This window comes from Rhizobium sp. BK399, from assembly GCF_014194695.1.
Taxonomy (GTDB): Bacteria; Pseudomonadota; Alphaproteobacteria; order Rhizobiales; family Rhizobiaceae; genus Rhizobium.
This window is the reverse complement of sequence record NZ_JACIAH010000008.1, coordinates 1-230,686: the sequence shown is the minus strand read 5'-3', so window position 1 is coordinate 230,686 and position 230,686 is coordinate 1. Positions and strand designations below refer to the sequence as shown.

Annotated in this window: 205 protein-coding genes, 1 tRNA gene, 14 pseudogenes and 1 riboswitch; of the genes and pseudogenes, 100 read left to right on the top strand and 120 right to left on the bottom strand. The window is 58.4% G+C overall.

Annotated features, from left to right (window positions below; translation table 11 throughout):
* Positions 1 to 138 precede the first annotated feature (138 nt).
* The gene (locus FHT97_RS18740) at positions 139 to 2,049 is read right to left on the bottom strand and encodes a caspase family protein (protein ID WP_183863890.1); all 1,911 of its coding nucleotides are present in this window, start codon (positions 2,047 to 2,049) and stop codon (positions 139 to 141) included.
* 882 nt (positions 2,050 to 2,931) lie between these two features.
* Here FHT97_RS18740 and FHT97_RS31435 point away from each other — a divergent pair.
* The 3 genes from FHT97_RS31435 (at position 2,932) to FHT97_RS18730 (ending at position 7,186) form a co-directional block, all read left to right on the top strand.
* The gene (locus FHT97_RS31435; protein WP_259130200.1) at positions 2,932 to 3,057 is read left to right on the top strand and encodes a hypothetical protein; all 126 of its coding nucleotides are present in this window, start codon (positions 2,932 to 2,934) and stop codon (positions 3,055 to 3,057) included.
* 263 nt (positions 3,058 to 3,320) lie between these two features.
* Positions 3,321 to 5,939: a hypothetical protein gene (locus FHT97_RS18735; RefSeq protein WP_246712674.1), complete on the top strand. Its 2,619-nt coding sequence runs from the start codon at positions 3,321 to 3,323 to the stop codon at positions 5,937 to 5,939.
* A 221-nt stretch (positions 5,940 to 6,160) separates the two neighbouring features.
* Positions 6,161 to 7,186 (top strand): hydroxyacid dehydrogenase, encoded by a 1,026-nt coding sequence (locus FHT97_RS18730; RefSeq protein ID WP_183863888.1) that lies wholly within the window; start codon positions 6,161 to 6,163, stop codon positions 7,184 to 7,186.
* A 157-nt stretch (positions 7,187 to 7,343) separates the two neighbouring features.
* Here FHT97_RS18730 and FHT97_RS18725 read toward each other — a convergent pair whose 3' ends face one another.
* The 5 genes from FHT97_RS18725 to FHT97_RS18705 form a co-directional block, all read right to left on the bottom strand.
* A complete protein-coding gene (locus FHT97_RS18725) occupies positions 7,344 to 7,481 on the bottom strand; it encodes a hypothetical protein (RefSeq protein WP_183757084.1) in 138 nt (45 codons plus the stop codon).
* A 24-nt stretch (positions 7,482 to 7,505) separates the two neighbouring features.
* Positions 7,506 to 8,507, bottom strand: coding sequence for an ABC transporter permease (locus tag FHT97_RS18720; RefSeq protein WP_183863887.1), 1,002 nt, complete (start codon positions 8,505 to 8,507; stop codon positions 7,506 to 7,508).
* A 12-nt stretch (positions 8,508 to 8,519) separates the two neighbouring features.
* Entirely contained in the window at positions 8,520 to 9,461 is a 942-nt protein-coding gene (locus FHT97_RS18715) for an ABC transporter permease (protein ID WP_246712683.1), read from the bottom strand.
* Between the two features lie 61 nt (positions 9,462 to 9,522).
* On the bottom strand, positions 9,523 to 11,016 hold the full coding sequence (locus FHT97_RS18710) for a sugar ABC transporter ATP-binding protein (protein ID WP_183863885.1): 1,494 nt from the start codon (positions 11,014 to 11,016) through the stop codon (positions 9,523 to 9,525).
* A gap of 98 nt (positions 11,017 to 11,114) precedes the next feature.
* Positions 11,115 to 12,098 carry an ABC transporter substrate-binding protein gene (locus FHT97_RS18705; protein WP_183757080.1) on the bottom strand — a complete coding sequence of 328 codons (984 nt, stop codon included), beginning with the start codon at positions 12,096 to 12,098 and terminating at the stop codon, positions 11,115 to 11,117.
* Between the two features lie 166 nt (positions 12,099 to 12,264).
* On the opposite strand from FHT97_RS18705, the gene FHT97_RS18700 reads away from it, so the two are divergent.
* Positions 12,265 to 13,368 carry a LacI family DNA-binding transcriptional regulator gene (locus FHT97_RS18700; RefSeq protein WP_183757079.1) on the top strand — a complete coding sequence of 368 codons (1,104 nt, stop codon included), beginning with the start codon at positions 12,265 to 12,267 and terminating at the stop codon, positions 13,366 to 13,368.
* A 185-nt stretch (positions 13,369 to 13,553) separates the two neighbouring features.
* Here the strand turns inward: FHT97_RS18700 and FHT97_RS18695 are convergent, their stop codons facing one another.
* Positions 13,554 to 13,796 (bottom strand): hypothetical protein, encoded by a 243-nt coding sequence (locus tag FHT97_RS18695; RefSeq protein WP_183757078.1) that lies wholly within the window; start codon positions 13,794 to 13,796, stop codon positions 13,554 to 13,556.
* A gap of 224 nt (positions 13,797 to 14,020) precedes the next feature.
* Here FHT97_RS18695 and FHT97_RS18690 point away from each other — a divergent pair, with 224 nt between their 5' ends.
* Both FHT97_RS18690 and FHT97_RS18685 read left to right on the top strand, forming a co-directional pair.
* Positions 14,021 to 14,314: a hypothetical protein gene (locus tag FHT97_RS18690; protein WP_183863884.1), complete on the top strand. Its 294-nt coding sequence runs from the start codon at positions 14,021 to 14,023 to the stop codon at positions 14,312 to 14,314.
* Positions 14,315 to 14,536: 222 nt separating this feature from the next.
* Positions 14,537 to 15,262, top strand: coding sequence for an SDR family oxidoreductase (locus FHT97_RS18685; RefSeq protein WP_183757076.1), 726 nt, complete (start codon positions 14,537 to 14,539; stop codon positions 15,260 to 15,262).
* A 17-nt stretch (positions 15,263 to 15,279) separates the two neighbouring features.
* Here FHT97_RS18685 and lhgO read toward each other — a convergent pair whose 3' ends face one another.
* From lhgO to FHT97_RS18660, 5 genes are all read right to left on the bottom strand, one after another.
* Positions 15,280 to 16,509, bottom strand: a complete 1,230-nt coding sequence (gene lhgO, locus FHT97_RS18680; protein ID WP_183757075.1) for an L-2-hydroxyglutarate oxidase — start codon at positions 16,507 to 16,509, stop codon at positions 15,280 to 15,282.
* Positions 16,510 to 17,000: 491 nt separating this feature from the next.
* Positions 17,001 to 17,525, bottom strand: a complete 525-nt coding sequence (locus tag FHT97_RS30870) for a (Fe-S)-binding protein (RefSeq protein ID WP_246712673.1) — start codon at positions 17,523 to 17,525, stop codon at positions 17,001 to 17,003.
* A 422-nt stretch (positions 17,526 to 17,947) separates the two neighbouring features.
* Positions 17,948 to 18,589 carry a ThuA domain-containing protein gene (locus tag FHT97_RS18670; RefSeq protein ID WP_183863883.1) on the bottom strand — a complete coding sequence of 214 codons (642 nt, stop codon included), beginning with the start codon at positions 18,587 to 18,589 and terminating at the stop codon, positions 17,948 to 17,950.
* Positions 18,590 to 18,605: 16 nt separating this feature from the next.
* The gene (locus FHT97_RS18665; RefSeq protein WP_183863882.1) at positions 18,606 to 19,706 is read right to left on the bottom strand and encodes a Gfo/Idh/MocA family oxidoreductase; all 1,101 of its coding nucleotides are present in this window, start codon (positions 19,704 to 19,706) and stop codon (positions 18,606 to 18,608) included.
* Between the two features lie 33 nt (positions 19,707 to 19,739).
* A complete protein-coding gene (locus FHT97_RS18660; RefSeq protein WP_183863881.1) occupies positions 19,740 to 20,939 on the bottom strand; it encodes an ROK family transcriptional regulator in 1,200 nt (399 codons plus the stop codon).
* Positions 20,940 to 21,181: 242 nt separating this feature from the next.
* Here FHT97_RS18660 and FHT97_RS18655 point away from each other — a divergent pair, with 242 nt between their 5' ends.
* The 3 genes from FHT97_RS18655 (at position 21,182) to FHT97_RS18645 (ending at position 24,312) form a co-directional block, all read left to right on the top strand.
* Positions 21,182 to 22,465: an extracellular solute-binding protein gene (locus FHT97_RS18655; protein ID WP_246712682.1), complete on the top strand. Its 1,284-nt coding sequence runs from the start codon at positions 21,182 to 21,184 to the stop codon at positions 22,463 to 22,465.
* 67 nt (positions 22,466 to 22,532) lie between these two features.
* Positions 22,533 to 23,471 carry a sugar ABC transporter permease gene (locus FHT97_RS18650; protein ID WP_183757070.1) on the top strand — a complete coding sequence of 313 codons (939 nt, stop codon included), beginning with the start codon at positions 22,533 to 22,535 and terminating at the stop codon, positions 23,469 to 23,471.
* Positions 23,464 to 24,312 (top strand): carbohydrate ABC transporter permease, encoded by an 849-nt coding sequence (locus FHT97_RS18645; protein ID WP_183757069.1) that lies wholly within the window; start codon positions 23,464 to 23,466, stop codon positions 24,310 to 24,312. The genes FHT97_RS18650 and FHT97_RS18645 overlap by 8 nt, the downstream gene beginning before the upstream one ends.
* A 29-nt stretch (positions 24,313 to 24,341) precedes the next feature.
* Here the strand turns inward: FHT97_RS18645 and thiD are convergent, their stop codons facing one another.
* Genes thiD through thiM form a run of 3 tightly spaced genes read right to left on the bottom strand, consistent with a single transcriptional unit; the run spans position 24,342 to position 26,594 of the window.
* Positions 24,342 to 25,157 carry a bifunctional hydroxymethylpyrimidine kinase/phosphomethylpyrimidine kinase gene (thiD, locus tag FHT97_RS18640; protein ID WP_183757068.1) on the bottom strand — a complete coding sequence of 272 codons (816 nt, stop codon included), beginning with the start codon at positions 25,155 to 25,157 and terminating at the stop codon, positions 24,342 to 24,344.
* Positions 25,158 to 25,161: 4 nt separating this feature from the next.
* Positions 25,162 to 25,794, bottom strand: coding sequence for a thiamine phosphate synthase (thiE, locus tag FHT97_RS18635; protein WP_183863879.1), 633 nt, complete (start codon positions 25,792 to 25,794; stop codon positions 25,162 to 25,164).
* Positions 25,791 to 26,594: a hydroxyethylthiazole kinase gene (gene thiM, locus FHT97_RS18630; protein WP_183757066.1), complete on the bottom strand. Its 804-nt coding sequence runs from the start codon at positions 26,592 to 26,594 to the stop codon at positions 25,791 to 25,793. The genes thiE and thiM overlap by 4 nt, the downstream gene beginning before the upstream one ends.
* A 50-nt stretch (positions 26,595 to 26,644) precedes the next feature.
* A riboswitch (TPP riboswitch) is annotated at positions 26,645 to 26,740 on the bottom strand.
* 346 nt (positions 26,741 to 27,086) lie between these two features.
* Here thiM and FHT97_RS18625 point away from each other — a divergent pair.
* Entirely contained in the window at positions 27,087 to 27,638 is a 552-nt protein-coding gene (locus FHT97_RS18625; RefSeq protein WP_183757065.1) for a hypothetical protein, read from the top strand.
* 960 nt (positions 27,639 to 28,598) lie between these two features.
* On the opposite strand, the gene FHT97_RS18620 is transcribed toward FHT97_RS18625, so the two are convergent.
* Complete coding sequence (locus tag FHT97_RS18620; RefSeq protein WP_183757064.1) at positions 28,599 to 29,483, bottom strand: MBL fold metallo-hydrolase; 885 nt, start codon at positions 29,481 to 29,483, stop codon at positions 28,599 to 28,601.
* A 378-nt stretch (positions 29,484 to 29,861) separates the two neighbouring features.
* Between FHT97_RS18620 and pmtA the strand changes: the two are divergent.
* From pmtA to panD, 8 genes and pseudogenes are all read left to right on the top strand, one after another.
* Positions 29,862 to 30,480, top strand: a pseudogene (gene pmtA, locus FHT97_RS18615) (phospholipid N-methyltransferase PmtA).
* 115 nt (positions 30,481 to 30,595) lie between these two features.
* Positions 30,596 to 31,219, top strand: a complete 624-nt coding sequence (locus FHT97_RS18610) for a GntR family transcriptional regulator (RefSeq protein ID WP_183757161.1) — start codon at positions 30,596 to 30,598, stop codon at positions 31,217 to 31,219.
* Positions 31,220 to 31,418: 199 nt separating this feature from the next.
* Complete coding sequence (gene bioB / locus FHT97_RS18605) at positions 31,419 to 32,393, top strand: biotin synthase BioB (RefSeq protein WP_183757063.1); 975 nt, start codon at positions 31,419 to 31,421, stop codon at positions 32,391 to 32,393.
* Positions 32,390 to 33,535, top strand: coding sequence for an 8-amino-7-oxononanoate synthase (locus tag FHT97_RS18600; RefSeq protein ID WP_183757062.1), 1,146 nt, complete (start codon positions 32,390 to 32,392; stop codon positions 33,533 to 33,535). The genes bioB and FHT97_RS18600 overlap by 4 nt, the downstream gene beginning before the upstream one ends.
* Entirely contained in the window at positions 33,532 to 34,170 is a 639-nt protein-coding gene (gene bioD / locus FHT97_RS18595; RefSeq protein WP_183757061.1) for a dethiobiotin synthase, read from the top strand. Before FHT97_RS18600 ends, bioD begins: the two co-directional genes overlap by 4 nt.
* Positions 34,167 to 35,435 (top strand): adenosylmethionine--8-amino-7-oxononanoate transaminase, encoded by a 1,269-nt coding sequence (locus FHT97_RS18590; protein ID WP_183757060.1) that lies wholly within the window; start codon positions 34,167 to 34,169, stop codon positions 35,433 to 35,435. Before bioD ends, FHT97_RS18590 begins: the two co-directional genes overlap by 4 nt.
* Complete coding sequence (locus FHT97_RS18585; protein ID WP_246712672.1) at positions 35,432 to 36,421, top strand: beta-ketoacyl-ACP synthase III; 990 nt, start codon at positions 35,432 to 35,434, stop codon at positions 36,419 to 36,421. The genes FHT97_RS18590 and FHT97_RS18585 overlap by 4 nt, the downstream gene beginning before the upstream one ends.
* 118 nt (positions 36,422 to 36,539) lie before the next feature.
* Positions 36,540 to 36,992, top strand: a complete 453-nt coding sequence (panD, locus tag FHT97_RS18580; RefSeq protein ID WP_183757059.1) for an aspartate 1-decarboxylase — start codon at positions 36,540 to 36,542, stop codon at positions 36,990 to 36,992.
* Positions 36,993 to 37,225: 233 nt separating this feature from the next.
* Here the strand turns inward: panD and FHT97_RS18575 are convergent, their stop codons facing one another.
* The gene (locus FHT97_RS18575) at positions 37,226 to 39,280 is read right to left on the bottom strand and encodes a 3-hydroxyacyl-CoA dehydrogenase NAD-binding domain-containing protein (protein ID WP_183757058.1); all 2,055 of its coding nucleotides are present in this window, start codon (positions 39,278 to 39,280) and stop codon (positions 37,226 to 37,228) included.
* Between the two features lie 112 nt (positions 39,281 to 39,392).
* Positions 39,393 to 41,051: a phenylacetic acid degradation protein PaaN gene (paaN, locus tag FHT97_RS18570; RefSeq protein WP_183757057.1), complete on the bottom strand. Its 1,659-nt coding sequence runs from the start codon at positions 41,049 to 41,051 to the stop codon at positions 39,393 to 39,395.
* 101 nt (positions 41,052 to 41,152) lie between these two features.
* Between paaN and paaG the strand changes: the two genes are divergently transcribed.
* The 4 genes from paaG (at position 41,153) to FHT97_RS18550 (ending at position 44,437) form a co-directional block, all read left to right on the top strand.
* A complete protein-coding gene (gene paaG, locus FHT97_RS18565) occupies positions 41,153 to 41,947 on the top strand; it encodes a 2-(1,2-epoxy-1,2-dihydrophenyl)acetyl-CoA isomerase PaaG (protein WP_183757056.1) in 795 nt (264 codons plus the stop codon).
* Positions 41,944 to 42,393 (top strand): hydroxyphenylacetyl-CoA thioesterase PaaI, encoded by a 450-nt coding sequence (gene paaI / locus FHT97_RS18560; protein ID WP_183757055.1) that lies wholly within the window; start codon positions 41,944 to 41,946, stop codon positions 42,391 to 42,393. Before paaG ends, paaI begins: the two co-directional genes overlap by 4 nt.
* A gap of 33 nt (positions 42,394 to 42,426) precedes the next feature.
* The gene (paaK, locus tag FHT97_RS18555; RefSeq protein WP_183757054.1) at positions 42,427 to 43,737 is read left to right on the top strand and encodes a phenylacetate--CoA ligase PaaK; all 1,311 of its coding nucleotides are present in this window, start codon (positions 42,427 to 42,429) and stop codon (positions 43,735 to 43,737) included.
* 103 nt (positions 43,738 to 43,840) lie between these two features.
* Entirely contained in the window at positions 43,841 to 44,437 is a 597-nt protein-coding gene (locus FHT97_RS18550) for a TetR/AcrR family transcriptional regulator (protein ID WP_183757053.1), read from the top strand.
* A 6-nt stretch (positions 44,438 to 44,443) separates the two neighbouring features.
* Here FHT97_RS18550 and FHT97_RS18545 read toward each other — a convergent pair whose 3' ends face one another.
* The 11 genes from FHT97_RS18545 to FHT97_RS18495 all read right to left on the bottom strand — a co-directional run bounded on the left by FHT97_RS18545 (position 44,444) and on the right by FHT97_RS18495 (position 54,195).
* Positions 44,444 to 45,058 (bottom strand): transferase hexapeptide repeat family protein, encoded by a 615-nt coding sequence (locus tag FHT97_RS18545; RefSeq protein ID WP_183757052.1) that lies wholly within the window; start codon positions 45,056 to 45,058, stop codon positions 44,444 to 44,446.
* 5 nt (positions 45,059 to 45,063) lie between these two features.
* Entirely contained in the window at positions 45,064 to 47,121 is a 2,058-nt protein-coding gene (paaZ, locus tag FHT97_RS18540; protein ID WP_183757051.1) for a phenylacetic acid degradation bifunctional protein PaaZ, read from the bottom strand.
* A gap of 17 nt (positions 47,122 to 47,138) precedes the next feature.
* On the bottom strand, positions 47,139 to 47,894 hold the full coding sequence (locus FHT97_RS18535) for a Phenylacetic acid catabolic protein (RefSeq protein ID WP_183757050.1): 756 nt from the start codon (positions 47,892 to 47,894) through the stop codon (positions 47,139 to 47,141).
* Positions 47,895 to 47,921: 27 nt separating this feature from the next.
* Positions 47,922 to 48,998, bottom strand: coding sequence for a 1,2-phenylacetyl-CoA epoxidase subunit PaaE (gene paaE, locus FHT97_RS18530; protein ID WP_183757049.1), 1,077 nt, complete (start codon positions 48,996 to 48,998; stop codon positions 47,922 to 47,924).
* Between the two features lie 24 nt (positions 48,999 to 49,022).
* Complete coding sequence (gene paaD / locus FHT97_RS18525; protein WP_183757048.1) at positions 49,023 to 49,547, bottom strand: 1,2-phenylacetyl-CoA epoxidase subunit PaaD; 525 nt, start codon at positions 49,545 to 49,547, stop codon at positions 49,023 to 49,025.
* A gap of 15 nt (positions 49,548 to 49,562) precedes the next feature.
* Positions 49,563 to 50,342: a 1,2-phenylacetyl-CoA epoxidase subunit PaaC gene (gene paaC, locus FHT97_RS18520; RefSeq protein ID WP_183757047.1), complete on the bottom strand. Its 780-nt coding sequence runs from the start codon at positions 50,340 to 50,342 to the stop codon at positions 49,563 to 49,565.
* Positions 50,342 to 50,626, bottom strand: coding sequence for a 1,2-phenylacetyl-CoA epoxidase subunit PaaB (gene paaB / locus FHT97_RS18515; RefSeq protein ID WP_016557520.1), 285 nt, complete (start codon positions 50,624 to 50,626; stop codon positions 50,342 to 50,344). Before paaB ends, paaC begins: the two co-directional genes overlap by 1 nt.
* A 99-nt stretch (positions 50,627 to 50,725) precedes the next feature.
* Entirely contained in the window at positions 50,726 to 51,730 is a 1,005-nt protein-coding gene (paaA, locus tag FHT97_RS18510; RefSeq protein ID WP_183757046.1) for a 1,2-phenylacetyl-CoA epoxidase subunit PaaA, read from the bottom strand.
* Between the two features lie 25 nt (positions 51,731 to 51,755).
* Positions 51,756 to 52,961, bottom strand: coding sequence for a 3-oxoadipyl-CoA thiolase (gene pcaF / locus FHT97_RS18505; protein WP_183757045.1), 1,206 nt, complete (start codon positions 52,959 to 52,961; stop codon positions 51,756 to 51,758).
* 597 nt (positions 52,962 to 53,558) lie between these two features.
* Positions 53,559 to 53,780 carry a hypothetical protein gene (locus FHT97_RS18500; RefSeq protein WP_183757044.1) on the bottom strand — a complete coding sequence of 74 codons (222 nt, stop codon included), beginning with the start codon at positions 53,778 to 53,780 and terminating at the stop codon, positions 53,559 to 53,561.
* A 145-nt stretch (positions 53,781 to 53,925) separates the two neighbouring features.
* The gene (locus tag FHT97_RS18495; RefSeq protein ID WP_183757043.1) at positions 53,926 to 54,195 is read right to left on the bottom strand and encodes a hypothetical protein; all 270 of its coding nucleotides are present in this window, start codon (positions 54,193 to 54,195) and stop codon (positions 53,926 to 53,928) included.
* Between the two features lie 320 nt (positions 54,196 to 54,515).
* On the opposite strand from FHT97_RS18495, the gene FHT97_RS18490 reads away from it, so the two are divergent.
* Entirely contained in the window at positions 54,516 to 55,712 is a 1,197-nt protein-coding gene (locus FHT97_RS18490) for an extracellular solute-binding protein (protein ID WP_183757042.1), read from the top strand.
* Between the two features lie 461 nt (positions 55,713 to 56,173).
* On the opposite strand, the gene FHT97_RS18485 is transcribed toward FHT97_RS18490, so the two are convergent.
* Positions 56,174 to 56,389 carry a DUF982 domain-containing protein gene (locus FHT97_RS18485; RefSeq protein ID WP_259186226.1) on the bottom strand — a complete coding sequence of 72 codons (216 nt, stop codon included), beginning with the start codon at positions 56,387 to 56,389 and terminating at the stop codon, positions 56,174 to 56,176.
* A gap of 884 nt (positions 56,390 to 57,273) precedes the next feature.
* Between FHT97_RS18485 and FHT97_RS18480 the strand changes: the two genes are divergently transcribed.
* On the top strand, positions 57,274 to 57,729 hold the full coding sequence (locus FHT97_RS18480) for an AraC family transcriptional regulator (protein ID WP_183863878.1): 456 nt from the start codon (positions 57,274 to 57,276) through the stop codon (positions 57,727 to 57,729).
* 174 nt (positions 57,730 to 57,903) lie between these two features.
* Here FHT97_RS18480 and FHT97_RS18475 read toward each other — a convergent pair whose 3' ends face one another.
* Positions 57,904 to 58,905, bottom strand: a complete 1,002-nt coding sequence (locus FHT97_RS18475; RefSeq protein ID WP_183863877.1) for a catalase family peroxidase — start codon at positions 58,903 to 58,905, stop codon at positions 57,904 to 57,906.
* A gap of 224 nt (positions 58,906 to 59,129) precedes the next feature.
* Between FHT97_RS18475 and FHT97_RS18470 the strand changes: the two genes are divergently transcribed.
* Positions 59,130 to 59,384 carry a hexameric tyrosine-coordinated heme protein gene (locus FHT97_RS18470; RefSeq protein WP_183863876.1) on the top strand — a complete coding sequence of 85 codons (255 nt, stop codon included), beginning with the start codon at positions 59,130 to 59,132 and terminating at the stop codon, positions 59,382 to 59,384.
* A 58-nt stretch (positions 59,385 to 59,442) separates the two neighbouring features.
* Here FHT97_RS18470 and FHT97_RS18465 read toward each other — a convergent pair whose 3' ends face one another.
* From FHT97_RS18465 to FHT97_RS18435, 7 genes are all read right to left on the bottom strand, one after another.
* Positions 59,443 to 60,342, bottom strand: coding sequence for an AraC family transcriptional regulator (locus FHT97_RS18465; protein WP_183863875.1), 900 nt, complete (start codon positions 60,340 to 60,342; stop codon positions 59,443 to 59,445).
* A 9-nt stretch (positions 60,343 to 60,351) separates the two neighbouring features.
* Positions 60,352 to 61,248 (bottom strand): AraC family transcriptional regulator, encoded by an 897-nt coding sequence (locus tag FHT97_RS18460; RefSeq protein WP_183863874.1) that lies wholly within the window; start codon positions 61,246 to 61,248, stop codon positions 60,352 to 60,354.
* 51 nt (positions 61,249 to 61,299) lie between these two features.
* The gene (locus FHT97_RS18455; RefSeq protein WP_183863873.1) at positions 61,300 to 62,250 is read right to left on the bottom strand and encodes a catalase family peroxidase; all 951 of its coding nucleotides are present in this window, start codon (positions 62,248 to 62,250) and stop codon (positions 61,300 to 61,302) included.
* Positions 62,251 to 62,413: 163 nt separating this feature from the next.
* Entirely contained in the window at positions 62,414 to 63,673 is a 1,260-nt protein-coding gene (locus FHT97_RS18450; protein ID WP_183863872.1) for a condensation domain-containing protein, read from the bottom strand.
* A 46-nt stretch (positions 63,674 to 63,719) separates the two neighbouring features.
* Entirely contained in the window at positions 63,720 to 64,934 is a 1,215-nt protein-coding gene (gene hemA, locus FHT97_RS18445) for a 5-aminolevulinate synthase (RefSeq protein ID WP_183863871.1), read from the bottom strand.
* Positions 64,935 to 65,315: 381 nt separating this feature from the next.
* Positions 65,316 to 65,450, bottom strand: a complete 135-nt coding sequence (locus FHT97_RS31430; RefSeq protein WP_281412064.1) for a hypothetical protein — start codon at positions 65,448 to 65,450, stop codon at positions 65,316 to 65,318.
* Positions 65,451 to 65,663: 213 nt separating this feature from the next.
* Positions 65,664 to 66,479, bottom strand: coding sequence for an AraC family transcriptional regulator (locus FHT97_RS18435; RefSeq protein WP_246712671.1), 816 nt, complete (start codon positions 66,477 to 66,479; stop codon positions 65,664 to 65,666).
* Between the two features lie 720 nt (positions 66,480 to 67,199).
* On the opposite strand from FHT97_RS18435, the gene FHT97_RS18430 reads away from it, so the two are divergent.
* The 5 genes and pseudogenes from FHT97_RS18430 to FHT97_RS18405 all read left to right on the top strand — a co-directional run bounded on the left by FHT97_RS18430 (position 67,200) and on the right by FHT97_RS18405 (position 70,995).
* Complete coding sequence (locus tag FHT97_RS18430) at positions 67,200 to 67,550, top strand: hypothetical protein (RefSeq protein ID WP_183863868.1); 351 nt, start codon at positions 67,200 to 67,202, stop codon at positions 67,548 to 67,550.
* Between the two features lie 125 nt (positions 67,551 to 67,675).
* Positions 67,676 to 68,887, top strand: coding sequence for an NO-inducible flavohemoprotein (hmpA, locus tag FHT97_RS18425; protein ID WP_183863867.1), 1,212 nt, complete (start codon positions 67,676 to 67,678; stop codon positions 68,885 to 68,887).
* Between the two features lie 95 nt (positions 68,888 to 68,982).
* Positions 68,983 to 69,441 (top strand): Rrf2 family transcriptional regulator, encoded by a 459-nt coding sequence (locus FHT97_RS18420; RefSeq protein ID WP_183863866.1) that lies wholly within the window; start codon positions 68,983 to 68,985, stop codon positions 69,439 to 69,441.
* Between the two features lie 252 nt (positions 69,442 to 69,693).
* A pseudogene (locus tag FHT97_RS18415) lies at positions 69,694 to 69,869 on the top strand (DUF5131 family protein); the annotation flags it as partial.
* Between the two features lie 640 nt (positions 69,870 to 70,509).
* Entirely contained in the window at positions 70,510 to 70,995 is a 486-nt protein-coding gene (locus FHT97_RS18405; RefSeq protein WP_183863865.1) for a hypothetical protein, read from the top strand.
* Between the two features lie 669 nt (positions 70,996 to 71,664).
* Here the strand turns inward: FHT97_RS18405 and FHT97_RS18400 are convergent.
* From FHT97_RS18400 to FHT97_RS18340, 13 genes are all read right to left on the bottom strand, one after another.
* Positions 71,665 to 72,174, bottom strand: coding sequence for a VOC family protein (locus FHT97_RS18400; RefSeq protein WP_183863864.1), 510 nt, complete (start codon positions 72,172 to 72,174; stop codon positions 71,665 to 71,667).
* 93 nt (positions 72,175 to 72,267) lie between these two features.
* Positions 72,268 to 74,775, bottom strand: a complete 2,508-nt coding sequence (locus tag FHT97_RS18395; protein ID WP_210296736.1) for an ATP-binding cassette domain-containing protein — start codon at positions 74,773 to 74,775, stop codon at positions 72,268 to 72,270.
* Between the two features lie 73 nt (positions 74,776 to 74,848).
* Positions 74,849 to 75,916, bottom strand: a complete 1,068-nt coding sequence (locus tag FHT97_RS18390) for a substrate-binding domain-containing protein (RefSeq protein ID WP_183863863.1) — start codon at positions 75,914 to 75,916, stop codon at positions 74,849 to 74,851.
* Positions 75,913 to 76,938, bottom strand: coding sequence for an ABC transporter permease (locus FHT97_RS18385; RefSeq protein ID WP_183759145.1), 1,026 nt, complete (start codon positions 76,936 to 76,938; stop codon positions 75,913 to 75,915). Before FHT97_RS18385 ends, FHT97_RS18390 begins: the two co-directional genes overlap by 4 nt.
* A gap of 347 nt (positions 76,939 to 77,285) precedes the next feature.
* A complete protein-coding gene (locus FHT97_RS18380) occupies positions 77,286 to 77,579 on the bottom strand; it encodes a YciI family protein (protein ID WP_183759144.1) in 294 nt (97 codons plus the stop codon).
* 152 nt (positions 77,580 to 77,731) lie between these two features.
* Positions 77,732 to 78,796, bottom strand: coding sequence for a maleylacetate reductase (locus FHT97_RS18375; RefSeq protein WP_183759143.1), 1,065 nt, complete (start codon positions 78,794 to 78,796; stop codon positions 77,732 to 77,734).
* A gap of 2 nt (positions 78,797 to 78,798) precedes the next feature.
* Positions 78,799 to 79,680, bottom strand: coding sequence for an intradiol ring-cleavage dioxygenase (locus FHT97_RS18370; protein ID WP_183863862.1), 882 nt, complete (start codon positions 79,678 to 79,680; stop codon positions 78,799 to 78,801).
* Positions 79,681 to 79,698: 18 nt separating this feature from the next.
* On the bottom strand, positions 79,699 to 80,757 hold the full coding sequence (locus FHT97_RS18365; RefSeq protein ID WP_183759141.1) for an SDR family oxidoreductase: 1,059 nt from the start codon (positions 80,755 to 80,757) through the stop codon (positions 79,699 to 79,701).
* A 3-nt stretch (positions 80,758 to 80,760) separates the two neighbouring features.
* Positions 80,761 to 81,744: a zinc-binding dehydrogenase gene (locus FHT97_RS18360; RefSeq protein ID WP_183863861.1), complete on the bottom strand. Its 984-nt coding sequence runs from the start codon at positions 81,742 to 81,744 to the stop codon at positions 80,761 to 80,763.
* A gap of 10 nt (positions 81,745 to 81,754) precedes the next feature.
* On the bottom strand, positions 81,755 to 82,768 hold the full coding sequence (locus FHT97_RS18355; protein WP_183863860.1) for a Gfo/Idh/MocA family oxidoreductase: 1,014 nt from the start codon (positions 82,766 to 82,768) through the stop codon (positions 81,755 to 81,757).
* Positions 82,765 to 83,049, bottom strand: coding sequence for a YciI family protein (locus tag FHT97_RS18350; RefSeq protein WP_183759138.1), 285 nt, complete (start codon positions 83,047 to 83,049; stop codon positions 82,765 to 82,767). The genes FHT97_RS18355 and FHT97_RS18350 overlap by 4 nt, the downstream gene beginning before the upstream one ends.
* Positions 83,050 to 83,100: 51 nt before the next feature.
* Positions 83,101 to 84,174, bottom strand: coding sequence for a 2,3-butanediol dehydrogenase (locus tag FHT97_RS18345; RefSeq protein ID WP_183759137.1), 1,074 nt, complete (start codon positions 84,172 to 84,174; stop codon positions 83,101 to 83,103).
* Positions 84,175 to 84,242: 68 nt separating this feature from the next.
* A complete protein-coding gene (locus FHT97_RS18340; protein ID WP_259130119.1) occupies positions 84,243 to 85,031 on the bottom strand; it encodes a glucose 1-dehydrogenase in 789 nt (262 codons plus the stop codon).
* A gap of 453 nt (positions 85,032 to 85,484) precedes the next feature.
* Here FHT97_RS18340 and FHT97_RS18335 point away from each other — a divergent pair, with 453 nt between their 5' ends.
* A complete protein-coding gene (locus FHT97_RS18335; RefSeq protein WP_183759135.1) occupies positions 85,485 to 86,390 on the top strand; it encodes an NAD(P)-dependent oxidoreductase in 906 nt (301 codons plus the stop codon).
* A 79-nt stretch (positions 86,391 to 86,469) separates the two neighbouring features.
* A complete protein-coding gene (locus FHT97_RS30865) occupies positions 86,470 to 88,188 on the top strand; it encodes an extracellular solute-binding protein (protein ID WP_183863858.1) in 1,719 nt (572 codons plus the stop codon).
* A 57-nt stretch (positions 88,189 to 88,245) separates the two neighbouring features.
* Here the strand turns inward: FHT97_RS30865 and FHT97_RS18325 are convergent, their stop codons facing one another.
* From FHT97_RS18325 to putA, 7 genes are all read right to left on the bottom strand, one after another.
* Positions 88,246 to 89,307, bottom strand: coding sequence for a 2-dehydropantoate 2-reductase N-terminal domain-containing protein (locus FHT97_RS18325; RefSeq protein ID WP_183863857.1), 1,062 nt, complete (start codon positions 89,305 to 89,307; stop codon positions 88,246 to 88,248).
* A 1,214-nt stretch (positions 89,308 to 90,521) separates the two neighbouring features.
* Positions 90,522 to 91,382 (bottom strand): cyclic nucleotide-binding domain-containing protein, encoded by an 861-nt coding sequence (locus FHT97_RS31590; protein ID WP_348649625.1) that lies wholly within the window; start codon positions 91,380 to 91,382, stop codon positions 90,522 to 90,524.
* Positions 91,379 to 92,044, bottom strand: a complete 666-nt coding sequence (locus FHT97_RS31585; RefSeq protein WP_348649624.1) for a mechanosensitive ion channel family protein — start codon at positions 92,042 to 92,044, stop codon at positions 91,379 to 91,381. Before FHT97_RS31585 ends, FHT97_RS31590 begins: the two co-directional genes overlap by 4 nt.
* Positions 92,045 to 93,183: 1,139 nt before the next feature.
* Positions 93,184 to 94,914 carry a ubiquinone-dependent pyruvate dehydrogenase gene (poxB, locus tag FHT97_RS18315; protein ID WP_183863856.1) on the bottom strand — a complete coding sequence of 577 codons (1,731 nt, stop codon included), beginning with the start codon at positions 94,912 to 94,914 and terminating at the stop codon, positions 93,184 to 93,186.
* Between the two features lie 186 nt (positions 94,915 to 95,100).
* Complete coding sequence (locus FHT97_RS18310) at positions 95,101 to 95,880, bottom strand: sulfite exporter TauE/SafE family protein (RefSeq protein ID WP_183863855.1); 780 nt, start codon at positions 95,878 to 95,880, stop codon at positions 95,101 to 95,103.
* Entirely contained in the window at positions 95,877 to 96,029 is a 153-nt protein-coding gene (locus tag FHT97_RS18305; protein WP_246712670.1) for a DUF1127 domain-containing protein, read from the bottom strand. Before FHT97_RS18305 ends, FHT97_RS18310 begins: the two co-directional genes overlap by 4 nt.
* 608 nt (positions 96,030 to 96,637) lie before the next feature.
* The gene (putA, locus tag FHT97_RS18300) at positions 96,638 to 100,345 is read right to left on the bottom strand and encodes a trifunctional transcriptional regulator/proline dehydrogenase/L-glutamate gamma-semialdehyde dehydrogenase (RefSeq protein ID WP_210296735.1); all 3,708 of its coding nucleotides are present in this window, start codon (positions 100,343 to 100,345) and stop codon (positions 96,638 to 96,640) included.
* A gap of 120 nt (positions 100,346 to 100,465) precedes the next feature.
* Between putA and FHT97_RS18295 the strand changes: the two genes are divergently transcribed.
* On the top strand, positions 100,466 to 100,936 hold the full coding sequence (locus FHT97_RS18295; protein WP_183863854.1) for an Lrp/AsnC ligand binding domain-containing protein: 471 nt from the start codon (positions 100,466 to 100,468) through the stop codon (positions 100,934 to 100,936).
* 256 nt (positions 100,937 to 101,192) lie between these two features.
* Here FHT97_RS18295 and FHT97_RS18290 read toward each other — a convergent pair whose 3' ends face one another.
* Positions 101,193 to 101,534: a hypothetical protein gene (locus FHT97_RS18290; RefSeq protein WP_183863853.1), complete on the bottom strand. Its 342-nt coding sequence runs from the start codon at positions 101,532 to 101,534 to the stop codon at positions 101,193 to 101,195.
* Positions 101,535 to 102,437: 903 nt separating this feature from the next.
* Here FHT97_RS18290 and FHT97_RS31580 point away from each other — a divergent pair.
* A pseudogene (locus FHT97_RS31580) lies at positions 102,438 to 103,088 on the top strand (TOBE domain-containing protein); the annotation flags it as partial.
* A gap of 47 nt (positions 103,089 to 103,135) precedes the next feature.
* On the opposite strand, the gene FHT97_RS18280 reads toward FHT97_RS31580, so the two are convergent.
* The 4 genes from FHT97_RS18280 to FHT97_RS18265 all read right to left on the bottom strand — a co-directional run bounded on the left by FHT97_RS18280 (position 103,136) and on the right by FHT97_RS18265 (position 108,640).
* Positions 103,136 to 104,983, bottom strand: coding sequence for an ABC transporter ATP-binding protein (locus FHT97_RS18280; RefSeq protein WP_183863852.1), 1,848 nt, complete (start codon positions 104,981 to 104,983; stop codon positions 103,136 to 103,138).
* Positions 104,980 to 105,822, bottom strand: a complete 843-nt coding sequence (locus FHT97_RS18275) for an ABC transporter permease (RefSeq protein ID WP_183863851.1) — start codon at positions 105,820 to 105,822, stop codon at positions 104,980 to 104,982. Before FHT97_RS18275 ends, FHT97_RS18280 begins: the two co-directional genes overlap by 4 nt.
* Positions 105,819 to 106,784: an ABC transporter permease gene (locus FHT97_RS18270; RefSeq protein ID WP_183757518.1), complete on the bottom strand. Its 966-nt coding sequence runs from the start codon at positions 106,782 to 106,784 to the stop codon at positions 105,819 to 105,821. The genes FHT97_RS18275 and FHT97_RS18270 overlap by 4 nt, the downstream gene beginning before the upstream one ends.
* A 257-nt stretch (positions 106,785 to 107,041) precedes the next feature.
* Entirely contained in the window at positions 107,042 to 108,640 is a 1,599-nt protein-coding gene (locus FHT97_RS18265) for an ABC transporter substrate-binding protein (protein ID WP_183757519.1), read from the bottom strand.
* 224 nt (positions 108,641 to 108,864) lie between these two features.
* Here FHT97_RS18265 and FHT97_RS18260 point away from each other — a divergent pair, with 224 nt between their 5' ends.
* Positions 108,865 to 112,542: an adenylate/guanylate cyclase domain-containing protein gene (locus FHT97_RS18260; RefSeq protein WP_183757520.1), complete on the top strand. Its 3,678-nt coding sequence runs from the start codon at positions 108,865 to 108,867 to the stop codon at positions 112,540 to 112,542.
* Between the two features lie 28 nt (positions 112,543 to 112,570).
* On the opposite strand, the gene FHT97_RS18255 is transcribed toward FHT97_RS18260, so the two are convergent.
* The 5 genes from FHT97_RS18255 to FHT97_RS18235 form a co-directional block, all read right to left on the bottom strand.
* Positions 112,571 to 112,954, bottom strand: coding sequence for a hypothetical protein (locus FHT97_RS18255; RefSeq protein WP_259186233.1), 384 nt, complete (start codon positions 112,952 to 112,954; stop codon positions 112,571 to 112,573).
* 563 nt (positions 112,955 to 113,517) lie between these two features.
* Positions 113,518 to 113,835 carry a DUF6665 family protein gene (locus FHT97_RS18250; RefSeq protein ID WP_183757521.1) on the bottom strand — a complete coding sequence of 106 codons (318 nt, stop codon included), beginning with the start codon at positions 113,833 to 113,835 and terminating at the stop codon, positions 113,518 to 113,520.
* A 327-nt stretch (positions 113,836 to 114,162) separates the two neighbouring features.
* Positions 114,163 to 114,447: a DUF1236 domain-containing protein gene (locus FHT97_RS18245; protein ID WP_183757522.1), complete on the bottom strand. Its 285-nt coding sequence runs from the start codon at positions 114,445 to 114,447 to the stop codon at positions 114,163 to 114,165.
* Between the two features lie 83 nt (positions 114,448 to 114,530).
* On the bottom strand, positions 114,531 to 115,841 hold the full coding sequence (locus FHT97_RS18240) for a hemolysin family protein (RefSeq protein ID WP_183757631.1): 1,311 nt from the start codon (positions 115,839 to 115,841) through the stop codon (positions 114,531 to 114,533).
* A 252-nt stretch (positions 115,842 to 116,093) separates the two neighbouring features.
* On the bottom strand, positions 116,094 to 116,672 hold the full coding sequence (locus tag FHT97_RS18235; RefSeq protein ID WP_183757523.1) for a DedA family protein: 579 nt from the start codon (positions 116,670 to 116,672) through the stop codon (positions 116,094 to 116,096).
* A gap of 169 nt (positions 116,673 to 116,841) precedes the next feature.
* On the opposite strand from FHT97_RS18235, the gene FHT97_RS18230 reads away from it, so the two are divergent.
* The 4 genes from FHT97_RS18230 to FHT97_RS18215 all read left to right on the top strand — a co-directional run bounded on the left by FHT97_RS18230 (position 116,842) and on the right by FHT97_RS18215 (position 120,857).
* A complete protein-coding gene (locus FHT97_RS18230; protein ID WP_183757524.1) occupies positions 116,842 to 117,627 on the top strand; it encodes a pyrroline-5-carboxylate reductase in 786 nt (261 codons plus the stop codon).
* A 279-nt stretch (positions 117,628 to 117,906) separates the two neighbouring features.
* Positions 117,907 to 118,422, top strand: coding sequence for a dimethylsulfonioproprionate lyase family protein (locus FHT97_RS18225; protein WP_246712669.1), 516 nt, complete (start codon positions 117,907 to 117,909; stop codon positions 118,420 to 118,422).
* A 114-nt stretch (positions 118,423 to 118,536) separates the two neighbouring features.
* Entirely contained in the window at positions 118,537 to 120,321 is a 1,785-nt protein-coding gene (locus FHT97_RS18220) for a PAS domain S-box protein (RefSeq protein ID WP_183757526.1), read from the top strand.
* 248 nt (positions 120,322 to 120,569) lie between these two features.
* Positions 120,570 to 120,857: a hypothetical protein gene (locus FHT97_RS18215; RefSeq protein WP_183757527.1), complete on the top strand. Its 288-nt coding sequence runs from the start codon at positions 120,570 to 120,572 to the stop codon at positions 120,855 to 120,857.
* Between the two features lie 455 nt (positions 120,858 to 121,312).
* Here FHT97_RS18215 and FHT97_RS18210 read toward each other — a convergent pair whose 3' ends face one another.
* Positions 121,313 to 122,053 (bottom strand): L,D-transpeptidase, encoded by a 741-nt coding sequence (locus FHT97_RS18210; protein WP_183757528.1) that lies wholly within the window; start codon positions 122,051 to 122,053, stop codon positions 121,313 to 121,315.
* A gap of 361 nt (positions 122,054 to 122,414) precedes the next feature.
* Here FHT97_RS18210 and FHT97_RS18205 point away from each other — a divergent pair, with 361 nt between their 5' ends.
* Positions 122,415 to 122,663, top strand: coding sequence for a PilZ domain-containing protein (locus FHT97_RS18205; protein ID WP_183757529.1), 249 nt, complete (start codon positions 122,415 to 122,417; stop codon positions 122,661 to 122,663).
* Positions 122,664 to 122,861: 198 nt separating this feature from the next.
* On the opposite strand, the gene FHT97_RS18200 is transcribed toward FHT97_RS18205, so the two are convergent.
* Together FHT97_RS18200 and FHT97_RS18195 are read right to left on the bottom strand one after the other, a co-directional pair.
* On the bottom strand, positions 122,862 to 123,194 hold the full coding sequence (locus FHT97_RS18200) for a GYD domain-containing protein (RefSeq protein ID WP_183757530.1): 333 nt from the start codon (positions 123,192 to 123,194) through the stop codon (positions 122,862 to 122,864).
* A gap of 218 nt (positions 123,195 to 123,412) precedes the next feature.
* Positions 123,413 to 123,697 carry an acylphosphatase gene (locus tag FHT97_RS18195; protein ID WP_183757531.1) on the bottom strand — a complete coding sequence of 95 codons (285 nt, stop codon included), beginning with the start codon at positions 123,695 to 123,697 and terminating at the stop codon, positions 123,413 to 123,415.
* A 588-nt stretch (positions 123,698 to 124,285) separates the two neighbouring features.
* On the opposite strand from FHT97_RS18195, the gene FHT97_RS18190 reads away from it, so the two are divergent.
* Positions 124,286 to 124,957 carry a hypothetical protein gene (locus FHT97_RS18190; RefSeq protein WP_183757532.1) on the top strand — a complete coding sequence of 224 codons (672 nt, stop codon included), beginning with the start codon at positions 124,286 to 124,288 and terminating at the stop codon, positions 124,955 to 124,957.
* On the opposite strand, the gene FHT97_RS18185 is transcribed toward FHT97_RS18190, so the two are convergent.
* The 3 genes from FHT97_RS18185 to FHT97_RS18175 are packed head-to-tail and all read right to left on the bottom strand — an operon-like array spanning position 124,958 to position 128,032.
* Positions 124,958 to 125,752, bottom strand: a complete 795-nt coding sequence (locus FHT97_RS18185; RefSeq protein WP_183757533.1) for an aldolase/citrate lyase family protein — start codon at positions 125,750 to 125,752, stop codon at positions 124,958 to 124,960.
* A gap of 19 nt (positions 125,753 to 125,771) precedes the next feature.
* Complete coding sequence (locus tag FHT97_RS18180; RefSeq protein ID WP_183863850.1) at positions 125,772 to 126,635, bottom strand: TIM barrel protein; 864 nt, start codon at positions 126,633 to 126,635, stop codon at positions 125,772 to 125,774.
* Positions 126,636 to 126,661: 26 nt separating this feature from the next.
* Complete coding sequence (locus FHT97_RS18175) at positions 126,662 to 128,032, bottom strand: amidase (RefSeq protein WP_183757535.1); 1,371 nt, start codon at positions 128,030 to 128,032, stop codon at positions 126,662 to 126,664.
* Between the two features lie 221 nt (positions 128,033 to 128,253).
* Between FHT97_RS18175 and FHT97_RS18170 the strand changes: the two genes are divergently transcribed.
* Positions 128,254 to 128,559 (top strand): hypothetical protein, encoded by a 306-nt coding sequence (locus tag FHT97_RS18170; RefSeq protein ID WP_183757536.1) that lies wholly within the window; start codon positions 128,254 to 128,256, stop codon positions 128,557 to 128,559.
* 70 nt (positions 128,560 to 128,629) lie between these two features.
* Entirely contained in the window at positions 128,630 to 129,067 is a 438-nt protein-coding gene (locus tag FHT97_RS18165; RefSeq protein ID WP_183757537.1) for a DUF1810 domain-containing protein, read from the top strand.
* Here the strand turns inward: FHT97_RS18165 and FHT97_RS18160 are convergent.
* Complete coding sequence (locus tag FHT97_RS18160; protein WP_183757538.1) at positions 129,064 to 129,252, bottom strand: hypothetical protein; 189 nt, start codon at positions 129,250 to 129,252, stop codon at positions 129,064 to 129,066. The two genes, FHT97_RS18165 and FHT97_RS18160, sit on opposite strands and share 4 nt — an antisense overlap.
* Before the next feature lie 64 nt (positions 129,253 to 129,316).
* Positions 129,317 to 129,940 carry a TetR/AcrR family transcriptional regulator gene (locus tag FHT97_RS18155; RefSeq protein WP_183757539.1) on the bottom strand — a complete coding sequence of 208 codons (624 nt, stop codon included), beginning with the start codon at positions 129,938 to 129,940 and terminating at the stop codon, positions 129,317 to 129,319.
* A 140-nt stretch (positions 129,941 to 130,080) separates the two neighbouring features.
* On the opposite strand from FHT97_RS18155, the gene FHT97_RS18150 reads away from it, so the two are divergent.
* Positions 130,081 to 130,287: a hypothetical protein gene (locus tag FHT97_RS18150; RefSeq protein ID WP_183757540.1), complete on the top strand. Its 207-nt coding sequence runs from the start codon at positions 130,081 to 130,083 to the stop codon at positions 130,285 to 130,287.
* A 77-nt stretch (positions 130,288 to 130,364) separates the two neighbouring features.
* On the opposite strand, the gene FHT97_RS18145 is transcribed toward FHT97_RS18150, so the two are convergent.
* Positions 130,365 to 131,237: a sigma-70 family RNA polymerase sigma factor gene (locus FHT97_RS18145; RefSeq protein ID WP_183757541.1), complete on the bottom strand. Its 873-nt coding sequence runs from the start codon at positions 131,235 to 131,237 to the stop codon at positions 130,365 to 130,367.
* Between the two features lie 108 nt (positions 131,238 to 131,345).
* On the opposite strand from FHT97_RS18145, the gene FHT97_RS18140 reads away from it, so the two are divergent.
* Complete coding sequence (locus tag FHT97_RS18140) at positions 131,346 to 131,804, top strand: carboxymuconolactone decarboxylase family protein (protein WP_183757542.1); 459 nt, start codon at positions 131,346 to 131,348, stop codon at positions 131,802 to 131,804.
* Between the two features lie 61 nt (positions 131,805 to 131,865).
* Here FHT97_RS18140 and rhaI read toward each other — a convergent pair whose 3' ends face one another.
* Positions 131,866 to 133,158, bottom strand: coding sequence for an L-rhamnose catabolism isomerase (gene rhaI / locus FHT97_RS18135; RefSeq protein ID WP_183757543.1), 1,293 nt, complete (start codon positions 133,156 to 133,158; stop codon positions 131,866 to 131,868).
* A gap of 81 nt (positions 133,159 to 133,239) precedes the next feature.
* Between rhaI and FHT97_RS18130 the strand changes: the two genes are divergently transcribed.
* Complete coding sequence (locus tag FHT97_RS18130; RefSeq protein ID WP_183757633.1) at positions 133,240 to 133,398, top strand: YqaE/Pmp3 family membrane protein; 159 nt, start codon at positions 133,240 to 133,242, stop codon at positions 133,396 to 133,398.
* A gap of 3 nt (positions 133,399 to 133,401) precedes the next feature.
* On the opposite strand, the gene FHT97_RS18125 is transcribed toward FHT97_RS18130, so the two are convergent.
* Positions 133,402 to 135,498, bottom strand: a complete 2,097-nt coding sequence (locus tag FHT97_RS18125; protein WP_183757544.1) for a bifunctional rhamnulose-1-phosphate aldolase/short-chain dehydrogenase — start codon at positions 135,496 to 135,498, stop codon at positions 133,402 to 133,404.
* Positions 135,499 to 135,697: 199 nt separating this feature from the next.
* On the opposite strand from FHT97_RS18125, the gene FHT97_RS18120 reads away from it, so the two are divergent.
* The 9 genes from FHT97_RS18120 to FHT97_RS18080 all read left to right on the top strand — a co-directional run bounded on the left by FHT97_RS18120 (position 135,698) and on the right by FHT97_RS18080 (position 144,246).
* Positions 135,698 to 136,507 (top strand): DeoR/GlpR family DNA-binding transcription regulator, encoded by an 810-nt coding sequence (locus tag FHT97_RS18120; RefSeq protein ID WP_183757545.1) that lies wholly within the window; start codon positions 135,698 to 135,700, stop codon positions 136,505 to 136,507.
* Positions 136,508 to 136,557: 50 nt separating this feature from the next.
* Positions 136,558 to 137,553 carry a rhamnose ABC transporter substrate-binding protein gene (gene rhaS / locus FHT97_RS18115; RefSeq protein WP_183757546.1) on the top strand — a complete coding sequence of 332 codons (996 nt, stop codon included), beginning with the start codon at positions 136,558 to 136,560 and terminating at the stop codon, positions 137,551 to 137,553.
* A gap of 72 nt (positions 137,554 to 137,625) precedes the next feature.
* Positions 137,626 to 139,161, top strand: a complete 1,536-nt coding sequence (locus FHT97_RS18110; protein WP_183757547.1) for a sugar ABC transporter ATP-binding protein — start codon at positions 137,626 to 137,628, stop codon at positions 139,159 to 139,161.
* A 10-nt stretch (positions 139,162 to 139,171) separates the two neighbouring features.
* A complete protein-coding gene (locus FHT97_RS18105; protein ID WP_183757548.1) occupies positions 139,172 to 140,173 on the top strand; it encodes an ABC transporter permease in 1,002 nt (333 codons plus the stop codon).
* On the top strand, positions 140,170 to 141,183 hold the full coding sequence (locus FHT97_RS18100; RefSeq protein WP_183757549.1) for an ABC transporter permease: 1,014 nt from the start codon (positions 140,170 to 140,172) through the stop codon (positions 141,181 to 141,183). The genes FHT97_RS18105 and FHT97_RS18100 overlap by 4 nt, the downstream gene beginning before the upstream one ends.
* Before the next feature lie 8 nt (positions 141,184 to 141,191).
* A complete protein-coding gene (gene rhaM, locus FHT97_RS18095; protein WP_183757550.1) occupies positions 141,192 to 141,512 on the top strand; it encodes an L-rhamnose mutarotase in 321 nt (106 codons plus the stop codon).
* Positions 141,509 to 142,888, top strand: coding sequence for an FGGY-family carbohydrate kinase (locus FHT97_RS18090; RefSeq protein WP_183757551.1), 1,380 nt, complete (start codon positions 141,509 to 141,511; stop codon positions 142,886 to 142,888). The genes rhaM and FHT97_RS18090 overlap by 4 nt, the downstream gene beginning before the upstream one ends.
* 79 nt (positions 142,889 to 142,967) lie before the next feature.
* Positions 142,968 to 143,732, top strand: coding sequence for a fumarylacetoacetate hydrolase family protein (locus FHT97_RS18085; RefSeq protein ID WP_183757552.1), 765 nt, complete (start codon positions 142,968 to 142,970; stop codon positions 143,730 to 143,732).
* Between the two features lie 322 nt (positions 143,733 to 144,054).
* Positions 144,055 to 144,246, top strand: a complete 192-nt coding sequence (locus FHT97_RS18080) for a hypothetical protein (protein WP_183757553.1) — start codon at positions 144,055 to 144,057, stop codon at positions 144,244 to 144,246.
* 95 nt (positions 144,247 to 144,341) lie between these two features.
* On the opposite strand, the gene FHT97_RS18075 is transcribed toward FHT97_RS18080, so the two are convergent.
* A complete protein-coding gene (locus FHT97_RS18075) occupies positions 144,342 to 144,890 on the bottom strand; it encodes a cupin domain-containing protein (protein WP_183863849.1) in 549 nt (182 codons plus the stop codon).
* Positions 144,891 to 145,033: 143 nt separating this feature from the next.
* Between FHT97_RS18075 and FHT97_RS18070 the strand changes: the two genes are divergently transcribed.
* On the top strand, positions 145,034 to 146,368 hold the full coding sequence (locus FHT97_RS18070) for an aspartate aminotransferase family protein (RefSeq protein WP_183757555.1): 1,335 nt from the start codon (positions 145,034 to 145,036) through the stop codon (positions 146,366 to 146,368).
* A 171-nt stretch (positions 146,369 to 146,539) separates the two neighbouring features.
* Here FHT97_RS18070 and FHT97_RS18065 read toward each other — a convergent pair whose 3' ends face one another.
* The gene (locus FHT97_RS18065) at positions 146,540 to 147,004 is read right to left on the bottom strand and encodes an Lrp/AsnC family transcriptional regulator (protein ID WP_183757556.1); all 465 of its coding nucleotides are present in this window, start codon (positions 147,002 to 147,004) and stop codon (positions 146,540 to 146,542) included.
* A 130-nt stretch (positions 147,005 to 147,134) separates the two neighbouring features.
* Between FHT97_RS18065 and alr the strand changes: the two genes are divergently transcribed.
* Positions 147,135 to 148,259 carry an alanine racemase gene (alr, locus tag FHT97_RS18060; protein WP_183757557.1) on the top strand — a complete coding sequence of 375 codons (1,125 nt, stop codon included), beginning with the start codon at positions 147,135 to 147,137 and terminating at the stop codon, positions 148,257 to 148,259.
* A 29-nt stretch (positions 148,260 to 148,288) separates the two neighbouring features.
* Complete coding sequence (locus FHT97_RS18055; protein ID WP_183863848.1) at positions 148,289 to 149,539, top strand: D-amino acid dehydrogenase; 1,251 nt, start codon at positions 148,289 to 148,291, stop codon at positions 149,537 to 149,539.
* Between the two features lie 501 nt (positions 149,540 to 150,040).
* On the opposite strand, the gene FHT97_RS18050 is transcribed toward FHT97_RS18055, so the two are convergent.
* The 3 genes from FHT97_RS18050 to FHT97_RS18040 all read right to left on the bottom strand — a co-directional run bounded on the left by FHT97_RS18050 (position 150,041) and on the right by FHT97_RS18040 (position 153,084).
* A complete protein-coding gene (locus FHT97_RS18050) occupies positions 150,041 to 150,424 on the bottom strand; it encodes a VOC family protein (RefSeq protein ID WP_183863847.1) in 384 nt (127 codons plus the stop codon).
* A gap of 305 nt (positions 150,425 to 150,729) precedes the next feature.
* Complete coding sequence (locus FHT97_RS18045) at positions 150,730 to 151,095, bottom strand: hypothetical protein (protein ID WP_183863912.1); 366 nt, start codon at positions 151,093 to 151,095, stop codon at positions 150,730 to 150,732.
* Positions 151,096 to 151,098: 3 nt separating this feature from the next.
* On the bottom strand, positions 151,099 to 153,084 hold the full coding sequence (locus FHT97_RS18040; RefSeq protein WP_183863846.1) for an SUMF1/EgtB/PvdO family nonheme iron enzyme: 1,986 nt from the start codon (positions 153,082 to 153,084) through the stop codon (positions 151,099 to 151,101).
* Between the two features lie 687 nt (positions 153,085 to 153,771).
* On the opposite strand from FHT97_RS18040, the gene FHT97_RS18035 reads away from it, so the two are divergent.
* From FHT97_RS18035 to FHT97_RS18025, 3 genes are read left to right on the top strand one after another with little or no spacing between them, the layout of a single operon-like run.
* Positions 153,772 to 154,218 carry a hypothetical protein gene (locus tag FHT97_RS18035; protein ID WP_183863845.1) on the top strand — a complete coding sequence of 149 codons (447 nt, stop codon included), beginning with the start codon at positions 153,772 to 153,774 and terminating at the stop codon, positions 154,216 to 154,218.
* A 10-nt stretch (positions 154,219 to 154,228) separates the two neighbouring features.
* Positions 154,229 to 155,512 carry a hypothetical protein gene (locus FHT97_RS18030; protein WP_183863844.1) on the top strand — a complete coding sequence of 428 codons (1,284 nt, stop codon included), beginning with the start codon at positions 154,229 to 154,231 and terminating at the stop codon, positions 155,510 to 155,512.
* A 2-nt stretch (positions 155,513 to 155,514) separates the two neighbouring features.
* Positions 155,515 to 156,984, top strand: a complete 1,470-nt coding sequence (locus FHT97_RS18025; protein WP_183863843.1) for a Dyp-type peroxidase — start codon at positions 155,515 to 155,517, stop codon at positions 156,982 to 156,984.
* A 38-nt stretch (positions 156,985 to 157,022) separates the two neighbouring features.
* On the opposite strand, the gene FHT97_RS18020 is transcribed toward FHT97_RS18025, so the two are convergent.
* From FHT97_RS18020 to FHT97_RS18010, 3 genes are read right to left on the bottom strand one after another with little or no spacing between them, the layout of a single operon-like run.
* On the bottom strand, positions 157,023 to 158,201 hold the full coding sequence (locus FHT97_RS18020) for a catalase family protein (protein ID WP_183757558.1): 1,179 nt from the start codon (positions 158,199 to 158,201) through the stop codon (positions 157,023 to 157,025).
* Positions 158,198 to 160,033 carry a GMC family oxidoreductase gene (locus tag FHT97_RS18015; RefSeq protein ID WP_183757559.1) on the bottom strand — a complete coding sequence of 612 codons (1,836 nt, stop codon included), beginning with the start codon at positions 160,031 to 160,033 and terminating at the stop codon, positions 158,198 to 158,200. The genes FHT97_RS18020 and FHT97_RS18015 overlap by 4 nt, the downstream gene beginning before the upstream one ends.
* A gap of 10 nt (positions 160,034 to 160,043) precedes the next feature.
* Positions 160,044 to 162,533 carry a hypothetical protein gene (locus FHT97_RS18010; RefSeq protein WP_183757560.1) on the bottom strand — a complete coding sequence of 830 codons (2,490 nt, stop codon included), beginning with the start codon at positions 162,531 to 162,533 and terminating at the stop codon, positions 160,044 to 160,046.
* Positions 162,534 to 162,796: 263 nt separating this feature from the next.
* On the opposite strand from FHT97_RS18010, the gene FHT97_RS18005 reads away from it, so the two are divergent.
* The 3 genes from FHT97_RS18005 to FHT97_RS17995 all read left to right on the top strand — a co-directional run bounded on the left by FHT97_RS18005 (position 162,797) and on the right by FHT97_RS17995 (position 164,685).
* Positions 162,797 to 163,483 carry a dihydrofolate reductase family protein gene (locus tag FHT97_RS18005; protein WP_183863842.1) on the top strand — a complete coding sequence of 229 codons (687 nt, stop codon included), beginning with the start codon at positions 162,797 to 162,799 and terminating at the stop codon, positions 163,481 to 163,483.
* Positions 163,484 to 163,604: 121 nt separating this feature from the next.
* Positions 163,605 to 163,760 (top strand): hypothetical protein, encoded by a 156-nt coding sequence (locus FHT97_RS18000; RefSeq protein WP_183757562.1) that lies wholly within the window; start codon positions 163,605 to 163,607, stop codon positions 163,758 to 163,760.
* A 91-nt stretch (positions 163,761 to 163,851) separates the two neighbouring features.
* A complete protein-coding gene (locus FHT97_RS17995; RefSeq protein ID WP_183863841.1) occupies positions 163,852 to 164,685 on the top strand; it encodes a class I SAM-dependent methyltransferase in 834 nt (277 codons plus the stop codon).
* A 283-nt stretch (positions 164,686 to 164,968) separates the two neighbouring features.
* Here FHT97_RS17995 and doeB read toward each other — a convergent pair whose 3' ends face one another.
* From doeB to FHT97_RS17945, 10 genes are all read right to left on the bottom strand, one after another.
* Positions 164,969 to 165,967 carry a N(2)-acetyl-L-2,4-diaminobutanoate deacetylase DoeB gene (doeB, locus tag FHT97_RS17990; RefSeq protein ID WP_183757564.1) on the bottom strand — a complete coding sequence of 333 codons (999 nt, stop codon included), beginning with the start codon at positions 165,965 to 165,967 and terminating at the stop codon, positions 164,969 to 164,971.
* Between the two features lie 6 nt (positions 165,968 to 165,973).
* A complete protein-coding gene (gene doeA / locus FHT97_RS17985) occupies positions 165,974 to 167,155 on the bottom strand; it encodes an ectoine hydrolase DoeA (protein WP_183863840.1) in 1,182 nt (393 codons plus the stop codon).
* Between the two features lie 32 nt (positions 167,156 to 167,187).
* A complete protein-coding gene (gene eutC, locus FHT97_RS17980; protein WP_183863839.1) occupies positions 167,188 to 168,180 on the bottom strand; it encodes an ectoine utilization protein EutC in 993 nt (330 codons plus the stop codon).
* Complete coding sequence (eutB, locus tag FHT97_RS17975) at positions 168,177 to 169,178, bottom strand: hydroxyectoine utilization dehydratase EutB (protein ID WP_183757567.1); 1,002 nt, start codon at positions 169,176 to 169,178, stop codon at positions 168,177 to 168,179. Before eutB ends, eutC begins: the two co-directional genes overlap by 4 nt.
* Positions 169,179 to 169,182: 4 nt before the next feature.
* A complete protein-coding gene (gene eutA, locus FHT97_RS17970; protein WP_183757568.1) occupies positions 169,183 to 169,962 on the bottom strand; it encodes an ectoine utilization protein EutA in 780 nt (259 codons plus the stop codon).
* Position 169,963: 1 nt separating this feature from the next.
* On the bottom strand, positions 169,964 to 170,623 hold the full coding sequence (ehuD, locus tag FHT97_RS17965) for an ectoine/hydroxyectoine ABC transporter permease subunit EhuD (RefSeq protein ID WP_183757569.1): 660 nt from the start codon (positions 170,621 to 170,623) through the stop codon (positions 169,964 to 169,966).
* Between the two features lie 2 nt (positions 170,624 to 170,625).
* Positions 170,626 to 171,285, bottom strand: a complete 660-nt coding sequence (gene ehuC / locus FHT97_RS17960; protein WP_183863838.1) for an ectoine/hydroxyectoine ABC transporter permease subunit EhuC — start codon at positions 171,283 to 171,285, stop codon at positions 170,626 to 170,628.
* A 66-nt stretch (positions 171,286 to 171,351) separates the two neighbouring features.
* The gene (gene ehuB / locus FHT97_RS17955; RefSeq protein ID WP_183757571.1) at positions 171,352 to 172,191 is read right to left on the bottom strand and encodes an ectoine/hydroxyectoine ABC transporter substrate-binding protein EhuB; all 840 of its coding nucleotides are present in this window, start codon (positions 172,189 to 172,191) and stop codon (positions 171,352 to 171,354) included.
* A 45-nt stretch (positions 172,192 to 172,236) separates the two neighbouring features.
* A complete protein-coding gene (gene ehuA, locus FHT97_RS17950) occupies positions 172,237 to 173,022 on the bottom strand; it encodes an ectoine/hydroxyectoine ABC transporter ATP-binding protein EhuA (RefSeq protein WP_183757572.1) in 786 nt (261 codons plus the stop codon).
* 121 nt (positions 173,023 to 173,143) lie between these two features.
* Positions 173,144 to 174,529: a PLP-dependent aminotransferase family protein gene (locus FHT97_RS17945; protein WP_183757573.1), complete on the bottom strand. Its 1,386-nt coding sequence runs from the start codon at positions 174,527 to 174,529 to the stop codon at positions 173,144 to 173,146.
* 100 nt (positions 174,530 to 174,629) lie between these two features.
* Between FHT97_RS17945 and FHT97_RS17940 the strand changes: the two genes are divergently transcribed.
* From FHT97_RS17940 to FHT97_RS17875, 14 genes and pseudogenes are all read left to right on the top strand, one after another.
* A complete protein-coding gene (locus FHT97_RS17940) occupies positions 174,630 to 175,127 on the top strand; it encodes an Lrp/AsnC family transcriptional regulator (protein WP_183863837.1) in 498 nt (165 codons plus the stop codon).
* 120 nt (positions 175,128 to 175,247) lie between these two features.
* Entirely contained in the window at positions 175,248 to 176,744 is a 1,497-nt protein-coding gene (locus tag FHT97_RS17935; protein ID WP_183863836.1) for an NAD-dependent succinate-semialdehyde dehydrogenase, read from the top strand.
* A 46-nt stretch (positions 176,745 to 176,790) separates the two neighbouring features.
* Positions 176,791 to 178,170: an aspartate aminotransferase family protein gene (locus FHT97_RS17930; protein WP_183863835.1), complete on the top strand. Its 1,380-nt coding sequence runs from the start codon at positions 176,791 to 176,793 to the stop codon at positions 178,168 to 178,170.
* Between the two features lie 9 nt (positions 178,171 to 178,179).
* The gene (locus FHT97_RS17925) at positions 178,180 to 179,277 is read left to right on the top strand and encodes an alcohol dehydrogenase family protein (RefSeq protein ID WP_183863834.1); all 1,098 of its coding nucleotides are present in this window, start codon (positions 178,180 to 178,182) and stop codon (positions 179,275 to 179,277) included.
* Between the two features lie 37 nt (positions 179,278 to 179,314).
* A pseudogene (locus FHT97_RS17920) lies at positions 179,315 to 179,870 on the top strand (STAS domain-containing protein); the annotation flags it as partial.
* Positions 179,871 to 180,051: 181 nt separating this feature from the next.
* Positions 180,052 to 180,275, top strand: a pseudogene (locus FHT97_RS17915) (hypothetical protein).
* Between the two features lie 183 nt (positions 180,276 to 180,458).
* Positions 180,459 to 180,965 (top strand): hypothetical protein, encoded by a 507-nt coding sequence (locus FHT97_RS17910; protein ID WP_183757578.1) that lies wholly within the window; start codon positions 180,459 to 180,461, stop codon positions 180,963 to 180,965.
* Positions 180,966 to 181,064: 99 nt separating this feature from the next.
* Positions 181,065 to 181,979: a DnaJ C-terminal domain-containing protein gene (locus FHT97_RS17905; RefSeq protein WP_183757579.1), complete on the top strand. Its 915-nt coding sequence runs from the start codon at positions 181,065 to 181,067 to the stop codon at positions 181,977 to 181,979.
* 2 nt (positions 181,980 to 181,981) lie between these two features.
* Positions 181,982 to 182,314 carry a chaperone modulator CbpM gene (locus FHT97_RS17900; protein WP_183757580.1) on the top strand — a complete coding sequence of 111 codons (333 nt, stop codon included), beginning with the start codon at positions 181,982 to 181,984 and terminating at the stop codon, positions 182,312 to 182,314.
* A gap of 855 nt (positions 182,315 to 183,169) precedes the next feature.
* A complete protein-coding gene (locus tag FHT97_RS17895; RefSeq protein WP_183757582.1) occupies positions 183,170 to 183,502 on the top strand; it encodes a metalloregulator ArsR/SmtB family transcription factor in 333 nt (110 codons plus the stop codon).
* The gene (locus FHT97_RS17890; RefSeq protein WP_183757583.1) at positions 183,495 to 183,974 is read left to right on the top strand and encodes an SRPBCC domain-containing protein; all 480 of its coding nucleotides are present in this window, start codon (positions 183,495 to 183,497) and stop codon (positions 183,972 to 183,974) included. Before FHT97_RS17895 ends, FHT97_RS17890 begins: the two co-directional genes overlap by 8 nt.
* A 15-nt stretch (positions 183,975 to 183,989) precedes the next feature.
* Positions 183,990 to 184,403 (top strand): GFA family protein, encoded by a 414-nt coding sequence (locus tag FHT97_RS17885; RefSeq protein ID WP_183863833.1) that lies wholly within the window; start codon positions 183,990 to 183,992, stop codon positions 184,401 to 184,403.
* A 326-nt stretch (positions 184,404 to 184,729) separates the two neighbouring features.
* A tRNA-Val gene (locus FHT97_RS17880) sits at positions 184,730 to 184,805 on the top strand.
* A 294-nt stretch (positions 184,806 to 185,099) separates the two neighbouring features.
* Entirely contained in the window at positions 185,100 to 185,327 is a 228-nt protein-coding gene (locus FHT97_RS17875) for a hypothetical protein (RefSeq protein WP_028828150.1), read from the top strand.
* Between the two features lie 513 nt (positions 185,328 to 185,840).
* Here FHT97_RS17875 and tkt read toward each other — a convergent pair.
* A complete protein-coding gene (tkt, locus tag FHT97_RS17870; protein ID WP_183863832.1) occupies positions 185,841 to 187,871 on the bottom strand; it encodes a transketolase in 2,031 nt (676 codons plus the stop codon).
* Positions 187,872 to 188,420: 549 nt separating this feature from the next.
* Here tkt and FHT97_RS17865 point away from each other — a divergent pair.
* Positions 188,421 to 188,621 (top strand): hypothetical protein, encoded by a 201-nt coding sequence (locus FHT97_RS17865; protein ID WP_183757589.1) that lies wholly within the window; start codon positions 188,421 to 188,423, stop codon positions 188,619 to 188,621.
* A gap of 307 nt (positions 188,622 to 188,928) precedes the next feature.
* Here FHT97_RS17865 and FHT97_RS17860 read toward each other — a convergent pair whose 3' ends face one another.
* Positions 188,929 to 189,783 carry an LssY C-terminal domain-containing protein gene (locus FHT97_RS17860; RefSeq protein WP_183757590.1) on the bottom strand — a complete coding sequence of 285 codons (855 nt, stop codon included), beginning with the start codon at positions 189,781 to 189,783 and terminating at the stop codon, positions 188,929 to 188,931.
* Between the two features lie 399 nt (positions 189,784 to 190,182).
* Between FHT97_RS17860 and FHT97_RS17855 the strand changes: the two genes are divergently transcribed.
* Complete coding sequence (locus FHT97_RS17855; RefSeq protein ID WP_183757591.1) at positions 190,183 to 190,410, top strand: hypothetical protein; 228 nt, start codon at positions 190,183 to 190,185, stop codon at positions 190,408 to 190,410.
* 99 nt (positions 190,411 to 190,509) lie between these two features.
* Here FHT97_RS17855 and FHT97_RS17850 read toward each other — a convergent pair whose 3' ends face one another.
* Entirely contained in the window at positions 190,510 to 191,577 is a 1,068-nt protein-coding gene (locus tag FHT97_RS17850) for a hypothetical protein (protein ID WP_246712668.1), read from the bottom strand.
* Positions 191,578 to 191,579: 2 nt separating this feature from the next.
* Here FHT97_RS17850 and FHT97_RS17845 point away from each other — a divergent pair, with 2 nt between their 5' ends.
* Together FHT97_RS17845 and folE are read left to right on the top strand one after the other, a co-directional pair.
* Positions 191,580 to 192,482 carry a sigma-70 family RNA polymerase sigma factor gene (locus FHT97_RS17845; protein ID WP_246712667.1) on the top strand — a complete coding sequence of 301 codons (903 nt, stop codon included), beginning with the start codon at positions 191,580 to 191,582 and terminating at the stop codon, positions 192,480 to 192,482.
* 94 nt (positions 192,483 to 192,576) lie between these two features.
* Positions 192,577 to 193,072 (top strand): annotated as a pseudogene (gene folE, locus FHT97_RS17840) (GTP cyclohydrolase I).
* Positions 193,073 to 193,890: 818 nt separating this feature from the next.
* Here folE and FHT97_RS17835 read toward each other — a convergent pair.
* From FHT97_RS17835 to FHT97_RS31425, 5 genes and pseudogenes are all read right to left on the bottom strand, one after another.
* Entirely contained in the window at positions 193,891 to 194,130 is a 240-nt protein-coding gene (locus FHT97_RS17835) for a hypothetical protein (protein ID WP_183757593.1), read from the bottom strand.
* 424 nt (positions 194,131 to 194,554) lie between these two features.
* A pseudogene (locus FHT97_RS17830) lies at positions 194,555 to 195,049 on the bottom strand (ATP-binding protein); the annotation flags it as partial.
* A 196-nt stretch (positions 195,050 to 195,245) separates the two neighbouring features.
* Positions 195,246 to 195,577: pseudogene (locus FHT97_RS17825) on the bottom strand (transposase); the annotation flags it as partial.
* 373 nt (positions 195,578 to 195,950) lie between these two features.
* Entirely contained in the window at positions 195,951 to 197,939 is a 1,989-nt protein-coding gene (locus FHT97_RS17820) for a peptidoglycan-binding domain-containing protein (RefSeq protein WP_183757594.1), read from the bottom strand.
* Between the two features lie 299 nt (positions 197,940 to 198,238).
* The gene (locus tag FHT97_RS31425; RefSeq protein WP_183757595.1) at positions 198,239 to 198,730 is read right to left on the bottom strand and encodes a hypothetical protein; all 492 of its coding nucleotides are present in this window, start codon (positions 198,728 to 198,730) and stop codon (positions 198,239 to 198,241) included.
* Between the two features lie 205 nt (positions 198,731 to 198,935).
* On the opposite strand from FHT97_RS31425, the gene FHT97_RS17810 reads away from it, so the two are divergent.
* The gene (locus FHT97_RS17810) at positions 198,936 to 200,588 is read left to right on the top strand and encodes a hypothetical protein (protein ID WP_183863831.1); all 1,653 of its coding nucleotides are present in this window, start codon (positions 198,936 to 198,938) and stop codon (positions 200,586 to 200,588) included.
* Between the two features lie 840 nt (positions 200,589 to 201,428).
* Here the strand turns inward: FHT97_RS17810 and FHT97_RS17805 are convergent.
* Complete coding sequence (locus FHT97_RS17805) at positions 201,429 to 201,644, bottom strand: hypothetical protein (protein WP_183757597.1); 216 nt, start codon at positions 201,642 to 201,644, stop codon at positions 201,429 to 201,431.
* Positions 201,645 to 201,935: 291 nt separating this feature from the next.
* On the opposite strand from FHT97_RS17805, the gene FHT97_RS17800 reads away from it, so the two are divergent.
* From FHT97_RS17800 to FHT97_RS17790, 3 genes and pseudogenes are all read left to right on the top strand, one after another.
* On the top strand, positions 201,936 to 203,117 hold the full coding sequence (locus FHT97_RS17800) for an alpha/beta hydrolase (protein WP_183863830.1): 1,182 nt from the start codon (positions 201,936 to 201,938) through the stop codon (positions 203,115 to 203,117).
* Between the two features lie 13 nt (positions 203,118 to 203,130).
* Positions 203,131 to 205,074, top strand: a complete 1,944-nt coding sequence (locus FHT97_RS17795; RefSeq protein WP_183757600.1) for a mechanosensitive ion channel family protein — start codon at positions 203,131 to 203,133, stop codon at positions 205,072 to 205,074.
* Positions 205,075 to 206,167: 1,093 nt separating this feature from the next.
* Positions 206,168 to 207,323: pseudogene (locus tag FHT97_RS17790) on the top strand (DUF3422 domain-containing protein).
* A 186-nt stretch (positions 207,324 to 207,509) separates the two neighbouring features.
* On the opposite strand, the gene FHT97_RS17785 reads toward FHT97_RS17790, so the two are convergent.
* The 3 genes from FHT97_RS17785 to FHT97_RS30850 are packed head-to-tail and all read right to left on the bottom strand — an operon-like array spanning position 207,510 to position 208,975.
* The gene (locus tag FHT97_RS17785; RefSeq protein ID WP_183757602.1) at positions 207,510 to 208,556 is read right to left on the bottom strand and encodes a GlxA family transcriptional regulator; all 1,047 of its coding nucleotides are present in this window, start codon (positions 208,554 to 208,556) and stop codon (positions 207,510 to 207,512) included.
* A 37-nt stretch (positions 208,557 to 208,593) separates the two neighbouring features.
* Positions 208,594 to 208,758, bottom strand: a complete 165-nt coding sequence (locus FHT97_RS17780; protein WP_183757603.1) for a hypothetical protein — start codon at positions 208,756 to 208,758, stop codon at positions 208,594 to 208,596.
* Entirely contained in the window at positions 208,742 to 208,975 is a 234-nt protein-coding gene (locus FHT97_RS30850) for a hypothetical protein (RefSeq protein WP_259130650.1), read from the bottom strand. Before FHT97_RS30850 ends, FHT97_RS17780 begins: the two co-directional genes overlap by 17 nt.
* A 256-nt stretch (positions 208,976 to 209,231) precedes the next feature.
* Between FHT97_RS30850 and FHT97_RS17775 the strand changes: the two genes are divergently transcribed.
* The 3 genes from FHT97_RS17775 to FHT97_RS17765 all read left to right on the top strand — a co-directional run bounded on the left by FHT97_RS17775 (position 209,232) and on the right by FHT97_RS17765 (position 210,788).
* Positions 209,232 to 209,933 carry a GntR family transcriptional regulator gene (locus FHT97_RS17775; RefSeq protein WP_183757605.1) on the top strand — a complete coding sequence of 234 codons (702 nt, stop codon included), beginning with the start codon at positions 209,232 to 209,234 and terminating at the stop codon, positions 209,931 to 209,933.
* Between the two features lie 147 nt (positions 209,934 to 210,080).
* Positions 210,081 to 210,464: a flavin reductase family protein gene (locus FHT97_RS17770; protein ID WP_246712666.1), complete on the top strand. Its 384-nt coding sequence runs from the start codon at positions 210,081 to 210,083 to the stop codon at positions 210,462 to 210,464.
* 81 nt (positions 210,465 to 210,545) lie between these two features.
* Positions 210,546 to 210,788 (top strand): hypothetical protein, encoded by a 243-nt coding sequence (locus FHT97_RS17765; protein WP_183757607.1) that lies wholly within the window; start codon positions 210,546 to 210,548, stop codon positions 210,786 to 210,788.
* Positions 210,789 to 211,050: 262 nt separating this feature from the next.
* On the opposite strand, the gene FHT97_RS17760 is transcribed toward FHT97_RS17765, so the two are convergent.
* From FHT97_RS17760 to FHT97_RS17725, 8 genes and pseudogenes are all read right to left on the bottom strand, one after another.
* Positions 211,051 to 211,344: a hypothetical protein gene (locus tag FHT97_RS17760; RefSeq protein WP_183757609.1), complete on the bottom strand. Its 294-nt coding sequence runs from the start codon at positions 211,342 to 211,344 to the stop codon at positions 211,051 to 211,053.
* Between the two features lie 368 nt (positions 211,345 to 211,712).
* Positions 211,713 to 212,303: a BA14K family protein gene (locus FHT97_RS17755; RefSeq protein WP_183757610.1), complete on the bottom strand. Its 591-nt coding sequence runs from the start codon at positions 212,301 to 212,303 to the stop codon at positions 211,713 to 211,715.
* Positions 212,304 to 212,369: 66 nt separating this feature from the next.
* Positions 212,370 to 212,768, bottom strand: a complete 399-nt coding sequence (locus tag FHT97_RS17750) for a DUF1236 domain-containing protein (protein ID WP_183757612.1) — start codon at positions 212,766 to 212,768, stop codon at positions 212,370 to 212,372.
* A gap of 445 nt (positions 212,769 to 213,213) precedes the next feature.
* The gene (locus FHT97_RS17745) at positions 213,214 to 213,576 is read right to left on the bottom strand and encodes a PfkB family carbohydrate kinase (RefSeq protein WP_246712665.1); all 363 of its coding nucleotides are present in this window, start codon (positions 213,574 to 213,576) and stop codon (positions 213,214 to 213,216) included.
* Between the two features lie 330 nt (positions 213,577 to 213,906).
* The gene (locus tag FHT97_RS31575; RefSeq protein WP_183863829.1) at positions 213,907 to 214,242 is read right to left on the bottom strand and encodes a hypothetical protein; all 336 of its coding nucleotides are present in this window, start codon (positions 214,240 to 214,242) and stop codon (positions 213,907 to 213,909) included.
* Positions 214,243 to 214,256: 14 nt separating this feature from the next.
* Complete coding sequence (locus FHT97_RS31570) at positions 214,257 to 214,718, bottom strand: hypothetical protein (RefSeq protein ID WP_183757617.1); 462 nt, start codon at positions 214,716 to 214,718, stop codon at positions 214,257 to 214,259.
* 200 nt (positions 214,719 to 214,918) lie between these two features.
* A pseudogene (locus FHT97_RS17730) lies at positions 214,919 to 215,377 on the bottom strand (flavin reductase).
* Between the two features lie 71 nt (positions 215,378 to 215,448).
* Positions 215,449 to 215,679, bottom strand: a complete 231-nt coding sequence (locus FHT97_RS17725) for a hypothetical protein (RefSeq protein WP_183757619.1) — start codon at positions 215,677 to 215,679, stop codon at positions 215,449 to 215,451.
* Between the two features lie 525 nt (positions 215,680 to 216,204).
* Here FHT97_RS17725 and FHT97_RS17720 point away from each other — a divergent pair.
* The 4 genes from FHT97_RS17720 (at position 216,205) to FHT97_RS17710 (ending at position 220,129) form a co-directional block, all read left to right on the top strand.
* Complete coding sequence (locus tag FHT97_RS17720; RefSeq protein WP_183863828.1) at positions 216,205 to 218,145, top strand: DNA/RNA non-specific endonuclease; 1,941 nt, start codon at positions 216,205 to 216,207, stop codon at positions 218,143 to 218,145.
* A gap of 199 nt (positions 218,146 to 218,344) precedes the next feature.
* On the top strand, positions 218,345 to 218,929 hold the full coding sequence (locus FHT97_RS30840) for a methyltransferase domain-containing protein (RefSeq protein WP_246712664.1): 585 nt from the start codon (positions 218,345 to 218,347) through the stop codon (positions 218,927 to 218,929).
* Positions 218,929 to 219,252, top strand: a complete 324-nt coding sequence (locus FHT97_RS30835; protein ID WP_246712663.1) for a hypothetical protein — start codon at positions 218,929 to 218,931, stop codon at positions 219,250 to 219,252. Before FHT97_RS30840 ends, FHT97_RS30835 begins: the two co-directional genes overlap by 1 nt.
* A gap of 553 nt (positions 219,253 to 219,805) precedes the next feature.
* Positions 219,806 to 220,129 carry an ATPase inhibitor subunit zeta gene (locus tag FHT97_RS17710; protein ID WP_246712662.1) on the top strand — a complete coding sequence of 108 codons (324 nt, stop codon included), beginning with the start codon at positions 219,806 to 219,808 and terminating at the stop codon, positions 220,127 to 220,129.
* Between the two features lie 92 nt (positions 220,130 to 220,221).
* On the opposite strand, the gene FHT97_RS17705 is transcribed toward FHT97_RS17710, so the two are convergent.
* Positions 220,222 to 220,704 (bottom strand): BA14K family protein, encoded by a 483-nt coding sequence (locus FHT97_RS17705; RefSeq protein ID WP_183757637.1) that lies wholly within the window; start codon positions 220,702 to 220,704, stop codon positions 220,222 to 220,224.
* A gap of 303 nt (positions 220,705 to 221,007) precedes the next feature.
* Between FHT97_RS17705 and FHT97_RS17700 the strand changes: the two genes are divergently transcribed.
* Together FHT97_RS17700 and FHT97_RS17695 are read left to right on the top strand one after the other, a co-directional pair.
* Complete coding sequence (locus tag FHT97_RS17700; protein WP_028758002.1) at positions 221,008 to 221,652, top strand: DUF47 domain-containing protein; 645 nt, start codon at positions 221,008 to 221,010, stop codon at positions 221,650 to 221,652.
* A complete protein-coding gene (locus FHT97_RS17695) occupies positions 221,652 to 222,656 on the top strand; it encodes an inorganic phosphate transporter (protein ID WP_183757622.1) in 1,005 nt (334 codons plus the stop codon). Before FHT97_RS17700 ends, FHT97_RS17695 begins: the two co-directional genes overlap by 1 nt.
* A 67-nt stretch (positions 222,657 to 222,723) precedes the next feature.
* Here the strand turns inward: FHT97_RS17695 and FHT97_RS17690 are convergent, their stop codons facing one another.
* Complete coding sequence (locus FHT97_RS17690; protein WP_183757624.1) at positions 222,724 to 224,373, bottom strand: glycoside hydrolase family 3 N-terminal domain-containing protein; 1,650 nt, start codon at positions 224,371 to 224,373, stop codon at positions 222,724 to 222,726.
* 298 nt (positions 224,374 to 224,671) lie between these two features.
* Positions 224,672 to 225,569, bottom strand: a pseudogene (locus FHT97_RS17685) (dihydrodipicolinate synthase family protein); the annotation flags it as partial.
* Between the two features lie 464 nt (positions 225,570 to 226,033).
* Here FHT97_RS17685 and FHT97_RS17680 point away from each other — a divergent pair.
* The 5 genes and pseudogenes from FHT97_RS17680 to FHT97_RS17665 form a co-directional block, all read left to right on the top strand.
* Entirely contained in the window at positions 226,034 to 226,597 is a 564-nt protein-coding gene (locus tag FHT97_RS17680) for a sugar O-acetyltransferase (protein WP_183757626.1), read from the top strand.
* A 353-nt stretch (positions 226,598 to 226,950) separates the two neighbouring features.
* Positions 226,951 to 227,211: pseudogene (locus FHT97_RS30830) on the top strand (hypothetical protein); the annotation flags it as partial.
* An 85-nt stretch (positions 227,212 to 227,296) separates the two neighbouring features.
* Entirely contained in the window at positions 227,297 to 228,097 is an 801-nt protein-coding gene (locus FHT97_RS17675) for a hypothetical protein (RefSeq protein WP_246712661.1), read from the top strand.
* 362 nt (positions 228,098 to 228,459) lie between these two features.
* Positions 228,460 to 229,501: pseudogene (locus FHT97_RS17670) on the top strand (IS21 family transposase); the annotation flags it as partial.
* Between the two features lie 1,090 nt (positions 229,502 to 230,591).
* Positions 230,592 to 230,686: pseudogene (locus tag FHT97_RS17665) on the top strand (IS5/IS1182 family transposase); the annotation flags it as partial.

Below are 230,686 nucleotides of genomic sequence, written 5' to 3'. Positions count from 1 at the left end.
TCCGTCGATACGACGACTGGATCTCCTTCCGTGGTGAGCAGTTCCTGTCCCGCCGCGTCACGACAGGCGACGCTCCCATTCGATCACACTGCTGCTTTCTCCTCCTGGCCTCTCATGCCGAAGAGTGGGGTCAAGGCGTCAGATCGCAAAAGGCGACTGGGCATCGAACACGGGGTTCTTCGGACCAATCATCCAGTGATTGGGAGATTGCGTTTCCGGCAGCTTCCTCAAGATCGCAGCATGGAAGGCCGCATAGTCGCGGCTGAAGCGGCCATGGTCCCACACGCTGATCAAAGCCGCGGTAAACGCACCATTCCCGGGGCCGTCGAGCGACACCTGATTATCTTGGCATCCGGACATCAGCCGGACACTGCACGAGATCGGTGTATCGGTGGCGCGCTTGACACTTTGCGCTTCCACGCTGGAGAGCGAACTTCCGAGCTTGCTGTAGAAGTCGCGGTTCTGCCGGAACGTCCGACTGGCGATGTTGATGGGCATCGCCCGTGCCAGCGGACTGCTGACAACAGCGACATCGGTAGTGGCGTCGGGAACGACTGCCCTGATGACGGTACCGCTGTGGCAGCTGTCCGAAACCACCAGAACCCGGACACCGGGCCTGAATTTTGACCAGAACTGATAAAGCTCATCGTCAATAAGCTGGCCATCAAACAGGCACCAGGTTTCGTCGACGCCATCCTCTTCGTCGCCATTGAAATCGGGAACCTGGCCACCGTGGCCCGAATAGCTGACGAAGAAGATATCACCCTCCTTCAGCTCCTGCGCCGCCTTCTTGAATACTTTGGTAACGTTTTCGCGTGTCGCATTTTCCGTGAGCAGGAGGGTCGCGTCGTATCCCAGGCCCATGGCAATCTCATGCATGTCCTGTGCATCGAATTCGCAGGCATTCAATGGGCCGGCCCATCCCGCATAATGAGCAGGATCGATGGCATTCAGACCGATGTGAAGCGCGATGCCGCGAGGACCGTCACTGGGCCTAGCACTCTGTGGAACCGCCCTTGACGGTCGCACTGCAGGACGGGCACTGCTGGTTTCAGTTGCCCTCGCAGCCCGCGCCTTATTAGCCCTGTAATCGACATCTCTGGTCCTCGGCTTTAGTTGCTCGATGACGGTCGCGAACTTTTTGGCAACTTTCCTATAGCCATCGTTTGTCGGATGGAGCTCGTCAAACCATTCATCTGCCGGCACCGTGTTGCGGCAATCGATATAGTGGAGCCTTGCTGACGTGGACTGCAGGAGACCAAGTCTCTCGTTGAAGCGATCGATCATCACCCGAGCGATTGCCCGCTGAAGCTCAGGATCGGTGATGCCCCTGGATGCCATGGGCTTGCCGATCCAGGGCCCATTCGCAGGCCTTGCGTAGTCATATCCATGACAGACAATATGAACGTTCGGAAACTTCTGGGCGACCTGCCTGACCAGTTTCGAGTATATCCCTATCGCTTCATCGAGGATGAGATTGAAGGAAGGACGCAGATGCGCGGCCGGCGATTTTGCCGGGTCGAAGTCGAATAGGTGTGCGGCCAGGTTTCCGCCAGCAACGACATCATTGCCGCCGCCACTGAACAGGAAGATCGAGGCTCCGGTATTGGCAATCGCGTCCAGATATTCGGCTTCGCGAAACATGTTTGACAGTGTGTCACCAGCGGCATCCAGACTGAAGACTGCGTAGTCCTGCATCAGGTCGTCTATGACGTCTTCCAGCTTGAAGGGATATTGGAACCAGCTGTCTCCTTCCGAGACAAGGATCGGCCCCCGGTAGCTTCCGCTTCCCACGCGGGCATTGAACGCGAAATGCCTGCGCAGGCGCGCGATGAAATTGGCACTGTTGAGCAGTGCCGCACTCCGCTCCGTGCCTTCTGCCGTTTGCGGCACGCTGACCGTGTCCGGGTTCACGGTCAGAACCGGGTTGAAGGGACCAGATCGGTCTTCATCAACCAGAAAATACCGGGCGAGTTCCTCGTCCGAAAGAGATGCGTCGGCAAGCCGGCGATTGAGTTCTTCAAGAGATATTTTTCCGTTGGAAGGCATGGACTTTCTCCTCTGGCAATGTCGCGGGCCTGGTCGCTCGGATCCGGCTTAGGATTCGCGAAGCAGGTTCGCTTCTCAGATCGGGTCGGGTTGGGAACCGGCCGCATGATGCATCCATCAAAAACTCGTCGAACCTGACTGGCCCCGCCATCGCCTCTGGATCGAGCCACGTGCTGGTCTCCGTTCAGGCCTTTGCAACGGACGTTCCGACGCCTCCTGCGAGCGGAAGAACGAAAAGGGCTATCGTTGCGGTCGGGCATCGACCGTGAACGGATGCCGACGCTGAGGCGGACGGCCCAGTCGTAAAAACACCTTTGCCGTTCCGATGTCGTCGCTCCCACCCAACCGGTGCGGGCATTTTACGCGAGCAGATGACACGTTGGCAGGCAGCGTGTCCGGCGGGGAGGGGCCGAACGATTGGCAAATGGACATAATTGCAAAGGTGCGCGCCATCTATCAGGACTCTCGGCTCTGTAGAAACGCGATCAAGGATGCTCACTATCACGCCCCCCAGGCAACGCGAGCGGACAAAAGTATGCGGCGCATCAACGCCATGACCACCACGACAGGTTAGCCAAGAAAAGCAACCTGAGACAGCCGATCCGGCTCAAGCGAAGATTATCAGAGAATTGGACTGCCAACCTGTCGAGCTATTGGCAATGATGAAATGCAGCCAAGCTCGCGTTGCATTCCCGCAATGATACACCGCAATGTAGAGGTGGCAAGCAGTATATTCAGCGTCCGCTAACATTCGGAAGGCACGACTGTTGAAGTAAATGATTCCAACGATTAGCCTACCATAGATGGTTGAATTTAGACAATATTGGGCCTAAGATACTACTATCGCGCACATTCCCGTAATACGAATGTGGAGGGACGCAAATGACAAAGAAGACTTTGTTTATTGTGGCTGCCTTTGCGCTGGCTCTGGCCATGACAGGCTCGATGGGCCTGCACCCGTCCATTGCGCTGGCCGGTCCATGCAATCCACAGCAACAACAATGCTAGGCTGAACCAACGTTTGCGAGGAAGTCGCAAGGGTGTACTCAAAATCCGCGTACTGGCCATCGACGGTTCCCGATTCATTATGGCAATTTGGTTTGCTTGTACCAGGGAGCCGTAGGGATTTTCCGTTCGTTGGCATCGCGGTAACCGGCCAGTTCGTCCTAGCCTTCGCAGCTGGGTGCGCTCTGATTTGTGCGTTTGCCTGGAAGCGATTTTCAGAACCCACCTACGACGTCAATGCAAGCGCGTTTCGCGACTTCAGGGATTTGACGATCTGGAACCTGAAGGACAGTTTCTCGCTGAGGCGGGCCTACGCGATATACTGCATATCCCTGATCTTCATTTATGCGACGCTTGCGTTCTTTGGGCGGGTGATCGTCCAGCTCTTTGACGCACTCAATGTTTCCGGTCTGCAGATTGGTATGGGGACCATCGAATTCGACTCCTGGAAGTGGCCCCTCTTTCTGGCGCTTGGTATCTCGGGTTTTGCTCCTCTGATCAATCCACTGGTTCCCGCCGAAAACTGGCTACGCCGGTTCTCCCATGAGGTGGTAGGCATTCCGACTCGTCTCAAGGAAAAGACAATCCGCATAAAGACGCTGATCGATGGTGCTCCATCCGATGACAGTCGTCGTAAGGCGTCAGCGCTTGCGCAGCGCGTTCTCGGTCCGAAACTCAACAGCTTTTTTGCGTTGGAGCGAAACCTCAAATACGTCGTCCATTGGTCATATGAAGAACACGTGGAATGGTCCGACCCCGAAATCCGAAGAAAGCTGAACGAGTATGAACGAAACGTCCGCGACGAGGCCGAGAATGCCCTGACGGATTTCCAGTATCTGACCGATCCGGCGAGGACGCCAGACCGGTCAACGGCAGACGAGGACCGGATCAAGGATCTCGAAAAGCGGTTATTGAACAACACCCGCCTGCTCGAAGATCTTCGGGATCGGTTCTCCTTGATCATGGCCATTTACTGCGAGTATGGCTCTCGCTTCGACAAGATGAAGCCCGGCCGCCTAAGAGACAGCATCATCGAGAAAGTGGTCGACAAACGCGAGATGGCGGCGACCGGATTGCCGCTCTACGGGTTCGTGATCGTCTTCGTCGGATACTTCCTCGTAATACGGGCGCAATGGCACCCGCTCATTTCCTCGGTTCCGCTCACTGATCAGGCGGTGGCCATGAGTGCGGCGCTCGAAACAGCAAAGGTCTTCCTGCTGGTGTGGCTGCCGTCGACTGTCGTCGCATCTTTTGTCAGCGTTGTTTACGGCACCGGCCTATCGGAATCTCCGCTCAACAAGAGCGTCGCGTGGGCGACGATCTCCGGTGCAATTGGCGCTTTCGCTGTGGCGGCCAGCGGAATGACTCTCGTTGCAATGCTCTATTCGGCGCTGCCGGCCAGCAACGTTTCCCAGATGTGGCAAAGCCTCTTCGGATCAGGGAGCTGGACGGGTGCACTTCTCTACTATCTTTTGCTTACGCCGGTTGCCATCATTGCCTTCTGCTTCATCAACTCGGTAAGGGCACCGGACAGACCGCCGCGCTTCTCCGTCATTCTTGGCCTTGCCTCGTGTGGCGCGCTCGTGACCCTCGTCTATCTGATCGTGTTCGCCAGTATCACTGTTTCGCAACCGTGCATGGTGGGGAGTCCGGCGCAACCCGCTTCAATATTGAAGGTCGTGTCTTTGTCGGGTCACGACCTGGAGACGTGCTTTGCCTATTACAGCACACTTGACCTCATCGTGATGCCACTTACAGTCTTCTTCTCTGTCCTTGGATTGGCGCCGCGCCGTCTGCGCAGGTCCAAGATCCTCGGCAAGGCGCAGGAAATCGCCGCGACAGGTGTCGCAGTGCTGCTTGCCTGCGCGATCTTTCTTGTTTCAAGCGCCTCATCGGCGCACACGCGGGAAATTGTCATCGGGTTCAGGACAGATATCCCCCCGTTCTCCTACCTTCCTCCGCCGGACGGTAACAACGAAAAAAGGCCATATCTCGGTTATCTTGCCGAGCTTTGCTACGAGATCTTTGACAACAGTGACTATCAGCTGATCCAGGTCCCCATCAATGGAAGGAACCGGTTCTCCGCCATGAGGCAACCACTGCCCGAGCTGGGAGACAGGAAAGTGGATGTCCTCTGCGACGCGGTCACGGTTCGTCTCGACGACCCCGAGCGGACGGGTGCAGGCGTCTTTTCACCCATCGTCTTCGTGTCGGGGGTGTCCTATCTCTGGCGCTCCGTTCGAAGGTTCCGCGACGTCGAGGTCGGCTATCTCGGCAACTCGACCGCCGAACGGGTTGCGAAGGAAGCGTGCACAGTGGACGCGTTGAGGCTGGGGTCCTCAGGCAAGACCCCGGATTGCTTCACGGGACAGCCGACGGAGTGCCGCGCTGAAATGACAGCTGTCAGAAGCCGGGACCCTGAGCCGACGAAATCGCTCAAGGAGATCGGTGCGGCCATCCCCGCCTATGTCCTTTGTCCCATGCAGGATCACGATCAGCTCATCGAGTGGTTCTGCAGCAATACAGACCGGGACAAGGTATATTTTGGCGACCGTGAAATCATCCTGGGAAAGCTGGCCGCCTGGAGAGCGGCAGGGCGAAGCTGCACGGATGTGCGAGACCCGTTCCAGTCCTTTACATACGAGCCGTATGCCTTGTTGATCGCCACGCAGGACATGGCTCTCTTCGCTTTCGTTCAGCATCGGATCTACGAGCTGTTTTCACATCGCGCCGGGGCGGAAGCCCTGTTTTACAAATGGTTTCCTCAACAGACCATGTCCGAGCCTCTGGCGTGGCTTTTCAATCTCAACAGCGTCATGGACCAGGAGCAGGTCATTAGTGGCAAAAAGGAGTTCCCGAACGTCAAACAACGCCACACTCCATGACCCGGAAAAAGCCGCCGCAGAAGTAGCGTAAGTAATTCCCTACCGCTGGTCTACCGTCGATGACATCAGCTGATTGCGTTCGCGTTCGTCGCGCGTCTAGCCATACCTGATCGCCTGGCGCTCATCGTATCATGTCGCCTGGCGCCGGTAAGGAACCAGGCGATCTTGGGTGTTTGTCAACTCGATGCGTGGTAACTACCTTGGAGGAAGAGGAGAACATCATGCCCCGCGACGTGATCTTGGTAGACCCATTGCCGCGAACACTCGACCTGATCATGGAGCCAGGCGTGCGACACCGCCTGGAACAGCTCGGCGAACTTGTCATCTCGGAGGACAAACCGATGTCCGCCGAACAGATCGACGATCTGCTTCCCGAGACCGTCCTTATCTTCGGACAGACGGATATGCACACGGCGCGCCTTAACCGTGCTCAAAGGCTCAAGGCAATTATAAATGTCGAGAGCAATTTCCTTCCAAACATCGACTACAAGACCTGCGTCGAGCGTGGCATCTGGGTTATCACACCTGCAGCTGCCTTCGCTTCGCCGGTTGCCGAGGCAGCATTGGGGCTGGGGCTTGACCTCGCGCGTGGGTTTACCGAGGCGGACAGGGACTTCCGTGCTGGACGCGAACAGTATGGCCTTGCCGGCAACGAAGGCACCTTCCGCTTTGCAGGGGCCCCCGTCGGCATCATCGGCTTCGGCGATCTCGGACGCCAGTTCAGAGAACTGATCCGCCCGTTCAAGAACCCTGTTCGCGTCTTTGACCCATGGCTTCCCGCAGAGGTTATTACGACCGCGGATTGCATGCCGAGCAGTCTCGAAGACCTGCTCTCCGCAAGCCAACTGGTTTTCGTATTTGCAAGCGTTACCAGCGAAAACCAATCCTTTCTCGGCGAGCCTGAATTCGCCATGATGAAGAAGGGAGCAGCCTTCCTCCTCATGAGCCGGGCAGCGGTTGTCGATTTCCCGGCAATGATTGCGGCGGCTGGATCCGGCCATATCCGGGTCGCCACCGATGTCTTCCCGCAAGAGCCGGTGGCATTGGACGATCCAGTGCGAAAGACACCCGGAATCCTGCTCTCCGCCCACAGGACCGGTGGAACGCGTGACGCACTCTATGCGCTGGGCTCGATGGCGGTCGCCGATGCCGAGTTGATCATGCGCGGCCTGCCGCCCCAGCTTTGCAGACGTGCCGACCTGGCAACGGTCAACCGGCTGCGGTCCAAGCCGGTTGATATCTCGTGACGTCGTTCGTCGCCCATTCTCAGGGCAGAAATTCGGCCTGATGAACGACGTCGGTCCCTCAACGGAGAGCGCTTCTGACGGAGCTGAACATTTCGAACGCCGAGGCACGCAGTGACCGAGGAAACATCGGCGCTACATCTGCGGAATCGTTCGGCCCTCAGGCTGGATAACGAACGATTTTGGGCGCAATCGGCACTGTCATTTCCGAAGACATCGGCATCAAGCTCGAATTTGTATCGTTCGACATGCTCGGCCGCTCGTAGAAGGTTTCGATCTCCAGGGAAAAGAACGACATACGCCACTCTCCATCTGTTCCAGGTCAGGTTTCGCTGACGGGTGCCTTTTCGCCGCGCCCCGTCAGCCTTGCCTGCAGCACCACGACCACGAGCAGAAACAGCCCACGGATCACCGATTGCCAGTAGGCAGACAAGGAGATCCAGCCCAGCCCATTTTCGAAATTGAGCACGTTGAATACCATGCCAAGCAACAGCGCACCTGCCAGTGTTGCACCCACGGAACCCGCCCCGCCAGTCAGGAGGGTGCCGCCGACAACGACCGAGGCGATTGCAAACAGTTCCCAGCCCACACCTTCTGTTGGCTGCCCCGCGCCAAATTGTGCCGCGAGGATCACACCGGCAAGACCGGCAAGCAAGCCTGAGCTGGCGTAGACAGCCAGAAGCGTCCGCTCCACCTTCAGCCCCATGAGTGCTGCGGTCACTTCTCCGTCGCCGATCGCCAGAACATGCCGTCCGGATGGCCGACGCTCGAGAAACAACCAGCCGACAACATAGGCGGCGACGGCAATCCAGGCGGGGATCGGAAAGCCAAGCAAGTCGTCCTGTCCGATCGTGGTGAAGCCAGTATCATAGGAAACCGCTACTGACTGGTTGTCGGCAAGAAGCAGCGCCGTTCCATAGGCGGCCAGCATCGCCGCAAGCGTCGCGATGAAGGGTTGAATCCGCATGCGGGTGATGACAAGCCCGTTCAGCAGTCCGACGGCAAGACCAGCGGCGACGCCGCCGGCAAGTCCAGCTATCCAATGATAAGGAGACAGGAGCGCCGAAACGACACTTGCCAGCGCTGCCACTCCCCCAACAGACAGATCGATGCCGCCGGTCATGATCACAAATGCCATCCCAAGGGCGATCAGCGCGAACATCGAATTGTATCTGAGGAATGTCAGTATGTTGAACGGTGAAAGGAAGTTTTCATAACGCAGCGCCCCGAAAACAATAAGGGTAAAAAGCGCAACGACAACCCCAAACCGCGCAAGGTCTCCGGATGACTTCGGCACCAATGGTCTGAAAATCGCAGATAGCATCAATTCATCTCCTCAGGACTTGTGGGCGCGCTGCTGAATGAACACGGCAATAATGATCAGCGCCGCCTTGACGATCAGGGCGGCCGCGTCAGGAACACCATTGGCGAGCAGCGTGTAGCGCACCAGCTGAATCACGAGGGCGCCAAGCAGGGTGCCAATGATATTGGCTCTTCCGCCCGTCAACAGCGAGCCACCGACTGCCACCGCGGCGATGGCATCGAGCTCCATACCCATGCCAACAAGGTTCGCGTCGCTCGCTGAATTGCGAGCCACGACGATCAACCCGGCGAGACCAGCCAGGCCTCCGCTTATGATGTATACGACAGTCTTGACGTGGCGGACGGGAATACCGGTCAGGCGCGCCGCCTTCTCGTTGCCTCCAACGGCGATGATCTGGCGACCAATGACCGTGAAACGGATCAGGCAGAAGGCAAGCGCAGCAACGACAAGCATCAGGGCGACCTGGGTCGGGATTCCGGCGACACGGCCCATCGCAATGAACTGAAAAGCTTCGTTCTTGAAGACCTGCAGATTTCCGTTGGTGATGACCTGCGCAATACCGCGGCCAGCAATGAAGAGCACAAGAGTCGCCACGATTGGCTGGATCGCGAACCGCGTGACCAGAAAGCCATTGAACCACCCAAGCGCCATCGCGATCAGGAGGGGGATGATGAAGGCAAGCGCGACAGCCAATTCCGAGCTTTCGATCCTAAACAACGTACCCATGAAGATCATGGGAGCCACGGCTCCCGATATCGCCATCAGTGACCCAACCGAAAGGTCGATCCCTCCTGTGGCAATGACAAGCGTCATGCCTGTCGCAACGATCACAATGGTCGCTACCTGCGTCAGATTCACGTTCAGGGTTTGCCAGGACAGGAAATTCGGGGTAACAACGATGTTGAATAGTATGAGGGCGAGGAAGGCAACGAATGTCCCATAGCGGCTAAGCATCACGAGGAGTGAGCCACGTGACTGCGACTGGGTTTTGACGGTCGTATCTGAAATCGTCATGTCAATTCACCTGGTGGGCCATAGCCGTCAAAAGGCTGGCCTCTGAAAGCTCTTGACGCGGGAGCTCTGCGACTGACATTCCGTCGCTAAGGACAGTGACGCGGTCTGCCGCTGCAAGCAGTTCCTCGAGTTCCGAGGAAATCATCAGGACACTCAACCCTTCATCCGCGAGGCCCCTAAGCAGCTTCAGTATCTCGGACTTGGCGCCGATATCGATGCCGCGCGTCGGTTCGTCGACGATCAGCACTTTAGGATCGGTGCAGAGCCATCGCGCCAGGAGGACCTTCTGTTGATTCCCACCGGAAAGCTCCTTGATCGGCTGGTCAGGAGACGCGCACTTCACGCCCAACGATTTGATGAAACGTTCGACGATAGCGTCCTGCCTCGCACGATCAACGATCCCTGACTTCTTCAACTTTGGAAGCAATGCGAGCGTCATGTTCTCACGGATGCTCATATCGGGAACAATGCCATCCACCTTGCGATCCTCGGAGACCAGTCCGATTCCATCGGCAATCGCGTCAGCAGGTTCGTCATAGTGTCGTTCGGAACCCTCAAAGCGGATTGAACCACGTTCCAGCCGGTCGACACCGAAAATAATCCGCGCCGTCTCGGTGCGACCGGAACCCAAAAGCCCTGCCAGCCCGGAAATCTCTCCTTTGCGCACCGAAAGGCTCACGTCGCGTACCCTCACACCCGAGCCGACGGCCGATAGGTCAAGCCGGACGGGCTTCTCCGGTCCTTCGGGGCCATCGCGACTGATCGCGGCGAAGGCTGCAAGCTCGCGTCCAAGCATGTGCCGGACCAGTTCCACCTTCGGCATCGCTTTCATGGTGCTGACGGCGACGGTCTGTCCGTCCCGCATGATCGTCACGCGATCACAAATCGCGTAGAGCTCATCCAGTCGATGGCCGATGAAGCAGACTGCGACGCCGTTACCCTGAAGTGTGCGGATCGTATCGAAAAGAACAGCGACCTCTCTCTCGTCGAGGGAGGACGTCGGCTCGTCCATGATCAGGAGCCTGGCATTTTGCGTAACCGCCCGTGCGATTGATACCATCTGGCGCGTTGCGGCGCTGAAGCTCGCAACAGGCCGATCGACATCGATATCAAGCTTGAAGGTTTTCAGAACCCGCCGGGCGCCTTCGCGCATGGCGTGGCGATCCAGAAATCCAAATCGACGCGGCTCGCGCGAGAGGTAGATGTTCTCAGCCACCGAACGCTGCGGTGCAAGATTGATCTCCTGGTAGATCGTGGCGATGCCTGCCGCCTGGCTTTCGGCGGGAGACGAAAACACTATGTCCTGGCCATTGAACCGGATCGAGCCATCGTCACGATGATAGGCACCTGTCAGGATTTTTATCAGCGTCGACTTGCCGGCGCCGTTCTGGCCAACCAGCGCCATTATTTCCCCTTCGGCAATCTCGAGTGAAGCCGAGCGCAAGGCCGCTACACCGGAAAACGACTTTGATATTCCCTGCATGGATAGAAGCATCGCCATACGCTCCACGACATCCTGACGCACATGCTTTGACAGAAAAACCGGCCGGTGCGGCAAAAGCCGAACCGGCCGGAAGCGATCAGACTGGGAGATCAATAGGCGCCGGCAAGCTCCGCCTTGGCGTTCGAGCTGTCGTAGAACTTATCATCATTGATGAGCTTCGGCTCAATCTTTTCGCCCTTGGCATATCGAGCCATCGTTTCGAATGCCTTGGGGCCAAAGCGCGGGTTGCACTCGACCACGGCACCGATCTTTCCGTCGACCACGAGGCCTACGGCTTCCTTGCCACCGTCGATCGAGAGAACGAGAATGTCCTTGCCGGGGACCTTGCCGGCTGCCTCGATCGCCGAGATTGCGCCGATCGCCATTTCGTCATTGTGGGCGTAAACGATGTCTGCATCCGGATGGGCCTGGAGGAGTGCCTCCGCAACCTGGCGGCCCTTGTCGCGAGCAAAGTCTCCTGATTGCGATGCGACGATCTCGAAACCACCGGCAGCCTTGATCGCCTCATCGAAGCCCTTCTTTCGGTCGTTTGCAGGAGACGCGCCGGTTGTTCCTTCGAGTTCGATAATCTTCGTCTTGCCATTTGCATTCTTGATGAGCCACTCGGCAACGCGCTGGCCTTCCTTGATGAAGTCGGAACCAATGAAGGTCAGATAGTCTTCGCCGGCCTTGGCAAGCTTAGGATCGACACTGCGGTCCAGCAATATGACCGGAATACCGGCTTTTTTCGCAGCCATGACTGCGGGGATGAGTGGCTTCTCTTCGCGTGGCGCGAGGAAGATCAGATCGACACCCTGAGCAATCATGGAGTTGACGTCCGCGACCTGCTTGGCAGCGGAGCCGGCAGCATCTGTATAGACCAGCTGATAGCCGAGCTTCTCGGCCGTTTCCTTCATACTGTTTGTCTGCGCAATTCGCCATGGATTGTTGGACTCGGTCTGCGCAAAGCCAACCTTGTATTTCTCTTTCTGCTTTAGTTTCGGAACATCCGCCATTGCGGTGGCGCCGGCAACGGCAATCGCTCCGAGGGCCGTGGCAGTAAGCATGAATGTACGACGTGAGAATGTAGCCATCTCAGTTTCTCCTCCCAAAATATTCCGGTATTCCTCCGACCGGCCGTGAGCAATAGACGCTTCACATGGGCGGATATTGTCGCTAATATTATTAGCAGTCAAGCGCCATTTTATGAGCACTTGCGAAATGCTGATTTGCGACGCAGCAAATCGCGGGAGGAAAAGTATGGGCAATCAGAATGGCGGCGACGTTGGTCGGCGCGGTGGTAAAACCCGGCCAACCATGACTGATATAGCCAAAATTGCAGGCGTGTCGCAATCGAGCGTGTCACTGGTTCTAAACGAGATGTCGGGATCGCGCATCTCTCCCGAAACACAGGCGAAGGTGAGAGATGCTGCTCATAAAATTGGTTATAAATTACCTGGTGTCCGAAATGAGGCTCCCGCCGAGACGATCGAGAAGGACACAATCGCTTTCATCGTCGACGAAATCTCAACCAGCCCGCATCCCGTCGTCAGCCTCGATGGCGCACGCGACTACGCCTTTGAGCAAGGCTTCCTCGTTTCCGCGCACGCAACCCGTTCCAATCCCGAACTCGAGGAGGCTGTGCTCCGGTCGGTTCTGCGCGACCCAAGCATCATCGGCGTGATCTACGCGACGATTTTCACGCGAAAGGTTCACGTGCCGGAAGGCCTCAGGAACACACCGACCGTCCTTTTAAACTGCTATGCGGAGCCGCGTCAGCAAATGGCAATCGTTCCGGGCGAGGTCGCCGGCGGCTTTTCCGCCACTGCGCACCTGACCGCGCTGGGACATCGACGGATCGGCTTCATCAATGGCGAGCCCTGGATGGATGCGGCAATCGACCGGCTCAAAGGCTACAAGCAGGCGCTTGCGACCGTCGACGTAGCCTTCGACGAGGCTCTGGTCCGCAATGGCGACTGGCTGCCCCTCAGAGGCTACGAGGCCGGCCTTGAACTTCTTTCGCTACCCAGCGCTCCGACCGCGATCCTCTGTGGCAACGATCTGATGGCAATCGGCGTGATGGAGGCTGCAGCGGAAAGGGGCCTGCGTGTTCCGGAGGATCTGTCGGTCATGGGTTATGACGATCAGGAGCTCGCTCGTTACACGCATCCTCCATTGTCGACGCTTGTTCTTCCTAACTACGAGATGGGCCAAAAAGCTGCAGAGGCGCTGATCGACATGGCCGTCCACGGCAAGAAGCTTCGCCCGATGACCATCAAGGTCGACGGTCCGCTGGTGGTCCGAAATTCCACTGGCAAACCCTCCAGTCAGGCAAGAGCAGTCGCAGGAGCAGAGGTGCGCTAGGGCTCTCGCCACGTCCATGCACAGCGAAGACGAACCGACATTGAAGCCGGTGGATCGGCGCCTATGGAGCTGAGAACCAGGAGAAGCAGGCAGCAACACTGGCGTCCGGACCGAATGGCTACCGGCGCGATAGGGACATTACGAGACCGTTGGCGCCACCCCAACAGCAATTGGGGCAAAGCTGCTCAGCGCCAATAGGTGTAGTCATCTCGAGCTGAAGCACGGCCTGCGAAAAACCCTAGCGTGAAGGCGATGGCGCCAATCCCCAACAGCAGGCTCGTCGCTGTTTGAGGATGTGCAGCCGCACCAGTTGCGAGCGCTGTCGTTTCCCGCCTTACAGCTTGGGTGGCCGTCTTCGCCGCCCTGCGAAGCCCTTCGGGAGGATCACTTGGAGATCCGGTAAAGCCTGCCTTGATGTCTTCTGCCATCTTGTCCTCCGTTCCATCAATCAACAAAGGAAACTGACGGGAAGGAAACGTGTTCCGAAAGAGGTAGCTTTCGCGCGGCAAACAATGGCTTGAGTGGTACGCGCGCTTCCCTGGCGCAATTGGCTTGGAACAAATTGGGGGCTTACGCGCGTTCCTCCCGGACAGGTCGTGGCAGCCAACCGGTTGAATACGACGCATGGATAGCAATAGTTGGGATGAACCACATGAGAAAGTCCATTTTTCCTGTAGTTGCAGCCGCCATCACGGTCAGCAGTTTCCTTGCGGCAACCGATCCTTCGCTCGCCCGGTCCCATCATCACCACCACAATACCGGAGCGGCCATAGCGGGGGGCATTGCCGCCGGAGTGATCGGTGGGCTTGTCGGTGGGTCCATCGCCAATAGCCAGGAACAGCGCTACGTCGATCCGCCGCCGCCTCGCTGTTGGCACGAAGATCGACGGGTGCAGAACCAGTACGACGGCGATTGGCATATCGAAAGCGTGCGTGTTTGCGAGTGATTTGCACTGGCAAGGTCTGGCGATGCGAAAGCTTCTTTTTACAAATGCGCTTCCCGAGAGCCAAGGTTCTTGCCAGGCTTCGTGCGCCCCGGCCAACTCCACGCAAACTGGTGATAGTGAATGGGATCGACCGTGAACATGCGTGTGCTCCAGATCGATTTTGGGAACGTTTCGAGCTAAGTCTTGTCACCGGCAATATCATCAGGGGTCTCGAGGGCGATAATGGACTGGACTGGAAAGCGGGTTCTTGTCACAGGCGCAGGCAAGGGAATTGGGCGGGCTACAGCCGTCATGTTAGCGCAGCGAGGCGCCTCGGTCGTCGCACTGACGCGCAACCCGGACGATCTGCAGTCACTGCAGCAGGAAATGAAATGCGAACCGATCTGTATGGATCTCGCCAATCTCGATCGGATCGGTGAGGAGGTCGCATCGGCCCTTCCCGTCGATATGCTGGTCAATTGCGCCGGCACCACGATCCTTCAGTCCTTCATTTCCAGCACTGTTGAGGACTTCACCCATGTCCTGAACGTCAACACGGTCGCTCCAATGGTCCTGGCGCAGGTCATAGTACGCGATTGGCTTTCTCGCGGACTTAAGGGTGCAATCGTGAACGTTTCGAGCGATGCGGCTCGTCGAGGCTTGGCAAACCATACGGCCTATTGCTCGTCGAAGGCGGCCCTTGATGCCATTACCCGTGTTATGGCTGTGGAACTCGGCAGCGCCGGCATTCGCGTCAACAGTGTCAATCCGACCGTAACTTTGACCCCGATGGGGGAGCTGGCATGGAGTGACCCTCTTAAGGCGGACCCGGTCAAAGCGCGTATTCCACTAGAACGGTTCCTTTCCCCGAATGAAGTCGCCGAAGCGATCCTCTTCCTGCTGAGCGACGAAGCATCAATGGTTACGGGCATATCTCTGCCCGTCGATGGCGGCCTTGCTGTTTCGTGAAGGGGGCGGCGCAGCAGTCACGCTTCGGCCTGCGCAGGGATGGCGTCTGAAGTCCCGTCATCACGATCAAGCAAACGATCAACGATCATTCGACCGATGGGAATGGCCGATGTCGCCGCAGGGGATGGGGCATTGCAGACATGCAGCATCCTGTCTGTCTGTTTGAACAGAAAGTCGTGCACGAGAGTGCCATCGGCCATGACCGCCTGTGCGCGAATGCCGGCCTGTGGGTTTTGAAGATCGCTGATCGTCAGCGACGGGCAGTATTTCTGACACTCAGTCAGATAGCGTGTACGCGAGGCGGAATTGGCAAATTCCAACACCGCCGAACGCCAGTTCTTCCTCGCCATTTTCCAGAAACCGGAGAACGTGGCCATGCTGTAAACGTCTCGAGGTGAGAAGCTGCCTTTAGCGTAGCCTTCGCGTGAGAATCCAAGCACTGCGTTGGGTCCCACGGTCATTCCACCATCAATCGTTCGCGTCAGATGTATTCCGAGAAAGGGCAAGTCAGGATCCGGGATCGGATAGATCAGGCGCTGCGTCACCTTCGCCTTGGATGCAGGCAACGAATAATATTCTCCTCGGAAAGGCACAATCCGATGATCGATTTTCATCCCGGCCATCAACGCGATCCGGTCTGACTGAAGGCCGGCGCACGCAACCAGTCTCCGGGCTTCGACGACCACCGCCGATGTTTGGACCCGTACGCCTTTCTCATGCTCAAGGATGGCCAGGACCTCTTTCCCACGGATGATTTCGCCGCCCCGATCCACGATTCTCTTGGCCATGGCGCGGCACACAAGCGCGTAGTCGACAATCCCCGTGGAATGAACGAGAAGGGCGCCCATGCCCGCAATATTCGGTTCATCGGCTCTCAACTGGCCAATTGTCAGCCTGGTAAAGTCAATTCCATTGCACTGCGCCCTGTCCTCGAGCGCCTCCATCCGGCGCATCTCTGCTTTGCTCGTAGCGACAAGCAATTTCCCGCAGGTTTCGAAGGGGATGCGGTTCTCGCGACAGAACTGCTTTGTTGCTTCCGCCCCTTCACGACAGAGCTTTGCCTTCAGGGTACCGGGAGCGTAGTAAATCCCAGCATGGATGACACCGCTATTGTGGCCCGTCTGATGCCTCGCGAGCTCTTCCTCTTTCTCGAGGACAATAACTTTGGCACCAGGAACTCTTTCCTGCAACGCCATCGCAACGGCCAGACCGACGATGCCGCCCCCAATGATGCAATGATCATACATTCCGGTCCCCCAATGGTCCGCCCTACGCCAACAGGCTAGCATCCACGCACGCCATCGTCTTGCGATCCTTATGGCGTATGTCGCAAAACGTCGTTCACCCATCTCTGCCAGAAAGACTAACCGCAGCCGCCAGGAGAAGCATCCGCGCCTGTCGTGGCGGCCACTGGAGATGCGCGCAGCCCGCAGTTCTGTCAGTTGCTGCCGGACGTTTTGAGCAATCCTTGCTCCAAGCAACAGGATCAAGTGCCATGAGTCCGTTCGAGGCAAGCGCTTCCGAAAACAACGAACGCGCAGTCAAACGGCCAACCGACCTGGCGCATCTCACGTCTACCTCGAACCGGCATCGATAGCGTCGGCAATCCATCGCATCGGCTGCTCGCTGCGAACAGATGCGAACCGCTCCGTTTGACAACGGCATGAGAAGCCGGAAACCATGGCGTCCTTCTGTCCTTCGTGCTGCCCCGCCCAGGACAAATCGAAAACCCGCGTGCTCAGGTGCTGATGCCGCTTCTGGTGGCCAAACAATCCAGCCATGCCGCAACATCCCGTTGCGGCGAGTTCGACAGGCGCATCGAGTGCGGCGAAGACCTTCTTCCATGCGTTCGCGCCGGGACGCCTATTTTCGCTGCAATGAAGGAAGAGTTTACGCGCAAGCCAGTCATTCTTTCCGTCATCGCGTTCGTGATCCGAGGCGCAATTGCAAATACCTTGCGGTACCGCTCGATGATCCATGAATACTCTTCCAGTCGCGACACCCCGTCAGCGAGAGGGCGCCGACGTTTCTGATAAAGCGTGCCGAGGAAGTGGGATTTCATCCGGGGTATATCGGTCTGGACTGGACATCCAGTGGCACAGCCCTTGCAGCCAAGACATCCGTCGAGTGCCGAGAGCATATCGCTCTCCAACTGTTCGTCTGCGTAATGTTGCCGATAGGCCCGGTGCCAGTGTCCCAGTGCGTCAGCGCGGCCCTTCGGGGAGTGATGAAGGTCTCGCGTCACCTTGAACGATGGGCACATGACATTGCTGCGTTGATAGCTCAGACATTGAGCATTGCCGTTGCATTTGAACGAAGGCTGAGCGGATCATTATCCGCGGCATTCACGGCGCGAAACGGCGTTGTCTCAATGCGACGAGCTTCCCGGGATTGAATCCGTTGTCCCGATTGAACGCCTGCTTGATACGGCGAAACGCATCATGCCGCAGCTCCGACAAACGCCACCAGGTATGCTCTGCGCACACCTTGCCGTGCTCCCAGAAAATTCCCCCACTCGGCCAATCGCCGATCTCCGCCTCGTCCGCTCGCTGTCCCTGCTTACCCGCAGCCGCTCAACTCCGTCGCCGACCGCTGAACGCTTCATCTGACACCGTCGAGGAATTCGTACGGTATCCTTATTAAATACCGGAGCGGCGATGGACCGCACCGGCATATCATGTTGCCTCAGCGTGCTGCCCAGTTCGCGCCGCGTCGGAAGATCGTCTTCATCTCGGGCACCAAGAACTCCTTGGCCTGATGACCGAGGGAGGAATAGAAAACCCGCCCCTTTCCATATCTCCGCTTCCATGCAACCGGCATTACAACGCCGTCGATCCAATAGGCATGGTCGCCGGTGAAACGCGTTGTCGCCAGCACCTCGTTCGACGGGTCGACATGCATGTAATATTGCTCGGACGTGTAGGGGAAGTCGCCGATGCCTTCCATGACCGGATCGTCAGGGCGGGTAACGTTGACCGTGTAGTCGATGATATTTCCAGGGTGGGCGACCCACTGGCCGCCGATGATGAACTGGTATTCAACGCAGTCCCGAAAGCTGTCACCGGCGCCACCATGGTATCCGGCAATGCCAACCCCACCTTCAATCGCCGCCGCCAGGTTTTTGATCTCTTCCTTCTCGATCTTCGACATCGTCACGATGGGCACCACGAGGCTGAGGTCGTGGACCGATGGGTCTGCAAAGGCTTCGGTCGTATGCTCGACGTAGACCTTGAAGCCGTCCTCCTCCAGCATGTCCTTGATGATTGCCGCGCATTCCTGGGGCTCATGGCCACTCCATCCGCCCCAGACGATCAGTGCTTCACGCATATTTTCCTCCTGATAATTACTTCGCCAAGCGGCCGTCGACGAGCGACTGTGCCAGCGGCGCGGGCCGTTCTGTTTGAGTGCTTATGTTGACCGTACGGCCGCTCGCGGAAGCAGTGTGGAACGCTTCCATGACCTCAAGGACATGCAGGGCGAGGTCGCCATTTGCGCGATGCGTACGGTTCGAGCGGATCGCGTGCGCCATGTCGGCAACGCCGATCGAGCGATAGTTTCCGTCGCCATAAGGCGCTGTTGGTTGCTGCAGCTCGAAGGTCCCACCCTTCCTCAGCACCTCCACGTCGCCACCGAAGTGGTTCGGGTCGGGGACGATCAGGGTTCCCTCGGTTCCGTAAAGCTCCAGCGGAACGTGCCTATGACCGGCGACGTCGAAACTCATGCCGATCTGGACAACAGCACCGTTCACGAAGGCCATGAGGCCCGCGACATGGGTAGGGACGTGCACGGGAATATGCTCACCATTTCGCGGCTCACTGGTAATGACCCGTTCTTTGCGCGGCGTGACGGCGAAGCCCGCCACCTGCGCAACCGGTCCAAAAAGATTGACAAGATCGGTGATGTAATAGGGTCCCATATCAAGCATCGGTCCCCCGCCCACTTCATAGTAGAAGGCAGGGTTGGGATGCCAGCGCTCGTGGCCGGGGCACATGAAGGTCGCAGTTCCCCCGACGGCCTGGCCAATCACGCCCTGATCGATCAGCGTGCGCGCGGTCTGATGGCCGCCGCCGAGGAACGTGTCGGGTGCGGCGCCAATGCGCAGACCCCTGGCTTTTGCCGCGTCAGCAAGCCGCTTGCCTTCCGCAAAATTGATGCCGAGCGGCTTTTCCGAATAGGCGTGCTTGCCGGCCTCAAGCGCCTGCAGGCCAACCGCAACATGCGCCTTCGGTATCGTCAGATTGACGATGATCTCGACCCTGGGGTCGGCAAGCAGCTCATCGATGCGTCGTGCCGGCACGTTGAATTCGTTGGCCCTTGCCACAGCCAGATCATGGTTCAGGTCTGCCACACCACGAACATCCAAGATGGGGAAGGACGCCATCGCTTTGAGGTAGGCGCCTGAGATGTTCCCGCACCCAATAATGCCGATACCGACTGGTTCCATTATTTCCTCCCGTTGAATGTCGTGATTTGTTGATCAGAGCGCCGGACCGGTAGTGTTCCACGGCGACTCGTAGAGTTCATACAGCGCTACCGCAGCTGCCCCCTGCGCCCAGAAGTCGTCGGTCGAATCGTCAAAGACAAGTTCAGCAACTCCCTTCAACGAGGGGGGAACCGCGAGTGAATAGGCGTTTTGCAAGCTGTCGAGAAACGGCTCGCCGAGCGCCAGGCTCGAACCGACAAGAATGACGCGGGGGGGCGCAAACAAAGTGACGATGTTGGCGATCGCCACGCCAACGGCTTCTCCAGCGCGGATGGCGGCACTGATCAAGGTGTTATCTTCGGCCTTGATAAGGGCTTGAGCATGCGTCATTCCGCGCCCAAGCCGGATCGCCTCGGCAAAGCGGCCACTGGCAGGTTGGTCACCCAGAATTTCGCTCTCTCCAGCCTGGCTGGATAGTCTCACGACGCCGCGCGGTCCCATCCCAAGGACCAGATCGCCGAGGTTGTGGCTAAGCCCGCCGGCGCCCCGGAACAACTGATTGTCGTGGAGCACCCCGAGACCGAGCGTCTGTTCCAGAGAAATAAGGACCATATCCTCTAGATCGCGCGCCTTTCCAAACCAGTGATGGGCAAGCGTGATGGCGTGTGCATCGCTCTCCACGATTGTTGGCGTGTTTAGGCGGGCTGTCATCTCGCCGGCAAAATCAACATTCGTGTCGCGGAATATCTGGCTGCTGCGAATATGACCGGTGCGATGCTCAATCACGCCGGGAAGGCCAAGGCAGACCGTATCGATATCTTCGAGCGAAAGCCCGGCATCGACCACGCAGCGCCGCACGCCATCTTCCACAAGATCGGCAATCACACCGATCGGCTGTCGATCGATCCGAATGGGAAGGGTGAGTTGCGACAACACGTCGCCACGAAAGTCGGCCACCACGAAAACGAGGCGGTTCGCGGCAATCTTGGCGCCGACCACTCTTGCGGCATCCGGGTTGAGCTCGAGCATCACCCGTGGCCGGCCGCGTGCCGCTTCATTGCGAATGTCGCCCTCGTGGCGAGGCAGGATGAGCCCGTCATCGAGGAGAGAGCCGGTGATCGCCGACACCGTCGTCGTCGACAGTTGCGTTCGCTCACTGATCTCGACACGCGATATCGGCCCGTGACGGCGGATCGTGTCCAGCACGTTCAAACGATTGATCGCGCGCATCAATTCGGGATCTGCGGTCTTCATGTGGGCGAGCCGGCTCTTCCATGTCCCGTAAAGCGCACGGGACTCATAATTTCAACGGTATGCGAATTAAATAACGCGTCGCCGCCCCCCGATGTCAAGGAAAAACTGTCATTTTTCTGCAGGGTAGTTGACATTCGCCAAAACCTCCCGATGATTTAATCCGCATAAGGGAAAAATTGAAGAGGACGATTTTTGCCCTTACTGGAGGAGAAATCATGTTTGACCATATGAAGGCGAAAGCCATGCTTCGCAGCCGTTTCATCTCTCGCTCTGCAGCGACCGGACTTACGCTCCTGATTGCTGCGGGAAGCGCGGCAGCAGACACGACAGTCAGGTGGCTGCATCTTGAACTCGATCCGAATTACGTCGCGATTTGGCGCAAGATCGCGGACAAATACCAGGCCGAACACCCCGGCGTGAAGATCGAAATGCAGTTCCTGGAAAACGAGGCCTTCAAGGCGAAGCTTCCGACGTTGTTGCAGTCGAGCGACGCGCCGGATTTCTTCTACAGCTGGGGCGGTGGCGTGCTGAAGCAGCAGCTGGCCACAGGGACGCTGATGGATCTCACAGAGGCGATGAACGCGAAAGACGGTGCCTGGGTAAAAACGTATAACCCGGCGGCAGTCAAGGGCCTGTCTTATGACGGAAAAATCGGTGCCGTGCCATTCAAGATGGGAACCGTCTCTTTCTTCTATAACAAGGCGCTCTTTGCCGAGGCCGGGGTCGATGCCGCCGGCATCAAGTCGTGGGACGACTATCTGGTTGCCGTAAAGAAGCTCAAGGATGCCGGCATCGTGCCGATTGCTGGCGGTGGTGGCGAGAAATGGCCGATCCATTTCTACTGGAGCTATCTGGTCATGCGTAATGGCGGCCAGAAGGCATTCGAGGCGGCGAAGGCTGGTGATGGCGAAGGTTTCAACGACCCGGCGATCGTCAGGGCCGGCGAACAGCTAGCCGAGCTCGGCAAGCTGGAGCCGTTCCAGCCGGGGTATCTCGGCGCCACCTGGCCGCAAACCCTCGGCGTCTTCGGCGACGGCAAGGCGGCGATGATCTTGGGCTTCGAAAATACGGCGGCGAACCAGCGCACCAATGCCGGTGACGGAAAGGGGCTCGATCCCGACAACATCGGTCGCTTCGCATTCCCAGCGGTTGCCGGCGGCGCTGGCGCCGTCACAGACACTCTCGGCGGCTTGAACGGCTGGGCGGTAACGAAAAAGGCGCCCCCTGAAACGCTCGATTTCCTCGCCTACCTGACGAATGCCGAAAATGAGCGCGAAATGGCAAAGGCCGGCATGCTCATCCCTGTCACCGTCGGTGCCGAGGATGGTGTCACGAACCCCTTGTTGCACCAGTCTGCAGAACAGCTGGCGCACTCGACCTGGCACCAGAACTTCTTCGATCAGGATCTTGGCCCCTCCGTTGGCCGTGTCGTGAACGACGTCTCCGTGGCCATCGTGTCAGGTCAGATGAGCCCTGCCGACGGATCACAGCAGATCCAGGAAGCCTTTGAGCAGGATCAGCTCTGATCACGACTGTCGCGGCGCGGAGAGATATCCGCGCCGCAATCAATCTGCATCAGAAGGATCTGCCGACATGACCACTATAAGCGCAACTGGCGTCATCCGTCAGCGCTCGGCTGTAAAATCATCGGCGCGCAGCAAGGATCCCAGCCTAGCGCGACGGCTGCCGGTCCTGCTCCTGTTTCTGCCTCCAGCCCTGTTGCTCTTTACGATATTCGTCATTCTCCCAATGGGCGAGGCAGCGTGGTACAGTCTCTACAAATGGGACGGCTACGGTTTGCCGACGCAGTTCGTTGGAATGCGGAACTTCGAGGTTCTGTTCAAAAACACTGCCTTCCTTACGGCTCTGAAAAACAATGCCCTGATCATCGTCGTTTCGATCCTGATCCAGATTCCGCTTGCCATCTGGCTGGCGATGATGCTGGCACACCGGATCGCCGGGGTGGTTCTTTTCCGTTTGATCTTCTTCCTGCCCTACGTCCTCGCCGAGGTTGCGGCCGGTCTCATCTGGCGCTTCGTCTATGACGGCGACTACGGATTGTTTGCCTCGGCGGCCCACCTCATCGGTGTCGAGACACCCTATGTCCTTGCGGACAAGGACCTGGCAATTTACGCAGTACTGGCCGTGGTCGTCTGGAAGTACTTCGGCTTCCACATGATGCTGTTCATCGCCGGACTGCAGTCGCTTGACAAGAGCGTGCTTGAGGCCGCCGAAATCGACGGCGCCAGCGGTTGGCAGCGGTTCCGCTATATCACGCTGCCACTGCTCGGCTCGACGGTCCGACTGTCCGTCTTCTTTGCCGTCGTTGGTTCACTACAGCTCTTCGACCTCATCATGCCGCTGACCGGCGGTGGGCCTTTCAACGCGACACAGACGATGGTCACCTTCCTGTTCAACTTTGGCGTCACGCGCATGCAGGTTGGCCTCGGGAGCGCCGTCGGTGTCGTCCTGTTCGTCATCTGCGTGACGCTCGCTTTCGGTTACAAACGGATATTTATGCGCAATGACTGACACGGCCTCAACCGCCCGGATTGCTACCGGCACGAAGATCTACCTCTACGTCTCGCTGACGCTCATTGCCGCGATCGTGCTGGTGCCGCTGTTGACGACAGCGCTTGGCGGCTTCAAGGATCTCGGCGATCTTCGCACCAACCCTTTCGGGTTGCCTGCCACATGGCATCCGGAGAACTACACCGACATTCTCTTCGGAGACCGCTACTGGCGGCAGATGATGAATTCTCTGATCATCGCGACGTTGACAGTTTGCCTGACCGTTTCAGTCTCTGCGATGGCCGCTTTCACCTTCGCACATGTGAAGTTTTTCGGTGCCGGCTTCTTGCTCAACTACTTCCTGATCGGCTTGATGTTTCCGGCAGCGACCGCAATCCTCCCTTTGTTTATACGAATCCGTGACCTGGGGCTGTTGAATTCCTACTGGGGCGTGGTCTTACCGCAGGTCTCTTTTGGGCTCGGCATGAGCATTCTCTTGTTCCGGAACTATTTTCGTAACCTTCCGGAAGAATTATTTCAGGCGGCTATCGTCGATGGCTGCGGATACATCCGCTTCTTCTGGCACATCTCTCTGCCCCTATCGCGGCCGATCATCGCGACCGTTAGTATCATCTCCTTCGTCGGTAGCTGGAACAGCTACATTCTGCCATTGATCATGCTGAATTCCGAGACGATGTATCCATGGCCCCTGGGGATCATGGTCTATCGCGGCGAGTTTGGCACTGCGTGGCAGCTTGTACTCGCCTTCATCACGCTGACGATCATGCCGACCATCGTCGTATTCTTCCTGGCCCAGAAGCATATCATTGCAGGGCTGACAGCGGGAGCGGTCAAATCCTGACGCCCCGCCACATGTCAATCGCCAGCGTCTCAACGGCTCTCAAGCAGAGGCCAGAACTGATGGAAATGCAGGACCGGACCATGCCCCGAGCCTACGCTTAACGATCCGGAATGCTCGATAGCACGCGCAAGGTAACCCTTTGCATTGGCAACCGCGTTGGGAAGCGTCGCACCCTTTGCGAGCTCTGCAGCCAGCGCGCTCGAGAGCGTGCAACCGGTGCCATGGGTATTCGCGGTCGCAATCCGGCTTGCTTCGAACCAATCCAGTCCCGCGTCCGACGCCAGGACATCCGGGCTTTCACCGCCAGAAAGATGACCGCCCTTGACGAGGACTGCTTGCGGGCCCATTGCCCTGAGGCGTCTTGCGTGATCCGCCATTTCCTCCCGTGACTGAGCCACGTCTTCACCAAGCAGTGCGGCAGCCTCTGGCAGGTTGGGCGTCAGCAGTGAGGCGAGCGGCAACAGGCGTCGCGTTATGACGTCAACAGCAGACAGGTCGAGGAGGGCGGCTCCACCCTTCGCCACCATGACCGGATCAAGAACGATCGGCACCTCCTCATGCTCCACAATCACATCGACTATGGCGGTGGCAATTTCCGCGTTGGCAATCATGCCAATCTTGATAGCGTCGACACGCACATCCGCGAACACAGCTCTGATCTGATCCGCAACGAATGCAGCGGGGACGAGATGTACGCCGGAGACACCCTGGGTGTTCTGCGCTGTCAGCGCGGTCAACACCGCCATCCCATAGACACCGCATGCAGAGAATGTCTTGAGATCGGCTTGGATTCCCGCGCCTCCCGAGGGATCTGAGCCGGCGATGGTGAGTATGTTGCGGATCATTGATTTACCTTATGCTTCTGATGTTCGAGGATATCCGACGGCTGGCGGCCTCAGGATCCGCAGATCCGCAGATTGCGGAGACGACAGCAATACACTTGGCTCCCGCCGCAAACACCTCACGCACATGGCCAGCCTTCAGTCCCCCAATCGCGACGGATGGAACGGGACAACACGTTATCAGGCAGGCAAGGCCATGAAAGCCAATTGGCTGCTTGTGGTCCGCCTTTGTCGGGGTCGCAAACACCGGGCCGATCCCGGCATAGTCGACAATTGTTGGATCTACCGCCTCTGCCAATGCCTGCGTTTCCACGGATAGTCCGAGGACCATGTCGGGCCCAATGCGGGCGCGTGCCAGGCGGACATCCATGTCGTCCTGACCGACATGGACGCCGTCTGCACCGACCGCGAGCGCAGCCTCGACGTCATCATTGACGATCAATCGCGCACCTGTGCCCGACAAGGCCATCTTCAGCGCGCGGCCCGTTTCGATGATTTGATCGGTGGCAGCTCGCTTGTCGCGCAACTGAACCACGGTCGCCCCGCCGGCAACTGCAGCAAGCGCTGTCGCCACGAGCCCGAAGGAAGCGCAAAGGTCTGGATCAAGGACAAGATAGAAAGAAAGATCGAGGTTCTTCATGCGCCCGCAACCTTTGCGCTGTGATCAAGACAAGGCCCATCAACCGTTGCCAGCGCGTCCAGGAACCGCCAGGAAAAAGAGCCCGGGCCCTGAGACCTGCTGGCCGCCAGTTCACCGGCAACAGCGAAAGTGGCAAGGGCCGCAACCGTCGCATCGAACGGCACGTCGGGTCGCGCAGCCGCAAATGCCCCGACAAGGCAGGTCAATGAGCAACCCAGTGCTGTCACCTGCGGCATCAATTCCGAGCCACCTTCGATGCGAACCGCGCGCTTCCCGTCAGTGATGAAGTCTACGGCGCCCGTTACCGCGACGATCGCACCGTGCCTGTCGGCAAGCAGCCGGGCAGAATACTCAGCGTGTTCGACGCCGTCCCCGCTGTCGACGCCCTTGCCTCGGTAAGCACCCCCGGCAAGAGCGATGATTTCGGAGGCATTGCCGCGGACGATGGTGGGACCGAGCTCGATGAGTCGGTCGGCAGCAGCACGGCGGAACGACGTTGCGTAATGGGCGACGGGGTCGAGAACCCATGGCTTGCCAGATTGCCTCGCGGCAATCGCAGCTGCCTCCATGCCACGCAGCCACCCGGATGATAGCGTACCTATGTTGATCGTTAGTGCCCCGGCAATCTTGGCAAACTCGGCGGTCTCCTCCTCTGCATGCACCATGGCAGGAGAGGCCCCGACTGCCAGAAGGACGTTGGCAGCAATGTTCATGGCAACGTAATTGGTGATGCAATGGACAAGTGGAACATGCTCTCGCAGCTCGTTCAGCAATGTCCCAGGTGGGATTTGAAACAGCATGGTTCGCCTTTCGATCGGGGAAGGAAGGCGCTGAGACCAATGCATTAAGCGAAGGATCCCGAGCGACTCCCTCCGCCGGCATTATCCGGTTCAGGTTCAAAGGGTACGTCTCAGCCAACCAGACGGTGGCGCCCCTGTCTCTCACGCCAAGCTTCTCGCAGAGAAGAGAGCGCCTGTCATCCCCTAAATGCACATGGCGAAACGAACACGAGAGACTGCCCGTAAACGGATGCGTCGGGCACTCCACCGCGGACTGTCTCAAAGTCTCACCGAAGCAGACATGCCAGCACCAAGCTCGCAGATATCGACCTGTCGGAGCTGCCACCGCGTGTTCGGCAACTGCGGGAAGGAAGAGTTGGTGTATATCGAGATCGCCCCTATGCAGTCTGCGCAACTGAATGCATTGACTTCTAACAGAACTGCATAGATTCAACGATTATTGAAAGACAGTCTTCTCATTCTGATGCCTCAACATGAGTGGAGATGCAATCAATGGCTAATTTCCTTGAAAAGTGGTCTACCAAGAAGGCAACCAAGCCGACTCCAGGTGCCAAAAACATCGTTGACGTATTTCGCGGACGAGTGGCTGAGCAGAAGGCCTATCTAGAGGAATACGAGCGCGACACATCTGGCTTTAGCAAGTGGCGTTCAACGTGGTTTCAGAAGGTACCGGGCGGGTTCGGCGTTACGGTCGGTCGAGACTCCGTCGATGCAGGCCACGGCCTGAGCTATGTCGTCGTCTCATCGACATCGGATGTAGCCGAGTTTCTCGATGACCTTGCCTATCACGCAGAGAACGACGTTGGCTTCCAGCAGGCGCTCGAACAGAACCGGCTTCGGCGGGTCGGGTTCCTGAATGCAGCCAAGTCGGCGGGTGCCAAGTCAATGGACAAACCGTCCAAGCCCGCTGCGACAGCAAGCTCTGCTACAACGAAGACAATCGTTTCCCGTGCGAAACCAGCCTCGAAGACGAAAGCAACAACCGCCCCGCAACCGGGCGCGGCAAGACGTGGACGCAAACCCAAATCTGACGCATCGGCCTAGACCACGAGCGTTGCAGGCCATACAAGTTGGCGGCGAATATCACCGCAAGGAAGCGGTTGCACGGGCTCGCACAGTGTGAGTTTCGTCAGTCGCCCTCATGATGCCTCCAGGGGCGAGCATGATACCATGGCATCGCGCACGCGCTGGATTCAATACTCCTCCAGGGAAGCGCGCTGTCCGGACGTGAAGGCGAAAGACACCAAGGCGTTAACGTCGAGTGGATCAATAGTTCCTTCCAGGAAGTGGCTTTGGGCTACTGTCGCAAAACGCCATGTTTCGGCGACCTCTCACCGTGCAAAAGACTCTCTGTTGTTCGAAGCTTTTCAAATCGAAAGACTGGCGACAAGAGGTGCGACTCGTGCACCTTTGCGCAGGGACACGGCCTGAAGCGATATACTCTTCTCGCCGAACGCGAGATCGACGCGCAGGACGCATTCCGTGAAGGTGGCCGTCCTTGTTGGGGATCACTAAATACGCCGAGTAACGCTATATAGCTCCATCTTCCGCCGGACCAGTCCGCACGATTCGACTTCAATGAGGTCCCGGCACATCTGACGCCCATGCTTCGGAATGGCATGCCTTTGTCTGGCGCCGGTTGTGACGATCCCTGAGTATCACTGCGCTCCGCACCCACAACTTTCGTTAGGAATATGGCGCATCCAAGGCTGCCCTTCGGCCCTGCCGTCAGATCGTCGAAGTGGGCGCAACCCACGTCCACGAGATCCAAATCACTGCAAAGGGTGCGTTTCTCCCAAGCGGCATCACTGTCACGTCCACGAATTTCGCAGCGTATTTTTTCGCCGAGGCGGGGTGTCCGCGACGTCCTCGACGGCTCTGTCTCAACTGTGAATGCCACCGCGCAACGGCGATCCGCCCTCAGTCTCGTTGAAGGGAACCATGCGTACCGCACGCGTCCATCAGCACGGCAGTCCGGAAGACATGCTGCCGCGTCTTTTGTTGCTATTTCATTTCCGGGACACCCGGCACCCACTTGAAGTGGTCGCCGTCGGCCTGGATGTGGCCGACACCTGGAAATGGTAAGTGTGGTGCAAAGACAAGCTGATCTGACTTCGCCAGCTTTTTCAAGGTCTCGATGCGGTTCTTCTCGGCGGCTTTTTGATCGTTGTCAAAGCCAACCGGCCATTCAGGCTTCACGAGCGAAATGATCGAGCTGTGCACCGTGTCACCGATGTCGAGCAGCGTTTCTTTGCCTGACGCGATTTCATAGCCCACATGCCCGGGCGTGTGACCCTTCAGTCCAACCGAGACGACTGCCGGCACGACCTTTGCACCTGGTTTGAACGTCTGCACGTGGCTATTGATGACCTTGATGATATCGGCGAGTTGTGTGTCCTTTTTGGCGAACGTCCATTCAGCCGAGGACATGCGGATCGTCGCCTTGGGGAAGGCAAGCTTCCCGTCTCTGACGAGACCGCCTATGTGATCAGGGTGCGAGTGCGTGATCAGGACGTCGGTGACGTCTTCCGACTTGATACCAGCCTGAGTGAGAGACTTCTCCAGTGCGCCACCCACCCCGGTGTCGACCAATATTACGCGCCCCGGCTCCTTAATGAGCAGCGCGTCGACGCTGAGGGTTACGGTGTCAGTTGGGACGCCTGCGGCCTTGAGGACGTCGCCAACTTCCCCAACTGTGTGGGAGACACCAAATATCTTGCCATCATTCGGCCGCACAAATTCAGCGTCGTGCAACGCCACGACCTCAAGAGCACCTATCCTGAAGGCTTTGAAGTCGGGTTGCTGAGGAGGCATCTGGGCGGAGGCGCCAGCAGCGACGGTAAGGGCTGCGAACGACGTCAAAGCGAATGAAGCTCTTGTCGAAGACATACCGAAGGTCCTTGTACTTGTGGCGGCAGATGTCTTGTACGTCTCATCACAGCTTTGGTCATCTCTCATTGTCGTGAACACAACATATCGGGACCGAGCAGCTTTGGTCGGCCGCAAGAAGAGTGTGGGACGACGGACGGCCTCGACCTGGCCGGCCGCCTCTAGTGGACGGCAATATTTCCTCCCATACGGGCGACGGTGGTCGCGCGGTCTCACTATCCTCGTGCGCTGGTCGAAGGCGAGGCGATTTTTTTGCCTTCTGCAGATTGGGTTGACGCGAGCATGACAAATTCGAACTGAAAACGCCGGTAAGAGACTTGCATTTGTCGATTTTGGAATATCTGTTCGCGATCACTAAAACACGAGCGGAGTCGAACAGTGAGCATACGGCAGCGGGTGAGTTTGAAGTTCAGGGATGAGATCGAGTTTTTGAGGGGATGGAAGCGCGACCGTACAGCGGTGGGCGCAACTACCCCAACCTCGGTTGCGACGGCCACGAAAATGGCGAGCATCATTTAGCCGGGCTCCGGACTTCCCGTACTGGAACTCGGACCGGGGACGGGGGTCACCACCAAGGCAATCCTGGAACGTGGTGTTCTCCCAAGGAATCTTATTTCGATCGAGTATTCGCAGGAATTCTGTCGCCATCTCCGCGAGCAGTTCCCTGCAGTCGACGTGCGATGTGGCGACGCCTTCGCCCTCGATCTTACGCTGGGAGCGCAGCGCAAAACCAAATTTGACTCTGTCATCTCAGCTATACCGCTTCTGCACTTGCCACCGGAGAAGCGGCGGGAACTCGTCCTCGACCTCCTCGAGCGCGTCCCGGCGGGCAGGCCGGTCGTCCAGATAACCTATGGCTTGCTGTCCCCCGTCGTCGCGCTGCCCGCGGGATACGAGGTCCGCCACCTCGCGTTCATGATGAGGAAACATTCCACCCGCGCAGCTTTGGATGTATGCGAAGAAGCAGGGGCAGAATAAATCGGGACCACCTCGCTAACGACGAACGACCTTCGGACCTTCACCGCTCGAGGCCGCACCACCAACTTCTCTTTTCAGTGGGTCAATAGTCAGGCACGCTCGACAGCGCGCCTGGCAGCTTTTATCTATAAATGATGACCGCTGCCACTGAGGACACAATTGCCAATCGCATTAGCCGCGTTCTCGCGGACCGCATCATTACAGGTGCACTTGAGCCTGGGAGCAAGCTGAGGCAGGACCACATCGCCGACGAGTTCGACACCAGTCACGTACCGGTGCGAGAAGCATTCCGCCGGCTCGAGGCCCAAGGGCTTGCCATTAGCGAGAGCCGCCGGGGCGTTCGCGTTGCAAGCTTTTCCCGGGCCGCCGTAGAGGAAGCCGCGCTGATGCGTTCGGTCCTCGAGGGACTGGCGTTGCGGCAAGCCGCGCCGAACTTGACGACATCCATCATGGACGAAGCAATGGCGGCGATGATTGCTGGTGATACCGCACGCGACGCGCGAACCTGGGACGAGGCAAATCGGCGCTTCCACCACCTGTTGCTGGCTCCAAGCAAAATGCCGCGATTGTTGGCAACAATCGATGATCTCCAGATGGTGGGTTCGCGCTACGCGTTTGCGACCTATGGCGCGGTATGGATCCCGCGGATCGACCTCGATCACCACTTGATCCTCGACCACCTTCGAAAAGGTGAAGTCAGTCAAGCCGTCGTCGTTCTTGAACGGCATGTGCAGCGGATAGGTCCCATTCAGCGCTGACTTGCGACGTGCGGGTTGTTAACCCCACCCTGGAACCATTGCTCTGGGCCTGGCCGGCTCAAGAACGCGCGCCTCAAATCCCGCTCAGGTTGATTTCGCACTGCCGAAATTCTTCGGCTGGTTTGTTGCACATAGTCGTCTCGTTTCATTTTATAGATAATTATGGATTCTATCTATCAATATCGAAGGGAGGCATCGCATGGAGCAGGCGGACGCGACGATCAGGGTAAAAATCGGTTACGACGAGGCTGGTGTTATCTATAATTTACCTTTCAACGATCTCGTTTTCCGCGCCCAGCAGATCCATCGCGAGACCTTTGATCCAAACGCAATTCAGATGAGCCGGCTTTTGTCCATCAAGACCGGTGGATGCGCCGAGGACTGCGGTTACTGCAGCCAATCAGCTCACTATCCGACGGGCCTCAAGGCCTCCAAGCTGATGGAGGTCGAGCGGGTCCTTGCTGCGGCACGTCAGGCTCGCGCCGGCGGAGCGACCCGTTATTGCATGGGTGCGGCGTGGCGCAGCCCGAAGGACCGAGACATGGACACGCTTGTGGCGATGGTCGAGGGCGTCAAGGCTCTTGGCATGGAGACCTGCATGACGCTCGGCATGCTCACTCCTGAGCAATCTGAGCGCCTAGCAGATGCCGGCCTGGACTATTACAACCATAACATCGACACCTCCGAACGTTTTTATCCCGAGGTCATCACCACCCGTACCTTTGAGGATCGGCTGGAGACCCTCGCCACCGTGCGAGATGCTGGTATCAAGGTCTGCGCAGGCGGTATTCTCGGAATGGGTGAAACCACTGCTGACCGGATTTCCATGCTTGTCACATTGGCCAACCTTCCGGAGCACCCGGAGAGTGTGCCAATCAACATGCTGATCCCAATCCCCGGCTCGAAGCTTGCCAATGCCGTAGCTGTCGATCCGATCGACTTCGTCCGCACCATCGCCCTTGCCCGCATCCTGATGCCGAAGTCCCATGTCCGCTTATCGGCAGGACGCACCGACATGAGCGATGAGATGCAGGCGCTCTGCTTCTTTGCCGGAGCCAATTCCATATTCGTCGGCGAGACACTTCTGACGGCAGACAATCCCGGTGAAGACAAGGACGCCATGCTGTTTCGGCGCCTAGGCCTGGAACCAATGCCACTGGAACATCGCCCTTGAGCGGGGTCGCGCTTGCCCGTTATGCGAAGACCATGGCCGGGTTGGAGCGCAAGTCGCGCATCCGTTCCGTAACCGTGGCATCGGGCATCGACTTTGCGTCGAACGACTATCTAGGGTTCGCCAATTCAGCTCGCCTGAAAGCGGCAATTAGGGCAGCGGTTGACCGGGGTGTTCCCGTGGGCGCCGGTGCCTCGCGGCTGCTCCGCGGTAATCACATCGAGCACGAGATGCTGGAAGCGGAAGCGGCACGGCTCTTCGGCGTGGAGAAGTCGCTATATTTCGCCAGCGGATATGCCGCGAATGCGGCGATCTTCTCCACCCTGCCTCTGCGCGACGACCTTGTCGTCTATGACGAACTGATCCACGCAAGTGCAATGGAGGGGATCTCAGCCAGCAAGGCAATCACCCGCGCCGTGCCCCACAACGATGCCTGTGCAGTCGAGCAGGCAATTCGGGAATGGCGGGACAAGGGAGGAAAGGGGGTTCCTTGGATCGGCGTTGAGAGTCTCTACTCGATGGATGGTGACAGGGCGCCGCTGCGTGAGTTGGCCGAACTTGCCCGGCGCCATGACGGTTTCCTTGTCGTCGATGAAGCGCATGCAACCGGTGTCTTCGGCCAAGAAGGTCGAGGCCTTGCCGCCAATCTCGGGGCGGGTAGTCATGTCCTGACGGTCCATACCTGCGGCAAGGCGCTGGGCGCTAGCGGGGCGCTCCTGGGGGGGCCGAAGATCCTCGTGGACTACCTTATCAATCGCGCCCGCAACTTCATCTACTCCACCGCGCCATCGCCGCTAATGGCAGCGGCGGTCCGTGAGGCGCTTCGTTTCCTGGCCGATGAGCCGGAGAGGCTGACCCGCCTGGAGAAACTCGTCGCCTTTGCCAGCGCACAACTGCAATCCCGACTAGCCAAGACGCCGAGCGGCTCGCAGATCATCCCGGTCTTGATTGGTGACAACGGACGCGCGGTCTCGATTGCCCGCCAGATGCAGGCCGAAGGATTTGATATTCGCGCAATCCGGCCACCGACGGTTCCCGAGGGTACGGCGCGGTTGCGGATCTCCATTACTCTGAATGTGGAGGAACAGCAGATTTCAGCAATGTTCGAACGGCTCTTCACGATCCTGAAGGAGAATGGGCAATGACGGCACACTTTGTCGTCTCCGGCACGGATACCGGCCTTGGCAAGACCGTATTTGCTGCTGCGCTCACAAATGCGTTGGGCGGTCATTACTGGAAGCCGGTGCAGTCAGGTCTCGATGGGGAAACGGATTCACAAACCGTGTCCCGATTGGGCGGCGTGCCTTCTGAACGCATCCTCCCTGAGGCCTACAAACTCTCGACACCTGCCTCGCCGCATCTTTCAGCCCGAATCGACGGAACTTCAATCGATCCGCGCAGGCTTGTCCCACCCGATGTCGATGGACCACTTGTGATCGAAGGGGCAGGGGGCCTCATGGTCCCGCTCTCTGAAAGTCTTGTGTTTGCCGATGTGTTTGCCGCTTGGCAGATTCCCGTCATCCTGTGCACGCGGACGACGCTTGGCACCATCAATCACACGCTGTTGTCCGTCGAAGCGATGCGCCATCGCGCGGTTCCGATCCTCGGCATCGCCTTTATCGGTAATGAAAACCTGGAAACCGAATCCATCATCAGCAAATTGAGCGGCACTCGGTCCCTCGGTCGATTGCCAATCCTGACGAGCTTGACAGCAACGGGTTTGAGGAGGGCGTTCCACGACAATTTTGATCTTTCCGCATTTGGAGAGGTCAGCCCATGACCCGATCGATTATCTGGCATCCGTTCACCCAGCATGCGCTGGAACCTCCGATGAAGCGCATCGTCTCCACGGAAGGAGCCTACCTCGTTGATGAGGATGGCAATCGAATTCTAGATGCCATCTCCTCATGGTGGGTGATCACCCACGGCCATCGACATCCGGCCATCATGCAGGCAATCCGCGCCGCGACCGAAGCGTATGATCAGATCATTTTTGCCGAGTATTCACATGAGCCAGCGCAACGTTTGGCGGAAGGATTGGTTGCTGTTGCGCCCCCCGGATTACGGCATGTCTTCTACTCCGACAGTGGTTCGACGTCTGTCGAAGTCGCCTTGAAGATGGCGCTCGGCTTTTACCACAACACGGGCGAAGCGCGCGATCGAATTGTCGTGATGGAACACGGCTACCACGGGGACACAATCGGCACCATGTCCGCCGGTGAACGCGGTGTCTTCAACGCTTCATACGCGCCGCTGCTCTTTGGAGTCGACCGAATACCGTTTCCGGAACCGGATCTCGAGCAGCGGGCGCTAGACGCCTTCGAGGCATTCTGCCGCACTGGCCGCATCGCGGCCATCTTGCTCGAGCCGCTGGTGCTGGGTGCGGGGGGCATGAAGACCTACACCCCCGAGGTCCTCAAGGCCCTCAGGGAAATCGCTCACCGCCACGGGTGTCTGGTCATCGCCGACGAAGTGATGACAGGTTGGGGCCGAACCGGAACAATGTTTGCGTGTCAGCAAGCGGATGTGTCACCCGATATTTTGTGCACCTCGAAAGGATTGACCGGAGGCGCCCTGCCACTGGCGGCAACGCTCTGCACATCCGATATATATGAGGCGCATCTGTCGACCGATCGGCGCAAGACATTCTTCCACTCGAGTTCCTATACCGCCAACCCCGTTGCCTGCGCCGCCGGTGTCGCAAATCTCGAGGTGTGGAAACACGAGGATGTAGGCTCCCGTATACAGAGATTGGGAAGTCTCCACCGTCAGCACTTGCCAAAGTTTGAGGATGACGACCGGTTCTCTGGGGTGAGACAGGCAGGTACCATCGTTGCGCTTGACCTGGATGTAACCGCCGCTGGCTATCTTGCAGAAGTCGGTCCGCGCATGCGGCGGCTCTTTCGCGAGCGTGGCTTTCTCATTCGTCCGCTTGGCAATGTCATCTACCTCATGCCGCCTTATTGCGTCAGCGCCCCAGAGCTCAGCCTCGTTTACGACGCGATCGACGAGGTTGCCACAATCATTCAGGGAGGATCGCGATGAGACCAGCAGCTTCCTCGCGTATGGCGGGTTTCGGGCATGCGGTACCCGGCCGGCGCGTCGACAGCACCGAAATCGAGGCAACGCTTGGGCTCGAACCGGGTTGGATCGAGCGCCGGACCGGTATTCGCAGCCGATATTGGGCAAGCGCTGGCGAGACGCTCAGTGCACTCGCAGCAGAAGCAGGCCGGATGGCACTCGAAAATTCAGGTGTCTCACCGGACGATGTCGCCTTGACCTTGCTAGCAACCTCGACGCCAGATCATCTGCTTCCGCCATCCGCGCCACTGCTCGCGTATCAGCTGGGGCTCACGAGATCCGGCGCGATCGATCTCGCCGGTGCCTGCTCGGGCTTTCTTTACGCGCTAACCCTGGCCGACGGATTCGTGCGCCTGCATGGTCGTTCGGTTCTGGTTGTGGCCGCCAATATTTTGTCCCGCCGCATCAATCCCAACGAGCGCGCCAGCGCCGTCCTGTTCGCCGATGCGGCCGGCGCGGTCGTCCTTTCACCTTCCGCCGAACCCGAAGCTGGACTGAGGGGGGTCGAACTCGCCTCCGATGGCAGTGGCTATGACCTGATCACCATTCCAGCGGGCGGGAGCAACCGCCCCTTTACGGGCAAAATAGCCGGAGAGGAGTTCCTGATGTCTATGAAGGACGGGAGAGAGGTTTTCTCGCGCGCCGTCGCAGTCATGACGCAATGCTCACGCGAGGCACTCGCGAGGGCCGGCCTGACGGCATCTGAGGTTGACCGGTTCGTTCCGCACCAGGCCAATGCCCGGATTTTCGATGCCGTTTGTAACGATCTTGGCATCGATCCATCGAAGACGGCGCGAACAATCGAGGCCTTCGGGAATTCGTCCGCCGCGACAATTCCCCTGTCACTGTCAATCGCCAATGCGACGAAACCATTTGTTCCCGGTGAATGCCTGCTTCTCGCCGCGGCCGGCGCGGGAATGATTGGCGGTGCCTGCGTATTGGTCACGTAGTCGATCAGGACAGGGCAAGGCCGCCCCATGCTAACCAGGTGATCATCATGACGCGCGTCGATCGACGTCATGCGCGACAGCAAGGCTGGCGCGGCGAGAGATAAAGAAAGGTTGGAATATGAGAAAAGTGGTCGCCGGCAAGCTGCACGGCATCTATGTGACAGAAGCGAACTTGAACTATCGTGGGTCGATCGCCCTCGATCCAGACCACTGCGAGGAGGCAGGTATCCTGCCGATGGAGTTTGTCGAGATCTGGAACAAAAACTCTGGAGCGCGAATATCCACATATGTCATTCTTGGCGAACGCGGCTCTCGATGCTGCATTTTGAATGGCGCGGCCGCTAGAACATGTCAGGCCGGCGACCAAATAATCATTTGCAATTCGATCTATCTTGGCGAGGCGGAGCTGACGTCCATCAAGCCGAAGATCCTAACCTTCGATGAAAACAACGTTGTCCGCGACAGGCTGAGTTACTCGGTGTCGCTGGATGAGAGGGGGCGCTATGCCTTCGATATTCGCGATGAGAATTCCAACCCTCTCCCAGTACCCACACTGGTGTCGGACCGGTAAGGCAAATGCCCACCCCAGCATCGCGCCTCGAACGCAGACCTCTTCAGGCCCGGTTAGGTCACCGCTCAGCGACATAACTTCTGCTCCGACCATCGCCACTCCGTTGATTTTTGAATTTGTCGAAGTGGCGCCGCCCGGTCTGGCGGCGTTCTCAAAGAGCGAGGCACGTTGACTCGTAGGACGCACCGGACCAAGAGCAGTTGACTGGTTGGCAGCTTTGGTCCAACGCGCAACTATGGTAAACCAAAGCGGCCAGAACCTGTGCTGTTGCGGAGCAGGCCGCATGGAGGCTCAGCAAGGCCTTCTTTGGCAAAACGTTCGAGTATCGCAACGATATCCCCAAGTCCCCGTGTCTCGGCGTAATGCATCAGACCGCCTCTGAAGCGTGGGAATCCATAACCGTGAATTTGAACGAGATCGATGTCTTCAGACCGCGCAGCAATCGTCTCGTCCAGGATTCTTGCGGCCTCGTTGATCATGGGCAATACGATGCAATCAACGATCTCGCCTTCGCTCCACTGTCGCTGCGGCGTGGCCAAGGCTTCGGCAGCGATTATGCCAGCAACTGCAACGGACGGCTTGGGCGTCCGATCGCCCTTGTCGTAGTCATACCAGCCACCACCGCTCTTCTGCCCGAAACGTCCCAAGGCATAGAGCCGATCGGCGACCGGTGCAAAGGGCGTCTCTCCCCTTACGCGGGCAGCCCGACGCTGAAACGCAGCGATGTCGAGACCACCAAGGTCCTGCGCCTCGAACGGCCCCATCGGCAGGCCAAAGGCACGCATGGCGGAATCGACGGTCTGCGGTTCTGCACCCGACAACAGCAGGCGTTCCGCCTGTGCACGTGTGACCTTGAGTATCCGGTTGCCGATGAAGCCATCACAGATGCCGGCACGGACCGGGATCTTGTTCATCATGCGGGCGAGTGCGAAGCCAGTCGCGAGCGTGACCGGGGCCGTATCCGGTGTTGGCACGATCTCCAGCAGCTTCATCACCTGAGCTGGACTGAAGAAGTGCAGGCCAAGAAAGCGCTCCGGATGCGCGATGTCGGCCGCGATCTGCCCCGGATCGAGATAGGAGGTGTTGGTGGCCAGCAAAGTATCGGGGCGGCAGACTGCCGACAGTCTGGCGAAGACATCGCGCTTGACGCCGAGATCCTCAAAGACTGCCTCGATTACGAGGTCGACGTCAGCGAGGGCACCGTAGTCGGTCGTGGCGGTCACTGCGGCAAGCCGCTCTTCCGCGACATCGGGGCTGATCTTGCCGCGCTTGACGGAGCTTTCGAAGATTGCGCGCAGATTGGAAAGCCCGCGGTCGAGCGCCTCGCTGTCACGCTCGACCAGTGTGACTGGCAATTGGGCATCACAAAGTGCCGCAGCGATCCCGGCTCCCATCGTTCCGCCGCCAATCACCGCAGCGGATCTGATCGATTGCGGGACTGTCGCGCGAAGCTCTGGCGGCCTTGGTGCTGCACGCTCCGCGAAGAAAACGTGACGCAAGGCTCGAGCCTGGGGCGAGCCGCGCAAGTCAAGGAATGTCTCACGTTCAAACTCCATTGCAGCCTCGAACTCGTATTCGCAGGCCTTGCGGATACAGTCGAGAGCCCGAAGGGGAGCCTGTTCCCGCTTGGCGCGCAACGCAACTGATTTCGCAGTTGTCTCCCAAAAGCTCGCCTCCACGGCAGGGACGTACCGTTCGCAAAGGGGAGGCGGGAGGGGTTGGGCGAGAGCCAGGCGGAGGAAGTCGATCGCGCCGCTTTCCAGGTCGTCTTCGACAACGGCATCGATCAACCCTTGCGCGCGAGCCCGCAGGGCCGTGACAGGTTGGCCAGACGTGACCATGTCAGCGGCGAGCGCCGCTCCGGCCAGACGCGGAAGGCGCACCGTGCCGCCAGCACCCGGGACGATCCCCAGCCGTACTTCTGGCAGACCGATGCTCGCCGATGGCGAGGCCACGCGAAAACGGCAGCCGAGTGCAATCTCGAAGCCTCCGCCGAGCGCACTGCCGTGGATTGCTGCGACCCACGGCTTGGCCGTCTTCTCGATACGCGTGACGAGGTCTGGAAGGTGAGGGGGGAGGGGCGGTTTGCCGAATTCGCTCACATCGGCCCCGGCAATGAATGTCCGTCCGGCGCAGATCAGCACCACCGCGTCAACCGAGGGGTCGCGGTCGAGCGCCTCAGCGGCGTTCCAAAGATCCTGTCGTACAGCCTGCGAAAGGGCATTGACCGGCGGGTTATCAACGGTCACGACGGCGATCTTGCCGATCTGTTTTATTGTCAGTGTCATTTGCTTGCATCCTCGTCTGCATCGCAAAGCTGTCTGGTTCCGTTCGTTCCTATGCCGTCATTGCGGGCAGGGAGGGAATAAGGCTTCGCGTTGTTGGCGTCTTGGTAACCGGTCAGACCGTCCTCGGTTGGCGCCACATCACTGTGCTAAACCGCTCTGCCACGAAGGCGGCGTCGGTGAGGCTGGCATTACCTGCCGGGTTTGCACCTGTGACGTGGAAGTCGCTGAAGGCAGCGCTCTGGTTCACGAAAATTCCTCCCGTCAAATTGATCGAGAGGTTGACGCCAGCGTTGCAAAACGCGTTTACGGCGTTCTCAATCCTGGTGTCATCCGTATCATAGAGCGCCGCCGTGATCGCACCCTTTCGACGGGCTAGGCTTGCCGCCCTCTCAATGCCTTCGGCCGCATCGGCTACCGCGACGACAAAGGCGATCGGACCGAAGCGTTCTTCCTCGTGTGCATCTGTCTTTTCGGCATCCACGCCAAGGATAAGAGGGGTTGCCGTGCGCGCATCCCCGGCATCGATCGGGGCAGAGTCGCGAATGAGCGTTCCAAGGCCGCGAGCTGTCTCGATCCGCGCCAGGGTTGCCGAATTGGCAATTGCGCCACAGACGCCGTTAGCACGCGCAGGATCGGCAAGAAGGTCATCGATCGCCGAGGCAATTCCCTTCGCGACGTCCTCAAAACCCTTATGGCCTTGGTTCGTCGCGATGCCACTCCGGGGGACATAGATGTTCTGCGGGGCGGTGCACATCTGGCCGCTATAGAGCGAAAGCGAAAAGGCAATATTCGCGCACATGCCGGCAAAGTCGTCAGTCGTTGCGACGACCACCGAATTGACACCGGTTTCTTCGGTGTAGACCTTCGCCTCTCCGGCATGCCGCCGCACCCACTCCCCAAAGCTGCTGGAGCCGGTGTAGTCGATGATGGAAACGGCTTCGCTCTGAACGAGGCCAGCGGTGATTTCTGCACCCGGAGCGTCCGGTGCGAGAAGCGCGATATTGCGGTCAAAACCTTCTTCCGCAAGCACCTGTCGAATAACCGAAATGGTGATCGCGAGAGGAAGAATTGCACCTGGATGCGGCTTGACGATGACCGTATTGCCGGTCGCGAGGCTGGCAAACAGGCCCGGATAGCTGTTCCAGGTCGGAAAGGTTTGGCAGCCGATCACCAGCGAGACACCTCTGGGAACGACCCGCCAGTGCTTTTGAAGAACGATCGGCTCGGCTTTGCCCTGCGGTTTCGACCACACGGCCTGCGCAGGCGTGCGGCTCATCTCCGCGTAGGCATAGGCGACGGCCTCAAGGCCGCGGTCTTGCGCGTGCGGTCCCCCAGCCTGGAATGCCATGGCAAAGGACTGCCCCGTCGTGTGCATGACAGCATTGGCGATCTCAAAGCTGCGGTGATTGAGACGTGCGAGTACTTCCAGGCAGACGCCGACACGGGTCTTGATCGGGGCAGTTGCCCATGCGGATGCTGCAGCCTGCGAGGCGGCAATCAGGCTGTTTGCATCGGCCGCCGGATAAGTGACGCCGAGCGACGGGCCGAATGGCGAAACTTCGGCCCCGACAATCCCACTTCCAGGATGACCGGGCAGGTCGAAGGGCCTGCCAAGCTGGGCGTTATAAGACGCCAGACCATCGTCCTTGGCTGTTTCGCCATAAATCTTGCCGCTTGGGATTTCAGGATAGGCCGACCAATAGCCGCGGTCCTGCGTGGCCTTGAGGGCCGCCACAAGGGTCGGCTGGTAGCGGTCAAAAAGGGCATCCATTATATGTTCCTCGCGTGGTGTGGATTTATAATTGACCGGCCGGTCGGTTTATGCAAGAGTTTTTTAATGAACCGCCCGATCCTGGCGGAACTGGAGGAAACATGTCCGAATCCGACACCGTCCTGTCGGCGCTTGCCGATGGCGTCCTTGCCTTGACGCTCAATCGCCCAGACAAACTCAATGCCTTTAACGAGGAGATGCATGTGGCGCTGCGCAACGGCTTCGAGCGCGCTCACAACGATGCGGCGGTGCGCGCCGTGCTCCTGACCGGGGCAGGACGTGGCTTTTGCGCCGGGCAGGATCTCGGTGACCGTGATCCGCGAAAGGGTGGGATAGCCCCGGACCTCGGACGTACCATTGAACTGTTCTACAACCCGCTGATCCGGCTGATCAGGACGCTCGACAAACCAGTCGTCTGTGCGGTGAATGGCGTCGCCGCCGGCGCCGGCGCCAATATCGCGCTTGCCTGCGACATCGCTCTGGCAGCACGATCAGCTCGCTTCATCCAGGCCTTCGCGAAGATCGGTCTGGTACCCGACTCCGGCGGCACCTGGAGCCTGCCACGCCTGCTTGGAGAGGCGCGCGCCAAGGCGCTCGCACTGACGGCTGAACCGCTCGATGCGGAAACGGCGGCGAGCTGGGGCCTGATCTGGAAAGTGGTCGACGATGCGGCACTTCTGGATGAAGCCCATGCGCTTGCCAGCAGACTGGCAGCCGGACCAACGAAGGGTCTCGGCATGACCAAGCGCGCCCTCCAGGCTGCTGCCACCAATTCGCTGGATCAGCAGCTTGAACTCGAACGCGATCTGCAGCGCGAGGCCGGCCGTAGCGCGGATTATGCCGAAGGCGTCGCCGCATTCCTGGAAAAGCGCAAGCCGGAGTTTAAGGGACGATGACGGACCGGGTAGTTCTGACGGCACAGGAGCTTGCCGATGCCTGCGCGGATGCGATGTGGCATGAGGACAATGCCACCCGGCATCTTGGCATGAGAAGAGACCGCGTTGCGCCGGGCCTTTCGGTGATCTCCATGATCATCAGACCCGAAATGACCAACGGACACGGAACGTGCCATGGTGGATATATCTTCACATTGGCCGATTCCGCCTTCGCCTTTGCCTGCAACACGTACAATCAGCGCGCCGTCGCGCAGCATTGCTCGGTCACCTTCATCGCACCCGCCTTTGTCGGCGACCGATTGACGGCGACCGCGCGCGAGGTCTCGCGACGCGGGCGCGGCGGGATCTACGATATCAACGTGACCAATCAGAATGGCGATCACATTGCTGAATTCCGCGGCCATTCGCGCACGGTCAAGGGCACTCTTTTGCCGGACGAGGCGTAAAGCCGCCGGCCGCTTATCTCGGAGGAGACAGACATGGAAGACCTATCACCACGCCCCGGCGACCTTGACGCGATCGAAAGGGCATCGCGCGACGAGATTGCCGCGCTCCAGCTTGACCGGATGAAATGGTCGCTGGTCCACGCCTATGACAACTCATCGTTCTACCGTGTCCGCTTCGATGAGGCAGGCATCCACCCCTCGGATCTGAAGTCGCTCGCCGATCTTGCGAAGTTCCCGTTCACGACCAAGAAGGACCTTCGCGACACCTATCCGTTCGGAATGTTTGCCGTGCCCAGGGAGAAGCTGGTGCGCATCCATGGTTCTTCGGGCACCACCGGCAAGCCGACGGTCGTCGGTTACACACAAAAGGATATCGACACCTGGGCAGACATGGTGGCGCGTTCGATCCGGGCTGCCGGCGGCCGCAGAGGCGACATGGTGCATGTTGCCTACGGCTACGGGCTCTTTACCGGTGGCCTTGGCGCCCACTACGGCGCCGAGCGGCTTGGCTGTACCGTCGTGCCGATGTCCGGTGGGATGACGGAGCGGCAGGTCATCCTGATGCAGGATTTCAAGCCCCGCATCATCATGGTCACGCCCTCATACATGCTTTCGATCCTGGACGAGTTTCGTCGGCAGGGGATCGATCCGCGCGAAAGTTCGCTGGCGGTGGGCATCTTCGGTGCCGAGCCCTGGACCAATGCGATGCGCCAGGAGATCGAACAGTCGTTCGACATGCATGCCGTCGATATCTACGGCCTCTCCGAGGTCATGGGACCGGGCGTTGCCAGTGAGTGCGTCGAGACCAAGGACGGCCTGCACATCTGGGAAGACCACTTCTATCCTGAAATTATCGACCCGGTGACGGGCGAGGTTCTTCCCGACGGAGAGATGGGCGAGCTCGTCTTCACGACCTTGACCAAGGAAGGTCTGCCAATCATCCGCTACCGCACACGCGACCTGACGCGGCTGCTGCCCGGCACGGCCCGTTCCATGCGGCGCATCGAAAAGATTACCGGCCGCTCCGACGACATGATGATCCTGCGCGGCGTCAACGTCTTCCCGACGCAGATCGAGGAGCAGATCCTCAAGTGTCAGGGCCTTGCCCCGCACTTCCAGATCGAACTCAATCGGGCCGGGCGGATGGACCAGATGACGGTTCATGTCGAGTGTACGCCTGACGCAGCCGACGAAATCGCCCGCGCCTCATCGGCAAAATCCCTTGCCCACTACATCAAGAGCATCGTTGGTGTTACCACAAAGATCGAGATTCGCGATCCGGGTGGAGTCGCCCGGTCCGAGGGCAAGGCGAAACGGGTCGTCGACAACAGACCCAAGGAATAAGGACAGACGCTTCCCGGCACGGAGACGTCGGGAAGCGTCATTAAGAGCTTACAGCGGCTTATCGCGTGGAGGGCGCGAGAGAAGGACAGGGACACAGGATCATATGGCACGCACGCGCGCGATCGACTTTGAAGAAAAACAACGCAGCCTTTTGAGCAGCGCCGCTGCCGTCTTTGCAGAGATGGGGATGGAGAAAGCGTCCATGGCCCACATTGCCTCGCGCAGCAACGTCTCCAAGGCTCTCCTCTATCACTATTATCCGAGCAAGGACGCGTTGATATTCGACATCATTCGCAACCATCTCGAGGAACTGGAAGCCGCCGTTGCCGCTGCAGACGAGCCGGGGGCGACACCCCAGCAGCGTCTACGGTTGCTGGTGCGGCAAGTGCTTGAAAACTACAGAGACGCCGACAACGAGCACAAGGTGCAGCTGAACGGCACGAGTGCGCTGTCGCAGGACCAGCTTGATGAGCTACGCGCGATCGAGCGTCGGATCGTCAAGCGCTTCTCCAACACCATCATTGAGATCAACCCGGATCTCAACGCCAGCAAACCTCTCTTGATGCCCGTTACGATGTCGCTCTTCGGCATGATGAACTGGGTCTACATGTGGTTTCGCCCGGGTGGCCCGGTCAGTCGTGACGAGTATGCCGATATCGCCACGACCTTGATCCTCGAGGGCGTAAAGGCTGTCCGATAGGGATACTCAATCCCCGAATTTCAGCCGCTCCAGGATCAAGGGATCATAGTCCGGGGCCCTGATGCGTCGACGCTCTGGCTCCGGCGCGCTAAGCGGCTGGGCTGGCTGAAGCTTTTCCCTGGCCTCAAGTGCGAGGCGTTGATAGACGCCCGTGCCCTGGCGTTTCCAGGCCATTTCCTTCTCGCTGAGTTCGCGAACGACCCGGGCAGGGGAGCCGACGGCAAGGCTGTTTGCGGGGATCTCGGCCCCCGCCTTGACGAAGGCCATGGCGGCAACGATCGAATTTTCCCCGACGATGGCCTCGTCCATGACGACCGCATTCATCCCCACCATTGCATTGCGACCAATCCGACAACCATGCAAAACGGCGCCATGGCCGATATGTCCCTCTTCGCCGATCACCACTTCGACATTGGGGAAGCTATGGACGACGCAGGTTTCCTGGACGTTCGACCCGCGTTCCATCACGATGCGTCCGAAGTCCCCGCGCAATACGGCGCAAGGCCCGACATAGCAGGCAGGACCTACAATGACGTCGCCGATCACCACAGCGGCCGGATGGACGAAGGCCTCCGGATGGATGACGGGCACGACACCATCATAGGAATAGACCTGCGCCATGTCAGTCAGTCCCTTCTTTTGGCGACCATCGTCAACACGTCATATTGAGCGACCGTCGCTGCATTCTGGTTGGTTACCCGGCAGTCCCAGCGCACTTCGCCGTGCTCGGCCCCGATGCGCGGATTGATCTCCTTGCAGGTCAACTGCACCTGCAAGGTATCACCGGGATTGACTGGCGTGAGGAAGCGCAGGTTGTCGACGCCATAATTGGCAAGAACCGGGCCCGGGGCTGGGTCGACAAAGAGGCCAGCGGCAAAGGAAACGATCAGATAGCCGTGGGCAACGCGCCCGTCGAAGAACGGATTGGCCTTGGCCGCATCCTCGTCCATATGGGCGTAAAACGTATCACCGGTGAAGTTGGCGAAATGCTCTATATCTTCAAGCGTCACCGTCCGTGTGCCGGTGACGAGCTGATCGCCGATCTGCAATTCCGCAAGCGACTTGCGGAACGGATGTTCCTGGTCCTTGCGCACCTCGGCATCCGGGACCCAGCGGCCGGTGACCGCCGACAGAAGCGTCGGCGAGCCCTGGACCGCAGTGCGCTGCATGTAGTGCTTGACCCCACGAATCCCGCCCAGCTCCTCGCCGCCGCCGGCCCGTCCAGGACCACCGTGCACAAGGCCTGGCAACGGCGAGCCATGGCCGGTCGAGCTCTTCGCGCTGACGCGATTTCCGATCAGTACGCGGCCGTGGAATGGAGCCATACCAAGGACCACCTCTTCGGCGAAGGCCGGATCGTTGGTGAAGACCGAGGAGACTAGGCTACCCTTGCCGCGGCGGGCAAGATCGACGGCCTCGTCAGCGCTGTCATAGGGCATGACCGTGCTGACCGGACCAAACGCTTCAACGTCATGAACAGCCCGGGCGTGCGAGGGATTGTCGCAATAAAGGAGCACCGGGTTGAGGAAGGCACCAGCTTCGACGTCACCCGAGACGATGCGGGGAATGTCCGGATCACCCGCAACGATCTCGGCGTCGGCCAGGAGATCGCGGATGCGCGCGCGGACCTCGTCGCGTTGGGCAAGGCTAGCAAGCGGTCCCATTCGAACGTTTTCATCGGCGGCATTGCCGAGCACCGTTTTGCCAAGGCGCTCGCCGAGGGCTGAGATCAGAGCGTCGCAATAGGGGCGGGGTGCGATGACGCGACGGATGGCCGTACACTTCTGACCTGCCTTTGCCGTCATCTCTCGGGAGACTTCCTTGACGAAAAGGTCGAACTCCTCAGTACCGGGGGCGGCATCGAGACCGAGAACAGAGGCATTGAGACTATCTGCCTCCATCGTGAAGCGCACCGAGTTGTCGATGATCGCCGGATGGGTTTTCAGCTTGCGGCCGGTCCAGGCCGAGCCGGTGAAGGTGACCACGTCCTGTCCATCGACATGGTCCAGGAGGTCGCCTACGGAACCGCAGACAAGCTGCACCGCGCCTTCGGGAAGCAGGCCCGTTGCAACCATGTGACGTACGACGAGTTCAGTCAGGTAAGCCGTCTGGCTCGCCGGTTTGACGATCGCCGGCATGCCGGCAAGCAGGGTCGGCGCCAGCTTCTCGAGCATGCCCCAGACCGGAAAGTTGAATGCATTGATATGTATGGCGACGCCCTGCAGCGGCGACAAAATATGCCGGGCGGCGAAAGTTCCGTCGCGCGACAGCGGTTCTACTTCTCCGTCAACGAGGACACGCGTGTTGGGCAGTTCGCGCCGGCCCTTTGAGGCATAGGACAGCAAGGTGCCAATGCCGCCATCGATATCGATCCAGCTGTCTGTCTTTGTCGCACCGGTTGCCGACGAGAGCGCGTAGAACTCCTCCTTGCGCTCCATCAATGCTTGGCCAAGTGCCTTCAACATAGCGGCACGCTCGTGGAAAGACATGCGACGCAGTGCGGGGCCTGCCTTTTCTCGGCCGTAACCCACGGATGAGGCAAAGTCGACGCCAGTGGAATCGATTGTAGCCACCGGCACCCCCGTCGAGGCATCAAGTAGCTTAGTGCCATCCTGCGTGCCAGGAACCCAGCGGCCATAGACATAGCTTTCGAGACGACGGGGCGGGTTTGCCAGAACATTCATTGTCTTGTCCTTCCGGGTCAGTTCAGATTGAGCGCGTTAAGCTGCTCGTCAACGGCCGCCTGCCATTGTGAAAGCAGCGCCTCGTTGGGGGTGTGGCGCAGGCCAAAGCGCGCCAACGTCTCGTAGCGCGCCGAGCCGGAGAGCCCGAAGCTTGCAGCAACACGCGGGCGCCAGTAGGAGATCGCTGCTCGCGCCGCTGTCGTCCCGTCTTCACTTTGGACAATTCGCTTCAGTCCCTCGACGCCGAGCTCGGTGTGATGTGCCTCGCGCGGTAAAATGGCACGGAACACTTCGGCAAGCGGCTGATAGGAAACATGGGTAAGCTCGCGCAGCTGGATGGCACTCGCACTGCCCATCAGCACGTTCATGACCACAGCGTCGACCCAGCCCTGCAAGGGATAGTGGAAGACCGAAAGGCGCATGTCACCGCTCTGCCGGGCGGCACCGATGTCGGTTGCGCGGGCTAGCCGGGCGTCCCAGGGATGATGAACCGCATAGCGGCCAGTGTCTGCGCCGAAACTCCCCATGATATCAAGGACCCGACCGGCATGGTCGGTTTTCTCAAGCACTATCTTGGCAGAGGCGATACGTTCCTTGATACCGGGCGCATCGTTGATCGTATCGGCAAACCCGGCAGCACCTGCAAGCTCGCTGTCAACGAAACTTGCCATCAGCCGCAAAAGCTCGCCGCGATAGCGTGGTGGGACGTTGTCAGGCGACGTCAGCGCGCCACCCTTGAGCAGGTATTCCTCGATCGGCATCGTATCGGACATCGGCTATTCCTCCTTCGCTGGCGCGCCTTATTGGTCGTAGCTGACCACGACACGGTCGCTCAGCGGATAACACTGACAGGTCAAGACGTAGCCCTGGCGCACTTCGTAATCCTCCAGCGCGTGGTTGACCTCCATCTCGGTCTCACCCTCGATGACCTTGGCCCGGCATGTGGAACACACACCTGCCTTGCAGGCGTAGGGGGCGTCCATACGGTTCTCCAACGCCGCTTCCAAAAGAGTTTGTCCCTGCTTCGGCATCTTGAAAACACGCGTTGCGCCGTCGAGCGTGACCGTTGCCTCACAGCTCGCGTCGCGGTCGTGAGAGGCTGTGCTTTCGGTTTTGCGGCGCGCCCGACCCGGCTGCGAGGATGCAAAGAGCTCGAACTTGATCTGCTCGTCGCGCATCCCGTGATCGCGAAGCGCGGCTGCGATCGTCAGCATCATCGGTTCGGGACCACAGATGAAGGCCGTGTTGACGGATTTGAGGTCAACCCAATGCCGGAAGAGCGCCGCACATTTGTCCGCATCGATCCGGCCGGTGAAGAGGTCGATATCCTGTGCCTCGCTTTCCAGAACATGCAGAATTGACAGGCGGCCAAGGTAGCTGTTCTTCAGGTCATCCAGTTCCTCGCGGAACATGATCGAACTGATCTGACGGTTCGCGTAGACGAGCGTGAAGCGCGATTTCGGTTCACGCGCCAACGTGGTTTTGATGATGGAAAGAACCGGTGTAATCCCGCTGCCGGCAGCAAATCCGAGGTAGTTCTTGGATATTTCGGGTTCGATCGCGGTGAAGAAGGCCCCCGTTGGCGGCATGGCTTCAAGCGTATCACCGATTTGCAGTTCCTCGTTCGCCCAGGTCGAAAAGCATCCGCCATCCACCCGCTTGATGCCGACCCGCAGTACACCCTCGTCGCGCCCGGCACAGATCGAATAGGATCGGCGCAACTCCTCGCCGTCAAACTTGCGACGGAACGTCAGGTACTGTCCCTGCGTGAAATCGAACGAGCTTCGGTCCTGGTCAAGCGGAGCGAGCGTGACAACCACGGCATCACGCGTCTCGCGCCTGACGTCGGTGACCTGAAGAGAATGGAAACGTGCCATGTTACGGACCTCACGAGGCAAAAGTCAGATGCACTTGAAATAATCGAATGGTTCCAGACAGTCGGTACAGCGATAGCTCGCCTTGCAGGGCGTCGAACCGAACTGGCTGATCTTTTCCGTCTTCGTCGACCCGCACCGCGGACAGGCGATCGTCAGATTGGAGCGGCCGGATAGGCGATCGGCGCGCAGGCGCAGGAGGCCATCTATCGCGGTACCATCAACGGGTGGCGTGATACCGTAGGCCTTGAGCTTTTCGCGACCATCGGCACTAATCCAGTCCGTCGTCCACGCCGGCGAAAGCTGACGCTCGAGCCGCAGCTTATCGATCCCCTTGTCGTGTAGAGCCCGCTCGATATCCAGGTTGATGATCGCGGTTGCCGGACAGCCCGAATAGGTCGGTGTTACTGTCACAACCAGCGTGTCGCCTTCAAAAGCGATGGCTCGGATAATGCCGAGATCGACAAGCGAGATCACCGGGATTTCCGGATCCGGAACCTCCCCAAGCCACTGCCAGACATCTGCGGTCGATGGCAAAGTCGCGGTCGTCATAACCGCCTCCCTCCGTTACCAGGTCGCGCCCGGATAAGCCCGCTGCAAAAACTGCAGGTCAGCGAGGATGAAGCCCATGTGTTCGGTATGAACACCGCGTTTGCCGCCCTTGTGCATGTAACCGTCCGTCGGCTTCTTCAGTGTCGCCTCTGACAGTGCCTCGCCAACCAGTTCGTCCCACGCAGCTTTCAGGCTCTCGGGTTCCGGCGCGATGCCCGCCTCGGCCAGCTCCACGTCGGACGTGTCGCCCATAAAAAGCTCGCCGGTATAGGCCCAGAGGTCGTCAAGTGCGCCCTGCATGCGGCGATGGCTTTCGGCAGTACCGTCGCCAAGGCGGATGATCAGGTCACGGCTGCGATCGAGGTGGTAGGCAACTTCCTTGGTGGCTTTTTCGGCAATGTCTGCAATGCGTTTGTCGGTCGAGCCGCAAAGTGCCTTCAGCATGAGGAAGTGCCAGGCGTCAAAGAGAAACTGACGCATCAGCGTCGTCCCAAAATCGCCGTTCGGACGCTCGACGAGCAGAACGTTGCGGAAGTCGCGAGCATCACGCAGATAAGCAAGATTGTCGGCGCTGCGACCACGACCTTCGATCTCTCCGGCAAGGCCGAGCCAAAGCTGCGTCTGACCGATCAGATCAAGCGCCGTATTGGAAAGCGCGATGTCCTCTTCAAGGGCCGGTGAATGCCCGCACCATTCTGAAACGCGATGACCGAGGATCAGTGAATTGTCGCCGAGACGGGTCAGGCACTCGAAAAGAGTCGCGTCACTGACTGATATATTGGAGATCGCGCTCATCACATGTGCCCCACTTCATCCGGAATGTCGAAGAAAGTCGGATGCCGATAGACCTTCGAATTCGACGGATCAAACAGCGGGCCCTTGTCGGACGGCGCGCTGGCCGTGATGTCGCTGGACCGAACGACCCAAATGCTCACACCTTCATTGCGACGAGTGTAAACGTCACGGGCGTTGTTGACGGCCATCTCGGCATCGGGCGCATGAAGGCTGCCAACATGCCGGTGATTCAAGCCGTGCTGGCCACGGATGAAAACTTCCCAAAGGGGCCATTCGCTGGACATGGTTGTTTCTCCCTGCTCGCATTTCCTCGGCCGAAGGCGCGAGATCGCGGATTTGTTACGATAGCAACTACTCAAAGAGCGCCTCGCGGCGTTCTGACATTATTCGGCGGCGACCTGCGCAGCGGCACGACGCGATTTCATCTTGTCGGCATGTGCAACGAGACCGTCACGGAACCAAGCGCCGTCGTTCCATGCCTTCTGCCGTGCGCCAAGGCGCTCGGCATTGCACGGACCGTTGCCAGCGATGACGGCGAAGAACTCGGTCCAGTCAGGTTCGCCGAAATCATAGCCACCCTTTTCCTCGTTCCACTTCAGATCCGGGTCCGGGACCGTGAGGCCGAGGTATTCTGCCTGCGGTACCGTCTGGTCGACGAACTTTTGGCGCAGCTCGTCGTTGGAGTTCTGCTTGATCTTCCAAGACATCGATTGTGCGGAATGCACCGATGCGTCATCGGAGGGGCCAAACATCATCAGCGATGGCCACCACCAGCGGTTCAAGGCGTCCTGGACCATTTCCTTCTGCGCGGGCGTTCCCTTGACCATCTTCATCAGGATGTCGAAGCCCTGGCGTTGATGGAAGCTTTCCTCCTTGCAGATGCGGACCATGGCACGGGCATAAGGCCCGTAGGAACAGCGCTGCAACGGCACCTGGTTCATGATCGCAGCACCATCGACCAGCCAGCCGATCGCGCCGATGTCTGCCCAGTTCAGCGTCGGGTAGTTGAAGATCGAGGAGTACTTTGCCTTGCCACTATGCAGCTGTTCATACATTTCGTCCCGGCTAATTCCGAGCGTTTCAGCGGCACAGTATAGGTAGAGCCCGTGTCCGGCCTCATCCTGCACCTTGGCGAGTAATATCGCCTTGCGCTCCAAGGTGGGCGCTCGGGTGATCCAATTGCCTTCCGGCAGCTGACCGACAATCTCGGAATGGGCGTGCTGGCTGATCTGACGCATCAACGTCTTGCGATAGCCTTCCGGCATCCATTCCTTTGGCTCGATCTTCTGGCCGGCGTCGACCCGTTCCTGGAAGGCGCGTTCGACGGGATCCATTTCGTCGAGCGTCTTGACGTGGGCGCTGTCGGTCTTGACCATCTGTGCGTACATCGTTTGTCTCCCTTGCCTTCGCGCGTCAGACGCGCTCGAGGATGATGGCGATGCCCTGGCCGACGCCGATGCACATCATGCAGAGCGCATAGCGGCCGCCACGGCGGTGCAATTGGTAGGTTGCGGTCGTTACCAATCGGGCCCCGCTCATCCCGAGTGGATGCCCCATTGCGATGGCACCACCATTCGGATTGACATGGGGCGCGTCATCGGGAAGGTCCAGATCGCGCAGCACGGCAAGCGCCTGCGCAGCAAATGCCTCGTTAAGTTCGATCACGTCCATCTGCCCGATAGCGAGTCCAGCACGTGCGAGGACTTTCCGGGCAGCTGGCGCCGGGCCCACTCCCATGATGCGCGGCTCAACGCCGGCTGCAGCCATCGCGACGATGCGTGCTTTCGGCGACAACCCCTGTGTTCTTGCAACTGCCTCGCTTGCGATAACGAGGGCCGCAGCGCCATCGTTGACGCCCGAAGCATTGCCCGCGGTGACACTGAGGTCCGCACCGTTGACGCCTTTGAGCCTTGAAAGTTGCTCGGCAGTCGTGCCCGGACGGGGATGCTCGTCGCGGTCAACAACAACTGCATCGCCCTTCTTCTGAGCTACCCGGACTGAGACCAGTTCGTCTGCAAACAGGCCAACCTTCTGCGCAGAGGCCCACCGCGCCTGGCTGCGGGCGGCAAAGGCGTCCTGATCGGCACGGCTGACGCCAAAATCTTCAGCTACATTGTCGGCCGTCTCTGGCATGGAATCGACGCCAAATCCCGCCTTCATTTTCGGATTGATGAAACGCCAGCCGATCGTGGTGTCGTAGACCGCGTTTGCCCGGGAGAAAGCACTGTCTGCCTTTGGCATCACGAAAGGCGCTCGGCTCATGCTCTCCACACCACCCGCGACAACGAAGTCGCAATCACCTGCGCGGATCGCCCGCGCTGCCATTCCGACGGCATCCATGCCGGAACCGCACAGCCGGTTGATCGTGGTTGCGGGGACGGTGACCGGCATTCCGGAAAGCAGCACTGCCATGCGGGCGACGTTGCGGTTGTCTTCACCCGCCTGATTAGCACAGCCGAGGATAAGATCATCGACCCTGCTCCAGTCCACACCCCTATTTCGTTCCATAAGGGCAGCGAGTGGCAAGGCTGCGAGATCGTCCGCGCGCACCGAAGAAAGTACGCCGCCATAGCGGCCGATGGGTGTGCGAACGGCATCGCAGATGAACGCTTCCGGCATGCGCAATTTCCTCGTGCTCCCGATCGGCTCTCGCATCAAATACATTAACCGACCGATCGGTCATGTATTTAGCACGCACTATGTCACAGATCAATGAAAATTTCCGATAAGTTGTGACGTTTAAATTCACCCCGAAATTCTAACACAAAACCAGCATGTTCGTGACCTTGGGAGCGCATCAATGCAAGCGCTGCCGGCGGCGAAGCGGGCAGGGCACCGAATCCACGAGGGAAGGCTCGCCAAGTTGCTGCTGCCTGTTCGCAAGCGTCATGGTTGGCTGCTGGCTCCGTGGGCGCCGGTACGGTGAAGGGACGACGGGAACCTTCGGATCCGACCCAGTAGCCGACGCACCTCGCACGCGCTCGGGTCAAGCACATGTGCGCCGACAGGAACGTCATGCGGCCGGCGCTTGCCTTCAGCAAAACCTCGGTCCGCTGCAGATAACGCAACCGCAGTCATCCCATTCGCAGTCTCCGCCGTCATCGGTGAGAGAGTGACACTCCTACTTTGCAGACGCAGGACACTTTTGTCTTGCCGTGGACGCCGCCGGTCGATTTTCAAACAAGATAAGGCGAGGGTGCTTTGGCATTGACCGCGTCAGGGCAATCGTTTCAGCAATCGAATCCTGTTTCCCGGCGCAAACGCGACGATCTTGTCCTGCTCCAGAGCATAGAGGATTGCCATGATTTCTTCCTGAGAAAACCCAGCTGCGTTCAAGGGAACAGCAATGTCGAACAGGTTGATTGTCATGTCTGGCTTCAGCTTTAGTGCGCGCAGCTTCTCGGTCACGGCAGCTTCTGTATCCTCAAATCGGCTCATAACGCGATCCAAGCAGGGACCCGACTGAAAATGCGCTTGTCCCGTTGTCCGCTCTCAAAGCCAGATCCGACGATCGCTACATCCACTATCACTGGTTTGATGGCGCTTCCACCCGATGGTTGAGCGGCCTCCGCATGTTCGCCGCTCATTGCTGGTTGAAACCGGGCGTAATACCGGGAGAGGCGTCGCCCGCCAATTTACCGTCGGTGTTCTCGCCAACAGCTTCTCTACGCCGATTTCTGAGATATTCGGCGATGCCGCCACCACATGCTCTGTAGAGATCTGCGGCCAAATAGCCGGCAGCTTCCGCTTTCGCCCGAATGATCTCGGCTTGCTGTTCCAGGGCGGGTTCCCCATCGAAATTCACATCGTCATTGTCTACGTTCTCTTCGAGCCAGTCTAGGATGTTCTTCATGGCGTTCTCCGCTGTTGCACGGCGGCGCATTCGGGCCGCGTCATGGTGCGATAACGTCCGACATCGGCGAGGGTTGCGGATTGTAGCCGGGTGCGCGCGCAGAAATCTCCTATGTCGGTTACTGCCGTTCGGCGGCCGGGTGAGATTCTCAGCCCCTGCAAGTCACTGGCCGAGATCGACGATCTTCTACCGATGCCATGGCCCTCTGGATCGGCGTCCTTACGCCTATGACGAACTAGGCGGCCTTTTAGCGATTTTTCTCCAACTCCATGACTGCTATAATTAAACAAGCTTTGGCCATCACGTTGAAGGGAGCGGCCATGGGAGGTGAGTGGACGAAACATTCCTTACTCCTAGCTTCGGCAACAGCGGGGTGGCTCGCATTTGCCGTAGCGACCGAAGCGACACCACTCGATGAGTTGGTTGCGGCCGCCAAGGCTGAAGGCCAGCTCAACGTCATCGGTTTGCCCCACGACTGGTGCGGGTACGGTGCCATCATCGACGGTTTCAAGACAAGGTTCGGGATACCGGTGATCGAGCTTTCGCCGGACATCGGATCCACCAAGGTGATCGACGAGATAAGAAACGCGCGGGCGGTGAGTGCTGCGCCTGCGCCTGACGTGATAGACGTTGGCCACCCTTTCGCTTCGTCAGCGAAAAAGGAGGGGTTGCTTCAGCCCTACAAAGTGAGGACCTGGGCGACCATCCCGGACGCCGCCAAGGATGCGGACGGATACTGGGCCGGCGCCTACTATGGAACGATCGCGATAGAGGTGAACACGGACATCATCAGGATATTGCCGACCAATTGGGCGGATCTTCAAAAGCCTGCATATAAGGGCGCGGTTGGTCTAGCCGGGGATCTTGGTTCCAATCAGGCAATCCAGAGCATTTTCGCCGCCGGCCTTTCGGCAGCGGGCGGCAACCATGAGACGGCCGCCGAATTGGGGCTGACGTTTTTCGCCACCCTCCATGAGAAAGGAAACTTCGTCTCGCTCGTCGGCAATCTCGCTACGCTTGTCGACGGACGAACGCCGATCCTCATCCGTTGGGACTATCTTGCTATTGCGGACCGCGAGAGACTGAAGGACAAGAGCAGGATCGAAATCATCAGGCCGAAGACCGGCGTGGTCGCGGGGGTTTATGCGCAGGCGATCAGCGCTTTCGCCGCACATCCGAATGCCGCCCGTCTGTGGCTCGAGTACCTGTACTCGGATGAAACCCAGCTCATGTTCGCCGACGGCCATTGCCATCCAATTCGTTCAGGGGAAATGGTCCGCAGTGGCAGGATGCCCAAATTGCCGATGCCTGAGGCACAATCCCGAGGTTCAGGCACCGAGGCCGATCCACTCTTTCCAACGGTTGAAGAGCAGGAACGGGCGAGGGATGTCATCATCGACCGTTGGGGCAGCGTCGTCGGGGTGACGATCGATTGCGACTCGAAGGGCACTGCTGCCGATATCCCTATGGTTTTCAATGATATCCCCGTCGGACAGTGCTCAATACCTAATCCATAACGACCGTGTATGGCACGGTTGGCCTGCTGATCAAGTTCATGGTGACCATGTCGCCCACCCAGCAGCCGCTGCTCAATCTCGCGCGAGCGCTTCCGTGACCGCCGGGTTCCATCCGAGACGGCACGGGCGACCAAGTGCTCGGATGCGAGAGTGCCGAGTGCTTGAGGCTTCCACGGCAGGACGTCTAGGAATGGGGCCTAGGAAAGGCGCCGGAGGTTCGAGAGCCGCTCGTCAACAAGGGACGACATCAGGACGTCGCCGGGAGATCCCACGCAAAAGTGTGGTGGACCAGGCAGGCATAAGATATAAAGAGCCCCACCTGAACGCGGAGCAGGTGGGGCACCCCCGCGACTGGGCCGAGGGAGGACGGGGAATTGCGGGCCGGTTCTTCCTGTCCCGAACAAGCCCTCCCGGCATTTGTTCCACGCAATGAGCCCCTTGGCTTGCCGGTCTGATTGGCCTCAGGGAAACTCGAAAGCGATGCCCGCATCCATCGCCGCGGCTAGAAAGGCATATTGAGCCGCCTCGTTTGTCACGGTGCCATTCCCAACGCCCTGAGATGCTTCCATCGCTTCGAGAAAGGAGGAACTATCTTGTATTGGCCAATCGGACGACAGCAGATGCAGCGCGTCCGTTGCCGAAGCGGGGTTCCCGGAACCATCTAATGACGAGCATATTATGTTTATTACAATTTATAATTGCAAAAGTGGCATAATCTATCTTATGGAACACTCTCTTGTAGGGGCTATTTAGTAATGCGACAGTTGGGCCAGTTAGAGATGCGACAGTCTCGCCTCTCGACGTTCTGGTCAATGCCAACGTTGGGAGCAAGGATGACGACCTCTAGTCCAAGTGCGGTCGCCAATGTCGGAGAACGTGAATTGCTGTTCCGCCCTGAGCTTCGACAGTGACTGCAAGACAGACAAGGAATTTGCCGCGACCTTCCCACAATTACCCGCCCAAAGCTCCCTCCCCGGAAGACCTAAGCCAATCCTGGCATCCCCTCCATTGCTTTTAATGTCCCAAATCTTCAACGGTTGACTGCCGCCTTCAAGATAACGTTTCTAGCAACGGGAAAATGGAACTCGATGAGGTGAGCTGGAGAAGGTGTTGTGACGCTCGAATACTGTAGGCGCATGGCTTCGATCTGCGGCTCCGAGGACGTTCCGGTAGTGTCGTCACGTGCCATAAAGAACCGAGCATTTGCTGCCCTGCGATTGGTGGTCGGCAATCCCAACGACGAGAAGACCGAGCCACTTGAATTGGACGACGCCTTCATCGCATCGGTAGCCCTCACTCCAAACTATATTCGGGAAAGGTGGGTGGATGGGCAAGCGATATCGCTGCAAGCGCCAACCAGCGCTCCCATGACATCGCTGACGGACCTTAGGCGAAACAATCAGGCACGGTTTCTAAGCCCTGTCGATTGCATCCAGTTCCACTATCCAATCAGGGCGTTGGAAGCCTTGGCCGAGCGTAATGCCCTATCGACAACATGTGAGATAAGCTCAGAGTCATTCCTACTTCATCCTGACCCCCAGAAATGCTGGGCTCTGCAATCTTGACCGCCTTTGACTGTCCCGAACAAGCCAGCCTGATATTCGTTGACCACGTATTAACGGCTGCGGCGATCCACATGCTGACAACGTATTGTGGCGTGAAGCAGAAGGCGGCCGTTCGACAAGGCGGGCTTGCGCCCTGGCAGCAGCGGCGCGTGAAGGAAATGCTCGAGGCTAATCTAAAAGGCGACATCTCATTGCAGGTGCTGGCGGACGCATGCCGCCTTTCCGTGCGGCATTTCACGCGCGCCTTCGCCCAGACCAATGGCGTCTCGCCATACAAATGGGTGGTCGCCCGCCGGTTGGAGCGCGCAAAGGACCTCTTGGAGAACAGTCGAATGTCAATCGAGGAAATCGCGCACATTACGAGCTTCGCCAACCAAAGCCATTTCACCCGGACGTTCACGCAGTCCGTCGGGGAAAGTCCCGCAGCGTGGCGACGAATTAAGAGAGGGTGATGAGTCAGGCTAAGAGCCAGAGCGGACGAGCGCCAGAAAGGCATCCTCGCGATGGATCGTCTCGTGCCCACAAAAAATTCTGGAAGATCAGAAAATAGCGCGTCCAATGTTCATCCTCGCTCGTTGAGCCGCCCCGGCATGACGGGACGGCTGAAAAGCGTAATCCTCGCCAGCCTACTGCCGCTCACCGAACGAGATCGGATAAGTGTGATTGCGGAAAGTGAGCATCGGATCGGCTGGATCGATACCGGGATGACTCGAGCCGGGCAGAAAAAGCGTCTGTTTGTCGACGATCGCCTTGTCTTCGGGCAGTCTGTCGAAGGTGAAGCTGCCCAGCTTGACCAGCTTACGGCTTTCCGGCCAGGCAATGGAGGGGTCCTCGATCCTATCCCCCGCTTCTGCGATCTGGGCGTACCAGTCGAATCGGACGGCTTTTTTGGCGATCCGCGCCACGATGTCGTCCTGCAGGTAGTTCGGTTTCATCGCCTTCAGCTCGGCAGGCGTGAGGTAATGCTCTCCGGCCTTCGGCACAAAGCGATAACGCACAAATACCGAATTTCCCCCGGCATTGGTGAACTTGAATGAATTGATGCCGAAAAATGTCGCCGTTGCGTAGGAAGCCGGAGAGGTAAGAGTTTCGACAAAGTGCTTCGACACCGGATGCTCCTGAAGGAAGGTCTCGAGCGGTGTGGGATGAGCGACCCCCGGGCCGCTTGCGGCGACGAGTCTCAGGAAATTGGCAAACTCGTCACTTGTCGCGACCACGAAGCCGTTATGCTGATCAGTGGCGAAGTCGAACTCGGTGCCGTCCTTCGCCGCAATCTTTATCGCGAGGCCCGTCGGAGCCGCGCCGTTCGCCGTGTCAGGAATGTCCGGAACCCCGGCAAACAGCGAGAACCGTGCGATGACTGGACGCGTGCCCCCGGTAAACAACGACGCCGTCGTCAGCGCACGCGCCTCGTTGTCGGGTGTGAACGAGCCTACGACCATGACGCCCTTTGTGTGCACTGCGCGCTGATGGTGCGCGCCAAACGTTCCATGCAGCGCGTTTACCAGGTCTTGCGGGGTCTCTTTCTGGTCGGTCGCGCTTGAAGGCGACGCCATGGCGGTCGCGCAAACGGCAGCCGTCGCCAGAAAGTACTTGATAATCGGAATGACGTTGGTGATCTTTGACATGGGTTGCTCCTTCGCGGCTGTCCTCAGCCCCAAGCACCATGCTCTCGATAAAACCGCGCGGATTTTCCGTGGATGCCGCGCTTTTCCAAAATCGGCCATCAAATAGCGGGACCGCTGCCGCCTGGAATGGCCGAATGCTGCAATCTATGTCGCCGCCATCCAATAATTTAGACCAGCAGGCCTCTAGTATGCTCGGATGGACAACAAGAAACCGGAGGCAAACCATGCAAGACTTTACTTCGTCGCTTGAAACCGAAACACCCCGGCAGGGGTTGGACCTGGCGGCAAGAATCTCTTGGGAGATAGTGAAGATGGTGCAACCTTCGAACCAAATCCGAGACCGTCTACTCGCGATCTACGAGGACGACGCGGAGAGCATCTTAACGGCATGCCAGATCGTCGCTGTAAACTTCCAGACGATTGCCGCGGCTAACGGATATTGGAGCAAAATGAATTCATTCGGCGATAAGCCTATGTGAACACCACTATGCTTGGCGTTTGGTGCTCGGACCGCAGACCGATCCGCCGCTTTATCCATCATTGCCTAGTCAGGCCTCGAGGGTCGATACCAGTCCTGCGATGGAAATCCCTCACAAAGTCTTCTGCATTTTCATAGCCGAGAAGGCCGGACGTCGTCTCGGTGTCGTAACCCTTGACGATCAGCCGTTTCGCCCGCTCGATCCTCAGGTCGCCGCGCCAGGCGTGGATGGACCGGCCAGCGGTCTCTTCGAAAGCAGATGCAAACTCCAGGGGCGACATGCCACATTCATCCGACAGGTCCTCAAGCCGTAAGTCACCGTCGAGATGTTCGGACAGCCTCTCCTGCGCCATGGAAAGCTCCAGAGATGAAAGGGACTTATATCGCGCCGCTTGCTGGCGCACGGCACAGGCGTGATAGCGCACGGCATGCGCCGTGGCAGCGACCGTCAGGTGGTCTACGAAAAGCTGGTTCGCGAGACCCGGAAACCGGAAAGCGGGGAGCATGGCGCGGACCAAATTGTACATCACGGGGTCCTGTACTCCGATGCCGGGATTGTGGTTGAAGCCATCCATGGGTGGGATGCCTTCCTTATCGGTTATGGCGGCCAATGCAGCCCGTGGAACATAGAAGCTAATGTGATTGAAGGCGCTGATGCTGTTAGCCATGGGCGATGTTCGGAGGTCGTAGAAGCTTGCCGTGCCGACCGGGAGAACCGCAGTCTTCACCTGTTTGCCGTCGAGAAACATGTCGTGCGCCGGAACCTCTCGCAGCTGCACAGTCATCAGGAAAGCGTCCTCGACCGGGATCGGTTCGCTCAACCCCGTGTTGGCCTTGTCGCAGCGGATTTCGGTGACTGCGATCCGCGCGTTCTTCAACGTCTTGGCCACGACGAACGGCGCGCGGGCCACTTTGAAAGTCTTTCGCAGGCGCTCGCCGTATGCCCCAGTCTCCTCCATATCAACCTCCTATGACAGCCTGCGCCATGCGCCGGGCGAGATGCCGACAACCCGGGAAAACGCGCGGGTGAAATGGCTCTGGTCGGCGAACCCGCATGCGAGCGCGATATCGGCGAGCGTCAGCGCGGACCATTGCAGGAGGTCTTTTGCGCGTTCACAACGGCGCATGACCAGCCAGTGATGCGGCGCCACCCCCACTGATTGCTTGAAAGCGCGCGCGAAATGCCGTGCCGACAGCCCACACTGAAAGGCGAGATCGCTCAAGGATATCTCGCCGGTAATGTTGGCCTCGATGATCTCCTTTGCACGCTTCTCGTTCTTCGCCGTGAGGCCTCCAGTGACGGCCTTGGTGATGGCATGAAGGCTTCCATAGCGGTGGGCGATATGGTTGGCGACGGCAAGCGTCGTGTGGTCGAGGAACAACTGGCTTGCATATTCCGGGTTGGCGAAGGCCGGCATCAGTGTGGCGCTCAAAGCTGCGATCACCGGATCGTCTGCGGGCTTGTCCGACCGCATCTGCAGTTCGCCGAATCTTTTGCCATGCTCCTCGGCAATCGTGTCCAGTGCGGACTTCGGCAGATAATACATCATGCAGTTCGACGTCTCGCCGATGAATGACATCGGGTCCTCGCGAAGATCGTAGAACGAGGTCTGGCCGCCGAAAAACGGAAGCCTTCCCGTTCCCTTCCCGTTGATCCAAAGCTCGTGCTCGATGCAGTCCTCAATTTGATACGCGACTAGGTAAGCGTCCTCGGTGGGGATCGAGGACGTCAAGCTGGGCTTCCTGCACTTGATATGCGTGACCGCGACCTCGGAGCGCTTCAGCGTCTTGGTCACGATCGCCGGAGCGTCGTTTAGGTGGAAATGGTCGCCGAGGCTTCGGCCATAAATTCCCTGACTGCGCATCCCAGACGTCCTCCCCGGGGCAGTTAAGTTGCTTTCGAAAGTCTGCTAAGCTCAACGCCGCTTCGCGAGCGATATCCTATAAGCTTTCAGGCGCGCCGCGAACATCTCGTCCGGCGGATAGCCTATGCCCTCCGCCAGTGTTCCCGGATCGAACACCGAAATGTCGCATGCATCGTCCTCTTCAATCCCCTCGATTGTGATCGTCCCTAGAAGCACGGCTTCGCGCTCGTCCTCGTCGGGCCAACGGACTGTGACGTCCATCGTCGGATCGCCGGGGCGATCGAGTAGCGCCATCACGTTGAACGCCAAGCCCCCATCGCGAATGCGGTCTCCCAGGTCTCGGTGCAGGAAATCCGGAGCCTGCTCCTTTGCTTCGTCCTCGGTCAGAGTCAGGTCGCCGACCAGCGGCACCACCTTGAACTTGACGAACCGCGACATCCCCGCCGCGTTGGTGACCGGGAACGAGTGGACGCCCCAGTACGTCGTACCAGCGAAGCTTGCCGGGAGCGGACGAGCCGCGACATACTTGGCCTGATTAAGCGTCTCAGGATTGGCCTCTGAGAAAGCCTTCACTTTGCTGGGGTCCGGCTTGCCATCGGCACCCGGGATGCGGGCCTTTAGGAAGGCCAACATCTGGTCGAGCGTGCGCGCGAAGTGTACTGGCGCGCTTTCGACGAGGATGTCTGAGGTTTGGCCCTCGGTCTCGATCCGGAAACTGAAGCCTCGTAGTACCAGATTGTTCGTGTCCGGCACTTTCGGATTGCCGCCGCCCATCGAGAACCGCGCAAGCACGCGACCAGGCTTGGTGAAGCTGACGGAGCGCGTGATTTCGGCGGCCCGGTCGGATGGTGCATAGTGTCCGCGAACACAGCGGCCCTTGGCGAAGCTCGCACGGACTTTCGGTGGGTTGCCTGCAACGGCCTTCAAAGCTTCGACGATCGAAGCTGGCGTTGCGGCCTCGGTGGCCAACTCGCCCGTTTTCTGTTCGGTGACTTCGGACATCCTCATCTCCCAATATACGAAGGATATCGCTCCGGCGTCGCGCGATGGTATGGCGAGGCCGAGGCGATGTTGGAAAGCATCGTAATAGTCCTCATCCGTTTTTCATGAACTCGGCGACGCCGTTTTGTCAAAAAAGGACAAAATCGATTCCGCTGCGTCATTTTCAGACAACGGCATGTCGGAGCATTTCTTCTACGGTCTCTAGCAAGTCCGGAATCGGCGTGAAGCTCGCATGCAGGAGATGGATTTGTCCGCGCACTGTGGCGGCACCGACCATCTGTTCGCCTTCGATGCCGACGAACACAGATGGTCCCCACAAAGCCTCGACCCGGACTTGGCCGTAGACATCCGCCAACGGCGCTTCGCCCAGATTCGACAGCATCATCTCGCAAGCGCAAGCCTGCAGCTCTATCGCCGCGAGCTCCGCCACCGACGGCGACAAATCCGCGATGCTCTGAAACGCGCCGAACGCCTCGACGATTGCCTCGCGGCTCTTCATGGGCGCGAGATCGTAGCGGATGGTCTTGGCTAAATCCCAAAGCCCGCTCTCCGACGCCGGCGCGTATGCCCCGATCGGGAAGACGATTGAGACGACACAGTCGTCGGCAATCCCGAGCGTAGAGCGCAGATTGACCGGGGACACGGCGCGCACCGCAGTGTCGCTCCACCTGCTCGAAAGCTTTCGTCCAGCCAAGATGATTGCCGAGAGAAGAGCGCCGTGAACGGTCGTCCCCCAGGTGCGAGCGGTCGTCCTGATCTTGGTGGAGAGGTCATGCGACAGACGTAAGCCCGACACTTTTGGTCGTCCCTGATGGCGATTGAGCATATGGGCTGACGAGGAAATCGACGGAGGATCAGCGTCGGCGACGTCCACATGCCATGCAGCGGCGATCTCCTCCTGGGCCGGAGGCAGGTGGAGCTTGGAGAGTTCACCCCCTCCTATCACCTCGAGCAGGTCGCGAAGCACGAACGCGATCGACATTCCGTCGGCCACAGCGTGGTGCGCTGTAAACACCAATGTGGTATGGCCGGCGGAATGAAACAACATAGCCCGTGTGAGCGGAGCAGCGATCTGCGGGAACGGCTCCATCAGTTCGTTGGAAACCGCATTCTGCCAATCATGGGGAGGCTCGGCCTCGATTACCTTCAACGGGATCTGATATCCTTCAAGCTGGTAAAAGCTTGGCATGCCGAACTCGTCGCGGTCGATTGTCGCCCGCAAAAGCGGATGTCGGAGCCGGACGGCCTCCAGAGCCTCTCGCCAGCATTGGACGGTCGTGCTTCCCGAGACATGCAAGGTCATGCAGAAATGCTTCGGGCTGTTCTGGTCGCTGAGCCAGAAATACTGCTCCACTGGGCCAAGCGGACGCAACAGCGTGGCATCCTGAGGCCCCGAGTGTGGATGGCTCACTTGCTGATACATGGTCTTTCCTTCTTTGTATGATCGCACGCTCAATAACGAGAGGAGATCAGGCGGCGGCGACGGAGAGCGCACACCGCGCCCAGAGCGACCCGAGCGCATCGACGAGATGGGCGATGTCGGCGTCGGTGTGTAGCGGCGTGGGCGTGATCCGCAGGCGCTCGCTTTTCCGAGGGACTGTCGGATAGTTGATCGGCTGCACGTAGACGCCGAAGTCGCGGACGAGGATGTCTGATACCCATTTGCATTTGGCGGCGTCGCCTACCATCACCGGGACAATGTGGCTGGGATTACCAAGATGCGGGATACCGTTGCGGTCGAGCAGGACGCGCAGCTTGCGGACGCGATCCTGGTGACGAGCTCGTTCGAACGGGCTGACCTTTAGATGCCGGACAGACGCGAGTGCTCCCGCCGCGACGGCCGGCGGTAACGCTGTGGTGAAGATGAACCCGGACGCAAACGAGCGGACGAAGTCGCAAAGCGCCGCCGACGCCGCGATATAGCCGCCCATCACGCCGTACGCCTTCGCGAGCGTCCCCTCGATTACGGTCAGACGGTCCAACAATCCCTCGCCTTCGGCGATGCCGCCGCCGTGCGGCCCGTACATCCCGACCGCGTGGACCTCGTCGAGATACGTCATCGCACCGTACTTGTCGGCGAGATCGCAAATTTCCCTCACAGGGGCTATGTCGCCGTCCATCGAGTAGACGGACTCGAACGCGATCATCTTGGGCGCGCGAGGGTCGGCCGTGCGCAATCTTGCCTCAAGGTCGGCGAGGTCGTTGTGTCGCCAGACAATGCGCTCGCATCCGGCATGGCGAATGCCTTCGATCATCGAGGCGTGGTTAGAGCCGTCGGAGAAGATGATCAGCCCTGGTATCTGCGACCCAAGCGTCAAAAGGGTTGCCCAATTGGACATATAGCCGGAATTGAACAGCAGCGCCGACTGCTTGCCGTGCAGGTCCGCGAGTTCGCGTTCGAGAAGGACGTGGCAATGATTGGTGCCGGAGATGTTGCGCGTGCCGCCCGCGCCTGCGCCGGATCCATCAATCGCCTCCTTCATGGCTGTGGCGACCGCCGGATGCTGTCCCATCCCGAGATAGTCGTTGGAGCACCAGACGGTCACATCCCGTGACCCTCCGGGCAAGTGCAAGGTCGCGCGCGGGAACGATCCGCTACTGCGCTCGAGGTCGGCAAAGACCCTGTATCTGCCCTCATGGCGGAGGCCTTGCAGCCGCTCGCTGAAAAACGCCTCAAAATCCATTCTCCGCTCCCTGGTTTCCATTTGATGAGAGGCTGACTTTAGGCGCGGCCCGAAGAGGTGGATGGAAGGGACCGGCCCTGCTTTGCCTAATCCGGCCATTGAAGGCGTACGGTCGAAGCGATCTTTGCCGCCCGCCCGAAGACCGGTGAGCGGCGCGATGTCCATGGCAAGATGGGTGAGGTTCTCAGTCGGTCGACCTTGTCGGAGCCCTCCGAATCCCAGATTGGACTCCGGCATTTGCGGAAATTCGACGTTGTGGGAACGGGTCGATCTGTCCATTGTGCCCCGGGCCTGTGAAGGTGTCCGGGGCATAGAAGACAATGTGCTGGCCCCAGTAGGGGCGTATGACCACGGCCACCGACACCGCAAGTCCAGCCGGTATTAGCATTTGATCGCCGAAAGGAAGACCGTTTCGCGGCGCCCGTCGGAGGCGACGGCCACCAAAATCGCCATGATCGGACCGTGGCCGATCAGGTCCGTCCGGCCGAAGGGATAGACGGCTGCCGTGAAGATCACCAGCAGCGCGATTGCCGACAGCCTCCGGACCAGGGGTGTCCAATGGAGCAAGAAGAGGGACGGTGGGTCCGCTGAGTTTTGTCATAATCTCCTCTTGCGACGGACCAGCGTTCGCGCCGTGGCAGTGAGGCTATCCCTCGAACCGGGGTAAGTTATTGCCGGATTTGGTCAAGCTGTGCTGAATCGGGCCACGGGACGGGCGGACATCCCAGATCACCGTGCGTTCGCACGCCGCCATGCGCCTGGGCTGTTTCCGGTGATTGCCGTGAACACGCGCGTGAAATGGCTCTGATCGGCAAAGCCACATGCGAAAGCCACCTGTGCCAAGTTGAATTCTTCGACAGCTAGCAGCCGCTTCGCGTGGCCTACGCGGCACTGCGTCAGCCATTGATGCGGCGAAAGACCTACCGACTGTCGGAATGCTCGGGAGAAATGTCGAGTCGAAACACCACACTCACCCGCAACCAGCGCGAGCGGTAATTGATCACCAAGGCTCGCGCCGATCATTTCCTTCGCCCGCTTCTCCTGCCAAGGCGCGAGTCCACCCCGAGTAGTTTCGCTCTTCGGCAGCATGCCGCCGTAACGCGTGGCGACATGAATTCCTATCGCCAACATTACGTGGTCCATAAAGAGCACGCTCGCTTCGTTTGGTCGCTCAAAAAACGGCAGCAGACCGGCCGACATATACCTCATCACGGGGTCGTCGCTCGCGACCGCAGGACTGTAACGAAGCTCGTCGATGCGTGGCGCTCCCGCTTCCTCGGAGATTGCGTTCAATGCCTCACGCGAGAAGTAATAGTGGACAGTGTGGAAGGCGTGGTTGAGGAGAAACGTCGGCTTTCGCTTGAGGTCGTAGATGATCGTCTCGCCCTGCCCGATAGCCGATGATTTAGCGGCTATGCCCCCCTCCCAATAGAGGTACTTGGGACAGTTAACGAGATAGTGCCCCACCATGAAGGCATCTTCTTCTTTTGGCGGATTAGATAGCTCGAAGCTTGGATTGTCGTACCGCAATTCAGTGACGGCCAAGGTGGACTTTCGAAGCCCTCTGCTCACATAAGACGCGGCCTGCGCACCAAGGCGCTGCCCAAATCCGTCTCCGTAGCCCCCACTCCCCGACATCCAGACACCATCGATCGCATGCTGAAGCCCGGATGATATGACAATCAACGTGGGATGCAACGCGGCAGAGGTATCATTCTGCTTGCTATCTCAGAGTGCGATTGCTGAAAATGCTCGCGACCGCTTAGCGCAGATGCCACGCTCGACTATTGGCGCTCAGCGCCCCTTCCCGACACAGCGGCACTATCAAGACTGCATCGAGAAATCTAATCAAGGTGCTGGTGTCAATGCACTAACCATTCAGCTTTATCTTCAAGCCGGCGTTCTGGGCGGCATCGTGAAGCGGAAGTAGCAGCGATCGGTGACGGAGACGCAAGTACACCGGTCGGTGAAATGGCTCAACCAGCGCCCCTTGATCAGACGATTTTAGAAAGAGAAGATTGCAACATCGGTGATCAGCGTGACCTTAGATTCGGATCGCGGGAGGATAGGCACCCTCCGACCCGCCGCAACCATCCTCAGGTATAGTTGTGCCCCGCGCGGGAAAAGCGCACAAACCATGCAGCAAGTGCATTTGGCTCTCCTCCCAGTAGCCACGCGTTTGCTGTTCCCCTCTGGAGGTTTAAACCTCACAATTAGGGCCCTGGTCTTCCGAGGCCCTCTTTTTTTCCACGCCGCCCGCTGTAGATGTCCAGCCCCGTCAACCTGACGAACCGCTGGTCAAACGCCCACATCGCCGATGTCGCGGACCTTTACGTTCTCGCCTTTCATAAGGCAGAGGCGGGAACGTTCATGTATGTCGAGAGCGGAGAGGAAGAACTCGGCAATGTCGTTCGGGCAATCGCCGACCGCCTCGCCCTCGGTGCCGCATCCCCGATTTCGCGAGACAGCGCGATCGAGACCTGGGGACGCGAGATGGCCGTCCTCACTCGCGGTTCGAACAGTCGAGTTCGGGGCCGCATAGCCAGGGAGCGCCTGGGCTGGCACCCTAAGCATCAATCAATCACGGATTGGATCAGGGCAGAAATGCCACGATAGCCGCTTGGTCCCCTCAACGTGCCGCTGCGACAGAACGGCACACGAACTAAAACATATATTGCAGATGTATCTTTAAGCTCGTAAATCTTCGCCACCGGCCAATCACAGCCAGAACGGAGATCAGCATGTCGGAACCATTGAGCGAGAAAACCAAATCGATCGTCAGAGCTACGGTCCCAGCGCTCGTAGCCCGCGGGACGACGATCACAGCAGCGATGTACAAGCGCCTGTTCGCGGACCCTGCTGTGAGGGAAATGTTCAATCAATCGAATCAAGGCGACGACGGCCGGCAGACAAAGGCCCTTGCCCACGCGATCCTCGCCTATGCACAGAACATCGACAACCTCGCCGCGCTCGGCCCCGCGGTCGAACGTATCGCGCAGAAGCATGTCGGTCTGCATATCTTACCCGAGCACTATCCTCACGTGGCGACCGCTCTGCTTGGTGCAATCAAGGAAATCCTGGGCGACGCCGCCTCAGACGACATCCTCGGCGCATGGAGCGAGGCATTTTGGTTTCTGGCCGACATCCTGATCGGCCGTGAGAAACAGATTTACGATTACCTCAAGGCCTCCGAAGGAGGATGGAACGGCTGGCGTCAGTTCAGGGTGGCGACGAAGCGCCCGGAAAGCGACGTCATCACCTCGTTTGTTCTGGAGCCTGTGGACGGCGGCCCAGTCGTCGGCCACAGGCCGGGACAGTACCTGACCTTCAAGATTTCCGTTCCCGGCTTACCACCGCAACGCCGCAACTACAGCATTTCGTCCGCTCCGAACGGTGAAACCTATCGCATTTCGGTCAAGCGCGAGGACAATGGGAAGGTCTCCAAACATCTCCACGACGTCGTCGAGGAAGGCGACCTGATCGAGGTCGCGCCACCAACCGGCGACTTCCATTTGCCCGAACGCCCCGAGCGTCCGGTCGTCCTGCTGAGCGGCGGGGTCGGCCTTACACCGATGGTCAGCATGCTTGAAACTATTGTCGACAGCGGCGTCGAACTTCCGGTCCACTACGTACACGGCGCACAGGACGGCCGCGTCCACGCGATGGGTGACCACGTTCGCAGGCTATCCGACGGCCGCCCCCATGTCAGAACGGCGATTTTCTATGGCGTACCACACGAAGCCGATGAACACGGCGTCCACTTCGACCACCACGGCTATATCACCGTCGACTGGCTTGCGGCGAACACGCCTTTTGCCGAGGCGGACTTTTACCTATGCGGGCCAAAGGCTTTCCTCGCAGCGTTTGTGAATGGCCTCGCGAAAGCAGGCGTGCCTCCGGAACGCATCCACTTTGAGTTCTTCGGGCCGGCCGAAGAACTTGCCGCCGCCTGAGATGTTGCGGGGAGGACATGAATGCCCTCCCCGCAATTGATACATTGAGGAGGCATCTTATAATAAGGGAACCTTCCAATCTCGAGTGTTCGAACATGCGGTTGACCGTCTATTCCGACTACGCATTGCGGTTGATGATGTATCTCTCCCTCAACAGGGAACGCCTCTCGACAATCTCGGAGATCGCCGACGCCTATGACATCTCGAAGGCTCACCTCATGAAGATCACACATGAGCTTGGTCTCAAGGGGTTCATCGAGACGGTGCGCGGTCGCCAAGGCGGCATGCGACTCGCGCGCGACGCTTCGACGATCGGTGTCGGCGAAATTGTCCGCGCGTCCGAGCCCGATTTCGCGATCGTTCCATGCATGGAAGAAGGTGCCGAACGCGTGTGCGCAATCCAGCCAGCTTGCGTACTCAAACGGGCGCTCGCCTCCGCAGCCGCTGCTTTTCTCGATATCCTCGATGAATACACGCTTGCAGACTTGACTAAACCATCGGCCCCACTGCGAAGCCTGCTAGCGTTACCCGAGGCGCGTTTAACGACGGCATGAGGCGTTGAGAGGTGAGCGATACTTTTCTCCTACATTGACCAAACCCGGTTGACCGTTCCGAAGCTACCGCTGCTACCTTATCGGCAAGAATGCGCCAACAGCGGTCATCACCGAAGGAAAAGCTCGGCCGACAGCGTGATCCCCGGCTGGCGGCAAACGTGCTGAGGCCACACAGCTCCGATTTCACCCTGTTTTACCAGTTTCTTTACCAAACGTGATACAATGCGGGTGAGATAAGGAGCTGGTGATGAAATCGAATGGACGGATGCAACCTGGAACCCGGTCGCGGGGTGCTCAATCATGAGCGCCGGGTGCACGAATTGCTACGCAATGCGGCGGCACGTCTTGAAGCAATGGGGCTGGAGAATCGGCCAAAGTGGACCGGTGCTCTCTATCTGGATGAGAACGCCCTACAAATCCCCTCGGCTTAGTCCAAACCCAGAAATGTCTTCGTAAACTCAAGGCGACAGCCGCGGCATACTGGTCCGGATAGGATCTCACTATGATGACTGGTTGGTCGATCCCACCTTCCCTCAGCCGTCGAAGAAGTTCAATTCCAGACATTCCTGGCATCCGGAGATCGCTGAGAATGCAGTCGCATGTGAGATAGCCCTTGCTGGACATGAAATCTTCGCCTGAACCATACAGTTAGCCGCATAACCCAGCCGACGCGAGCATATCCTCCAACGCGACGCGAAAATTCCGGTCGTCATCAATTATAGCGACGATCTTCGCGGGGAGCCAGGCAATCGTTGGCAACCTATGTTGAACCGGATGCAGAGAATTTGATCGCAGGGAAATGCTGAGATCGAGGCATTAGCGGGCCGCAGAAGGGTGTCCTTGGGCAAAGGCTTATCCCGTTCGCACAGGGAGACACCGCTGGCAGCGTTTCCACCATAAGGGCGTCCGCATTCAATGCGAACCAAGATACACCATAGGCTGCAAGTGAATCGGTGAGAGGCTGCGCCAGCAAACGATCTGATTCTTCAGTGTAAGTCTCCGCCAAGAGGCACAGTTCGTGTTGACAACTACGGCAACAATCGGTTGTGTCGTGTCATGGAGGCGTGAATGCGGGCGCACTTCGTCGGAATTTTTGGCCTTTTGACTCTACTTGGATCGATTGCCTACGGGTCTTTCGCCCACGCTGGCTCTTTGGATGAAGACGCCTTCAAGAAAATCCCGATTGGCAAGGCTACCAAGTTTTCGAATCTACCATCTTTTGAAGCAATTTGCCTGCTTCAGCCCTACCAAGATCGATTGTACTCAAAAGATGCGGTAGCCGTCAGGGCGAACAAATATCTCGCCGCGAACAACTATTCGTCAGACGAGGGCCACTTCGCATTTGTGCTCGTTGGGAAGGAGGAAATCGAGATTGCGTCGTTCAAACGTTCTCAGAAACTAGGTGTCTTGGCAAAGCACGAAGTTTCCACGGCAGTCGACGAGATGTTGCCGAAGGGTTTTGCTCCGCTCGACTGCGCAAGTGGTGAATCCGCAGTTTTCGTGACGGTTGGCCTTCGAGCGAGAACCTACGTGGTGCTTGGCGAGCTGCACTAGGCACTCAATCGGTGGCGCGTTCCGGTAATTTTTGATCCGATTGGGATATGCCGCAGATGCCCGCCCGCGATGTCGTCGGGCGACAGGCTCGGCGGGTGGATGTATCGGCGGGTGTTTCGCTGCTCGCCTGAGCGTCTCGGCGGCAACGTAGGCCGCTTCGGCTGCCGCCGCTAGATCGTAGCGGGCAGACATCGACCTTCGGCCCAAAAGGTGTGGATATTCGTGCGTAGATTTCCGACTGCGTTCAGAGGTCTTGTATCAAGCGAACTGCCTCGTTCCAAAATTCCGCCGCCACCCCTTAGTCTCCGCACTCTTTGGACTGTGCTAGCCTACCGCAAGCCTCCACAACGGATCTGTGCCAAACTTGCTTCACCTCAGTAGCTCGCGATTCTCCTTACGGTGCTCGCTCGTTTACGCGTCGTCAATGAGAGTCCCGTCTCTGGGCCGCCGAGGCTATCAAGCGCCGAGATCACCTGTGAAGTCGGCAGCATGACGAGCACGAATGGGGAATGGCGGCAGGACAATTCGCGTTGCCGCCGCCCCGCCCACGCTCGGAACCCTCAGCGACTATCCTCTGTCGGCGTAGGTGCCTCAATTGTCCTGTCTGTACGCAATAAACTTGTTAAGCGGCAAGTGCGCGCGGAAGCAGGGTTGCCCCGGGTCTGACAGTCAACTCAGCTTCGCCCGCCATAGACGCTCTGGGGTGTCAGTCTCATAGGCAAGCTTGTCGAAGCTCGCGACTTCCAAGATTAGTCCCCAGGGAGCGCGGAAGTAGATCCAGTTGAAACCTGCCAACGGCCCCGCCTCTACAAGATTTGGCCCGTCGAGCAGATCGATGCCTAGCTCCTTCAATCTATCGGCGGAGGCGTGCACGTCTTCGACTTCAAAGCACAAATGTACGCAGCCTACTTCCGACGACCTTTTGGGGGGCGATGCGGACTCGCCCTCGTATTCAAACAGTTCGACGCTGGTCCCATTGCCGCAGCGGAGGAAGACCAAGTCACGGATCTTGGAGTATTTGGCAGCCCCGAGCTTATTTTCCATGAAGTCTTGATCAACGTCGAACGGTCCTGTTCGGAATACTTCGATCGCCCCGAAAACGGCTTGGAAGAACCGTATTCCCTCCTCAATATCCGGCACGGTGATGCCTATGTGATGCATGCCGTAAACTTTCGTCAATGCCATTCCTCCGAGTCTCGAAGAGCGCAAACAGCTTCCGCTGCTATGGTGTGGGCGACGGCTAGGAACTCGTCGCGAGGAAGCCGCCTGAAGTCAGGTCGTGCGTCTCCGCGCAGTGGAGTAGATGAGCGCGGCGGCGACGATCAGAGCCCCTTGGAAAAGATACTGGTAGGTCTGCGTCAGGCTCAGGAAGGTCACGGCGCTGAGCACTTCGGTCAGCAGCACCGCGCCCATGACCGTTCCGACGAAGGTGCCTCGTCCACCAGCCAAGCTGGTTCCTCCGAGCACCACGGCCGTAATGCTCGAGAGCGTGTAGGCGACGCCTTGGCGTGGGTCGCCCACCCCGATCTGTGTCATCAGCATGACCGCTCCCAGGCAAGTCAGCATCGAGCAGGCGATGTAGCCCGCCACATAGGTCAGATCGACGCGAATACCCACACGGCGTGCCGATTCCTCGTTCGAACCTACTGCGCGCAGACGTCGTCCGGCTCTCGACCGTCTCAAGGCAACCTCTCCACCAAGAGTAACCGCTACCAGCACTAGGAAAGCCACAGGGAACGGCCCAACCTGCCAGTTGATCCAATCTGTGACCGTGGAGCTGATGTAGCCGTCGGGATTCTCGCGGAGCAGGAAGCTTAAACCTTGGATCGCGATATACATGGCAAGGGTGGCGGCGATCGGCGTGAAATTGGCGAACCGGATCAGAACCCCGTTTACGGCTCCGGTTAGGAAAGCTCCCACAGCCATCAGCGCAAATCCCAAAGCCATCGTGATTATGGAGACTTCCTCGGTCACAAAAAACGACGCGACCACGACAAGAAAGCCAGCCAGTGGTCCCACAGAGAGATCAATACCCCCCATGAGTAGAGCGATGGTCTGCCCGAGAGCAATGAAACCCAATGCGGTTGCCAGGAGAAGAATGTTGGAGATATTGTAGGCCGACAGGAAGTTGTCGTTCTGACTGTTAACGAAAAGTCCAAGCAGGATGGTAACGAGAACCAGGGGCACCATCGGTGCCATGTCGGATTCCAGGAAATGCTTTAGCCGCGTAAGGGATTTCGGCACTTTCGTGCCTTCCGTACCGATGTCGTGCCCCTCAGCCCTTACTGCTGCGGCAACGATCCGTTCTTCGGTAATCTCCTCGCCAACCAGAGTATCAACGACCTGGCCGCGCGACATTACTATTACCTTGTCGCATAGACCCTCGAGTTCCACTGCGTCAGATGAATTCACGATAACCGGCGTGCCTGCCTCCGACACGCTTCTAAGGATTCGATAAATTTCGAAACGGGCTCCGACGTCTACCCCCTGGGTCGGCTCGTCGGCGACAACAATACCCGGTTCAGACAACAGCGCTCGCGCCATGACGACCTTCTGCTGGTTCCCGCCAGACAGCGATTGGATAGACGCTTCGAGCCCAGGCGTCTTGACGGCAAGATCACCGAAGATTGATCTGACTTTTCGATGCTCCGCGCTGCTGCTTAGGATTCCGGCTGTGGCAAACTTCTCGAGAGCTGAGAAGGTCGCATTCTCCCGAACTGTCAGCCCGCTTGCCACGCCTTCGAGATGGCGGTCGGACGGCATAAAAGCAGCCTCGTCCAACAGCTCTTTCTGGGCAAGCTGCCGCCCGTGCAGACTAATCGTTCCTTGCGTGGGCTGCAGGCCCGCGAGCGCGCGCATCAACTCCGACTGACCATTGCCGGAGACACCAGCGACGCCCACTATCTGCCCGCGCGATACGCTGAAGCTCACATTGTTGAACCCCTCGCCACTCAAACCTTCGACATTGAACACTGACGAGCGATCGGCACCCTGTGATCTTGGAGGAAATGCGGCTTCAAGCGTGCGTCCGACGATCATGTTGACGAGTTCGCCATCTGCAATCTCGCTGACCTTCGCAGCTCCGCGAACACGTCCGTCCCGCATCACGGTAACTCGGTCTGCGATCTGACGAATTTCGGCCAGGCGATGAGTTATGTAAATGACCGAGGTGCCATTCTGGGCTGCTGTCCGGATGAGACCGAAGAGCATCTCCGTAGCCTCCTGATCAAGGGAAGCGGTCGGCTCGTCCAGGATCAGGAGTTTCGGGTTGACGGAAATCGCTTTCCCGATTTCGAGCAAGTGTTTCTGCGCTACGGTCAGGTGATCGGCGCGCATGTTGAGTGGCAATTTCAGCGCCACAGATTGCAAAGTCTGTTCGGCCAGGTCGCGAGTGGATCGATGCCGCAGGATTGAAGCGGGCAGAGCCACGCTCAAGTTTTCCAAAATTGAAAGATCGTTGAGAATGGCGGGATGCTGAAAACAAATGGCGATGCCAAGGGAAGCTGCGGCATCAGGTGTCATCTGGGGAACACGTTGCCCCTCGAAGATTATCTCCCCTTCGCTTGGTTGAAGGGTACCAGCGATAATATTCATCAAGGTCGATTTGCCTGCGCCGTTCTCTCCGAGAATGGCGTGGACCTCTCCCGGTCTGAAATCAACATTGACATCTCGTAGCGCGGGAATCCCGGCAAAATATTTCGAGATCCCAGTCAGTCGGATGGTCTCTTCGAAAGATGTCAGCGGGAGTGTTTCATATGCATTCATTTCTACTGCTGCCATGGTCAAACGATCCAATTCTGAAGGATGGACCTGCCTGAAGCTGCTGCCGCGAGCAGGTCCAAGAGTCGATTGGCTACTTGCCAACAGCCTTGGCCTGCTGCTCCGCGGGAAGCTCCGAAGACAGGTAGATGGCGCCAGGCAGGTCCTTCTTGCACTGGACAGGGTTCGGTTTACCGGAGACCGAGTCTTCGAACTCTGGTGCCTTGAACGTCTCGTCCTTCGGCGGCGTGCCGTCGGTTGCCAGAGCCACGGCCCACTGAACCGCCAACCTGACGTTGTCATTGCCCGTTGCGACCGTGAACAGCTTGAAATCCGGGTTGCTGTCCTTGTTCTCCTGCCAGAAGCAACCGAGTGAATTTCCATCAGAAGTAGCGAGAGCCGGAACTGATTTTCCCTGCTTTGCGAACAAGGGCAACGCACCGACCAGGGACGGCCCGAAGTCCGAGATGATCACGTCGATCTTCTTGTTTTTGGCAATCTCTGCCGTGAGAACCTTCTGCGTAAGTGCCGGATCCCAATTCGTGACTGCGAAGGGCTCCTGGTTGACGAAGACATATTCCTTGCCAAGAACCTTCTTGAGACCCTTCAGCTCGTCCAAGCCTTGGCTGTTTCCAGCCGGTCCGCTGAGAAATAGGAGGTTGCCGCCGTTGGGCAGCACCGACTTGATCCACTTGCCCCAATTCTCACCGTCGTTTTCGAACGACGCACCGACGAATTTGGAGTAGTTCTTCCCATCCTTTCCTCCGACCGCTACGCGGTAAGGAACGACAACTTTCCCGGATTTGAAGACACTGGTGAGGGCCGGCAAGACGGCAGGGCCCGCGTCACCGAATACGACAAGTGCATCCACGCCCTTCGCGGCCATGCTCTTGATGTCGGAGATGGCCTTCATTGTATCGCCCTGGCCATCGGCGTATTCGTACTTGGTAATGCTAGGGCACAGCTCCACGGTCTGCTTGCCGGAAGCGGTTGTCACCTGGCGCCAACTGTTGCCGCCATAACCGTCCAGTAGCGCCAATGTCGCCTTCTTCGGACCGCACCAGGATGGCATCTCCGCCATCGCCGATCCGGCCATCGCCAAACCACTGAGTGCGGTCGTCAATGTCAGTCCCAGTGATGTTGCAAGGGTCTTATAATTCATTTCGCGTCCTCCACTTTTGTTGTTGAAGTCGTTCCACCTTGGCTTATCGACCAGCGGATCGAGTAAACCGCGATACCGAAACCCAGAGCGAGCGCCTGGATGATTGTTTGAGCTGAGAACGGTACCCCGACCGTCAGTGCGAATTGGCTCAGATGGTTCAAGAAAAATGCAGCAATGACAGTTGAGATCGGGAAGCCTCGTCCGCCCAGGAGCGAGGTCCCCCCGAGTACCACCACAGCGACTGACGGCAGCAGCAAGCTGTCTCCCTGGAAAGCGGTGGGCTCGCGCGTGATCCCCGCAATGAGAGTCCCTGCCATGCAGTAGAGGAGCTGCGCGTAAACGTATGCCATCATCTGGTGAAGTCGTACGTTGAGACCTGCTGCTCTGCCGGCCAATGGATTGGCCCCGATGGCCTCAAACCTGCGGCCAGCTACGGTCTTCTTCAGCACGAATGTGACGAGGATCATCGCACCTAGGGCAAAGAACACCGAGTTCGGTAGACCGAGCGTCTCGCCGCCTGCGATTTCGGCCAGAAGCTCGGTGGTGATAGATGGAACTCCACCCGACACCGCGAAGACCGCACTGTAAAGGAGCGCATTGGTACCAATGGTCGCAATGATCGCGTTCAGCCTGAAGAGACTTACGAGCGCCCCGTTGAGGATGCCTGCAGCAACGCATATCCCCGCGGAAAGAAGCACGGCCTGGTAGAGAAGACCATCATCTTGTTGCGGATAGTGCGTGGCGATGACGACAGCCAGTGAAACGGACCCGGCAAGCGAGAGATCGAAGCCCCCCTGCTGCACCACAAGCAACTGCCCCAGGCCCACCATGGCGATGATCGCCGCAAAAGGGAGGCTTCCCGAAAGGGCGCCGATCGAAAGGCTGCTTGGTGCGAATAGAGCGCATAGTACGATAAGCACGAGCGTCGAGAAAACGACCGTCACGAAATTTCGCGTGAAGGGAATCCGCAAAGTGGTCTCCTTGGGACGGCCGATGTGGGCAATGGACGAAGCGTGGGGCATTTCAAGGTTCTCGCTCAGAAAGTCACAGTGCTCCCGGCGGGCCTCGCGGCGGTGAGCCGGGCCCGATCGGTCTGGTTAGCAAAAGAGAGGAGTAATCGAGATGGAACTCCGGGTTGCCTCGTCGCTCAGCGCGACATTGGCCTCCAACTGTCTCGACGAAAGAGCTTGTCCCGATCCCTAAAATTGCGGCTGGCACTGCTGTCCCGAGATTCCCGATACTCGATGAACATACCGCTGCAGATACTTCCGGCTTCCGCCAGCCAGTCAAGAATATGCTTCCAGGTGATAGCAGTTACCGCTTTCATTTTCTCTCCTCCTTAGAAAATCAGCAGTTTAATCCTGTTCCTTCAGCGTGCCGACGCAAGAGCTCCGATCGTGGGACGCCACTCGTAGATAACAACATCGCGATACACGCCGTGGACTACGAACGGGTCGGCCGAGCTGAAGCGACGCATTTCCTCAAGCGAACCTACGTCCGCTACAACCACGCCACCCTCGCCTATGCCTGAATCGTTCATGATCGGGCCGGACTGTAAGATCGAAAGCTGTCCAGAACGCAGATGCCGCTTGTGGTCCTCAAGGTAGATTTTCCGCACCGAGTCCTTGTTCGGATCCGATATCGCGACACGGACTGCGAGCATCCTCTACACCTCCCAATTATCCGCGATTCCTCACAATACCGCGCATATTCGATTTCGTAGTGTTGATGGTAGCTTGAGGGGCCGGGAAGAAAAGAACGGAATTATCCATTTCGGATGTTCCAGTATTGGCCGCCCATCGCCCCGCTATTCCACTACTCCGTCTTAGGTTCATCTCCACGAAAAGCGCGATCGAGCAGACGATGAAGGCCGCTCCGCTCAAGCTCTCTCGGATTCCAGTAAGCGTTGCTCAGCGCCTGCTCCACGGCCGCCTCGATACTACCTTCAGGCATGCCGAGGTCTCTCAACGACATCACCGCCCCCAATTCCTTGGCCATATCGTAGAGGAACTTTGCCGGGTCGGGCGCGGTGAGCGATCGCTTCAGCCGCTCCATCGCGACCGGCGTGGCTGGAGCGTTATAGGCTAGAGCGTGAGGAAGCATCGCGGTATGCAATTGGGCGTGCGGTAGATTGAACATCCCGCCGAGCGTGTGACAAAGCTTGTGGTGCAACGCCATGCCAACCGATCCCAAGCAAACACCGCAGAGCCAAGCGCCATACAGCGCTGAAGAGCGGCCTTCGATATCTTCCCGATTGGCGTGTATCCGAGGCATAGCTCGCACGATGGCTGAAATACCTTCCTCCGCCGCTAACGAGATGATCGGGTTCGCTTCCTTCGCGTAAAGAGCTTCAACAGCGTGGGCGACCGCATTGAACCCACTCGTCACTGAAAGCGGTACGGGTAATGTAAGCGTGAGGTTGACATCATAAACGATAACCTCGGGAAGGATTCGCGGGTCCGACTTGGTGACCTTCCGCCCTCCCTCGGTTTCGCCGAGAATAGGGGTTGCCTCCGAACCAGCATATGTGGTTGGCACCACGATCTGTGGCAGATCTGTGCGCAAAGCTATCGCCTTGCCCAGTCCCGTCGTCGATCCGCCGCCAACGGAAAGCAATGCATCGACATCATGTCGCTCGATGGACCTCATCGCGTCTGCCGTTACGTCGACAGGGGTGTGCATCTGCGCCTTAGAATAGCTGGCTACTACGCGTTGGCCCAAGCTCCCAGCGATTTCTGCTGCCTGATCGGCCTGCTCCGGTGTCGAAAGCACCAAGATACGCCGTACCTTCAGCCTGTCCGCTTCGTCAGGAAGCGCTGCTACAGTGCCTTGGCCAAAAATGACCCGCGCGGGATTTCCGGTGTAGACAAAGTTTTTCAACGTCAGCCCCTATCAGTAGGCTTGGCGAGGACGAAGTCGAAGTCCGAACACCAATGCGTTTCGCCTGCTTCGAGCTTCGTGAACGGCGCGACCAGAGTTTGCTTCACTCCGAATACCGTGTCCGATTCAAGGTATGGATCACCACCGACGAAGGTATGAGTGACCAGCTTCTGGAATCCATCCGCCCGGACCATGTAATGCATGTGCGCCGGGCGGTATGGATGGCGGCCGAGGCTTGCAAGCATCTGCCCTACCGGACCGTCGTCGGGAATCGGATAAGAAACGGGTCTGATACCGATGAAGCTGTAGCGGCCATCGGCGGCGGTGACGAAAACACCTCGGTTGTTCCATTTCGGCTGGAGTTCAGGCTGCTGAACGTCGTAGTAGCCATCCGCGTTGTCAGACCAGACGTCTATTCTCGCTCCCGACACGGGATTGCCGTCCAAATCGAGTACCCGCCCGATGAACAGGCAGCTTTCCCCCTTGCCGTCGAGACAGATCCGCTCACCCATTTCACGGACAGGGCAGCCCTCTACGTGGAAAGGCCCAAAAACGGTGTTTTCGGTGGCACCGATCGGACGCCTGTTGTTGATGGCATCGACCAGCATCGACATTCCCAGCGTGTCGGAGAGAAGGATGAATTCCTGTCGCTCTCGTGTGCACATCTGTCCAGTGCGGGTCAGAAAATCTATTCCGTATTCCCACTCCGCCTGCGTAAGGTTGACCTCGCGGGCAAAGGCGTGGAGATGCTTGACAAGGCACGACATGACCTCTCTGAGGCGAGGGCTGACGTCTTCCCCCATTCGGGCATTGACCGCTTCCACGGAATTCGTCTCCGTGAAGAAGCCAGTCGTTGGGTTCGTTTCACTGGTGTTTGCGACCATATCCAATGCTCCCGACATCTAAGGGATGATCCGGTCGGATCGCAGACGATCGAAGGCATCGGTAAACGATCGGGTAGTGTCCTGATATTCAAGAAACCCGAGTTCTCGACTACGGCCCATATCGTTGAACGTCTCGATTTGGCGTCCGAGATCCGCGTCCGTATGCCAAAAGGACGCGACGCGCCTTAGCGCGTTGGATTCAAGGGAGTATTTGGCCACGATCTCATCCCAAATGGGGCCCGCATCAGCCATCTGCACTTCAAGCGGCTTCGGGCTTCCGGGATAGGGCGCAGCCTCGATACCGAAATAGGCGGCGAGACGCGGCCAGAGCCATTTCCACCTGAATACCTCGCCATTCACCACGTTGAAGGCCAGATTTGCGGCAGCGCTGGTGGTCGCCGCCCAGTGCAGGTGCTTAGCCAGAATTCTCACGTCTGTAACGTCGGTTACCGCCTCCCACTGTTCGGGTGAACCCGGAAATACAAATGGTCGACCCGTCTCGCGGCAGATCGACGCGTACACGGCAAGCGTCGCCGCCATATTCATCGCGTTGCCGACCGCATACCCGATGAGTGTGTGTGGCCGATGAATCGACCAGGTAAACCCTTCCCGCTTCGACGCGGCGAAGACTTCGTCCTCTTGGACGTAGTAGAAGTTCTCTCCGGGCAGGCGAACCTGCTCCTCTCTGAAAGGCGTTTCCGGCTTGGTCTTCGCGTATGACTCGAATGGCCCGAGATAATGCTTTGTCCCGGTGGTCAGGGCGACGTGCTCGATACCTCTTCCCGCGAGGGCCTCAAGTACATTGCGTACTATCGCGCCGTTGATCCTGCAGTTCTCCGCTTCAGTCTCCTGACGGGACCATGCCGTGATGAACACATGGCTAGGACTAGCATCCGCTAGCGCGGATCGTACGGACGGCGGATCAATGAGGTCACAGCTTAGGGTCTGCACGCCAGTGACCCGGCTCTGCGACCGCGACAACCCCGATACGGTCCAGCCGCCGCTCGCGAGAAGATTTTCCGCAAGATTGCTTCCAGTGATCCCGGTCGCGCCGACGATGAGTGCTTGTCTTGTCATGTTCTACCCGTTCAACAATGTAATCTTGATGCTCTTCGTGGGATCCTGGCCGAACGAAAATGCTTCCACCGCGTCGGTAAGTGAGAAGTCGTGTGTCTGGATTGGCGACAGGTCGATCCCCGTGCGCTCAAGAAAACGAATAGCGGCGGGCCAGACACCCGGAGAACCGATGCACCCTCTCACCGTGAGGTTCTTCATCTGGATCTGACCAATCAAAACTGGAACCTTCCGTCCAATGTTGATGCCGACCATGGACATTCTCCCCTCTTCACGCGCGTAATCGAACGCGGCAGCGAGAGATGCATCATGGCCGGAGGCCTCGATCACCAAGTCGGCACCCTTCCCTCCGGTTAACTCGCGAATCTTCTCGGCTGCGCCGCCGTCGGACGGATCGATGGCGACGTCCACCCCTAGCCGTTGGGCAACTTCACGACGCGACGCCAATGGATCGACGACGATCACGCGCGCGCCCATCCCAATCGCTGCGGCGGCCGAGACGAGACCGATCGTGCCGCCACCGGAAACAACCACAGTCTCGCTTGCATTCGTCCCTCCAGACCTTAGGACGGCGTAGAAGCCGCAGGTGAAGGGCTCGATTAGCGCGGCCTTCTTGTTGTCGACCGCGTCGGGCAGCTTGTGAAGCCACTCCGGATTGACTGCGAAGTATTCTCGATCCGCACCGCTTATTGAGAAGCCGAAATGATGGAGTCGCTCGGGCGTGCGCACCACGCATTCCCCTACAACTCGGTCACCCTTTCTGAACCCCGTGACGTTCCGACCGACCTCGACGACTTCGCCGCTCCATTCGTGCCCTGGGGTCACCGGATAGGAAATCGGAATAATGTAGCGCCCGGCGAGAAGCTCGTAGTCGGAATGGCAGATACCGACCGCTTTGGTATGAACAAGAACCTCGTTGGGCGAAAGATCCGGCATGCCTACATCGGCGATGACGGGCTTTTCCGGAGCTTCGAAAACCAGAGCTTTCATCTCATCCTCCTCAAATTGGTTCCAACAACCCAGTGTTTGCGGAGCGAACGATCGCTTCGAGAAGAGCGATGTTGTTGATCAAATCCGTACCACTGATGGGATAGTCCGCATCGCCTCTGACGGCCGCGGCAAATGCTTTCAAATTGTCACGGACTGGTTCGGCTGGAGGCAACTCACGGACGGTGATCGGCTTGTTCTTCCATCCTTCGGTAACGACCCAGCCGTCGGGTGCCTCGACATGCGCCTTGTCGCGCACGTCGATCCAGCCCTCCGTGCCGAACACCGCGAAGCGGGAGATGAAGGGCGTTGCGAGCGTGGCGGATATGTAGGCCGTACCTCCTCCGGAGAAGCGAAGGTGAGCGCTCATCGTGTCTCCTTGCGGTATTGACGAGGCAAGGTTTTCGCATACGACGCGAACATCTTTGGCAGGACCCATAAGTTTCACCGCAAGGTCGGTAAGGTGGATCCCTGTCGCCGTCATACCTCCGGCCGGAGCCTGCTCGGCCTTGAGACGCCAGTTCGATGGATCGAGAGCGAGAAACTTGTCATGGCTGAAGTTCGCTTCGATTTGCAGCAAACGGCCGAGCTTTCCAGAGCTCGCCGCTTCGAGAATGGAGGCGATCGGTGTTTCGAAACGGCGCTCGTGCCCCATTCCGAGCACCAGCCCTGCCTCCCGGCAAAGTGCCACTGATGCTTCAGCCCCTGCCTTGGTCAAGTCGAGCGGCTTCTCGCAAAACACATGCTTACCAGCGCCGACGGCACGGGCGATCTGCTCGCGATGCAGCGAATGCGGCGTGGCAAGCACAACCGCTTCGACCGCCGGATCCTCGAGAGCGTCCGCCATGTCCGTAGAATACCGCAGCCCCATCTCGGCTGCGAAACCTGCCGCCTCGGGATTGGGATCGACGCCATGAACGAAATGCATTCCAGAGCCGCCTGCGTTGACCAGGGTCGCCATCTTCCGGCCCCACCAGCCAAGACCCACCAGTGCCGCAATCACGGGCTTCTCTTCACGAATGGTCATCGATTATCCACCCGCTTGCTGAATGGATGGATGTTGACGGTTTTCCAAACGCCAGCCTTGGTGAAGGGATCGGCCCTGTTGAATTCGACAATCTCTTCCTTGGAATCTGCTTCAAAAACGAAGAGAGAGCCGATCATAGTTTCATGGTCGTCGGCCAGAAGCGGCCCCGAGATCACCGTTTTGGTTTTGCCAGTCGAGAGATATGCCTTGTGAGCGTCGTAGTTCGCGAGCCGTTTGTCGACGGCTCCCTCATGGTCGAGGCAATGAACAACAAAATGCATTTCGTAAGTCCTTTCAAGTTCATGGCAGCCTCTCGCGAGGCTCTGGGCCGGTCAGGCCTTCATGTCGACTAGGATTTTCAGATGGGTGCCAGCGGGATCGAGAAGCGCTTCGAAGCCCTTCTCGACGACATCCTCAGCGGCGATCTGCGCGGTGACGATCTTCTCGACCGGGAAGACTCCGCCCCCAATCATCTGTGCGATGCGTGGCCAAATCTGCACGGGGTAGCACCACGTGGCCTCCACGGTGATGTCTTTGAGCGCCCACAGCATTGCGTCGATGGACGCGGGCCGAACATGGAGCCCTACCTGGACAACCGTGCCTTGGCGGCGAACGGCCTTGGCGCATAGGTTGAGCGAGGCCTCAGCACCCACACATTCAAGGGCAACATCGAGGCCGACGCCCTCTTCGGTGTGCTCGCGGAAGAGACGCTCGGTATCAGTTTCGCGTGGGTCAAATACGATCGCCTCAGGAACAAGCTTCTTTGCGAGTTCACGGCGATTTGGATTGAGCTCGGAGACGAAGATCTTGGTGGCTCCCGCCGCCTTGGTGGCAAGCAGAACCAGCGCGCCTATCGGCCCAACTCCGGACACAAGGACCGAGCTTCCGGACGTGACCCCACCACGGTCAACGCCATACACCGCCACCGCCGCTGGCTCGATCATCGCTGCCTGCACATCAGAAACGCTGTCTGGAACGGGAAACACGTTGTAGCCGTTGACGATAGCCCGCTCCCCCATCCCGCCCCAGTCCCACGACAGACCAACGCAGGCCATCTTTTCGCTGAGGTGGAAAAGTCCGCGCCGTCCGTAATAGTCGTCGCGCGGAGAAATCAGCGGCTGAATCGAGACGCGCGAGCCGGGCGCAACATGCTTCACGTTCTTGCCGACTTCGAGGACGCGTGCCGAGAACTCGTGGCCCAGGATCTGTGGCAGCGTTGCGCCGGAGTAGACGTGCGGCTTGGCCGGCGTCACAATCGGACCCGCAACGTACTCGTGAATATCAGTGCCGCATATGCCGCAGACCAATGGCTCCACCAGCACCATGTCGTCGCCGAGGGGCCCTTCCGGCGCCTTCACGTCTTCGACACGGATGTCTTTTTTCGAATAGTATCTTACAGCCTTCATTGCTCTGCCTTTCAGCTATTCCGCCCTGGACCTCCGGACGGTTTGATGCGTCAGACGCGTGCGCCGCGTCAGATAAGGACCATGCCACCATCGACCATGATGGTCTGCCCGGTAATGTAGTCGGATGCGTCCGAGGCCAGGAACGTCGTCACGCCCGCGATGTCTCTGGGCAGAGACACTCTTCCCAGCAGGATCGACTGTGAGAACTCGTTGATTGCCTGTTGAGGCTTATCCGTCAAACCGTGGTCCATGAACTCGCGGTCGAGCTGCTCCCAGAGCTCTGTCTTGACAACGCCCGGCCCAAAGCAGTTGACCGTTATTTTGTGCTCAGAGAGGGCGCGCGCCGCCGCTTGGGTAAGCGCCACGACGGCAAATTTGGAGGCGCAGTAGTGAGCGAACAGCGGATAGCCTTGTTTCCCGGCAATCGACGCCGTGTTGACGATCTTGCCGCCGCCACCTTGGGCGATCATCTGCATCGCAGCTTCCTGGATCCCGATCATCACACCGCGGCCATTGATCCGCATGATCCGATCGAAGTCCTCGTCCGTCACCTCGAGAAACGGGCAGGTCTGACTAATGCCAGCATTGTTGAACATGACATCAAGGCGACCGAAACGCTTGACTGTCTCCGCGATCAGGTCCTTAACACTCTGACGATCCGCAACATCGACACCGACAGCGAGCGCCTCATGGTTGCCGGCGGAAATCTTCGCAGCCGTCTGTCTTCCCGCGTCGACGTTTAAGTCCGCAACGACCACCCGGGCACCGTTGTCCGCGAGATCACCAGCTATCCCAGCTCCGATACCTCGCGCGGCACCCGTCACGATGATGACTTTGTTCTCGACCGATCCCGGCACGACTGCTCCTCCCTCAACATATTGTTCCCGTGCAAGACACGCCGATTGCGTGTCGTCGCACAGTTCGATCGCGGCGCACCGGAGGGAGGTTTGACTCATTTCCCACCATCCGACCGAGCGACGGAATCGTCAGTCAACGAAAGCCGCCGCGCAAACCAGCGGCCTGCACGCGTTCTCAATTATCTGACGGCTTTGTTCCTCCCACAGGAAACGCCGTGCGATCCTGAGCGAAGGCTAGATGATGGAGCCTCGCCTCGACAAATCTTAAATTATCCGAAACGGATATTTTCAGTGCAGCAATCACTCTCGAGCTGAAGCTACTATTTCTTAGGGAGGAGACGACGGCGCTTGCGCCGCATGGTGGCACGCATCAGCCCATTCATATGCGCTCCTTCTCAATAGCAGCATCGAAGTATCTGGTTGGCAAGCGCCCCCAGGGAAGGAAGGTTTTGCATGAGCGATACAATGAGAGTGGGCTGGGCTGGCATCGGCAAGATGGGCGCCCCAATGAGCAGGCGAGTGCTCGAGAACGGATATGCTCTCTCTGTGTACGAGCCGCTCCCGGAGAACCGTGCCTCGGTCGTAGCTCTCGGCGCTAACGTCGCCCACAGCCTTGAAGATCTGGTCGAGACATCGGATGTCGTGATGTTGACCATACCCAACGACGCTATCCTCCGAAACCTCATCCTTGCCCCCTCTGCACTTGCTGAGTTGCTAAGGCCGGGCCAGATCGTGGTGGAGATGAGTACCGTGTCGCCGGAGCTGTCAGCGGAAGTGGCCGACGCCTTATCGCGCGTTGATGTTGCCTACCTCCGTGCTCCGGTTTCTGGAAGCACGATGACCGCTTCATCAGGAACGCTTTCGGTGATGATCTCCGGCCCGGAGGACGCGTACCGAAAGGTGAAGCCCATTCTTGCCAGTTTCTCCATAAAGCAGTTCTACCTTGGAAATGGAGAGGAGGCACGATACCTGAAACTCGTCCTGAATGCCTTGGTGGGGGCAACCGCGGCCCTACTCGGCGAAGCCCTGACGCTTGGGCTAAAAGGCAACCTGTCCGTAGAGACAATGCTGAATGTTATTTGTGAAAGCGCGGTGGCGTCGCCGCTAATCGCCTACAAGCGGGATCTTCTTGTAAATCGGAACTTCGATCCAGCCTTTTCGGTCTCTCAAATGATGAAGGACTTCGACTTGATCCTGGGAGCAGCGAAGTCTGATCATGTCCCAATGTATCTGGCGTCGATGATCCGACAGCAGTACGAGGCCGCATTCGCAGACGGACTCGCGGAAAAGGACTTTTTCGTTCTTTTTGAGCAATACGAACGTCTTGCTGGCCTGAGCCGCGAAAGGAAAGCCCTTTGAGCGGAGGCACACATGCTGGCTGGTGAAAACGCAATCCGCGCGCTAGTCTGACCGCCACAACGACGGTTGGGAGGCCGACGTGAACGAATACGAGATGCTGCGCGTCATTGACTTCATCGAGAAGACGCGTCGACCGTTCCGGGAGGTTATAGAAGCTGCTGACGAGGACGCGATCTGGCTGATCGTCACCTTCCTCATCAAATCCCATATCCTCAGCCAGCCAGTATCGATTTCCACGCTCGGCCAAGAGTCGGGCCTCCCGTACGCGACTTCGATGAGGCTGATCAATCGTCTCATCGACAGCGGACACATCATAAAGGTCTCCAAGTCCTCCGGCCAGCGTTATGCCCTGCAGCCGAGCGAGCAACTTTTGCGATCATTTGAGAACTATGCTCGAAAAACGAAATCTCTCCTCGCACAGACCTTGGGCCTTCGCGCGGGCGAAGAAGAGGACGAATACTACTTCGGCGGCACACCGCTCGGATCGCAGATCATCCCGCCCATGCGGCTCGTCCAGAGACGCGCGGAGGCACAGATCGAACTCCGATTTCTGCTGAACGACGACAACTACTTTTCCGCCATGCGGAACATGTGGGCCGATTTCCGCAGTAACCTTGCGTCCCGCAAGAATTTCGACCTGCTGCCGCTACCGGAAGTCTATCGGCGGGCGAGAGAGAATGCCGCTAAGAAGCTCTCCGACTACGACGTAATCGCCATCAACATGCCGTGGCTTGGCGAATTCGCAGAGAGCGGTATCATTCGTCCAATCGACCAATACGTTCAGCGGACGGGCATCAACCCGTTGGATTTCCATCCCTCCATCTGGTCGTCGGCGACATGGGACGGAAGAGACTATGGCGTTCCTGGATACTGCACCGTCGAATTCCTTGCGGCGCGAAAGGACCTCTTTCTCGAAGCAGAGATCTCGTTTCCAAAGACGTTCGAGGATGTGATCAGAGCTGGGCGCAAATTTCACTCACCTGACGAAGGTATGTATGGGGCAGTCTGGGACGGTGCGCGCGGCATGCCCATCGCCTCTAGTTTCCTCTTCTTCCTGGGTGCATGCGGACAGCCAGCGATTTCGCTGCGCAAGACGCGCTCAGGCTACACCCTAGAAGGCCTCGACCCCGATGAACTAACATGTACCATCCTTTCGGATGCAGGCTTCGCTGCTCTCGAATACATGCGAAGGCTAATGGAGATCTCACCGCCAGCCATATTGGAGATGGCGTGGGACAAGACGCTCGACGTGTTCCTGCAAGGAAGAGCCAGCCTCGGATACTTCTGGACGATGCGAGCCGCTCGGTTCGAGTACGATGTCCAATCCACGGTAAAGCGGCGAGTTGAGTATCTGCCCCAGCCTTCGGGACCCGGCGGCACCCGTGCTTCCCCCATCGGCGGCTTTCTTTTCTGCATTCCAACCAATCTGCCAGAAGAACGCGTGGAATTGGCCGCCGACGCGATCGCCTGGATGGCTTCACGGGAGGCGATGAAAGCACACGTAAAGAACGGCTTTCCGGTCGCGCCGCGCTTCTCGGTTAGCGCCGATCCGGAAGCAGCCGCCAGCTCGCCGATCGTCCGGTTTGTGGATCAGCTCGCAAAGAAGAGTCTGCTACATACTTGGCAGCGCCCCAAAATTCCCCAGTACACAACTATCGAGAAGGTGCTAGGCACGGAAATCCATGACGCCTTGCTCGGCAACAAGACGCCGCGCGAGGCACTTGAAACGGCGGCGGCGGAAATCGAAATGAGCCTCAGAGTGGGACGGCACTCCGTCCAGGAACTTCGGTCGCGCTAAAAGCCCCCGATGCCGCCGCGGGAGGAGCAGCGCCCCGCGACGGCTGAGGTTACTCGTTCAGAGCCCGTCGGACGAATGCTGATAGCTCTCCATCAACAGGCCTGCGTTATGAGGCCGTGCTTCGATCCGTCCGGCCTCAATGTCCAAGGCCACCTCGACGACGCGCCTGTTGACAGGCGCTTTTCGTCCATCGCGTTCCAGAATATCCGCTACCAGTCCGTTGACTTCCTGGACTTCTGCCCGCCGACCCTTTCGCCAATCCTGCAGCGAGGTCGTCAGCGTATCGGCTTGGGAGAATGTCTTGAGCACCTCCTCGAAAATCTGATCTACGTAACGTTCAGGATGGTTGGTGGTAACTGCAGACATGCCGATGATAGGTATGATCTGCGCTCCATCGGCTAGTGCAGCCTGCATTGCCTCGTACCCCGCGGCGCGCATCACTTCCAACATTCCGGGATGCCGCGCAGCGTCCGCCAGTGGTAGATTGACGATGGCGGAAGGAATGAGCTCCGCTGCATTGACAACGAGCTTCATCCATTTCGCCGAGTGGATATCGTCCATTACCTCGACACGGCCAGAGTTTCGAAGCAGCTTCGCGACTTCCTCAACCCGGTCCCGGTTCTTGGGGTCTAGCGCGCCAAGAGCGAACCACGATGTATCATGATCGTTTTGTCGGTTTGTGATGCCGGGAATGAACATATTGGACGCGACCTCGATGACCGCTCCGACCGTTCGCTCTCGACCCACGACATCGGCGATGTCCTCGTGGGTCATGCCGTTTTGCAGTCCGACGATGAGGCCGTCGGGCGCAAGGCATGACTTTATCAACTGACACGCCCACTTCGTGTCATAGGCTTTGACGACGAGAAAGACTAGGTCGAACGGTTCTCTGATTTCCGCTACTTGGCAAAGATGTAACGCGGGAACCTGCACGTTGATCGTCCGCGAAGGCAGGTTAACCGTGATGCCGTCGCGTCGGATTGCCTCAACATGCTCGGGCCACTGCTCTATGAACGTGACATCAAGCCCGGCGCGAGCAAAGTCAGCCCCGATCGACGCGCCCTGAGCACCAGTCCCGAAGAAGGCAATTCTCGGCCCACGACTGCTATTCCAAACCATCCTGGTTCCTCCCAACATTGTCATGCAACTGCTGCTCGGAAGCTCGGCCTCGAAAGCAGCATGCCGTGAATGGTAAGGTCTATTTGGGGAACTTAAACACCATGATTATCCATAGTGGATGTATCCTGTCTGCCGGGACATTTGAACTGGCACTCAGGCATGGCCGCGGGTCAAAAGGCTGAAGGAGCCCAGCACGGCGGCTCCACCGATGAAGATAATCCTGCAAGAGTGAGGAACCGTGACATGCCAGATTGTGTTATAAGGCTTGGATGTCACATTCCCTCCGACATCCATCCCAACGGCAAGGTCCTGCCTCCACAGCAGCAGGACCTTGCTTTTGACAGCACAAGTGGGGGTGAGTAAGGAGCTTCCCGTCGGTGACTGTCCAAAGTGCTCTTGCTCACTTTATGCAAGAATTGTCATAGGAGACCAGATAGTCCTGGTCTGCAAAGCTCATTCCGGATTCATCGAAACAAAAGCCCTTCGGCGCGACGCGGATGAGATAGCGTTTTCCGCAGGTTGCTGGGACCACGATTGAGTAATTTCTGGGCTCCGTAGTCGGGGCCGGGTCAGTCCAGCTTCGGTGACGCTGTCGACGACGTGGCAGTTTGCGCAGGCTCTGAACAGCCTCGCGCCCCGCTGCAAAAGCTTGTGTGGCTAAAATTGCCAAGCAAGCCAGGGCGATTCCCGTAGTTCTACGAGCTGACCGGGCCCCTGCGTCGGTATTCGCAGTGCGTTTCGGCCCGAAATGATTTTTCATTGCGCCGTTACCTCGGTGTTTGCGTCACGGCAAAACGGGAAGCCTTCTCAGTGATGGTCCAAGATCAATCCGGACGCGCGTACTTGCACCTAACTGCTGAGTGGCCAACGGCCGCAGAAGCACCTCGAGCCAGCGGAGCATCTCAACGCGCCCACCTATCGTTACAAGCAGCCGGCCACGCATCACGTCATGTGTAGGGCGCGGGGTCTGGCTCGTCACGACGAGTTCCACGATGTCGCGATGCTTTGTTGTTCTCCGTGTGAAATATAGGCTGGTAACCGCAACGTCAGCAGCCCGAGTCCTATTATACGAACGACAGGGATCGGCGCGAGCGTTTGCGGGTGCGTCAGGGTCGCCGTGCCGAATCTCATCTCCCAGGATGGTTAGTTGGTATAGTACGCGTCCAGACTTGACGGAGCCCAGGATGTCGGGCCCCTCCTCCCCGGTCCGGCCTTTAGTGGTGCTCTGCGTGCGGAACCTCAAAAAGGTGGCGGATCCTTTCTGCAATTGAGGTCGGCTGTCCTTCGTCGGGATGCCGGTGACTTTCAATGAACTGCCTTTCGTTCTCGATCCTCTTAGCGAGCAGGAGACCGAGTTCTTCAGCGAGAGTCGGCCGATCACGCATCACACTTGCCAAGTCTTCCTTGCCAATCTGGTAAACCACGACGAATGTCAGCGCGCGAACTCGCGCGGGTTCTGCGGCTCCCAAAAGAACGCCACGCTCGCCAAACAAATCTCCCGGCGCCAGCCGCGTTTCGTCCGCCATTATTCCTTCGACTTCGCGTTCGACGGCCACGACGCCGTTGCGGACGATCATCAGCGACGACATCGATGCGTCCTGCTCGACGATGACCGCTCCTTCATTATACGTCAGGCGCTTCATGTTGCCTGCGAGGCTGTGCATTTTGTCTTCGGTTAGGGTGGAGAAGAGTGGAATTGCATTGAGCAGGCGCCAGGCCGTTGCCGGGTTCTGGAGCTGGTTGTTCGGTGCTTGAGCCGGATCCGCGCGATTGCCGGGCGGCGCTCCGAGTTGGATTCCTGCAGCCCGCAGGTGGCGGTAGATAAGGTCGTAGATTTCATTCTTCGCCGCGGCGGTCCGCGACATACCGGAAACCCGGAAGGAAAGCTCGACCTCCATTGCGGATGAATCCAGTCCAACAATGGCGACCGAAGGTGGCGGCGACTTCAAGATCGAATTCGCGCTAAGCAGGACGGAACGCATCGCGTCCTCGATCAGCGAAGGCCGTCGTGTCGGAACAACTCGCACGGTCACCGTCGCACCGTGAACCTCGTCTGAGCCCGTCAAATTGGTCAAGCGCGCCTTCGCCAGTGCGCTGTTGGGACGATGATGAGATCGTTTGAGTTGCTGAGGAGATGAGTTGCCCGCCAGTTCGTTTCGACCACGCGCCCCTGAACACCGTCCCCCAAGGAAATCCAGTCCCCTAGGATATAAGGTCGGCCGAGATTGAGTGCGATACCGGAAAAGACGTCATTCATGGTGCTTTGGAGGGCGAGCCCGAGAACAATGGCGAAGACGCCCGACGTGACGATGACGGTGCCGACTGGGAGACTGAATACGAAGGCAATGACGGCGAGGGCTGCGCCAAGATAAATGATCCCAACCAGCAGATCCTGGATAAGCCGCCCTTCCCTGGGCTTTTGCTCGACAATCAAAAAGAGCCGTACCGATGCGACGAGGACCGTTGCCCCGGCAAAGCACCATGTCGTCTTCGCGATCCCCAGAAAGGTTCGCCGGGCCAGATCCGTCGTAGCGATGTCGGCCGACCATGGCGTGACGCTGTCTGCCACAAGCGTAGCGGTCAAGACAGCAAAGAAGACAAAGTGCACAACGAACCTTAAGGCGGGCCGCCCCTGCACCAGAAATCTTGTGATAAACATCACGATGACGAGCATCGCGTACTGGCAGACCGGATCGTGCGCCAGTCGCTCGACTTGCCAGGAAACTTGCTCGACCATATTCTCAAATCCTTGATTTACAACTTGCGCCAGAAGGTGAATATCATCTCGTGACCGACCGGGACCGCTGCTCCTAAGTCTTCAACGAGAACGGCTCCATAGATCTGGAAACGCCTCGTGCGTGTGACAGCCAACCGATGCCGCGTTCGCCCTGTTGACTGCGTCCAAGGACTGAGCGAAGTTTGAGGACAGAAGAATGTCGGTCGATAGCGGATGGCAAAGCCCAGCAATCCTGCTGGCCTCGTTCACAGTGCGGCCCACCACCGTGAAATCGAGTCGGCGGGGCTACCGATGTTGCCATAGAACACTTCTCCAACATGCAGCCCCACAGAGACATCGGTTGTCGGCCGGTCCTCGGCTGAACGGCGGGCGTTGAGCGAGGGAATTGTCTTTCGAAGCGCAGCGTAACCTTGCAAAGCTGCCCCGCATGCCTCCGACGCAGTGGGAGCGTTAAAGATACTGAGTGTTCCATCCCCGATCATGGCGTGCCCTTCAGGTCTCGGAGAAGCCTAGGAGGGGCCAACTCCGCTGTCCATGATACCATGGTGTGAAAAACGCCTGAAGGTGAGGAGATCAGCAAGCAACGCCTAGGGTCACATTGTAAGCCTGGATTGTAGGCTCGAAATCATGTCGACAAGATCTCCTGAACGGCTGGGATCGAAAATCACTGTCATCGCCAGGATGATGGACACGATGCTTCCCACGACAACAGAAATAGAAGTTATGACGGACGGCTCCAGGTCGTCCGAAGCGGGTCTTCTCGACTGATGCTCGAGCTCATAGACGGGAACTCGGCGGGGAATATTCGAGTTTGCGGGTATTGCAAGGCGTGTGGATCTAGGAGCGCCCTTCAATGAGCCCGCGTCTCGCGTAGAGGATAGTTCTGAAATTTTAACCCGTTTACCGAAGGTAATTTAGCTTCCCCTCACCTAAGCCTCGCATAGGTGGCTCGCAACGCATCCTTAGGTATCAATTTAAGGGAACGACTTTTCAAACTGTGGGCACCGTGTGGTGTGGTCCTCGAATATTAGAGCGCCTCGCGCGCGATGCGCTAAACAATGATCGGCGGGCGAAGGGTTGCTTCCTAGCCGCCGATCATTGTTTTAGTCGAAGATGTTGAGATGAGTTCGGGCGCTTTCTCATCGACGGAGGAAATTCGATACGGTCAGATCAAGCAATTGATTGCCCTTGCCGTTCATTACGGCCTTCAAAGCCCAAAGGCTGAATCCCTTAACTTGTAGGGCCTCGATCTTTGGCGGCATCGACAGCTCTTCCGTATTGGTGACGACATCGAGAAGTGCCGGGCCGTCATGTGCAAGAACATCCGCGAGCGCCCCTTCCAAGTCAGCCGGGTCCTCCACTCGGCACGCGTGAACGCCGACGGCATTCGCCATCGCTGCAAAATCGGGATTATTAAGGCTGGTACCCGTCTCCAGGAGGCCGGACGCCTTCATCTCAAGTGCAACGAAGCCCAGTACGGAGTTGTTGAAGATGACGATCTTCACCGGAAGGTTCTGCTGAGCCAGCGTAAGAAAATCGCCCATCAGCATGGCGAAGCCTCCGTCGCCCGAGAGACTGATGACCTGCCTGTCTGGAAAGGCAGCCTGCGCGCCGATTGCTTGCGGCAATGCATTCGCCATCGACCCATGCACCAGGGAACCTATCATTCTGCGCCGCCCATTCATTTTCAGATAGCGTGCGGCCCATACTGTCGGGGTACCAACGTCGAATGTGAATACCGCGTCGTCGGAAGCGAGTTCGCTCACCAACTTGGCTAGATATTGCGGATGAATCGGCTTGCGGCCCGGCGTGCCGGTCGCGAGATCGTCAAGTCCTTCGCGAGCCTCTCTATAATTGGAGAGGCTTGTTGCCAGGTGGACCCCATCGGACTTCGGTTCGAGCTTTGGAAGTAGCGCTGACAGCGTCGCCTTTACATCGCCGACCAGGCCCATCTTCAACGGTGCCCGTCTCCCCAGATTTTCAGCCCGGAGATCAATTTGGATAATTTTGGCGCCACTCGGATAGAACTGCCGATATGGAAAATCCGTCCCGAGCATCAGCAATGTATCGCAGGCGAGCATCGCACCGTATCCGGAAGAAAAGCCGATGAGGCCCGTCATGCCGACGTCGTACGGATTGTCCCACTCGACATGCTCCTTGCCGCCGAGCGCGTGTACGACCGGAGCCTTTAGACGTTCGGCCAGCGCCACCACCTCATCGTGTGCGCCCTCGCATCCTCGCCCGCATAGGAGCGTGGTGCGCTGGCTCTCGGCCAGCACGCTTGCCAGGTTATCCAGATCGGCGTCCTGCGGAAGTATAACCGGCTCAGGAATCCGGATTCCCGCCGGATTGGAGATTGGAGCGGCGTATTCGGCAAGCGCGATGTCTCCCGGAATGACCACCACGGCGACGCCGCGTTTGGAAATCGCAGTCCGAACCGCGGTCTCGATTACGCCGGGAAGCTGGGCGGGATTGGAAACGAGTTCGCAGTAGTGGCTGCACTCCCTGAAAAGTTGATCGGGATGCGTCTCCTGGAAGTACCCCCGTCCGATTTCGACCGAAGGAATCTGAGCAGCGATCGCGAGGACCGGTACTCGGGAACGATGGGCGTCGAAGAGGCCGTTGATCAGATGAAGGTTTCCGGGACCGCAACTTCCCGCGCATACGGCAAGCTCTCCGGTTAGATGAGCTTCCGCTCCCGCGGCAAACGCCGCCGTCTCTTCGTGCCGCACATGGATCCAGTCAATGTCGCCGCGTCGCCGCATGGATTCAGTGATGCCATTCAGGCTATCTCCGACGACGCCGTAGATACGACGGACGCCGACGGAATGAAGCACTTCCGTGATGATGTCTGCTGCCTTTCGTGCCATTGCAGTCTCCTTTTCGTGCTGTGGTATTGACTGGTTTTCAACTGGCGATCGAATCAAGCGGGCAAGGCCGGCGGTCAGTCTGTTGGGGACTTAGGAGTTCCGTGGACATCGCCGCCAAATCGCCGATCGTATCCGCATCCGCCCTCTCATCATATGCCCGCAATGCCATTTATTGATCCGAGACATTCATACCAAGTACCCGGCAACACCGTCCCACAGAAGCCTCACAGCAGTCACAGCAAGCAGTGCGTAGCATGCGCGGAAGATTTGGCGTTGATCGAGACGTCCATGAAGTCGCCAGCCCATTCCGACACCACTGGGAACCGCGAGCAAGCATACGGCCATTAGCACCAGGTCAACACCTTCCGGCCGTACCAGCATCAACCACGGGACGGCTTTGGTGGCATTGCCGACCGTGAAGAAGAGGCTGGTCGTTCCCGCATAGACTTCCTTGGTCAAACCGAGCGGCAGCAGGTACATCGCAAGCGGCGGTCCGCCGGAATGAGCAACCATCGTGGTGATGCCCGACGCCAACCCGGCTGCAACAGCCTTGGGTGTCGATCGAGGCCGGATGGAAACGCCGCCTCCTCCCGCGAGCCACAGCCCAACGAAGATCAGTGTGACGACAGCCATGACGATTTCGATCGCATGATGGTCGAGAAAGCGGAAAAGCAGATATCCGCTCCCGATTCCGACAATAAGTCCGGGAAGCAACGGGGCGAGATCCTGCCGCGACCACGTGTTTGGCTTCCAATAGCGGAGCGCGTAGAGGTCCATGGCGACAAACAGGGGAGCGAGCAGGCCACCGGCGGTTACCGGATCCATCACGAGCGACAGCAGCGGGATCCCGACAATAGCGAATCCTCCTCCGAACGCCCCTTTCAGGAAGCAGATCAGGAAGACCCCTGAGAAAGCGACCAGAACGGTCAAAAAGGTCAGATCTGGAGCGATTGGCTGGGTGATCACGACCTCCTCCCTCGGCTGTAGGCATGCACCTGGCCGAAGGCTGCGGCCTTGATTTCAGAGCGCGCAAGACCGATGTCCTCCAGAGCATCGTCGTCAAGTTCGCGAAGTCTGAGCATGGCGGCCGAGCCGCCAAGATCAGTGAAGAACATGCGCGCCGCGGCTTGGGCGCCGTCCGGATCGAACATCCAGCCGTAGGCGAATGGGAACGACGCAGTCCGTGTTGTGCTCTGGCACGGTGAACCCCTCAGCGCAAGCCGGATTCAAAGGCTCTGTGAGCGAGCGGGCTCGTGGCCCACCCGTGGTACATGACGCACTCAATGCCGCGACAGCGAGGAAAGCGAACGCTGTGATTGGCTTGTGCAAGCGTTTCATGGAACCCTCCAAATAGAGCACCCTACAAAGCCTGACCGCCGAAATTTGCCGAACCGAAAGTCCCGACGTGACGCGCAAACCGTGTACTACTCGACAACACACAGGCGTTCGATAGATTCTCGAAACTGTTGATGAAATTTTTCGGTCAGCCAGATGGAGCCGTCGGCCGCGGGGTTTCAGCAATTCAACTGAGGTTTTCTCTGAGGTGCGGGCTTCCGGCAAACAGCAGCAAAGCCACCCTGGACTGCCGTTCTCGCTGGCTCTCAAGAGGATCTGTTTTTTGCTCCGCAACCGAAAGCAAATATTTGCCGATCGCGTGCGATGTCGTCGAGGCAATCATCTACGCGGATCGGCTAACTGATCAATTCTAGCTGCCTCGCCAGTATCACCCGATCGACATCAGGCTTGCGTTGCCCCCTGCCGCAGCGGTGTTGATGGAGGTCGACACCTCCTCGAGAAGCCAGTTCAGGCAGTAGGCATCCGCATCATGCCTGAGCTCCGCTGGCGTCGCAGATTGTGTCAATAGTAGTGGCCCTGGCATTGCTGCTATCTTCGACAGCATAGCGAGAACCCGCGCGTCCTCACCTTCGATGAGCGCTCCGGCCAATGGCTCGGAAATTGCTTTGGTTTCCTTCCAGTCAATGCGTGAGCCGACGCTGGCGGGAAGTCCTTTCAATGTTGGACGCAAGCCTTCATCGCAATCGATAACTGCGCTATTTCCGGTGGCGAGGACAACGGAAATCTGGCGGATGAGACCTGTGCTGGACCACGGCGCGCACAAGATCTTACCGCGAGGGTGAAGCGCATATAGATTACGCTCGCCCACCGGACCGGGAAGCTCCATTTCAAGTCCCAGAGCGGACTGGCTGCCAAGTTGCCGCGCGACTTCCGCATCTTCAGAAAGGCCCTGCTGTTCCAGCCATTTTGCAAAGTCCAGAAGCGAAGGATCGCTGTAGACCGAGCTGTGCTGTGGCGGAATGGGCGGAGATGAAACCAGGCGCCCGAGGTAGAGAGGCCCGCCTGCCTTGGGGCCGGTCCCGGATAGACCGCGACCGCCGAAAGGCTGCACGCCGACGACTGCGCCGATGACGTTGCGGTTAACATAAATATTGCCCGCTTTCACCTGCCTCGTCACATTTGCAATCGTTTCATCGAGGCGCGTATGAAGACCGAACGTAAGACCATAACCCGTCGCATTGATATCGTCTATCAGGCGTCCAAGGTCCTGGCGGCGCCATCGAATAACGTGAAGAACCGGACCAAACACCTCGCGTTTAAGCTGCGAAATGCTGCTGATTTCGATGATGGTTGGGGCGACAAATGTCCCCCTCTCGGTCGCTTCGGACAAATTCACACGTTCGACTTTGCAGCCTGCGCCGCTCATGGCCTCTACGTGCGCTTCGATTGTATCCTTGGCTTCGGCAGTAATGACCGGCCCTATGTCCGAGGCCAGGCGATTGGTATTGGCGATGGAGAGCTCCTTCAAAGCTCCTTTAAGCATCACCAATGTGCGGTCGGCAATGTCTTCCTGCAGGCACAGAACGCGCAGTGCCGAGCAGCGCTGCCCGGCGCTGTCGAATGCCGAGGCAATCACATCACCGACAACCTGTTCGGCAAGTGCCGAGGAGTCCACGATCATGGCATTCTGGCCGCCAGTCTCGGCGATAAATGGAATCGGCTTTCCGCCCTTGGATAGTCGCTTGGCGAGCTCGCCCTGGATAATTCGCGCAACCTCTGTGGAGCCTGTGAACATCACGGCAGCGGCTTCGGGAGCCGTCACCAGAGCCGCCCCTACCCTTCCATCACCCGGAACCAACTGGACGACGTCAGTCGGGATACCGGCTCCATGCAGAATTCTAACGGCTTCGGCCGCAATCAACGGCGTTTCTTCCGCAGGTTTGGCTAGAACCGGGTTGCCCGCGACAAGCGCAGCAGCAACCTGCCCGGTAAAGATCGCCAATGGAAAATTCCACGGGCTTATGCACACAACGGGACCAAGTGGTGCATGAGAAGGACCGAGGGTGCGGCGCGTCTGCTCGGCGTAGTAACGTAGGAAGTCGACCGCCTCCCGGACCTCAGCGACGGCATTCAGCAGCGACTTCCCAGCTTCGCGAATGATGAGACCCAACAAGGTCTCCATTTTCGCCTGCATAGCGTCAGCTGCCCGCTCGAGGAGCGCGGCCCGCTCGGCAGGCTGCACTGCAGCCCAGGACGGCGCGGCTTTGAGTGCGATTGCGGCCGCAGCTCCGGCTTCCTCGATCGTTGCCTCGCGCACGGTCCCCACAATGTCCTGCCCGTCGGACGGATTGACGACGTCGCGGGACGGCGCAGCCTCCCTTTCATGGGTTGGCGCTGCCTTCCAACGTAGCGTTGCGCTTGCCTTCAGGCTCTCGGTCAGTTCCGCAAGCGTCGTTTCGTTCGAGACATCGATACCAGCGGAATTGCGGCGCTGACCGTAGAGGTCGCCGGGCAGTGCGATCTTGTCGTGCTTCAGGCCAGGTACTTGCATTCCGGCGACAAGATCGACGGGATCCGCAACAAGCTCTTCAACGGAGACGCCCGGATCGGCGATCCGATTCACAAACGACGAGTTTGCCCCATTTTCGAGGAGCCGTCGCACGAGATAGGCGAGCAGTGTTTCATGTGTGCCAACCGGTGCGTAGATGCGGCAGGGACGGTTGAGGTTCTGGCGGCCGACGACCTCGTCGTAGAGCGGTTCCCCCATGCCATGAAGGCATTGGAATTCGTACTTCCCAACATGGAAGTCTGAACCGGCCATGTGATAGATTGTGGCAAGCGTCTGCGCATTGTGGGTTGCGAATTGCGGGAAGACAGCATCTGGTGCAGCCAAGAGCTTCTTTGCGCAGGCCACATAGGACACGTCAGTGTAAATCTTTCGAGTAAAGACGGGAAAGTCTTCAAGACCGTCGAGTTGAGCCCGCTTGATTTCGGCATCCCAATAGGCTCCCTTGACCAGGCGAACCATGATCCGGCGACCAGCGCGACGGGCAAGGTCAATGATAAAATCGAGCACGGACGGGCAGCGCTTGCCATAGGCCTGCACAACAAAACCCATGCCGTTCCATCCGGAAAGATCATCGTCGAGGCATAGTGTCTCAAGGATATCCAGCGACAACTCCAGCCGCTCCGCCTCCTCGGCATCGATATTGAGGCCTATATCATAGGACTTGGCAATCAGGGCAAGCGTCTTAACCTTCGGCAGCAGTTCACTGACGACCCTTTCGCTCTGGGCTCTTGAATAGCGCGGATGCAAAGCAGAGAGCTTGATCGAAATCCCAGGCCCTTCATAGATACCACGCCGATCGGACGCTTTGCCGATTGCGTGGATCGCGGCTTCATAGTCCTTGTAGTACCGTTCGGCGTCGGCGCCGGTCGTTGCCGCCTCCCCAAGCATGTCATAGGAGTACCTGAAGCCGCGCTGTTCGAGTGGCTTTGCTCGTTGCAGCGCCTCGTCGATGGTTTCGCCAGTGACAAACTGCTCACCCATCATTCGCATCGCCATGTCGACGCCACGCCTGATAACCGGCTCGCCGCATCGTGCGATCAGGCGCGTGAGCGCAGCCGAAAGGTTACGATCGTTGACCGTCGCTGTGAGCTTGCCGGTTACCACCAGCCCCCAGGTTGCGGCATTGACGAAGAGGGACCGGCCGCCGCCCAGATGCGACTTCCAATCACCCTCGGCGATCTTGTCGCGGATCAGGGCGTCACGGGTAGCCGTATCAGGAATCCGAAGCAAGGCTTCTGCCAGACACATCAGCGCCACGCCCTCCTGGCTCGAAAGCGAATATTCGTGCACGAGGCCCTCAACGCCAGTACCCTTATGTTTGGCACGGAGTGCTTCGATAAGTCGACGCGCAGTCGTCGCTGCACCCTGGCGAACTTTTTCCGGGAGTGCAGCAGCTTCCACGAGAGCCGGAACGCAAACGGTTTCTGGAATACGGTACGCCGCAGTGATTGCTCGTCGCAAATCGCTTTGTGGACGCACCGCCGGTGCAAAACCCTCAAACGGATTGGCGCCACCAGTTACTAAGCTGTTGAGGTTGCTTGGCACCGTCTCGCTGGTGATCGTCATGTCTTTGCTCCAGGTAGAATCTTGACCAACACATAACAGGTCGTGCGAAGGTAATTTCACTTGAAATTGCCACCTCTGACCTCTAACTGCCCAATTTAGAGGAACAGTCGAGGGAAAATCGTGAGTACAGTCACAAACGGCAGGGAAATTGACCAATTCGATCACAAGATCATCGAAGCTCTTATCGCAGATGGTCGAATGTCGATAACCGATCTTGCCAAAAAGGTGGGCCTCTCTAACACACCCTGCCAGGTCAGATTAAAGCGATTGATCGAAGATGGCTATATCCTCGGCTTTCGTGCGGTCGTCGACTTGAAGAAACTCGGGAAGAACCACGTCGCATTCACGGAGGTGAAACTCTCGGATACGCGCGAACACGCCCTGAAGGCATTCAACATTGCAGCGCGGAGGCTGCAGGAAGTGGAGGAGTGCCACATGATCGCAGGCGCATTCGACTATCTGCTGAAAATCCGCACCTCCGATATTGCCAACTATCGCCTCGTGCTCGGAGAAAAGATTTCGAGCCTCCCTTTCGTTGCCAGCACCTCGACCTTCGTCGCCATGGAGGCCGTCAAAGAAAGCGGGGCCTGAGAGAACGACCACTCTTTTGGCCGCACTATTTCCCATCCGCCAAAATCGCGCTGTCCGCGATATCACCTATTACAACTAACGTCGGCCGGCGCGCATTGTCACCTAGCTAGTTGCCGGCTCCATTCAGCCGCGATAGCAGCCAAGATCATTGACCGCTCGCAAATGCAACGGCTGCCGTTCTGCGTTTGGAAGCGCTCTTGCACGAATTGCCGCTTCACCTTGGACTTCAGGAAAGGATCTGCAGGATAGTCGTCAGTCAGTACTTAAGCTCAACCTCCTCAGTCCACCAATAGACATGCTGGACGGTGGCGCCCATCACCGTCTTCTTAGTAATTAAAACGGCTGTTCCCAATGCCGGCCCAGGCTTGAATAGTCCACCGCCCCAGGGCGATGGGAAATAATCATCGTCTGCCTTCCATTTCGACCCGGAGGGATTATCTTGGTAAGCCATTTGTATGGCGCCGGTACCGTGCTGCATCAGCCAGACCTCAACCCGTACCGGTTGATACCCGTCAACGTAACCCAACGGTCCCGTTGGCCACTCGACGAATCCAGTGGCAATATTAATTTTTAAGGGTGAATCGAAATTTGCTGGCATGAGATCGCCCTCCGATCTTCTTGCAACAACTTATTCTACTATGTCGTATCTTCCAAAATTCCACAATGGAGTATCAATCGACTTATGTGAGGTTATTTTTTCTTTACTCCGGTCGAATATTACCCTTTGACCAGCTGGGCAGCTTTCTCCATTTCTTGCGGTCAGCTGAAGTGGATAGGCAAGCGATTTTTCTCCTCTCGCCGCTCGCCGTGCAGAGAGGACCGGGTGTTTAGACCTAAGAATGTGCCTTAGTTATTCAGGCGCCGGGAGGCGGTATTTCAGCCCAATGTTCAATATCTTCGTCTCTCACCTTGATGCCAGCGCCACCGTACCAAAGCTCCATCGGCGCATGGTAGAACACAACGTTATAGTGGTACCCCCCCTCATCCTGTGAGCCGATTATAATCTGGCGACCATCTTAACGTTAGAACGGTCTGAAATCGTATTCCAGTTCAGTTCCATGAGCTTGCCTCCCATCAGGACGTGCGCGCCAGCGCAAAAAGATTCGGCGCTTGGGATGACCTGCTGTCAAATCAATTCTGGCACCGCTAAACCGTGGTTTCTGCCGGTCCCGAGAGCCATCACTCCCGACTCGATTGGGCCGGTGACCGTTCATTTCCTGGGATTATCAGGTGAAATCACGGTTGACATGGGCCGGACAGGTGGCACCGAACACGCGAGCGGCGCCGAATGCTGTGTCGCCAAAAACCAGAAAGATATGCCCACCAATGCAGTTCGACCGACCAGACCTATGTATAGGTCAGAAGACGCCGGGAACAGGATATGCTCGTGGCAAATTATAATGGGGTAACGATGTCCAGAGTGTCGAATTTGCGTCGCGCACGCGATCCGGATGGAGGCCACAACGGGGCATTTGCCTTGGCTGCGGGAGGGCTCGCAGCCGAGCCGGCCCAGCTCTCCGGTGGCCAGCGGTAACGCGTCGCCATGGGACGGGCAATCGCCCGGGACCCGAAAGTCTTCCTGTTCGACGAACTATTGTCCAATCTTGATGCAAACTTGCGCGTCAAGATGCGGGCCGAGATCAAGGCGCTTCACCAACGCTTGAAAACGACGATCGTCTACGCCGCGCATGACCAGATCGAAGCGATGACCATGGCTGACAAGATCGTCGTGGTCCAGGGCGGCAAGGTGGAGCAGATCGACAGCTCTCTGGAACTCTACGACAGGCCACGCAACGTATTTGTTGCAGGGTTTCTTGGTTGAGGGAACCATCTAGATCGGCGCCAGCCCTTGGCTCGTGCTTGCAGGCGGGGCCCGCATCCGGCTTTCACGTTGCGTGCCAATTCGGACAAGAGGCCGTTCACACTCGGCATACGTCCCGAGGACATCACGCTTGGCGACCGAAACGGGCATCGAAGCCACTATCAAGGTCGTGGAGCCGACCGGTTCGGAAACCCATGTCGCCGTTGAGCTCGACGGCAGGGAACTGACATGGGTCGTGGGCGATCGCGTTGAGTTACGCGCGAGCAAAAGGTCAGGCTCCCCTTGGAAACGGCAAAGGCTCACTTCTTCGACCGACAGACCCAACAGAGGGCTGGAAACCTGAAGGAGCGCGCACCGTTCGCCGCGCTCTCGCCCCCTCAGCGCGTCAATTTGATTGTTCCGCGGGGGATCGACTTGACAAGCCGGCGTGTATATGGGTGCTGCGGGTCGCCGATGACCTTCTCTGTCGGTCCCTCCTCGACGATCTCGCCGAGATAGAGCACATAAATTCGCTCGGCGATCTGTCGCAGCACAGCGAGATCGTGCGTGATGAAGAGGTATGATAGCGCGTGTTCGACTTGCAGGCGTCGGAAGAGATTAAGCACCTGGCCCTGGACAGACACATCGAGAGCAGAGACGGGTTCGTCGCAGACGAGAATTGCCGGCTCGACCGCAAGCGCACGGGCAATCGCAACGCGCTGGCGTTCGCCGCCGGACAGCGACCTCGGACGGCGGGAAGTGTATGAAGCGGACAAGCCGACCTCGGCAAGCAGCGACACGATCCGTTCGGGTGTCACCGGGTCTGTGGCCCCCACCGACGCCCCGAGTGCCTCTGCCAATGCCTGGCCGACGCTATGTCGGGGATTGAGCGTCGAATAGGCGTCCTGAAAAACCATCTGGATGGTCCGGCGTATTCTCGCAAGGTCCCCCTTGGTCAGGGCGCGATAATCGCCAGCCGAAATGCCGTCGATTACGATGTTGCCGGAGGTCGGGTTCTCGAGGCCAACGAGACAGCGCCCGATGGTCGTCTTGCCCGAACCGGATTCGCCAACCAGCCCCACACATTCCCCAGACCTGATGTGCAATGAAACCTCCCTCACTGCGCGGACCGGCCGTCCACGGGCTCCGGAGAAAGTCTTGCTGAGCGAGTCGACACGGACAAGGCAATCCGTGGTTTCTCCGCGACTCAACGCTTTCGGCTCCTCCGACAGTGCAGTCGCGCGCCGGGCATCGATCTCACTCTGGATCTCGTCCTGACGGAGACATGCGGTGGAGCGCAGAGCGCTGAGAGCACCGAGCGGCGGCTTGCTGGCGCGGCAAACCTCGCTTGCCCAATCACAGCGGTCTGCGAAACCGCAGCGGTCAATAACGTCGGCCGCGCGGGGCACGGAACCCCGCATGGCGACAAGGTTTTGCACACGAATATCAACCGGCGGTTCCGACAGGAGCAGCCCAAGGGTGTAGGGATGGAAAGGTCGACGCTCGACGGAAATGGCGTCGCCGACTTCCAGTACCGAGCCTGCATAGAGGACGTAGACGCGCTGGCAGGTCGCGAAGGCGAGCCGCAGATTGTGGGTGACAAGGATCAGGCCCATATGACGCTCTCGCTGGATATGGCCGAGGAGCTTCATGATATCGGCTTGACTGGTGACGTCGAGCGCCGTCGTGGCCTCATCGGCAATGAGCAGATCCGGGTCGCGCGCAAGCGCGGCAGCCATCGCGACACGCTGACACATGCCGCCCGACAACTCGAATGGCAGGCGGCGCGCCACATCGGGATCCGAAATCCCGACTTCCTCAAGGCGCCTTTGCACCTCGCCCCCCCTTGCCTGACGCGACGCGAACTCCGGCCGATCACGCAGCATCTCGTCAATGTGGTCACCGCAACGCATGAGCGGGTTCAGCATCGTGAAGGGATCCTGCATCAGCATCGAAACGCGATATCCGCGTAATTTGCGACGTTCGCGCTCGGGAAGCGGCATCACGGACATGCCGTCGAAGGTGATCGCACCGGTTGCGTTGAGGCCTGGCGGCAGAAGCCCGGCAATCGCGCGGGCCGTCACAGACTTTCCCGATCCAGACTCGCCAACGATTGCTATGCTCTCGCCGCGCTCCAACGCGATGCTCACTGATGTTGTGATTGCCGCCCTGCCGAACGAGATCGCAAGGCCCTCGACCTTGAGTAGCGGCCCACCTCCGCTAGCCTCGATCGACCCTGTCTTCATCTGGCGAACCGCTCGAGCAACCAGTCGCCGATGAGGTTTATGCTGATGGCGGTGACGATGATCATGCCAGCAGGCAAAAGCAGTGCAGCGGGATTTGAGAAGAGGATATTACGGTTCTCGAAGAGCATCCGGCCCCAGTCGGGGGCACCGGGTTCGATGCCGAGGCCGAGGAACGACAAGCCGGCGAGGTTCACCAGGGCAAAGGCGAAGTCAAGGATCACATACGCAAGGATGATCGGCGCCACATTCGGCAGAACGTGCACGAACAGGATGCGCGTCTTCGAAAGACCGAGTGTGCGCGCAGCTTCTATGTAAGGAAGGGGTCGCTGCTCGAGGACAGCACTGCGAACAATGCGGGTATCGGTAGCGGAAAATAGAACCACAAGAACGGCCACCGCGGTCCAGTAGCCGCCTCCCACGATACCGACGACAACGATCGCCAGAAGCGGTCCCGGCAACGCGAGCATGACGTCAACCCAGCGCATGATCGCTGTGTCGACCAGGCCGCCGAAATAGCCTGACACCAACCCAAGCACGGTCGCGATCGCAAAGGAGCCGGCGGCGACGATGACCGGACCGACCAGAGCTGTCCGCGCGCCGTAGATGACGCGCGAAAGCACATCGCGCCCGAACAGATCCGTCCCTGCGAGGTGCGCGAGCGATGGCGGTGTATCGCCAGTCCCGAGTCGCTGGAGAAACGGTGAATCGGGGACAATCTTATCTCCAAGGATGGCGCTGACCGCTACTGTCGCGAGAACGAGCATGGCAACGAGCACGCTAGCGGCAACGCGCGGCCGCAGCTCCTCTACACCTCCTTCGTCGGCGGCCGGGCTGCTCATGGCCGAACCCTCCCAAAGCGGATGCGTGGGTCTATCATTGCGTAAATCACGTCGACTCCAAGATTCACCAGCACGACAAAAGTGGAAAATAGCAGAACAGTCCCCTGGATCGTCGGAATGTCGCGCTTCTGGATGGCGTCAACTGTCAAGGCGCCGAGGCCCGGCAACGAAAAGGTGACTTCGACGTAAATCGCCCCTGCCACAATACCGACAATGATGATCCCCGCGGCCGTGACCAGCGAAATGAGGGAATTCCTGAGGACGTAGGCAAAAAGAATACGGTGCGGGGAAAGGCCACGTGACCGTGCAAAGGTGACGTAGTCCTGCCCCAGCTCCTCGATCATCGCTGCACGCGTGATCTTGATGACGATTGCCATGACAGATATCGCCAGCGCCAGCGAAGGAAGTGCCAGGTGCCAGGCCCGGTCGAAAAAACCATCACCTGATCCGAAGATGGGAAACCAGCGCAGCAAAACACCGAAGAGGTAGAGGAGGAAGATACCGGTGACGAAGGCTGGCGAGCTTATCCCGAAAACACCCAGCAACACGACCACCCGGTCCAGGCGCGTACCTTGGCGATAAGCCGCAACGGCGCCAAGCAAGATGCCCGGGCCGAGAACAAGGGCACTGCTCATCAAGGTCAGGAAGACGGTGACGCCTAGCCGATCCTTGATGGTCCGCGTCACCGCCCGATTGCCCTGAATGGAGACGCCAAGGTCCCCCCGGATGACTTGCGACAGCCACTTTCCGTACTGCATCGGCAGCGGGTCATCCAGGTGGTATCGGGCGCGGATCACAGCAATCGTCGCCGGGTCTGCCGCACGCGTGCCAAGCAGAGAGCGCACCGGATCGCCTGGGGCGATATGGACGAGTGCGAAGACACCGAATGAGATGATCAGAAGAAGCGGGATCGCTATTGCGAACCGGCGCGCGAGAAACATGACGAGGGTCGAAGCCGTCATTGTCGTGCCCCACGGGTCCGCCCCAAACAGGTGCAAATGCATGCATCCACTTGATGTCGGTCGTGTGGGTCAAGGCTGTGGCATTGCGGAACGACCTGCATTTCCACGAAGCAGGCGTCTGGCCTCCCCTGCAGGTCCCTCATCTGCCGCCGATCGATGATGCGCGCTAAAAAAAGGTCCATCCGCCGGTACCTTCCGTCTTCGGCCGGTGTCGATCGATGGGGAAACACCCCTCTGTCTTCTTCCGGACAGCAGCGTCACCATGCCGGGCCAAACCCTCTCATGGCCCAGGGAACATTATACCAGAAGGCGGTATAGCCGTTGAGCCTGTACTTATTGCTGAGAGCCATCGCAGAGTTGGGCCAAAATATCGGCACAAGGGGGACTTTGTCGTTGACGATCGTGAACAGTTTCTTCAGCGCCACCGTGCGTTCCGTGGGATCGGACTTCTCGGTCGCAGTCTTCAGGAGCGCATCAACCTCAGCATCCTTGAAGTTCGAACCGTTCAGTCCATCCTTCCTCGCGGTCGAACTCGAGAAGAAGAGGTAGGGATAACTGACGGCGTCGGGATAGTCAGGATAATAGGCCATGATCTGCATTCCGAGCTTCTCATGGCGAAAATACTGGGCGAGCCAGGTGTTGTTGTCGGTTTCCTCGATCCTTGCACGGATACCGATCTGCTTCAGGTTCTCGACCACGGACTGCAGGATATTGACCATGTATGGATCGGCACTCGATGCCGGGATGGAAACGTCAAAACCGTCCGGATGGCCGGATTTTGCCAGTTCAGCCTTCGCTAGCCCTAGGTCGAATGGGTACTGCGCCAAGGTAGCGTAAAAGGCGCGGACCTCCTCGGGCAACATCAGCCCTGACCACATCTGCGGCGGATTGAGAGCCGTTGCTGCCTCTCCCTTGCCTTTGAGCAGAGCCTTAACCAGGCCTTCCCGGTCGACAGCATGGGCCACGGCGCGGCGAACATGGATGTCGTCGAACGGTGGCGCCGATTGGTCCAGGATGAGTGCATAGACGCCAAGAGAAGGCGTCGTCTCGACGTTGCCGAGTGCATCCCACTGGTCCAGGTCAGAAATGGCGATATCGAAGGTACCTGCTATGTCACCGTTCTGCATGGCTAGCAGCCGGGCCTGCCGGTCTGGTATTGCCTGGAAGACGATGCGTTTAGCAAAGGGTGTCCCACCCCAGTAATCATCGCGGGCCTCAAGAACGACGCGATCGGACGGAACAAATTCGGCTAACCTGTAGGGGCCGGTCCCAAGTGGCAGCACCTCCGGCGTTCCGATGCCGTTGTCCGCAAGTTGCTCCTTCTTGAAGACGAAGCCCGCCATGTGTGCAGCGGTATAGACGAACTGTACGTCGGGACCCTTCAACTTGACAGTGACCTGGTCTTTTGCTGTCGCCTTGACGGCTGCCACCGAATTGTAGAAGGAGGCCAGCTGTGAACCGGAGTCCGGGTTCATGTGATATTCCATGGTGGCAACGACATCGTCGGCCGTTAAGGGAGATCCGTCGCCAAAGGTGACGCCACCACGCAGGTGATAATGCAGCGTCGTCGCATTCTCCTGGTTCCAGGTGTCAGCGGCAGCGAGCTCAAGGCTGAGATCGTCTCCGAACGTCAGCAGTCCCTCCTGGACGAGCGACATGATCGCCCCGACATACGTTGTCCAGGCATGTGGGATCAACAGCGTTTCCGCAACGCTGGGCAAGGCCCATGTAACCTCGCCGATCTGATCACCGGCACGTGCCGACGGTATGATCGAACGTGTTCCCGAAAGGGCGACCGCTGTGGTCAGAAGCACGCCGTTCACCATCGCACAACGTCGCGTCAAGCTGATGTCCATTTCGCTCCCCAGTCGCGCAAGGGTACATTAGGCACCATTAATGTACCTGTCTCGTTGCCGGGCCTCAAGAGGCACGTCAGGCACCGTGCAAACCAATTCGAAGCAGTGGACGAACAACGGATGGCGCCGGCCGATTCTGGTCGTCGCATTCGCAGCAATAGGCTATTGTTTTGTTCTGGAACGACGTGTGATGAAGGCAAGTCTGCCAGCAGAAGGGCGATATTATGCCATTGCCTCGGGTCGGACGAAAGCTCGCAGCAATTCTGGTTGCAGATGTCGTCGGCTATTCAGGCCTCGTCGAGGCGGACGAAAGCGGAACGCTCACCGCGTTGAAACATTTACGGCAATCCCTCATGGAGCCGTTGTTTTCCGAGCACCACGGCCGGATCGTCAAGGTCATGGGTGACGGACTGATCGCGGAATTCAACTCCGTCGTCGATGCCGTAGCTTGTGCTGTGACCATGCAGGAAAAGGTGGCCGACTGGCAAAGGCCGGTCAATTCCGAACGCCGGATCGTCTTACGCATCGGCATAAACCTCGGAGATGTCGTGGTCGAGGATGACGACCTGCTCGGCGATGGCATCAACGTCGCCGCTCGTCTCGAACAAATTTGCCCTGCCGGAAGCGTATTGATCACGGGCTCGGCCTACGAGCAACTCCCCGGCAAGATCGATGTCGATTTCGAATATGCCGGCGAGCAGCAACTGAAGAACATCAGCCGGCCTGTCAAGATCTACCGGATGGCAGCCCGAACGGCCGAGGTCAGGCCGCTGGCGCCCGGGCTGCACGAGCCGAGCACCGACATCCGAAAGACGGTCACGATCCTTTTTGCCGACATCGTGGATTCCTCCCGACTCGGGCTTGCGCTTGACCCGGAAGCGCTTCGCAACGTCCTCAAACGCTACTTTGGCGAGATCAGCGCTGTCGTGCAGCGCCATGGCGGAATCGTTGAAAAGTATATCGGGGACGCCATCATGGCCGTTTATGGCACGCCCACAGCCAACGAAGACGACGCTACGCGGGCCGTGCGGGCAGCGGCGGAAATGAGAGAAAGACTTGCCGATCTTAATCAGGAACTGGAGGCTGGGTGGGGAGTACGCCTTGTAAACCGGATAGGCATCAACACGGGTGAGGTTATCGCCAGCGCGGATTCGCGGGGGTTTCTCTCGGTCGCCGGCGAAGCCGTCAATACAGCAAAGCGGCTGGAGGAAGCAGCCCTGCCGAACGAGATCCTGATCGGCAAATCGACACACAGGCTGGTACGCGATGCGGTCGTCGTTTCACCAAGCGGCCCGCGCCTACTCAAGCACGGCGAGACCATCACAGCGCTTGTCGTTAGCGAAGTCCTCCATCACGCGCCGGGGCTTGCGCGCCGCTTCGATTCCCCTTTTGTCGGACGCGAACGCCAGCGCGTCCTGCTGGAAACCGTCTTCCAGAACGCGGTCGGCGACAGGACATGCCATATGGTCAGCGTCCTTGGTGATGCCGGGGTCGGAAAGTCACGGCTCGTACGGGAGTTCTCGCGTGGTCTTGCGGAAGACGTTACGGTCTTGCACGGCAACTGTCTGCCCTACGGCGAAGGCATCACCTATTGGCCATTGGCCGAGATCGTCCGGGAATTCACGCGGGCCGAGGGGCTGGATGGAGGTGAGCAACTCGCAGCTATGATCGAAGCGCAGCTTGCAGGGGACGAAAAGGCCAGCCTCATTGCCGAGCGCGTCGCTGGGGCGCTTGGCCTCGGCGGCGCGGTACAAGGGACCACCGAGGAGACCGCCTGGGCCGTGCGCAAGCTTCTGGAGGCACTCGCCCGATCCGGTCCGCTCGTCGTCGTGGTGGACGATGTTCATTGGGCGGAGCCAACATTCCTGGACCTGCTCGAGCACGTTGCCGACTTCTCCCGCGACGTCCCAATTCTCCTTGTCTGCATCGCGCGGCCGGAACTCTTCGACGCTCGACCCGGCTGGGGAGCGGGCAAGCGCAATGCAACCTCGATCTTTCTCGAGCGGCTGAGCGACGAGGAATGCCATACGCTCATATCCAATCTGCTCGGCGGCGCACCACTCCCGCCGGCTGTCGAATCGAGGATCTTCGGTGCCGCCGGTGGCAATGCACTCTTCGCTGAGGAGCTTGTCGCAATGCTGATTGACGAGAACCTACTGCGTCGCGCGTCCGATGGCTGGGTCACCGTGTCCGATCTCGCCGATCTGCCGGTTCCCTCGTCGATCAACGCTCTTCTCGCTGCCCGGCTCGAGCGGCTCCCATCCGTGGAGCGTTCGATCTTGAGGACCGCAGCGGTGGAGGGCGCAGTTTTCCACCAAGGAGCAGTCAGCGAACTGGCGAAACCCCTGTTAGATGCGCTCGAGGCCGGGCTGCTTGCGCTTGTGCGCCGGGATCTGATCCGGCCGGAGGCTCCGACCTTCCCTGGAGACAAGGCCTATCGCTTCAGGCATGCCCTCATCCGGGATGCCGCATATCGATCCTTGTCGAAAGGTTCGCGGGCCGAGTTGCACGAACACTTCGCCGCCTGGCTTGAACGAGCGACTGCAGACCGTCTTCGCGAATTCGAGGAATTTGTCGGCTATCACCTTGAACAGGCCTTTCAATACCGGACATCACTCGGACCACGCGATACCCGTACTGCCTCTCTTGCCGCCCGTGCAGGCGAACGGCTCGAGGCGGCCGGAAGACGGGCGCTTGTTCGCAGCGACCTTCCGGCGGCAATCAGCCTTCTCGAGCGTGTATCGCGGCTCATTCCAAGGGATGACCCACGCCGGATCGCGCTGCTTGCCGAATTGAGCGGTGCGCAGATCGAGAGCGGCCGACTGGACGATGCGGGCCGTATCCTCGACGAAGCCGAACAGCTTGCCGCCGCCTCCAGAGACCGGCGATTGGTTGCGCATGTCAGCATCCAGCGACAGTTCCTGCAACTCCTCCTCGCCCAGGAGGGCGGGGTAAAGCAAGCAGAAGAGGCCGCAATTGAGGCTGTCCCGATCTTCGAAAGTCTGGGAGACGACCTCGGTCTATGCCGTGCACACCGACTAAAGGCCTGGCTTCGTTTCAACGGCGCCCGGGGCGAGGCGGCAGCCGAAGCTTGGGAGCGCGCTGCAATTCACGCCAGGCATGCGGGCGATTGGCACGAATATCACGAAATCCTGACCTGGATTGCTTCATCGCTCTGGTTTGGCCCCACCCCTGCCGCCGAAGGAATTAGCCGCTGCGAGGCCATGCGTGTGGAAGTGACCGAAAGCCCAGTGTCCGAGGCCGCAATCCTGCGTCAACTCGCTTCCCTCAACGCAATCGCCGGCCGCTTTTCTGTTGCCCGCGACCAAATCGCAAAGAGCAATGCGGCGTACGCCGACTTCGGCCTCAGCCACACCCTTTATGTAGCATCCTCAGAACATGAAGCCGTCGTCGAACTGCTCGCCGGCAATCCTGCCGCTGCAGAAAGGAGCGCGCGCGCTTCCTACCACGCGCTTGAGGCGATGGGCGAGCGCGCCTTTCGTTCGACGATGGCGGCCTCGCTTGCAGCCGTTCTCCTGGAGCAAGGTCGTGACGATGAGGCAGAGGAGTTTACGGCCGTGAGTTCGGAGCTTGCTGCAATCGATGATCTGGTGACGCAGGTTCGCTGGCGGCGTGTGCGCGCACGTATTCTTGCCCGCAGGGCGAAAATCCAGGAGGCCGAAGCCCTTGCGCGCGCCGCAGTGGAGTTCGCCGAAAAGACGGACTTCGTCAACGACAGGGCCGTAGCACTTGTCGATTTGTCCTATGTCCTCGAGGCGTCCGGCCAACATAGCGACGCGTTCGCCGCGGCGTCAGTTGCGTTGCGTCTATACGAGCGCAAGGGAAACGTGGTTGCCGCAGCCAACACAAAGCGTCGACTGGCAGAGTTCGACAAGACGTGACAAATGGCGTACTACCGGCGAGATTGGCCTAGCCACGCTCCTTGCCGCTCGGGCGCCGCTGGACAGGACCGAAGACCGCGTCCATAGCCTCTCCGCGGGCTACCCGCTCAAGCTTTTCTTCGGCTCTGCCGATTGCCTCGGTGACCCTCTTCTGCAAAGTCCGCAGGACGTCGACCTGGGTCTTGTAGCGCTCAATGAATTCGCGCTCCTCCATGGTCATTGTATCCTCCATCTGCGTCTCGCTCGACCATTCCAGATCGGCGCTAATCCCGAAGTGTGACAACATCGAACCACCAATCATACTGGTAATGTCCATCATCATCGCGCAATGCGAGGAGCGAAATTCCGACCGCAGGACCGGGCGCAAAGCGTCCGTTTCTCCACCCAGCTTCGGGCGCGGTCCAGCGCCCACTCTGGAAGCCTGTCCAGGAACTCTGAGCGGAGCTCTGACTTGGTCCGGCCCAAACCTGCCCTGGGCCAATTCCGCCACCCTGTACGACCCAGGCTTCGACCCACCTGGGTTCGTAGTCCGGATCGATGTCGGTCATCGGACCCGTCGGCCATTCAATTCGACCTGTCTCGGAGTCAATATGCTGATTTGGATCCCAATTGGCTGGCATGACGTCTCCCCAATCGCTACCGGGCAATCCGCCCTTTAAACATGAACAAGAGAACAACTGCGCAGTAAGTATGTCCCAACTCGGTGACCAGGGCTAGGTTAAATCTCTCGCCAGAAACAGCATTATATTTCCTCCTGGATCATATCGCGCACAAGTGAACTCCGGCGAATTACTATACGCTAACAATAAGGTTACGCCGAACATTACTCCGACATACTGACGCTTTTGGACGCGCAACCCGACGTTCCGAATAAGACTCAGTCAACGGCTGAGAGCGTGTCTTGGCGTTGTTTCGTCACTCTCGACTTGATCCCCGTTCGACCGAACGGCACACGCTTAGCACCTACTTGTGGTGTCACCTGCGGGTGGCGCCAAGCCTCGCGAGGACCTCGCCGGGAATCTGGTAGCGATCGATGACATCTCCGTTGTTGCGAAGGCCGCAGATCTCCCGCTGGATGAACAGGGCCCATACTGCATCAGAAGCGTCATCCAGAAGCGTCATCCGATCAATTCGTTGAGGGCTTTCCGAAGACCATGCAGCCAAATTCGCCAACGCGGCCTCCGCCTTGCGGCCCTGTCGGCCGAGAGCATCCGCGCGCTCGGAGGCGAGCTCGTAATCAAGTGGGTTGACGAGCGAGTGGCTGGAGATCGATTGTGGCAGCCTGAGTGGCACATTGCCTCACTTCCCGAGCGGTTTGCTCGAAGCGCAACGGGTACCTGATCGACCAAGTCTAATGCTGGTGCGCCCACCAGGAAAGACAAATTGAGCAGACCTATCAATCGAGGACCTGAACCAAAGCAGCAATCAAGAGGAGCATTTTGGCTCCATCGACATCCGAGGACGCAGCGGCGCAGCTGCCGAGGAGCTCCTCAAGGGCTGGCGGTATCTCGGAATGTAACCGGATACAAACAGGGGCGTTGGCCCGCAATACTTACGTTGCGAAAGGCCAACGCAAACAACGTTCAACTTGAATGTCACCTATCGTCGCGAACATGCTGATTAGTTGATGACTTCGATGACGCGGTGGGTATGGGGATCGACGATCACGCGTTGTTTGTTGATTACTGTGTAAGCGTATGCATCATTGCTGGGGATCGTGTGAACTTCGATGGAGGACGGCAGCTCTGTTCCGACAACGATATCGCCGTCATACGTCACCGACGGAACCTCTTGCTCGGTAATGTAAGTCCTTACCTCGCCGGGCACTGTCACGACGGTGGTTTGTGCCATTGCCGGGACACTCAACATCATTGCCGCGATTGCTGCTGTAACATGCACTTTCATAATTACCTCCAATGTTTCTGGAGCGATGAACTCCATCCTCGCTTGAAGGTTCCGACGACACCAGCAACAGGTGTGTTCGGATATTAGTGCAACATCTGGTGCGACCCCTCGTCCGGCGCGACGATTGCAGTCAGCAGCAGTTTGTCGATCCGTCGCCCGTCAAGGTCGACGACCTCGATACGCCAGCCATTCATAATGAAGCTCTCGCCGACCTCGGGTAGATGCTTCATTTCCTCCAGCACAAGACCCGCGACTGTCTGATAGTCCCTGTCGCCATCAATCTGGAAATTCATGAAATCCGCGAACTCGTCGATTGGCGTCCAGCCGGATACGAGGTAACTGCCGTCGTGACGACGCACAATGGCTTGCTCGCCGATCGAGTCTTCCTGGACGGCACCCAGAATTGCCTCCAGGATGTCGCCGGAGGTAATCACCCCCTCGAAGTGGCCATATTCGTCATAGACCAGTACCATGTGACAGCTTGATCGACGAATTGCCTGAATGACGTCCAGTGCGCCTGACAGATCCGATACGATCGGCACCTGCTTAACGAGCGTCCCGATTTCGACATGACCCGAGGATGCCAAGGCGTCATAGAAGTCCTTGGTCAAGAGCACGCCGATAATCTCGTCCGAGCTATTCTTGCGTACCGGCAGTCGCGCCTGCGCGCTCAGGCGGAGTTGCTCCCGGATCTCCGGGAAACTGTCTTCGACATCAATCACCTCCACCTCCCGGCGCGGTGTCATCAAGGCACGTGCGTTTCGGTCGGCCAACCTCATCACCCCGGAGATCATCGCCGACTCTTCCGTCTCGATGACACCGGCGCTGTGCGCTTCTGCCAGAACAGTCTTGATTTCCTCGTCTGTGACGACATCGCCCGACTTGCCTGCCTGGCCGAGAAGGCGAAGGATTGTCCGTCCTGATGCGTCGAGCAGCCAGACGAGCGGCGCGGCAAGCCGGGACAGGAAAATCATCGCCGGTGCGACCTTGCTCGCCACGGTCTCCGGCGCACGAAGCGCAATCTGCTTTGGCACCAGTTCGCCAACAATCAATGAGAGATAGGTGATCGCGACAACGACCGAGCCGACGCCAAGCGCATCAGCAGCTGCTGGCGACAGACCCTGCGTACCAAGCCAGCCGGCCAGTCGAGCGCCAAGCGTCGCGCCCGAGAATGCACCTGATAGCACGCCGACCAGCGTGATGCCGATCTGCACTGTCGACAGAAACCGCCCGGGCTCCTCGCCAAGCCTCATAGCCATGGCGGCCCCGCGACTGCCCTGGTCGGCAAGAACCTTCAAACGAGCCGGCCGCGAGGAAACGACGGCAAGCTCCGACATGGCGAGAACGCCATTCAAGATGGTAAGAATGGCAACGATTGAAATTTCGAGAAGCAAAAATGGAAACCCTGTAACGTCGAAGCTACGCGAAACATAGGCATTCTCAGACAGAACACCAGCGGCAATCCCGTCGCGGTAGCTGTTTCTTTTGCTCAACGCCCAAAAGGGAAGGCAGGCCACCGGCGGCAACTTGCTTTCCCGCGTGTCAGGCTTTCCTTGGTACTCCCTCTTCCTGATTTGCAAAATCGGTCTGTTTTCTTGGGAGGCCATATCCAGTCGGCCGGACACCGAGGAGCCAACGCGGGCGTCTCAGCCGCCAAGGCGTGCCGAGCGCCGCGTCATTTCCTTGCGCGCGACATAAGCGCCGAGCGACACAAGCAGGGCGCCGGCGACGAGCGCGATCAACAGGTGCACATGCAGTTGCAAGCGTCCGAGCATGGCTTCGATGGCCTGCCCGGCCAGGAACCCGGCGCCTGTTATCATGATACCCCAGGCCGATGCGGCAATCGCGTTGAGGCTGACAAATTTCCAGCCCGGAACGCTGGATACACCGATCGCAACAGGACTGATCGTGCGAATCCCGTATATGAACCGAAAGGCCAGGATAAAGCTTGTCGGACGCGCTTCGAGGAGGCGAGTCGCCCCGGCGATCGGTGCCGAGTCAAGAAGCCTCTTCACATAGGACCATTTCGCTGCGTGGCGGCCCAACAGGAAGAAGATCTGGTCTGCGGTAAACGAACCAAGACTTGCCGCTAAGGCAACCTGCCAGTAGGCGATGAGGTGGCGGTGGGCAGCGATTCCGCCGAGAAAAGCCGCTGTTTCGCCTTCGATACCAGCGCCAAGAAACACGGCGAACACGCCGTAGTCACCGATCAGCTTTTCCAGCAATGTCTGACCTCCAGTGTTCCACGGACGCAATCTGCATTGGATTCATTCTGGCGGCAATCTGTCCGCTCTACATGCAAGAGCTATAGCTTGCAGGCCATCCCGCGAGACTGTATCCCGCCAGTCAGGTGCGATCCCATTGGACGCATCGTGGCACCTGGGGAGGACGGCAATGAAGATTGAGAAGATCGGTTTCATCGGAACCGGGACGATTTCCGAGGCCATGATCAGGGGACTGCTGGCAGAATCCCCCGCTCTCTTGCATGTCATTGTTTCGCCCCGAAGCGCCGAGATTTCGCAACGTCTCGCCGCCGAATTCGCAGAGGTCTCGATTGCGGCAGACAACCAGTCGGTCATCGATCAGAGCGATATGGTTGTCCTGGCATTCCGACCTCAAATTGCACAGGACGTCATGAGTGAGCTGAAGTTCCGAACCGGGCAATCCGTTCTCAGCGTCATTGCGGCGACCGATCGCCAGACCCTTCTCGGATGGATTGGTGTGGAAGTTCAACTCGTACAGGCCATTCCATTGCCTTTCGTCGCACGTCGCGAAGGTGTGACCGCCATCTTCCCGGCAGATAACGACGTTGCAGACCTTTTTTCCGTTCTTGGGACCACAGTCGAGTGCGACACGAAGCAGGAATATGATCTTCTGGCTGCGGCCAGCTCGCTGATGTCGACCGTTCTCGGGATCATGGACATGTCGGCTGCCTGGCTTGAAGATAATGGCCTCGCCGCCGACAAGGGACGCGCCTATATCGCGGCGTTATTTACCAGTCTGTCGCAAACCGCCATGCGTTCCGACGTCCCGCTTGTCGACCTCAGTCGCGAGTTCGCGACCAAGGGTGGCCTGAACGAACAGGTATTGTCCGATTTCAAGGCAAAAGGCGGACATGACGCGTTGATATCGGCACTTGATCGCGTCCTGAGGCGGATCAAGGGCGACACCGACACTTGACAGCGGGCCCTATGTCTTAGCGATCATTTCGGATACACCAAAATAACGGTGGTGCGGTTTGCTTTTTGATCGCATCGGGATAAGGATCCGGAGGCAAGCAGGGAGTTTCGAGATCCAATGTCAAAGCCCCGGTTGAGAAGGGAAGCTGACCTCCTTCTGCATCGTGGAACAAGAACGGCAAGTGGCGACTATGCCCTGAGCCGTTCACGCAGGCCTGCCAATGTCCAGCGCGTTATCGGCGCGTTGGGTAACATCCTGATGTCGGATGCAGCTCCTTTCATGGAAAAATTCGTCGCCGGCAAGGTATTTCACCTCCTGCAGGAGCCCGGCGCCGTCGCGATGAAGCCGGCTAGCCCTCTGCCCTTGGCGCCGCAGTTGCAATTCGCGCTACGCAACCTGGCCTCCAGGGGGGAGCCTTACGCCGAAGCTGCCGCCGCCATCACCGATGTCGCCAGGAGCCTGGAATGGGTCGCCAGCAAGACCGGCCCGTTTGCCAGCATCAACATCGAGCATACCCACGCTCATGCGGTAATCGCGGGCATGTCTGGCATGGAGGAGCGCAGCGACGTCGCTCTCGGTCTGACCATCATGGCACCCTACAGCCGCTTCCCCGATCACATCCAGTTTCGGTCCCGCGTCTTTCTCTCGCTGTCCGACTGCGAATTCTCATGCGACGATAAGGGATGGCAACGCGGCACGGTCGGTTCGATCTTCTTCAATGAAGCCGGCCATAACGTCGCAATGCGATGCACGTCACGGCCACTCCTGGCGGCCTGGTGCCACGTCGAGAAGTGAAGAGGCACCTTAATTTTCCCCTTGACGTTTGGCCATCAAACCTCTGAATTAAAAGGCCATCGGGTGGAGGAGAAGCCCCTGCACAGCAACGACGCATCACCCGGATCCGACGAGATGTCGGGCCGCATCTACGGTCAGGGCCTGGCCGATAGCAGTCTGGGTCCACCAAGCACATGGCCGCAGTGTCTGAAGTCGACTGTCGATCTGATGTTGCCGTCAAAGGCTCAGATCGTTCTCTTCTGGGGCGAGGATTTCATCGCACTCTACAATGACGCTTACGCCCCGACCATCGGCACCAAGCATCCGCGCGCACTTGGTCGCCCGGCGCGCGAATACTGGGGAGAGTTGTGGAGTGACCTGGAGCCTCTTTTGCGTCGCGTCCTCGATTTCGGAGAAACGGTCTTCGCCAAGGACCGCCCCTTCTACATCGAACGTCACGGCTATCCCGAAACCGTCCATTTCGACATTTCCTACTCGCCGGTACGCGATGAGACAGGCAAGGTGCGCGGCGTATTCTGTATAGTCAACGAGACCACTGAACGAGTCAGGTCTGACACGGCACTGCGCGAGAGCGAGGAGCGGTTCCGCGCCATATTCACACAGACTGCAGCCGGGATCGGGCAATCCGATCTCGCCGGCAGGCTGCATCTGGTAAACAGGCGGTTCTGCGAAATTGTCGGATATTCGGAAACTGAACTGTTAAAGATGCGGGTGCAGGACATAACGTTCCCGACCGATCTCGAAGACTACCTCCGTTCGTTCAGGCAAATGATCGAGACCGGCGAGAGCTTCGACATCGAGAAGCGCTACGTGCGCAAGGATGGAAGTCTTGTCTGGGTCGCGAATTCGGTTTCGCCCCTACGCGACGAGCACGGAGAGATCAAGCAGGCCGCCGCGGTTGTTGTCGACATCACCGAGCGCAAGCGCGCCCAAGAGGTGGAGCGTCGTCTTGCGGCCATCATCGCCTCCTCCAACGATGCCATTCTCAGCATCGATCTGAACATGCGGATCACGAGCTGGAACAGTGGCGCGGAAAAACTCTACGGCTACTCGGCACAAGAAGCCATTGGACGTTCTGTCATGATCCTTGTTCCGGACGACAGGATTGAAGAAGAACCTGCGATCATCAGGCAGGTCAGCGCCGGATTGAGGGTCGATCCCTACGAAACAAAGCGCCGGCGCAGTGATGACGGGCTGGTCGATGTCCTGCTCAGCGTGTCCCCGATTTTCGACGCCTATGGCAGGACGATCGGCGCAGCGAAAATTGCGCACGACATCTCTGCCCGCAAGGAAGCAGAGCGACTTCAGACGGTTCTTGTCGGAGAGCTCAATCATCGGGTCAAGAATGTGCTTGCAACCGTCATGGCCATCGCCCGACAGACGCTTGGGCGTGAGACGGCGAACCGCGCAGGGGTGGATGCATTCGAGGCCAGGATCTCCCTGATGTCGAGGGCTCATGACTTGCTGATGCACGGGAATTGGGAACAGGCAGAGCTGGAAGCGGTGGTAAAGCAAGCCCTGTCGCCCTATTCGCGCGAGAAGATTTCAATATCAGGCCCAAGCGTTCGCCTGGTGCCCCGTGCGGTCGTTTCGATCTCGCTTGCATTGCACGAACTGGCTACGAATGCGGCAAAGTATGGAGCGCTGTCCATGCCGGAAGGACAGATATCCATTCACTGGTCTGTCACCAATGACGAACCGCATAGACTCACCCTGCGATGGCAAGAAATGGGCGGACCAAGGGTCAGCGAGCCTACCCGAAGGGGATTTGGCTCCCGCCTGATCGAAAGCCTGCTTGCGGCTGAACTGAAGGGCGAGGTGAATATCACCTATGATCCGGCAGGCTTGATATGTGAAGTCAATGCCGTTGTAGACGACGATGGGATCCCAAGCGCCTGAACCAACCGTCGCGATAGCGGACCGCATCTCGATAAGCTCCCGTGCCGCTCTTCGAGTGAGGCGGTTGTTTGCTGTTTCAGGCGGTGTTTTCCTCCACTGCTTAACGCTGACGTTTGATGGTATTGTTGTCCCGCTCGCCTCGCGGGACGACCTGGGTGGCGGGATGGTAAATCCTCTTTCGCGCTGAAGGTGTCCTGAAATAAACCTTCGAAATCATCCGCCTGTCATCGAGACGGAGGCAGAAATGCATGCAGTTGTTTCTGGTTCAGGTGGTACCTTTCCAACCTTGCCGCATCGCTTTGGCGGGTTTCATGCTTTCCATTTGTGCAGTGGAAGCATGGGCGGCCCCGATTCTCATCGTTTGTATAGGAGCCGATAACACAGCCGGGAGAGGAACAGGCCGGCGGCATCCTGGCGGCGTCGCCAGAGATCAGGCCTTCCCGTTGAACTGGAACGTCTTCTTCATGGGCGTGAGGTTGATTCCCATGTCGTCAACGCTGGTGTTCCGCACAGCACAAACGCCGGTGGCAGGTTAGACGCGGATGTGCCCACCGGGGCCGGCTTGTCATTATCGACAGGGCCAAGGGAAATGACAAACAATAAAGTGGCCTAAATACCAAGGAATACGTCGCCGAGATCGGATTAAGTGCGCGTCACATTCCACTGATCCGATTACCTGGAGGTGGGCGAACCTTCAGCGCGTATCGTGATCCTGTGGCCGTCATCGCACCGCGGAAGGTCATGAAGAGGTTGCCGAGTATTTGTTGCCGCAGGCATTAAGGGCCCTGGGCAGTAGTTAGCGTCACGGTCACCCGAAGGTCCGCCCCATTGTTCGGCGGCCACGAACGATTTTCATACCCGTTGCCGCCGTCTCAACAGTTGCGTCGTCCTGGTCTAACCCTAGGGGTTCCTGTTCACCAGTCATGTCGAAATGCCCACTGGGGGATGCTCGGTCCGGACGCGCGGCTCGCTTTCACTCATCGCTCACGACCTATTTCACGAGGAGCGGTGCCTTTCCGCGGACACGGTCATAGAGATCGATGACATCCTGGTTGAACATCCGAACGCACCCAGATGACGCGTTCTTTCCGATCGTTTGCCACTCCGGAGAGCCATGGATGCGATAGAGCGTATCCTTGCCGTCCTGAAAGATGTAGAGAGCACGCGCGCCGAGTGGATTTGTCAGGCCGGGCTTCATGCCCCCCTTCCAATGTGCGAGCTTTGGATTTCGCGCAATCATCGAAGGGGTGGGCGTCCACGTCGGAAACTTCCTCTTCCACTGGATGATCGCCCGCCCCTTCCAGGCACGACCCTGCGCGCCCAGACTTACCCCGTATCGCATTGCGCGTCCGTCCTCGAGAACGAGGTAGAGAAATTTCCTCTCGGTGTCGACGATGATTGTGCCCGGTGGCTCGTCCGTTGCGTAGTCGACCTCCTGGCGCAGATAGTCGGGATGAACCGCCCTAGGGTCGATCGCCGGCCAGCGAAACTCCTGATCGTCCAGCTCAGCGTAGGCGATCGAATAGTCTGGCTTCTCAGGAGGCCGATCCGTCGGGACGACGGTTGACTGGGCTGCCGCCGCCCGGCTTGGCTCAAGCGCTGAAAGACTTGCTCCGGTCGGGGGAGTGTCGACGGATGCGACAAGGCGCTCCGAGGGGATTTGCGTACAAGCCGCAAGAAGGGAAGCGCCGGCCGCCACCAGGAGCGGTCGGATCAAGAACGTGGCATGCAACTTCAGGGGTTCCGATTCGAGTTTCGAGAGTGCGAGCCAGTCCTACTCGCCGACACCATGGCCGAAATGTGGTTCCAGCGGGCACAATTGCGCGAGCGGCGCGTCTGGACCACATACTGTTTCAGGAGAGCAACAATCAGTCCGGAACGGCCTCCCGGGATTGACCCGGACAATCAAGTCCTCGCTGTCACTCGCAAAATGGGAACGGTTTCCAGCCGGTCCGCCTCGAGACCGAAGGCATCGACCGATGCCGCAATGCCTCGAGATCTCAGAAGCTTTGTCTGCGACCGTACCTTGACCGTCTCATTAACTTCTCGGTCATCCGCGGGCTAATATACGCTAGACGCAATGAGGTGTGCCAATGGACAGCAGATCGACCCATAGAAAAAGAACGTTTATCGGAGGAAAGGTACTCTTTAACGGCGGCGGGAGTGTACTGGACTGCGTTGTAAAAGACTTGTCCGATGGCGGCGCGCGACTGGCTGTCGAAGCAGCACTCGCGGTTCCTCAGGAGTTCGATCTGAGATTGTCTGACGGCCGTGTGTTTGAGTGCACCGTCAGATGGAGGCAATTCGGCTCCCTCGGCGTACGTTTTGCACCAACCATGTAGCCGTGGCCCTGCAGCCGGATCGCCGATCCTTGCGGGCATGATGGGCCGTCATCAAGGGTCGAAAGGCTGCTCGTCGCGAAGCGAAAGATGGAGCCAGGACAGCGGAAATTTCGACAGCCGGGATCGATGGATGCCACAAAACGAACCGGCAGCGGATTCAACGTCCGCTGCCGACGGTGGTTCGGTGAGTTGGCTGCCTCATCTTGCCGGGGATTTGTAGGCAGATACGATTTTGCCCGCCTTTTCCTGGGCGGCCTTGAATTCCGAACCCGTGTATGCTCGCACGGTTTTGATATTTGTTACTGCTCCCGACGCTCCGATGACCAGGAGTGCGGGGACCAGGTCAGCACCGTCAGGAAATTCAGCGGTTACCATCCAGTCATTTTCTCCGGTCGTAATGTAGAAAGAGTGTAGTTTTCCGCCTGCTGCTTCCATTATGGCTCGCGCCGCCACCTCCCGGTCAGATGGATCGGCGATCATTCCTTTCGCTGCCGTCGTTGAATAGCACCCTGTGATGATGAAGAGTGGCATAAGGAATCCTCCCTCAACAACCGGGCAGATCGGCCGATCTGCCGCGCACCCAATATCTCACATCCGGGCGTTTGCCGCGACAGTTAAACCGGAGTCAATCTCACAGCGCGGGACGTCATGTGGTGCAGGAGGTCGCGCGTCGCCGTCTCCTCCCTCGAACCATCGCGCGACAAATGGATCGGTGTAGCCACGCAGGTGACGGAACCGACGACTTCAAGTCACACCGTGATCTCGAAACTATCTGGAACAGTCTCGGGCCGGGCCTTTTCGACATCGACGGCATCGACAGACGCCCCCGGCGGCCCTTTCCAGAAATCCTTCAGCATGCTCGAAACGGCGGTTTCCTCTCCGGCAATAAGGGCCATGACCGAGCCGTCGTCTTCGTTGCGCACCCACCCCTTCAAGCCCAGTCGACGCGCACGATCCCGCGTCCATACGCGAAAACTGACCCCTTGGACGCGACCGGTTACCCGGACCCTCATCACCATGGAATCTGCATCCATATCGGTCTCCCATCTTCCTGCCTGAGGGCAATATGGCGCTGCCACGCAGGATGTCAGCACGAGGCGCACAGACCGCTGCGCCTCACGTTAATCATTTACCGAATTCCTACGAATTTAGACGGCCTTATGGTTCCGAGCTGCTGGTACAAATAAGAATCGGCTCTATATTCGTAAGTGCTTCAACATGAAGGGATCTCGATCATGCGCAGGCTTATCGCAGTGACTTCAGTGCTCCTTTTCGGTTTTGCTGGTTCGGCCTTCGCGCAAGCGAGCATGGGAATGGACAGCAGCGGCCGCTTCGATGGTTCTCCGCCATTGGGAACATCTCCCGACACCGAGGGCACAGGCGGAGGAGGTCTTTCTATCCCGATCGATTTTGGCACGACCACTATATATTCAGACCAGATCAACTGGACCGTTTGCCCTGGCGGCCAGCGCGTGGAAGCCCAGCCTGGAACCCGTGCAGCCAATCAGGCCTGCCGGAATCTCCAGTAGTCATTGCCCGTACACTGTCCCGCGAGCCGAGATGCGGTTCGCGGGACCGCCATGCTGTGCTAGGGAGTGGCACGCAACGCGAGATACGAGAACATGCTTCCTTGGATTCAACTTGATTCGGCGCCGATCCCTGGCGAAAGCGGCGAATTGCGTCTGAAGCGACGCGGCAGCGAGTTTTCGATCATGCTTGGGTCAAACGAGCTGATGAACAGCCGCCTCAGTGGCTCCGAAGAAGCGCTGGCAACCCTTTCCCATAAGAAGATCAGCAATCATCCGCGCCCGACCGTCCTTATCGGCGGCCTCGGCATGGGCTTCACACTGCGTGCCGCCCTTTCAGTTTTGCCTGAAAATGCGTCGGTCGTGGTTGCCGAACTTGTGCCGGCGGTCGTCGATTGGGCCCGCGGCGCGATGTCAGAGGTCTTCCAGGGTTGCCTTGATGACCCCAGGGTTACCGTCCATCAGGGTGATGTAGGTGAACTGCTGCGGGAGCGCAACGCGAAATTCAATGCCATTCTGCTGGACGTCGACAATGGGCCTGACGGGCTAACGCGCCGTTCCAATGATCGCCTTTACGACAGCGCCGGACTGCGCGCGGCGAGAAATGCCCTTCTGCCTGGCGGGGTTCTCGCCGTCTGGTCATCAGGACCCGACGCCAGGTTCACCCGTCGTCTGTCTGATTGCGGGTTCGTCGTCGAGACGATAAACACACGCGCCAATGGCAAGCGCGGAGGCGCGCGTCACGTCATCTGGCTAGCGGTGAAGTAGTCAACCCGAAGCCTGAACCCGCCTGGCCGCAGCAATCGCGCTTGCCGCTCCTGCACGCAGTTGCTGCGTGTCGGCGCCTGCGATGACGAAATCGAAGCCCATCTTCAAGAGCTCGCCTGCCCGCTCGCCGTTGCTGCCGAAAACGCAGGCGAACTTGTCATGAGCGCGGCATCGGGCGATCAGGTGCTTCAGAACGCCGTCGACTTCGGGCGTATCCGGTGCCACCGAGGTGCCCTGCGAGAGTGCAATCGACAGGTCGGATGGCCCGATGAAAATGCCGTCGATTCCCTCAACGCGCGTGATTTCGTCTGCGGCATCGAGCGCGGCCCGCGTTTCGATCATGGCGATGGCGACAGTTGTATCGTTCGCTGTCGTCAGATATTCGGCTGCGGGAAGTCCCGTATGGTTCAGGGCCAGCGTCGGTCCCCAGCTACGCTCACCAACCGGCGGATACTTGGTAGCCTTCGCGAAGGCGGCCGCATCCGCCGCCGAGTTGATCATCGGCGCAATGATCCCAGAGGCCCCCGCATCAAGGAGGCGGGAGGCAGCGGCGAAATCGCCGACAGGAATTCGCGCGAGGACCGGCTTGCCCGCAAGTCTTCCCTGACCGATTCCAACGGCAGCCGACCCCAGATCCCAGACGCCGTGCTGCATGTCCAGCACGATTGCATCGAATTCTTCCTGCGCCAGATGATTGACAAAAAGTGGGTCGGGAATACCGATCCACGCAGAAATCAATCCGCCTTCGCCGCTTCTGATGCGCTGTGCGAAGCTGTCGATCGTCCTGCCACTCATTCCATGCTCCTTTCGCGGTTCAGCCGACCGCGCGCCGCCTGTCCAGTTGAAACTCCTCGATAAACGCCTTTTCGAGCCGGATGCCATCCCACTCGTCTGCGTAGAACGTTGAATCGTAGATCAACGTATATGGTCCGTCGTAGCCTGCCACCCGACACGCTTCCAGAACTTTGCGATAATCATCGCCATCGAGGCCGGACGAGTTGAAATTGGCCTTGGCGTGGCAGAGTTCTGCCCGCCGCATAATGTCGCGAAGACCTTCGTACTTGGCCGGCGCTGCCCAGTTGCCGAGGTCGCCATTGAGACCGACCTTGCCTTCCAGCGTGTCAAGCAGCCAGTTTGTTTCCGTAGGGGATGGCAGGAGATCAAACCAGTTCTCGGTGACAACCCGAACCGCGCTATTGCCGGCCTGTCTTGCAAGCCACCCGAGGTGCCCCGCCGAGCGCTCCAGATTTTCGCGTAATGGCGGCTGCTTGCCCGCAATCACCCGAATGTTCCTGGCGCCAAGCACCTCTGCGATCTCGAGCCAGCGGGCAATCCATTCGATGTCACGTTTCGCTGTTTCCGGATGGCTCGGATCCCCATCCTCGACAAGAAGCGTCTGCAGCATGATATCAGCTTCCTGAAGGGCCGCCTGCATTTCCTGGAGATAGCCTCGATCCAGGCTTGGCAGATGAAACGAGCATATCTCGATCCTGCCGATACCGTTGCTTGCGAGCTGCTGTGGGATTTCGATCAGCGATGAACGTCCCGGTCCATAAGGCTCCTTGCTGTCCTGGCTCTTGTCTGGATCGGGGCTGTAGGGATAGACGGTTCCCAACAACCGATGCAGCGACCACGTCGAAACTGCAAAGCGTCCATTCTCCAGCGTTCCTTCAGTCATGTTCGCCTCCTCGCAATGCCAATCGGTCAACTCAGGTCTTTGCGGATGATCTCCTCCGCAGCAAGGGCGGCACCGAGGACTGCTTCGTCCTGCCCTGCCACGGCAGAGAGCAGGAGACCGACGGGCATATTGGCGTCACCAGTCCCGCAGGGGATCGAGACGCCACACCAATCGAGGAAATTGCCGAGCATTGTGTTGCGCAAGGTCTGGCCGTTGGTTGCAAAGAACAGCTCGTCGTCGGCTTCGAGTGGTGCAATTGGCGGTGCCACATGGGCAACGGATGGGAAGGCGACGAGGCTGGACCCCACGCGACGCGCGACATCGGCAATCAGCCGCTCGCGCGCTTCCAGGATCGTAAGATAGTCCGCAAGCGTGATCTTCTCGCCGAGCCTCGTGCGCACGACGACACGTCGATCCATGTCGTCGGCGGCCGGCCCGGCCAGCCGTTCGCGATGAAGTGCAAAGGCTTCGGCAGTAACAAGAGCGCCATATCGGGTCATGAGCCCCAATATGGCATCGAAGGCCGGTATTGTGATCCGGGTGATCGACGCACCCGCGGCAGCAAGCCGATCAAGCCCTGCTTCAAAGGCTGCAACAACCCCGGATTGCGCGCCATCGAAGACGACGTTGTCCGGCACGACAATTTCAAGCCCGGCGACCGGTCGAGCCACCATCAGCGGGAAAGGCGTTCCACGCAAGGCTGCGTCAATCCAGACGGCGTCCTTCACCGTTCTGCATAGCGGGCCAAGGGAATCCAGGCTCTTTGCCAGTGGGTAGACGCCATTCATCGGGTAGCGACCGCGTGTCGCCTTGTATCCGACGATACCGTTGAACGCCGCAGGAATGCGAACGGATCCCCCGGTGTCGGTGCCCATGGCGACCGGCACGAGCCCGGCAGCCACCGCGACTCCGGCGCCGGATGACGAACCGCCCGGGATTCGCGGCACGTCACGACTTATTGGGTTTTCGGGCGTGCCAAAATGCGGATTGAGGCCAAGGCCGGAAAAGGCGAACTCGCTCATGTTGGTGCAGGCGATTGAAATCATCCCCGCCTGCTTCAGCGCTGCCACCACCGCTGCGTCGGTCTGTGCGGCCGGGCCGGTCGAAAGGACGGTAGAGCCGGCCGTTGTCGTGCGACCCTTGATGTCGAAGAGGTCTTTCCACGCTATCGGTATGCCGTCCAGCATCCCCCGCGACCGCCCTTCCCTCAGGCGTTTGGACGAGACCATGGCCTCCTCCAGCGCTCGGTCCCTCAGGACTGCCGTGAAAACTGCCCTATCCGCATAGGCGTCGATACCATCGAGCACGGCTTGTGTCACCTCGAGGGGATCGACGGCTGCAGTTTGAATGAGAGTGGAAAGCTGCGCAACTGACATCGCGCCAAATGAGTGTGCCATGGGCTATCCGCAATCTGAATGTCCTGCTGACCTAAGCCGAATTTTGTCGACGCGCCAAGCCCCATAGGTCAAATCAAACCGATTGGTTCGATTTTATGAACACTGCGTTTGCGTATTCACTCTTCAATCCGCGGCCTGAAAATCACAAATGCGTCGTGCGTGCTGTCTGCGGCAGAAGACGATCGTATGCCGATGCGCGCTTCAGTGTAGGAGTTAACAAAATGAAAGATGGTGAGACTTTGAACACGGCGCGCGGCGACGTGGTGCATCACCACGCAACGGAAGACGAGTTGAACGGCATGGGTGAACGCGAATATGTCGAGCATGTCAATGCAAACGCACCTTCCTTATCAAACCGAGTGATAGTCCTTGCAGCCTTCGTGCTCCTGGGCGTTGCCGGGTTGACGGTCCATTATACAGCTCCGATGGCATCCCTCGATCCGGCAACGGTCGGATCAATCTCAGAAACACTTCCATCGGCGGATTACTGCCGCGAGCACAGTCCATACCCCGACAGGTCCTGCTAGCGGCCTGTCGCAGTCCGGGCATGGACAAGGATCCCTGGCGATATAGTTATGCGTAAAGGGAGGGTCGTCGATGCCCGGCAAAATCGATTACAACCTTGAGCGCTTCGTAGACGCACAGAACGGCTTCTACGAGCGAGCGTTGTCCGAGTTGAGAGCCGGACGTAAGCGTTCCCATTGGATGTGGTTCATCTTTCCCCAAATGGCCGGACTGGGTACTTCCACAATGGCCGAGAAATATGCGATCAGGTCTGCCGAAGAGGCTACCGCCTATCTTGCCGATCCCGTCCTTGGAAGCCGGCTGCAGCGCTGCGTCGATGCAATCCTCGAAATCGAGGGCTTGTCTGCGCACGACATGTTCGGATCCCCCGATGATCTGAAGCTCCGCTCGTCCATGACGCTGTTTGCAGCCATCAGTGACCACGGCTCACCGTTCCACAAGGTCATCGAGCACCTCTATGACGGGGAGTACGATCAGCGGACCATACAACTGCTTAACGCCGGCAATTAGCGGGCATTCAAGTGTTCCAGGGTGTCGATTCCAGTGCCGATCTCGGTGAGCCGCTTCCGCAACTCCCGATCCGTACCGTCGTCGATCTCCTCGTCGCCGAAGCAATCGCGTGCCTCATAGAGCTCAAGCTTGGCTTCGAGCTCGGGGCGCTTTTGGTACAGACGATGAAGGTAGGTATAATTCATGCCATCCTCCCCACCTCGTCAGGAGAGCGAGAAGAAAGATGGTTCCCACCGACACGCCGCCTGATCACGCAAAGGCGGTGATGGCGGCGTTGCAGGCTTTGGAGAAGTGATTGCAGCATGTGTCGTTGCCCATTGCCTGGCGTGTCACGCGAGCCCCCTCAAGAAGCAGGGTCAGCGTATCCGCCAGGAGTGCCGGTTCGCGCGCACCGGCTGCAAGACAGAGCTCCTCGAGCCGGTCGCGCTGTTCAGCCTTATGGCGCTCTATCACACCATAGGCCGGATGCCCCTCGCCTTTGAGCTCGATTGCCGCATTCGCAAGATCGCAGCCGACGTGCTGACCGCAAAGGCTCTGGGTACGGGCTTCAACCCACGCCCTGAGCTGGCTCTTCGGGTCGCCGGGATGAACCGCCTCAAGGTCGCGCCAGATCGCCTCTGCCTTTTCTGAAGCACGTCGCAGCGTTTCGCAGACGAGTTCATCCTTGGAGCCAAAGTGGCGATAGAGCGTCATTTTGTTCGTTGAGGCCGCGTCTGCGATTGCATCTACGCCGATGCCGCGGATGCCGTGCTCACGAAACAGCAGGGTGGCGGTCGACACGATACGTTCTCGCGGTGGGAGTTTCTCGTCGACGTTGGCGGGAAATTGCAGGGCCAATGATTCAACTTTTTTTGCGGACAAGGTCCTTGACATCCATGTGACCGATCGGTAACAAATGAATTGTTACTTACCGGTAACACCACTCCTCAGCGAAGTCAACGAGACTTCATGCCGCAGTCACATGGCGCCGACGGAGTGGAACACGGGCTACTGCCCACGAAAGGAGGCAAACCATGAGCAAGACCAGAGAAGAATTGACGATTACCGAAGCCCTTCGCGACCCCCTGATCGCCATGGTGCTCCGTGCCGACGGCGTGAAACTTGACGATTTCAGACGTCTCCTCGAGACGGCAGCTGGGAAGCGCGAACAGCGGACTCCTGTGGGCAAATTTCTGAAGTCGATTTCGAACGATCCGGCTGCCATGTGCAGCTATTGCTGAATGTTTCCGGGCGGTTCCCTGCCCCTGTGAGAGTCGCCGCTGCCGCAGCGGCGGCTCTTTGTGTTTGGGCTCACCTGTCAGAACAACTCGTATTCCAGGTTTGAGAGGTAGGCTGGGTCTGCTACGGCATCAATGCCAGCAATCCTTTCCCCCTCGAACGTCATAAGCAGGACGACGCGCAGTTGTCCGCCGACCACAACGACAAATCCGAATTCTCCATCAATTTTTGCCGGCTGCGCTGCCTGGGCCCGACCCTTGAACGTCTCGGCAACTGCATCCGCGCCGCGCAGTTCGCGAACGGAAGGATTGTACCGGATTGCTGCAGCATCTGGGGTGAAGACCACCTGCGGGTCGAGGATCGACAAAAGTGCCTTGATGTCACCGAGCCGCGAGGCTGCAAGGAATGCATTGATGATCTGCTTCTTGCGTGTCGCGTCCGCCTCCGGCATGTCCGTCCTGCCCTGAACGCGGCGGCGGGCGCGACTTGCAAGCTGTCGTGTTGCCGCCGATGAGCGGTTGAGGATCGGCGCAATGTCGTCGAACGGGAGATCGAACATATCGTGTAGCACGAAGGCGACGCGTTCGGCTGGCGCGAGTGTTTCCAGGATCACCAGGAGCGCCAGGCCGACGGAATCTGCAAAGGCGACCTCGCGCTCCGGATCGACCGATTTCGACGTGTCTGCGACGCGTTCGTGCACGGGCCCGTCGAACGGCTCCTCGCGCCTCGCCTTTCTGGAGCGTAGCATGTCCAGGCAAATGCGTGCGACAACGGTCGTCAGCCAGCCGCCGATGTGGCCGATAGCACCGGCATCAGAGCGGCCGAGCCGCAGCCAGGCCTCCTGAACCGCGTCGTCCGCATCCGTGCGCGAGCCGAGTATGCGGGAGGCCACGGCGCTGAGGTGCGCCCTGTTCGCCTCGAATTCCGCCGCCAGCCAATTTTCTTGCATCACTGTCACATTCCTCCAGCCTGTTCCGTCAACTCCATGACGAACCAAACCCGGCCTGTGTGACAACACGGCCGGCGGCGTCATTTCGAAAACACATCAAGGAGAAACGTGATGCAAGCAAGAATGGGAAATCCAGCGGTTGTCGTTCCTGACGCGATGCAGGCCCTGCAGGCTCTGGCTGCCGTCCCCGCCAAAACAGGTTTGTCGCCAATCCTTCTGGAACTGGTCAATCTGCGCGCCAGCCAGATCAATGGATGCAGCGTCTGCATTGACGGACATCCGCGCATCGCCAAGAAGGCGGGCGAAACCGATGAGCGGCTTTTTGCCGTCAGCGCCTGGCGTGATACTCCTTATTTCACGCCGGCTGAACGAGCAGCCCTGGCGCTGACCGAGGCGGTTACCCGCATCAGCGATCGCGCCGACCCGGTACCCGATGATATCTGGAATGAAGCCACGCAGCATTTCGACGGCAAGAGCCTCGCAGCGCTCGTCATCGCCATCGCCAACATCAACGTCTGGAATCGGCTGAACATCGCGACCCGGCAGATAGCCGGCGAATGGAGGCCCTAATGTGAACCGGGTCGCTGTCGCGCCGACAGCGGCCCTTTGAAACGGCCGTGGAACGTGGCGATCAGATGATGCCGCCCCCCCCGGCGGCAGAAGCGGGCCGTTCGGCAGTCACCTTCTTGCGATAGCCGCTCGCCCGGTAGGTCCCGACCGGATCGATCGCACCACCGGCCCGCCGGCGTGCCTCCGAAAGGATCGGCTCGACGTCAGTGCGATAGGCGCGCTTCAGCGTTTCCGTCGCCATCAGCGCGTCGTTTTCGTCCTGGTGTCCAGTCAGCGCCTTGCGGTCGACCAACAGCGCCTGGGCGTAGGCCCGACGGATTTCGTTGGCACTGTTGATGAGGCTTTCGAGCGGATCAGTGACATTGTGCGACTGGTCTATCATATGCGCCGGATTGAAGTCGTTGACCCCACGCTGCTCCGCCTCAACCAGTTCATTGAAAACCAGGAACAGGCGGTAGGGCTCGATCGCACCGGCATCGAGGTCGTCGTCCCCATATTTGGAGTCGTTGAAATGGAAGCCGCCGAGCTTGCCGAACTGGATGAGCCGGGCGACGATCATCTCGATGTTGGTGTTCGGTGCATGGTGGCCAAGGTCGACAAGGCATTGAGCCTTCGGACCGAGCGTCTGGGCGATCAGGTAGTTGGTTCCCCAGTCCTGCACCACCGTCGAATAGAAAGCCGGCTCATACATCTTGTGCTCGGAAAACAGCTTCCAATCGTCCGGCAGCGCCTTGTAAATGTCAGCCATCGCCGCAAGGTAGCGCTCGAATGCTTTCGTGAAGTTGCTCTGGCCCGGGAAATTCGAGCCGTCGCCGATCCAGACGGTCAGTGCCTTGGACCCGATCGCCTTTCCGATCTCGATGCATTCGATGTTGTGTTCGACGGCCTGAGCACGGGTCGCCGCATCCGTGTGGCTCAGTGAGCCGTACTTGTAGGAATGCGCCTGGCCGGGTGAATCGGAGAAGGTGTTGGAATTCATCGCGTCGAAGCCGAGGCCAAGCGCATCGCCCTTCGCCTTCAGTTCCCTCGGATCGGCCTTGTCCCACGGGATATGCAAGGACACGTTTGGTGTCGCGCGTGTCAGCTCATTGATGACGGAGCAGTCGTCCAGCTTGTCGAAGATACCGCGCGGCTCGCCGGTGCCCGGAAAGCGGGCAAACCTGGTGCCACCGGTACCGACACCCCAGGATGGAACGGCGACGAAGAACTCGGACACCTTGCGTGTTATGGTTTCGATGTCGACGCCGCGCCGCGCCAAATTGGCCCCAAGGGCCTCGTAGTCCGACTGGAGCGCTGCTGCACGCTTGTCATTTTCCTGCGCGATAAGATCCTGCGCGATCCTGGTATCGGCCATTCTTTCCTCCCTTGCCGCAACGAACCAACGGCTCCTGTCCGCGTTCACCTGCGTGGAATGCTACTCATGAACGAGGCGGCCGTGGACATCATTCGAATTCTTCTCGCGATCATCCTGCCGCCTCTAGGCGTCTTTCTGCAGGTCGGTCTCGGCCTGCACTTCTGGCTGAATATTTTGCTGACGCTCTGCGGCTACGTTCCGGGGATCATCCACGCAATATGGGTGATCCTGCGGAAATAGCGATCAGCGCGGGAAGCTCTGCGCATTGCCAGCATCGACGTTGATGATGTTGCCGGTGGACTTTGCCGAGAGATCGGATGCCAGGAAGTAGATTGCCTCGGCGATGTCCTCCGGGAAGACATTCAGCTTCAACATTGAACGCTTGCGGTAGTGCTCCTCAAGTTCCCCGATCTCGATCTTGGAGGACGCTGCACGCTGTTCGCGCCACTCTCCACTCCAGATCTTCGAGCCACGAAGCACCGCATCCGGATTGACGGTATTGACGCGAATGCCGGCTTCTGCGCCCTCGAGCGCCAGGCAACGGGCAAGATGGATCTCGGCGGCCTTTGCCGTGCAGTAGGCGGCCGCATTCGGCGAGGAAGCCAGGCCGTTCTTTGACCCGACAAAGACGACATTGCCCCCGAGGTTCTGCCTGCGGAACAGACGGAAGGCCTCACGCGATACAAGGAAGTAGCCAGTTGACAGGATATCCATGTTCTTGTTCCACATCGAAAGCTCCGTGCTTTCGATCGGCGCCGACGAAGCAATGCCGGCATTCGACACCAGGATATCAATTCCACCGAACTCGACGCAGGCTTCGGCGAATGAGGATATAACAGCATCTTCGCTGGTCACGTCGAGCCTCAGGCTGCGGACGGCGTCACCTCCGAACTGCTTCGAAAACTCGACTCGCGTGCTTTCGAGCGCGTCTTGATCGATATCGGCCAATACGACGCAGGCACCCTCTCCGATCAGTCGGGTGGCTGTCGCGCGACCAATGCCGCCGGCGCCGCCGGTGACGAAGGCAACTTTCCCTGCAAGGCTCTTCGGCTTCGGCATCCGCTGAAGCTTGGCCTCTTCGAGGAGCCAATACTCGATGTCGAACGCTTCCTGCTCGGGCAGCCCCTGATATTCCGAAACCGTTGATGCCCCCCGCATGACATTGATGGCATTGACGTAGAATTCACTGGCAATGCGAGCCGTCGCCTTGTCCCGTGCGAATGACAGCATTCCAACGCCTGGAACAAGGAATATGACGGGATTTGCGTCGCGCATGGCTGGCGAATTGTCGTGCTTGCAGTCGTTGTAGTACCGCGCATAGTCGGCTCGATAATCCTCGAGCGCCTTGTCAAGGCCAGAAACGACGGCATCGATATCCGGCTTTGCCGGATCAAACGCGACGATCAACGGACGGATCTTGGTCCGCAGGAAGTGATCGGGGCAGCTCGTACCGAGGGCCCCAAGCGGCTGCAGGTTCCTGGAATTTACGAATTCGAGGACAGCATCCTGGTCATCGAAGTGACCAAGCTTGCGCTCAGCCTGGCCAATCCGGCCGCGAATTTCAGGCATCAGCCGGGCGGCGATGGCGCGACGCTGGTCAGCCGGCAGACTCTCTGTCGATTGGCCGCCGAAGATCGCTTTGCCCTCGGTCTTTTCGGCAAACCATCCGATCGCTTTGTTGATGATATCGAGCGTCAGCTCGTAGCAAGCCTTTGCATCATTTGCCCATGTGAAGAGACCATGGCTCTCCAGCACGACACCGCGCGCGTTCGGATTTGCCCTGACGAACTCTTCCAGGTCGAGCCCGAGCTGGAAACCGGGGCGGCGCCACGGAAGCCAGCCGATGTCGTCACCGAAGATCTGTTTCGTCAATTCCCGGGAGTTTTTGGAGGCAGCAATCGCGATGATGGCGTCCGGATGCATGTGGTCGACATGCGTGAACGGTACGAAACCATGCAGCGGTGTATCTATGGACGCTGCGCGGCCGTTGAGATTGTAGGTGCAGTGCGGAAGGAACCCAACCATGCGATCTTCATCCTCGACCCCCTTGTAGATCCCTTTGAGCGAATCGAGCTTGTCCTGGTAGAGAGTCGCAAAGCCGTCGAGCTTGATGGTGCCGACATCGCCGCCAGAACCCTTGACCCAGAGGATCTTGACGTTTTCGCCGGTCAGCGGGTCGGTCTCCATGACCTTGGCGGAGGTGTTGCCGCCGCCATAATTGGTGATGCGCTTGTCGGCGCCGAGCAGATTGGAGCGATACAGCAGCTTTCCAGGCTCATCGAGGCCTGCCGCGTATGAGTCGTCCCAACGGTTATCAAGAAGCCGGACGGTTGCCGCCATGTCATCCTCCCATGTGAAATTTATTGGTGCGCGAACGAACTGTGCGCTCCCTTGTGCTGACGATATCGCTCATGAAAGCAGACATTGTCAATCGAAAACGATCAAATCCGATTATGTTGCAGCGCAATATGAAATTATATGATCGTTTTTGATTGACAGATTTTCATAACTGCGAAATAAGCAGGTTAGGAGGAACCCCATGCACGAACGCGAACGCCATCGCATCATCTTGAGCGCCGTTCAGGAAAAGTCGGTCGTCACAGTTCAGGATATCTCTGAACTGACCGAAGCTTCCGAGGCGACGATCCGGCGTGACATTGCAGCGCTGCATGTGCAGGGAAAAATCCGCCGCGTCCGCGGTGGCGCAGAGGCCGTGCATCCGCCGCAACTCGGAAATCTTGCGGGCCGCCCTTTCAGAGTTTCGGAATCGGTCAACATCGATAAGAAACGCTCAATTGCCCGAGCAGCTGTCGATCTTTGCGATCCCGGTGACGCCATCATCATCAACGGCGGGACGACCACGTTTCAGATGGTGCATTTCATGGCCGCGCATCGCATGCAGGTCATGACCAACTCGTTTGCAATCGCCGAGCACCTGGTCAAGCATTCAAAGAACACGGTTACCGTTCCCGGCGGTGTGATCTACCGCGAGCAGAGCCTCATCCTGTCACCATTCGACAATGATGCGATCCGCAATTTCTACGCCCGACGTTTCTTCATCGGTGCGCAGGGCGTTGGCCCCCTTGGGGTTATGGAATCGGATGCGCAGATCATACAAAGCGAGCAAAAGCTGATGCACCAGGCCGACGAGCTCGTCGTCATGGTCGATTCCAGCAAGTTTCATCGCCGGTCGAGCCTCATTCTGTGTCCGCTTGAGCGTGTTTCAACGATCATTACCGACGACGGCGTTCCAGAGGAGTCCGTTCGGATGATCGAGGATGCAGGCATCAAGCTCGTAATCGCGAGCACGGTTTCGCAAGCGAAGGGGAATTCCTCGTCGGTCGCTTGAGTGGCGCCGCAAGGATGTAGCAAGTCTTATTAACGTGGGAGGATGAAAGCATGAAACTCGCAAAAACACTGGCAGTGGGCGTCGCCTTTGCCGTCGCCCTGATGGCAGGCGCAGCAAGCGCCAAGGACGTCAAGATCGGTCTGGTCGTGAAGTCGCTCGGCAACGGCTTCTTTGAAGCCGCCAACAAGGGCGCGCAGGAAGCTGCCAAGGAGCTGGGCGGCGTGGAGGTGATCTACACGGGCCCGACCTCGACGACCGCAGAAGGCCAGATCGAAGTCATCAACTCGCTGATCGCCCAGGGCGTTGACGCGATTGCCATCTCCGCCAACGACCCGGACGCCGTTGTACCGGCACTCAAGAAAGCCAAGCAGCGCGGCATCATGGTCATCTCCTGGGATTCCGGTGTCAACAAGGACGGCCGCATCCTGCAGCTCAACCCCTCGTCCAACGAGCTGATCGGCAAGATGTGCCTGACGCTCGCCAAGGACCATCTTGATGGCGGCAAGGGCGACTTCGCAATCCTGTCTGCAACCACCACCTCGACGAACCAGAACATCTGGATCGACCAGATGAAGAAGCAGCTCAAGGACTTCCCGGGTCTCAACCTTGTTACGACAGTTTACGGCGACGATCTGTCTGACAAGTCCTATCGCGAAGCCGAAGGCCTGCTGAAATCCAACCCGAACGTCAAGGTCATCGTCGCACCGACGACGGTCGGCGTTCTGGCTGCCTCCAAGGTTGTCGAAGACAAGGGCCTCATCGGCAAGGTTTACGTGACCGGCCTTGGCCTGCCGTCTGAAATGGCAGGAGCGATCAAGTCGGGTGCGACGAAGGAATTTGCCATCTGGAACCCGATCGACCTCGGTTACTCCGCAACGCAGATCGCCTATCACCTCGTAAAGGGTGATGCGACCGGAAAGCCGGGCACGGAAATCGAAGCTGGCCGCATGGGCAAGATCAAGATCGACGACAAGGGCGAAGCCGCAATGTCCGATCCATTCGTCTACAACGCTTCGAACATCGACCAGTTCTCGAAGGTTTTCTAGTCGCACTCCAACAAGCAAAAACCCGGCGGTTCGCGCCGCCGGGACTTTTCACCTGAACACTGGTAAACGCTGATGAACACTGCCCTCCAACAATCCGTCGCGGGTATCAAGGCGGACGAGGTGCCCGCGATCCTGGAAATGCGCGGGATTTCGCAGATCTTCCCCGGCGTGAAGGCGCTCGATAACGTCAGCATCGCGCTCTATCCCGGCAAGGTCACTGCCCTGATCGGCGAAAACGGTGCCGGCAAGTCGACACTCGTCAAGATCCTGACAGGCATTTACCGGCCGAACGAAGGCGAGATCATCGTCGATGGAAAGGTCATGACCTTCGCCAGCGCACAGACCGCCATCGACGTCGGCGTGACCGCCATTCATCAGGAGACCGTTCTTTTCGACGAACTGACGGTTGCCGAGAACATATTTCTCGGCCATGCGCCGCGAACAAGGCTCCGCACGATCGACTGGAAACTGATGAACAGTCGCTCGAAGGAATTACTGCATTCCCTTGAAAGCAATATCGATCCGACGATCCGGCTGAAGGATCTCTCGATTGCGCAGCGTCATCTTGTTGCCATTGCCCGGGCACTCTCGATCGAGGCGCGCATCGTCATCATGGACGAACCGACGGCGGCCCTCTCGCGAAAGGAAATCGACGACCTGTTCCGCATCGTCAAGGGGCTGAAAGCGCAAGGCAAGGCGATCCTCTTCATCAGTCACAAGTTCGACGAGCTCTACGAAATTGCCGACAACTTCGTGGTCTTCCGCGACGGACGTGCAGTTGGCCACGGCCAACTCAAGCAGACGCCCCAGGATGATATCGTTCGACTTATGGTTGGTCGCGATGTCGAGAATGCCTTTCCGAAGATCGATGTGACGATCGGCGGCCCGGTGCTTCAGGTCGAGAAGTACTGTCATCAGACAGAGTTCCGCGATATCTCCTTTACCCTGCGCAAGGGCGAAATCCTGGGTGTCTACGGGTTGATCGGTGCTGGCCGGTCCGAGCTCTGCCAATCTCTCTTCGGTATTACCACGCCCGCCTCGGGACGACTTTCGCTCGAAGGTCAGGAAATTGCGATCCGCTCGCCACTCGACGCGATCAGCGCAGGTATCGTCTATGTTCCCGAGGAGCGCGGTCGTCACGGACTGGCGCTGCCCATGCCGATCTACCAAAACATGACTCTTCCCTCACTCGCTCGCACCTCGCGCAAGGGCTTCCTGAAAGCCGCGAACGAATTTGCACTGGCGCGCAAATATGCCGAGCGCCTGGATTTGCGCGCTGCTGCCCTTTCGGTTCCTGTCGGGACCCTGTCGGGAGGAAACCAGCAGAAGGTTGTGATCGGCAAATGGCTCGCCACCATGCCGAAGGTGATCATTCTCGACGAACCCACCAAGGGCATCGACATCGGCTCGAAGGCTGCCGTGCACGGCTTTATCAGCGAACTCGCCGCCGAAGGGCTGTCGATCATCATGATCTCGTCCGAGCTGCCTGAAATCATTGGAATGTCCGACCGGGTCCTGGTCATGAAAGAAGGCCTGATGGCCGGTCTTTTCGAGCGCAGGGACCTCACGCCGGAAACGCTGGTTCGCGCCGCGACCGGAAACGCTTGAGGTAATCGGAATGTCCAGACTTCTGAAAAAACGAGAAACCCTTCTTTTCGTCATCATTGCGGTCATGGTCGCGATCTTCTCGACGAGAGCCCAGGATTTCGCTACGCCCGGTAACCTCGCTGCTATCTTCAACGACACGTCGATTCTCATCATCCTGGCGCTCGCGCAGATGACGGTCATCCTGACGAAGTCGATCGACCTTTCAGTCGCCGCAAACCTGGCCTTTACGGGCATGGCCGTTGCGATGATGAATGCCGCCTACCCTGACTTGCCCCTGGTCGCCCTGATCCTAGCTGCGATCCTGATTGGAGCATTTCTCGGTGCCATCAACGGCTTTCTCGTCTGGGCGCTTGAGATCCCGCCAATTGTCGTGACCCTTGGCACGCTAACGATCTACCGCGGCATGGCCTTTGTCCTGTCGGGCGGAGAATGGGTCAATGCCCACCAGATGACGCCGACGTTCCTGAATGTGCCGCGCACTGTTGTCCTCGGCTTGCCGGTTCTCAGCTGGGCTGCGATCATCATCGTCTGCCTGATCTACGTCCTCCTTAAACATACCCCGTTTGGCCGCTCCACCTATGCCGCCGGAGGCAATCCGACGGCGGCGGTCTATGCCGGCGTCGACGTGGGCTGGACGAAATTCCTCGCGTTCGTCCTGTCGGGCGCGCTTGCCGGCCTCGCCAGCTATCTCTGGGTGTCCCGTTATGCGGTTGCCTATGTGGATATCGCCAATGGCTTCGAGCTTGACAGCGTTGCTGCCTGCGTCATTGGCGGGATTTCGATCGCCGGGGGTGTCGGATCAGTCATTGGCACGGTGCTCGGTGCGCTTTTCCTTGGCGTCATCAAGAATGCGCTACCGGTGATCGGTATCTCGCCGTTCACGCAAATGGCGATTTCAGGCACCGTCATCATCCTGGCCGTTGCCTTCAACGCAAGGCGCGAACGCAATCGTGGTCGCATCATCCTTCGAGACAAGGCTGCGGGAGAGACCCCAGCAGAGGTTGCAGCATGAGCACCGTCCTTTTTACGCCGGGTGAAAAGCGGGTCATTCCCGATCGCCTCGGCACACCGTTCAAGCGCGTCATTTCGAGCTGGGAGGTCTTGCTCTTTGGCGTCGCCGTACTGATTTTCATCTTCAATTGCGTGGCATCGCCCTACTTTCTTGATGCCTGGAACCTCTCGGATGCGACCTTTAACTTTACCGAAAAGGCAATGATTGCCTTTGCGATGGCGTTGCTGGTCATCGCCGGCGAGATCGATCTGTCGGTCGCCGCCATCATCGCACTTGCCTCGACCGCCATGGGTGCGGCCGCCCAGCTTGGCGTCGGCGCGCCCGGGCTCGTAGTCATCGGCATCGTCGTCGGGCTGGTCTGTGGCATGTTCAACGGCTTCCTCGTCTCGGTCATGAAACTGCCGTCGATCGTCGTGACGATCGGGACGATGAGCCTCTTCCGCGGGATCTCCTACATCGTCCTCGGAGACCAGGCCTACGGCGGTTACCCGGAAGAGTTCGCCTTCTTCGGCCAGGGCTATGTGTTCTGGGTGTTCTCCTTTGAATTCGTCCTCTTCATCGTGCTGGCGATCGCATTCTCGATCCTGCTGCATGCGACGAATTTTGGCCGCCAGGTCTATACGATCGGCAACAATGATTTCGCCGCCCGCTTTTCCGGCATCCCCGTCGAGCGGGTGAAATTCATTCTCTTCGTCCTGACTGGCGTGATGAGCGGGATTGCCGCGGTCTGCCTGACGTCGCGGCTCGGCTCGACCCGTCCCTCTATCGCACAGGGTTGGGAGCTCGAAGTCGTTACCATGGTGGTTCTCGGGGGTGTTTCCATTCTCGGCGGCTCCGGCAAGATCGGCGGTGTCGTAATCGCTGCCTTTGTCATGGGCCTGGTGACCTTCGGCCTCGGACTTCTCAATGTTCCGGGTATCGTAATGTCTATCTTCATTGGCCTGCTCCTCATCATCACGATCGCGATTCCAATCGTTGCACGACGCATCAAGACCATGAGCTCGAAGTGAGTGGACAAATGACGATCGAAAAGCACGCCTTCAAGATGACGCTCAATCCGGGAATGGAAGCCGAATACAGGAAACGGCATGACGAAATTTGGCCGGAGCTGGTCGAATTGCTGCATCAATCCGGGGCGAGCGACTACTCGATCCACCTCGATCGGGAGACAAATACGCTGTTCGGCGTGCTGAGCCGTCGTGCCGACCATACGATGACGAGCCTGCCCGACCATCCCGTGATGAAAAGATGGTGGGCGCATATGGCTGACATCATGGCTACCAATCCTGACAATTCGCCGGTCCAGAGTGATCTCGTTACCGTCTTTCACATGCCATGACCACGCAGGATTTCAGATACGTCGCTGTTTTCGATATCGGCAAGACCAACGCCAAGGTTGTAGTGCTCGACAGTGCATCGGGTGCGGAAATCGCGGTGGCGAAGACACCGAATACGGTCCTGAGGCACGGTCTCTATCCACATTATGATGTTGACGGTCTCTGGGCCTTCGCGATCAGGGCGCTCCGATCCTTTGCAAAAACACCGGGTTTCGATGCAATTTCTGTCACGACGCACGGGGCATCTGCAGCTCTCCTCGACGCAACCGGCACTCTTGCCATGCCCGTGCTCGACTACGAGCACGACTATCCCGAAGAGATCAGCAAAGCCTATGCGCGCCTGCGCCCTGCCTTCGAGGAGACCTATTCACCGCATCAGATGATGGGGCTGAATGTTGGAGCGCAACTGCATTACCAGAAGACCAACTTTCCTGACGAATTCGCAAACGTTGCGACAATCGTCACGTACCCCCAATACTGGACGGGGCGACTGGCTGGCGTCTTTTCGAACGAGGTGACATCACTCGGCTGCCATACCGACCTGTGGGATCCCCGTCACGGACGATATTCCTCGCTCGTCGATACGCTTGGCATTCGGGAGCTGATGGCACCGATCCGGTCTGCCTTCGACCCGCTCGGCATGGTCCTCCCTGGTGTCGCGCGGGAGATTGGCCTGCGATCGGATATTCCCGTCTATTGCGGCATCCACGATTCCAACGCCTCCCTGCTCCCGCACCTAGTGGCTCGTGCCGCGCCGTTCGCCGTCGTATCGACCGGAACCTGGGTCGTCACGTTCGGCGTTGGAGGTAACTTCGATCGTCTCGATCCCGGCCGCGATACGCTTGCCAATGTCGATGCCTATGGCCGCGCCGTTCCTTCGTCACGGTTCATGGGAGGCCGCGAGTTCGAAACCATATTACGCGAGATCGGAAGTACCAGCGAAGAATATGTTCGCCGCGCCGTCGAGCACGTGATTTCGGAGGGCGTCATGCTGCTTCCCAATGTCGTGTCGGGCTCCGGTCCGTTTCCGGGCAAAAAGGGCAGATGGCTCAACGCCGAGGGCGCCAGCGCCGAACAACGCTACGCGGCCCTGTGCCTGTATCTTGCTCTGATGAGCCAGACCTGCCTCGACCTCGTCGTCGCAGACGGCCCCGTCATCGTCGAAGGGCCGTTTGCCCTCAACGAAACCTATCTCGTCCTGCTTGCAGCGCTGACCGGGAGGACAATCGTTGCAATTCCCGGATCAACGGGCACGAGCCAAGGCGCGGCGCTGTTGACCGGCATCACCCCCCACCCCGGAACCGAGCGCCGCATCAAGCCGGCCACAATTCCCGGGCTTCTGGACTATCGCCAGAACTGGTATTCTGCCCTGGCATAACTGTCTTTCCATCGAGGCTCTCGCGCCAGCCTTTCTCGGCCGATAAACTCGCGACTCAGATCAAAATGGAGAAGACCACATGGCAGATCCAGCCACCACATTCGATCCACGTGCCCTTGCATCGAAGCTTCACGCGCTGCATCGCGCCGGAGACCAGGCGCCGACCTCGGCTTTCGTCCTCCCCACTGATCTTCGCCATGCAATGGACGTGCAGAATTTTCTGGCAGCCGATGAGGCGATCTCCAGTAATGCTTGGAAGGTAACCGTGTCACCCGATGGGCAGGCGGTCACAGCTCCTCTCCACCCCTATGTTCAGGGTGATTCCGGCGCGCAGATCCCGTGGAAGCGGGGTACGAAGTTCGAGGCGGAGATCGCCGTCCGTCTGGGGCATGATCTTCCGATCCGTGCTGCTGCGGACTACACACGTGCGGACCTCGTCGAGGCAATCGCTGCGGTGCATCTCGGCGCAGAATTTCTTTTGAGCGCCATCGAGGAGAGCGGGAAGGTTTCATTCCTGCTGTTCCTCGCGGACCGCCTCGGCAACAGTGGCTATGTGCTCGGCCCGAACGTTGCGAAATCTGTGATCGACACAGCCAGTGGCACGCCGCTTCTGGTGACGTTGAACGGCCAATCGATCTATGACGCTCCCGCCCAGCATCCAAAGGGCGACGTCCTGTCTTGGCTCCTGGACTATGCGAATGACAAGCTGCGGCCAGCGACATCGCTCAAGGCCGGCGCTGTCATCACCACAGGCACGCTTTGTGGTGCGATCGAGCTTCTTACACCGGGTGACATTGAAATTGTGCTCGATGGAACAACCCGTTTGGGCATGACGATCTCCTGAGGAGAAGAAGATCATGGACGATCGGCGGCTTTAGTCCGCCGCTTGGGCGGAAACGCGATGAAATCAGGGATAGTGGCAAGCAACCCGCCGTGATCGGCACGGCGTGGTATAGGTCGACGGACAACAGTCGACAACCAGAGCCGCGCCGGGTCTCGATCATCAATCGCGACAATGCTGTCTCCGCATCCACGTCGGCGCTGGAGGCAGGGTGCAAGTCGCAGAACACGGCAAAACTTCGTCTCGTGGCTCGATTGCGCCTTGGTCTGGTTGTAGACTGGGTCTGCAAAACGTTCGGTTCAACCTGTTACAATTGGGAAGATACATGCCGAATTTCATCGTAATAACAACGACGCTGGTGACCGCAAGAGATCAGCAGGAAGCCGCCGAAACAGCATTCGCCAAAATCGTCGGGGCCGCAAGCTCAGCCTTCGACGTCAAGACCGAGGAAGGTGAGACAACCCGCGTGGCATTGACGGTAGACCAGCGCAAGAAGTTGCTGAAGACGACCCCCTGATGATGCGGTTGCGCTGATGCTGACTCGAACGGCGCCGCGCTTGATTGAACCGGCGAGCAGTGAATGCCGCAGCTTCCGCTCGCTAACCATTTCCCTCAAAAGGTCGGCGGTGTGCATGCGCTTATCACCTCGCAGGCGACGGGACCGACACATCGGAAACTGTGTGGCCTGCGACTTTCGAAATAATAGGCGTCACCGGGCCCCAGGATACGGCGCTCGTTATCCACGGTAACCTCAAGCCGGCCTGACAGCACGATTCCCCCCTCCTCCCCCTCATGAACCAGCGGGACCTTCCCGGTGCCGGCTCCCGGTTGATAGCATTCCTTCAGAATCTGCAGGCTGCGACCGAACAGGTTTTCTCCTACCTGGCGATAGGAGATCGCACCCTTGCCGATCTCCACCAGCTCCTCTGCGGCATAGAAAGCCTTCCGTGGCGCTTCGGGTTCAAAGGCAAAGAACTCGACAAGGCCGATCGGGATACCGTCCAGAATCCGCTTCAATGCCCCGACGGAAGGATTTGTGGAGTTGGATTCGATAAGCGAAATCGTGGAATTCGTCACGCCTGCCCGCTTCGCAAGCTCGCGCTGGGAGAGGTTGTGTGCCGTCCGGACAAAGCGAAGTCTATTTCCGATATCGACAGACACGCAGTTCTCCTGTTTCAGGTGTTCTATATACCGAAACATGTCGACTACATCGATCGGAAAAACAAGGCGTTAAATTTTCCTAGAAAAGGACTTGTTGGAAAATAAAAAATTACGCAATCCAGGCTATCTCAACGGAGGCAGCAATGGATCACACCCCCAAGTCAAATCGCCCGGCGCTCGAAAATTTCTGGATGCCTTTCACGGCAAATCGCCAGTTCAAAGCGGCTCCGAGACTGTTGGCCGGCGCTGACGGCATGTATTACACGGATGTGGATGGCAACCGGGTTCTCGACGGCACCGCAGGCCTTTGGTGCTGCAACGCCGGACATGGCCGCAAGAAAATCACACAAGCCGTTGAACGCCAGCTTTCGACGCTCGATTTCGCTCCCACCTTCCAGATGGGTCATCCAATTGCATTCGATTTTGCAACGAAGCTCGCAGCGATCGCGCCGGGCGGACCGTCTGCGGGCCTTGATCGTTTGTTCTACACAGGTTCCGGTTCCGAATCCGTCGATACCGCGTTGAAAATTGCGATCGCCTATCAGCGTGCCATTGGACAAGGTACCCGGACCCGGGTGATCGGCCGTGAAAAGGGCTACCACGGAGTCGGCTTTGGCGGCATCTCCGTGGGAGGTCTCGTCAACAACCGCCGCGTTTTCCCGCAAATCCCCGCCGACCACATGCGGCACACACTCGACCTCGACCGCAATGCCTTCTCGAAGGGGCTTCCCGCTCATGGTGTTGAACTCGCCGACGATCTCGAACGCCTGGTTCAACTGCATGGTGCGGAAACGATCGCAGCGGTGATTGTTGAGCCAATGTCCGGCTCGGCGGGCGTAATCCTGCCACCAAAAGGCTATCTCGAACGTATTCGGGCCATCGCCGACAAATACGGCATACTTGTCATTTTCGATGAAGTTATCACTGGCTTCGGCCGGCTCGGAAAGCCATTTGCTACGGATTACTTCGGAGTCATTCCCGACCTCGTGACGACCGCCAAGGGCCTGACAAACGGTACCATCCCGATGGGTGCCGTGTTCGCCAGCCGCAAGGTCTATGACGGCCTGATGACGGGCCCGGAAAACGCAATCGAGCTCTTCCACGGTTATACCTATTCCGGCCACCCTGTTGCCTGCGCAGCTGGCATCGCCACACTGGAAATATACGAAGAGGAAGGGCTCCTCACCCGCGCTGCCGAACTCGCAGGCGAATGGGAAGACGCGCTGCATTCCCTAAAGGGTCTGTCGCACGTGATCGACATCCGAAACCTCGGCCTCGTCGGCGCGATCGAACTGGCTCCTCGAAACGGAGCCCCGGGAACACGCGCCTACGATGTTTTCGTTGACTGCTTCAACAAGGGCCTGCTGATCCGGGTAACAGGGGACATTATCGCCCTGTCACCACCGCTGATCGTCGAAAAGGAACAGATCGGCACCATTGTTTCGGTCATCGGCGATGCCTTGAAGCGTGCAGCCTGATGGAAGGGGACTCCCTTCTTGGGGCTGGCCCCCTTCCATAGTGCCTTGCGGTTCGTTCGTCTGAGAGGCAGCGGTACTGACCGTCCGGATCCGGACGGGCCCTGGACAATCCTGACGGGTCAGAACGCCAGAAGATCAGCCAAGAGCACACTCTCGGCCACTCCCCGTTTCCTACGCTCTGTGCTTCGGCCGCGCGCCGAGCACATCGCGTATCGAAAAACTCGAGTGAATTCGGAGAACGCCCGGCATTCTGGCGAGGATATCCTTGTGTATCCGCTCGAATTCGACGGCATTGGCGACATCGACCCGCAGGAGATAATCGGAGCCTCCCGTCATCAGGAAGCATTCCCTGATCTCAGGATGCTTGCGGACTGCGGCCTCGAACTTGTCGAGGTGGTCTTCTGTTTGCCGTTCCAACGTGATGTTTATGATGACCGCGATCGTTGCTTCGGCATTGCCCGTATCAACAAGAGCCGTATAGCCGCGGATGACACCAGAGCGTTCCATGATCTTGATGCGCCGCAGGCACGCGGACGGCGAAAGGCCGACCTCTTCAGCGAGCTTTGCATTGCTCATGCGCGCATCGACGCGCAGGAGCCTAAGAATGTTGCGGTCGATCGCATCAAGAGCGGCCATGGTGATTTCGTGCAAATGTTGATCGAAAATTCGATCTAGCCGAAAATATTGCAATCATCCAGCACAAAACGCTCTGCAATTTCATCGATTATTTCATAGTCTGCCCTTCAACAATGGGGACATTATGAACATGGGCGGGAATGATGCGCGCGTCGGATCAGCCTCTCTGCAGCATTCACAGAGCGGCTATCTTACGATCGACCTCGGTGCGCTGGGGCGAAATTATGATCAGTTGTCCTCTGTTGTGGCTCCGGCGAAGGCCGCAGCAGTCGTAAAGGCGAACGCCTACGGCCTCGGCGCGAGGCAGGTTGCGAACGCGCTTTACGAAAGAGGCTGCCGCAATTTCTTTGTCGCGCAGTTTCCTGAAGCTTTGCTCCTGCGGGAATTCATCGCCGAAGACGCTGACATTTTCGTGTTGAACGGCCTGCAGCCTGGAGATGAGGGCGCATGTGCCGAGGCCGATATCGTTCCCGTCATCAACAGCCTGGAGCAGTGGCATCAATGGTCGAGCGCAGCGCGCAGCGCAGCGCGCAGGCTGCCCGCGGTTCTGCAATTCGACACCGGAATGTCGCGGCTTGGGCTGCCTCCCTACGAACAAGCTCAACTCGCGGGCCTGATCGGCGTCTCCGAGATCGATGTCCGCTTCATCATGAGCCACCTGGCCTGCGCGGACGATCTCGGCTCCTTGCAAAACGCTGATCAATTGCTTGAGATGCAGCGGCTGTCCGACGATTTCCTCGGCCACGACGTGTCCTTCGCCAATTCAGGCGGTGCCTTTCTCGGCCGCTCCTACCACGGCGCGCTCGCACGGCCTGGCATCGCTCTTTACGGCGGCGCGCCGTCTGCTGGTACGAAGAACCCGATGGAGCCGGTTGTCAGTCTCGACGTTGCGGTCGTCCAGACACGCGTCGTGCCATCCGGCACCAAAGTGGGCTATGGTGGCGCCTTCGTTGCAGGCCGCGAAATGCGGTTGGCCACAATAGGAGCGGGTTATGCGGACGGGCTTCCACGCAGTCTCAGCGACCGCGGAGCGGTTTACTACAATGGCATCCGCCTTCCGATCGTCGGTCGGGTTTCGATGGACAGCATCACCATCGATATCTCCGCCCTGCCTGCAACGTCGATAACCCACGGCACGCTCGTCGAGGTCCTCGGCCCCAATCAATCTCTGGAAGACCTGGCGCGGGATGCCGGCACCATTTCCTACGAGATCCTCACCGGTCTCGGAACCCGCTATCACAGGCAATATCGCTGACCCGCGGGGTCTGCAGTTTTGGAACGATCATGAAAGTCATTGTACTCGGAGCCGGCATCGTCGGCGTTACGTCTGCCTATCAGCTCGCCAAGAGCGGCCATGAGGTCACGGTCGTTGACCGGCAACAGGGACCAGCGCTTGAAACCAGCTTTGCCAATGCTGGTGAGGTGTCCTTCGGCTATTGTTCCCCCTGGGCCGCACCCGGTATTCCGATGAAGGCGATGAAATGGCTCTTCATGGAGCACGCACCGCTCATTCTTCGACCCAAGGTGGACGGGGCAATGCTCTCCTGGCTCGTGAAGATGCTGTCGAATTGTACGTCCAGGCGTTACGCCATCAACAAGAGCCGCATGCTTCGGCTCGCTGACTACTCTCGCATTTCCATCGCGGAACTACGGGCAGAGACTGGGATTACCTATGACGAACGCATGCAGGGTACATTGCAGCTCTTCCGCACGCAGGCCCAACTCGATGCATCGGGCAAGGATGTCAAGGCGCTTGCAGCCGATGGCATTCCCTATGAGGTTCTAGACCGCGACGCCTGCACGCGGGTCGAACCCGCGCTCAAGCATGTGCGCGAAAAGATCGTTGGCGGGCTTCTGACGCCAAAGGATGAGACAGGTGACTGCTATAAGTTCTCTGGCGCGCTTACCATGAAAGCGAAAGACCTCGGCGTGAACTTCCTCTGGGACACGACGATCAAATCGTTGGATGTTGAGGGCGATCGGGTGCGCGGTGTGCTTACCAGCAGCGGTTGGCTGGCTGCCGATGCCGTCGTCGTCGCCATGGGCAGCTTCTCCCCACTCCTGCTGAAGCGACACGGGATAAAGCTGCCCGTCTATCCGGTAAAAGGCTACTCCCTTACGATTCCGATCACTGATGCCACACGTGCCCCGGAATCCACGGTCATGGACGAGACCTACAAGATTGCCATCACCCGCCTCGGCGATAGGATTCGCGTCGGCGGCATGGCAGAGATTTCCGGCTACACCAACGATCTTGGACAGGCCCGTCGTCTTACTCTGGAACATTCCGTCATGGACCTCTTCCCGGGCGGAGACGCGCACAACGGTTCATTCTGGTCTGGCCTCCGGCCGATGACACCAGATGGTACGCCAGTGATTGGTGCGACCAAGATCGCCGGACTCTTCCTGAATACCGGTCACGGCACACTGGGATGGACGATGAGCAGTGGTTCAGCGCGCGTGATCGCGGACCTCGTCTCGGGCCGCAAGCCAGATATCGACGCTACCGACCTGGCGATAAGCAGGTACCACTGACGCAACGGGAGAGAGTTCACGTCCTGAAGAGCGGAGAGGACCCCAGTCGCATATGTTCCCCTGCGGCAAAGGCGCATGGCGAAAAATTGCCGCGCATCGATCAGCCGTGGAAGATCATGTCCATCGGAATGCGCGATTGGGCGCATCGGTCATGATCCGTGCACGTTGGTATAAGTTATCGTGCCACATGCATGGCACAGCACCAATCGCCAGTTCCCTTTCGGGATGGGTATCGATGTCACCAAGGTGGTCAGCGATGCGGTGGCCATGCGGTCAAGAGCCCCGCGCCATCCCCTCCGCACGCGCCTTACCTGACCGACGTGCCGCAGAAACTGACGGCGGCATTGCGCTCCTGACGATGAACCAAAACCGTCGAGGCCAATGAAAGCCACGCAGTCCGCTGTTGGCCCGTTGCTTTGGAGAGAAATACCGAGGTGGGTCATAGAGAGAAGCTGGTCTTTCCAATCAAACCTCTTGGACCGAAGATAGTCGCGCTTTCGTCTAGTTGCCCGATGGCTGAAACAACTCCACAGGATTGCCCGCGGGGTCGTCGACAAGGATCTGCTTGCCTCCAATTCCGGTAACGATTTCGTTGCGAAATCTGGCGCCCGCGGCACGCAAGCGTTCGACCTCGTCTTCAATGTTCGCAACTTCTAGCTGAATGCGGTTCCATCCGCCGGGTGCTGGCCTGCGTCCGTCCGGCATTGGCTGAGACGCTCCGCCTGGCCCCGTCGTTCCATTCAAGAGAAGGCGAAGATCCCCCTTTTTCAGCATCGCGAAGCTGGGAGCTGGATGCATGCCGAGTGCAAACCCGAGTGCATCCTTATAGAAGGCAATCGCCGCATCGACGTCTTCGACAATATAGCGAACGCTGACGGTAGACATATCAAATCCTCCTTCAGGTGACGCCAAGCGTGGTGACAGGGGATCCTTCGACACGACCGTTGCGACTTTATTCCAGGCCGCAACTGGAAAGAAGACCGCCATCACCGTCGTCACCCAGCGATGCTCGATACTCGCGCTATTCTTTTCACCGCGCAAGACGCCCGGCCGTCAAGCCCACTCGCTTCAATCCGACTGATGCTCGATCGGATGATTCATGTCGAAGCCGGTCGTGGTCAGACATTACGCACGGCACGTCGCAGAATGGTTGTGGCGCCGACAGAGGAAAGGGAAATCGGGGCGAACAGCTACGAACCGGAATTCGGCTTCGCTGGTGCAGCGCTGCCATTGTTCCGTTTGAACGTCATCTTTATGGCCCCACGCCCGCCGCCGGTAGCACCGCTTCCCAGCAGGCTGACTTTTCCCTCGGCTGTTATTTCGACCGAGAGCTCGACTTCGTCGAGTGTGACTGCAGGCGTCGCCCGATCGAACACGTATTCGACAACTTCGACCAGATTGGAAAATTGCTCGCGCAGCGCGTCTGCGCTGACCGCGACCAGCTTCATTCCCGTACTCGCGATGGACGCGCCGAAGCCGCCGCCAATGTCATCCCCGCTCCTGGCGCCGACCTGAATAGGAACGGTTTCAGTTTTGATGAATATTTCCTTGTCCATCAATCAATCTCCCTCAAGTTCACAAACCACACGCAAGCCCACTCGCCCCTCCCAGCCACTCGTCGTCTCCGCCATCCGATCGCGTGAAGCAGAGCGACAAAGGGCCGGATTGTGGGACCAGGCCCCTCCCCTGAGCACCCGCAGGTCGGTGCCTCCGCTCCGGAACGGTCCTCCGTCATCGGGCAGCCGATCAAGGTCCGGTGCCCAGTTGTCGAGGCAATGTTCCCACACGTTGCCGTGCATCTGGAAAAGACCGAACGCGTTTGGCGGATAGGTGCGGACCGGCGTCGTCTTGCCCAGGAAACCACCTGTCGGTCCATCTCCATAACCACCATCCGGATATTTCACGCCGTCATAATCGAGGCTCGATACGTCGCGTGTGAAGCTCGAGCCGCATACCGCGCCGCCCGTGCCACAATAGTTGGCGAGCGTGTCGGTCAGGGTGGGGCCAAAATGAAACGCCGTCGTTGAACCCGCGCGACAGGCATATTCCCACTCGGCTTCCGTCGGGAGCCTGTATAGCCGTCCGGTGATAGCGCTTAGCCGCGAGCAGAACTCGGTCGCATCCTGCCAGCTTACGGTTTCCACCGGAAGATCGTCACCTTTGAAGGAGGACGGATCGGACGATATCGGCCACTCGACCGTTTCGGAATGAAGGTCCTGGACGGCAAGCCATTGTTGCTGGCTGACAGTCGTTCTGCTGATCGCAAACGGCCTGACACGCATCGGCGAAGCCCGTAGTCTTTCCGAAACCTTGTTGGGAAACTCCCCGATTGCGGATCCCATCGGGAAATCTCCGCCTGGCAGAAGGCTTAGCTCCATGCTGGCGTTGTGACCGATCGGCTCGACAAAATAGCTGATCTTGCGGCGTGCAATTGGTTGCGGATTCCCGCGCGAATCCACGGTCTCAACTGTCACGAACTCTGTCTGTCTTTCGAAAGGTTTAGGGCGCCGGCCTCCGATCGCCTCCCATGCTCGCCAGCCACCGATGCCTCCGGCAACGACCAGGCCACCGCCTGCGATGGTGAGCACTTGCCGGCGCGTGATCGATTGCCACCATTGTTTTTTCTCACCGCGCTCCCTGAGGTCTTCGCCAACCCGCTTGATTCCAGCCCGAGCGTCCATATCGGCCGGATCGACCGCCAGGATTCGCCACCACAGCTGCTCTGCCAAGAGAAAGTCGTCGTTTGCCTCGGCCTGAAAGGCGTCGAGCTTCAATGCTTCAATGTCTTCAGCGCGTGCAGCCGCCGGCAGGAGAATGAAGTTCCGTTTCGACAATGGTTCGGCGAAGGTGCATGGGGTCTGGACTGGCTTTCCGTGCAGTCGGCAGATCTCCGGCACTCGTGTCTGGAGGTAATTGTCCAGCCGTTCGACCGTCGCACAGCTGCTCTTGCCCTGTAGCTGAAGCGCTTCGAGCAGGCCATACGTAAAGGCGCCGTGCGCTAGTTCTTCGATCTCGTAGGAAAATTCTGCCGCCGAACAGGAACTCAAGGTCACAGTGCCCTTGAGCTTTTCGAGGCCAGCTCCCTCGCCGTCACGCGAGCCTTCGTTGCGGCACGCATCGAGAAGCAGGATAACGTTTTCCGCGCCGCTTCTGCGCAACCGTTCGACGACGTACCTGACGGGTATTGCGGTCTCCTCGACATTTCCCGGATCAACGTCCAGGGGAAGCAGGTAGTCCTGCTCTCGTACCCGCTTGCCATGACCAGCAAAGAAAAACCAGATGTTGTCGCTCGGCTGCAGAAAACGCTCTTCGAAGCGGACCCGAAGGAACCGCCTCAAATTGATGAACGTCGGGCTCGACTGCAACGGCTGGCCAAAGTCCGCGGTGATCGGCGGTGCGTCCTCGGCAAAGGAATAGACACCTTTGAACCCAGCCGCCTTCCTGAAGAAGTCGGCAATGGCCTCAGCGTCCTGCCTCGCATACGCCAGAGGCTTGATGTTGTCATAACGGTTGATGCCTACGCAGATTGCCCAATTCTCACTCATGTCCATCGACACAGTTTGCGTGGCATTGGCGATCCTCAGTTCATGGGACTGGAATTGTCGCCGCCCATTGGCGACGACGAACCACCCATCGGCGAATTTCCGCTGTCTGGCGAACTTGTTGATGAACTTCCTGACGACGTCGACGAGGATGACTGACTACGGTTTCTGCTGTCATTGCTGTTGCGGTTGCCCTCAAAGCCACGCGGCTCATTCGTTCTGCAGAACGTTCCGTTGAAAAAGGCGATCAACGTATTCTTGCATTTGATGGTCACGATTGGCGGGCGCTCGTCAGCCGTCCCATCGCCGACGCTTTGGCCTGGGACCTGGGCGCCAAGACCAGCAACAATGACCAGACTTGCAACCATTGATGTGCTTACGCTCGACAACATAGCCCCCATCCGCAGATCTATCTTAGCTTAGTCTAATATATCAAAAGGTGGTAGTACATAATTGTCGACCTAACCTGGTCGTGTACCAGACATCAGCAAAGGCCGTCAGACTGCAGCGTCAATGAGGGCAACGCCACAACGGCACTCCGGGCCGGACAGCTTTACATTTTGCACACGATGCCTCGAAGCTGCTGATATGTAGCGGCGATTTATGCTATCTTAGATTTACCTCCAGTCCTTCGCGATCTTTCCAGACTTTCATTCCGGGATAACAGGGGAAACAAGGAGCTTGTCGACCATGCCATCAGTTGCAGATGCCTACACAGTTCCTCGGCTGCTCGAGATGACACAGGCCGAACTCGACACTCTCTTCAGTGAAAGCGAGCCCGGGCCAATCCCGGACGGCGAAGGAGCCGGGACGGCGATCGTTGCTGCAGGCTCATCGTTTACGCCCGAGATCGCGAGTTTCATCAACCTGTTTGCCTGGCAGGGAAAGATTTTCGATGCCAAGTCGGGCTTGTTACGCAACCGGATTCTGCCCTTCGGACTAAGTGCGATCATTGCAAAGGTCTATGTGGCGCCGAGCTGGCTTGATGAGAAGGACTGCATCGTTCTCGACTATTCGGAGACATCGCTCCTTGCGCACTGGATTCGTGACGAGATTCGCTTGATCGGACCCAACCTCTATCTGGGAAAGGTTTATTGGGGAAAGGACCGCCTAATCGATTTCGCCTTGCAGTTTTGAGGTCGCCGAGATGCCTGTCTCGTCCACCTTCATGTTCGTTTCGCAGCTTGATCCACATCGCCGGGAGGCACTTGAGCTGCTTCTGGCGACGATGACGTCCGAGCCAGGACTAGCAGATCCGAACAATTCCGAGCTTCCGTTCGCGCGGCTGCCAGGCCTTCATTTCGCTCGGATCGTCATCCTTGACGACAATACGGCTGCCGACAACGCGTCCTACGGCGTTTCGACAAACCCGGCCGCTCCAAAGATCGCCTTTCTTGGCGACATCGACGGCAAGAGGGAAGACTTCGTCAAGGACCTCGTGGGGATTGCGGGACCGGGCCTTTCGAGGATCTTCGCCCATTGCCTAGACTTTAACCCGGCTGTTCCGCTTGACGCCTGGCTTACTGCGCACAATATCGAGCCTGTCGTCAACTACAGCAACTGGCCAGGCCGTACCGTCCGCCAGGTCCACGATGAAGCTGCGCTCCGGGCCGCCCTGATAAGCTACCTGCCGCAGGAACGCCCGCTGGCGGCATCTCCTTTGGATCTTCACCGGCGTCTGCGGGACAGGGTGATGAACGAGGGGCCGAAGCCGCCCGCCCCGCAGTCAATATCGCTCGAGGAACGATTACGCGACGCACTCGACCTCGTCACTAACATTGTCCTGCTTGTGCTGCTTTCGCCCCTCCTGCTGATCGTTGCGCCTTTCTTTCTGCTCATTTTGCGGCGTCGGGAAACAACGGATGCGAGCGTGCTGGCGCGACCATCCGACGAGCATCTGAAATCGCTCGTTGTCCGCGAGGACTTCGAGGTGACCAACCAGTTCAGTGCCTACGGTACGGTCAAGCCAGGCCGGTTTCGGTTGTGGACCCTGATCTTCGTGTTCTGGGTGCTTGGTGTCACGACACGCCATCTCTACACCAGGGGAAGGCTCGCGCGTGTCGGCTCCATCCACTTCGCGCGCTGGGTCTTTCTCGATGACCACAAGCACCTGTTTTTTGGCAGCAACTATGACGGCAGCCTGGAGGCCTACATGGACGACTTCGTCAACAAGGCTGCTTTTGGACTGAATCTCGTCTTCAGCAATGGGATTGGTTACCCGAGGACGCGCTACCTCATCCTCGATGGAGCCAAGGACGAGCAGGCGTTCAAGTATTACATTCGACGTCATCAGCTGCCGACCGCGATCTGGTACAAGGCATACCCCGGCCTGACGACCGCTGATATCGCCCGCAACGCCCGCGTCAGGCAGGGTCTTGACACCACAAGGATGAGCGACGCGCTCGCCCGGCAATGGCTGGCGGAGCTTTGACTATGGGACCCCGTTCGCCAGTCACCACCGGAAAGGTCGAACTCGAAGATGTTCAGGGGATCGTCCGGTCGGGATACGGCACGCTCCCCGAGGCGGTGTTCCTAATCCTGACGATTGCCGACCCGGCATCCGCCAAGGCATGGCTTGCCAGCGCGCCGGTTACGAATGCCGCGTTCCAAAAACAAATTCCAAGCGCGCTGCATGTCGCGTTGACGTCCGGTGGCCTTCGCCGCATCGGTCTTTCGGAAGAAGCGCTTGCATCGTTTCCAGCCGAGTTCAAATCGGGAATGAGTGGTGATGAAAGCCGGACCCGCAGGCTCGGCGATCTTGGGCCAAGCGCACCGCAAAGCTGGACCTGGGGCGGTCCGGAGAACGCCCCCGTCGACGTCGTGGCGATGCTTTACGCAGAAGCCGGCGCACTTGTCGATTGGCGTCGACTGGTCGAAACGCCGTCCTTTTTTGCAGGCTTTCACCTGGTGCGGGAGCTGCGGACCGGCCTCATGGATGGGCGCGAACCTTTCGGCTTTGCCGACGGATTGAGCCAGCCTTCCATCGACTGGATCCGTGATACGCGATCGCAGGAGAATGACGAGTATCATTATCGCGACCGGATCGCCGCGGGTGAAATGGTGCTGGGATACACCAACGAATACGGGCTGGTGACCGACCGGCCGTTCGTGCCGGAGCAAGCCGATCCACATGGCGTGCTCCGGGCGTTTGTCGGTGACGACAGGCGTGACCTGGGCGCAAACGGGTCCTACCTGGTGATCCGGCAGCTGGAACAGGACGTCACAGGTTTCTGGCAATTCCTGGAAAGCGTTGGCGGTTCGCGCCAGGCGGCCGAGCAGCTTGCCGAAAAAATGGTCGGGCGAGCAAGATCCGGTACGCCCCTTGCCGCCGTTGAAAGCAAGGCCTCGACCGTCCATGAACCATCCAACGACTTCGATTTCGATGGTGATCCGGATGGGATCACCTGTCCCCTCGGCGCACACATTCGTCGCGCCAATCCGCGCAACGCCGACATCCCCGGCGGTACGCAAAGTCGGCTGTCCGGCCTGCTTCGTCAGCTGGGGCTTCCCAGGCCGCTTCCACGAACAGACGTGATAGCATCAGCACGCTTCCACCGCATTCTCAGGCGGGGGCGCAAATATGACCCGTCGCAGGAGACCGGCGACATGTCGGGCGGCCTCTACTTCGTCTGCCTCAACGCCAATATTGCGCGGCAGTTCGAATTCATCCAGAATGCATGGCTGGAGAGTTCGAAGTTCGGTGGGCTTTCCAGCGAGTCCGATCCGATTGTCGGCAGCCGTGTGCCTCTGCTGGATGGATCGCGCACCGACAGTTTCACCTGCCAAACCAACGGCGCGCCGAACCGGATAGAGAGCCTCCCGAGTTTTGTCACCGTGCGCGGCGGAGCCTATTTCTTCCTGCCCGGACTGAGGGCGCTCCAATATCTGGCTGCATTGCCCTGAGAATACCTATTTGCATCGGTTGCCCGAGGTAGACACACTCAAATGAATGTCTCGGAGCCGGTCGGTTCGACATGCGGCACAGCATTCATCGTCTGACGCAGGGTCGACAGTTCCTGGTAGATGCGCTTGCGCGCACGATTCTGGTTTCCGAGCGGCCTGTGCTCGGCCAGCGCATGCCAGGGGTTGAACGAAAGTCGATCGGCAAAAGCAAGCTGGGCGGGACTGTCGAAAACCTGGCGCTCAAGGACAAGCGCTGCCGCCGGTATTGGCGGCGAAAGGCTTTGCGACCAGATGATCGAGGCGTCCTCGATCGGCATCGACGACGGATCCGTCTGCACCTGGATGCGGAATTCAAAACTGGCCGGCCCCTCATTCAGCGTCGCAGCCATGGCCTCGCGAAGGTAATTGTCAGGCGGTCGCCCAGGCAGGTTCGGAACGCGCGTCCGGCTGGTACGGACAGGGTGGATCGAGTAGCGCATTGCCTGACCGGCGCCCAGAAGATACGGAACACAGCTCCAGTATTCAGTCTCGAGAGGGCTCGTCTGCGTTCTCGCCCAAAGTCCCTGCATGACTGCGTCGAGAAGATGTGGATCGCCTGGATTGACAAAATAAAACAGCGGCAGACCGCGATTGATCCACGTCTGCAGCTTGGCATTTTCAACCACGTTCGGGGTGGTGAAGGTTGGCGTGCTGATGCCGGTAAAGTCCTGGGTGAATTGTTCGTCGTCAAGACATTTCGCTCCATCGACCCCCATCAGCTTGATGCCGAAGCTCAGCACACCGACATCGTCAATATCAGGAGGCAGGCCCGGACCGGGCCCGGCAAAACGGACCCAGGCCGGAAACTCCCGCGGCGCGCTGAAAACCCCCTGGCGCATCGCATCAGGCAGATCAGGCCGGACGATGAAGCGACCGCGAACGACACCGTGGGTCTTGGTGTTGCCTGCGCGCTGGTAACCGCCCGGGCGATAGTGCGTGGACATATATGCCGACATTTCCTTTATGATCTTCTCGACGCATTCGTCCTCCCCGGCAAGGGTCTTTTCCATCGCCGGCATTGACGGTGCGCGCCCGCGCGTAGCCCTCAACCAGGCCTGGGCCAGTCCTGCGATGGGTGGACGCAGCAGCCTGTCCACGGGTGGGCGAATGAAAGGATCAATTCTCCGTTCGAGGTTGAGAAGCCGTACCAGGCCATCGTGCAATTGCTTCCACGTCAATGCCTTGCCTCCATCCGGTGACTTGCATCCTCCCGGATCATTTCGGCTGCCTTCTCGCCCACCATGCACACGGCGCTCGCAATGAAGAAGCCAGGAATACGCGGAAATACCGATGCATCGGCCACATAAAGGCCCTTCGTGCCGTGCACGCCAAGTCGTCGATCGACAACACCGCCCTGTTCCCTCGTTCCAATCGGACATGTGCAGGACGCGTGGTGACCCCAGGCATTGGCGCGCACATGCTGGATGAGCTGCTCATCGCTCTGCAATTCCTCTCCTGGCGTCTCCTCGGCCACGACCAGCCCGAATGCCTTCAGCAGGCGTGAAAGCCTGCGGGCAAAGCGAATGCCGGCAACGACCGCCGTCAAGTCAGAGGCAGCGTTGCCGCTGCCCTCCTCGAAATAGCGGAAGTCTACAAGGGGCGTATCGCGGGGATCAGAGGATCGCAGTGTCACCAGACCGGCGCGGTTCTCCGTGTGAGCTTTCAGGACGGCCCAGGTCAGGACATTGTGCCTGCGCGCGACGAGTTCGGAATAGCCGGGAAAATAGCCTCGGAAATCGCCAAGAAGTGCCATCGCAAAGAGGTCCGGAAGCTTCCTGTCCGGAGTGGAGCGGCGCACGACCGCCATCGCGGCACCATTGGAGGTATACATGCCGCTACGCTTTTTGAGCCATTCGCCATACAAGGGATCGCCGCGCTTGAAGCGCGCTCGCTCGAGGGCCTTCCACGGCCACCGTATCCGATTGACGACGCCGATCTCGTAGCGATCCTGCAGGTTCCGTCCGACGCCTTGAAGGTCGACGCGCACGGGAATGCCGTGCTCCCTCAGATGCTCGGCCGGACCGACGCCAGACAGCATGAGCAGCTGCGGCGTGTTGAACGCTCCGCCGGCAAGGATCACGCCAAGACGGGCATGCGCCTCGTGATGGTCACCCGCATCAGTGCACGGCACCGGACCCGCGCGGTAGAGTCCACGTCCCTTGAGGAATGAAACGCCTGTAGCCCGATTGTCGACATCGAACAGAACCTGTGACACGAGGGCGTTCGTTTCAATGCGCAAGCGGGATGGATGATCACTTGCCACCTTGAGCAAGCGCTCGCGTGTTCCGACCCGCCTGTGGCCGGCGGTCGAAAGCGGCGTATAGAAAAGCCCCTCAGTTCCGCGCCTCACCATGGATCGGTCGTTAGCATCCGCTCGCCCGCCCAACAGGGCGCGCAATGCTGCCAGGGGTCGCTTGCTGATGGCGATCGCGGCCACCGCCGACGTGAACAAAGTCACCCTGAGGAGGCCGTCCATCACAGCCTGCAAGGGCAGTGCCCGCTCCGTCTGCAGCCAACCGTCCCAGCCGTGACCGGTCTTTGCAATTCCGATTTGCGACAGGGCCCGCCAGATTGGCCGGTGACGGCAATTCTCGATCATCCCGAAGTAGCGCTGCATGGCGTTTGCCGACCAGGTCTCGTCCCCGGTCAAGGCTGCAATCCCGTCCCAGTCCGCGTCGTGCGGCTGAATGAAGATCATCGCGTTGTGAGCCGTACATCCGCCAATCGCGCTCGCGCGGGGATAGAGCACGTCTTCTGCATCCGAAGAGTGTCTGACCCGAAAATTCCAGGCGATCGCCGGGTTCTCAGAGGCGAACGGATGGAATGCGGGAACATCGTATTCATCCGCAAGCCTGTCGCCTCCGGCAGAGCGTGGATCCTCTCCAGCCTCAAGAACGAGAACGCGGCATCCGGCCTCCGCAAGGCGCGCGGCAACCGTTCCGCCGCCGGCACCCGCTCCGACGACAATATAGTCGAACTCCTCGCCACCCATGCTGCTCGCGGCTTCCATCTCAAACCCATCAAAAGGTCTTCAGGAATTCGATGAGGGCGCGCTTGTCGTCGTCGCTGAGCGGTGGCTCGCTACCAAACGCCTTCTCGTCATCACTGAGCCCGTCGACGTCGTTGAAGGCCGCTGTTCCGAAATAGTGGCCCCTGTTGACCTCGAAATCGGTACACTTGTCGAGCGCCAGCATCGCAGGCCCATGTTCGGCGAAATGACGACGCAGTTCCTCGTCACTGGCGTTGTCAGGCACCGAGGCAAGCGAGGCTTTGAGCCCGTGCAACAATCCGACAAGGCGCGCGGTATGGTCGACGGCCTGGACTGGATCGTGCGTCTCTGCCAACGGCCGAATATTGGCGATAAGATTGACAGGCACGCCCTGGGGAATGGGTCCGATGGTGATGTCTCCGCCTTGCGTCACCAGCCATGGCAGCCAACGATGGAGAGTGCCTTGGAGCGGTCGCAGGATCTCCGGCACAAAACCCTGCGGCAAAGTTATGAGACTGCGTGCGGTCGTACGGTCGATCCTGTAGACCCCGTCCTTTCCAAGCACAGTGTCCTTCACCCGTCTTTCAGGCCATAGCATCTGCTCGATCGAAGCCTGGAAAACCTTCATGCGGGCATCGACCGAAGGACTTTCATCGAATGGTCCGACGGTATTGTTGAGGAGATACGGACCGGTCGACCACAGGCTGACCAGCGAAGGAACACGGGTATAACCGCGTCCTCCGTCGGGCATTGCAAAGGGTCGGCGCTGACCTTGAAACGGATCTCGTACGGTGATTGTCCCGACCGATGGCAAGTGCTTGTAGGACTGTGACGAAAAGTTGTCCCATATATTGCCGGCAATCGCGTTTGTCGCCAGCGGGCTGCAGGCGTTGGTCCTTAGCAGCGTCACCGGGATGCGCAGTTCGTTCGACAGGAAATTGTCGTCGAGGAAGTCAGGCTGAAGCACAATCTGGGTCATCTGCTGCTTGTAATCCGCAGTCTTCGTCCAACCCCAATAGGACTTAAAGCAGTCGATGTAGCCTGGACCATTGCATTGAGCCAGATTGAGACCCGCGGGCAATGGCGGCATCTTGCTCGAATGGCAGCGGGCACACGTGGTCGCGAAAACCGACCTCCCGCGCATGAGGACAGCTTGGTCATTGCTGAGGTAGGCAGCGCCCCCGGGGGCATCCTTCAGAAGATCCGGCCGAGTTGCCTTCAGGAAGAAGAGCGCAGTGGCAGGTGTCATCATCTCCGTGGCCTGCCAGTAGCTCGACTGCTTCTGGGCATCTGCGATCTTGATTGGCGAAATAGGCTTGCCGCCGACCACTGCATTGAAGTGCAGAAGCCATTCCTCACTGAAGAGGCCGATGTTGAGATAAACGCGATTGAGTGCTCCAAGCGCTCCCACTGCGTCCGATCCATCCTTCAGCACACGCGGGGTGAACACTGTGTCGGGCGCGACAAAGGACTGTATCAAGGGTCCCTCATGCAGGTAGTCCTTGAACTGCTTGTTATCCTGTTCGCCCCCGGCAATCGTTTCCTTCCCGAGTTGCTGTGCCAGCGCCAGGCGGTTTGATACGTTGTAGATCGCATTCATGGTGCGTGGATTGTTGATATAGTCTGTGGACACTAGGGACGTATCCATCGCCCCGGGGCGGTAGGTATGGACCAGCTGGAACATGAAGTTCGACTTGTCGGCCGAGTAGATGAACAGCCTGTCGACCCACATGTACTGGGCACCAACCGTCGAGCTCAGGTCCGCCCATTGCGGATGTTCTGGATCTGCCGGAGGGTGAACCGGGCTTGGCCCGATATGGCAGAAGCCGCAGGACATGCCGACCCGATACGGACGCACGAGGTTCTTGTCGTTATAGTAGGTGGGGTCGTTGTAATAACGATTTCCGTCCCATCGCTCCGCTGCGGCCTTGTCGAATTCGGGATTGGGAAACAGTCGCAGGCCAACGATGCCGGACGGCTCTCCATAGAACGAACCAAGTGGGACGGTGTTTCCGCGCGCGCCGATCGCAACACCCGGATACTTCTCGGCGTTGGCGAACGGATCGGGCGGACAATCGGATCGGCGCACATCGAGCCGCAGCCCGTATTTCGGATCTGGCGCCGTGGCCTTGTCGAAACATGGTTCGTTCAGGAGGCCAAGAACCTTCCATCGCGTGTCGCGATCAGAGCTGACGATCTTGAGGAGATCGAAGCTTCCGAAGGTGGCCTTGGTCATGCCATCCCAGAAGCGGTCGTTGCCACCGGACCAGACGATCCAGGCATTACGCCCTTTGATCTCGTCTCCTGTCAGGGCAACGCCACGGTCCATGTCATGAAAATAATCCTCATCCGCAGCTGGGAACGAAGCCGCATTGCGACCGGCAGCCTTCGCCTCGTCGGCAACATTGCCGGAGCGAAACGGCGGATACCACCAGTCATGGATGACCGGATAGAAAATGAGCGCGACCGACAGGAGAACGATGACACCCACGCCAACAAGGATGCGAAAAAGCCACTTCACGTCACGCCCCCCGGTATCAGGCGCGTGGTGTAGGGTCTACCCCCTTAATGCGCCCGCGCTTTCATCTGCTTCATTCCGGTCCGCATTCGCATCGACTTCTCTCCAATGTAACGAAGTTCGCCATGAAGTAGAAGAAAATTTATCGCGACACTTGAAGAACCCCCCATGCCAGCGTGCGCCACCGCCCCAGGTCCCTCAGGCGACTGCCCTCGTCCCGCTCGTTCGACTGGCACTCGCTCCTGGCTTTCGCTCGTGCTTTGGGCATGTTGACCTCGCCGGACGGGAGCCTTCATCCAAGCCGCTGGACGAAGAGCCCCGATGGAAGCAAGGCTGATTGGTCGTCTCTCTATGAGAAGGTTCAGAAGGAACTCGGCGGAAACGCCTGGATGGTTGGGCGCGTAACGATGGCCGAAATCTCGAAAGCGACGGCTCATCCCCCAGCCGTCCCAGCAAGCGCCAGGCGGCCCACACATTTTGCCAGGCCGGATGCAGAAAGCTTCGCAATCGCGCTCGACCCTTCCGGAAAATTGCATTTTGCCGCCGGCGAACTCTACGGCGACCATGTCGTCGTGCTGCTCGGCTCCGACGTATCGGATAGTCACCTGGCGGAACTGGCCGCTTACGGTGTTTCCTATGTCGTTTCCGATGGACCTGATATTGATGTGGGCGAAATGCTCGATGTGCTCGGTGAAGAACTTGGTGTTGACCGCATCGTTCTTGAAGGCGGGGCGCGGATCAACGGTTCGCTGATGACGTCGGGTCTTGTCGATGAACTGAGCTTGATCGTCGCCCCGGCACTGGAATCAAGGCGGGGAAGCGACAGGGTCATCGAGTTTGGCGAGGAATGTCTGGCGGGTAAGGTCGAGCTGTCGCTGATTGAATGCACTCCCCTCGGGAACGGTGCGCTTCATCTTCGCTATGCGGTTCTGAAGCAGAGCGGCGCAACCTAGTCGATCAGCGAGCCATTGGGTCAATTCGGGCAAGCGCCCCTGTTGCCTTGATAGAGGAAGCCTGACAATTGTCGGGCTCCCGTCGGTCCGGCATGATAGAGACAGCGAGATCCCCTCAACATTGGCAAGCCAGTTCCCGCATCGCGTCGCGCGCCACGTGAAAGCTGCCAGCAGCGTCAGCGATATCGTGAAGGCCTCCGTACCGGAAGAACTGGAATCCTACGGCGTGCGTGCAGCAACCGGTAGGGGACTGACCGCGACACGCGAACCGCGCTGAGGGACGCGACAATCGACCGGATTGACCTCACCCAGTCTGCCGGCTGTATATTAGCTGCATTGAATGTTGTCGTGACGCATTCGGGGCTGCCATGAGCAAACAGGACGCCAGTCAGACAAGCGATGGAAGCGGATTCTATGGTCCGCAATATTCCCGTACACACGGCCACCTTGCAGCGGAAATACGCCGGGAGGTCTTCGGCGACGACATCGGCCAGGAGAGTTGGCGGTCCAGCGCCGAGCAACACGAAATTGGCAATTTCCTGGCCCTTAATGGTGAAAGCCGTGTGCTCGATGTTGCATGTGGTGCCGGCGGTCCATCCTTGGCGCTTGTCGAGCATTTGACCTGCAGCCTGGTCGGACTCGACCTCGAAGCCGAAGGCGTCGCGCACGGCAACGCGCTTGCCCAGCGGCGTGGCCTCGCCGACCGGGTTACCTTTGCGGTATGTGATTGCAGCTCCAAGCTGCCGTTCGAAGACAGCAGCTTTGACGCTATTCTCTGCATCGACGCGCTCTGTCATCTGCCGAACCGTTTTGAGGCGATCTCCGATTGGGCCCGCCTGCTTTGCGCCGCCGGACGCCTTGTCTTTACCGACCCGTTCGTGGTTACCGGTGCGCTTTCCAAGGGTGATGTCGACGGGCGTTCGGCATTGGGGGCAAACCTTTTCTTCGTTCCGCCGGGGCTGAACGAGGAGGCGATAGCCGCAGCCGGATTAAACCTCCTCAACAGGCTCGATCGCGCCGATGCAGTCGCAGTGATCGGCTCCCGCTGGCATGACGCTCGACATCGCCGGGCCGATGTTCTCCGCCGCGAAGAAGGCGACGCGTTTTTCGAGCGACGCCAGTTGATGCTGGCGACAGCTGCAAGGCTCGCCAAGGACAAGCGCCTGTCGCGCTTCCTTTACGTCGCCGAAAAGCCGCTATGACGTTCCGGAAGGAACGCAAATTCCGGCGAATGACGACAGCAACAAAATGCACGCCGGCCGCCACCGATGCGCTAAAGCTTCATATTTGCGCCGGAGGCACCGCGCCAGCATATGGCTTGCAGTGCCAGGCAATGGCCTTCATGCGGTCGGCGATGCATGGCGCGTCTGCCGCCAGCATGTCATCATGGGCGCACTGGTCGTGTACCATTGCCAGATTGTCATCAGGCGTTCGCGGCCATTGCGACCGTGCCCGGTCAAGCCTCGCACGAGATCAGGCTCCGGCCTACTGCGCGATAACCGCCGCGCAGTCTCCCTGCTTGATCAAGCCTGGAAAATGGCGAGCGGCGAGAATGCCATCCATCTTTGCCACCAGCCCGACCGGCGGCTCGCCTGTCCTTCCGACAGGATGAATCTTGACGACGACGTCGCCTTTCCTGACGCGCTCACCGAGGTCAACGGAGAACTCGGCAAGGCCCGCGCTCTCGCTGAAAATGAAACAGTCGCTATCCGGCATATCGAGCCATTGTGTCGGTTTATGATCAATTTCGCCGCTCACGACGCCCGCCCGTTTGAGCACGTTCATGACGCCGCGCTTGGCGATCGCGGCGCTCAGCGCCGTTGCCGTACCGCCACCCCCGAGCTCGGTCGTAACGAAGATCTTGCCCATCTCCTCGGCCGCAGTGTCGTACATGCCGACCGCGTCGATCTCCAGCATCTTCATCGAGTATGGAGCGCCGAAAGCTTCCACGAATTCGAAGCCCTTCCTCTCCTGATCCTTGTCCTGAAGGATGTGGGCAGCGCAGAACGGCAGAAAGTCAAGCGTCTTCCCGCCGGAGTGAAAGTCAAGAACGATGTCGGCAAGCGGCAAGAGCGTGCGCTGGAAGTAATCGGCAATCTTTTGCGTAACCGTGCCGTCCGGTCTGCCCGGAAAGCTGCGGTTCATGTTGCCCTTGTCGATTGGAGATGTCCTCGTTTCGGCGGCAAACGCCGGATAGTTCATCGCCGGAACGATTATGACGCGACCGCTGACGACCTCAGCCTGCAAAGTCCTTGCGAGATCGAAGAGCGCAATCGGCCCTTCGTATTCATCACCGTGATTGCCGCCCGTCAGAAGAACCGTCGGCCCTTCCCCGTTCTTTATGACGGAAATCGGAATCATGACCGACCCCCATGCCGAGTCATCGCGACTGTAGGGCAGCCTGAGGAAGCCGTGCTGGATGCCCGCGGCATTGAAATCGACCGTCGCGCTGATCGACGACGGACGCAAATTCGTCTCACTCATCGCCGATCAATCCTTGACCATCAACTTGCGCGGAACATTGGCGAGGCACTCCACACCACTATCGGTGATCAGGATGCTTTCCGTCGTCTCGAAACCCATGTCCTCGAGCCACAGGCCGGTCATGAAATGGAACGTCATGCCGGGCTTCAGCTCGGTGCGGTCGCCGGGACGAAGGCTCATCGTGCGCTCGCCCCAATCCGGCGGATAGGACAGACCGATCGGGTAACCAGTGCGGCTATCCTTGACAATGCCGTACTTCTTCAGAACCGCGAAGAAAGCGTTGGCAATGTCCTCGCAGGTGTTACCAGGCCTGGCGACCGAAAGACCGGCTTCCATTCCCTCAAGCGTTGCCTTCTCGGCGTCGATGAAGGCCTGCGTTGGCTTGCCGAGGAAGACCGTGCGAGAGAGCGGCAGGTGGTAGCGATTGTAGCAGCCGGCAATCTCGAAGAAGGTGCCCTCGCCACTCCTCATGGGCCGGTCGTCCCAGGTGAGATGCGGGGCCGAGGCTTCGACGCCTGAGGGCAGCAGCGGCACGATCGCCGGATAGTCCCCGCCAATACCATCGACACCACGCGTGCCGGCATCGTAGATCTCGGCAACCAGATCGCACTTGCGCATCCCGACCTCGATCTTGTCGAAGATGCGCGCATGCATGGCTTCGACAATGCGGGCGGCATTGCGCATGTACTTGATCTCGGTCGGGCTCTTGACCGCTCGCTGCCAGTTGACGAGTGCCGTGGCATCCACAAAGCGGGCGTTTGGGAGATGCTTTTGCAATGAGGCAAATGCAGCTGCCGAGAACCAGTAGTTATCCATCTCGACGCCGATCGAAAGCTTTGCGAAGCCACGATCAGCGAGGATGCCCGAGAGGTAATCCATCGGATGTCGCTCGGTCGATTGCACGTAGTGGTCAGGATAACCGATGATGTTCTCATGGCTGAGATAGGCGGTCAGCTTGGCGCCGTTGGCATCTTGTCCGCGGCCGAACCAGATTGGCTCGCCTGACGGCGGAACAATCACGGCCTGATGGACGTAAAAGGACCACCCGTCGTAACCCGTCAGCCAGGCCATGTTCGAGGGGTCGCTGACAATCAGCAGCTCGACGCCCTTTGCTTCCATTGCCTTGCGGGTCTTTTCCAGCCGAAGGCTGTATTCGTCGCGCGAAAATTTAAGATTCGGTTCACTCATGCTCGTCCCTCCTTGTCCGGTGCAGCACCGGATCAGCTTTCGAATGTCATGCCGGCCCGGGCGGCTGCAGCCCGCGAAAAGGCGAGCGTGGCGATGGCGGTATCCTGGATCCCGGTCCCGGTCAGGTCTGCAATGGTGATGCCTGAAGCGTCGGTCCGACCGGCCACCCGACCGGCAATAATCTGTCCGAGCTCCGGGAATTCGGCATCCTCGCCGACCAGACCGATCGAGATTGCGTGATGCAACTCTCCAAGCCGACGGGTCTGCTTCAGGCTGTCGGCAACATAGGGTGACGCCATCGCAATCGCCGCAGGTTCGACTTCGTTCTTATGTTCGGCATCCGACCCCATGGCCGTCAGATGCTGGCCCCGCTCTAGCCATTCAGACTGGATGATCGGCCGTTCCGCAGGAGTGGTCGTCACGATAATGTCGGCGCCGCGAACCGCGGTCCTCGCATCGACGATCGCCTCGACCCCAATTCCGAGCTTTGCCGAACACTCGGCCGCAACCGCCTGTGCCTTTTCGTGATCGCGCGCCCAGATGCGCGCATTGGTGATGGGGCGGACGAGCGTCAGCGCCTCGAGCTGCAGTTTTGCCTGCATGCCGGCACCAAAGATGGCCGCGACCGTTGAATCCTCGCGCGACAGATGTCGCGCCGCCACTGCGCCCGCAGCAGCCGTTCTCACATCCGTCAGATACCCATTATCGAGCAGCAGAGCTTGTACGAGCCCCGTCCGGCTCGAAAGCAACACCATCATTCCGTTCGTGCTCGCCAGGCCGATCTTTGGATTGTCAAAAAATCCCGGGCTGATCTTGATCGCGAAGCCGTCGACACCAGGGACATAAGCCGTCTTCACATCGACCTCGCCCCGATGCTCGGGAATATCGAGCCTCAGGATCGGTGGCATCGACACGGCCTTCGTGGCAAGCGCCCTGAACGCGTCCTCGACGCAACCGACGGCCTCCAGGTCCAGACCGATGATCTTTCTGAGATCAGCTTCGCTAAGAATCACCATCGAGCTCATGCGGCGCACCTCCCCGAAAGAGCCGTTGCACCGTTGATCACGCGGCGATGCAGGTCCATGTCAACGTTCCTGCCAGAGAGAATGACGACGATCGGCCCGGATGGAGTGATCTTGCCCGCCAGGAGAGCGGCGATCCCGACAGCGCCGGCGCCCTCCACTATCTCGCGCTCAGCATCGTAGGCGTGAAGCATGCCCTTTGCGATTTCGCTCTCGGACAGCAGAACGACATCGTCGAGCAGATCGCGGCACATGGCAAAGGTCAGCCGGTTCGTAAGGCCTATGCCGCCGCCAAGCGAGTCCGCAAAGCTCTCTTCCTCGATAACCTCGACGGGCCTGCCGGCATCGATGCTTGCCTTCATGGCAGCGCCGTGCTCCATCGAAATTCCGACAAGACGGATCGCCGAATTGATGGTCTTCAACGCAGCAGCCACTCCCGATGCAAGGCCGCCACCCGACAGCGGCACGAGAACGGTGTCCACATCCGGGCAGTCCTTGAAAATTTCCAGGCCGAGCGAGGCTTGACCGGCGATCACGCGCTCGTCGTCGAACGGAGGGATCCCGACGAGCCCCTCTTCGGCGACCAGTCGGTCGACCTCACATTGGGCGTCGTCCTGCGAGTTACCGACGATGCATATCGTCGCGCCGAGGCGGCGGATCTCCGTGATCTTGTTTTCCGGTACGAGCCGCGACATGCATATGGTCGTGGCAGTTCCTGCTGCTCTGGCGGCATGGGCAAGGGCTCGCCCGTGATTTCCCGTCGACGCGGCAACGATCCCACGCGCTCGTTCCTCTGCGGTCAGCGACAGGACGGCGTTGGTTGCCCCCCTGAGCTTGAAGCTACCGGTCGTCTGGTGGTGCTCGAGCTTCAACTTCACAGGGCAGCCGGTGATCTTGCTCAAGGCATTCGATGAGACGAGCGGCGTGTTGCGCACGTGCGGAGCGATACGTTCCGATGCGCGCATGATATCCTGAAAACTGACCGTGGACGCAGCGGGCATGGCATCAGTTTCCCGGAACCGGAAGCGTCATCAGACTGGCGAAGCCTCGATCGGCCCTCTTGTCGCCGCACAGACTGAGGCACGCCCATGCCGTTGCAAGATTACTGCTGACTACCGGCTTTCCGACTTTCTTCTCAATGCTGCCGGCGACCCCGGCGGCGCGAAGGGCCGTGCAGGAAATGAACAGGGCATCAGACCCCGGCGCCATCGCTTCAACAGCGAACGCTTCAATCTCGTCCGGTGCAATGCGTGCCATTTCCCTGTCGTCGGAGAAACCGAGGCACGTAAACCTGTCGATCTCGAAGCCGAGGCCTGTGAAATACTCCGCCATGGGAACGGCTGTCTCGGCGACGTAGGGCGTCAGGATCGAGATCCTTCGAGCACCGAATGCCTTCAACGCACGCACCGAGGCTGCCGTCGGCGTCACGACCGGAACGTCGGGCTTTGCGGCATTGATCGCCTTTTCGATCTCGCCGTCACCGATCACCACGGACGCGGACGTACAGGAATACATGATGGCGTCGAGCGGCTCTCCAGGCAGGATAAGGCCAGCACCTGCCGTCAGGGCCGGCTGCATCTTCAGGAGATTTTCTGGCGTCGTCGGATTGGCATAGTGGATACGGCTCACGTAAATGCCAATGCGATCACTGGCGACCATGCGCTGGAAGTCGACTTCCGTGGTATGGTCGGTTGCCAGGATGATGAGCCCGATCCGCTTTGCAAGCGGCCGATCGTCGAGACGCGGACGGCGGGTTGCCATGGTGATGTCGTTGTTCGTCGTCATATCAGTCGTCCATCCGGGCATAGCGTTCCTCGAGCCAGCGCAAGCCGATCACGGAAATGAGGCTGATCACGAGGAAGAAGACGCCGACGAGTGTCATCGGTTCGATATAGCGGTAGTTGCTATTGGCAATACTCTTTGCTTGGTTCATCAACTCGAGGACGGTAATGGCCGACAGCAACGGCGTTTCCTTGAACATTGCTATGAAATAGTTGGCGAGCGCCGGGATCATCGGAGGGATTGCCTGCGGCAGGATCACATGGATCCAGGTCTGGCGTTCGGTGAGATTGGCCGCCTTGGCAGCTTCCCACTGTCCCCGCGGCACATTCTCGATACCGGCGCGATAAACTTCCGCAGTATAGGTGGCATAGTGCAGCCCAATGCCGATCACGCCGGCAACCAGCGGCGCAAGGCGGATCCCTATGTCCGGAAGAACATAGAAGATGAAATAGAGCTGCACGAGCAGCGGTGTGCCCCGAATGAATTCCGAGAAGAAGCCCACACCGCGCGACAGAGCCGTGATCTTGGACCGGCGAGCAAGCGCGATTGCAAGGCCGAGGACCCCCGCCACGATTGCGCCGAGCACCGTCGCAAGAATTGTGATCCTGAAGCCTTCGAGGAGGGTCGGCATGATCTGCCAGACAAAGTCCCAATCCCATTCCATTGCTAGGCCCTCACGCCATCAAGACCGCGCGTCATGCGGTGTTCGAGCCACCGCATGACTGCTGAGATCGCGAGCGCCATGAGGAAGTAGAGAACCAGAATGGTTGCAAACGTGATCAGCGTGCTGCCGGTCTGGGCCCGTACGACCTGCGCCTGGAAGGTCATGTCGGTCAGCGAAATCAGCGAAACGACAGCAGTTCCCTTGAGAAGCTCGATGGCATTGTTACAAAATGTCGGTAGCATCAATGGCAGTGCCTGCGGCAGGATGATGTAGCGCATGCGCTGGAAACGGGAGAGGTTGAGCGCGATGCAGGCCTCTGTCTGCTCGCGTCCGATTGCCTTGACTGCACCGCGAACGACTTCGGCACCATATGCCCCGACATTGAGCCCAAGCGCCAGGACGCCCGCCTGCAGTGGCGTCAGTGTGACGCCGGCAAAGGGCAGGACGAAGTACACCCAGAAAAGCTGCACGAAGATCGACGTTCCACGGAAAAATTCGATGTAGGCCGTGGCTAGCGCCCGTACGGCAAAAAACCGTGACAGTCGCGCCAGTCCCGCGATGAACGCCACGACCAGGGCCAGCGCTGATCCCATGAAGGTGAGTTCGACCGTCACCACAGCGCCTTGAAGTATCAATGAGAGGTAGCCGGACCATACCGACATCAAGTCGCATTCCTTGTTGCTGTCCTTCGAAACCGGCTCCGCAATGCGGAGCCGGTGGGACCGAACTTACTTTGCTGCGCAGAGCTTATCGCGGGTCGTCGACATTGCGGCCGCAGCCGAGAAGCCATAGGGTTCGATGATCTTGGCGAACTCGCCGGATTCCTTCAGCTTCTTGAGCTCGACATCGTAGGCATCGCGTAAGGCGACATCCTGCTTGCGGAACGCGGCTCCGTCACAATAGACGGGAGCGCCGACAACAGGGGCAACCGTTTCGAGGTTCGCGTCATTGGCCTTGGCGATCAGATCATGGATCGACAATACCGGCAGCGAGTAGGCATCGATTCGACCGTCCTGCAACATCTTGATGCCGCTCTGGCCGTCCGGCACGACGATGACGCGATCGCGCGGAACACCTGCTTCGAGCGCCAGCTTTTCTTCGGTGCCACCACCTGGCGCGCCGATCTTCGCATCCGGATTGCTGGCAATGTCCTTGAAGCTCGAAAGCTTAAGCGGATTGCCTTTCTTCACCGCGAACGCCTCCGCGTCGCATAGCATCGGTTCGGAATAGGCAACTGCGGCACAGCGCTCGGGTTTCATGAAGAGACCCGCGGTGATGACATCGTGGCGGCCAGCCTGCAGGCCCGGGATCATCGCGCCATATTCCGAGATGGAGGCGACGACGTCCTTGACACCGAGACGCTCGAAGATAACCCGCGCGACATCGGGTGCAGCACCCGAAACCTTGCCGTCTGCGCCGACCGCCGTGAATGGCGGCTCGTTGGCGATGGCGATGCGGGCAAAGCCCTGTTCCTTGAGCGCCTCAAGGTCGGCCGCGTGGGCCGGTATTATGGCTGCACCAAACGCCGTGGAGAGCGCAACGGCACCTAGGATAATTGTTTTTCTCATGTTCCCTGCTCCTGGTTTCTTGAATTGTCGACCTTCGCATGGCGGTCAGATGCGGTGTCCGGCCGCTATGATCTTTCGCAGGAAGCTTTGCGTGCGCTCCTGCGTGGGATTTCGGAAGATGTCGTTGGGCTTACCCTCCTCGACGATCCTGCCTCGGTCGAAGAACAGGACCCGATCGGCAAAGTCGTGCGCAAAGCCCATCTCGTGGGTGACGAGCAGCATCGTCATGTCGGTTTCCGACGCAAGGCGCCTCATGACGTTCAAAACCTCCTCCACAAGCTCGGGGTCGAGTGCCGAGGTGATTTCGTCGAACAGCATGATCTTCGGAGAGAGGGCGAGCGCACGCGCAATCGCAACGCGTTGCTTCTGGCCGCCAGACAATTGGGCAGGAACGCTTCTGGCCTTGTCAGCCATTCCGACCATCTCGAGGAGTTCCATGGCGCGACGCTCCGCGTCTGTCCGCTTGATCCCCTTGGTCAGCATTGGAGCGAGCGTCACGTTGTCGAGGACGCATTTGTGGGGAAACAGGTTGAAGTGCTGAAAGACCATGCCGATACGTTCACGCATCTTGTGTAGGTGGCGTTCGTCGGCCGCCACCAGATCCTTGCCGCGCGGCATGTGATAAAGCTGTTCGCCGTCAACCTCGATATGACCGCCGCTGATCGATTCCAGTGTCATCAGGATACGCAGGATGGTTGTTTTTCCCGATCCTGAAGGACCGATCAGGGCCAATTTCTCCCCCGGCATGACCTCCATCGATAATCCGTCGAGCACGGTCAGCGGACCGTATCTCTTGACGATGTTGTCGATGCGAATGATCGGGGTCGGCATTCATGTCTCTCCCTGTTGAGACAGCAATGCGCTAACGATGGAGATGGTTCCAAATCATGTCAATTCGCAAAATAATATCATGACAATTATTCTGCAATCGCCCATTCGGAGGGCAAATAACTCAAATTGCGAGCAGCAGGGCCTCAGGACTTCCTTGTGCAAGGGACGCGACGATGCCAAGCCCCGTTCGCAGTTCGCTTTCGTTGGTCGACCCGAGGGAAATGCGCACGGCCGGCGTCCATCCCTGTTCGGCTGTGCGGAATGAAGTGCCGGGTGCAATCGCAACGCCGTGGAGGCGCGCCTGGGAAACGAAGGTTTCCTCCACGTGGCCGCCGATAAGTGGCAGCCAGACGTGAAGGCTCTGCGGATGGTCGCGATAGGACAGGCCCGACAGCATCTCCGAAGCGATTCTGTGCCGGCTCTTAAGTGCCTGACGCTGCCAGTTGACCAGGTCGAGTGCGGTTCCGTCGCTGACCCAGCGCGTTGCGATCTCGGCAATCGCCGGCGTCGCCATCCAGTTCGAGACGAGATGACGATTCGCAACGGCAGCCACGTAACGATCCGGAGCTGCGAGGTATCCGATCCGCAGTCCCGGCACTGTTATCTTTGTGAAGCTCGTGACATAGAGCGTCCGCTCCGGTGCAAAGGCCGCAATGGGGGGCGCTCGATCTTCCACCATCGGACCGAGAATGTCATTTTCTATGATGGCAATGTCATGCCGGGCAGCGACTTCTGCGAGCTTCCGGCGGCGCGTTTCGCTCATCAGCGCCGCCATCGGATTGATCACCGAAGGCTGCAGAAACACGGCACGGATCGGCCCCTTGCGGCATGCCTCGTCAAGAGCATCGGGAATCATGCCCTCTTCATCGATCGCAAGACCTTCGAGATGAAGGCCGAGATAGCTTGAGAGTGGCACCAGTGTGTGGTGACTGATCGCTTCGGTTGCGATCGTCGATCCCGGAGGCGCGACGCTCATCAGGGCAACGGTCATGCCTGACGTGGCTCCGTTCGTCAGGCTGATGTTCAGGGGCGATACCTCAAGCCCGCATCGGGCAAGCCATTCGGCGGCGACGACACGGTGGCGCGGAAAGATCATGTTCGGACGGAACGAAAGGGCCGAGCTCGATGGCAGGTTTTCGGACAGCCAGCCGAAGGCCTGGCGCATCTTTTCGAGATGGATCTGTTCGCAAACCGGCTTAAGGATCGAGAGATCGATCACCTCTCCGAGGCGTTCCGGCAGATAGGGAGGCTCTGGCTCGCGTGGTCGCGTCTGCACGAAGCTCCCCCGACCGATCTCTCCGGAAAGCAGTCCGCGCCGGATCAGTTCGTCATAGGCACGGCTGACGGTTTGAACCGAGAGCTTCAGGTCGTCGGCCATCTTCCGATGAGGGGGAAGCCGCGCGCCGTCGACCAGTTTGCCGTCCGTAATGGCGCTGGCAATCTGCTCTGCAAGCGAAAGATAAGCCGGCCTTCGAAGCTGGGACGGGTCGGGGCGCCAGTTTGTCATGATTTAGACAGTGATAAAAATCAGTTCAATTGACAATGGCAAAATGCACACCCATTGTCTTTTCCTCACCTTTGGAATGATTTAAGCGGCATGGGACAACATGAAACTGGACGCCGTCGACCTGCGTATTCTCGATGCAATCCAGCGTGATGGGCGCATCACCAAGCTTGCACTCGCTGAAAAGGCAGGACTTTCGCCGACACCTTGCTGGATGCGGTTGCGCAAGCTCGAGAAGGCGGGGATCGTCACCGGCTACCACGCACGCATCGCGCTTCGCCGGATTGCACCCGTGGCAAGCGTCATGGTGGAGGTAACGCTTAGCAATCACCGCCAAAGCGATTTCGAGCGTTTCGAACGCGTTATCGCCGGTATCCCGGAAATCGTTGGCTGCTGGTCGGTCGGCGGCGGGATCGACTATTTCCTGAAGATTGTGGCGCCCGATATCGACGCCTACCAGCGCCTGATCGACGGTCTCCTGGACCGGGAAGTCGGGATCGAACGCTATTTCACCTATATCGTCACCAAAACCGTCAAGGACGAGGCGGTTTTGCCCATTGTAACCCTCGTTCATCCAGGAGACTCCAGAGACGGGACATAGACAGATCATGCCGTCAGCGGCCTGGTCATAGACAGTCTCTCTCTTTGAACACCCGTCAAAGGACAAAATCTCGCTTCTTCTCGTGAAAGACTCCGGGCATCGGCAACGAGGAGACAGGTCATGACCGCGGTGTTTGCCCGCCCAGAATTCCACACTGCGCTTTCCCGGATCAAGGACAAGCATCTGCTGCGCGATCTCGCCTATGTTGGTGGCCGATGGTCTGCTGGCATCGATGGTCGGAGCTTCGAGGTGACGGATCCGGCTACCGGGATGACAGTTGCATGGGTGGCGAGCCTTGGCGCCGAGGAGACCTCACTCGCCATAGATGCCGCCACGCGGGCCATGCCGGCCTGGCGTGCCTTGCTGCCCCAGGAACGCGGACGCATTCTGCGGACCTGGTATGAGCTGATGCTCGCAGCGAAAGATGACCTCGCACTCATCATGACCCTGGAGCAGGGCAAGCCTCTTTCCGAATCCCTTGGCGAAATCGACTACGCCGGATCCTTCATCGAATGGTACGCTGAGGAGGGAAAGCGGCTGAATGTGGAATCGGTGACCAGCCACCTGCCCGGTGCCGAGATGATCGTGCGAAGGGAAGCGCTCGGCGTCGTGGGCATTGTGACACCCTGGAATTTTCCATCAGCAATGGTCACCCGAAAGGCGGCCGCAGCGCTTGCCGCCGGATGCACCGTCGTCGCGCACCCCTCCTCCGAAACGCCCCTCTCCGCCCTCGCCCTTGCGGAGCTTGGCGAGCGCGCGGGCATTCCGAAGGGCGTTTTCAATGTCATCACCGGCGAGGCAGCCACCATTGTCGGCCGCATGTGCGCCGACGACCGGGTGCGCGCAATCAGCTTCACCGGATCGACCGAAATCGGCCGGCTGATTGCCGCAAAATGCGCGCCGACGATGAAAAGGCTGGTCATGGAACTTGGCGGTCACGCACCTCTTATAATCTTCGAGGACGCCGAGATCGAGCAGGCCGCGAAGATCGCCGTGGATGCGAAATTTGCAACATCAGGCCAGGATTGCCTCGCTGCCAACCGTGTCTTCGTCCACCGTTCCATCGCCTCCCGTTTCGAGGCGGCCTTTGCGCGACGCATCAGCGAGCTGAAAGTCGGCGACGGTCTGTCCGCCGGCGCAGAAGTTGGTCCTCTCATGCATGAGCGAGCCATTGCGAAGGTCGAGCAACACGTGGCGGACGCCCTGAAGCGTGGCGCCAAGCTCGTGACCGGCGGCAAGCGGCACACGACCGGCAGGCTGTTCTTCGAACCGACGCTCCTGACCAATGTGTCGGACGATGCCCTGATAATGCGTGAAGAGACCTTCGGACCCGTCGCCGGTATCACCGTGTTCGATACCGAGGAAGAGGTGGTCGCTCGGGCCAACCATACCGAGTACGGCCTCGTCGCTTACGTTGTCACCGCCAATGGCGCCAGACAGATGCGCCTCGGCCGCGCGCTCGAATACGGCATGGTCGCGATCAATCGCGTAAAGATCACGGGCGGGCCGATCCCGTTCGGCGGCTGGAAACAGTCCGGCCTTGGCCGCGAAGGATCGCGCCACGGCGTCGAGGCCTTCACCGAACTCAAATATCTCTGCATCGACACCGCCGCCTGATGGCGCCGGTAAAAAATCTCTGACGACCGACATCGAGGACACTGCCATGCTGAACAGAAACAACGAGCTCAACGCCTGGGATCGCGACCACTTCTTCCATCCCTCCACGCATATGGGCATGCATGCCCGCGGCGAAACACCGACGCGCGTGATCACATCGGGCGAAGGCGCCTATATTACCGACGCCAACGGGCGCACGAGCCTGGACGCCTTTGCCGGTCTCTATTGCGTCAACGTCGGCTATGGGCGCCAGAAAATCGCCGACGCCATTGCCAGCCAGGCAAGCGATCTTGCCTATTATCACGCCTATGTCGGCCACGGGACCGAAGCCTCGATCACGCTGTCGAAGATGATCATCGATCGCGCTCCCAAGAACATGAGTCGCGTCTATTTCGGCTTGTCCGGCTCGGATGCCAACGAAACCAACATCAAGCTGATCTGGTACTACAACAACATCCTCGGCCGGCCGGAGAAGAAGAAGATCATTTCACGCTGGCGCGGTTATCACGGCTCCGGCGTCATGACAGGCTCGCTGACGGGTTTGGAGCTGTTTCACAAGTCCTTTGACCTGCCGCGTGCACCGATCCTTCACACCGAAGCACCCTATTATTTCCGCCGTCCGGATCGCTCGATGGACGAGCAGCAGTTTTCGCAATACTGCGCAGACAAGCTCGAAGAGATGATCCTGACGGAAGGACCCGACACCATAGCCGCCTTTATCGCGGAACCAATCCTGGGCACGGGCGGCATCGTGCCGCCGCCGTCGGGATACTGGCAGAAGATCCAGCAGGTGCTCGACAAATACGACATCCTTCTTGTCGTCGACGAGGTCGTCACAGGTTTTGGTCGTCTTGGCACCATGTTCGGGTCGGACCACTACGATATGAGGCCCGACCTCATCACCATCGCGAAGGGCTTGACGTCGGCCTACGCTCCACTGTCGGGCACAATCGTGTCCGACAAGATGTGGCACGTGTTGGTGCAGGGGTCGGATCAGATGGGCGCGATCGGACATGGATGGACCTATTCAGCGCATCCGATCTGTGCTGCGGCCGGGATCGCCAATCTCGAGCTCATCGACGAGATGGACCTCGTGAAGAACGCCGGTGCAACGGGTGCCTACTTCCGTGAGGAGCTTGCAAAGGCTGTCGGCTCGCACAGACACGTCGGCGAGGTTCGGGGCGACGGGCTGATGGCGGCGGTGGAATTCGTGGAAGACAGGGACGATCGAAGGTTCTTCGACGCTTCCCGAAAGATCGGACCGCAAATCGCAGCAGCACTTCTAGCACGCGGGGTGATTGGCCGCGCCATGCCGCAGGGAGACATTCTTGGCTTCGCGCCACCGCTCTGCCTGACCCGCGAGGAAGCAGACATCGTCGTCAGGGCTGCGGCTGAAGCAATCGAAACCACGTTCAAAACGCTCTGAGGACCTCCGATGACAATCCTGCCTAAAACCATGGCGGCGGTTCAGCTTGTGGGTCATGGCGACCTGGACAAGCTCGTCTATCGCACCGATGTGGCCGTTCCGCAGCCCTCTGCCGGGGAAGTTCTGATCAAGGTGTCGGCCTGCGGAATGAACAATACCGACGTCTGGGTCCGCCAGGGAGCCTACGGGACCGAAGACGATCCCGCGGCTGTCTCCACCTGGCGGCGGCAAGGCAACACGTTGAGTTTCCCGCGCATCCAGGGCACCGACACGGTTGGCCACATCGTTGCCACAGGTAAAGGTGTCGCTGCAGCACGCATCGGCGAACGGGTAATGGTCGATTTCTCGATCTATAACCGGGAAGACGACAGCCTTGCCGATATCGACTACATCGGACATGGCAGAGATGGCGGCTATGCCGAGTACATGGTGCTGCCTGCCGAAAACGCCCATCTGATTGCGACGGATCTCAGCGACATCGAGCTTGCCACATTCTGCTGTGCCTATCTGACAGGCGAACGCATGCTGGAGCGGGCGCGGCTGGCAGCTGGAGAGCGGGTCCTCGTGACAGGTGCATCCGGTGGTGTTGGCTCAGCCATCATCCAGCTTGCGCGCGCCCGCGGTGCAATCCCGATTGCATTGACCGCAGCGGGCAAGGAACAGGCCCTGCTCGATGTCGGCGCCGAGGTAGTCGTCACGCGCGGCGGTGACCTGGTTGCCGACGTTCAGAGTGCAGCAGGAGGCAAGCCTATCGATGTTGTCGCGGACCTGGTTGGCGGCTCTATCTTCAATGACCTCCTCAAGCTTCTGAAGCCCGAGGGACGATACAGCACCGCGGGTGCCATTGCAGGGCCTGTCGTTCAACTCGACCTGCGCACCATGTATCTCAAGCAACTCGAACTGCATGGCTCGAGCCAGGGAAGTCGCGCCGATTTCCGGCGGCTGGTAGGCTATATCGAGGACAAGAAGATCCGGCCTATTGTCGCCGGCACCTATCCACTGTCGGAATTCCATCGGGCTCAGCGCGACTTCATGGCGAAGAACTTTGTGGGCAAATTGGTCGTTGTCCCTGACCGGAACGACACGAAGACCGTAGGGCCGTCATGATCCACTCGTTCAGCGGGGCGGGCATCTGCGCCGCCCGACATTGTTTGCGGGAGCCTTGCTGCTCGTCTTGATGGTCCTGCTCAAACCATGGGTTTCCCAGGTTGCTGTTGCGGCGCTCGTGGCCATCATGGTGATGGTCTCTATCGACACGTTTGACTGGTCTTCATTGAGGACGTTACTGGTTCACCCGAAACTTTCGAGCGTCGTCATGGTCGCGACCGTGCTCGTTACCGTGCTCCGTTCGAATCTGGCTCTGGGCGTGACGGTCGGCGTCCTCCTCAGCGGTGTGTTCTTCACGCTCAAGGTGGCCCGACTACTTGATGTCGAAGTCTAGAGGAATGTGGCTGGTGTCGTTTGACCACCGGGTCTCGGGCCAAGTATTCTTCGCCTCGGCAGCCATATTCGTGGACGCTTTCGATATTGAGGAGGCAGAAGGCATGGCCGTTCTGATTGACGTCTCACACGCTCACTTCTGGGACGTTACCGCTGTCGCTGCTCTCGACAAGGTCGTCGACCGGGTCAAGTCTCATTCGATTGCCGCCAAAGTCCTGGGCATGAATGAAGGAAGTGCAACGCTGATCAACGACCTCAATGGTTCGAGCGGTCCTGCAGGAAGCATAAGTCGTCAACCAGATCCGGGCGACGGGCGGAAAAGTCGATCGCCTGGCGGCACCAGATCGACCGGCTTTCTCCCGCGCGCCTCGATCGGACCAAGGTCCGTTCTGCCGATGAGCATCCGTAGCTGACTGTTCAAATTTCAATGGTGCTGGGTGAATGGGTACGACGTACTGGCCGAAGATCCCTTGTTCGGGGACGACATGAATGTGCTGACCTCAATCTTGCGGCGGTGGTGTGGCAAACATCAGCGCGACTTCAGCGGCGAGGAAAGCCGGGCGAAGGCCCGCGAACTCGTGGAATGGTTTGGGTTTGGGGTGAAAGATCCTGTTGAGATTGCCGAACTGATCGAAGGCAGGCATTGGCAGCTCGAACGAATTTGACCCAGAAGCCTATCTCGGGCAATTCGTCGGCAAGCACGCGCTGATCTCCCGCATTTTCCCATGAGACGACCGCCGGCCCTTGCCGGGCCAGCATCGACGGACCTCCATACTCCCGGATCTGGTCGAACCCGGAACTTTGAGGCATCGTGGCGCATTCTTTGTTATCCCGAGGGAGAGAACGCCATGAAGTGCTGCCTCTACGCCATCGTCGCTTTGATTTATTACGGGATCACTGCAGCGGCATTCGCCGACGAAACACCCTTCCTCCAATCTCTAGCTGGAGATTGGATTGGTGGAGGGATGATGAAGCGATCTACGTCATCGTCGCCCATCAACCTGGACTGCAATTTCAAGACTCAGGCTAGTGGAGTTGCGCTTTCGATGAAAGGGACATGCCGGGGCATGATCGTCGTCACGCGCGCGGTCTCAGCAAACATCAAGGCCAATGGTACGCAATACGCCGGGACTTACATCGGGCCGTCCGGCGGCGTATCAGGTTTACAAGGCAGGCGAAACGGTGACGCGATCAACCTCGCCGTGCACTGGTCCCGCATAATCAACGGCGATCGAAGCGCAACCATGACCATCCAACGCGTTGACGACAACGCCATAAGAATCCGAACCGTCGATAAGGACCCGGCGTCCGGCCAGCAGGTGGTTACAAGCGAAATCAACCTTCGGCGCAACTGATGCAACTACAAGAATGTAACCACTCGTCGGAGCAGCAAAGCCAACCTATATATTGACGCAAAGCCCGACGATTTCCGCCGGCATAAACCGGAGATATAGATGAGCCGTGATCCATACGAGCTTCTCGGCGTAAAGAAGGACGCCTCGCAGAAAGAGATTCAGAGTGCATTTCGCAAGCTCGCAAAGAAGCTTCATCCCGATCTCAACCCGGGCGACAGGAAGTCGGAGGAACGGTTCAAGGAAATCTCGACCGCCTACGAGTTGCTCAGCGACGAAGAAAAGCGCGGTCGCTTTGACCGCGGTGAAATTGACATAACAGGTACCGAGCAGGCACCGCGCAACTACTACCGGGATTACGCCTCCCAGCCAGGTACGGGAAATCCCTACCAGAACAGCGCGGGTTTTGCCGATTTCGGCGACCACGACGATATCTTCTCCAGTTTCTTCTCCAACCGTGCCCGGTCCGGCGAATTCCGTGCGCATGGCCAGGACCGCAACTACTCGATGGAGGTCGATTTCCTCGACGCGATCAACGGAACGAAGACCCAGATCAGGCTCCCTGACGGGCCTGCGCTTGATCTTCGGATTCCCCCAGGCACGCGCGACGGTCAGACCCTTCGATTAAAGGGCAAGGGGGAGCCCGGGATCGGTGGCGGCCCCTCCGGCGACGCCTATGTGGAAATCAGGGTGCGGCCGCATCCATTCTACGTTCGAGATGGAGACGACATCCGTTTCGAACTGCCGATTTCGCTTCGGGAATCCGTGCTCGGTGGCAAGGTCCGGGCGCCTACTCCAACCGGGGCGGTCAACCTCACCTTGCCTCCGCATTCGAACACGGGGAAAGTTTTGCGCCTGAAAGGAAAGGGCGTTCCGAAAAAAGGCGGAGGTGCCGGTGACATCTATATCTCATTGAAGATCATGCTGCCGGATTCACCCGACCAGCAACTGACCGATTTCATGAAAAGCTGGACGGCGGGTGAAGCGCAGGATCCGAGAAAAGGCATGGGAGAATAGCCATGGATGATCTTGAATTCCGACGTTTCCTGAAGATCGACCTGACGGTACTTGAGGTCTGGGTCGAACAGGGATGGCTGCTGCCGCAGACCCGGGATGGTGCACGCAACTTTCGTGACACGGATGTCGCTCGTGGGCGCCTTATCCTCGACCTTACGCGGGATATGGGTGTCAACGAGGCGGGCGTCGACCTGATCATGGATCTCATCGACCAAATTCACGGACTGCGCGGGACACTGCGAGATGTGCTGGCTGTCATGGACGAACAAGACGAGGACGTAAAGCGGAGATTGCGCGGAAAGCTGGATGAGCTTTCCGGCACTGTCGGCCTTTGACAAGGCCCCCAAAACCCACCTGTCCAACCGAATAAAGGTGTTTATTCACATCTTTGCGCTGGTTATCTCATTTGCCTGATTAATACATCGCCCTCACCACAGGTTGGTTGTTGGCGGCAGTTCCTTTCCGTGAAAAGCACGTCGCTAGGCTGCAAAGAGACACAAGGTTGGCCGGGACACCCTGCCAAGAGCCATCGCCGTGCTCCTGGGGTGCCAGACCCACTCTTCTGATCGCAATCGACGCTTTTCCCTCAACGACTGCACCCTCGCGGCGGCAGTCGGTTCACGGACAACAGCAAATGACAGCACAGCAGAGCAAGCAGTAGGGTGAGCAGAACGGTGCGCGTTTCTTTCCCCACGGGCCGCGCCGCACGCACCGATTCAAGCCCGCAGCCCTAACGTTGGAGGCTTTTGTTGCCAGAAAGAGTTATCTCTGGAGGCGGTTCCTTCGCTCCATTAGAAGCTCATGCTCGACCAGTTGCTTACCTGCTGGGCTGAGACTAACGCCATCAACCACGTCCTCAGTGACATTCACTTCTTTGAATCTGCGGATCTGGTCGTTCGGGATGTCAGCGGTTTCGTGCCGATAGAGATGCAAGAGCCAGCTCCATTCTTCGTACGTGAAGTCCCTCCGAGCGATCATGCCAGTGTCCTCCGACCAGTGTTGACGAGACAGGAGCCGAAGCTCCCGACAAGCAAGCACTGTGCGCCGTCTTGGTCCCTCGCGTCAAATGGCATGCTAAGACCTGGGCTGCGTCGATTGTGGTCCGTCCGTTTCCGTAGACGTTATCCTTCGCGGAAAAAACAAACTCAATAGCGTTGACTAATCAATTAGTATGCACTAATTGCTATGGAATGTCTGAACCTGAAAACATCACCGTTGTTCTGCGCGCCCTCGCCGACCCGACCAGGCGCGCCGTGTTCGAACGGATTGCCAACTCAGACGAGATCACCGTCGTCGAGTTGACCCGGGGAAGTAACGTTACACAAGGCGCCATCTCACAGCATCTCAAGTCCCTGAAGCAGGCCGGCCTCGTCAGTGAGCGACCGGAGGGACGTAACGTCTACTACCGTGCCCAGCGAGGTGGCCTTGAGCCACTGGCCGACTGGATGGACCATTACCGCGTTTTCTGGCGTGAACGTTTCACCGGCCTCAGAGATCTCCTAAAGGAAATTGACCATGAATGAAAAGCTGAGACCGCGAGCTCAAGCCATTGTTCTCGATGAGGTTTTCCCGCACGCCCCGGAGGTTATCTGGAAAGCTCTGACAACCGGGGACTTGATCGCCCGATGGCTAATGCCGCCAAAAGGCTTCGATCCTGTTATCGGCAACCGTTTCACGTTCCAAACGAACCCGTCCGGTGAATGGGACGGTGTCATCCGTTGCGAGGTTCTGGAAGTCCTGCCAAATGAACGGTTCTCCTTCGCCTGGAAGGGTGGCCACGAGAGTAATGAAGGCTATGGATCGACATTGGAGACGGTTGTCACTTTCAGTCTTTCCAAGGCTGGGGACGGCACTCGCCTCCACCTTGTTCATTCAGGTTTCATGCTTCCCAAGAACGACACAGCCTATCGCAACATGAGCGACGGCTGGAGGAAGGTGGTCACAAGGCTCGACACTGTGGTCGCCGAAGAGACGTCTTCGCAAACACTGCATTAGAACGAGGAAATCGGTATGAGCAAATCCTACACCGGTGGCTGCGCCTGTGGCGCGATCCGCTATGACGTCGCCGGCGAGCCGGCGGTCATGGTTGACTGCCAGTGCCGTCAATGCCAGCGGGACAGCGGAACGGGCCACCAATCTCACCTGACATTCGTCGCCGCAGAGGTGAAACTCGAGGGAAATGCGTCGCACTGGCAGACAGTGGGTGACGGCGGCACCGTAAAAAGGCGTGGCTTCTGCCCGACGTGCGGTTCGCCTGTCTACCTTGCATTTCCTGACATGCCGGAAGTGTTCATCGTCACGCCGGCGAGCCTGGACGATCCAAGTCGCTTCAATCCACAATTTGTGTCTTGGACCAAAGCTGGACAAGCATGGGACTATCTCAATCCGGCCCTACCGAAATTCGACAGGATGCCGACGACATGACGTAAGCGGCCTTTTGCAAGGTATGACCGGACAACATCGGGGCATCCATCGGTTTTCCTCTCGTTAGGCTGCGACCGGTGAAGGTAATCCGTGATTGGTTCACATGGAGGTTGTCGATCACCTTTCTTGGGGCGCCGGGTGATTTCTCGCCCAGATCCGCACAAAGTGGTTTCCCAAGACGGTGCGGAGAAGAGCCGTTTAGTCGTGCTTCCTGTTAGCATCTCAGAAAAAATCGAAAATTCTTCACAAGCACCCTTCCGTTCTGTCCCCGATCCGCATAGATCACGGTCACAGACGTGGCGGACCGAACCGGACCGATCTCGCGAGGGCGATTAGCTCAGTTGGTAGAGCGCCTCGTTTACACCGAGGATGTCGGGAGTTCGAGTCTCTCATCGCCCACCATTCTTCTCGCAACCCTTTGCTTACAAACGGTTTTGCCATTAACCGCGCCATGCATTTCGTGCACCCGCGACGCTTAATGTGTCATGATCAGCTTTTTAATGCCCTTGGGGACGCGACCTTACACCGAACACACCTTTGACTGAGCGGCCGAACCCATCTGTCGAGCAATGTCTCAGGCTCCGCTCGAAGGATCCCAAATACGCGGGGTAACCAGATCAAGGGAATTTGGAGGAGTTGGCCATTGAAGATCGCCAATCCGGCCCTACTTCACTGTGTCGCGAAGGGAGGCGGCAAATGCAAGACACCGATCTTCTTATTCTCTCGAGGGCCGTGCAACAGTGGTACCGGTATTACGACGTAGATCCGGACGAGCAGGCCTCGACCTTTCTCAACCACGCAGCAATCAAGTTTTTCGATCAAGGCTATCGCTCGGTTGAGGGCATCGCCACGATGTTGATCGATAACTACGTCGGCGAATGGCCGATGAAAAGTAACGCGCCGGGCACGAATACGCTTCAGTAGCCCGTTCTCGAGCGGAAAATCCTATCGCTTCGGTCTCGGCCTCGCGCCGAACTGTGTCCCGGGGTCAGTCTGACCCCGGGACCATTCGCGGTGACATATATTGGACGACGAAGGCAGTTCGACATGGGCGACGCGCCGGCCAATGGCGCGGCGAAGGCTTCGATGGCAACGAACGCGTGCTTTCCGCGACCGCCGAACCCGTTGTGACTGATCTGGCGGTATGCCGCTCGCAACAGTCGCGATCTCGAGAAATCGACGCCGCGGGTTCGGTCGTGCCGCCACGAAGCGCCTGTCCTACAGGGGTCGACCGTTTTCGCCACTATTTTGGCGTTCACGAGACGACCGGCACGCGGTTCTGTTTCCGAACGGCTGGAACATTCCCGGTGACCTGAAGTTCGATGATCGCAGCATTAGCCCTCAACGCTGCGATGGCTGTTGCCCAATGGACAGCCGTGATGGCCCGGCCCTGTCCGACACAGTACCGGGCTTTCTCTTCCGAGCGAAGACATGCCATCAACGTGCATTGGCAGTCATGGCCTCCCTCGCAGCCCGCACAACGGCATCGGTTGTGATGCCGAACTTTTTGTAGACGTCGCCAATCTTGCCTGATGCACCAAAGCTGTGCATGCCGACGAACCTGCCTTGAAGTCCTAAATAGCGGTCCCAGCTGTCCTGAACGGCCGCCTCCACTGCGACACGCGCAGTGCCCTCCCTCAACACGTCGCGTTTGTATTCCTGCGACTGGGCCTCGAACAGTAGCCTGCATGGCATCGAAACGACCGCGGCCCGGACCCCCTCCGTTTGGAGTCTCTCCCGGGCCTCCACGGCAATATGCAATTCCGAACCCGTCGCCATAATGGTGAGCTGCCTATCCCCGCCCTCCGCCTCAATCAGGACATAACCACCCCTCGCCGAAAGGTTTGCCTGTCCGGGGATCCGACGTAACAACGGCATCGGCTGGCGAGACAATGCAATTAGAGCAGCCTGTTTGGGAGCAGCGAGGATGGCTTCCCAGCACTCTGCTGTTTCGATCGGATCGCCGGGGCGAAAGACAGCAAGGCCTGGAATGGCACGCAGCGCTGTCAAATGCTCCACTGGCTGGTGGGTTGGGCCATCCTCACCCAGCCCGATAGAGTCGTGGGTCATGACGAAGATGGATCTTACCTGCATCATCGCTGCAAGCCGAATGGCTGGCCGTGCATAGTCGGAAAATGTAAGGAATGTCCCACCATAAGGTATGAGGCCGCCATGGAGTGCGATGCCATTCATTGCCGCAGCCATTCCATGTTCGCGAACGCCATAATGAATATATGACCCATCGAACTTGCCCGGTGTGATTTCGATTTGTGATTTTGCCTTGGTATTGTTCGACGGGGTGAGATCAGCCGAGCCCCCAAGCAGCTCCGGCATCGCCAACGCCAAGTGGTTCAGGACGACGCCACTGGCTTGCCTTGTCGCCAGATCCTTCTCGCTGGCGAGCAGCTCAACCTTCGCTGCCTCGATCGCCTTCTTCCAGTCAGTCGGCAACTGCCCTTTCATCCGTCGTTCGAAATCGCCCCCAAGGTCGTCCTTTGCGGTTTGGACGCGGACAGCCCAGGCCATGCGTTCGTTGCGTCCGCGCGCGCCAATGTGGCGCCAGCTATCGAGCAGTTCTGAAGGGATCTCGAACGGTCGCGCCGTCCACTCGAGCAGCTTTCGAGCTCCCGCGATTTCCTCTTCCCCGGGAGCGTCACTATGAGCCTTCTGGGTTCCTGCCTTGGTCGGAAAGCCAAAACCGATGATTGTCTTGCAAGCTATCATCGAGGGGCGGTCGGTGGCCTTCTGCGCTTCAATGATGGCCGCCCTTATCGCGTCGGTGTCATGGCCATCAATTTCCTGAACATGCCAGTTGGCTGCGCGGAACCGGGCGGGCTGATCGTCGGATTCCGCAAGGCTCGTTGCACCGTCTATCGAGATGGAATTGTTGTCCCAGAACGCGATCAGCTTTCCGAGCTTCAAGTGACCGGCAAGCGTTATGGCCTCCTGGCTGATACCCTCCATGAGGCATCCGTCGCCGTTGAAGACATACGTGTAATGGCTCGACAAATTATCTCCGAACCTTGCATTCATGATGCGCTCAGCAAGAGCAAGACCCACCGCGTTGGCGAGACCCTGCCCGAGCGGGCCGGTCGTGGTCTCGATGCCGGTCGCGTGGCGGTACTCCGGGTGTCCGGCGGTTCTGCTGTCGATCTGGCGGAAGTTCTTGATCTCTTCGATTGTCATGTCCTTATAGCCGGTCAGATACAACAGGCTGTAAAGCAACATCGATCCATGGCCGTTCGAGATCACAAAGCGGTCGCGATCGAACCAATATGGATCGTCGGCGTCAAACTTCAGGAATTCGGAAAACAGAACGACGGCAATGTCGGCCATGCCCATTGGCATCCCGGGATGCCCACTATTGGCTTTCTGAACCGCATCCATGGACAAGAAGCGAATGCAGTTGGCTAGCTTTCGTAGATGCTCGTCCTTCGCGGCTGAAACTGGTACCTGGGAGTTTGTCATCTGTATCTCCGAAAAAATCGCTGAACGGCAAGGCCGTCAGCTGTGCTGGCAGGCACGAAAGCCCTTTCCAAATGAAGCTCCTGCTTCACCGGCCTGATAGCGCGCGAAAGGTCCCATCTTTTCTCGGTCTTCAAGCCATCGACGGGGCGCCGTTGGTTCCCATCGCACCTGCCAATAGGCCCGACAAAAGGTGACGGGCGTCACCGCTGCGCCGGTCTGCCTCGGGGAAGGGTTGCCTTTCTGAAACATCTCGAATCAGTCGGAAGGTAGCGCTGGCCCTCGAAAAGCAAGCCATAAACTCTACGAGGCATCGACGGTCCGACGACCTACGGACATTTCTCCTTTTAAATAAGCGTTTCCCAATATCCTGCTGTTAATCCATCCATTTTCCTGCGTGGTGCGGATTCTGCACTATTGCCGATCTGCAACGGTCGGGTTCTATATGTCAGCAAATAAGCATTTTCTCATATTCTCACGATTGCCAGTCCGATGTCGGATTTCATAGGCTCCGGCCTCGAAACGAGGGGCCTATGAAATGGATATTTGTCTATGACTGGTCTTAAATCGACGATTACAGAGCTAATTGATCGCATCCTCGGAGATTGGTGTGCCGAACACGGGCACAAGAGAGGAAGCATTGAGGCAAGCCGAAGGGCGAAAAGCCTGACGCAGTGGATCGAATTCGGCGTGACCGATGAAACCGAGCTTTCAGACCTCATTCGCGACGATATCGTGATCAGCGTTAGTTAGGTGCGGTCAGTCGACCGGACAGGGCGTCTTCAAGCGCCCGCCCAATGGTGCGGGTCACACATGCATCATTCTTGTTCGAGCATCGCTTCTTTTCACCCCAATCCTGCGGCGTGCCTGTCGCAACCTACGATACAAACGACCTGTCAGATTCAGCACCGAACCAATTTTGCATGTCGCCCGACAGGAGCAGGTTTCAGAACTCACGCCGCTAACGTTCTGAATTTATACTTACTGCCGTAAGCGTAAGTATTCTCCGCTCGATCCACGGTCGTCCTTATCGCGCGGCCCGTTCGGACCGACATTCCCTTCATCCGGCAATCGGAACGCTCGTGGTTGCGCCACTGGTTGTCAGGTTGGCAAATGCGATCTCACCGTCCGTAATGTAGTGGTTGACCTTTCCGGTCACCAAGCGCGAGCCTGACTGGTGCAATGCGACCTCCCCGATAACGCACCTTTCCTTCAACTCGTTGACGATGTAGTCGCGCTCGGCATTCGTATCGGAATCGGTTGCGTGCGTGATCTGGAAGGTTAGCCGGGTCAGAGAAAGCCCGGTGTCCCTCGTACCCGCCCCAACCCACAGGACTCGTTCGTCTGGCGATGGCCTGTCCGTGTTCAACCAAAAGCTCGGTTCGCCCATGTCGTCCTCGGAGTGAGTGAGACTGAGCGCCCAGAAACGGATGTGATGGCGCTTGCGCGGGCTACCGCCTATCGGCTCCTGAAATCCGATGTCCTGCCGCCTTCCAAACAGATAGAAAGTACTGAACGGAGCCGTCGGATAGGCAGAGTTCAACAGAAACGCTCGCGTCATTCGCAGGGAGCTTGCCATCCCCAAGCTGTCCGCCTCGTACCAACCCGCTGCTGCAAAGGCGTCCTTTAGTTGTTGGATGGTACCGATGAGGACGAAATTGATAGGGTCGCCGGGAAGCCCGTCAGCCGTTATCGTGTATCGCGGGATCAATCCACGATGAAGCACCTTCAGACCCACGCGGACGACGTTCGGCAAAATGACATAGGCTGCCAAACCATAGGTGAGGCAAACCGCGAAAAGCCAAGGGAGCCTGTGATCGGCGGTGTCGAAAACAACAAAGACGATCAGCCAAATGCTGAGCGCGCCCAAGCAGAAAACGAGAAATCTCTGGAAAAGGCGCGTCAGCAATCTCACAACACTCTCCCTCATCGAGCGTCAGATGAACTCGCCGTTCGTTCTCGCTATTTTTACACCGAAAAGCTCCAATTGGTAGCGCCGTCGCGCTTTCCGTTGATTTAACTTTTGCCGTGCCAACAGCGTGCCTGGCGCCACGCGTCGGCGACCTTTGCCAGAAGCTCCGGTTATACCCACGGCTTCCAAGGCGACGACATCTCCCTCTGCGACAGCTCGGTCTTGTCCTTTGCTGGCTTCGAACTGCAGTGCCCCTGTCGGATCAGGTGGTCACGCGTCCAAAGCGCGTTTCCACTCTCGATCCGGCGGCTCGAAAACGTCCGGTATCGTACGCATCGTCTGAGGTATATTCATTTTTAGGATTTCTGCTATCTTCCACGCCTGTTGTGGGAAGGAGACGTCATGTTTGTATCGAGTTTGGTGCCGGGCGCGTTTTATTGGGCAAGATCCACCGGAAACGCCGAGGGCAAACCGACTGTCGTGCAGGTCTCCACAGTGTTCGGCGAAGATCCGGAGTATTGGACTTTCGCGGTGGTCGGCTCCGAACAGCACCACATGATCGGCGATTTCGAGATAATTTCCCTCGTGGAACCTCCAAGCATGCATCAACTGCGCCAGGCGGCCGAGTAGTGACTCGCGGGCACACCACCCGTCGGTGGCAATTTCAAGGTGGAATCCAACCATCGGGCATGCCCGTCTGGGGCGCTCCGACTTGGCAACGAGAAGAACCTATGGTTTCATCCTATAAAGGGTGAACACAACTCGCCCACCGGCAGGTACCGACTTCAAAGGCTCCCCGGCCGCACTGCCCTTCAGGGAATAAATGCCCAGTTTCGAGTTGATGGCGACATATCCGTCGTATCGCCTGATGGTGTCTCCAGGGGCGAGACGAAATTCCGCTACTGATCCCAATTTGCCGTCGTTTGACAACATGATCCAGACCGTCGCCCCGTTCTCGTCACCAGCCAGTTGCCGGTGCCCGCCATCAGGCCCTGTGCACAAAAGGCCATAGCCGTTCGCGACCCAATCCTCGTCGCGGTCCCCGTCAAGATCCGCCCCTGTCACGAACCTGTTCGAAAGATCAACTTCAGAACCGTCGTTTCGGGCATTGCACGTGTCCTGCAGCCGGGCAAGAGTTTCGAGCATCCGCGCGGGGAACAGTCCTTCCCATTTTCGAACGTATTCCTGAGAGTTGATCCTTCTCGGCTTCCCCCCCTTCACCACCCTCGGCGCCGTCGAGGTCGGCCGGTTCTCATTGGTCTTTGTCAGGAAAGCCTGAAGCCTCGAGCGCAGTTCAACCTCGTCGCCCTCGGTGGGCTGCCTGAAAAAGAGGAGAAGCGAACGGGAAACAGCTTCAGGAAGGTAGATGGGACTGACCCTTTCGGGCTTTCTTTGGATCGCCACACAGCTGTCGCCGTCCTCGAGAAGATAGAGGACCTGAACTTCCAGTCGGTTTTCAGCATTTGTCTTGGTCCCGAACGCGGCCCATCCCCTACCGTCCCGGATCGTTTGCTCAACCAGGCCCCTCGCCACTTCCGGAACCCCGGCGAAAACTCCCTGCGTGTCGTCAGCCATCTGTCCGGCGAATACCGACCCATCAGAAGACATATGGAGTTGCGACGTAACCAGGTTCTCGAATGCCTCCGATCCCATTTGGAGACATTTTGGTGACGGTCGTTCCATCGAATGGGCGTCACCCGCCGCCACGAAGCAAATCGCAGCCACGCAGCACTGGTAGCGCGCTAGAGTCACGCGATCTCCCCTTCGCCTACAAACGGCTCTATCACCGCCAGACATCCTTGCAGAAGGTTTCACCGAACCAGATAGTTGCAATAAGATTATTGCAGAGATGGCCCATTGCAAAACCATGCATCGCATTCACCGAGCGATTGTCAAGTAGCGCTCATTTTGAAGGTACCTTCCCGCGCCGTTTGACGGCGCTCAAATTGGGCGCTGCAGCCGTTCCAACCGAAAAACATATAGCAGACGTTTCGCGTCGAATTGGTTTGGTGTCTTTCACCGGAACTTTTTCGCAGGACATCAAATGCGTATGGAGGAGCCGATGCCGGAACACAAGGAAGGACATAACCGCGCCTGAACTGACCCAATCCGTTCCGGAGCTTCTTGCATTGGCTCGCGCAGGACAGCCGGTTGCATTTCGCCTGATCATGCGTCGGTGTAACCGTCGGCTCTATCGTATTGCCCGCGGTATCGTCCGTGGCGATACGCTGGCGGAAGATGTGGTTCAGGAAGCCTATCTGCAGGCGTTTCGTCATCAAGACGACTTCAATGGAAGGAGTGCCTTCTCAACCTGGCTCACACGCATCCTCATGAACGAAGCGCTTGGACGTTTGCGCAAAGCAAGCCGGACACCCGAAGTCCATCTTGGCGCCAGCGTCTTGCCAGGGCACGTCCTCGACTTTCCAAGCGGTGCTGCTCTCGACAATCCGGAAATTACGATGGCCCAGAAGCAGATTTTGAAACTGGTGGAAGCTGCAACCGATGGCTTCCGGAGGAATTTCGCATGGTCTTCATTGCCTGTGTCATCGAGAAAATTTGTCGAGGAGACTGGAGAATTTCTCTCATTAAAACCCGAGACGGTTCGTGGTCGCCTCCATCGTGCACGCGCTTTGGCCAGGGGGAAGCTGGATCGGATAATCGGTCCGATTGCCGTCGACGCATTTCCCTTTGCCGGTTGGTAATGGGAACAGCTTGCCGAACGGGTCATGGAGCGGCTCTTCCCCCGTTAACTGCCCCCTTCCCTTCACCAGCTATGGATCGAAGAATTTGAACCAGATCTTCCGCAACCTCGACGCCACTCCCGTCGATCAGGCTGAAACATTGCCTGTGACACGCGAACAGGCTGAACAAGCCGTTCGCGTGTTCTTGCGGTGGGGAGGCGATAATCCCGACAGGGAGGGCCTTCGCGACACACCTGCTCGTGCGGCGCGAGCCTATAAGGAGATCTTCTCGGGATACCATATCGATCCCGCCACGGAGCTCGCGCGGACGTTCCGCGAGGTCAGCGGGTATCCCGAGATGGTCTTGATCAAGGCGATCCCGTTTCACTCTCATTGCGAGCACCATCTTGTTCCGATCATTGGCCAGGCATTCCATCATGGGCAGTCTCGCTCCGAAAGGAGCGGCCGTCCTTGTCGAAGCGGAGCATCTCTGCATGGCGATGAGAGGAATTCAGAAGCAAAGTGCGTTGGCGATCACCAATGCGTTCGAAGGCGATTTCAAGCTCGATGCGGGCAAGCACGCGCAATTCATGATGGTGGTACGGGCATAGTGCCAAAGCCGCGGTTGCTTCAGGTGCTTACCAGGGTGGGAAGACCAGGTGTTCCAGCACAACTGCCGACGGCAGTCTGGAACCGTGATCTTGCCGGACGAGATTTCAGGTGCGCGAGCAAGGTCGGATCATCATGAGTAGCCCGACCACCTCGAATTGCGGAATGAAAGAGACTCAAGACATCGAGCTTCAATCGGCAGCAATTGCCATTAGCCGGGCAACCGGGCTCTTTTGTACGGTATCGCACGGGACCTTAGTCCGGCTATCCCGGCATATGGCACAGGAGTTATCTTGAGAATGCCCAAGCGTTAACGGACAGTGGAGGCCCCGGGGGGAGATAGCGCCAATCAAGCCCCTCGGGACCTTCTACCTATCCATCAACCCTCGGCCAGACAGACAATCGACGCCCTCGGCGTTGGCTGGCTCTTCGATAACCCGTCTATCCGGCTATTCATGGCTTCCAATGCAACGCTATGAGATTCATGAAATTGAGAATGGCATGTGGGCCGTCGTCGATCACGATACCGGCAAACCGCTCGTGGACAGGAATGGCTTGAGCGAGAGAACCAGGCTGGAGGCTCAGGCGTTGGCTGATTTCCGTAACGGAAGGTGGCATCCGCCTCGGGAACGGGTTACATCGCCGCTTCACTGGATACGCGCAGCCTGGATGCTGCTCAGCGAATTAAGCCGGGGCGGCGGCAGGTCAGGCGGCTAGTGGTTCGCGCTTGACCACTTGGGCGAAACCGTAAGAAGCGATGTTGTGCTAAGCGCACGCGCGCGGAAACACTCAGCTCAGACCCGACGATTATTCATTATCACTATGGAAATTCCTGAACGGCAAGTGGATGCGCTTTCAGCAGCGCCTGTTTGGCCATTTCATCCAACTCTTCCTCCCGTTTGTTCAGAGCTTCCTTTTGATCCTTCCGTTCGCTATGAACCTGGTCGACTATTGGGGGCGGTTGCTCGACAGGCTGGCTGCTCACCATTTGTGCCAGTGAACAAGTGAATGCAATGGTGCAAAGCATCGTCTTCAGAGCAAGCTTCTTGCAGTCCGACATGCGCTCCCTCCATCGCCGTCGTTTTGTTAGTGCTATCACAGTATCAAATTTAAGTCGTCGCTAAAAAGGCTTCCCCTGTTTTTGAAGCATTCGTTGCCAACGCCGAAGCCAATCGCCAGGTTGAATGGAAGCGCATTAGGCCGCGAGGCGGGTGTTGACAAACGCCACCATAAGTCAATGGCTTGGCCACTCGGGGCTGAACGTAACGATGCGCTACGCGCGGGCGATATCGATATGATGCGCCAAGCGCTCGAACAAATCTTTCCCGACGTGATGTCATCGGCAGATCATCGCTTATGATGGCGGGATATTGGGCTGGCTGCGCCGCTTATAGACGCTCAGTTATGTGGAGTGGTATCACGGGAAGATTGCGAGTTGCAGGCTCTTGCGGTGCTGGCTTCACATCTCTTCGCAGTGCACATTAATCAAGGATCAGCAGATTGAGGCGAACCAGCGTCTCAGCGATCTGGCCTGCCTTCCCTTTGGCCTTCTCCTGCTCGAGGACGTTGGCCAATTCGATGGTCGAGAAGAAGCGGATCTTTCGGCGATGATGCTCGATCGCCTGAACGCCGAGGGCGGCGGCACGCGTTTTGCCTGTGCCCGGCCCGCCGATGAGGACAATGTTCTGTGCTCCCTCCACGAATTCGCATGGGGCAGTTGGCGCACCGTCGCCTCGTTGATCTCGCTAGCTCGAAGTCGTATCCGGAGATGTCCTTGTAGGCCGGGAAGCGGCCGCCTTCATGTATTAGGCAATCGAACGGGCCTCACACTCAGCCATCTCGGCTTTCAGCAACTGAAACAGGATCGGCACGGCCGCATCGAACGCTGGGGCTCCTTGCTCGATCAGGTCCGTGGCCGTTTGGGCCATGCCGCTACGCAGCATGATGACGACGGCGGCGCTGGCCGGATCATGACGCATGGCGACCTCCTACGATCCGGACCCGCAGACCGTCATAGCGTTCGACGTTGGCCCTGGGTTCACGCAGCAAGGTCAGCGCCTGTGGCGTGTCGATATCTCGGACCGTCGGTGGTCTTGCCGTGTCTCATCTTGGTTGTCGCGCTGCAGAACACCATAAAGTCCTCTCGCAGACGGGCGGGCCAAACGTTTTTAAACTCCATCCGCGCCTCGCAGCCAGGCACCAAGTGCACTCCGACTAGTGCTCACCTGCCGCTCCGCACACAGACGCTCGACCATTTCATCGAGCGGTCACGTCCTTGCGATAATCGATCATCTCGACGATGAAATCCTCTCGTGTGCATCCAAGCTTGAGGACCTTCGCCAACCCTGCGGCCGTGATGTCGGTTCACTACCGCTGGCTCTTGCGATCCAGCGGATTGCCGTCGAAATCCTAATCCCAAACCGGGCGGCAGGCTGGCGTGCCGACATGCCTGCCGCAGACGCCTTCAATACGCGTAACCGAAGATCATCGCTCAGTGCTCGTGCTATCATCCACCTTTTCGTTGTCGATGTTGAATAAGCTTCGCCGCGCCACGTCACCTCACACAATCGATTCATCGATCACAGGACCTGCTGTAGTCGACTTCCCGACCCTCGGATCGCAATCCTCTGTCATCTGCCAGGGACCCTTGCCAGGCGCAGGAGCCTCCCCGATTGTCCCGCTCATAAAGCGAACAACGTCTGAATGAGGGCTGCCGGAGAGTCTCGGCCGTCATCGATTGTGTTCCAGTGGCACCGTCTCAATCGAGGTGGGTGGGTTTCAGGATGGCACTATGTTTCGGCGCTGACGCCCGACCGGTGTTCACCTTTCACAAAAGCCGCATTGCAGTAGATCCTCCTGCCAATGACGGAGCGTATCGTGCTATCCCAACACTTCGTCGCCAGGCATGACGGCTGTAACGAACCGATAGGAGTGATTCGCAAGGTAACGAGGATCGGCCTTTATCATCTGCACGAATTTCCGGTGGCCATCCTTTGTACGCCCAACCAAGCAACCTGCGCTCGTCCGACCAAGGTCGTCTTTCGGAGCGTCGTAGCCCCAGTGCTGGTTGATGGCGAACAGTCCGGTATCCAGCTGATCTCCCGTTCGCTTGAAATCCTTGTTCAGGTCGCGACACACGGTAACCGGCTCAACCTGAACTAGGGCCTCGTGCGCAGAAGCCGAATTGGGACGATGCGTACCGACCACCCACGCCTTATATTGGTTGAAGGCAATCCGAGCGGCACCCATAGGGTTCATTGGGTTCACCGTCCAAAATTTGCCAGGCTCCGTGGTCCCGTCCCATATCGCATTCTGGAGGTTTAGCCGTCCGTCCTCTCCTACCGAGAAAACGATACGGATATCGTTGAATTTGTTGGGGGCGTCGTCGTTCAACGTACCGTCCGGGTTTACGCCTTCCAGATACACAATGTTCTTGCAGTCGGGATGCCGACATATGAAATATTTCTTGCCCCGCATATAGCCGATAACCTTGTCGAACCAGGTCCCGCTCGTAGCAATCTCGGGAAGCATATTTGATGGAGAGACCAGGCGATCCGCCACCGCTCGCGTGAACCCGTCCCTCAGTGACACATTGTTGCTTTGGCAGAACTCGGACAAAGCCCACGTTGATACCGGGCCGAAACTTCCGTCTGCGGGAGGATCGAGGTAGCCTAGCTCAGATAGCCGCCATTGGACCGCCTTTGCCAACGGGGTATAACGGCTCATCTCAGAAAGATCGATGGGCGTGCCATCGAATTGGGCGAGCGCCTTCGAGGCGTCACTTCCTATTAGAGGCGCCGCCGCAACGTCAGCTGGCTTCCTGTAGCGCTCCGGTTGGATGTGCTCCTGGATGTAACTGTTGAGCCAGTTCCGGTAAGCTTGAGTTGCGTTTCCCCCGGCCGCGTCGATAAACCGCTGCGCCTTGGCCGCCCCTACTTGCGTCGCTAGGTCGCTAAATGTGTACCCCGTGCTTCCGCGCAAAAATGAACAAGCACCTCCCAACCCTTCGTGGTGAGCAAGATATATGAACTGAGCTTTCTCGTCGTCACCTGTTTCCTCGTCGACAAGTCCGTTTGCAATTAGTGACTTCAGGTTCGCAGCGCCGTACTCCGCTGCAGCGACTATCGACATCTCGGGATCAAACCGTAGTCTCAGGAGATTGTCTTCATCGCCCGGGGAGACTGCGTTTCCGTTTGTGATAAGACCTTTGGCTCTCGCGCGTTCGTTCAAATAGGTCCCGTTCTTTTTGGCCTCGCCAAGCCATGTCGCGGCAAGGAATTGGGTCAACCCGGCTGCCGAGCTTGTCGACGCTTTGCTATTTCGGTCCCATTCACCATTTGACAGTTTGGCAGCCTCAGCGTTGATCACTGCCGCGAGGGCAGCTGCATCAATTTCGGTGCGTTCTTCTGCAAGAAGCAAGTGTGGCCGGTAAACGTCGTTCACTCCCAAGACAAGTTCCCCAACGGCTTCTGGCTTGGCTGGCGCTTCGATCTTGGGCCCCGTTGGCGCGACCACGGTACTGGTGTCCACCCAGCCCGATTGCACCGTTCCGTCGTCGACCAGAACGTCCACTTTTTGCCACGGTGTTAAGGTCAGCTTTACCCTTGAGATGGACCCATTGACAGTTTTCGATTGGCCCTCCGGCTCATCGAAAAGTACAATTGGTATCCCTTCCGACTTTTTCAGAATGTCGGAGTGAACCCATCCGAGAACCTGCCTTCCGTCACGAAGAAGAGCGATCTTCATCCACGGTCCTATTTCCCGGAGGCCTGAGACTTTCTCACCTTCGAGGAGCGAAGCGACATTAATCGACGCATCATCAGGATCTGGTCGCAAATTTGTTGCTTGGGAAAGTGTATAGTCAACCATAACCATCCCCCCGGGCGCCCATAAGGGGACCCAAGTCGTGTCTATTCACACTCGATATGGTACTTTTTACAACTTACTCGCACCGGTTATTATTGTCATCCAGAATTAGTTTCGATTACTTCATTATGTGCTTGCACAACCATGCGAAAAAGTAGGTTCTCGGCAGATCCGTTAATCGACAAGCTTATGATGATTTGCGCTAGTCGCTTAACCCCACTGTAAAGGCGGAATTGATACCAGGATCCGCGGCCTGGCATTCGTCGGATTAGGCCACGGACGAAACCAGCATTGCGTTGGCTTCACAATGTCAGTGTCAACTGCTGCATGGTACCTGCGGTCCAGGGCTCCAGCGAAGACATGGTCAGTCCTAGCAGTCGAACTCCTTTACGTGTCGGAAATGCGCTTTCCAGGAGCGCGGCAATAGTTTCTTCGATCGCCGCTGGCGATTGGAAGCCCTGTGCTATGCTCTTGGAGCGCGTGATCTGGTTGAAATCTGAATACTTCACCTTCAGTGTCAGGGTCTTTCCCGAGATGCTGTTCGCCTCGCAATAGCGCCAGACCTTGGCGATCAATGGCTTCACGCCTTCCAGTGCAAGCTCGTAGGAGTGGCTGGTCGCGTTATTCTTTTGGTTTTGAACGTGATAGTTGAAGACTTGCCAGGGAAAAATTCCGGGTGAGTAAGGACCTGAATTATGACCTGCCCTTTGCGAATGACGGATTGGGCTCTTGACGCAATTCGCGGCTGCAACCGAGCTCACGATTGAGCAAAGATAGGTCGTGATTGAGTTCATCGCACCAATCGGGCTCGGTCGAGAGCTGGCTCAGGAAACTTGGACAGCATGGATAAGTGGAATTTCTGACTGACTTCGGCTTAGATGCGGGAACAGGAGATACCATGACGAGACGACCGCGCCGCAACATAGCCCGGCCTTCAAGGTGGCGCTTGCGCCATCAGGGGTGAATAGACGCTGGTGGAATTATCTCTAGTAGTTCGACGTGCACGCCAATCAAATCAAGCAGTGGAAGGAGGAGCTCCTTGAGGGGCGACAGGCATTTTCGGCGATTCCCTTGCGAGAGCGAAATGTCTGCTGTCTTGCAGAATTCGGCGGGCGTAAGACTGAGATTGATAGCGAGGATGAAACTAGGGGCGGTCCAAAGATGCGTTGGCCATATCATTCGCCTACCAAAGGTTTTCCGCTAAGTAAGCCAAACGTTGAAATCGAAAAAAACGAAGATAAATGCTTAATTAGTGCCGATTTTCACAGGGTGAAGGCAATGCACCGCTCGCTGCTGTACCTAATTCTCATAAGTAAAATCCCTTTTGTCACCCTCCTGCCGGGACAAGTTGTCGCGGAGGATTCGTCTTCGAGCGTTTCCGATAAAATACTTTCGAATGAAACGCCGGTAGAAGAAATATCGGGCTTTCCCGACTACATCGAATTGCCAGAACTATGGGCGACACGTATGCGGGAATTGTTTGCGCTGACAAAAAGTGAAGGCCGGGAGTTTTCTTCCTGTATGGGTTTCGACGCGGCCAATGGCGTGTGGACAGCTGGTCCTGCGCTGGCGGGCTCCAAAACAACAAGCTCGTTCATTCAGGATTCCGTCAATTGTACCGGCAAACAAATCGCTGATGTCCATACTCACCCTGTTTCCAGCGCGCTACCATCGGAGATGGATTTTCGGCACGCACTTGGCTACGAGAGCTTAGTCTCAAGCTTTTCGGTATATCTGAACGAAACTTGTGGACTCATTAAATCCACGTCGGCAATTGGTATCCCCCCTGTTCAGGGCGTGATCGAGTATGGGATTGGCGAAGCCGCTTGGTCTATGGCGAATCCGCCCAAACGGGACGTTTCGGCTTCGGTAATTGCTGCCGCAGCTTCCAAAGTCGAGATGGCACTATATTGCGGGGATATAGGTGGTCGACTTAACCGGGTTGAGGCGATGCCGGGTCTCAAATTCGCGGACCCGTTATTTGTCATCCTGGCAAAGGGGGTTGTGCTATCGATGGGATACCATCTCAACCTTGAACAAACGCTCGACTACTCAACTGAGTTGGACGAAGGATTTAGGAAAAGCCTTTTCGATGCTAAATGGCTAAGTGCTTCCCAAGCCGAGGTAGCTTTACGAGCTTCTCCGAAAGTGATGTATGGGAATTTGCTGACAGCGGCCATGTACAGCGACGTGAAAATTGGGATTGGCGCGGGTACGACCATTCCAGATATTCGAGATGACACACCGAAAACCTCATACTTGTCGTCGTGCTATGTCGGCGAGCGTGGAAAGGAGTGCAGAGTTGTCGAGCTGTTTGGGACAGCACTAAAGTCCAAGTTACTTCGCAACTTGGCCTTTTACGATCCCGACACGGGCAATCACTTAACAGTGCTGAAGTCAGGTAGCGGCTGGATTCTTCGAAAGACAAGGGTGGGGGAGTTCACCTACCTGGGTGAGTGTAAATTTGTCGGTCGAGACTGCGAAATTGACGGCAAAGGTGTAATGGCTACAGACGAAGGCGTGCAGTTTGAGGGTGTTTTTGAAAATGGGCACGCGACTGGGATTGGTACAGCAACATACAGAGCGAGCGGCGAAGTTTGGAAAGTCAAAGCCAGCGAGAGCGGGTACTCGAAGCTGGAGCGCATTCACTGACCTGACGGACGACAGGCCTGCCACACGGGCATCACTTGGCGGTATTCTCGTTGACACGTCGTAGGGGGATCCATCTACAGGAGCGCGATGCCCCTCTCTCGGTCAAGCGGACAGAGAAACTAAAAGATGCAGAACGAAGCTGCTTTCGCGAAACTCGAGTAATGCCCGAGACCGCCGGGGTGAGGGTGATTTGCCGGACATCGACGTCGGAAGCATTTCCTTTACCCCTGTTGTCACATCGCTGAGCTGGTGTTTTCTCCCTATGCTTTGACTTGTGCTGGTCGATGTCGAGGGGACCTAATAATGACAAGTGCAAAGACAGGCGAGATGGTCGTTCCGACTCCATCTGGAAGTGCTGAACCAGTTGGACCGCATTCCCGAGGGCGCCTGGCGATTCCTCACCCATCGTGACAGACACGCTTGCGGGCCGTTCGCAGTATCTCAAGGCCTACACCATCGCTGAGGTCGTCTTTGGACGGACCAATTTCGATGCCCAGAACGGTTAGGCTGTCCGAATGGAGGCGGGCCGAATTCGCCGCGAACGCGAGCGATTTCACCTCATGGCGGGGCCTGGCGAACCTGTTGTCATCACGATCCCGAGGGCGGGAACGTCCCAACGTTCAAACTGGCTCGCGCCGGCTTGACGATGCGATCGAAGGCGCGCCGACGCTCTCCTCGCCCTCAAGTCTTGTCGGATCCTGCGCCGAACGAAGCGGCCGTTGTGGCCGAGCGCAAAGAAGGCGCGGTTCAAGCGCTGGGACGTCGCTGGGACGTCAACAGTGGCAGCGATGATGGCAACTGGCATTTTTGTTGAAGTCAGGCAGCCGGCAAAAGATACAGTCATCGATGGGACTGCCAATGATCGTTGTCGACCGCTTCCAGGATGTTGCCGGAACCTCCACGATCTCGGACGGCGTCACCGGGGAAGTGATTTCGAAGCTGGTAAAGTTCAAGGAAATCCTTGTCGTCGATGGAGGCGCCGCCCACGAGGAATCGGTTGCTGTCCGGAACGCCCGTTTTGCGCTTCAGGGAAGCGTTCGGCGAGACGGCGATCACGTTCCATCCCTGCGCTCATGCCATCGATCAAGCGCGAAGTTTCGATGCGTCTGGCACGTCCGGAAGACAGGGAGCGGATCCTCGCGGGACTGCGCGCTGCCGGCGCCGAATTGTCGGGGGGCTGGCCGACCATGACCAATTAGCCACCGCATGGGGTGACAGGCGTGGCAATTCCGCACATGGTGGCTGCCACGTCGACAGATACTACATGATGTTACACGCCTAGACATGCGCTAGCTGGTAGCCTCCAGCTGAAACGCCCCTCATCCGGGCGACAGCTGGAACACGTGCATGCCAAAGCGTCTCATTCCTCTCCTTCTCCTCCTCTCCGTGACGGGCTGTGGACATCCAGACGGCGTCATGACGCCGATTCCTCTCCCCGCCTCCTCGTCCCCGATCTCCAAGGTGGCAATGCTGGTCGCGACTACACGCGAGTCACCCGGCGATCCTGCCACGCTGTTTAACGGCTCGCTCCCGCCAAAGCGTGAGCCTGGTACGGTGCAGGGGCCTAGGCGCCTGCCACCGGACCCGGCAACGGATTTTGCCGTAACCGAAGTCCAGCAGATAGACACGATTGCGAAGGAACGAGCATGGTTGGCGCAGCATGTGGACGGGGGCCATGCGCTGGTGTTTATTCACGGCTTCGACAATACCTACGAGGATTCCGTCTTCCGGCCGGTCCAGATCGTGCACGACAGCAAGATGCAGGCGACACCCGTCCTGTTCACCTGGCCCACGCGTGGTGAGATCACGGCCTATCAGCATTACAAGGAAAGCACGAACTATTCGCGCACCGGGCTGGAGCAGGCGCACCGCACGCTCGCCGCTGACCCAAATGTCAAGGATATCACCATCATGGCCCCTTCGATGGGAACATGGCTCGCTATGAAGTCCCTGCGTCAGATGGGCATACGAGGCGGCCAGGTGAATACGAAGATCGACAAGGTGATCCTTGCCTCGCCGGATATTGATATCCAGGTGATTGCCAAACAGTTCATGGAAATGGGGGAGCCGCGTCCGAAGTTCACGATCTTCGTCTCGCAGGATGACAAAGCGCTTGCCGTCTCGAGTTTCATCACCGGCCACGTGTCTCGTCTCGGCGCGATAAATCCGGCAGAAGAGCCCTACCGGTTCGAGCTGGAAAAGGCCGACATAACCGCAATTGATCGAACAAAGGTAAAGACCGAGGACGGGCTCAATCACGCCAAGTTTGCCGAAAGCAGCCCGGAAATCGTCCAGCTCATCGGCCAACGCCTGATGACTGGCCAGACACTGACCGGTTCAAACGTCACCCTCGGACAGGGCATCACAGCCGTCGTTGGCGGGACCGTCTCGAGCGTTGGCACGGTCGCGGCCACCGCTGTCGCGGCTCCGGCGATGATCATCGAGCAACCGCTTGCAAAACGAAGAAAGCCAGTGCCTGCCGACGAGACGCTTGGGGGTGACCTGAAGCCGCAGACGCTTACGCAATAGGAAGGGTATCAGCATGAAATGGTTATTGTCTCTCATCGCCGGCCTTTCCATCGCGTTCAACGCAATGGCGCAATCGCCCGCCCCCGCCCCCGCCCCCGTCGCGGAACAGAAGATCGACGAGCTTGTGCGCCTGCTTCAGGATCCTGAGGTTCAGACCTGGCTGAAAAGCCGCAAAGGCGTCGGCACGGAAGGTGCAAGACCGACTTCCCCGCCACACACCTCCAGCCTGGCCCGCTGGGAGACAGCGGCGCGGACACGCGTTCATGAAATTGTCACGGCGATACCAGCCATTCCGTCAGAAATCGCTGCAGCGGCTCTCCGGACACGGCATGATGCAGCGAGCCGGGGCTATGCACCGGTGTTTTTCATTTTCGCCGGATTAATCCTTCTCGGGCTTCTCGCAGAGGGTCTTTACCGCAGATTTGTCGGGTCCCGCGACACGCTCGCCGGACGGCTGGCGCCAATCGGCATCTTCACCGGCGCTATGGCCATCGTGTTCTTCGCGGTGGAATGGCCACCGCTGGCCCGCATCACCCTGCTTGCCTATCTCTCGGCGTTCATCCTATTTCGCCTGGCGATCGCCTGTCTGTCAGCAGCCGATATCACACGCTCACTGCGCACAAGGTTGGCGGTCCTCATCGGGATCATCTGCCTGTCGGTTGCAACGGCGGCGGTCGGTGAGCCGCTTGGCGTCCCGCTCACCGTCACCGACGCGATCAGCTACTGCTTCTCCTCCATCATATTGCTCCTTGCGATCGAGGCGGTGTGGGCCACCTCGCAGCGGCCCCGCGCATGGAAAGCGGCCTTTGCAGCCTTCATCGTTACACTATGGCTTGTCTGGAGCCTCGACATGCGTGGTCTCTTCTGGATCGGGATCTACGCGCTCATTCTTCCAGGTGTCCTTAATACAGTCGGGCGTATCGCGGGCACCTTCGTAGCCGACCCGGCCAGTCTTCGCGGCATCCTGCTCGTACGAGGCGCAAGGGCAGCTGTCATCGCGCTCGCCGTCGCATGGCTGGCGCTGGTGTGGGAATTCAATCCCGATACGCTGGGTCAGCGTGATCCGGTCATCGTTGCCCTGTTCTACGGTGGCCTTAAAAGCGTCCTGATCCTCGTCTGCGCCGATCTTGTCTGGCAACTGGCCAAAGGCTGGATCGACCGGACACTACGCGTAGCAACGGATACGACCTTGCTTGTGCCGGCCGATGCGGCCCGCCGGGCCCGGTTTCGGACGCTGCTTCCGATCTTTCGCAATGCCCTGGCCGTCATTGTTGCCGTCATGGCGGCCCTGATTGTTCTGGCCGAGCTCGGCGTGCAGATCGGGCCACTAATCGCGGGAGCCGGCATCTTCGGTGTCGCGATCGGCTTTGGTTCGCAAACCCTTGTCAAGGATATCATCAGCGGCGTGTTCTACATGCTCGACGACGCCTTCCGGGTTGGCGAATACATCCAGGCCAAGGATTACAAGGGAACCGTCGAAGGCTTCAGCCTGCGCTCCGTCCGGCTGCGCCATCATCGCGGGCCAGTATTCACAGTGCCCTTCGGTGAACTCGGCGCTGTCGAGAACATGAGCCGCGATTGGGTCATCGACAAGTTCAGGATTACCGTCGGCTTCAACACCGATATCGAGAATGCGCGAAAGTTGACTAAGAAAGTCGGAGCCGAATTGAAGGACGATCCGGAACTCGGAAAACTCTTCATCGAGCCCCTGAAAATGAAGGGCGTCGAGGACTTTGCCGACTATGGCATCGTCCTTAGCTTCGCTATGACGACCGTTCCCGGCATGCAAACCTATATCCGCCGCAAGGCCTACGCCAAGATTCGGGAGGTCTTCCTGTCAAACGGGATCTCGTTCGCCCAGCCGACAGTGCAGGTCGGAGGCGACGACAAGGGCGGCGGCGCGGCGGCCGCCCAGGCAATCCGGGCCCAGCAGGCTGGCGATGCTCCAGTCGAGTGAGGAGCGCTGTGGAATGATCGCTGGCAACGATCGGCCAGAAAGCAGTCTGGCTACAGGTTGTGCGCCTTTCGCGTGACACGTCGACACATCGTCTGGATTGTCGTCCGGCTTGGCACAGTGACGCTAAGGGGTCGCGCCAGTGGTCGCTAGCGCGACCACTGCATCCGATCCTACACGTTTTCAGGACCTGCGATGAGTGCGGCAATCGAGATCGCCGGCTCTCGGTCCGCGTAGTCGTTAATATAGCCTTCTAGCAATAGCACCGGACCGAGCAATCTTTTCGGAATTATCAAGATCTGGATGGCAGACATTGCCGTGTCAATGGAAGCGACAGTCGAAGCAAAAGCCGAAATCGCGCCCTATGTTCGTGATCATTGAAGCTTTCAGGATCCAACATGAAGCCCTCCTTTAGGTGCCGCTGAGGAGGAGGAAACATCGAAGAGCCATCAAGTCCAGTCTGATGACCGCACATGCAGTGACCGTTCTCCGCTCCATCTGTGGGACACGCCTCGACGACAAAATCGGCGAACCTCAAGCCGAACCGACGATCATGCGATGTCTCCGTCATAAAGGCTGCGTGACCAACCGGCTTCTGACAGGCAATATCCGCCCTTCAGCACCTTGCAGGAGCTCGAAGCCTGGGGGCAACCTCCATCAGAAATCCTAATGGAGGATACCGTATTGGATGATCCCCTTCCCGATCTGATCGCATCTCTTCGTCTCGCCCGAGACCTGGCTGAAAACGAGATCGGGAGTGAGGTTCTTTGTTTTTTTGATCACGCAATCAATGAAGTGAGGTGGAGGTTGCGCGAAGGACCTCTGCCGCGGTTCAAAAGCAGGCCAGCGGCGCGATCGCGTATCAGGATTTTTCGTCGTCGCATGGCAGACACAGTAAGGTCAATTCATCCCCGCTGCACGACAACACTTTCCAACAGCCCTGGTTTTCCGTAGTCTACCTTTTTCTTTCACGCGAAAGCCACCATCGATGTCGGGGAGCCGAACGAGAGTGATTTCAAAGTCCCAGAAGGAGTTGGGCCTTGGTTCATCCAGCAAGGAAGATACCGACGAATCCTTAAGAAGCGACCGCGCACCCATCGACTTCAATGCAGAACTTCACGCGCGGCCTTCTCTATACTTTGCTGGCCCAGCGATCGTCGAGCATGTTGCCTTCATGCCTGCAGATGGGATAATCAAAGACTTTCACGACAGCGTCCAGGCAGATCTCTGTCCGGCTCGAGCATCACACCGAATTCGTCACGGTGACGCGTGCGGAAGCTTGCTGCCGAGGCGAAGACCTGGCCCGAATCTGATCTTGCAGAGACAGATTTCGCGGCCCTCGCCGGGCTAGCGTCTCCTCGCCTCGTTTGCCATGTCAGTATTCTCGTCATGCCGGAGGCTCCGGCCGATCTCGGGCCTATTCTTCGGACCTTTGACTTCGGAGACACCGCCGCCTCTTTGATCGGCGGCGGCTCTGCCCAGATTTGCTCCGATTTTAGAATTCGACCGGCTCATTTGAGCAGGATCCCTCTTTTCAACAAGGATCTCAATGCGCACCGGCTAGGGCGGATGTTACGGCGGATCTTTGAGATCGAGACCTACCGTGCCATGGCGCTACTCGGCCCTCCTGAAGCGCGGCGGCTCGCTCCCGTACTTGGTGGCTACGATACCAAGCTTGTGGAGCTCACGAAGCGCAACCTGATGACTCCGGCGGCCGACCACAAGCGGGTCCTTGAGGACATCACGATACTGTCCTCGCACATTATTTCGGCCACGGCAGAGACTCGCAACCGGTTCGGAGCAACCGGAGCATACGCCAAGATTGTAGAGGAACGGATCGCGCTGCTCCGGGAGACACATGTCCCGGGCTTTCAGTGCTTCGGCACGTTCGTCGAAAGGCGGCTCAAAAGCCTGCGGTCAGAACATGCGAGGCAACTGCCCTTCGGCTGGAACAGCTCTCACGCGCCACGATGCACCTGCTCGACCTGCTGCAGACACGCATCCAGGTCGAGATCGAGTATCAAAACGCCACTCAAATCCAGGCCATGGCGGATCACGCTGCCACGCAGGTCAAAATCCAGCGCACTGTGGAAGGGTTCTCGATCATAGCGATCAGCTACTATCTGAAGTTCGTGTTCGAGACCGCTGACCACGCAGGCTATCATTTCAGTCCGGTCATCATGCTGGTTTCGATCCCGATCGTCATGGCTGCCGTCGCCGTTACGATACTTCGCGTCAAGCATGCCCTGTAGGCAGAGGCGTAGGGCCGCGGCTACAATCGGAAACCTCGCAGCGATAAGGACGGCAATGGGGTTCGTCAATTGACAGACGAACCCCACAACCTATGTCTCGGCTTTCTCATCCTCGGACCAATTCAAACTAAAATTGTCTGGTAAAACTTGGTTGCGACACACCAGCAAGAGCCTGGCGCTACCCGATCACGTGCGGTTGATTTCAGCTGTCGTCCGTCGAAGCGCAGCAGCACCTATATTTTCTGCGCGAACAGTCTCCAGCCTGAGGTTTTTTCGAACTGTCGCGGGGGGATTTCCAAAGCATTCCCGGAACTTCCGAATGAAATGCGAAGAATTCTCAAATCCCGACATGACCGCTATCTCAGCCAATGGCAGGGTTGTTGTCTTCACCAGTCGCATCGCCGCGTCTAGCCGAACCCTTAGATAAGCCGAAGCGGGCGAGACTCCGAGTTTGGTTCTGAACGACCTTTCTAGTTGCCTGCGCGACAGCCCCGTCTGACTGGCGATATCCTCGATTTCCAGGAGGTCCTCCAGATGTTGCTCCATGATCAGCAACGCCATCTCGACGCGCTTGTCATCGGCTCTTTGGCCGAGCGGGTTGCGGGTTTGCATTTCTCTTGCGTCCCGGCGTCTGGCGATCTGGAGGATTTCCAGCGCATTCCGCTCGGCGAATTCCCCGACATGGCGGTTCAACAAAAATGCCGCGAGGTCTGCAGCGCTGCTGCCGCCTGCACAAGTAATGATATTGTCATCCTCCACGAAAAGTTCGTGCGATGTTACGGGAGTATCGGGGAATAATTCGCGAAACTCGTTATGATGCAGCCAGCTGACACAGGCCGTCCTTCCTTTCAGCAAGCCAGCATCGGCCAAGATAAAGCTGCCGGTGCAGAGCCCGATTACAGGAACTCCATCTTCGACAGCCCCACGTAAGTACCGAATGGTATCAACGTCCAACGCTTCCGCGTCGGTAAGTCGGCCCCCCACGACCACGATGTAGGTGAATTCCGTTGCGGGCCTCAACAGCGCCGTCGGCACCACCTGCACGCCAGAACTGGACGTTGCGAACCGCCGGTCGGAACTCATTACCAGCCAATCGCACGCCACCCGCCCGGACTTGTCCTTTTCGTCGCTCCCCAGTCGGAGAGTGTCGACAAACAACGAAAACGCGCTCAGCGTAAAGTTCCTTGCCAACAGAAATCCAATTTTCAATTTAGCCGATTTGCTGCCGTCCATACCACTCGACCGTCCTCATCTTGCGAGAGGCCAAATCTTATACCAGCAGGTGCAGTGTCACCATATATCCTGCGTTATTGGGCAGCAGGTTCATTGGCATTTGCTCATCAAGCGGTCCTGAAAGCCAGCTGCAGATCTTCAGTTGCATGCTCTTGCCTTCGGCCGCGCGGCGACTATCGGCGGGATTAGCAGCGGCGACCACGCAACAACCATTTCCCGCCCGCTCGCCGGATGCGGTTGCGGCACAATGTGGCCTCTCGGGGTCCGGCGAGCACAGCTGTGAAATCAGGCAGGTTTCGGCGTGAGAGCCGGTCCAGGCCAAGCGAAGCACGGATCCTTTGGATGGTCGTAGCATCGGCGTTGTCACCTGCTATGACGACGGTTGGATCGTCTGGGCTCAATCGCAAGAGCAGAAACACCACGATCGAGGCCACAGCTATCACCGGATGAAACCATCAAGCCTCTTCAGGATAAAACTTGCGCACCCAGCCATGAATACATTTATTGTATACGCTTTAGCTAGGTTCATGCATACGAGCAGCCGGGGTCGCGTAATGCGAGCGACGCAGGCAAAAGCGAGCGCCAGGAATGATGTTTGTGGATCAGGTACGCACTGGACAGAGGCCCATTTCGTATGCAATCCATCGCCTCAACCGATTTAAATGGAGACTTTCAATGACCAAGAAGGCAGGCTCGGCAGGCGGCCGCGCGCACGCGGTTCATCGTGCCCTGAAGCGAGCCATCCTTGATCAGGCGCTGACGCCGGGATCGAAACTGCCCGAGGACTCCATCGGGGAACGACTGGGCGTCAGCCGCACGCTGGTCCGCGAGGCGCTGGTGAGACTGAGCAGTGAAGGTCTGGTGGAACTCCGCCCCAACAAAGGCGCCGTTGTTGCTCGACCAACGCTTGAGGAGGGAAGAAATCTGTTCCTGACGCGCATGGCGCTCGAACGTCTGGTCGTCGAAACACTGTCGGGAAAACTGGCCGAGCCCCAGATCGCAAGATTGTCCGATCACATCGCGACAGAAGAAGCCACCACCAAGGATCATGCCGCATCCATTCGACTTGCGGGAGAGTTCCATACGCTGCTCGCGCAGATGACTGAGAACGAGAGCCTCATTCGCTATATCAACGAACTTGTTGCCAGAAGCTCGCTCATCCTTACGCTTTACGGCCGACCGCACTCGTCGGAATGCGCGGTCTCAGAGCATCGCGAATTGCTGGAGACACTGATGGCGGGCAAGACTGGGCGCGCCATTGAACTGATGGCGCACCATCTGGAGTCGATTACAACCCGTGCACTTCTGCCGAGCGAAGACCGGGTGAATATCCAGGATGTCCTGTTGACCTATGCAATGGCGGAAGGTCTGGGCTAACCTGCACATCGCGAGATGACAGGAGCCGGGCGACGTTTCCGATTGTGAACAAGATCCACGTCCAGCCGGTCGAAGTTCATAAGGCCTACCGTCTAGTTAACCATGGGCCAACCGTTCTCGTGTCCGCCCGGCATGACGGCGTCGACAATGTCATGGCGGTCATGGTGCTGGGGTCTCGACATTGATCCGCCCAAGCTGATGGTCGTGGCAGACAGCATTGCCAGGATACGCTCGCTGATGGAAGCAAGCGGGCGCTTCGTCGTCCAGGTGCCAACCGTGGCGCAACTTGACCTGACCCAACAGGTCGGAACGCGAAGCCTTCACCGGGATTCTCAGAAACTCCTGGCATCCGGCGTGTCACTCTTTGACATTCCAGAGCAGGACCTTCCGTTTGTTGAAGGCTGCTCGGCGTGGCTTGCTTGCCGGGTAATCGGGGAGCCCCACATCCAGTCCCCCTACGATCTCTTCATTGCGGAGGTGACCGCAGCTGGGCCGACGAACGGGTATTCAGGGACGGGCATGGCACTTTGAAACCGCCGGGCCCGAGTGGCGCAGCCTGCACCATGTCGCAAGTGGCCATTACTACGCGATCGGCGAGGCGCTGACGGCGCGGTGAAGGTATTCGGTATCGATTTAACCAGCAAGCCAAGTCGCCGGAAGCCGATCACCCGCGCCATCTGCGAGCTTAAAGGCGATGTGTCGACATTCATCGCGCTCGAGACCTTTGCCACCTTCGCATCCTTCGAGGATTTCCTTTCAACCGGAGGCCCGTGGATCGCCGGCCTCGATTTTCCTTTCGGCCAGGCGCAACGATTTGTCGAGACGATCGGATGGGCAGCCCGCCATGATCTGTGAAGTACCGGTTTCCCGCATGACCTGGGCTGAGGCCTGCGACTTTGTGGAGCTGATGAATTCCCTTGACGGATCGACAGGATGGCAGCTCGCTGCGCGAAGCCATTGGCCGGGGAGTGACACCCGTCAAGGCGGAGCGTCAAAGGCAAGCTGACGGTCGCGGGGACAGCCATTCGGCAGGATTGGTGGGAGAAGCCAACGGCAATCATCGGCAGCCCGTTCGCAACCGCATCCAGCGTCGTCCCGATCTCCCAACCTCGGCTTACTAGTGAAGCGTCGGCGACATCGAACGCCGGGACATGACCTGTCGCATCACGCTGATGAGCCTTGCGGCAGATCGGATGATTTCAAGAGCGACATCGTGGTCGCCATGCGCAATATCGTTGACCATTGCTTTGACAGACGCAGCGACGTCTTCGAGGATGGCACTCAGATCGCTTTCCTCGCCCGGGAGCTGTTGCCCGAATGCTGATAGCGTCTCGGCAAAGCCGAGCAGAATCGAGCTGGTCTGCTCTGCGGTAAGGGTTGGGGATTGGCTGAGGGACAGATGCTTTGACATATCGGTTCACTTGCGTGTGTTCATAGATGTCGCGACCGGATTGTATTTCAAGTTGCGCTGCACTTCGTTCAGCATTCCCTCGCCCTAATTATGGGCTGAACCTTGCGGTCCCGTACAGCGTTATCAGCAACCACAGCTTCGGCGTCTTCACTCACTCCTGGCGACTTCAAACGCCTCGCCCGCCAAACGCTTCGCAGTATCATCAGCAACACGCCGGCCGTCATCGTCGACATCAACCCGAGATAACCAACGAATATCCACCACAGCATGTCGTTATCCTTCCTCTGTGCCTGACCCGACGTTTAGCCCTTGGGCCTCGGGCCAACCCTGGTAAACACCCCCTTTCCCGCCATAACCGTCGTTGGTGTCTATCTGGTCGAGGCCATTTCCTGGTGATCAGGCGGAACGCAGGTCCGGCGCCGGCCGCTGTATGGCTGGTAACTATTGTCAGATGCCCGGTAAGACTGATAACGGGCCGCGCACCACGCCTCGGCAGCGTATACTGCCACACCAGATCCCGCCTGAGCGGTTTCGCTCTTGGTGGCCTCCAATGCTGCGTATGGCGACATGCATGTCTTCGTCTGCCCGCTGTAGGCCCGATAGCTGTTGGAGGCAGGGTCGTATGATCGATAGCGTGATCCACACCAACTGACGTGTTCGGCGGACAACGTCGGCTTCACTGACTCGAGTTCCTTAGTCGTGGCTTCCGGCTTGTTGACGGCGATCCTGACCTTTGCCGCGTCGGTGACGTAGCTTGAATATGATGCCGGGATGCGCTCGTACCCTTGCTTGGCCACGTCGACCCGGACCGGACTGCTCGTCCAGAGATCAGGCGAGGGCGAAGTATCGAACTCATGAGCCTGCGAACCTGCCATGATTGCCGAGGCCACCGAGCTCGCGGCGATACAGGCGCCGATAGAACTTGCGATACCAAACGCCAGCGATGCGACGGTCTTCATCCTGCGACTTCCTGCTTGATTATCCGACGTGTCTGGACGCGGCGGTGGCCGCGTCCATGGAACGGATCAGTTGATGACTTGGATAACCTTGCGGGAAGACGGCTCGACGATGACGCGCTCGTCGTTCACGACCGCATACGCGTATTTCGGATTTTCCGGAACCGGCGTCACGACGACGGTTTTTGGAAGGGGCTGACCGACCACCACCTTTTCCTTGACAACGATGCGCGTCGTCGGCGCCGGAGCTTCACGGACATAGGTGACGACCTTCTGCGGCGGCGGATCGATCGCTGCGCCAACGACGGCACCGGCGACACCGCCGACGGCTGCACCGACAGGACCACCGACGATCGCACCTGTCACGGCACCACCTGCAGCTCCATTCACCGTGGACGACTGGGCGAAAGCGACGCCAGACATGAGGGCCGCCGAGACGGCTGCGCTGACGATAACCTTATGAAACATCTTTTAGCTCCTTCTCCTTGATGCGGCCCTGACGACCGCGGCGAGAGAACGGATGGTCCAGGAACCTGTTCCGCTGCTAGGACCTTGGTCCGAGGGCGCCCGGACTTAAGTCCGTGCGTCGGAACAGCCGGGGCGCATTACCGTTTGTCAGAAGGCCCCGGCCACTGCCGGCCACATAAGGCACGACCGGACTGAAGTGATCGCGCTCCTCAGAGAGGATTAATGTGATCGATAGCGGACCTAGGAGGAATTGCACATGAACAACCTGATCTGGCTTGTAGGCGCCATCGTGATTATCCTTGCGGTTCTAAGCTTCTTCGGCTTCCGATAAGGCAGACGATAGAACTGGCGTAGGACCGACTTTTCTTGATCAGTCTCGCCCTTCGACGTGTTCGGAGCGGCTTTGCGAGACCTACCGCTGCCACGCGAAATCCCAATCGAACCATCAGCCGGCTGAAGGCGGACGTGGACCGAACATTCCAATTCGTCCCACCTCAAGGACCTCCCGCCTTGCGGGGATGGACGATTGCGCTCCAGCCTTCAGGCACGCCATGCTCGCCGCGGTTACCGCGCCGTTGACGGCCGCCTGAAGCGGATCTCCGAGATCCAAAGCTGCGGCGAGGTATCCGCAAAAGGTGTCGCCCGCACCGACGGTATCAACCGGCTGGATTGTCGGCGCACCAAGCTCGAAATAGTCCGAAGGCGAAGCAACCGAAACGCCCTCCGAGCCCTTTGTCACGACGAACGTCTGTTGGTGTCTGAGGCTCCATTCTGCGGCGTCGAAGCGCCGCCGGCCAGCCGAGACCATTCATGCTGATTGGCGATGACAATATCCGCTAGCCGCGAAAGATCCTCAGAGCTGCGATGAAAGGGAGATACATTCAAAATCCTCGTAACGCCACTCGAGCGAGCCATCTCAAGTGCTCCCCGCGTCGTGGCGTTGGAGATTTCCTGCTGGAGAACCAGATAGCCCCCCTCGCCCGGCAAACGGCCGCCGATGATCCAACCGCGATCATGCCCTTGGGCGGGTACATGCCGAAAAGCTTGACATGGTTTGTCGACGTCAACGCAACGAAGCGCTGAAGGGAGATCCGCCCCTTGCTGACGCCCTCCGAAAACAGGATCGGCATGCGCGCCGCTACCCCGGGAATGCCGTTCGGACCCCAGCAAAGGATGTGCGTGCCCGTGAGCCGGATTTTCCAAGCGTATTCTCATGCGGAACGGGCAGTGATCCGAAGAAAAGGTCTGGAACGTGTCGTTGGCGATGCCACGCCAGATCGCCTCTTGCGAGGCGGTCGCGCGGCGGAGGCGAACAGACATATTTCGCGCCGGAATGGTCCATGTTGAGACCAGCCAGATGTTCCGCCGTCAGGACAATGTATTGCGGACAGGTCTCCGCATAGACCTTGATGCCCCTCATCCTCGCCCATTCGATCTGCTCCATCGCTTCCTCGCCAGAAACATGGACGATCATCACGGGAACTCCGATCAGTTCGGCATGGGCGATCGCGCGATGTGTCGCTTCCCTTTCCACCAAGTGTGATAATAGGGCGCTGTCTTGCCGGCCTGCTCAAGCTTGTCGGTCAGGAACTTGATCTGGTCGTATCCTGCGTGGATCATGACCATTGCCCCGTACTCGCGCGCGATGCTCAGGACCTCGAGGATCTCGCGATCCCTCAGCACAAGATCGTCATAGGTCATGAAGATCTTCACGGAGGTATAGCCACCGGCTATCAGCGCCGGCAGTTCCTGGCCAAGAACGGTCGGTGTCGCATCGCTGATGATCAGGTGGAATCCGTAGTCGACGAGCGAATTTCCATCAGCCTTGCCGTGATAGTCGGCGACGGCTTCGCGCAACGACTGACCGCGGCGCTGAAGGACATAGGGTACGATGCACGTATTGCCTCCGGCCGCAGCACTTCGACTGCTGGTTTCGAATCCGTCGGCCATGACAATTCCCTAGCCCTGATATTGGTCGAGATGGACATGGCTGTCGATTCCACTCGGCAGGACAAGTCGTCCTTTCGCGTCCATCTCCGACGCACCTTTCGACAGGTTTTGGGCCACCGGCAATCCCAATGTCGCAGGAAAAGTCTGCTGCAGTCGCAATCCGGCCGCCGCGAATGACGAGATCAAACCCGGAAACCATGTCAGCCCCTCCCCACTGGATGATACGTTCGATCGAAATAGATCAGGCTGCTGACCGTCGGATGTTCCTGGATCGCCAGAACCTCGCAGATCATGAGACTGTGCGTGTTCACCTCCAGGACCGTGACGATCCCGCAATCGAAAGCGACGCAGGCATCTGCCAGGACCGGCGAACCGGTCGCCAGCGTCGACCATTCTGCACGTCAGAACCGCTCATTCATCGCGATCTTGTCGGCACCTGAAAATACCTGCGACAGGGCCTGCTGCTTCGCCGACAAGACATTGACGCAAAGGACGCTATTTTTCTTCAGAGGCGCATTCTGCAGGCTGCTTCTGTTCATGCAGACGAGCAACGAGGGGGGCGTATCGCTCACGCTGCACACGGCCGTTGCCGTGAAACCAAGTCGGCCAGAAGCACCGTTGGATGTAATGATGTTCACGCCGCTGCCGAGACGCGACATGCCATCGCGAAAAGCACCCGTCGAAACAATCGGCTCTTCGCTTGGCACGGTTTCAATCTCCACCATGGCGCTCAGTTTCCGGGTTGCCTGATGTCATAGCGCGCAGCGAACGCTTGCGCGACATTGATGTCAGTGAGTGCGGGGACGATGCTCTCAGGATGGGGAAACCCATAGTAGTAGGCGTCGGCAGCCCTCTCGTCCGCCCTCGCCGCGTCCAGCACCATTTGAGTGGCCGGTGATGGCGGTTCGAGGAAAATGCGGGTCAGGTCGCATCCCCCGCGTCCGTACTTGACGCAGGCCACTTCCTAGTACCCTCGGCGTTATAACTGTCTTTGCTGCCGGGACGACGGGATCGTATTCTTAATATCAAGCTGGGCCACGTTTTTGGAAATCCGCGCTCGTATTGCTTGGAACGTTCGTCACTTACGCTCGGCGCTTGGCCTCACGCAGGAGAACCTTGCCGCGACGCTGACGTCGATAGGACAGTTGTGAGTGATCTTGGGCGAGGAAAGCATAATGCCTCTATTGACCTGCTGGATCGTCTTGCGTCGGCACTCGCGTAGATGTCACCGCCCTTCTTGCCGCACCGGACCCGTCTCATCCAAGGCCAGCGCCTTTGAGACCCGGTCGAAAGGCAGCTAAATGATGCGTAGAAGATGAGCCAAAAGAGCGGACTAGTTCGAAGGGATGCGGATTTCACCACAACTGTCGGCTTGCCACGAACACCATACAGTTTAAAGTAGTGCGAGATGATGGCCCGATCCGGGCACCATTGCTGCAGGCATGAGTTGCATTTCGAAATGTTCCCCAAGCATATCGAGGAAGCAATGTCTGACCTAACAGATCTCGCAGGTGTCCGTCGCGACCTGGTCACAACGACCGACCGGAAACTCGCGAAAGCAATGGCAGAAATGAAAGGCGCTCCACGCCACGTCGCGGCTAGCCGGGATACTGTGCAACCTGCCGAGTCGCTGGAGAGGCTTGCCATCCGACAGGATCTCCTGGAGCCGCGACAGTCAGATCCCACCGGCTTCGAGCGTGTCATCGGAGAGAGCGATCTGACATCAATCAACTACCTGGAACGCGGAAGGCGGGCTGCTGCAGCCGTATGCCGGATCCGCGTGCCCTCTCCGGGTGGCGAGTGGTATGGGACGGGCTTCCTTATCGGGCCGCGTCTTCTCCTGACGAATGCGCACGTTCTCGGCAACAGAAACGAGGCTGGCCAGGCTGAAGCTGAGTTTGCATACGAGCACGACATCGACGGTGTCCTTGGATCGCCCATCCAGTTCAACCTGATGCCGCAGGAGATATTCTTCTCCGATCCGCAGGCCGACGTCACGTTCGTCTCGGTTGCTCCAGTATCGGACAAAGGAATTCCGCTTGAGCGCTTTGGATGGCTGAGCCTCCTGCCCTTGTCAGGAAAGGCGGTCGATGGCGAATGGGTCACGATCATCCAGCATCCAGGGGGCGGCCCGAAGCAGATCAGCATTCGTGCAAACCAGATCGTCAACCTCGATCTGAAGGATCTTCACCTCGAATCGTTCATTCACTACCTGACCGACACCGAACCAGGTTCATCGGGCTCGCCGGTGTTGAACGATCAATGGCAGGTCGTTGCCCTTCATCACAAAGCCGTCGCTGCACCCTATGATCCGGCCAAGCCCAATGAGCCTGTCAAGTGGCTGGGAAACGAAGGTGTCAGGGTGAGCGCGATCTTCAAGCTCCTCGAGGAGCACCGGCTGGAAAACGATGACGCCTTGCCCACTCTTGATCGCCTAGAAGGGGCCCTCGGGTTTACACCCATGGTGCCGGAGATAGCGATCGCTGCGAACAGTGTTCTTGAAGCCGACGGGAAGCCCTACAAGCCAACACGCTGGTCGAAGCAAAACACGGTCTACGGCTACGATCCCAATTTTCTTTCCGAAGCGTTGCCACTCGATGAGATTATTGAGCCGATGAAAGACCAGGCCGCCCCTCTTCTTGGCGGCAACGGCCATGAACTCGCCTACAACAAGTTTTCGGTGGTCATGCACAAGGATCGCAAGTTTGCGATAATCACCGCCGTCAACATCAATGGATCTAAGCTCAGATATCCCGGCGATCGTCCCGGGAGCTTTCGACGCGACGCTCGAATTGCTGCGGAGTATCAACCAGACGGCGAGTTTTACGAAAAAGCCAAGGGAACCGACAAGATCCAGTTCAGCCGCGGACATCTCGTAAGGCGTTTCGATGCAGCGTGGGGCGCAAGCGATGAAGAGGCACGGGAAGGAGACGAGGATTCGTTTCACTACACCAACGCCGCTCCGCAGTTCCAAACCTACAACAACGTCGATTGGGGCAATCTCGAAGACTACGTTCTCAACCAGACGCAGTTGACCGAGCGCAAGGTGACTGTCTTACAGGGTCCGATCTATCGCCCCGACGACCCTCCTTATGGAAAGGATCGAAAGGGTGGCCCTTGGAAGATACCTCTCTCGTTTTGGAAGATTGCGGTCGTTCAGAAAACGCCGAGCACGGTTTCCGCGGCGGCCTTCATTGTCGGCCAAACGCAGTACGTGGCCGCGCTATACGAAGCCAAAGTCTTCAAGGCACTGGCTCCGTATCGCTTCGAGGAGCTCCGGACCCGCAAGATTCAGACGACGATTGCGACAGTTGAGCAGGAGACTGGTTTGAACTTCGATCGTATCCGGCAGTTTGATTCCCACAACAGCCTGGAGTCAACGCGCCGAACTCGCTGGATAACCTCGGTGAACGACATTCTCATCTAGCGCTACTGCCGGGAACTCGGGTGCGTTGTTGGCATGCTGCGCTTGCGGCAGGCAATGTGCTGGGTATCACCGGAGTATAGGATCAACGTTCTCCCGCAAGATGCGCCGCACTGTGGCATGCCTGTTGGATTGCATCGTGAGCCAGACGGCTCATAGTGAGCAGTATGGAAGATGGAAAGTCTATCACGGAGTGACAGCCATGCCTGGAACCGTCGATGAGATCCGCCAACAGCAACGAGACACATGGGATCGTTTTTCCACCGGCTGGAAGAAGTGGGACGAGTTGGTTCTTGGCTGGCTTGCCCCGTTCGCCGACGCGATGCTCAGGGTCTCCCACCTCAGGGAAGACGCGCATGTCCTTGACGTTGCCGCCGGAACTGGCGAGCCCGGGCTCACCGCGGCAACAATGGTGCCGCATGGAAATGTAACCGTGACCGATCTCTCGGAGCGCATGCTGGCAGTAGCATCCGAGAACGCCTCTCGCCGTGGCCTGACAAATTTCAACACCAGAGTTTGCGATGCCGGCGCCTTGCCGTTTCAAGATGCGTCCTTCGACAGCGTACTCTGTCGCTTCGGCTTCATGTTCTTTCCCGAAATCTCGGTCGCCGCTCGAGAATTTGCACGTGTGGCAAAGCCGGGAGCACGGATATGCGCGGCCGTCTGGAGCGGCCCTGACAAAAACCCCTGGGCAACGACGATCATGTCGACGATCTCGCGTCACATCGAGATGCCCGCCCCGCCCCCGGCTCGCCCGGACTTTTTCGTTGCGCGCCCGAAGGATTGATGCGTACCGCCTTCGAAGACGCTGGCCTGACAGATCTGCACGAGGAGGAAGTTTCATCTACCATGAGCCACGCGTCTCCCGAGAAATATCGGGACTTCATGACCGACATCGCGGCACCTGTCGTGGCGGGGCTCGCTAGGGCCGATACCGCGACGCAAGCCCAAATCCGCGGCGAGGTTCTGGCCCTGGCGCGAGGCTTCATTCAAGATGGCCAGGTGCAACTTCGTTCAACCGCCACAGTCATCGTTGGGACACGCCAGGTTAAGCTCGATCGAACCTACGAAGGCGATAAATTTGGCCGTTTCGCACCGGAGTTGACTTGATTTGACTGTCTCTTTTTAAAGCCTGCTCACTTCCTCGACGGCGTCCCAGAGGGCGATCGGTTTTTGCAGCACGCCGATCCTCTGCAGTCGACACGCGATCTCGATTTTCGGACCACCTCCACCCAAATGTAGATCCCGCACGACAGCCTACGACGTCTCGTCAGCAGGGAGGCGAAGTGCGTCCTCCTCTGTTGGGCAGGGCCCAAGAACGCTGCCTCCCGCTCCCCGCGAGGCAGATTCGCCAATGCGTCACCATGTTCGGGCCTTGCGGCCCACGAATTTACCCCCGCGCAGCCAGTCCCTTGCCAACCCTTGGCAGTGAAACTACAGGCAAGAACTTGATTTGGGTGCTATGCTTCCGCCATTGCGGAGAAGAGCGCGGCAACTGATTAGCAATTAGACGTTCATGCCAACAGCACGTCGTTCTTAGACAAGGCAATGGCCTGGTCTCCCTTGCTCAATTGGGCTGGCGCGAGCGGAGACCACGAACGTCTAGCACTTCGACACAGTATCTTTCGATTTCGGTGGAATTAAACGCAACGGAGGAGCTTCAATGTCTAATCTGCGCATCGACACCATGAGAATGGCCAGACGAAACAAGCTGGTCGGCATGTGGGCTGCCAATAAGCTGAACCTGATAGAGAGCGATACGAAGACCTACTCGGACGACCTTGCAAAGGCGGCCTTCGACGTCAATCAAAATGATATTCTTGCCAAGATTCGTAGCGATTTCGACGCAGCGGGCATAGTCCAGTCCGATGAAGAAATTCTGGCGATGATGAACCAATGTTGGCTCAATGCCGGAAACCAATCCGCACAGTCGTCCGACACCAGTGATGGCGCACTGGTGCAAATCGCACGAAACCTTATGAGGTGACGAGCTTCGTTCGAAGGAACAATGACAGTTTCGGTCCGCCCCACCCCTCACAGCAGAGGTGTTCGGCTGCGAAAAGTCCTACAGGGAACCCCTCAATAAGGTCCTACACATTGACGACGGGGTCCATAGTAGGGCTGGAAGGTGTTGTCGAACGCCCTGTAAGTGCGATAGCGCGCGTAACACCAACTGACATGGCTGCCCCCTTCATAGGCGACCGAAGGCTCATACTGGCGGTACGGCCGGTAATAGCCGTAAGGACGGGAATAATAGCCGTAGGAAGAGCCGTAGAACGTGTCATCGTACGGGCCGTAGTACGGCTGTGCCAAAGCGCCGCCAATGATCGTACCGACAGCCAGGCCGCCCAGGGCCCAGCCCCATTCAGATCCGTGGTGATGGTGGTATCCACGGTAATGGCCGCCATACCAGTGGCCGCCTCCTCCATGCCGCCATTGTACGGGTTCTGTCCGCTGCTGCATCTCGACCACGGGCGGGTTGATGGCCGGAAACGCCTGGGCTGGCGTAATTCCGGAAACATTTGTGACCAGGCCCAACGCTACGACGGCTAGCTTTTTCATGACGGCCTCATCCCCAGCGAAGAGGAGGGGCATATTTCCCTCCTGCCGAACCAAAGGTGAACGCAATTTGTCGAAAATCGTTCCCTGCGACGGCGTCGACACCGGAACATGCTTTTCATCCGCCCGCACAGAAATGCCGGACCCAGTGCGCGCCCAGTGAAGAGGACCCGCTGTCCTGTGGCCGGCGTTTGCGTGCTGCTACGAATAAGTTGACCTTGCCATCGGTTTCCCATTGCCCTGAGCACTCCTCCGCATTTATTACCGATTTATGACAGTTACACCCACCCCTGGAAGTGGCCCCTGATGATGAACATTTTTCGCAAGCTGATGCCGCGGGAGGACAGATTCTTCGACATGTACTCGAAGCATTCGAAAGTCGTCCTCGATGCAGCGGAAGCTTTAAACGACCTTCTCAATGGCAAGGACCTTGATAAAAATTGCCAAAGGATTGTGGGGCTGGAGAACGAGGCCGACGACATTACACGCGAGGTACTCCTTGCGGTCAGGCGCAGCTTCATTACACCCTTCGACCGTGGCGACATAAAGGACCTTATCCAGTCGATGGACGATGCCATCGACATGATGCACAAGACTGTCAAAACCATACGATTGTTCGAGCAATCGAGCTTCGATCCGCTGATGCAGCAGATGGGTGGGGAGATCGTCAAGGCAGCAAGGCTCATTGCGGAAGCCGTTACCCTTCTCGATAAGCTTGGCCCAAATGCCCAGCGACTCTCGACAATTGCGGAAGAGGTCACGCGCGTCGAAGGGAGGTCCGATGAACTCCATGACGAGGGCCTGAAAGACCTGTTCAGACGTCACGGGGCTAGGGGCGACGCCATGGCCTACATGATCGGCAGTGAAATCTACGGCGAACTCGAAAAGGTCGTCGACCGGTTCGAAGATGTCGCCAATGAGATCAGCGGCATTGTCATCGAGAACGTCTGATGGATGTTTCGATAGCTTTGCCACTGCTCGTTGGCTTGATCATCATTGCGCTGATCTTCGATTTCCTCAACGGATTGCACGATGCGGCCAATTCCATTGCGACAATCGTGTCTACGCGTGTCCTCCGTCCGCAATACGCGGTCGTCTGGGCAGCATTCTTCAATTTTATTGCCTTTGCGTTCTTCGGCCTGCATGTGGCTCAGACAGTCGGAACGGGGATCATTGATCCAGCCATCGTCTCTCCACAGGTGATCTTCGCCGCCTTGATGGGGGCGATCATCTGGAACGTCGTCACCTGGATTTTCGGCATTCCTTCCAGTTCGTCGCATGCACTCGTTGGCGGTCTCGTCGGCGCAGGCTGGGCGAAGGTGGGTTTCGCTTCGATCGTCTGGAGCGGCTTCCTGAAAACAGTCGGAGCGATTTTCTTCTCTCCGGCCATCGGCTTTTTCCTTGCATTGCTGCTGGTGCTTCTCGTGTCCTGGCTGTTCGTGCGGCAGACGCCTTTCGCTGTCGATCGCACGTTCCGCGTGATGCAGTTCGTGTCCGCCTCTCTTTATTCACTCGGGCACGGCGGCAATGATGCGCAGAAGACCATGGGTATCATCGCCGTATTGTTGTTCAGCCAGGGTCATCTCGGTTCGGAATTCTACGTGCCGTTCTGGGTGGTCATCTCTTGCCAGACCGCGATGGCACTCGGCACCCTCTTCGGTGGCTGGCGCATCGTCCACACCATGGGGTCGAAAATCACGCGCCTCAACCCAATGCAGGGGTTCTGCGCCGAAACTGGTGGAGCATTGACCCTCTTCGGTGCCACTTGGCTCGGCATTCCGGTATCTACGACCCATACCATTACCGGCGCAATTGTCGGGGTCGGTGCAGCCCGCCGCCTTTCAGCCGTGCGGTGGGGCCTTGCCAGCAATATCCTGATTGCGTGGATCATCACGATGCCTGCCGCTGCAGCAATTTCCGCACTCTTCTACTGGCTGGCAAGCCTTTTCGGCTAGGACCACGCCCACGTGCTTCAAGCTTAGCCAGAGGCGGCCGGCCGCTGGCACGCTTCAAGACAACGCTTCAAAACCCAGCATCTCCCAATCCGCAGAAGGGATCGACCGGGCTGTTGCGGTTCCACGGCGCATTGCCGAGCAATGCGTCCACCACTGCCCGCTGCATGGTTTCGGTCGTCGAATAGGCGTTGATGTAGGTCGGCACCCGCGGCGCATCATAGAGAAGATATGGATAGCCAAAGGAGATCATCACCGTCGGGACGTCATGCCAGCCACGCCACATGGCATTGCCGAAATTGCCGGTAAGCTTGAGCCAGTCGAGAAAAATGCGCCCGCGTGTCAGAAGTGTTTCATCGCCGAGGAGGTACAGCAGGAGGTCGAAATCCTTCGTATCGACCGCCATTTGCGGCGTATGTATCGTCACCTCGAAACCATGGTCTTTCAAAAAATCCGGCAGCACAAATTGCTGTGGCCCGGGCCAGAACGGAACGACGATGTCGCCGCTGAAGACGAGGACACGTCGGTGCTTTTTCGGGTCGAGCGGAAGGGTGCTGTCGACATCCTTGACGAGCGTGGGGATCCGCCGCGACACGGCATCTGCATAGGCCTTGTTCCTTTCCGTCTCTACTGTTGTCAGCTGCTGCGGTCGGTGCAGGCCAAGCGCCGCCTTCAGACCCAGCTGGCGTATCAGCGCCTCATCGACCCTCTCTTCCCTCAGACGGCCATCGGAAAGCGCTGCCTTGAGGTAGGAGAGATCCGCATCACAATTGTCGGAAAAGAGAATGACGTCGCAGCCGGAGGAGATAAGCTCCGGCAGATGCTCTGAACGCTTCGACCATGAGCCGAGTCCCGCCATCGGGGTGGCATCGGAGACGATCAGACCATTGAAGCCAAGACGTTTGCGCAACAGTTCGACGTTCAGCAGACGGCTGATCGATGCCGGACGGAAGGCCTCGATCCCGGCCTCCGGTGTGATCAACCTCACGAAACTTGGAAGTGCGATATGGCCCGCCATCACCGACAACGCACCGGCTTCGATCGCCCGCCGGTAGAGCCGGCCAAAAGTGTTCTCCCACTCTTCCATCCCAAGCGGGTTGATCGTGGTCAGCAGATGCTGATCGCGATCGTCGAACCCCTCCCCAGGCCAGTGCTTGACGGCCGAGGCAATGCCATTTTTCTGGAAGACCTCCATCTGCGTGATTGCATGCCGCTCGATCACAGCGACATCAGAACCAAAGCCGCGCGTCGCAACGATGGGGCTGCGGAAAACTGCATTGATGTCGAGGACCGGTGTGAACGACCAGTTGATCCCGGCCGCACGCGCCTCTTGGGCCATGATACGGCTCACCTCGGCGGTCGCCTCCACATCGTCGAGTGCCGCAAGCCCGAGCGGGTTCGGCATCTCTGCCGCCCCTGAAAGCGCGAGCCGACTGCCTTCGAGATCGGCGGAAACAAGGAGCGGCGTCGGCAGGTCGATGTTCAAGGAAGCGATCAGGGCGCGCTCGCTCGCCGCGTCCGCACCGCCGAACCGCGTGATACTACCCGGTCGGAAGGCTTTCAGACGCTCAACCTCGTTGGGATCGCTCCCGAAGAGAACAAGATTGAAAAGTTGAGGCAACCTGTCCTCGCCAGACAAGGAGGCGAAACGCGCCTTGACCCATGCGATGCCGTCACCATCGAGGTTGAATGGAGGATTAGCAAGATGATCGAATATCATAGCCCTTACCTCCGGCCGATCTGCCACGACCGTAGAGTAGTTCACCGAAGCCGCCACGTGAAGCTCGCTATCCACTCGGACCCTAACCGTCTTCCGATGGACCTCTCTCGACCGGACGTTATGCCAGACGAGTCGACGGCCCGATGCTCGCCAGTAGGTGAGTGCCCCCTGAGATGAAGCCACCGCCAAACCCGTTGGAGGGGATGCTTCCCCGAACCCCATCATTTGCATCGTTGCGCGGTGACACTTCTTCGCGGATCGCCGATCTCTTAGAGTGCCGCTCTCTTGTCGTGCCGACCAAGCGTGCCAGCAGATAATCGATCTCAGCCTTTGCCATGGCCGAGAGGATCTGGGGAGCTTGCGTTGCGCATCCGTAGCGATCATGCCCCGGCGCTTGAGCACATGTTTGCGCACTGCCAACCCAATGCCGAGTTGCTGCTCATACCGGATCAATGGCAAATGTGCATCGAACAGGTCGTGCGCCTCCTCCCGCTTTCCGGCGGCAAACAGCCCCACGAGCTCGGTGAGCATGTCGGGAAAACCGTAGCCGGACATTGCTCCGTCGGCGCCGCGCTCTGGTTCGAAATCAAGAAACATGCCGCCGTTACCGCAGCGAATGGAGAAGTGTCGCAATTCTCCCGACTTCTGCAAGGCGCGGAGCGTCGAGATCTTTTTCGAGGCCCGGCCAGTCCTCATGCTTCAACCTCAGGCGTGAGTGGTGAATGGAGACGATTTTCGCGATCGCCCCGGGCGTCATGACCATCGTCAACGTCAATGGATAGTCATGTAGCACCCATGGGACATCCTCGCCGACGGCCTCGACTGCCCCGGCAAAGTAGTTGACGATCTGGTCGTCTGTTAGCAATGCCGGCGGCGGTGCAATCATGCTCCAGCGGCGCCCATGTCCATCGAGTCGCGGGTAAGAGAGCACATGCTGACAAACCCTGGCGACGAGACGCCGACGATGACGGGAATTTTGGAGCGGGAGACAACCCGCTTTACGATCGCGCGGCTTTCTTCAGGCTTCATTTTGGGCGCCTCGCCCATGATTCCGAGGATCGTGATGCCGGTGCAGCCGCTATTCTGATAGAAATCAATGAGTTTGTCTATCGAGTTGAAGTCGATCGAACGGTCCTCAAAAAAAGGGGTGTCGTTGCAATCGCATATACGCCGCTGGTTTCGGTACCGAATGTCATTTCTTGCTGTCCTTTCACGCTTGATCGCGCTCCTCGGTTTCCGCACTCATCGGATAGAGGCCTACAATGGCACGCCACAAATTTATTCTCGCCAGCATCCATACTTTCATTCGCTCCTGGTCCGTAGCGCTGAGAGCACTCATCAAAGCAGAGTTGCGGGGATCCAAACCGCTCCATCTTCATCCACCACGACCAAGTCGTCCATGGGGTACCCTTTGAGCGTTTGCGAATGTGTTTGAGGTGCCTCGAATTCAGATGAAACCGCCCTGCCGCAAATCGCGTTTAAGGCTCAGGCGCGCATCACACGCGCCATCCTTGTGGTGAAGGGCCGGTTCATCTCGCGAGGAAGAAGCGAGCCTATGCTTCCGTTGCGCAAGCGGGCCCGAACGGCACGATTTCGACAGTTGCGATGTCGCTTGCATTTTGCCCATCATCGATCCTGTGACAAATTGAGGGAGCGTCCCGTGAGCAACAGCGAACGACAGAAGATGGCTGCTGGAGAGTGGTATTGCTGCCTCGATCCGGAACTCGATGCGTTGCGCGTGTTCGCGCGCAAGGCGGTGCATCAGCACAACACACTTGACCCCGAAAGTCGGGGCAATATTGCACCAGCGCTGAAAGCGCTATTCGAGAAAGCGCCCGAAGATGCCTTCATTGAGGCACCATTCCACTGTGCCTACGGCATGAATATTTCACTAGGCCATCGTGTCTATCTCAATGCCGGCTGTACCATCCTCGACACTGCTAGCGTTCGAATTGGTGATGGCTCCATGCTTGGGCCTGGTGTCCACATCTATTGCGCCGACCATCACCGGGATCCAGTCCTCAGGCGCAGTGGTTTGGAAATCGGCCGGTCCGTAGCAATCGGCGCTGACGTTTGGATCGGCGGCGGCGCAATCATCCTCGGGGGCGTGACCATCGGCGATGGCGCGATCATCGGCGCCGGCTCTCTCGTCACTCGTAACGTGGCGCAAGGCGCAACGGTCGTAGGAAACCCTGCGCGAGAGATGTGCCGGGACGAGCCGTGAGATTCCTTGATCGCTTAGACAAGAACTTGGTGCCTGACTTGGAACGGGTCGCTCCTTCATCAATCAAGCCGGCTCATATGATTACCGGACCAATGAATTTGACATCGCGGTCCACCAGAGACACCCTGAAGGAACAGCGATTCGAATTGCACAGTTTCCTCTCGCGATTCAACGTACCGCGCGTTTCTCCTTATTACGTCGAGAGCTATCAGGAGGAGGTAGCATGAAAGAGGCGGCGCCCGTTGAGAGAACGGATCACTGAGATGCAGATGATTATCGAGGGACAGTCACACTTCCAGCCTTTCGGCTTACTTTATTGGGGTTTCACAGATCTCAACAAGGGAGTTGGAAGCATGACTGCCTTTTATGACCACCGGCGGCGATTATCACAGATCCTACGGCCATCTCCGGCGCAGGACAGAAGCGGCAAAACGCTGCGCTCCGGTCGGGTGAAGAACGATCGACAGTCTCATGCGGTTGTCGAGGCAACACACAGCTGGATGGTCATGTACAACTGGCTCGACGACATTTGTGATGATGTGCACGCCACATTGATTTGGAACCGGGTCCGCGAACTCCCATACGGGCCAGCGACGGATGAACGGTCGCGCGAAAGGCCAGACCGATGTCAGCACCCGACTTCGCGCCTAATGCCGCCGAAAACCATTCTTGCACCACCGGGGCGTCCACAGATGGAGAATGGTTCAGAGCCGAAGGGCAGCAAAGCAATCTGTCCAGCGAAAGCAAGAGATTGGGTCGATCGGCGCCAATGCCCGTCAGAACGAAACGGAACTCAAGGAAAAGCCGGCAGATGGCGGTGTTTTTCCCCTTGTGTTCTTTCATTGGAGAAAGACCATGATACCCTCGAGTCTCTTCTATGATCTTGTTGACTCACAGATCGCGTTTAAAATCGTACAAAGGAATTTCAACAGTCCCAACTATATCTTCAGCGTGCCGCGTGCCAGCGACGGCCAACTCCGCTTGTCGATACTCGGAAGTCAGCCCTTGATCGGGTCGGCAGATGCCATTCTTGCTCGATTGAACGCGCTGCTATGCGAGCATCCCGCACCTCAGGTCCAGCATTCCTTTAAACAGTCCATCGCCACTGGCACCGTAGTGCAGTACTCCCTCTTTCCCGAGGCGGAAAAGGGCAAGCAGCACGGATGGCCGGAACAGATTTCTGTCGAGTGCCGTATTGTTCCTTCCGACCAGCCAAGTGCCGATAGAGAAACGGTACTTGTGAATGTCAATGTGGAGACAAGACACAGCCTGCACCTCATGGAGCGGCTGGGGCGGGATAACTTCCAGGAAATCGGCCGTCTGTCCCCTCTCGCCCTCCCCAAGGATGTTCATGAGAAATTGGCTGCCAACGGATACTATGAGCAGAGCTTCATATCCTTGTATGGCGAAGAGGCTTTCGACGAGGCCAAGACAAGAGTGAAAGGCGCATGCGACCGCTGGGGTTCCGACACCGGTGACTTCCGGCAAGCACCGCACTGACAGACGGCGCATTGCGCAAACGGACGAATGATCGACCGGTTCCAACTGGCGTCTTTGCCATTTACGAAACCAGCCACCATTTTCGTCGACTGCCGGAATTCGTGTACGGTCGTCGCGATCCTGGGCCGGTTGTCGCGCTGTATGGGCTTGCGACCATGGTCGCTTCAGGTACGCAGTCCGGTGATCATTTAGATTGCGATCACCGCTTCGCCCGCGCCATCGACCGTGCGATATCGACGATGTCGTCGCGCGTGGCGGTCGGGTCCTCCGGCTCCAGGCGACGCCAATTCCGATCCTGAAGTCGATCCCCTTCAAGGCCTTCAAGCCCACCTACCGCACCCCGCCATGTTGATGGCGTGGCGATGGAAGGCGACTATGCTGGCCACACGATCCCGATCATCGATCCGTCGACTGGCGAGATCCGCGCGGCTGTGCTTAGCGCCTTGCAACTGACCTTCGCCTATGCCAGCGTCAATCAGAAGCTGCCGGATTGGATTGAGGCCAACCAGCGAGCCGTCAGCTTCTTCGGTGGCGTACCAAGACCTCGATCGACGACAACCTCAAGTCAGCGGTGGCCAGGGCTCTTTTGTTCGAGCCGACATTGAATGCGACATTTGCCGCTTTCGCCGAGCACTACGACACAACCGTTGTTCCGGCAGGCCGGCGAGATTAGTCCGTTGAAGGGACAGTTTTGATTTTGGAGAGGTGGGTCTTGGCCAGGCTTCGCAACGAGCGCTTCTTTCGCCGTGTCGATCTTACTATCCGTATCAGCGCCTTGATCGAAGATCTCAATACCCTACCGATGCGGCTATATGGATAGTCTCGACGCGCGCTGTTCGATGAGGTCGAGCGCACCCAGCTGGAGAGGTGCCTTCAACGCCGTTCGAACACGCGGAATGGAAGACGGCGAAGGTCCATATCGAGGTCGACAAGACCTTCTATTCCGTGCCGCATGCGCTGATCGGAAGACGGGTCGATGTCATGCTGACGTATCGAGTGCTCGAGATCTTCTTCGATCACAAACGTGTCGCAAGTCACATCCGGAGCTCGCAGCGCGCAGGCCGCGTCACCGTCAATGAACACATGCCCAAGGCGCACCAACATTATGCAGACACAACACCCCACTCGTTGCCCAGTGAAGCAGCAAAGGTCGGACCAATACGGCGACGTTTATCGAGCGTCTACTCAGCGATCGCCCCACCCGGAACCGGGGTATCGATCTGCTCAAGGCGTCCTCTCCCTGGCGCGTCGTCAGCAATCGGATCGACGTGAGCTGGCTTGCGAACGGGCGCTGGTAATTAACGCCCTGAGCTATCCGGTCTCGATCAGGCCCCGGCCATGAGCGAGGCCGTGAAGCCGGCGCCGCAGCACGGCAATATCCGCGGCAAAACCTACTATCAATAAAGAGGACATCAGATGCTGACACATCCGACACTGGAGCAAATGAATGCGCTCGGTCTGACCGGCATAACAACGGCCTGTCGGGAGCTCCTCGATCAAGCTCGTGGAAACGACCTGAGCTTCGACGAACGACTGCGGCGTCCTGTCGCGCTACGGCGAGCGCACATGTTTAAGCCTCTTCTAATTTGTACGCTAGATGACGGGAACCAATCGGCAAGCTAGATTGTTTTTGACGCAGAAGAGGGCCTACGCACACCCCTCTTTCCTTTCCTCGTCACCACCTGCCCCGCTCGCATAAGCGGGGCTTTTTTCCAACCGAGTGTGTGGCGTGTCGGACCAATTGAGAAAATGACCCCTGGAGGTGCGGACGGTAGGAACTGACCCTGCAGCTTGTAGTCGCAAGTCGCACAGCCAGCGCGCGCCAATAAGCATCGAATCAGCATTAGAATATCAAACATCAGGTCTCAACCTGTGGAGAAGCCGAACGGCGCGGTAATCTGTCGGGAAAACAATTTCGGATTGGCCATAGCTCTGTAAAGGCTCCATCAAGCCAGCTCGTGCCCAAAGTCCACCCGTGCTACCTTCGTTGAAACGGAGGAGACCAGCTTGGAAGACGCTGAAATCGAACGACGTGCGAGGCAGCTATGGACCAAGGAGAACCCCGGACGGCCCTGGCATCCTGTAGCCCAGCGTATTGAGCTGGGGCAGGACCTATCGATTGGCGCAACCGAGGAGGACAGAAAGCGCTACATTCAGCGGGTTCGAGACGGCGAGTAGCTGAGCGGCACGCAGCAGGCGCATTCACTTCGCGCCGGCTGCATATTGCTTGTACGTTCGCGTTTAAAGAGAGCGGAGATGGCAAAAACGTTTCTTATATACGGTCTTTGTTTTGCTGCTCGCAGCAGCCAGTCTTAGGTGGATCTACAACCATTGGTGAGAGCCCTGCGCGGCGACAATCACGGTGAGATGCCAACCGAGCGTGACGTCGGTAAATTTCTGGATCTTCAATCGTTGCGACGTAGGCCGTAAACTCATAAATTCTCTTGGCGTATTGCGTTCGGCGTGATTCAAGGCTTCCGAATTAGGAGCTATCATGACACGCCGCCGCTACGAACTCACCGACCACGAGTGGTCAATCATTTCGTCCCTACTGCCGAACAAGCCTCGCGGCGTTCCTCGTGTCGATGA

Coding starts and splice junctions, on each gene's coding strand:
- FHT97_RS17720 (WP_183863828.1), top strand. CDS start 216,205: ATGTCTGACCTAACAGATCTCGCAGGTGTCCGTCGCGACCTGGTCACA.
- FHT97_RS18180 (WP_183863850.1), bottom strand. CDS start 126,635: ATGACTGAAGGAACGCTGGAGAATGGACGCTTTGCAGTTTCGACGTGG.
- FHT97_RS18140 (WP_183757542.1), top strand. CDS start 131,346: ATGCAAGCAAGAATGGGAAATCCAGCGGTTGTCGTTCCTGACGCGATG.
- FHT97_RS18230 (WP_183757524.1), top strand. CDS start 116,842: ATGAAGATTGAGAAGATCGGTTTCATCGGAACCGGGACGATTTCCGAG.
- FHT97_RS18150 (WP_183757540.1), top strand. CDS start 130,081: ATGAGCAAGACCAGAGAAGAATTGACGATTACCGAAGCCCTTCGCGAC.
- FHT97_RS17710 (WP_246712662.1), top strand. CDS start 219,806: ATGTCTAATCTGCGCATCGACACCATGAGAATGGCCAGACGAAACAAG.
- panD (WP_183757059.1), top strand. CDS start 36,540: ATGAGAAAAGTGGTCGCCGGCAAGCTGCACGGCATCTATGTGACAGAA.
- FHT97_RS18200 (WP_183757530.1), bottom strand. CDS start 123,194: ATGCCACTCTTCATCATCACAGGGTGCTATTCAACGACGGCAGCGAAA.
- rhaI (WP_183757543.1), bottom strand. CDS start 133,158: ATGGCCGATACCAGGATCGCGCAGGATCTTATCGCGCAGGAAAATGAC.
- FHT97_RS18005 (WP_183863842.1), top strand. CDS start 162,797: ATGTTGACCTCGCCGGACGGGAGCCTTCATCCAAGCCGCTGGACGAAG.
- FHT97_RS18345 (WP_183759137.1), bottom strand. CDS start 84,174: ATGAAGGCTGTAAGATACTATTCGAAAAAAGACATCCGTGTCGAAGAC.
- FHT97_RS18645 (WP_183757069.1), top strand. CDS start 23,464: ATGACTGACACGGCCTCAACCGCCCGGATTGCTACCGGCACGAAGATC.
- FHT97_RS18335 (WP_183759135.1), top strand. CDS start 85,485: ATGAGCGATACAATGAGAGTGGGCTGGGCTGGCATCGGCAAGATGGGC.
- FHT97_RS17945 (WP_183757573.1), bottom strand. CDS start 174,529: ATGACAAACTGGCGCCCCGACCCGTCCCAGCTTCGAAGGCCGGCTTAT.
- FHT97_RS17895 (WP_183757582.1), top strand. CDS start 183,170: ATGTCTGAACCTGAAAACATCACCGTTGTTCTGCGCGCCCTCGCCGAC.
- FHT97_RS31570 (WP_183757617.1), bottom strand. CDS start 214,718: ATGGCCGACGGATTCGAAACCAGCAGTCGAAGTGCTGCGGCCGGAGGC.
- FHT97_RS17925 (WP_183863834.1), top strand. CDS start 178,180: ATGACAATCCTGCCTAAAACCATGGCGGCGGTTCAGCTTGTGGGTCAT.
- FHT97_RS17905 (WP_183757579.1), top strand. CDS start 181,065: ATGAGCCGTGATCCATACGAGCTTCTCGGCGTAAAGAAGGACGCCTCG.
- FHT97_RS18105 (WP_183757548.1), top strand. CDS start 139,172: ATGTCCAGACTTCTGAAAAAACGAGAAACCCTTCTTTTCGTCATCATT.
- FHT97_RS18740 (WP_183863890.1), bottom strand. CDS start 2,049: ATGCCTTCCAACGGAAAAATATCTCTTGAAGAACTCAATCGCCGGCTT.
- FHT97_RS18155 (WP_183757539.1), bottom strand. CDS start 129,940: ATGTCAAGGACCTTGTCCGCAAAAAAAGTTGAATCATTGGCCCTGCAA.
- FHT97_RS18040 (WP_183863846.1), bottom strand. CDS start 153,084: ATGAGTGAGAATTGGGCAATCTGCGTAGGCATCAACCGTTATGACAAC.
- FHT97_RS17795 (WP_183757600.1), top strand. CDS start 203,131: ATGAAATGGTTATTGTCTCTCATCGCCGGCCTTTCCATCGCGTTCAAC.
- FHT97_RS18695 (WP_183757078.1), bottom strand. CDS start 13,796: ATGGCAGAAGACATCAAGGCAGGCTTTACCGGATCTCCAAGTGATCCT.
- FHT97_RS17910 (WP_183757578.1), top strand. CDS start 180,459: ATGAAGTGCTGCCTCTACGCCATCGTCGCTTTGATTTATTACGGGATC.
- FHT97_RS18215 (WP_183757527.1), top strand. CDS start 120,570: ATGCAGTTGTTTCTGGTTCAGGTGGTACCTTTCCAACCTTGCCGCATC.
- FHT97_RS18280 (WP_183863852.1), bottom strand. CDS start 104,983: ATGAAGACAGGGTCGATCGAGGCTAGCGGAGGTGGGCCGCTACTCAAG.
- alr (WP_183757557.1), top strand. CDS start 147,135: ATGGGCGGGAATGATGCGCGCGTCGGATCAGCCTCTCTGCAGCATTCA.
- FHT97_RS18290 (WP_183863853.1), bottom strand. CDS start 101,534: ATGCCAGCAAATTTCGATTCACCCTTAAAAATTAATATTGCCACTGGA.
- FHT97_RS18660 (WP_183863881.1), bottom strand. CDS start 20,939: ATGAAGACCGCAGATCCCGAATTGATGCGCGCGATCAATCGTTTGAAC.
- FHT97_RS18700 (WP_183757079.1), top strand. CDS start 12,265: ATGGGCAATCAGAATGGCGGCGACGTTGGTCGGCGCGGTGGTAAAACC.
- FHT97_RS18265 (WP_183757519.1), bottom strand. CDS start 108,640: ATGGACATCAGCTTGACGCGACGTTGTGCGATGGTGAACGGCGTGCTT.
- FHT97_RS18545 (WP_183757052.1), bottom strand. CDS start 45,058: ATGGCGCAGGTCTATTCCTATGATGGTGTCGTGCCCGTCATCCATCCG.
- FHT97_RS18495 (WP_183757043.1), bottom strand. CDS start 54,195: ATGAAGAACATCCTAGACTGGCTCGAAGAGAACGTAGACAATGACGAT.
- FHT97_RS31575 (WP_183863829.1), bottom strand. CDS start 214,242: ATGATCGTCCATGTTTCTGGCGAGGAAGCGATGGAGCAGATCGAATGG.
- FHT97_RS18650 (WP_183757070.1), top strand. CDS start 22,533: ATGACCACTATAAGCGCAACTGGCGTCATCCGTCAGCGCTCGGCTGTA.
- FHT97_RS17745 (WP_246712665.1), bottom strand. CDS start 213,576: ATGGTCTCGGCTGGCCGGCGGCGCTTCGACGCCGCAGAATGGAGCCTC.
- FHT97_RS18685 (WP_183757076.1), top strand. CDS start 14,537: ATGGACTGGACTGGAAAGCGGGTTCTTGTCACAGGCGCAGGCAAGGGA.
- FHT97_RS17935 (WP_183863836.1), top strand. CDS start 175,248: ATGACCGCGGTGTTTGCCCGCCCAGAATTCCACACTGCGCTTTCCCGG.
- pcaF (WP_183757045.1), bottom strand. CDS start 52,961: ATGCCGGAAGCGTTCATCTGCGATGCCGTTCGCACACCCATCGGCCGC.
- FHT97_RS17900 (WP_183757580.1), top strand. CDS start 181,982: ATGGATGATCTTGAATTCCGACGTTTCCTGAAGATCGACCTGACGGTA.
- FHT97_RS18015 (WP_183757559.1), bottom strand. CDS start 160,033: ATGGAAGCCGCGAGCAGCATGGGTGGCGAGGAGTTCGACTATATTGTC.
- FHT97_RS17875 (WP_028828150.1), top strand. CDS start 185,100: ATGCAAGACACCGATCTTCTTATTCTCTCGAGGGCCGTGCAACAGTGG.
- FHT97_RS17760 (WP_183757609.1), bottom strand. CDS start 211,344: ATGTCAAAGCATCTGTCCCTCAGCCAATCCCCAACCCTTACCGCAGAG.
- FHT97_RS18190 (WP_183757532.1), top strand. CDS start 124,286: ATGCTTCCTTGGATTCAACTTGATTCGGCGCCGATCCCTGGCGAAAGC.
- FHT97_RS18185 (WP_183757533.1), bottom strand. CDS start 125,752: ATGAGTGGCAGGACGATCGACAGCTTCGCACAGCGCATCAGAAGCGGC.
- FHT97_RS18350 (WP_183759138.1), bottom strand. CDS start 83,049: ATGCATTTTGTTGTTCATTGCCTCGACCATGAGGGAGCCGTCGACAAA.
- FHT97_RS17705 (WP_183757637.1), bottom strand. CDS start 220,704: ATGAAAAAGCTAGCCGTCGTAGCGTTGGGCCTGGTCACAAATGTTTCC.
- FHT97_RS17855 (WP_183757591.1), top strand. CDS start 190,183: ATGTTTGTATCGAGTTTGGTGCCGGGCGCGTTTTATTGGGCAAGATCC.
- FHT97_RS18175 (WP_183757535.1), bottom strand. CDS start 128,032: ATGGCACACTCATTTGGCGCGATGTCAGTTGCGCAGCTTTCCACTCTC.
- FHT97_RS17770 (WP_246712666.1), top strand. CDS start 210,081: ATGTCATGGCGGTCATGGTGCTGGGGTCTCGACATTGATCCGCCCAAG.
- FHT97_RS18465 (WP_183863875.1), bottom strand. CDS start 60,342: ATGGAGGAGACTGGGGCATACGGCGAGCGCCTGCGAAAGACTTTCAAA.
- FHT97_RS18390 (WP_183863863.1), bottom strand. CDS start 75,916: ATGAATTATAAGACCCTTGCAACATCACTGGGACTGACATTGACGACC.
- paaD (WP_183757048.1), bottom strand. CDS start 49,547: ATGACGACCGCGACTTTGCCATCGACCGCAGATGTCTGGCAGTGGCTT.
- FHT97_RS17785 (WP_183757602.1), bottom strand. CDS start 208,556: ATGGACGGCAGCAAATCGGCTAAATTGAAAATTGGATTTCTGTTGGCA.
- FHT97_RS18090 (WP_183757551.1), top strand. CDS start 141,509: ATGACCACGCAGGATTTCAGATACGTCGCTGTTTTCGATATCGGCAAG.
- FHT97_RS18730 (WP_183863888.1), top strand. CDS start 6,161: ATGCCCCGCGACGTGATCTTGGTAGACCCATTGCCGCGAACACTCGAC.
- FHT97_RS18475 (WP_183863877.1), bottom strand. CDS start 58,905: ATGTCAAAGATCACCAACGTCATTCCGATTATCAAGTACTTTCTGGCG.
- FHT97_RS18715 (WP_246712683.1), bottom strand. CDS start 9,461: ATGCTTAGCCGCTATGGGACATTCGTTGCCTTCCTCGCCCTCATACTA.
- FHT97_RS17885 (WP_183863833.1), top strand. CDS start 183,990: ATGAGCAAATCCTACACCGGTGGCTGCGCCTGTGGCGCGATCCGCTAT.
- ehuD (WP_183757569.1), bottom strand. CDS start 170,623: ATGGAATGGGATTGGGACTTTGTCTGGCAGATCATGCCGACCCTCCTC.
- FHT97_RS18670 (WP_183863883.1), bottom strand. CDS start 18,589: ATGCGTGAAGCACTGATCGTCTGGGGCGGATGGAGTGGCCATGAGCCC.
- FHT97_RS18165 (WP_183757537.1), top strand. CDS start 128,630: ATGCCCGGCAAAATCGATTACAACCTTGAGCGCTTCGTAGACGCACAG.
- paaA (WP_183757046.1), bottom strand. CDS start 51,730: ATGTACGCACAGATGGTCAAGACCGACAGCGCCCACGTCAAGACGCTC.
- FHT97_RS18125 (WP_183757544.1), bottom strand. CDS start 135,498: ATGGCGGCAACCGTCCGGCTTCTTGATAACCGTTGGGACGACTCATAC.
- paaB (WP_016557520.1), bottom strand. CDS start 50,626: ATGTCCAGCGAATGGCCCCTTTGGGAAGTTTTCATCCGTGGCCAGCAC.
- FHT97_RS18655 (WP_246712682.1), top strand. CDS start 21,182: ATGCTTCGCAGCCGTTTCATCTCTCGCTCTGCAGCGACCGGACTTACG.
- FHT97_RS17800 (WP_183863830.1), top strand. CDS start 201,936: ATGCCAAAGCGTCTCATTCCTCTCCTTCTCCTCCTCTCCGTGACGGGC.
- FHT97_RS18100 (WP_183757549.1), top strand. CDS start 140,170: ATGAGCACCGTCCTTTTTACGCCGGGTGAAAAGCGGGTCATTCCCGAT.
- FHT97_RS18325 (WP_183863857.1), bottom strand. CDS start 89,307: ATGGTTTGGAATAGCAGTCGTGGGCCGAGAATTGCCTTCTTCGGGACT.
- FHT97_RS18360 (WP_183863861.1), bottom strand. CDS start 81,744: ATGAAAGCTCTGGTTTTCGAAGCTCCGGAAAAGCCCGTCATCGCCGAT.
- paaZ (WP_183757051.1), bottom strand. CDS start 47,121: ATGAATGTTCTGGCAAACCCGCCCCGTCGTCTCGAAAGCTATGTCTAT.
- paaC (WP_183757047.1), bottom strand. CDS start 50,342: ATGAGCGCGATCTCCAATATATCAGTCAGTGACGCGACTCTTTTCGAG.
- FHT97_RS18625 (WP_183757065.1), top strand. CDS start 27,087: ATGGCTAATTTCCTTGAAAAGTGGTCTACCAAGAAGGCAACCAAGCCG.
- FHT97_RS18080 (WP_183757553.1), top strand. CDS start 144,055: ATGCCGAATTTCATCGTAATAACAACGACGCTGGTGACCGCAAGAGAT.
- thiE (WP_183863879.1), bottom strand. CDS start 25,794: ATGAAGAACCTCGATCTTTCTTTCTATCTTGTCCTTGATCCAGACCTT.
- paaI (WP_183757055.1), top strand. CDS start 41,944: ATGACGGACCGGGTAGTTCTGACGGCACAGGAGCTTGCCGATGCCTGC.
- FHT97_RS17865 (WP_183757589.1), top strand. CDS start 188,421: ATGACTGGTCTTAAATCGACGATTACAGAGCTAATTGATCGCATCCTC.
- hmpA (WP_183863867.1), top strand. CDS start 67,676: ATGTCGGAACCATTGAGCGAGAAAACCAAATCGATCGTCAGAGCTACG.
- FHT97_RS18380 (WP_183759144.1), bottom strand. CDS start 77,579: ATGCTCGCAGTCCGTGTCGCGATATCGGATCCGAACAAGGACTCGGTG.
- FHT97_RS17930 (WP_183863835.1), top strand. CDS start 176,791: ATGCTGAACAGAAACAACGAGCTCAACGCCTGGGATCGCGACCACTTC.
- FHT97_RS18460 (WP_183863874.1), bottom strand. CDS start 61,248: ATGCGCAGTCAGGGAATTTATGGCCGAAGCCTCGGCGACCATTTCCAC.
- FHT97_RS18270 (WP_183757518.1), bottom strand. CDS start 106,784: ATGACGGCTTCGACCCTCGTCATGTTTCTCGCGCGCCGGTTCGCAATA.
- FHT97_RS18245 (WP_183757522.1), bottom strand. CDS start 114,447: ATGAAAGTGCATGTTACAGCAGCAATCGCGGCAATGATGTTGAGTGTC.
- FHT97_RS18365 (WP_183759141.1), bottom strand. CDS start 80,757: ATGACAAGACAAGCACTCATCGTCGGCGCGACCGGGATCACTGGAAGC.
- FHT97_RS18500 (WP_183757044.1), bottom strand. CDS start 53,780: ATGAGCCGATTTGAGGATACAGAAGCTGCCGTGACCGAGAAGCTGCGC.
- FHT97_RS18120 (WP_183757545.1), top strand. CDS start 135,698: ATGCACGAACGCGAACGCCATCGCATCATCTTGAGCGCCGTTCAGGAA.
- paaG (WP_183757056.1), top strand. CDS start 41,153: ATGTCCGAATCCGACACCGTCCTGTCGGCGCTTGCCGATGGCGTCCTT.
- paaN (WP_183757057.1), bottom strand. CDS start 41,051: ATGGATGCCCTTTTTGACCGCTACCAGCCGACCCTTGTGGCGGCCCTC.
- ehuC (WP_183863838.1), bottom strand. CDS start 171,285: ATGTCGGTATGGTCCGGCTACCTCTCATTGATACTTCAAGGCGCTGTG.
- FHT97_RS18355 (WP_183863860.1), bottom strand. CDS start 82,768: ATGACCATTCGTGAAGAGAAGCCCGTGATTGCGGCACTGGTGGGTCTT.
- FHT97_RS18030 (WP_183863844.1), top strand. CDS start 154,229: ATGCCTGTCTCGTCCACCTTCATGTTCGTTTCGCAGCTTGATCCACAT.
- FHT97_RS31435 (WP_259130200.1), top strand. CDS start 2,932: ATGACAAAGAAGACTTTGTTTATTGTGGCTGCCTTTGCGCTGGCTCTG.
- ehuA (WP_183757572.1), bottom strand. CDS start 173,022: ATGCCGACCCCGATCATTCGCATCGACAACATCGTCAAGAGATACGGT.
- eutB (WP_183757567.1), bottom strand. CDS start 169,178: ATGCCCGCTGCGTCCACGGTCAGTTTTCAGGATATCATGCGCGCATCG.
- tkt (WP_183863832.1), bottom strand. CDS start 187,871: ATGACAAACTCCCAGGTACCAGTTTCAGCCGCGAAGGACGAGCATCTA.
- FHT97_RS18370 (WP_183863862.1), bottom strand. CDS start 79,680: ATGGTCGCAAACACCAGTGAAACGAACCCAACGACTGGCTTCTTCACG.
- FHT97_RS18065 (WP_183757556.1), bottom strand. CDS start 147,004: ATGGCCGCTCTTGATGCGATCGACCGCAACATTCTTAGGCTCCTGCGC.
- FHT97_RS18405 (WP_183863865.1), top strand. CDS start 70,510: ATGCGGGCGCACTTCGTCGGAATTTTTGGCCTTTTGACTCTACTTGGA.
- FHT97_RS18385 (WP_183759145.1), bottom strand. CDS start 76,938: ATGCCCCACGCTTCGTCCATTGCCCACATCGGCCGTCCCAAGGAGACC.
- FHT97_RS17775 (WP_183757605.1), top strand. CDS start 209,232: ATGACCAAGAAGGCAGGCTCGGCAGGCGGCCGCGCGCACGCGGTTCAT.
- FHT97_RS31425 (WP_183757595.1), bottom strand. CDS start 198,730: ATGAACTCAATCACGACCTATCTTTGCTCAATCGTGAGCTCGGTTGCA.
- FHT97_RS17675 (WP_246712661.1), top strand. CDS start 227,297: ATGGTTCAGAGCCGAAGGGCAGCAAAGCAATCTGTCCAGCGAAAGCAA.
- FHT97_RS18720 (WP_183863887.1), bottom strand. CDS start 8,507: ATGCTATCTGCGATTTTCAGACCATTGGTGCCGAAGTCATCCGGAGAC.
- FHT97_RS17940 (WP_183863837.1), top strand. CDS start 174,630: ATGAAACTGGACGCCGTCGACCTGCGTATTCTCGATGCAATCCAGCGT.
- FHT97_RS18725 (WP_183757084.1), bottom strand. CDS start 7,481: ATGTCGTTCTTTTCCCTGGAGATCGAAACCTTCTACGAGCGGCCGAGC.
- FHT97_RS18575 (WP_183757058.1), bottom strand. CDS start 39,280: ATGACACTGACAATAAAACAGATCGGCAAGATCGCCGTCGTGACCGTT.
- FHT97_RS18160 (WP_183757538.1), bottom strand. CDS start 129,252: ATGAATTATACCTACCTTCATCGTCTGTACCAAAAGCGCCCCGAGCTC.
- FHT97_RS18275 (WP_183863851.1), bottom strand. CDS start 105,822: ATGAGCAGCCCGGCCGCCGACGAAGGAGGTGTAGAGGAGCTGCGGCCG.
- ehuB (WP_183757571.1), bottom strand. CDS start 172,191: ATGAGAAAAACAATTATCCTAGGTGCCGTTGCGCTCTCCACGGCGTTT.
- FHT97_RS18585 (WP_246712672.1), top strand. CDS start 35,432: ATGAGACCAGCAGCTTCCTCGCGTATGGCGGGTTTCGGGCATGCGGTA.
- FHT97_RS18070 (WP_183757555.1), top strand. CDS start 145,034: ATGGATCACACCCCCAAGTCAAATCGCCCGGCGCTCGAAAATTTCTGG.
- FHT97_RS30870 (WP_246712673.1), bottom strand. CDS start 17,525: ATGTGCCCATCGTTCAAGGTGACGCGAGACCTTCATCACTCCCCGAAG.
- FHT97_RS18050 (WP_183863847.1), bottom strand. CDS start 150,424: ATGTCTACCGTCAGCGTTCGCTATATTGTCGAAGACGTCGATGCGGCG.
- FHT97_RS18170 (WP_183757536.1), top strand. CDS start 128,254: ATGAAAGATGGTGAGACTTTGAACACGGCGCGCGGCGACGTGGTGCAT.
- FHT97_RS18085 (WP_183757552.1), top strand. CDS start 142,968: ATGGCAGATCCAGCCACCACATTCGATCCACGTGCCCTTGCATCGAAG.
- FHT97_RS30835 (WP_246712663.1), top strand. CDS start 218,929: ATGCGTACCGCCTTCGAAGACGCTGGCCTGACAGATCTGCACGAGGAG.
- FHT97_RS18490 (WP_183757042.1), top strand. CDS start 54,516: ATGGGAGGTGAGTGGACGAAACATTCCTTACTCCTAGCTTCGGCAACA.
- FHT97_RS18620 (WP_183757064.1), bottom strand. CDS start 29,483: ATGTCTTCGACAAGAGCTTCATTCGCTTTGACGTCGTTCGCAGCCCTT.
- bioB (WP_183757063.1), top strand. CDS start 31,419: ATGGAGCAGGCGGACGCGACGATCAGGGTAAAAATCGGTTACGACGAG.
- FHT97_RS18710 (WP_183863885.1), bottom strand. CDS start 11,016: ATGCTTCTATCCATGCAGGGAATATCAAAGTCGTTTTCCGGTGTAGCG.
- bioD (WP_183757061.1), top strand. CDS start 33,532: ATGACGGCACACTTTGTCGTCTCCGGCACGGATACCGGCCTTGGCAAG.
- hemA (WP_183863871.1), bottom strand. CDS start 64,934: ATGGATTTTGAGGCGTTTTTCAGCGAGCGGCTGCAAGGCCTCCGCCAT.
- FHT97_RS18470 (WP_183863876.1), top strand. CDS start 59,130: ATGCAAGACTTTACTTCGTCGCTTGAAACCGAAACACCCCGGCAGGGG.
- FHT97_RS18225 (WP_246712669.1), top strand. CDS start 117,907: ATGGAAAAATTCGTCGCCGGCAAGGTATTTCACCTCCTGCAGGAGCCC.
- FHT97_RS18205 (WP_183757529.1), top strand. CDS start 122,415: ATGGACAGCAGATCGACCCATAGAAAAAGAACGTTTATCGGAGGAAAG.
- FHT97_RS18220 (WP_183757526.1), top strand. CDS start 118,537: ATGTCGGGCCGCATCTACGGTCAGGGCCTGGCCGATAGCAGTCTGGGT.
- rhaM (WP_183757550.1), top strand. CDS start 141,192: ATGACGATCGAAAAGCACGCCTTCAAGATGACGCTCAATCCGGGAATG.
- FHT97_RS17690 (WP_183757624.1), bottom strand. CDS start 224,373: ATGATATTCGATCATCTTGCTAATCCTCCATTCAACCTCGATGGTGAC.
- rhaS (WP_183757546.1), top strand. CDS start 136,558: ATGAAACTCGCAAAAACACTGGCAGTGGGCGTCGCCTTTGCCGTCGCC.
- FHT97_RS18025 (WP_183863843.1), top strand. CDS start 155,515: ATGGGACCCCGTTCGCCAGTCACCACCGGAAAGGTCGAACTCGAAGAT.
- FHT97_RS30840 (WP_246712664.1), top strand. CDS start 218,345: ATGCCTGGAACCGTCGATGAGATCCGCCAACAGCAACGAGACACATGG.
- FHT97_RS18450 (WP_183863872.1), bottom strand. CDS start 63,673: ATGTATCAGCAAGTGAGCCATCCACACTCGGGGCCTCAGGATGCCACG.
- thiM (WP_183757066.1), bottom strand. CDS start 26,594: ATGCTGTTTCAAATCCCACCTGGGACATTGCTGAACGAGCTGCGAGAG.
- paaK (WP_183757054.1), top strand. CDS start 42,427: ATGGAAGACCTATCACCACGCCCCGGCGACCTTGACGCGATCGAAAGG.
- eutA (WP_183757568.1), bottom strand. CDS start 169,962: ATGACGACGAACAACGACATCACCATGGCAACCCGCCGTCCGCGTCTC.
- FHT97_RS18610 (WP_183757161.1), top strand. CDS start 30,596: ATGACCGCTGCCACTGAGGACACAATTGCCAATCGCATTAGCCGCGTT.
- doeA (WP_183863840.1), bottom strand. CDS start 167,155: ATGAGTGAACCGAATCTTAAATTTTCGCGCGACGAATACAGCCTTCGG.
- FHT97_RS17700 (WP_028758002.1), top strand. CDS start 221,008: ATGATGAACATTTTTCGCAAGCTGATGCCGCGGGAGGACAGATTCTTC.
- FHT97_RS17850 (WP_246712668.1), bottom strand. CDS start 191,577: ATGTCTGGCGGTGATAGAGCCGTTTGTAGGCGAAGGGGAGATCGCGTG.
- FHT97_RS18195 (WP_183757531.1), bottom strand. CDS start 123,697: ATGGATGCAGATTCCATGGTGATGAGGGTCCGGGTAACCGGTCGCGTC.
- FHT97_RS17755 (WP_183757610.1), bottom strand. CDS start 212,303: ATGAAGACCGTCGCATCGCTGGCGTTTGGTATCGCAAGTTCTATCGGC.
- FHT97_RS18455 (WP_183863873.1), bottom strand. CDS start 62,250: ATGTCCGAAGTCACCGAACAGAAAACGGGCGAGTTGGCCACCGAGGCC.
- FHT97_RS18110 (WP_183757547.1), top strand. CDS start 137,626: ATGAACACTGCCCTCCAACAATCCGTCGCGGGTATCAAGGCGGACGAG.
- FHT97_RS18305 (WP_246712670.1), bottom strand. CDS start 96,029: ATGTTCTTCACTGATCTTGGCGGCTCGGCCGCCATGCTCAGACTTCGC.
- FHT97_RS18550 (WP_183757053.1), top strand. CDS start 43,841: ATGGCACGCACGCGCGCGATCGACTTTGAAGAAAAACAACGCAGCCTT.
- FHT97_RS18590 (WP_183757060.1), top strand. CDS start 34,167: ATGACCCGATCGATTATCTGGCATCCGTTCACCCAGCATGCGCTGGAA.
- FHT97_RS18045 (WP_183863912.1), bottom strand. CDS start 151,095: ATGGACAAGGAAATATTCATCAAAACTGAAACCGTTCCTATTCAGGTC.
- FHT97_RS18430 (WP_183863868.1), top strand. CDS start 67,200: ATGTCCAGCCCCGTCAACCTGACGAACCGCTGGTCAAACGCCCACATC.
- FHT97_RS17835 (WP_183757593.1), bottom strand. CDS start 194,130: ATGTCGGACTGCAAGAAGCTTGCTCTGAAGACGATGCTTTGCACCATT.
- eutC (WP_183863839.1), bottom strand. CDS start 168,180: ATGAGCTCGATGGTGATTCTTAGCGAAGCTGATCTCAGAAAGATCATC.
- FHT97_RS17695 (WP_183757622.1), top strand. CDS start 221,652: ATGGATGTTTCGATAGCTTTGCCACTGCTCGTTGGCTTGATCATCATT.
- putA (WP_210296735.1), bottom strand. CDS start 100,345: ATGACGATCACCAGCGAGACGGTGCCAAGCAACCTCAACAGCTTAGTA.
- FHT97_RS18420 (WP_183863866.1), top strand. CDS start 68,983: ATGCGGTTGACCGTCTATTCCGACTACGCATTGCGGTTGATGATGTAT.
- FHT97_RS17995 (WP_183863841.1), top strand. CDS start 163,852: ATGAGCAAACAGGACGCCAGTCAGACAAGCGATGGAAGCGGATTCTAT.
- FHT97_RS18665 (WP_183863882.1), bottom strand. CDS start 19,706: ATGGAACCAGTCGGTATCGGCATTATTGGGTGCGGGAACATCTCAGGC.
- FHT97_RS18260 (WP_183757520.1), top strand. CDS start 108,865: ATGCCATTGCCTCGGGTCGGACGAAAGCTCGCAGCAATTCTGGTTGCA.
- FHT97_RS18035 (WP_183863845.1), top strand. CDS start 153,772: ATGCCATCAGTTGCAGATGCCTACACAGTTCCTCGGCTGCTCGAGATG.
- FHT97_RS18055 (WP_183863848.1), top strand. CDS start 148,289: ATGAAAGTCATTGTACTCGGAGCCGGCATCGTCGGCGTTACGTCTGCC.
- FHT97_RS18395 (WP_210296736.1), bottom strand. CDS start 74,775: ATGGCAGCAGTAGAAATGAATGCATATGAAACACTCCCGCTGACATCT.
- FHT97_RS17890 (WP_183757583.1), top strand. CDS start 183,495: ATGAATGAAAAGCTGAGACCGCGAGCTCAAGCCATTGTTCTCGATGAG.
- FHT97_RS18705 (WP_183757080.1), bottom strand. CDS start 12,098: ATGGCTACATTCTCACGTCGTACATTCATGCTTACTGCCACGGCCCTC.
- doeB (WP_183757564.1), bottom strand. CDS start 165,967: ATGAGTGAGACGAATTTGCGTCCGTCGTCGATCAGCGCGACGGTCGAT.
- FHT97_RS17750 (WP_183757612.1), bottom strand. CDS start 212,768: ATGTTTCATAAGGTTATCGTCAGCGCAGCCGTCTCGGCGGCCCTCATG.
- FHT97_RS18535 (WP_183757050.1), bottom strand. CDS start 47,894: ATGTCCGATACGATGCCGATCGAGGAATACCTGCTCAAGGGTGGCGCG.
- lhgO (WP_183757075.1), bottom strand. CDS start 16,509: ATGTATGATCATTGCATCATTGGGGGCGGCATCGTCGGTCTGGCCGTT.
- FHT97_RS18690 (WP_183863884.1), top strand. CDS start 14,021: ATGAGAAAGTCCATTTTTCCTGTAGTTGCAGCCGCCATCACGGTCAGC.
- FHT97_RS31585 (WP_348649624.1), bottom strand. CDS start 92,044: ATGGTCGAGCAAGTTTCCTGGCAAGTCGAGCGACTGGCGCACGATCCG.
- paaE (WP_183757049.1), bottom strand. CDS start 48,998: ATGGCACGTTTCCATTCTCTTCAGGTCACCGACGTCAGGCGCGAGACG.
- FHT97_RS17820 (WP_183757594.1), bottom strand. CDS start 197,939: ATGGTTGACTATACACTTTCCCAAGCAACAAATTTGCGACCAGATCCT.
- poxB (WP_183863856.1), bottom strand. CDS start 94,914: ATGGCACGAAAGGCAGCAGACATCATCACGGAAGTGCTTCATTCCGTC.
- thiD (WP_183757068.1), bottom strand. CDS start 25,157: ATGATCCGCAACATACTCACCATCGCCGGCTCAGATCCCTCGGGAGGC.